Annotated in this window: 170 protein-coding genes, 2 tRNA genes and 2 pseudogenes (2 of these 174 cut by a window edge); 78 read left to right on the top strand and 96 right to left on the bottom strand. The window is 49.4% G+C overall.

Annotated features, from left to right (window positions below):
* Positions 1-631: the 3' portion of a TetR/AcrR family transcriptional regulator gene (locus tag G8768_RS07465; RefSeq protein ID WP_166849115.1), read on the top strand. Its footprint begins 95 nt before the window's first position; only the last 631 of its 726 coding nucleotides appear in the window; its start codon lies off the left edge, out of view; its stop codon occupies positions 629-631.
* Positions 632-663: 32 nt separating this feature from the next.
* Here the strand turns inward: G8768_RS07465 and G8768_RS07460 are convergent, their stop codons facing one another.
* The 3 genes from G8768_RS07460 to G8768_RS07450 all read right to left on the bottom strand — a co-directional run bounded on the left by G8768_RS07460 (position 664) and on the right by G8768_RS07450 (position 12,048).
* Complete coding sequence (locus G8768_RS07460; RefSeq protein ID WP_166849118.1) at positions 664-849, bottom strand: RNA polymerase sigma factor region1.1 domain-containing protein; 186 nt, start codon at positions 847-849, stop codon at positions 664-666.
* A gap of 205 nt (positions 850-1,054) precedes the next feature.
* Entirely contained in the window at positions 1,055-10,510 is a 9,456-nt protein-coding gene (locus G8768_RS07455; RefSeq protein WP_167202741.1) for a retention module-containing protein, read from the bottom strand.
* 668 nt (positions 10,511-11,178) lie between these two features.
* Positions 11,179-12,048 (bottom strand): LysR family transcriptional regulator, encoded by an 870-nt coding sequence (locus G8768_RS07450; protein ID WP_166849124.1) that lies wholly within the window; start codon positions 12,046-12,048, stop codon positions 11,179-11,181.
* A 143-nt stretch (positions 12,049-12,191) separates the two neighbouring features.
* Here G8768_RS07450 and G8768_RS07445 point away from each other — a divergent pair, with 143 nt between their 5' ends.
* Positions 12,192-12,947 carry a hypothetical protein gene (locus tag G8768_RS07445; protein ID WP_167202732.1) on the top strand — a complete coding sequence of 252 codons (756 nt, stop codon included), beginning with the start codon at positions 12,192-12,194 and terminating at the stop codon, positions 12,945-12,947.
* Positions 12,948-13,025: 78 nt separating this feature from the next.
* Here G8768_RS07445 and panB read toward each other — a convergent pair whose 3' ends face one another.
* The gene (gene panB / locus G8768_RS07440; protein WP_166849131.1) at positions 13,026-13,832 is read right to left on the bottom strand and encodes a 3-methyl-2-oxobutanoate hydroxymethyltransferase; all 807 of its coding nucleotides are present in this window, start codon (positions 13,830-13,832) and stop codon (positions 13,026-13,028) included.
* Between the two features lie 132 nt (positions 13,833-13,964).
* Here panB and G8768_RS07435 point away from each other — a divergent pair, with 132 nt between their 5' ends.
* Positions 13,965-14,855 (top strand): LysR family transcriptional regulator, encoded by an 891-nt coding sequence (locus G8768_RS07435; RefSeq protein WP_166849137.1) that lies wholly within the window; start codon positions 13,965-13,967, stop codon positions 14,853-14,855.
* A 120-nt stretch (positions 14,856-14,975) separates the two neighbouring features.
* Positions 14,976-15,440 (top strand): GNAT family N-acetyltransferase, encoded by a 465-nt coding sequence (locus G8768_RS07430; RefSeq protein ID WP_166849140.1) that lies wholly within the window; start codon positions 14,976-14,978, stop codon positions 15,438-15,440.
* 60 nt (positions 15,441-15,500) lie between these two features.
* Here G8768_RS07430 and G8768_RS07425 read toward each other — a convergent pair whose 3' ends face one another.
* Positions 15,501-16,298, bottom strand: a complete 798-nt coding sequence (locus G8768_RS07425; RefSeq protein ID WP_166849142.1) for a hypothetical protein — start codon at positions 16,296-16,298, stop codon at positions 15,501-15,503.
* A 549-nt stretch (positions 16,299-16,847) separates the two neighbouring features.
* Between G8768_RS07425 and G8768_RS07420 the strand changes: the two genes are divergently transcribed.
* Positions 16,848-17,900: an energy transducer TonB gene (locus tag G8768_RS07420; protein ID WP_166849144.1), complete on the top strand. Its 1,053-nt coding sequence runs from the start codon at positions 16,848-16,850 to the stop codon at positions 17,898-17,900.
* A 46-nt stretch (positions 17,901-17,946) separates the two neighbouring features.
* Positions 17,947-18,291 (top strand): hypothetical protein, encoded by a 345-nt coding sequence (locus G8768_RS07415; RefSeq protein ID WP_166849146.1) that lies wholly within the window; start codon positions 17,947-17,949, stop codon positions 18,289-18,291.
* Positions 18,292-18,503: 212 nt separating this feature from the next.
* On the opposite strand, the gene G8768_RS07410 is transcribed toward G8768_RS07415, so the two are convergent.
* From G8768_RS07410 to rlmE, 7 genes are all read right to left on the bottom strand, one after another.
* A tRNA-Leu gene (locus G8768_RS07410) sits at positions 18,504-18,590 on the bottom strand.
* Positions 18,591-18,600: 10 nt separating this feature from the next.
* Positions 18,601-19,128 (bottom strand): preprotein translocase subunit SecG, encoded by a 528-nt coding sequence (gene secG / locus G8768_RS07405; RefSeq protein WP_166849148.1) that lies wholly within the window; start codon positions 19,126-19,128, stop codon positions 18,601-18,603.
* 33 nt (positions 19,129-19,161) lie between these two features.
* The gene (tpiA, locus tag G8768_RS07400) at positions 19,162-19,899 is read right to left on the bottom strand and encodes a triose-phosphate isomerase (protein ID WP_166849150.1); all 738 of its coding nucleotides are present in this window, start codon (positions 19,897-19,899) and stop codon (positions 19,162-19,164) included.
* A gap of 194 nt (positions 19,900-20,093) precedes the next feature.
* Entirely contained in the window at positions 20,094-21,443 is a 1,350-nt protein-coding gene (gene glmM / locus G8768_RS07395) for a phosphoglucosamine mutase (protein WP_166849152.1), read from the bottom strand.
* A 65-nt stretch (positions 21,444-21,508) separates the two neighbouring features.
* A complete protein-coding gene (folP, locus tag G8768_RS07390; RefSeq protein WP_166849154.1) occupies positions 21,509-22,366 on the bottom strand; it encodes a dihydropteroate synthase in 858 nt (285 codons plus the stop codon).
* A 107-nt stretch (positions 22,367-22,473) separates the two neighbouring features.
* Complete coding sequence (ftsH, locus tag G8768_RS07385; RefSeq protein ID WP_442587040.1) at positions 22,474-24,390, bottom strand: ATP-dependent zinc metalloprotease FtsH; 1,917 nt, start codon at positions 24,388-24,390, stop codon at positions 22,474-22,476.
* Positions 24,391-24,651: 261 nt separating this feature from the next.
* Positions 24,652-25,284, bottom strand: coding sequence for a 23S rRNA (uridine(2552)-2'-O)-methyltransferase RlmE (rlmE, locus tag G8768_RS07380; protein WP_166849156.1), 633 nt, complete (start codon positions 25,282-25,284; stop codon positions 24,652-24,654).
* A gap of 217 nt (positions 25,285-25,501) precedes the next feature.
* On the opposite strand from rlmE, the gene G8768_RS07375 reads away from it, so the two are divergent.
* Positions 25,502-25,807: a YhbY family RNA-binding protein gene (locus G8768_RS07375; protein WP_166849159.1), complete on the top strand. Its 306-nt coding sequence runs from the start codon at positions 25,502-25,504 to the stop codon at positions 25,805-25,807.
* 335 nt (positions 25,808-26,142) lie between these two features.
* Entirely contained in the window at positions 26,143-27,414 is a 1,272-nt protein-coding gene (locus tag G8768_RS07370; protein WP_243749371.1) for a spinster family MFS transporter, read from the top strand.
* Positions 27,415-27,489: 75 nt separating this feature from the next.
* Here the strand turns inward: G8768_RS07370 and greA are convergent, their stop codons facing one another.
* From greA to G8768_RS07350, 4 genes are all read right to left on the bottom strand, one after another.
* Positions 27,490-27,969 carry a transcription elongation factor GreA gene (greA, locus tag G8768_RS07365; protein ID WP_166849163.1) on the bottom strand — a complete coding sequence of 160 codons (480 nt, stop codon included), beginning with the start codon at positions 27,967-27,969 and terminating at the stop codon, positions 27,490-27,492.
* A 111-nt stretch (positions 27,970-28,080) separates the two neighbouring features.
* A complete protein-coding gene (gene carB / locus G8768_RS07360) occupies positions 28,081-31,311 on the bottom strand; it encodes a carbamoyl-phosphate synthase large subunit (protein ID WP_166849165.1) in 3,231 nt (1,076 codons plus the stop codon).
* 12 nt (positions 31,312-31,323) lie between these two features.
* Entirely contained in the window at positions 31,324-32,469 is a 1,146-nt protein-coding gene (gene carA, locus G8768_RS07355; RefSeq protein ID WP_166849167.1) for a glutamine-hydrolyzing carbamoyl-phosphate synthase small subunit, read from the bottom strand.
* 340 nt (positions 32,470-32,809) lie between these two features.
* Positions 32,810-34,360 carry a methyl-accepting chemotaxis protein gene (locus G8768_RS07350; RefSeq protein WP_166849169.1) on the bottom strand — a complete coding sequence of 517 codons (1,551 nt, stop codon included), beginning with the start codon at positions 34,358-34,360 and terminating at the stop codon, positions 32,810-32,812.
* A gap of 343 nt (positions 34,361-34,703) precedes the next feature.
* Here G8768_RS07350 and G8768_RS07345 point away from each other — a divergent pair, with 343 nt between their 5' ends.
* Both G8768_RS07345 and G8768_RS07340 read left to right on the top strand, forming a co-directional pair.
* Entirely contained in the window at positions 34,704-37,523 is a 2,820-nt protein-coding gene (locus G8768_RS07345) for an autotransporter outer membrane beta-barrel domain-containing protein (RefSeq protein WP_166849172.1), read from the top strand.
* 116 nt (positions 37,524-37,639) lie between these two features.
* Positions 37,640-38,221 (top strand): Crp/Fnr family transcriptional regulator, encoded by a 582-nt coding sequence (locus tag G8768_RS07340; protein ID WP_166849174.1) that lies wholly within the window; start codon positions 37,640-37,642, stop codon positions 38,219-38,221.
* 52 nt (positions 38,222-38,273) lie between these two features.
* On the opposite strand, the gene G8768_RS07335 is transcribed toward G8768_RS07340, so the two are convergent.
* From G8768_RS07335 to grpE, 5 genes are all read right to left on the bottom strand, one after another.
* On the bottom strand, positions 38,274-40,004 hold the full coding sequence (locus tag G8768_RS07335) for an AMP-binding protein (protein ID WP_166849176.1): 1,731 nt from the start codon (positions 40,002-40,004) through the stop codon (positions 38,274-38,276).
* A gap of 157 nt (positions 40,005-40,161) precedes the next feature.
* The gene (gene dapB / locus G8768_RS07330; RefSeq protein ID WP_166849178.1) at positions 40,162-40,968 is read right to left on the bottom strand and encodes a 4-hydroxy-tetrahydrodipicolinate reductase; all 807 of its coding nucleotides are present in this window, start codon (positions 40,966-40,968) and stop codon (positions 40,162-40,164) included.
* A 169-nt stretch (positions 40,969-41,137) separates the two neighbouring features.
* Complete coding sequence (dnaJ, locus tag G8768_RS07325) at positions 41,138-42,259, bottom strand: molecular chaperone DnaJ (protein WP_166849182.1); 1,122 nt, start codon at positions 42,257-42,259, stop codon at positions 41,138-41,140.
* A gap of 177 nt (positions 42,260-42,436) precedes the next feature.
* On the bottom strand, positions 42,437-44,368 hold the full coding sequence (gene dnaK / locus G8768_RS07320) for a molecular chaperone DnaK (RefSeq protein ID WP_166849184.1): 1,932 nt from the start codon (positions 44,366-44,368) through the stop codon (positions 42,437-42,439).
* A 173-nt stretch (positions 44,369-44,541) separates the two neighbouring features.
* A complete protein-coding gene (gene grpE, locus G8768_RS07315) occupies positions 44,542-45,129 on the bottom strand; it encodes a nucleotide exchange factor GrpE (RefSeq protein ID WP_341800984.1) in 588 nt (195 codons plus the stop codon).
* Positions 45,130-45,376: 247 nt separating this feature from the next.
* Here grpE and recN point away from each other — a divergent pair, with 247 nt between their 5' ends.
* The gene (gene recN, locus G8768_RS07310) at positions 45,377-47,062 is read left to right on the top strand and encodes a DNA repair protein RecN (RefSeq protein WP_166849188.1); all 1,686 of its coding nucleotides are present in this window, start codon (positions 45,377-45,379) and stop codon (positions 47,060-47,062) included.
* Positions 47,063-47,132: 70 nt separating this feature from the next.
* On the opposite strand, the gene G8768_RS07305 is transcribed toward recN, so the two are convergent.
* Together G8768_RS07305 and fur are read right to left on the bottom strand one after the other, a co-directional pair.
* Positions 47,133-47,693, bottom strand: coding sequence for a hypothetical protein (locus G8768_RS07305; protein WP_166849190.1), 561 nt, complete (start codon positions 47,691-47,693; stop codon positions 47,133-47,135).
* Positions 47,694-47,823: 130 nt separating this feature from the next.
* Positions 47,824-48,231, bottom strand: coding sequence for a ferric iron uptake transcriptional regulator (gene fur, locus G8768_RS07300; protein ID WP_166849192.1), 408 nt, complete (start codon positions 48,229-48,231; stop codon positions 47,824-47,826).
* Between the two features lie 78 nt (positions 48,232-48,309).
* On the opposite strand from fur, the gene G8768_RS07295 reads away from it, so the two are divergent.
* Entirely contained in the window at positions 48,310-48,660 is a 351-nt protein-coding gene (locus G8768_RS07295; protein WP_166849194.1) for an outer membrane protein assembly factor BamE, read from the top strand.
* A 152-nt stretch (positions 48,661-48,812) separates the two neighbouring features.
* Here the strand turns inward: G8768_RS07295 and G8768_RS07290 are convergent, their stop codons facing one another.
* The 3 genes from G8768_RS07290 to G8768_RS07280 form a co-directional block, all read right to left on the bottom strand.
* Complete coding sequence (locus G8768_RS07290) at positions 48,813-49,139, bottom strand: RnfH family protein (RefSeq protein ID WP_166849196.1); 327 nt, start codon at positions 49,137-49,139, stop codon at positions 48,813-48,815.
* Positions 49,140-49,206: 67 nt separating this feature from the next.
* Positions 49,207-49,653 (bottom strand): type II toxin-antitoxin system RatA family toxin, encoded by a 447-nt coding sequence (locus G8768_RS07285; RefSeq protein WP_166849198.1) that lies wholly within the window; start codon positions 49,651-49,653, stop codon positions 49,207-49,209.
* A gap of 41 nt (positions 49,654-49,694) precedes the next feature.
* Complete coding sequence (locus tag G8768_RS07280) at positions 49,695-51,155, bottom strand: sodium-dependent transporter (RefSeq protein WP_166849200.1); 1,461 nt, start codon at positions 51,153-51,155, stop codon at positions 49,695-49,697.
* Positions 51,156-51,283: 128 nt separating this feature from the next.
* Between G8768_RS07280 and smpB the strand changes: the two genes are divergently transcribed.
* The 4 genes from smpB to G8768_RS07260 all read left to right on the top strand — a co-directional run bounded on the left by smpB (position 51,284) and on the right by G8768_RS07260 (position 55,732).
* Positions 51,284-51,757 carry an SsrA-binding protein SmpB gene (gene smpB / locus G8768_RS07275; RefSeq protein WP_166849203.1) on the top strand — a complete coding sequence of 158 codons (474 nt, stop codon included), beginning with the start codon at positions 51,284-51,286 and terminating at the stop codon, positions 51,755-51,757.
* A gap of 161 nt (positions 51,758-51,918) precedes the next feature.
* Positions 51,919-53,265, top strand: a complete 1,347-nt coding sequence (locus G8768_RS07270; RefSeq protein ID WP_166849206.1) for a sodium-dependent transporter — start codon at positions 51,919-51,921, stop codon at positions 53,263-53,265.
* A gap of 12 nt (positions 53,266-53,277) precedes the next feature.
* Positions 53,278-54,054, top strand: coding sequence for a TatD family hydrolase (locus G8768_RS07265; RefSeq protein ID WP_166849208.1), 777 nt, complete (start codon positions 53,278-53,280; stop codon positions 54,052-54,054).
* Positions 54,055-54,097: 43 nt separating this feature from the next.
* Complete coding sequence (locus G8768_RS07260) at positions 54,098-55,732, top strand: aminotransferase class V-fold PLP-dependent enzyme (RefSeq protein ID WP_166849210.1); 1,635 nt, start codon at positions 54,098-54,100, stop codon at positions 55,730-55,732.
* Positions 55,733-55,748: 16 nt separating this feature from the next.
* Here G8768_RS07260 and tcdA read toward each other — a convergent pair whose 3' ends face one another.
* Complete coding sequence (tcdA, locus tag G8768_RS07255) at positions 55,749-56,549, bottom strand: tRNA cyclic N6-threonylcarbamoyladenosine(37) synthase TcdA (protein WP_166849212.1); 801 nt, start codon at positions 56,547-56,549, stop codon at positions 55,749-55,751.
* 543 nt (positions 56,550-57,092) lie between these two features.
* Between tcdA and G8768_RS07250 the strand changes: the two genes are divergently transcribed.
* Complete coding sequence (locus tag G8768_RS07250) at positions 57,093-57,446, top strand: PA4575 family protein (protein ID WP_166849214.1); 354 nt, start codon at positions 57,093-57,095, stop codon at positions 57,444-57,446.
* A gap of 14 nt (positions 57,447-57,460) precedes the next feature.
* Here G8768_RS07250 and arsJ read toward each other — a convergent pair whose 3' ends face one another.
* The 8 genes from arsJ to rpe form a co-directional block, all read right to left on the bottom strand.
* Entirely contained in the window at positions 57,461-58,687 is a 1,227-nt protein-coding gene (gene arsJ, locus G8768_RS07245; RefSeq protein ID WP_166849216.1) for an organoarsenical effux MFS transporter ArsJ, read from the bottom strand.
* A gap of 12 nt (positions 58,688-58,699) precedes the next feature.
* On the bottom strand, positions 58,700-59,704 hold the full coding sequence (locus tag G8768_RS07240; RefSeq protein WP_166849218.1) for an ArsJ-associated glyceraldehyde-3-phosphate dehydrogenase: 1,005 nt from the start codon (positions 59,702-59,704) through the stop codon (positions 58,700-58,702).
* 119 nt (positions 59,705-59,823) lie between these two features.
* Positions 59,824-60,123 carry a hypothetical protein gene (locus G8768_RS07235; RefSeq protein WP_166849221.1) on the bottom strand — a complete coding sequence of 100 codons (300 nt, stop codon included), beginning with the start codon at positions 60,121-60,123 and terminating at the stop codon, positions 59,824-59,826.
* Between the two features lie 132 nt (positions 60,124-60,255).
* Positions 60,256-60,603, bottom strand: coding sequence for a DUF6164 family protein (locus tag G8768_RS07230; RefSeq protein ID WP_166849223.1), 348 nt, complete (start codon positions 60,601-60,603; stop codon positions 60,256-60,258).
* A 75-nt stretch (positions 60,604-60,678) separates the two neighbouring features.
* Entirely contained in the window at positions 60,679-60,954 is a 276-nt protein-coding gene (locus tag G8768_RS07225; protein WP_166849226.1) for a DUF3144 domain-containing protein, read from the bottom strand.
* 60 nt (positions 60,955-61,014) lie between these two features.
* A complete protein-coding gene (locus G8768_RS07220; protein ID WP_166849229.1) occupies positions 61,015-61,281 on the bottom strand; it encodes a YkgJ family cysteine cluster protein in 267 nt (88 codons plus the stop codon).
* Between the two features lie 57 nt (positions 61,282-61,338).
* Positions 61,339-63,027 (bottom strand): gamma-glutamyltransferase, encoded by a 1,689-nt coding sequence (gene ggt / locus G8768_RS07215; RefSeq protein WP_166849232.1) that lies wholly within the window; start codon positions 63,025-63,027, stop codon positions 61,339-61,341.
* 210 nt (positions 63,028-63,237) lie between these two features.
* Positions 63,238-63,918 carry a ribulose-phosphate 3-epimerase gene (rpe, locus tag G8768_RS07210; protein WP_166849235.1) on the bottom strand — a complete coding sequence of 227 codons (681 nt, stop codon included), beginning with the start codon at positions 63,916-63,918 and terminating at the stop codon, positions 63,238-63,240.
* Positions 63,919-64,026: 108 nt separating this feature from the next.
* On the opposite strand from rpe, the gene G8768_RS07205 reads away from it, so the two are divergent.
* On the top strand, positions 64,027-65,172 hold the full coding sequence (locus G8768_RS07205; RefSeq protein ID WP_166849238.1) for a DUF3530 family protein: 1,146 nt from the start codon (positions 64,027-64,029) through the stop codon (positions 65,170-65,172).
* Positions 65,173-65,278: 106 nt separating this feature from the next.
* Here the strand turns inward: G8768_RS07205 and murU are convergent, their stop codons facing one another.
* Together murU and G8768_RS07195 are read right to left on the bottom strand one after the other, a co-directional pair.
* The gene (murU, locus tag G8768_RS07200) at positions 65,279-65,953 is read right to left on the bottom strand and encodes an N-acetylmuramate alpha-1-phosphate uridylyltransferase MurU (RefSeq protein WP_184679358.1); all 675 of its coding nucleotides are present in this window, start codon (positions 65,951-65,953) and stop codon (positions 65,279-65,281) included.
* Complete coding sequence (locus G8768_RS07195; RefSeq protein ID WP_166849241.1) at positions 65,950-67,116, bottom strand: aminoglycoside phosphotransferase family protein; 1,167 nt, start codon at positions 67,114-67,116, stop codon at positions 65,950-65,952. Before G8768_RS07195 ends, murU begins: the two co-directional genes overlap by 4 nt.
* A gap of 233 nt (positions 67,117-67,349) precedes the next feature.
* On the opposite strand from G8768_RS07195, the gene G8768_RS07190 reads away from it, so the two are divergent.
* Genes G8768_RS07190 through G8768_RS07165 form a run of 6 tightly spaced genes read left to right on the top strand, consistent with a single transcriptional unit; the run spans position 67,350 to position 74,478 of the window.
* Entirely contained in the window at positions 67,350-70,154 is a 2,805-nt protein-coding gene (locus G8768_RS07190; protein WP_166849244.1) for an LPS-assembly protein LptD, read from the top strand.
* Between the two features lie 4 nt (positions 70,155-70,158).
* Positions 70,159-71,466, top strand: a complete 1,308-nt coding sequence (locus tag G8768_RS07185) for a peptidylprolyl isomerase (RefSeq protein WP_166849247.1) — start codon at positions 70,159-70,161, stop codon at positions 71,464-71,466.
* 9 nt (positions 71,467-71,475) lie between these two features.
* A complete protein-coding gene (gene pdxA, locus G8768_RS07180) occupies positions 71,476-72,456 on the top strand; it encodes a 4-hydroxythreonine-4-phosphate dehydrogenase PdxA (protein WP_166849251.1) in 981 nt (326 codons plus the stop codon).
* Between the two features lie 22 nt (positions 72,457-72,478).
* Positions 72,479-73,285 carry a 16S rRNA (adenine(1518)-N(6)/adenine(1519)-N(6))-dimethyltransferase RsmA gene (gene rsmA, locus G8768_RS07175; RefSeq protein ID WP_166849254.1) on the top strand — a complete coding sequence of 269 codons (807 nt, stop codon included), beginning with the start codon at positions 72,479-72,481 and terminating at the stop codon, positions 73,283-73,285.
* Positions 73,286-73,289: 4 nt separating this feature from the next.
* Positions 73,290-73,658 (top strand): Co2+/Mg2+ efflux protein ApaG, encoded by a 369-nt coding sequence (gene apaG / locus G8768_RS07170; RefSeq protein ID WP_166849257.1) that lies wholly within the window; start codon positions 73,290-73,292, stop codon positions 73,656-73,658.
* 7 nt (positions 73,659-73,665) lie between these two features.
* Positions 73,666-74,478 carry a symmetrical bis(5'-nucleosyl)-tetraphosphatase gene (locus G8768_RS07165; protein ID WP_166849260.1) on the top strand — a complete coding sequence of 271 codons (813 nt, stop codon included), beginning with the start codon at positions 73,666-73,668 and terminating at the stop codon, positions 74,476-74,478.
* 17 nt (positions 74,479-74,495) lie between these two features.
* Here the strand turns inward: G8768_RS07165 and G8768_RS07160 are convergent, their stop codons facing one another.
* The 3 genes from G8768_RS07160 to G8768_RS07150 form a co-directional block, all read right to left on the bottom strand.
* Entirely contained in the window at positions 74,496-75,863 is a 1,368-nt protein-coding gene (locus tag G8768_RS07160; protein ID WP_166849263.1) for a UDP-glucose dehydrogenase family protein, read from the bottom strand.
* A 132-nt stretch (positions 75,864-75,995) separates the two neighbouring features.
* The gene (gene galE, locus G8768_RS07155; RefSeq protein ID WP_166849266.1) at positions 75,996-77,012 is read right to left on the bottom strand and encodes a UDP-glucose 4-epimerase GalE; all 1,017 of its coding nucleotides are present in this window, start codon (positions 77,010-77,012) and stop codon (positions 75,996-75,998) included.
* 109 nt (positions 77,013-77,121) lie between these two features.
* The gene (locus tag G8768_RS07150; protein ID WP_166849268.1) at positions 77,122-77,721 is read right to left on the bottom strand and encodes a response regulator; all 600 of its coding nucleotides are present in this window, start codon (positions 77,719-77,721) and stop codon (positions 77,122-77,124) included.
* A gap of 476 nt (positions 77,722-78,197) precedes the next feature.
* On the opposite strand from G8768_RS07150, the gene G8768_RS07145 reads away from it, so the two are divergent.
* Positions 78,198-79,484 carry a response regulator gene (locus G8768_RS07145; RefSeq protein WP_166849270.1) on the top strand — a complete coding sequence of 429 codons (1,287 nt, stop codon included), beginning with the start codon at positions 78,198-78,200 and terminating at the stop codon, positions 79,482-79,484.
* On the opposite strand, the gene G8768_RS07140 is transcribed toward G8768_RS07145, so the two are convergent.
* Entirely contained in the window at positions 79,477-80,379 is a 903-nt protein-coding gene (locus G8768_RS07140) for an EamA family transporter (RefSeq protein ID WP_166849272.1), read from the bottom strand. The genes G8768_RS07145 and G8768_RS07140 overlap by 8 nt on opposite strands.
* 340 nt (positions 80,380-80,719) lie before the next feature.
* On the opposite strand from G8768_RS07140, the gene G8768_RS07135 reads away from it, so the two are divergent.
* From G8768_RS07135 to G8768_RS07125, 3 genes are all read left to right on the top strand, one after another.
* Positions 80,720-81,961, top strand: a complete 1,242-nt coding sequence (locus tag G8768_RS07135; protein WP_166849274.1) for a multifunctional CCA addition/repair protein — start codon at positions 80,720-80,722, stop codon at positions 81,959-81,961.
* The gene (locus tag G8768_RS07130) at positions 81,958-82,686 is read left to right on the top strand and encodes a pteridine reductase (RefSeq protein ID WP_166849276.1); all 729 of its coding nucleotides are present in this window, start codon (positions 81,958-81,960) and stop codon (positions 82,684-82,686) included. The genes G8768_RS07135 and G8768_RS07130 overlap by 4 nt, the downstream gene beginning before the upstream one ends.
* A gap of 187 nt (positions 82,687-82,873) precedes the next feature.
* On the top strand, positions 82,874-83,821 hold the full coding sequence (locus tag G8768_RS07125; protein WP_166849278.1) for an alpha/beta fold hydrolase: 948 nt from the start codon (positions 82,874-82,876) through the stop codon (positions 83,819-83,821).
* A gap of 29 nt (positions 83,822-83,850) precedes the next feature.
* Here G8768_RS07125 and folK read toward each other — a convergent pair whose 3' ends face one another.
* The 3 genes from folK to tsaD form a co-directional block, all read right to left on the bottom strand.
* A complete protein-coding gene (gene folK / locus G8768_RS07120; RefSeq protein WP_166849281.1) occupies positions 83,851-84,363 on the bottom strand; it encodes a 2-amino-4-hydroxy-6-hydroxymethyldihydropteridine diphosphokinase in 513 nt (170 codons plus the stop codon).
* On the bottom strand, positions 84,363-84,725 hold the full coding sequence (gene folB, locus G8768_RS07115) for a dihydroneopterin aldolase (protein ID WP_166849284.1): 363 nt from the start codon (positions 84,723-84,725) through the stop codon (positions 84,363-84,365). Before folB ends, folK begins: the two co-directional genes overlap by 1 nt.
* Positions 84,726-84,795: 70 nt before the next feature.
* The gene (gene tsaD / locus G8768_RS07110) at positions 84,796-85,842 is read right to left on the bottom strand and encodes a tRNA (adenosine(37)-N6)-threonylcarbamoyltransferase complex transferase subunit TsaD (RefSeq protein ID WP_166849288.1); all 1,047 of its coding nucleotides are present in this window, start codon (positions 85,840-85,842) and stop codon (positions 84,796-84,798) included.
* A 295-nt stretch (positions 85,843-86,137) separates the two neighbouring features.
* Here tsaD and rpsU point away from each other — a divergent pair, with 295 nt between their 5' ends.
* From rpsU to G8768_RS07060, 10 genes are all read left to right on the top strand, one after another.
* Complete coding sequence (rpsU, locus tag G8768_RS07105) at positions 86,138-86,353, top strand: 30S ribosomal protein S21 (RefSeq protein WP_166849292.1); 216 nt, start codon at positions 86,138-86,140, stop codon at positions 86,351-86,353.
* A gap of 152 nt (positions 86,354-86,505) precedes the next feature.
* The gene (locus G8768_RS07100; protein WP_166853317.1) at positions 86,506-86,955 is read left to right on the top strand and encodes a GatB/YqeY domain-containing protein; all 450 of its coding nucleotides are present in this window, start codon (positions 86,506-86,508) and stop codon (positions 86,953-86,955) included.
* A gap of 52 nt (positions 86,956-87,007) precedes the next feature.
* Positions 87,008-89,056, top strand: coding sequence for a DNA primase (gene dnaG / locus G8768_RS07095; RefSeq protein WP_166849295.1), 2,049 nt, complete (start codon positions 87,008-87,010; stop codon positions 89,054-89,056).
* 128 nt (positions 89,057-89,184) lie between these two features.
* On the top strand, positions 89,185-91,014 hold the full coding sequence (rpoD, locus tag G8768_RS07090) for an RNA polymerase sigma factor RpoD (protein ID WP_166849297.1): 1,830 nt from the start codon (positions 89,185-89,187) through the stop codon (positions 91,012-91,014).
* A 192-nt stretch (positions 91,015-91,206) separates the two neighbouring features.
* Positions 91,207-92,760: an AbgT family transporter gene (locus G8768_RS07085; RefSeq protein ID WP_166849300.1), complete on the top strand. Its 1,554-nt coding sequence runs from the start codon at positions 91,207-91,209 to the stop codon at positions 92,758-92,760.
* Positions 92,761-92,857: 97 nt separating this feature from the next.
* Positions 92,858-92,934, top strand: a tRNA-Ile gene (locus G8768_RS07080).
* 138 nt (positions 92,935-93,072) lie between these two features.
* Positions 93,073-93,270: a hypothetical protein gene (locus G8768_RS07075; RefSeq protein ID WP_166849303.1), complete on the top strand. Its 198-nt coding sequence runs from the start codon at positions 93,073-93,075 to the stop codon at positions 93,268-93,270.
* The gene (locus G8768_RS07070) at positions 93,263-93,865 is read left to right on the top strand and encodes an ABC-three component system protein (RefSeq protein ID WP_166849306.1); all 603 of its coding nucleotides are present in this window, start codon (positions 93,263-93,265) and stop codon (positions 93,863-93,865) included. The genes G8768_RS07075 and G8768_RS07070 overlap by 8 nt, the downstream gene beginning before the upstream one ends.
* 245 nt (positions 93,866-94,110) lie before the next feature.
* On the top strand, positions 94,111-95,880 hold the full coding sequence (locus G8768_RS07065) for a DUF2326 domain-containing protein (protein WP_166849308.1): 1,770 nt from the start codon (positions 94,111-94,113) through the stop codon (positions 95,878-95,880).
* A 414-nt stretch (positions 95,881-96,294) separates the two neighbouring features.
* On the top strand, positions 96,295-96,780 hold the full coding sequence (locus G8768_RS07060) for a hypothetical protein (RefSeq protein ID WP_166849311.1): 486 nt from the start codon (positions 96,295-96,297) through the stop codon (positions 96,778-96,780).
* An 85-nt stretch (positions 96,781-96,865) separates the two neighbouring features.
* Here the strand turns inward: G8768_RS07060 and G8768_RS07055 are convergent, their stop codons facing one another.
* From G8768_RS07055 to G8768_RS07045, 3 genes are all read right to left on the bottom strand, one after another.
* Entirely contained in the window at positions 96,866-97,666 is an 801-nt protein-coding gene (locus G8768_RS07055) for a class I SAM-dependent methyltransferase (protein ID WP_166849314.1), read from the bottom strand.
* A gap of 96 nt (positions 97,667-97,762) precedes the next feature.
* The gene (locus tag G8768_RS07050; protein ID WP_167202730.1) at positions 97,763-99,025 is read right to left on the bottom strand and encodes an NTP/NDP exchange transporter; all 1,263 of its coding nucleotides are present in this window, start codon (positions 99,023-99,025) and stop codon (positions 97,763-97,765) included.
* A 77-nt stretch (positions 99,026-99,102) separates the two neighbouring features.
* Positions 99,103-100,068, bottom strand: coding sequence for an SDR family NAD(P)-dependent oxidoreductase (locus G8768_RS07045; protein WP_166849320.1), 966 nt, complete (start codon positions 100,066-100,068; stop codon positions 99,103-99,105).
* Positions 100,069-100,303: 235 nt separating this feature from the next.
* Here G8768_RS07045 and G8768_RS21265 point away from each other — a divergent pair, with 235 nt between their 5' ends.
* The 3 genes from G8768_RS21265 (at position 100,304) to G8768_RS07030 (ending at position 103,369) form a co-directional block, all read left to right on the top strand.
* On the top strand, positions 100,304-101,389 hold the full coding sequence (locus G8768_RS21265; RefSeq protein WP_166849323.1) for a histidine kinase: 1,086 nt from the start codon (positions 100,304-100,306) through the stop codon (positions 101,387-101,389).
* A complete protein-coding gene (locus tag G8768_RS07035; protein ID WP_166849326.1) occupies positions 101,379-102,074 on the top strand; it encodes a LytR/AlgR family response regulator transcription factor in 696 nt (231 codons plus the stop codon). The genes G8768_RS21265 and G8768_RS07035 overlap by 11 nt, the downstream gene beginning before the upstream one ends.
* 344 nt (positions 102,075-102,418) lie before the next feature.
* A complete protein-coding gene (locus G8768_RS07030) occupies positions 102,419-103,369 on the top strand; it encodes a hypothetical protein (protein ID WP_166849329.1) in 951 nt (316 codons plus the stop codon).
* Positions 103,370-103,536: 167 nt separating this feature from the next.
* Here G8768_RS07030 and G8768_RS07025 read toward each other — a convergent pair whose 3' ends face one another.
* Positions 103,537-105,642 (bottom strand): TonB-dependent siderophore receptor, encoded by a 2,106-nt coding sequence (locus G8768_RS07025; RefSeq protein WP_341800983.1) that lies wholly within the window; start codon positions 105,640-105,642, stop codon positions 103,537-103,539.
* A 252-nt stretch (positions 105,643-105,894) separates the two neighbouring features.
* On the opposite strand from G8768_RS07025, the gene G8768_RS07020 reads away from it, so the two are divergent.
* Positions 105,895-107,058 (top strand): acetyltransferase domain-containing protein, encoded by a 1,164-nt coding sequence (locus G8768_RS07020; RefSeq protein ID WP_166849331.1) that lies wholly within the window; start codon positions 105,895-105,897, stop codon positions 107,056-107,058.
* An 84-nt stretch (positions 107,059-107,142) separates the two neighbouring features.
* Here G8768_RS07020 and G8768_RS07015 read toward each other — a convergent pair whose 3' ends face one another.
* From G8768_RS07015 to G8768_RS06985, 7 genes are all read right to left on the bottom strand, one after another.
* Positions 107,143-108,420: a cytosine permease gene (locus G8768_RS07015; protein ID WP_166849335.1), complete on the bottom strand. Its 1,278-nt coding sequence runs from the start codon at positions 108,418-108,420 to the stop codon at positions 107,143-107,145.
* Complete coding sequence (locus G8768_RS07010; protein ID WP_166849340.1) at positions 108,413-110,101, bottom strand: hydantoinase B/oxoprolinase family protein; 1,689 nt, start codon at positions 110,099-110,101, stop codon at positions 108,413-108,415. The genes G8768_RS07015 and G8768_RS07010 overlap by 8 nt, the downstream gene beginning before the upstream one ends.
* Before the next feature lie 10 nt (positions 110,102-110,111).
* Entirely contained in the window at positions 110,112-112,187 is a 2,076-nt protein-coding gene (locus G8768_RS07005; RefSeq protein WP_166849343.1) for a hydantoinase/oxoprolinase family protein, read from the bottom strand.
* A gap of 4 nt (positions 112,188-112,191) precedes the next feature.
* A complete protein-coding gene (locus G8768_RS07000) occupies positions 112,192-112,521 on the bottom strand; it encodes a cupin domain-containing protein (protein WP_166849346.1) in 330 nt (109 codons plus the stop codon).
* Positions 112,518-113,318 carry an aspartate/glutamate racemase family protein gene (locus G8768_RS06995; protein ID WP_166849348.1) on the bottom strand — a complete coding sequence of 267 codons (801 nt, stop codon included), beginning with the start codon at positions 113,316-113,318 and terminating at the stop codon, positions 112,518-112,520. The genes G8768_RS07000 and G8768_RS06995 overlap by 4 nt, the downstream gene beginning before the upstream one ends.
* An 82-nt stretch (positions 113,319-113,400) precedes the next feature.
* A complete protein-coding gene (locus G8768_RS06990; protein ID WP_166849351.1) occupies positions 113,401-115,629 on the bottom strand; it encodes a TonB-dependent receptor in 2,229 nt (742 codons plus the stop codon).
* A gap of 186 nt (positions 115,630-115,815) precedes the next feature.
* Complete coding sequence (locus G8768_RS06985) at positions 115,816-118,458, bottom strand: winged helix-turn-helix domain-containing protein (RefSeq protein WP_166849353.1); 2,643 nt, start codon at positions 118,456-118,458, stop codon at positions 115,816-115,818.
* Between the two features lie 490 nt (positions 118,459-118,948).
* On the opposite strand from G8768_RS06985, the gene G8768_RS06980 reads away from it, so the two are divergent.
* The gene (locus G8768_RS06980; protein WP_166849356.1) at positions 118,949-120,628 is read left to right on the top strand and encodes a methyl-accepting chemotaxis protein; all 1,680 of its coding nucleotides are present in this window, start codon (positions 118,949-118,951) and stop codon (positions 120,626-120,628) included.
* A gap of 68 nt (positions 120,629-120,696) precedes the next feature.
* Here the strand turns inward: G8768_RS06980 and G8768_RS06975 are convergent, their stop codons facing one another.
* Together G8768_RS06975 and G8768_RS06970 are read right to left on the bottom strand one after the other, a co-directional pair.
* Positions 120,697-122,367 (bottom strand): AMP-binding protein, encoded by a 1,671-nt coding sequence (locus G8768_RS06975; RefSeq protein WP_166849359.1) that lies wholly within the window; start codon positions 122,365-122,367, stop codon positions 120,697-120,699.
* Between the two features lie 53 nt (positions 122,368-122,420).
* A complete protein-coding gene (locus tag G8768_RS06970) occupies positions 122,421-123,626 on the bottom strand; it encodes an amidohydrolase (RefSeq protein ID WP_166849361.1) in 1,206 nt (401 codons plus the stop codon).
* A 351-nt stretch (positions 123,627-123,977) separates the two neighbouring features.
* Between G8768_RS06970 and G8768_RS06965 the strand changes: the two genes are divergently transcribed.
* The 4 genes from G8768_RS06965 (at position 123,978) to G8768_RS06950 (ending at position 129,319) form a co-directional block, all read left to right on the top strand.
* The gene (locus G8768_RS06965) at positions 123,978-124,670 is read left to right on the top strand and encodes a cysteine hydrolase family protein (protein WP_166849364.1); all 693 of its coding nucleotides are present in this window, start codon (positions 123,978-123,980) and stop codon (positions 124,668-124,670) included.
* A gap of 159 nt (positions 124,671-124,829) precedes the next feature.
* Entirely contained in the window at positions 124,830-127,004 is a 2,175-nt protein-coding gene (locus tag G8768_RS06960) for a TonB-dependent receptor (protein WP_166849366.1), read from the top strand.
* Between the two features lie 137 nt (positions 127,005-127,141).
* A complete protein-coding gene (locus G8768_RS06955) occupies positions 127,142-127,945 on the top strand; it encodes an N-formylglutamate amidohydrolase (protein ID WP_166849369.1) in 804 nt (267 codons plus the stop codon).
* Between the two features lie 60 nt (positions 127,946-128,005).
* Positions 128,006-129,319, top strand: coding sequence for a glutamine synthetase family protein (locus tag G8768_RS06950; protein ID WP_166849372.1), 1,314 nt, complete (start codon positions 128,006-128,008; stop codon positions 129,317-129,319).
* A 72-nt stretch (positions 129,320-129,391) separates the two neighbouring features.
* On the opposite strand, the gene G8768_RS06945 is transcribed toward G8768_RS06950, so the two are convergent.
* Positions 129,392-130,216, bottom strand: a complete 825-nt coding sequence (locus G8768_RS06945) for a MurR/RpiR family transcriptional regulator (protein WP_166849375.1) — start codon at positions 130,214-130,216, stop codon at positions 129,392-129,394.
* Positions 130,217-130,509: 293 nt separating this feature from the next.
* Here G8768_RS06945 and G8768_RS06940 point away from each other — a divergent pair, with 293 nt between their 5' ends.
* From G8768_RS06940 to G8768_RS06925, 4 genes and pseudogenes are all read left to right on the top strand, one after another.
* Entirely contained in the window at positions 130,510-131,145 is a 636-nt protein-coding gene (locus G8768_RS06940; RefSeq protein WP_166849378.1) for a uracil-DNA glycosylase, read from the top strand.
* Positions 131,146-131,674: 529 nt separating this feature from the next.
* Positions 131,675-132,013 (top strand): annotated as a pseudogene (locus G8768_RS06935) (leucine-rich repeat domain-containing protein); the annotation flags it as partial.
* Positions 132,010-132,414, top strand: coding sequence for a leucine-rich repeat protein (locus tag G8768_RS06930; protein ID WP_166849381.1), 405 nt, complete (start codon positions 132,010-132,012; stop codon positions 132,412-132,414). The pseudogene G8768_RS06935 and the gene G8768_RS06930, both read left to right, overlap by 4 nt.
* Before the next feature lie 140 nt (positions 132,415-132,554).
* The gene (locus G8768_RS06925) at positions 132,555-133,031 is read left to right on the top strand and encodes a CPBP family glutamic-type intramembrane protease (protein WP_166849384.1); all 477 of its coding nucleotides are present in this window, start codon (positions 132,555-132,557) and stop codon (positions 133,029-133,031) included.
* Between the two features lie 6 nt (positions 133,032-133,037).
* On the opposite strand, the gene G8768_RS06920 is transcribed toward G8768_RS06925, so the two are convergent.
* The gene (locus tag G8768_RS06920) at positions 133,038-134,528 is read right to left on the bottom strand and encodes an N-acyl-D-amino-acid deacylase family protein (RefSeq protein WP_166849387.1); all 1,491 of its coding nucleotides are present in this window, start codon (positions 134,526-134,528) and stop codon (positions 133,038-133,040) included.
* A gap of 350 nt (positions 134,529-134,878) precedes the next feature.
* On the opposite strand from G8768_RS06920, the gene G8768_RS06915 reads away from it, so the two are divergent.
* Positions 134,879-135,490: a TetR/AcrR family transcriptional regulator gene (locus tag G8768_RS06915; protein ID WP_166849390.1), complete on the top strand. Its 612-nt coding sequence runs from the start codon at positions 134,879-134,881 to the stop codon at positions 135,488-135,490.
* Between the two features lie 96 nt (positions 135,491-135,586).
* Here G8768_RS06915 and bfr read toward each other — a convergent pair whose 3' ends face one another.
* From bfr to G8768_RS06900, 3 genes are all read right to left on the bottom strand, one after another.
* Positions 135,587-136,054 (bottom strand): bacterioferritin, encoded by a 468-nt coding sequence (gene bfr, locus G8768_RS06910; RefSeq protein ID WP_166849393.1) that lies wholly within the window; start codon positions 136,052-136,054, stop codon positions 135,587-135,589.
* 193 nt (positions 136,055-136,247) lie between these two features.
* Complete coding sequence (locus G8768_RS06905) at positions 136,248-136,709, bottom strand: NfeD family protein (RefSeq protein ID WP_166849396.1); 462 nt, start codon at positions 136,707-136,709, stop codon at positions 136,248-136,250.
* 67 nt (positions 136,710-136,776) lie between these two features.
* Entirely contained in the window at positions 136,777-137,691 is a 915-nt protein-coding gene (locus G8768_RS06900; protein WP_166849399.1) for an SPFH domain-containing protein, read from the bottom strand.
* Positions 137,692-137,830: 139 nt separating this feature from the next.
* Here G8768_RS06900 and G8768_RS06895 point away from each other — a divergent pair, with 139 nt between their 5' ends.
* From G8768_RS06895 to G8768_RS06880, 4 genes are all read left to right on the top strand, one after another.
* Positions 137,831-138,115 (top strand): DUF6471 domain-containing protein, encoded by a 285-nt coding sequence (locus tag G8768_RS06895; protein WP_166849402.1) that lies wholly within the window; start codon positions 137,831-137,833, stop codon positions 138,113-138,115.
* 441 nt (positions 138,116-138,556) lie between these two features.
* Positions 138,557-141,079 (top strand): TonB-dependent receptor, encoded by a 2,523-nt coding sequence (locus tag G8768_RS06890; protein ID WP_243749368.1) that lies wholly within the window; start codon positions 138,557-138,559, stop codon positions 141,077-141,079.
* A gap of 140 nt (positions 141,080-141,219) precedes the next feature.
* The gene (locus G8768_RS06885) at positions 141,220-141,528 is read left to right on the top strand and encodes a hypothetical protein (protein WP_166849408.1); all 309 of its coding nucleotides are present in this window, start codon (positions 141,220-141,222) and stop codon (positions 141,526-141,528) included.
* Positions 141,529-141,917: 389 nt separating this feature from the next.
* Positions 141,918-143,141, top strand: a complete 1,224-nt coding sequence (locus G8768_RS06880; protein ID WP_166849410.1) for an EAL domain-containing response regulator — start codon at positions 141,918-141,920, stop codon at positions 143,139-143,141.
* Positions 143,142-143,173: 32 nt separating this feature from the next.
* Here G8768_RS06880 and G8768_RS06875 read toward each other — a convergent pair whose 3' ends face one another.
* The 17 genes from G8768_RS06875 to bioB all read right to left on the bottom strand — a co-directional run bounded on the left by G8768_RS06875 (position 143,174) and on the right by bioB (position 177,328).
* Complete coding sequence (locus tag G8768_RS06875; protein ID WP_166849412.1) at positions 143,174-143,365, bottom strand: DUF3094 family protein; 192 nt, start codon at positions 143,363-143,365, stop codon at positions 143,174-143,176.
* Positions 143,366-143,405: 40 nt separating this feature from the next.
* Positions 143,406-144,179, bottom strand: a complete 774-nt coding sequence (locus tag G8768_RS06870) for an exodeoxyribonuclease III (protein WP_166849414.1) — start codon at positions 144,177-144,179, stop codon at positions 143,406-143,408.
* 53 nt (positions 144,180-144,232) lie between these two features.
* On the bottom strand, positions 144,233-145,765 hold the full coding sequence (locus G8768_RS06865; RefSeq protein WP_166849416.1) for a hypothetical protein: 1,533 nt from the start codon (positions 145,763-145,765) through the stop codon (positions 144,233-144,235).
* Positions 145,766-145,975: 210 nt separating this feature from the next.
* A complete protein-coding gene (locus tag G8768_RS06860) occupies positions 145,976-147,751 on the bottom strand; it encodes an acyl-CoA dehydrogenase C-terminal domain-containing protein (RefSeq protein ID WP_166849419.1) in 1,776 nt (591 codons plus the stop codon).
* 504 nt (positions 147,752-148,255) lie between these two features.
* On the bottom strand, positions 148,256-149,953 hold the full coding sequence (locus G8768_RS06855) for a YHYH protein (RefSeq protein ID WP_166849421.1): 1,698 nt from the start codon (positions 149,951-149,953) through the stop codon (positions 148,256-148,258).
* Positions 149,954-150,206: 253 nt separating this feature from the next.
* Positions 150,207-150,827: a MarC family protein gene (locus G8768_RS06850; RefSeq protein WP_166849424.1), complete on the bottom strand. Its 621-nt coding sequence runs from the start codon at positions 150,825-150,827 to the stop codon at positions 150,207-150,209.
* A gap of 198 nt (positions 150,828-151,025) precedes the next feature.
* Positions 151,026-151,559, bottom strand: a complete 534-nt coding sequence (locus tag G8768_RS06845; protein ID WP_166849427.1) for a hypothetical protein — start codon at positions 151,557-151,559, stop codon at positions 151,026-151,028.
* A gap of 27 nt (positions 151,560-151,586) precedes the next feature.
* Complete coding sequence (locus tag G8768_RS06840) at positions 151,587-152,045, bottom strand: hypothetical protein (protein WP_166849430.1); 459 nt, start codon at positions 152,043-152,045, stop codon at positions 151,587-151,589.
* 669 nt (positions 152,046-152,714) lie between these two features.
* Positions 152,715-153,530, bottom strand: coding sequence for a hypothetical protein (locus G8768_RS06835; protein ID WP_166849437.1), 816 nt, complete (start codon positions 153,528-153,530; stop codon positions 152,715-152,717).
* Between the two features lie 37 nt (positions 153,531-153,567).
* Positions 153,568-167,745, bottom strand: a complete 14,178-nt coding sequence (locus tag G8768_RS06830) for a hemagglutinin repeat-containing protein (RefSeq protein ID WP_166849459.1) — start codon at positions 167,743-167,745, stop codon at positions 153,568-153,570.
* 70 nt (positions 167,746-167,815) lie between these two features.
* Positions 167,816-168,679 (bottom strand): tetratricopeptide repeat protein, encoded by an 864-nt coding sequence (locus G8768_RS06825; RefSeq protein ID WP_166849464.1) that lies wholly within the window; start codon positions 168,677-168,679, stop codon positions 167,816-167,818.
* A 20-nt stretch (positions 168,680-168,699) separates the two neighbouring features.
* Positions 168,700-170,373, bottom strand: coding sequence for a ShlB/FhaC/HecB family hemolysin secretion/activation protein (locus tag G8768_RS06820; protein ID WP_166849469.1), 1,674 nt, complete (start codon positions 170,371-170,373; stop codon positions 168,700-168,702).
* On the bottom strand, positions 170,370-172,412 hold the full coding sequence (locus tag G8768_RS06815) for a filamentous hemagglutinin N-terminal domain-containing protein (protein WP_166849473.1): 2,043 nt from the start codon (positions 172,410-172,412) through the stop codon (positions 170,370-170,372). The genes G8768_RS06820 and G8768_RS06815 overlap by 4 nt, the downstream gene beginning before the upstream one ends.
* Positions 172,413-172,699: 287 nt before the next feature.
* Positions 172,700-173,389 (bottom strand): dethiobiotin synthase, encoded by a 690-nt coding sequence (bioD, locus tag G8768_RS06810; protein WP_166849479.1) that lies wholly within the window; start codon positions 173,387-173,389, stop codon positions 172,700-172,702.
* An 11-nt stretch (positions 173,390-173,400) separates the two neighbouring features.
* The gene (bioC, locus tag G8768_RS06805) at positions 173,401-175,071 is read right to left on the bottom strand and encodes a malonyl-ACP O-methyltransferase BioC (RefSeq protein WP_166849486.1); all 1,671 of its coding nucleotides are present in this window, start codon (positions 175,069-175,071) and stop codon (positions 173,401-173,403) included.
* 10 nt (positions 175,072-175,081) lie between these two features.
* Positions 175,082-176,263: an 8-amino-7-oxononanoate synthase gene (gene bioF, locus G8768_RS06800; protein ID WP_166849489.1), complete on the bottom strand. Its 1,182-nt coding sequence runs from the start codon at positions 176,261-176,263 to the stop codon at positions 175,082-175,084.
* Positions 176,264-176,266: 3 nt separating this feature from the next.
* On the bottom strand, positions 176,267-177,328 hold the full coding sequence (gene bioB / locus G8768_RS06795; protein WP_166849492.1) for a biotin synthase BioB: 1,062 nt from the start codon (positions 177,326-177,328) through the stop codon (positions 176,267-176,269).
* A 219-nt stretch (positions 177,329-177,547) separates the two neighbouring features.
* Here bioB and G8768_RS21335 point away from each other — a divergent pair.
* The 4 genes and pseudogenes from G8768_RS21335 to G8768_RS06780 all read left to right on the top strand — a co-directional run.
* Positions 177,548-177,730: pseudogene (locus G8768_RS21335) on the top strand (double zinc ribbon domain-containing protein); the annotation flags it as partial.
* Positions 177,731-177,853: 123 nt separating this feature from the next.
* On the top strand, positions 177,854-178,270 hold the full coding sequence (locus G8768_RS06790; RefSeq protein ID WP_166849495.1) for a ComF family protein: 417 nt from the start codon (positions 177,854-177,856) through the stop codon (positions 178,268-178,270).
* 161 nt (positions 178,271-178,431) lie between these two features.
* Entirely contained in the window at positions 178,432-179,556 is a 1,125-nt protein-coding gene (locus tag G8768_RS06785) for a beta-ketoacyl-ACP synthase III (protein ID WP_166849498.1), read from the top strand.
* 112 nt (positions 179,557-179,668) lie between these two features.
* Positions 179,669-180,490, top strand: coding sequence for a mechanosensitive ion channel family protein (locus tag G8768_RS06780; RefSeq protein WP_166849501.1), 822 nt, complete (start codon positions 179,669-179,671; stop codon positions 180,488-180,490).
* 66 nt (positions 180,491-180,556) lie between these two features.
* Here G8768_RS06780 and G8768_RS06775 read toward each other — a convergent pair whose 3' ends face one another.
* On the bottom strand, positions 180,557-181,975 hold the full coding sequence (locus G8768_RS06775; RefSeq protein ID WP_166849504.1) for an alpha/beta hydrolase-fold protein: 1,419 nt from the start codon (positions 181,973-181,975) through the stop codon (positions 180,557-180,559).
* Positions 181,976-182,143: 168 nt separating this feature from the next.
* On the opposite strand from G8768_RS06775, the gene G8768_RS06770 reads away from it, so the two are divergent.
* Positions 182,144-183,121, top strand: a complete 978-nt coding sequence (locus G8768_RS06770; protein ID WP_166849507.1) for a serine/threonine protein kinase — start codon at positions 182,144-182,146, stop codon at positions 183,119-183,121.
* 142 nt (positions 183,122-183,263) lie between these two features.
* Positions 183,264-184,112 (top strand): serine O-acetyltransferase, encoded by an 849-nt coding sequence (cysE, locus tag G8768_RS06765; protein ID WP_166849510.1) that lies wholly within the window; start codon positions 183,264-183,266, stop codon positions 184,110-184,112.
* 25 nt (positions 184,113-184,137) lie between these two features.
* On the opposite strand, the gene epmA is transcribed toward cysE, so the two are convergent.
* Both epmA and efp read right to left on the bottom strand, forming a co-directional pair.
* On the bottom strand, positions 184,138-185,148 hold the full coding sequence (epmA, locus tag G8768_RS06760) for an EF-P lysine aminoacylase EpmA (protein ID WP_166849513.1): 1,011 nt from the start codon (positions 185,146-185,148) through the stop codon (positions 184,138-184,140).
* Between the two features lie 164 nt (positions 185,149-185,312).
* Positions 185,313-185,882, bottom strand: coding sequence for an elongation factor P (gene efp, locus G8768_RS06755; RefSeq protein ID WP_166849516.1), 570 nt, complete (start codon positions 185,880-185,882; stop codon positions 185,313-185,315).
* A 183-nt stretch (positions 185,883-186,065) separates the two neighbouring features.
* Between efp and epmB the strand changes: the two genes are divergently transcribed.
* The 3 genes from epmB (at position 186,066) to G8768_RS06740 (ending at position 191,197) form a co-directional block, all read left to right on the top strand.
* Positions 186,066-187,079, top strand: coding sequence for an EF-P beta-lysylation protein EpmB (epmB, locus tag G8768_RS06750; protein ID WP_166849519.1), 1,014 nt, complete (start codon positions 186,066-186,068; stop codon positions 187,077-187,079).
* Between the two features lie 144 nt (positions 187,080-187,223).
* Positions 187,224-188,993, top strand: coding sequence for a hypothetical protein (locus tag G8768_RS06745; RefSeq protein WP_166849522.1), 1,770 nt, complete (start codon positions 187,224-187,226; stop codon positions 188,991-188,993).
* Between the two features lie 134 nt (positions 188,994-189,127).
* Positions 189,128-191,197: an EAL domain-containing response regulator gene (locus G8768_RS06740; RefSeq protein WP_166849524.1), complete on the top strand. Its 2,070-nt coding sequence runs from the start codon at positions 189,128-189,130 to the stop codon at positions 191,195-191,197.
* 66 nt (positions 191,198-191,263) lie between these two features.
* On the opposite strand, the gene serB is transcribed toward G8768_RS06740, so the two are convergent.
* On the bottom strand, positions 191,264-192,274 hold the full coding sequence (gene serB / locus G8768_RS06735) for a phosphoserine phosphatase SerB (RefSeq protein ID WP_166849527.1): 1,011 nt from the start codon (positions 192,272-192,274) through the stop codon (positions 191,264-191,266).
* A gap of 272 nt (positions 192,275-192,546) precedes the next feature.
* Between serB and G8768_RS06730 the strand changes: the two genes are divergently transcribed.
* Together G8768_RS06730 and olsF are read left to right on the top strand one after the other, a co-directional pair.
* The gene (locus G8768_RS06730) at positions 192,547-193,671 is read left to right on the top strand and encodes a hypothetical protein (protein WP_166849530.1); all 1,125 of its coding nucleotides are present in this window, start codon (positions 192,547-192,549) and stop codon (positions 193,669-193,671) included.
* Positions 193,672-193,816: 145 nt separating this feature from the next.
* Entirely contained in the window at positions 193,817-195,529 is a 1,713-nt protein-coding gene (olsF, locus tag G8768_RS06725) for a bifunctional ornithine lipid synthase OlsF (protein ID WP_166849533.1), read from the top strand.
* Between the two features lie 155 nt (positions 195,530-195,684).
* Here olsF and G8768_RS06720 read toward each other — a convergent pair whose 3' ends face one another.
* The 8 genes from G8768_RS06720 to G8768_RS06685 form a co-directional block, all read right to left on the bottom strand.
* Positions 195,685-196,134 carry a GAF domain-containing protein gene (locus G8768_RS06720; protein WP_166849537.1) on the bottom strand — a complete coding sequence of 150 codons (450 nt, stop codon included), beginning with the start codon at positions 196,132-196,134 and terminating at the stop codon, positions 195,685-195,687.
* Positions 196,135-196,261: 127 nt separating this feature from the next.
* Positions 196,262-199,537, bottom strand: a complete 3,276-nt coding sequence (locus G8768_RS06715; protein WP_166849541.1) for a carboxyl transferase domain-containing protein — start codon at positions 199,535-199,537, stop codon at positions 196,262-196,264.
* A 222-nt stretch (positions 199,538-199,759) separates the two neighbouring features.
* A complete protein-coding gene (locus G8768_RS06710; protein ID WP_166849544.1) occupies positions 199,760-201,100 on the bottom strand; it encodes an aminotransferase class III-fold pyridoxal phosphate-dependent enzyme in 1,341 nt (446 codons plus the stop codon).
* Positions 201,101-201,215: 115 nt separating this feature from the next.
* Positions 201,216-202,442: an aromatic amino acid transport family protein gene (locus G8768_RS06705; RefSeq protein WP_166849547.1), complete on the bottom strand. Its 1,227-nt coding sequence runs from the start codon at positions 202,440-202,442 to the stop codon at positions 201,216-201,218.
* Positions 202,439-204,124 (bottom strand): arylsulfatase, encoded by a 1,686-nt coding sequence (locus G8768_RS06700; RefSeq protein WP_166849550.1) that lies wholly within the window; start codon positions 204,122-204,124, stop codon positions 202,439-202,441. The genes G8768_RS06705 and G8768_RS06700 overlap by 4 nt, the downstream gene beginning before the upstream one ends.
* A 60-nt stretch (positions 204,125-204,184) precedes the next feature.
* Positions 204,185-206,659, bottom strand: coding sequence for a TonB-dependent receptor plug domain-containing protein (locus G8768_RS06695; protein ID WP_166849552.1), 2,475 nt, complete (start codon positions 206,657-206,659; stop codon positions 204,185-204,187).
* Positions 206,660-206,746: 87 nt separating this feature from the next.
* Positions 206,747-208,096 carry a pyridoxal phosphate-dependent decarboxylase family protein gene (locus tag G8768_RS06690; RefSeq protein ID WP_166849555.1) on the bottom strand — a complete coding sequence of 450 codons (1,350 nt, stop codon included), beginning with the start codon at positions 208,094-208,096 and terminating at the stop codon, positions 206,747-206,749.
* 190 nt (positions 208,097-208,286) lie between these two features.
* Entirely contained in the window at positions 208,287-209,306 is a 1,020-nt protein-coding gene (locus G8768_RS06685; RefSeq protein ID WP_166849558.1) for an AraC family transcriptional regulator, read from the bottom strand.
* A gap of 312 nt (positions 209,307-209,618) precedes the next feature.
* Here G8768_RS06685 and G8768_RS06680 point away from each other — a divergent pair, with 312 nt between their 5' ends.
* From G8768_RS06680 to G8768_RS06630, 11 genes are all read left to right on the top strand, one after another.
* The gene (locus G8768_RS06680) at positions 209,619-210,011 is read left to right on the top strand and encodes a MerR family transcriptional regulator (protein ID WP_166849560.1); all 393 of its coding nucleotides are present in this window, start codon (positions 209,619-209,621) and stop codon (positions 210,009-210,011) included.
* Between the two features lie 28 nt (positions 210,012-210,039).
* Entirely contained in the window at positions 210,040-211,209 is a 1,170-nt protein-coding gene (locus tag G8768_RS06675; protein ID WP_166849562.1) for an isovaleryl-CoA dehydrogenase, read from the top strand.
* Between the two features lie 221 nt (positions 211,210-211,430).
* A complete protein-coding gene (locus G8768_RS06670; RefSeq protein ID WP_166849564.1) occupies positions 211,431-212,306 on the top strand; it encodes an SDR family oxidoreductase in 876 nt (291 codons plus the stop codon).
* 25 nt (positions 212,307-212,331) lie between these two features.
* Positions 212,332-213,939, top strand: a complete 1,608-nt coding sequence (locus tag G8768_RS06665; protein WP_166849566.1) for a carboxyl transferase domain-containing protein — start codon at positions 212,332-212,334, stop codon at positions 213,937-213,939.
* Between the two features lie 9 nt (positions 213,940-213,948).
* Complete coding sequence (locus tag G8768_RS06660) at positions 213,949-214,746, top strand: enoyl-CoA hydratase/isomerase family protein (RefSeq protein WP_166849568.1); 798 nt, start codon at positions 213,949-213,951, stop codon at positions 214,744-214,746.
* Between the two features lie 14 nt (positions 214,747-214,760).
* Positions 214,761-216,770, top strand: coding sequence for an acetyl/propionyl/methylcrotonyl-CoA carboxylase subunit alpha (locus tag G8768_RS06655; RefSeq protein WP_166849570.1), 2,010 nt, complete (start codon positions 214,761-214,763; stop codon positions 216,768-216,770).
* Between the two features lie 80 nt (positions 216,771-216,850).
* Entirely contained in the window at positions 216,851-217,759 is a 909-nt protein-coding gene (locus G8768_RS06650; protein WP_166849572.1) for a hydroxymethylglutaryl-CoA lyase, read from the top strand.
* 337 nt (positions 217,760-218,096) lie between these two features.
* Complete coding sequence (locus tag G8768_RS06645) at positions 218,097-220,367, top strand: DUF748 domain-containing protein (protein WP_166849574.1); 2,271 nt, start codon at positions 218,097-218,099, stop codon at positions 220,365-220,367.
* Between the two features lie 85 nt (positions 220,368-220,452).
* Complete coding sequence (locus G8768_RS06640) at positions 220,453-220,899, top strand: CopD family protein (RefSeq protein ID WP_166849577.1); 447 nt, start codon at positions 220,453-220,455, stop codon at positions 220,897-220,899.
* A 132-nt stretch (positions 220,900-221,031) separates the two neighbouring features.
* On the top strand, positions 221,032-221,697 hold the full coding sequence (locus tag G8768_RS06635) for a TetR/AcrR family transcriptional regulator (protein ID WP_166849580.1): 666 nt from the start codon (positions 221,032-221,034) through the stop codon (positions 221,695-221,697).
* A gap of 11 nt (positions 221,698-221,708) precedes the next feature.
* Positions 221,709-223,382: an acyl-CoA dehydrogenase family protein gene (locus G8768_RS06630; RefSeq protein ID WP_243749367.1), complete on the top strand. Its 1,674-nt coding sequence runs from the start codon at positions 221,709-221,711 to the stop codon at positions 223,380-223,382.
* A 51-nt stretch (positions 223,383-223,433) separates the two neighbouring features.
* On the opposite strand, the gene G8768_RS06625 is transcribed toward G8768_RS06630, so the two are convergent.
* The 5 genes from G8768_RS06625 to G8768_RS06605 all read right to left on the bottom strand — a co-directional run.
* Positions 223,434-225,428, bottom strand: coding sequence for an alpha/beta hydrolase family protein (locus tag G8768_RS06625; RefSeq protein ID WP_166849587.1), 1,995 nt, complete (start codon positions 225,426-225,428; stop codon positions 223,434-223,436).
* A 200-nt stretch (positions 225,429-225,628) separates the two neighbouring features.
* Positions 225,629-226,243, bottom strand: coding sequence for a hypothetical protein (locus tag G8768_RS06620; protein ID WP_166849591.1), 615 nt, complete (start codon positions 226,241-226,243; stop codon positions 225,629-225,631).
* A gap of 240 nt (positions 226,244-226,483) precedes the next feature.
* Positions 226,484-227,221, bottom strand: coding sequence for a 23S rRNA (guanosine(2251)-2'-O)-methyltransferase RlmB (rlmB, locus tag G8768_RS06615; RefSeq protein ID WP_166849594.1), 738 nt, complete (start codon positions 227,219-227,221; stop codon positions 226,484-226,486).
* A 19-nt stretch (positions 227,222-227,240) separates the two neighbouring features.
* Positions 227,241-229,817 carry a ribonuclease R gene (rnr, locus tag G8768_RS06610; protein WP_166853323.1) on the bottom strand — a complete coding sequence of 859 codons (2,577 nt, stop codon included), beginning with the start codon at positions 229,815-229,817 and terminating at the stop codon, positions 227,241-227,243.
* 71 nt (positions 229,818-229,888) lie between these two features.
* Positions 229,889-230,686, bottom strand: partial view of a putative metalloprotease CJM1_0395 family protein gene (locus G8768_RS06605; protein ID WP_166849597.1) — the 3' portion only. Its footprint extends 33 nt past the window's final position; 798 of the gene's 831 nt are visible here — the last part of the coding sequence; the start codon falls outside the window, past its right edge; it ends in the stop codon at positions 229,889-229,891.

Below are 230,686 nucleotides of genomic sequence, written 5' to 3'. Positions count from 1 at the left end.
TCACCACAGCAGCACTCGACAAATCGCTAAAGCCGCTGGTGTTTCTGAAGGTACGGTATTCAACTATTTTGAAAGTAAAAATGCCCTGCTCGAAGAGATCATCAAAGGTTTCTATGAACGACTGACCGAAACAGCTCAGGACGGGCTGCACGAGAGGCACAACAGCCTCGATCAGTTTAATTTCCTCGCGAAAAACCATATTCGCATGATTGCCGCGGACAACTTTCTCTTAATGCGTCTTCTCGCCGTCTATTTCAGCGAACATTTTAATTTCTACCTGGACTACCAAAACTCCAGCATTTTTAAGCACAGCAAAAGCTATACCCGCCTCTTCGATCGCATCATCCGAGAAGGTATCGCCCGCAAAGAACTGCGCAAAGACATCAAACTCAGCGCGATGCGGGATTTGTTCTTTGGTAGTATGGAATACGGCGTACGAAGTTTACTCGCCCAATTGGAACCCGGGGAAAATCAATTGAGTGATCGCAAGCTCAGGCAGTATGCAAAGACGCTATGCCAACCAATTTGGGAGAGCATGAAAGTGAGAGGCCATGAACACCAGAACCGTCGAGAGCTGGAAATTTGTGAAAGATTGGAGCGTGTTGCTGAGCGCTTGGAAGGCCACTTATAAAGTTTGATGATAGGCCCAGAGTTAAGCGGCGTTTAGTCTTTGCCCTTACCTCGGACTTTAACACCGGAATCTCTCAACATCTCAATAAGTACATTGATATGCTCTATTGAAAGCCCCTCGCGCTCCATAACGTCCATAAGTTCTTCATAGTCCAGACATTCATTTTTTCTGGTTAACTCAAATAACTCTGGAATACTGTCCATATATAACAGGTCCAATAATTGTGTGTTCTAGACGATAATTTACTCAGGCTTCATCAATCAACTGCCGAACCATAGATTTGTGATCATTCAAAAAGCGTTTTGTCATAATGCAGTATTCAGTTCCTGAATACAGGGTGTTTTGACGGCCTGGCACAAGAGGCAATAAAAAGCCGGGGAAACTCGCTGTTTCTCCGGCTAATTACTTGTGATTATAGGGCAATTAAAACAGCGCTATCTCATCCTGCATAATCGCATTGTTGATGGCTGATTCATGCACATAAAAATCATACACATCATTCGCCGCCTGTTCAGCGGGATCCACCTCCTGAATCTGACGTTGAGCCGCAGTTTCCATGGTGCTGTCGGTCAACCATTGTTCCAGGCTTTCCGGTGCAAGGCTCTCCAGAATATCACCAAACTCCAGGCTGACCGGAACTTCAAAGTTCTGCATATCGATCGATTGCAGCGCCAGTTGAGGAATCTCAAAATCTTGCATGAAGCCCTGTTCGCTAAACAATGAGGCCGAAGGCGTCATCAGGCCATCCAGGCTTGAAGCCATTACAAGGCTTTCATCCTCGCTGGCTGTTTGTGGGTCTCCTCGAACAATTCTCAATGGGCTACTGCCGCTGCTTTCTCTCACCACATTGAATGTCAACATGGCGTTATTTGGATCTTGCGCACCAGGATCGCTGTTAATCGACACATCGCCATCCGTATCGTGCAAACGGAAACCAAAATATTCGCTCACGTTATTTGTGATTTGATAGTTGGCATCGTAAGAATAATCCCCTGACACCATATCAACCGTCAGCGTTGCGCCAAGAGCCGTGGTGATCACCAGATTTTGTCCATTGGTAACAGCACCGGTACTGGTATTTGTGATCTGATCCGTAATTCGATTGTAACGGTAAAGCACATCGTCGCTGGTATCGTTGGGGGTATCGCGTCGATCGATAAACTCCAGAATAACACCGCCATCGGCACCAAACTGGCCACCCAGGTTGCCTAGCAAATTGCCCTGCACCTGAGGAATTTCGACTGTGCTTTGCAATGCATCGTCGAGGTCATTCAGATCGTCCACCTGAATGGCATTTTTATCGCTGCCATTCTCACCGTCATAAGCTATGGGATTCAGACTGGCCAGACTTGGGCCCGGGCCCATACCAAATGAGAACGCATCGACATCATTGTTATTCAGAAAGGTAATCCACGCGCTTTCTTCCGCCGCTTGAATACCGAAATCGAGATGGCCTGGATTGCTGCCCTGGGTCACGATGGGGGAATTCGCCAGCACAGAAGTATTACCATCTGCCGCAGTTGGTTCACCATCGGACAAGAAGTACAAAACGTTTTTCGCATTGGGCAACATATTACCGTTGTTCGCGGAATCAAAGGCGGTTTGTGCAAGTGCCAACGCACCATCGTAGTTGGTCCAGCCCCCTGCTGTTAACGCATCCACATCATCTTTGGCTGTCGATGAACTTTGCCAATAAGGCAGTTCAATATCGGCCGAGGTATCGAAGGTGATAACCGTTACTCTCACATCGCCATTCGCTTCATAGGTATCAATCAATCGATTAATGGCATCCTTCGCCAACGCAAGATTGCTGCCGGCCATACTTCCTGAAATGTCCAGAACAATCATTAGATTGGTTTGTGCGGGAGGCACATCAATCTGGCGAGTGACATCTTCAACCTGAGGAGAGTCATCCTCGACAGAAACAGTGAAGTTACTGTTGGCAACCGGGTTCACGCCATCATCAACTGTGATGCCAAATTGCAGGTCCAGAACATCTTCCTGATCTACACCAGGGTGATCAATAGCGCGCTCAAAGGTCACCGTGTAATCCATGCTGTGGCTGCCAGCGCTGCTGCTTAAACTTCCTAAAACCACCGTGGCAACGTTTACAGGCGTACCTCCATCGTTATAGCTGCCTGTTAATGTTCCACTGCCACTGTCATAACTCCAGGTAACCGCATTGCCGCCCGAGGTAACACCGCTGGGCCCGGTCAACGTAAAGCTGAAGGGATTATTATCGCCAGCATCATCAAAACTGATGCTACCCGTTGCGGTGGCAGAATCGGTAGTGTCACTAGGACTGCCGACGTTATCCGGCAGCCCATCCGGAGCAATACCCTCTTCTGAAACGGTGGCGGCAGTAACTTGCAAATTGTTGGGAGCTTCATCGTTATCGAGAATAGTCCCCAATCCGGTATCAACAATATTGCTGCCATTACTCACCAGTTCTGCGCGCAGGGTAAAGTTTTCATCGGGTTCATCAATGGTATCCGCAACCGTATCGGTGCGAACCTGAATTAACTGATCACCACCAGCCGGCAAGTCAACAATACCGTTCGCAGGCACTGTCAACCAAGGGCCGCTATCACCCAGACGATACTCAAATAGAGTCGCATTAAAATCCGCAGGGCTGTCAGCAGTGCCGGAAATCAGCGAGAGCTCAACCTGGCTATTCGGTGCAGCATCACCAACAACAACGGCAAAGATCGCGTTATCACCTTCATCTACCGTAACATCACCTGTTCCCGTATTGGGCTGACCGACATTAATGGTTGGAGTATTAATATCGTTAATAAAGCCGTTACCCACATCGCTGACATTAGTACCGTTGCTATTCAGATCTGCAGTCAGAGTGAAGTTTTCGGTTGGCTCATCCAAATCATCGGTGAGCGTGTTAGTGCGAACATCTAACGTTTGATTTCCACCATTGGTTAAAGTGATTTGTCCGTTGGCTGGCACGTCGATCCAGGTACTGCTGCCAGCTTCACGATATTGGAATTGGCCGTCGTTGTAGTCCAGTGGGCTTCCAGCAGTACCGTCCGTTAATGTAAGCGTTAGCGTTGAGCCTGCCGCTGCGCTACCAACAACTACACCGAATACAGCATCTACACCTTCATCGACCGTAACATCACCCGTGCCAGTATTTGGCTGGCCAACGTTTACAGTCGGCGTATTCAAATCATTAATAAAACCGTTGCCCACGTCACTAACGTTAGTGCCGTTGCTGTTTAAATCAGCAGTCAATGTGAAGCTTTCGGTTGGCTCATCCAGATCATCGGTGAGCGTGTTAGTGCGAACATCTAACGTTTGATTACCACCGTTGGTTAAAGTGATTTGCCCATTGGCAGGCACATCAATCCAAGTGCTGGTACCGGCTTCGCGGTACTGGAATTGGCCGTCGTTGTAATCTAGCGGACTCCCGGCGGTGCCATCGGTTAGTGTTAAAGTCAAAGTTGAACCCGCTGCCGCGCTACCAACAACCACACCGAATACGGCATCTACGCCTTCATCAACCGTGACATCACCCGTGCCGGTGTTGGGCTGGCCAACGTTTACAGTCGGCGTATTCAAATCATTAATAAAACCGTTGCCGACATCGCTGACGTTAGTGCCGTTGCTATTTAAATCGGCAGTTAGGGTGAAGCTTTCGGTTGGCTCATCCAGATCATCGGTGAGCGTGTTAGTGCGAACATCTAACGTTTGATTACCACCGTTGGTTAAAGTGATTTGCCCATTGGCAGGCACATCGATCCAAGTGCTGGTACCGGCTTCGCGATATTGGAATTGGCCGTCGTTGTAATCCAGTGGGCTTCCGGCGGTGCCATCGGTCAACGTGAGCGTTAAGGTTGAACCCGCAGCGGCACTACCGACCACAACGCCGAATACCGCATCTACGCCTTCATCAACCGTGACATCACCGGTGCCGGTATTTGGCTGACCAACGTTTACGGTTGGGGTATTCAAATCGTTAATAAATCCATTACCGACATCGCTAACGTTAGTGCCGTTGCTGTTTAAATCGGCGGTTAGGGTGAAGCTTTCGGTTGGCTCATCCAAATCATCGGTGAGCGTGTTAGTGCGAACATCTAACGTTTGATTTCCACCGTTGCTTAAGGTGATTTGCCCATTGGCAGGCACATCGATCCAAGTGCTGGTACCGGCTTCGCGATATTGGAATTGGCCGTCGTTGTAATCCAGCGGACTTCCGGCAGTGCCATCGGTTAGCGTTAAAGTCAGAGTTGAACCCGCTGCCGCGCTACCGACCACCACGCCAAACACTGCATCTACGCCTTCATCAACCGTGACATCACCCGTGCCAGTATTTGGCTGACCAACGTTTACGGTTGGGGTATTTAGATCGTTAATAAATCCGTTACCGACATCGCTGACATTAGTACCGTTGCTGTTTAAATCGGCGGTTAATGTGAAGCTTTCGGTTGGTTCATCAAGAGCATCAACCAAGGTGTTGGTTCTTACGTCGAGGGTTTGATCGCCACCATTCGTTAAGGTGATTTGCCCATTGGCAGGCACATCGATCCAAGTGCTGGTACCGGCTTCGCGATATTGGAATTGGCCGTCGTTGTAATCCAGCGGACTTCCGGCGGTGCCATCGGTTAGTGTTAAAGTCAAAGTTGAACCCGCTGCCGCGCTACCAACAACCACACCGAATACCGCATCTACGCCTTCATCAACCGTGACATCACCGGTGCCGGTATTTGGCTGACCAACGTTTACGGTTGGGGTATTCAAATCGTTAATAAATCCATTACCGACATCGCTAACGTTAGTGCCGTTGCTGTTTAAATCGGCGGTTAATGTGAAGCTTTCGGTTGGTTCATCAAGAGCATCAACCAAGGTATTGGTTCGTACATCAAGCGTCTGGTTGCCGCCGTTGGTTAAGGTGATTTGTCCGTTGGCTGGCACGTCGATCCAGGTACTGGTACCGGCTTCGCGGTACTGGAATTGGCCATCGTTGTAATCCAGTGGGCTTCCGGCGCTGCCATCCGTCAACGTGAGCGTTAACGTTGAGCCTGCCGCTGCACTACCGACCACAACACCGAATACCGCATCCACACCTTCATCGACTGTAACGTCGCCTGTACCGGTATTGGGTTGGCCAACATTTACGGTTGGGGTATTCAAATCATTAATAAAACCGTTGCCGACATCGCTGACATTAGTACCGTTGCTGTTTAAATCAGCAGTTAATGTGAAACTCTCGGTTGGCTCATCCAATGCATCGACCAAGGTGTTGGTTCTTACGTCGAGGGTTTGATCGCCACCATTCGTTAAGGTGATTTGCCCATTGGCTGGCACATCGATCCAGGTGCTGGTACCGGCTTCGCGATATTGGAATTGGCCGTCGTTGTAATCCAGTGGGCTTCCGGCGGTGCCATCGGTCAACGTGAGCGTTAAGGTTGAACCCGCAGCGGCACTACCGACCACAACGCCGAATACCGCATCCACGCCTTCATCGACTGTAACGTCGCCTGTACCGGTATTGGGTTGGCCAACGTTTACAGTCGGCGTATTCAAATCATTAATAAAACCGTTGCCGACATCGCTGACGTTAGTGCCGTTGCTGTTTAAATCGGCGGTTAACGTGAAGCTTTCGGTTGACTCATCCAGAGCATCAACCAAGGTGTTGGTTCTTACGTCGAGGGTTTGATTACCGCCGTTGGTTAAAGTGATTTGTCCGTTGGCTGGCACGTCGATCCAGGTGCTTGTGCCGGCTTCGCGGTATTGAAATTGGCCATCGTTGTAATCCAGCGGACTTCCGGCGGTGCCATCGGTTAGCGTCAGGGTGAGTATTGCACCAGTAGCAGCGTTACCAACAACCACACCGAACACAGCATCGATACCCTCATCTACTGTGACGTCACCCGTACCGGTATTGGGCTGCCCTACATTAACAGTTGGGGTATTGGTATCGTTAATAAATCCGTTACCCACATCGCTGACATTGCTACCGGCGCTGTTTAAATCGGCCGTTAACGTAAAGCTTTCGGTTGGCTCGTCCAGTGCATCAACCAAGGTATTGGTTCTTACATCGAGGATTTGATTGCCGCCGTTGCCTAAGGTGATTTGTCCGTTGGCAGGCACATCGATCCAGGTACTTGTACCGGCTTCGCGGTACTGGAATTGACCATCGTTATAATCCAGTGGACTGCCCGCTGTGCCATCGGTTAGCGTCAGGGTGAGTATTGCACCAGCAGCGGCGTTACCAACCACAACACCGAACACGGCATCGACACCCTCATCTACTGTGACGTCACCCGTACCGGTATTGGGCTGCCCCACATTAACAGTTGGGGTATTGGTATCGTTAATAAATCCATTACCCACATCGCTAACGTTGGTGCCGTTGCTGTTTAAATCAGCGTTTAGTGTAAAACGTTCAGTAGGTTCATCCAGATTGTCGGTCAAGGTGTTGGTTCTAACGTCGAGCGTTTGATTACCACCACCGGTTAATGTGATTTGTCCATTGGCAGGCACATCGATCCAGGTGCTAGTACCAGCTTCACGATATTGAAATTGGCCATCGTTGTAATCTAAGGGACTGTTGGCGGTATCATCGGTAAGCGTTAAGGTAAGCACGGAGCCCACCGCGGCATTACCAACCACAACACCGAAAACCGCGTCATCGCCTTCGTCCACAGTGACATCACCCGTGCCCGTATTAGGCTGACCAACATTGACCGTCGGCGTATTGATATCGGTGATAAACCCCTGAGCCGAACCATTGGCAATGGCTCCATTACTGTTGAGTTCGGCAGCGAGACTCAGATTTTCCAAATTTTCATCCAGTGCATCGATAACCGTATTGGTTTGCACGAAGATTGTTTGATTGCCACCAGTTGGTAGATTAATAACCCCACCCGCAGGAACATCTTGCCAGGGATCACTGACCGACAAACGATATTGATACAGGCCGGTGTTGAAATCGACACCTTGCACAGCCGCATCGGCGCCCTGACCATCGTTCAGACTCAAAGTCACAGTGCTATTGGCCGCAGCATTTTGCACCTGGACCTGAAATTCTATATTCACCCCTTCATTAACTGTCTGCCCTGCCACAGCCACATTGGGAACATCACCATCCAGAATGGTGGCTTGGGCAGAATCGTTCACGACATCGCTGCCACTGCTCAAGCTCACGGAGAGATCAAATACTTCGCTGTTTTCATCCAGATTATCAATGACGGTGTCAGTACGCAGCAAAATTAGCGGGCTGCCACCGGAAGGTAAATTAACATCGCCACTGGCTGGCAAACTCTGCCAGCTTGCGCCATTGTCCAAACTGTATTCCAACAGACTGGCATTGTAATCCGCTGGGGCATTGGCAGCGTTTGCACCCGTACCATCCTGCAAACTCAGATTGATAACACTGTTCGCTTCGGCGTTACTGACCTGAATCGAAAAGACCGCGTTATCACCTTCACTCACCGTAATATCATCAACGACGACATTAACCTGATAATTAACCGTTACCTGGGCGCTCGCCGCCAAACCATCATTATCGTTTACAGAATAAGTAATGGGGTTGGGATTGCCGACAAAACCCACTTCAGGGGTAAAAGTTATAGTGCCATTAGGCTGCACTTGCCAAACACCCTGACCGCTGACATCCAGAGTTTTTCCATTACCGGGGGCACCGCTGATGACGACGCTGCTCGCGACCAGAAAGCCATCGGGATCACTGTCGTTACTGAGCACGGAAATGGTTACCGTACTGCCTGGCGTTGCGCTGCTCACCACATCAGAAACCGCAATCGGCGGAACCAGGGGATCGATTACCGTCAGGTTCAGATCTGAATCGACAACATTCAAACTGTCTGTAACGGTATAACTGATTGATGGAACGGTACCGGCAAAACCCGGCAAAGGCACAAAAGTATACGTACCGGAAGCTGCTATGGTAATGGAGCCAATTCCAGAAATGATCGCGGTATCGCCAGGCTGGTATTGTGTGGTATCACCGGGAATTGAAAATGAGGCTACCGAAGCGTCCTCAGGACCGTCAGGATTGCTGCTGTTATCAAGTACATTGCCGGAAATTGTGGCGCCCTGTAAACCGCTTGCGGATTCATCATTGTCCGCGAGTGTATTCGCCGCATCCACATTAATAGTGAGTGTTGCACTTTCCGTGCTGCCATCGGCATCGCTAAGCACATACGTAAAAATGTCTTCACCAAACACACCAGGGTTGGCCGTGTAGGTATAGCTGCCATCCGCCTGTAAAATAAGTGTGCCTTTATCACTGCTGACCGCAACACCGACACCACCGGATGCTGTCGCTTGGTCACCCGCTGCCACAGAAGCCACAAAGCCTGGATCATCAGCGCCCACAACGTCGGCCACACCATCGGTGCTATTACTGTCGCCAGATGGAATATCAATTCCCGTCAACACATTACCGGTAGCCTGTAAGCTCCCATCAATACTGTCGCTTTGGGAATTGGCGATTGGGGAATCATCAATGATTCGAATTTGCAAATTGGCCGACGCATCATCGGCGGCATTGCCATCGTTATCACTGACTGAGACTGAGAAATTTTCCGTTACCGGACCTGCACTGTGATCGACAGCATCGTTTAGTCGATAGTTGTAAGTAATTTCGGTATCGGTAACCGAAGTGATTTCCAAAACACCAAAATTGCCATTCACCGTTGAAGTTTGCAAAACGCCATTGACTGCAACGACAACACCACCAATGGTAACGGTGCCTTCATCATCGCCTTGAAAATAACGGATACTACCGGAAGTTTCTTCACGAGGATCACTGTTATTTCCGCCATCGCCATCGGACAGTTCACCCGTACCATCCGTAAGTGCCGCTTCAAAAACCGCAGTGCCCAATGCTTGAGCCTGCGCATTGCCTTCCGGCGTATCGGGGTTATCGTCGTTATTGGGAACTTGTAAATCCGGCGTTGCATCAATGGCAATGCTCAATGTTGCCGTAGATAAATCATCGTCGTTATCAACGATGGTGTAGGTGAACACATCGGTACCGGTTGCCGTACGATTCGGTGTGTAGGTATAGCTGCCGTCGCTATTTAACACTAAGGTACCGCGATCAGATTCCAGCGTTACACCCACACCGCTGCCATCGTTTAACGGGGTTTGGGTATCACCAAGAGCGACACCCACAACAATAATATCGCCAAAGCCGTTCGGGCCGGAGTCATCCACATTACCATCTAAGGTATTCGCATCACCGCCGCTATCAATACCGGTCACAACATTACCGGTAGCAACACTTAAGCTGCTTACCTCATCATTATCATCCGCCGCTTCTGGCGCGGTATCCGTAATGCCATTTTCCGGGGTTCCATCGGCAAGACCATTGCCAAAGGTACCGGTACCAAAACCTGCGGTGGGAATGGTTTCATCGCCGGTTAATTCAAAACGCACACCCGTGCCAACGGAGCTGCCATTGCCTCCGCCACCCGTGCCTGGACCCGCCGCCGTTGCGGGTAACAATTCTTCAAGATTCAGGCCCTGCGCCAGCCCTTCTTCCAGTTTTGCAAAATCAATTTCTTCGATCGCCTCGGCCACTTGTTGAACGCTATCGTCTTGCAGCAAACGTATCATTGCGGCATCAATTTTCGCGCTCTGCTCATGGCCGAGTGTTAACAAAGAACCGTTTGAAAAACGAATAACAACAGCGGCATCCACACCCGTTTTAATGGTGTCGCCGATTGCAACGAGATCATTATTATTTAAAGTTTGCGAGGATTGTTCACCGGAACGCTGTATTGAAACATCGCCCTTTAAACCGATAACCTGAGCATCTGCAGATACCTCATAGGCCGGTCCGGTAGAGCCTTCCTGTGCAGAAAGAAAGCTTGTGCTCGTGCTGTTGTTTTCCACCATGTCCAAATCCTGTAGTCCAAGGAGCAATATCCATCGCTCAATATTTATCTAGCCAAAGCAATTGCCTGCTCGGCTTTAATAAACCCATGGTCTCTAAGCGGGCTTTGCCCGTAGATCTCGGAATACAGCTGGTGCTTTCAACATTTCACGGTGTTTGATAAAACAGCGCCTCCAATCCATTTAGAAGCTCTCAAACACTTCGAATACATCATTGATAGAAACTACTCGTTATTCTCCACCAATTCCCTTTATTCTTATGTTTTCAGTCTTACGACTTAAGAAACAAATACGAGTATAGGTCGAATCGACCAATACCTTCGCTTTATTTTCTGTGAATCCTCTCACACTATACAGCCCCATTTTGATAACTGCGTCACAATTTCTGTTTGACAGGGTTATCACTGATATGGAAGCCGCGCACGCCTTTATTGCATGTTCTGTCAGCAATAATGCCCACAAGCCAGAGGAGAAAGAAATTTCATTTGCTTACATGACTCAGAAAATCCACGCCAAACAAGGCTTTAGGCGACGTTAATTGACTGGGCTATTTTTGATGGGATATATAAAAATAAGAGAAAGTCACGAAATAGTGTGATTCTGACAGCCTATTTCAACTGACGAATGGTCAACTCGGAACAGAAAACCCCAGAAAAAAGCGTGAGGTAAATTCAGGGCTGCTTGCCCTCAATCAGGCTTTTCTTTTTCAACAGGGCCTCGCACAGAAACTGCATCAGCGCCTTAATCCTTGGGGTTTCGCGCAGGTCAGGGTGAATCAAAACCCATAAATCCGTTAAATGAACTGTCGGCATATCATTGAGACGCACTAAATCTTTACAGGGATCTGCCATGTAACATGCCCCTCGGCTTAAGCCATACGCAGCCAATAACAATTGATGCCGCATCAAAATATCGTCGGAACGTATACCGATTCGAGCATTGGGGTAAGGAGAATCTTTAATCCATTGAGGATTCTGCTCATCCGCATCCCGCCCAATCCATTGATAGTGTTCACTGGCGGTGTTTTTCAAGTAGTCCACATGGCCATAGTAATGTAATTTTACCGAAGCCACCCGGCGTCCCACCAAATACTCCGGGGGTTTATCCGTGCCACGAATAACAATGTCCGCTTCAGCTCGTTCGAGGTTTCGCATTTCGAACGACGAATTGATATTGAGCTGAATTTTCGGATAGCGCATCGAAAATTCTTTTAATTCTTCAATCAATAATGTCTGGGCTATGGGCGGCGGGACCGACAAATTAATAGGCCCGGCCATATCATCGTTCTGTCCACGCTGCTTTCGCTCTACGGATTCACTCAAACTTTCAATTTGCAAAGCCGTATTCACAAACTCAAGCCCAAGCGCGGTCACCTGATAGCCGTCCAGGGTGCGTTCGAATAAATGGCCCAGTTGATGCTGCATCACCACCAGGCGGCGAGAGACCGTGGAGTGATTTACCCCAAGCAAATCAGCGGCACCCCGTAAAGTCTGCGTGCGGTGTAATGCCAGTATTAAGCGATAGTCATCCCAATTTTTCATTGGTGCAATTTTTGCACCAGCCCTACCTAAAGTAAAGCCAAGACAATCCACATAACAGCCTCTATGGTCTAGGCAAACCAACCCATAGAGGACGCAATCACATGCCAGCACTCCCCAAAATCACCCTATCACTGCAAAGTAAATTGAATCTTCTGTTGTCAGCAACACTGATAAACCTGTTCAGCCCTGCTCATGCAGAGAACAGTGAAAAAGCTGCTGAAGCATTGCACATGTCTTTTGCAAAAGGGCAGGTTTTTTCAGTCATCATTCCTGTGGCCAATAATACGCCGGATGGAAAAGCCGCACGCAAACGTTATTTCGATGCGTCTTTTCCACTTGCCAGCCAGCTTGGTCTGAAACGAGAAGGACAAATAAAGATTAAGGGCAGCTCGGCAAAGAACTTCAAACCTAAAGTCATGGCATTTTATTCATGGCCCAACCAGGCCTCGGAAAATCAACTTAGCGCGAGACCGGAGTGGCCTGAGATAAAATCTCTACGCCCAAAAGCCTGGGATGCTTTAAACATTTACAGTAAGGAATTGGAAAAAGATCTCATCCTGAATTTTACACCCGGCAAGCACTACAGCCTGGCGATGGCCTGGGTCAACGAGAAAAACCCAAATGACTACTACCAATATCTAAACAATATTAAACCGGCCGTAAAAGCAGCAGGCGGACGCTTTATCTACAAAATGAATGCACCAGCTTATGAAGCCCACGGCATCCATAAAAAAGCCCCCAACAACAGCCAAAGTGCCGCCCCCAGTCAGCTCACGTTTGTAGAATGGGATAACGAAAACGGACTAAAAGCATTTCGCGCTTCAGAACATTACAAACAAAACGCTCACCTGATTCGATCCGGCACCCATCAATTCCGTTTTTTTAGAATGAGTCTTTAAATCAGACCTGAAAATAACATAAACGAACATGCCAAGGCCTATTTGGAAATCGTTTTTGGCATGTTCGATCGGCATTAGTTAATAGCTGTAAGAAGCATCTGGAAAGGTTTCAGCCCTAACCTCATTGGCAAAGGTTTTCGCAGCATCTTCAATCAAGTTGCGCACAGCGCAATACTCCTTGTTAAATCGCATGGGCGCTTCACTTTGATTTAGGCCGATCAGATCATTAATCACCAGGACCTGGCCACTGCAATCCGTGCCAGCACCGATACCAATGGTGGGAATCGAAAGCGCCTCTGTAATCTCAGCGGCCAGTTCCGCAGGAATGGCTTCCAATACCAGAGCAAACGCACCAGCAGCCTCGACCGCCCTGGCATCCTCGAGCAGCTTTTTTGCGGCAGCTGAACTTTTTCCCTGAACTTTATTTCCGCCCATGGCGTGATAGGACTGTGGCGTTAAGCCAAGATGTGCCATCACCGGAATTCCGGCCTGGCTTATCTTTTCGATACTGGCGCAAACTTCTTCACCACCTTCCAATTTTACTGCCGAGACTTTGGCATCTTTAACCAGGGTAATCGCCGCTTCCAAAGCATCACTGGCGCCTTGCTGATAGGTGCCAAACGGCAAATCGGCCACAACCAACGCTCGCTGCGCTCCCTGCTTGACCATCGCGGCATGGTAACTCATTTGCTCCAGAGTAACGCCGAGTGTGGTCTCACCACCCTGCACAACACAACCCAGCGTGTCGCCCACCAAAAGAATATCTACATGGGGATCAAGCAAGCGCGCCATGGTGTAATCGTAGGCCGTCAGCATGACCAGCTTCTTGCTGTCTTTCATGGCTTGCAAACGGGGTACGGTCATTTTTTCGATAGATTCAGGCATAAGGTTCTCTCACATCTCGGTGGACAAGGTGCGCAGATTGCCCCATGCTTATATCAAAGTAAATTCTATATAATTGTTTGGCTACAAAAGCTTAAGCTTTTATCTAAAAGCCATCGATATTGAGATCGAAATATGACCCTCGATGACTTGAAAGTGTTTGTCGCAGCCTGTGAGCACAAGAACCTGAGCGCGGTCGCCAGGCAGATGCAATGTACCCAACCGGCGGTGAGTCAGCACATCGTTCGCCTCGAAAAAGAGCTGGGGGTTAGCCTGCTGGAACGTCGAGCAAGAGGTGTAGAACCCACCCAGGCAGGCCAATTGTTCTATGAGCATGTCCTTGAGGGATTGGACAGTATTACCCTGGGCGTACGACAGCTTGAACAACTGGTGGCCGGGGAAATGGGCTCCCTCGGCATTACCACTGGTGGTACTACCATCAAACACTTTATGAGTAACACCGTGGTCGCCTTTCGCGAGCGCTACCCGAGCGTCAAGCTCCACTTCCAGTCCGCAAACACTCACCGCCGCTGCATTGAGGCCCTACGCAATGAACAGGTCGATCTCGCCTTTGTTACCATGGGAGAAGCCATCAAAGGCATTGAGCAACGCCCTTTTGTGGAAATGCCCTGGGTCTTGGTTGTCCCCAGGCAGGATAAACTGGCGACCAATAAACGCATCCACGCAAAACAACTCAAAAACATTTCCTATATCGGCCTGAAAGAATCCTCCACCTCACAAAACCAACTCACCCAACAGCTGCAAGACAAAGGGGTTTACTGCCAGGCCATAACCACCGTAGACGATTGGGACACAGCGATTCAATTTGTTGAAATGGGACTCGGCTACGCGATCACTCCAGAGCGCCATGCCGATAACCTGCAAAAACAACACAACGTTGCCTACTTGCCGATTACCGACCTACCTCCCGTCGTATTTGGTTGGGCCTCCCGGCGCTGGAAATCGCTACCGAAAATCGCAGAAGATTTTGTAAACTTGTTTGAGGACGTCAATAGAAAAAAATAGATTTCAAGACGTCAAACTTTCAGTTTGTCACGAGAGTACCACAGGAGCTGTGAGAAGGTTTACGGGTTGGGCTTCGCATAGATACAATGAAATAAATCTCGATCATGTTAAAAAAGACCAATGAATATCGAACCCCTGGCTGATCATAAACACTTGATTCCGGAAATCGCTGAACTACATCAAAGCGAATGGGAACATTTGAATCCCGCCGTTACTATTGAGAAAAGAATCGCCTCAATAAACCGGGCGGCCACACCCCAGGGTATTCCATCGATATTTATTGCGCTGGAAGATTCTGAGTTTTGTGGCTCCGCAGCCTTGGTCCAACAGGATTTGGAGACACACCCGGAACTTTCCCCGTGGTTAGCCGCGGTATATGTAAAAGAAAATTGGCGTAAGCAAGGCATTGCAACATCCCTGGTTCAGCATTGTGAACGCGAAGCCCAGTTGGCGGGTATCAAGAAGCTCTACCTCTATACAGAGTTTGCTACTCAGCTATACGCCAGCCTTGGCTGGAAGGTTTTAGAGCGTCTTACTCATAGGGGAATAGAGATTGATCTGATGTGTAAGGATTTTGGTTCTTAAGGTGTTTCTGTTCCAGAAGCCATTAGTTAAAAACAGGCTTCCGGTTTTCTGCGATTAACTTTACTCGCTTCGACTTGCAGGCTCTTCATCACTGCCACTTACAAACCTCAACTCCTGATTAACCGCATTTTCCATCACAACGGTTGGCGCATCGCCTTCACTGGGAAAATTGATAATGTAATTCATCAATTGATGATCAAGCTGATCTTCCATATGGCTGACGACAGAAGTGTTTGAATACTCTTCCTGCTCATTGATAGAGCTCAGGATTTTCTCGGATATAGTATCGGCATTGTAACTTTCGTCATTTCCATAAATACGAACCTGCCCAATACACATGTTTTCGGTACAGGCGAAATCGTCATACAGAATGGTGGCGTTTTGAATCTCATTGTTCAGGTTTCTGAAGCCCTCTTCCAGTGAGGCTTCATACATCACTGTATTAGGTGAAGACTCGGCATGAAAATCCAACTGAGACACCAGATTGGAAAAACCTTCGGAATCAACGATCACATGTACGGCCGTACGAGCGCGAACCGCTCCGCCACTTTTATCCAAGAGCAAACCTTCAATATCCGCCTGCACATCACGACTTGATATCGCAGGTGACGGCATAGATGGATTGTTATTGGAGCTTTGAGGCTGGGTTTGTGTATTTGATTGAGAAGACGATGTTGAATCTACCGTAAGTTCACCAACGGTACGAGGCGGCCTGACATCTCTTTTGGCAATATCTAAACCTGCTGGCTCGACCAGTGTTGCCACCCCAGCTTTACTTGAGTCGGGCATCATATAGACGTAGTAAGCGGCGGCGCACAGGCCGATAACCAAAACAGAAAACAGGGCAAAGCGATTCATGTCGATAAAGCCTTACTTACATGCCATGTGAGGAACGGGGAAACAAAGCACCCGCTAGAAAGAGAAGCCTGGCGTCTTAATCGTATCTTTTAACTTTCTGACGGTAGTGGTTACCCAACCACCCTCAGAGTCTTTCACGCCATACTTGCCCGTAGGCAGAAGCACGAGAACACAATCGTTCTGGCAACGGTAAACAACCTCATACTCATCACTCAAAGGAGCAACAATCGAACTGGTAGCCACAGCCAGGCTACAGATCAGCGCCAATGCGGCTCCAAGCAAGTATGTTGAGAGTTTCTTTACCACGATAGCTGCTCTTTGAAATAGAGATAGTTAAACAATAGAGTGTAGTTTACATTAAGTCTATGAAATATAGGTAGTTAGAGCCCGAAGCTTATATCAATTTGACCTTATTTGGCACATATTACAACATTTAGATACCTTTCAAACCTAAGCCCACACAATCATCAAATCCCCCTCAGTATCACTTACTTGTTAGAATTCGGATCCTTGTGTTGTAATACCAACCGATTTTACAAGGATTGTAGTATGCGCAGCCTTATCCCATTAAGCACACTTGCCCTCCAAATTGCCCTAATCTCGCTTTCAAACGCACAAGCCCCAGCCAAGGGATTTGGGCTTACTGACTCTGGCTTCACGCAAGCAGAGATTGTCCGCAAATCAACACCACGGTATCCGCGAGCAGAATTGCTGGCCGGAATCGAAGGATGGGTAGTGTTTAGCGTGATCATTGATGAGCAAGGCAATGTGAAAGAACCAATACTGATTGATTCATCTGGAAATCGAAATTTTGAAATGTATGCCAAAATGGCGGCCAGAAAGGTGAAATATACACCTGCTACTCAAAATGGACATTCTATTGCAAGTAGTGACAATGAATTAATTATAAACTTCAAAATTAGGAAAAAGCATCAGAAGGCTTACAAGGGTTTTCTGAGTCGTTATCATGATATCCACCAAAATATTATTAGTGGAGAGCTAGAAGCCGCCTCCTACTCCATCAAAGAATTAGAATCGAAACATACCAGCAACCGTTATGAAATTGCCTGGTTGCACATGTTGAAATCGATTTACTATCAAAAGATTGGGGATACTGGAGAGTATATAAAACAACTTAAAGGCGCTGTCATATATGGAAATCAAGGACTCCCAAAATCAATTTTATCGAATGCTCTCATTAGCTTGTACTACGCACAAGCCAAAAATAATCTGATTGCCGATGCCTTCAAGACAAGCAAACTGATTGACCAGCTTGCTGAAAACAGCACCGAGAAATCAAAGGCGCTTGAGCATAAAGTACAACTAGAGAAAGCCATCTTCAAACACCCTCAATTCTCTATAAGGGGCTCAATTTCAACAAGCGAAGCCCCCTGGATTCACAATCTATACCGAAGAACCATTGGCATAGAGACTTTAAGCGGAAAGCTGGATCGCCTTGAAATACGCTGCTCAAATAAAACTCAAACTATTAATCTAAATAAAGAATTCAGCCTATTTAAACTGCCTTCTGATTGGAAAAATTGTACGGCGTTTATATACGGAGAAAGCTCAAGCGAACTCATACTGTTAGAGCAGCTCTAAGATTCCTACCCACTACAAAACGCCAATGGATTCAGGATGAAAAACCATGCCTAAAAATGAAGGAACAACCCCAATCAAAATGCTGGCCCTTAGGTGGTCATGGCTCTTCGTCATTATTATGTGGCTTCCAATGATTATCTTGGTATTTGGTGGCCTGCCAGGGTTTCTCTATATCCTGCTAATTCTCGCTCTTTCTACCAAGTTTCTTTGGGAGTTATTCAGAAAAGGAAAAATCATCAATGGAAGTGCTTACGTGCTCTCGATTGCCTTAGCAATATGGGTCGGATTTACGCCATATAAACACCCAGGAATTGGAGGTAAAGATGAAAACGGCAAACGTGAAATACACTTTCATCAGCACTGGTTTTGGGAACCGGGTCATATTCACTAGTAGTGATTATTACCGAAACTAAATACATAAGATTTAGATACTGGGTGATATAGAAGCCAGATACCTAGAAATACAGTTTAAAAGACTTCGAAAGTAAACAATTTATTATGGAAGGGAAAATTAGAAAATTTAAAGAAGATCTTTAAAAAAGCAAAAGCCCCGACTAGCGGGGCTTTTGGGGATAAGCTGCAAAAATATTGCAATTATCAATTTGGTGCCGAAGGCGGGACTTGAACCCGCACGAGCGTTAGCTCACCACCCCCTCAAGATGGCGTGTCTACCAATTCCACCACTTCGGCTAAAACGTGATTATTGAGGTGTGTTTTCCTCAACTTTTTCCTCGGCTGCCGCAGCAGCTTCGGTGGCTTGTTCTTGCAAATTCTGTGCAGCGGCTTCGGCGGTTTCGGCCGCTTGATCCATGGCGGCGCTTGCTGCATCGCTGACTTCATTTGCTGCATTGTCAGTAACGGCGCTGGCTTCTTCAGCGACGTCGCCTTGCAGGCTTGGCAAATCAGAATCGGAAAGTTCGTCGCTTGCAGCCGCAGGAATATCAGACTCTGGCTCAACTTGCAGAGTAGGAATGCCTTCATCAACGCTTACGCCGGCGTTTTGCTTGGCTACAATGGCCAGACCAAAACTGGTCACAAAAAAGATAGTCGCCAGGATCGCTGTGGCGCGGGTGAAAAAGTTACCGCCACCGGAACTACCAAATACGGTCTGGGATGCACCACCACCGAAGGAAGCACCAGCTTCGGCACCTTTACCTTGCTGCAGCAGAATCAGGCCGATAATGCCCAGTGCTGTCAGCATGTGTACGATCAGAATAATCTTATCCATATTACGCTCTTGCGTTTCTCGTCTATTAACTTGTTAGCGCACAGCCGCTTTTGCGATGGCTAAAAAGTCGTCTGCCTTTAGTGAGGCTCCGCCTACCAAGGCACCGTCGATATCGGGCTTGGCAAATAATTCAGCGGCATTGTCGGGTTTGACACTGCCGCCATATAAAATCTGTACGCTGTTCGCTACGTCGCCCAGGCGAGAACGAATATAAGCGTGTACTTCTTGCGCCTGCTCCGGGCTGGCGCTTAAGCCGGTACCAATCGCCCAAACGGGCTCGTAGGCGACCACGGTATTGGCCATGGCTTCCAAACCCAGGTGATTAATAACCGTCATCAACTGACGCTCAATCACAGCGAGGGTTTCACCGGCCTCACGTTCGGCCTGGCTTTCGCCGATGCACAATACTGGCACCAGAGATGCCTTTAATGCGGCTGCGCATTTGTTCGCAACCAGCTCATCGCTCTCGGCGTGGTATTGGCGACGCTCAGAATGCCCAAGAATGACATACTGACAACCCAGCTCGCCCAACATCTGTGAGGAAATCTCACCAGTGTAGGCACCTGAGTCATGTTCGCTCATGTCCTGGCCGCCCCAGGCAACATCGCTGCCGTTGAGAACAACCTGACACTGCGGCAAGTAAATTGCCGGTGGGCAAACACCTAAGGAAACTTTGCTGGCATCCCAGTCACGCAAGCCTTTCAGCAATTCGGCATTGGCGGGGATAGACCCGTTCATTTTCCAATTGCCTAGCACCAGGGGTTTTGCCATAGCTGCCTTCTTTGTGTCATTCCACGATCAAAAATTAACTGCTTTTCAGCCGCTTAAACCATGGGTTTTGCCTGCTGCCAAAAGCGGGCGCCAATGGTATATGAGTGACGCTAAACTTGCAAACAAAACAAGGGCTTAATGCGCGTAATACCGGCATCTCGCAAACGCTTTAGCGGTCTGGGCTGCAGCGAGGTCTATGCGACCTCTTTTTCCACCACTTCGGCCAGTTCCTGGGCCAGCTGACCCACCAGCTGACTGTCTTCACCTTCAGCCATAACCCGAATCACCGGCTCGGTACCCGAGGGGCGCAACAATACACGACCACGACCCGCCATAGCCGTTTCAGCAGCAGATATTGCCTTCTGAATATTCTGGTTTTCCGCCAGATCGATTACCTTGTTGCGGCGCACATTGATCATGGTTTGCGGGAGTTTGTTCATGCCGTTTTTCAACTCGTGCAGGCTCTTGCCCTGCTCAACGACGGCCAGCAGCACCTGAAGGGCAGCCACAATGCCATCACCGGTTGTGGTCACATCACTGCATACGATATGACCAGAGGACTCGCCACCCAGCAGCCACTGATTCTGCTTCATGGCTTCGATCACGTAACGGTCGCCCACCTTGGCGCGCACAAACGGCACACCCATATCTTTCAAGGCGAGCTCAAAACCAAAGTTACTCATCAGGGTTCCCACTACGCCATTGCAACCGTGCTCACCACCGGCACGATGGGCAGCAATGATGTACAGTAGCTCGTCGCCGTCGATTACTTCACCATGGCCGTCCACAAACAGCACCCGGTCGCCATCACCATCAAAGGCAATGCCGAGATCAGCTCCGGTTTCGACCACTTTGTCACGCAGCATTTCAGGGTGAGTGGAACCGCAACCACGGTTAATGTTGAGACCATCTGGCTCTACCGCAATGCTGATGACTTTGGCACCCAGCTCTTGGAATACCGCAGGCGCCACGTGATAGGTAGCGCCGTTGGCACAATCCAGAACGATGGTCATGCCCTGTAAGCTGAACCCCCAGGGCACAGTGCCCTTACAGAATTCCACATAGCGGCCGGCGGCGTCAGTAATGCGCATCGCCTTACCAAGCTTACCTTCGGTGGTGTACATGGGCTTATCGATTTCAGCTTCGATGGCCAGTTCAATATCGTCATTAAGCTTGGTGCCCTGGCGACTGAAGAATTTGATGCCGTTGTCGTAATAAGGGTTGTGCGACGCACTGATTACGATGCCTGCAGTGGCTTGAAAAGTTCGGGTTAAATACGCAATGGCTGGCGTCGGCATTGGCCCCAACAAGCCCACATCGATACCGGCGTTAATCAGCCCAGCCTCCAGTGCAGACTCAAACATATAGCCCGAGATACGGGTGTCTTTTCCAATCAGAATCTGATTGCGGCCACCCGAAGCCTTAATGCTCTCTGCCAGGGCCCGGCCTGCGGCCCAGCCCAACTTCAATACAAAGTCGGGCGTGATAGGCTGCTCGCCTACTTTGCCTCGAATACCGTCGGTACCAAAATACTGTCTGCTCATAATCTCCCCCGTCCCGGTCAATTATTTCCCTGGCGCGGCGCCAATCTTGTTTCAATAAATAGTTATCAGCGACTGGCTTCAATCTGCCAGTACAACTCCAGAATGTCGCGACTTTCCGCCACATCGTGAACACGTAAAATGGCGGCCTCTTGTTGCAGAGCCAACATGGCCACCCCCAAGCTACCCGCCAAGCGCTGTTCAACAGGTCTCTGCAATAAACCTTGCAACATCGACTTGCGCGATAAGCCCGCCAACACGGGCAAACCCAGTGCATTTTTCAGGGCGGACATATTACGCAGCAATTCCACATTATGCTCCAGGGTTTTGCCAAAACCAAAACCTGGATCCAATATTATTTGCTCTCGATCAATCCCCGCTGCGACACAACTGTCCACCCGCTCACTCAGAAATGCGGTAACCTCTTCCACCACATTGCTGTATTCGGGTTGATCCTGCATGGTGCCCGGCTGCCCCTGCATATGCATCAGGCACACCGGCAGTTTTAGCTCGGCCGCCATCTCAACGGCGCCTTCACGTTGCAGGGCACGCACATCATTGATCAAACCGGCTCCAACCTCCGCGGCCTCTTTCATCAATGCCGGGCTACTGCTGTCGACCGATATAATGACATCCAACTCTTTCGCAATTCGTTCCACCACAGGGATTACGCGATCCATTTCTTCTTGTGCAGAAACCTTGGCCGCACCCGGGCGAGTGGATTCCCCCCCGACATCAATAATGCTAGCGCCATCAGCTTGCATTTGCGCCGCACGCTTGAGGGCAAGATCAAGATCCAAACGACCTTGCTGGTAGCTGTTGCCACCATCGGAAAAAGAATCAGGAGTGGTATTCAGAATGCCCATGATCCTGGGCTTGCTGAGATCCAACGATTTGCCAGCGCAATCAAGAATTGTAGAAGACATAAATACCAGCGCTCTGGAAAACGGATGTATTGATCATTTTTCAATGGGCAGAAAATAAAAATGGCCGCAGTTAACGAGTAACGGCGGCCAGACTAAGCGCGATGCGCTTAGCTTTCGTTGGCAGGTCCTCCGATAGGACCTGTGGATTTATCCGAATCGGGCTTGTCTTTCTTTTCCGTCTTGATATGACTGTTGAAATCACTGTCGTCCCAATCGCGAGGTGGACGAACCTGGCGGCGGTTCATCAAATCTTCCACCTGCTCGGAATCGATGGTTTCGTATTCGATCAGAGCGTCTTTCATGGATTCCAGAATATCGCGATTTTCTTCAAGAATGCCTTCAGCAACCTTGTAACGATCATCGATAATGCTGCGCACTTCTTCGTCGATCACTTTGGACGTCGCACCGGAATAATTCGGTGAAGACATGCCAGGGTACTGACCTTCATCTTCACCGTAAGCCAATGGACCCAGCTTCTCGGACAAGCCCCACTTCATCACCATACCGCGGGCAATTTTCGTGGCGCGATCAATATCGCTGGACGCACCCGTAGAAACCGCATCGGCACCACCGGTCATCTCTTCTGCAATTCGACCACCGTACAGGGTAGAAATCTGACCCAGCAGGTAACGACGACTGTGGCTGTATTTATCATCTTCCGGCAGGAACTGGGTAACACCCAAAGCACCACCACGAGGAATAATCGTTACCTTGTGCACTGGATCGTGCTCGGGCATCAAGTAACCAACGATGGCATGACCCGCTTCGTGATACGCCGTCATGATCTTGTCGTCTTCGCTCATCACCATGGACTTGCGCTCGGCACCCATCATGATTTTATCGCGCGCTTTTTCAAAATCTTCCATGCTCACGGTGCGCTTGTTGGCACGCGCTGCAAACAATGCCGCTTCGTTCACCAGGTTCATCAAATCGGCACCGGAGAAACCCGGGGTACCACGAGCAATTACGGAGGCTTTTACTGCATCGTCCATCGGCACTTTGCGCATATGAACTTTCAGGATTTGCTCACGGCCGCGAATGTCTGGCAGACCCACATGAACCTGACGGTCAAAACGACCCGGACGCATCAACGCTTTATCCAAAACATCCGCACGGTTGGTAGCAGCCATGACGATAACGCCTTCGTTGCCTTCAAAGCCGTCCATTTCCACCAGCAATTGGTTCAAGGTTTGCTCACGCTCATCGTGACCACCACCGTGACCACCACCACGATGACGACCGACCGCATCGATCTCATCAATAAAGATAATACAGGGGGCCTGTTTCTTAGCCTGGTCGAACATGTCACGTACGCGGCTCGCACCCACACCTACAAACATTTCAACAAAGTCGGAACCGGAAATAGAGAAAAACGGTACCTTGGCTTCACCGGCGATGGCTTTTGCCAACAGCGTTTTACCGGTACCCGGAGGACCGGCCATCAACACACCACGAGGAATCTGGCCACCCAGACGCTGGAACTTCGAAGGGTCGCGCAGGTATTCCACCAGCTCTTGAACTTCTTCTTTGGCTTCATCTACACCCGCTACGTCGGCGAAGGTGGTTTTCACCTGATCTTCACCCAAAAGACGCGCCTTGCTCTTGCCAAAGCTCATTGGACCACCACGTCCACCTGCACCACCTTGCATTTGGCGCATAAAGAACATGAAGATCACGAGAATAATCAGAATAGGGAAACTCGCTACGAGGAGCTGCTGCCAGATACTCGGCTTTTCAGGTAACTTACCTTCAACCTGCACCTTGTGGTTGTACAGATCATCCATCAGTTTGTTGTCAGCAACTTGCGGGCGAACTACCTGAAAGGTAGAACCATCACGGCGCTCACCGTGAATAATCAGGCCGTCAACGACAACCTTCTGAACCTGCCCGGAGCGAACCTCGGCAATAAAGTCAGAATAAACCAGTGGCTTCTGCTTGGTCTGGCCATTGATGTTTTGGAAGACAGCAAATAACACTGCCGCAATGACCAGCCACAATACAAGGTTTTTTGACATATCGTTCAAAGCGATTTCCTCTTGGCGCCAGTGCCATAAAGCTAAGCACGGCTAACTACGTTAAGCCTCTATGAGGTTTGGTGGGCCATTGTAGCCCTATTTCCGTTTATCAGCGCATCTTGTTATCACGCTTTAGCGGTTCTTTACAGTCTCTTCAGACAAAGCTGTGCAAATATCAGACATATCGTCTCAGCACAGCTTTTAACACTAACAACTGCCCCTACTTAGTATGACAGTCATTTCACGGTTTTGGTTTAAACCGCAATAATTTTATCCTTTGAAACCCTTTGCCACGAGATAGACTTCTCGGGAACGGGCTCTTGATGCATCCGGCTTTCGGGTCAATACCTTTTGAAAACTGCTGCGGCTATCAGCCAGCAGCTCATCAAAACCTTCCCCCTGAAATACCTTAGCGACAAATACCCCACCGGGCTTTAATACTTGTCGGGCCATATCCAGGGCCAGCTCCACCAGATACATGGATTTGGGCTGATCAACATCGGCCATACCAGACATATTGGGGGCCATATCCGAGATTACAAGGTCTGCCTGCGCCCCTCCCATGAGATCCATCAACTCATTAAAGACCGATTCCTCGGTAAAATCGCCCTGCACAAAATCTACCCCGGCCATGCCATCCATGGGCAGGATGTCTGAGGCGAAAACCCGACCTTTGCTGTCACCGCTGGCATTGACTCGCTCGGCCGCGACCTGACTCCAGCCCCCGGGGGCTGCGCCAAGGTCTACAACGGTCATTCCCGTGCGAAATAGCTTATCTTTCTGGTCCAACTCAATCAGCTTGTAGCTGGCTCTGGAACGATAACCATCTTGCTGGGATTGCTTTACATATTGATCGTTGAAATGCTCTTGCAACCAACGACCGCTGCTTTTGGAACGGGCCAATGAGAATACCTCGGGTTTTGTCTGTTTGAAGCGGTAAAATTAAAGACATCAGGGCGGTTGGCGGGTAGAATACGCCACCTTTTTACGGCTGTGGTGAATAATTAACCAGGGCTGATGTTTGAATTTACACCCCATGCACCTATGCTCTGCACCAGAGAGCCCCAATGGGCCGCATTAGCGAGCGCGAAGGCAAAGGGAAATACCTAGAGACTATTGTATGACGTTAAGTGCAGATCGCAAAAAACAATATCGAAGTTTAGGCCATAGTCTAAAGCCTGTGGTGACCATCGCCGGGAATGGCCTGAGCGAAAATGTAATGAATGAGCTGGATCGCGCTCTGGAAGACCATGAGCTGATCAAGGTTAAACTGGTGGTCGCCGATCGTGATCTGCGCAAGCAAGTGATCGACGAATTCTGCCAACAGGCTCGCTGCGAGCTTGTGCAGGAAATTGGTAAGGTAGCCCTGGTATATCGCGCAGCCAAGAAGCCTAACGCCAAGCTTTCCAATATCAGCCGCGTGTAAAAGAACGGCTTTCTGCTGATGGGGCCATCTGCCCCTTCGGCTCATCCCTTACTTCCACCTCGTTTATCGTTTTCTTGCCGGGCTTGATTGCCCCCTTTCCCTTTTTCTCAGCCTACTTCCTCGCTGTTATTCTTCCCCGTCCAAGTATTCACCGGATCTATATGGCAGCATCAAATATTAAAATCGCCAAGCGGTTTTCAATATGCGGGATAACCCTTACACTCCTTGAAAACATAATAATGAGCGGCCCAGGAACTGCCCCCTGATTACGCCCGTCATCGGAGTTCACTAGACGGAGGCATGGCCAAACAGCCGCAGTGATGAAGGTATCGATTATGACAAACCCGACTGCGAGCTCAGGTCGCTGGCCCCACTACACGCTGGTCTTATTGAGCATTGTCTATGTGTTCAACTTTATCGACCGGCAGATTCTGGTCATTCTGCAAGAATCCATTAAAGCCGATATGGGGCTGTCTGATTCCCAATTGGGCTTGATGACCGGTTTTACCTTCGCCATTTTCTATGTATCTGCGGGCATTCCTATCGCTCGTTGGGCGGACCGCTCCAATCGCCGCAACATTGTTTCCTGGGCCATCGCCATCTGGAGTGGTATGACGGCCCTGTCCGGGCTCGCGCAAAACTTCTGGCAAATGCTGTTGGCGAGAATCGGTGTGGGCATCGGTGAGGCAGGTGGCAGTCCACCGGCACACTCCATGATTTCGGATATCTACCCGGCCCACCAACGCGGTACCGCATTGGCCTTTTATACGGCTGCGATCTATGTCGGTATTATGGTTGGCTATCTGGTCGGCGGTTGGGTGGATCAGCACTATGGCTGGCGCATTGCCTTCTTTGTGGTGGGTATTCCCGGCTTGTTTGTCGCCCTGTTGGTACGTTACACCATTACCGAACCTCCCAGAGGTCAACACGATAGCGCCCCGGTAGGAGATTCCGTCAGTTTGCGCGAAACTCTGAACACCCTGAAATCCATGCGCTCCTTTGTATTTCTGGCCGTGGGTTCGGGCCTGGCATCGTTTTCCAGTTATGGCTCGGGTAACTTTATGCCCAGCTTTCTGTTTCGCTCACACGGAATGGAACCGGCGGACATTGGTATTCTGCTGGCCTTTGGCGCAGGTATCGGCGGTGGTATCGGCGCCTTTTTCGCAGGTTGGTTGGCGGATCGCATCGGCAAGGACAACAAACGCTGGTACGCCTGGATTGCCTGTGCAGGTCAAATCCTGGCCATCCCTCTGGGGCTGATGGCCCTGTATTCAAACAATATGACTCTGATTGCGATTGGTATTGGTGGCACGACGTTCTTTGGCATTTGGTATCTCGGCCCCGTTCTCGCTATGGCCCAGACATTGGTCAAACCCAATATGCGCGCAATGACCTCGGCCATTTTGTTTTTTATTCTGAACCTGATTGGTTTGGGCGGCGGGCCATTGGTCGCCGGTGTCATGAGTGATTTGCTGGCCAGCACCTATGGTGCTGAATCCTTGCGCTATTCATTAACCGTTATGGCGTTTAGCAGCCTGCTGGCCGCTGCGTGTTTTTGGATGGGCTCAAAGTATCTGGTAGACGATTTAAAAAAGCAGCACAGCTAAATTAACACGCCAATTTAAAACATAAAAAAAGCCGGCAATTGCCGGCTTTTTTTATGTGGCGCGTTGATGCACTGCTTAGATATGCTTCACCGTATCAATTTCAAACTCAACTTCACCACCCGGCGTTTGAACCACAACCTCATCACCTTCAGACTTGCCAACCAAAGCGCGGGCAATGGGTGAATTCACGGAGATCTTGTTGGCCTTCACATCGGATTCATCATCACCAACAATGGTGTAGCTAACCGTTTCATCGGTATCCAGATTGATCAAATCAACAGTGGCACCAAACATCACCTTTCCGGTATGAGGGAGCTTTGTGATATCGATAATTTGGGCATTTGACAGTTTGCCCTCGATATCCTGAATGCGGCCTTCGCAAAAACCCTGCTGCTCGCGGGCAGCATGATATTCGGCATTTTCCTTCAGATCACCGTGCTCACGTGCTTCGGCAATCGCCTGCACAATACGTGGACGGTCAACTTTCTTAAGGTGCTCCAGTTCTTCGCGAAGTGCATCGGCACCAGCCTGGGTCATGGGTACTTTATCTAACATAGCAATTCCATTCGCTCGCCAAATGGGCGAGATTTTTCATCGTTTTTTGTTATTAGCTTTGGCACCCGCGAATCCTTTCGAGACACAGGTGCCAAATCTAGAGCGCAATGCCTACTGAGTCAGGTTGGCAACTCGGGCATGCAATTCCTGTACAGAGCGTACCTTGTGTTCATCGGCAAACTCAAGCGCTACGGCTACCGCTTCCGCCGAAGCCAGAGTAGTAGTGTAGTACACGCCGTGCTGCTCGGCACTGCGGCGGATAGACGATGAGTCTTTAATGGCCTGTTTGCCTTCAGTGGTATTCACCACCATGGCAATCTCATCGTTTTTAATGGCATCGACAATGTGAGGACGACCTTCTTCCACTTTGTTGACCTGCTCAACCGTCAAGCCCGCGTCTTCCAGAACCTTGGCCGTACCACGCGTGGCCACCAGTTCAAAACCCAGCTTTTGCAAATCACGAGCAACCGCAACAACGCCGCCCTTATCGAAATCACGCACACTGACAAAGACCTTGCCTGACGTCGGGATTGCATCACCGGCACCCATCTGGGATTTGCCGTAAGCTTCTGCGAAGGTATCCGCCACGCCCATAACCTCACCGGTAGATTTCATCTCAGGGCCGAGAATCGGGTCAACCGTTGGGAATTTATTGAACGGGAATACTGCTTCTTTCACACTGTAGTAATCCGGCACGATTTCTTCGGTGAAGCCCTGCGCTTCCAGACTCATGCCCGCCTGACAACGCGCTGCCACCTTGGCCAGAGAAGTGCCAATGCACTTGGACACAAACGGTACGGTACGAGAGGCGCGAGGGTTTACCTCGATTACATAAATCTTTCCGTCCTGATAGGCCAACTGAGTATTCATCAAGCCGACAACACCCAGCTCCAGAGCCATTTTCTTCACCTGCTCACGCATGACATCTTGAACATCGGCAGGCAAGTTATACGGCGGCAATGAACAGGCGGAATCACCGGAGTGAACACCACATTGCTCAATGTGTTGCATGATTGCACCAATGACAACTTGCTTGCCATCGCTTACGGCGTCAATATCGACTTCGATGGCAGAGTTGAGGAAGTGATCCAACAGTACCGGCGCATCTTCAGAAACCTGCACCGCTTCACGCATATAAGTACGCAACTCACTTTCGTTGTACACGATTTCCATTGCACGACCACCCAGCACGTAGGACGGACGCACCACCAGTGGATAACCTACATTTTCCGCTTCGCGCACGGCTTCTTCGGCAGAGCGAACAATCGCGTTGGAAGGCTGCAATAAACCAAGGCGTTCAATCATTTGCTGGAAGCGCTCGCGGTCTTCAGCGCGGTCAATCGCTTCCGGCGCTGTACCAATAATCGGCACACCTGCAGACTCCAATGCACGAGCCAGTTTCAATGGCGTTTGACCACCAAACTGTACAATCACACCTTCCGGATTTTCTTTATGGACGATTTCCAATACATCTTCCAGAGTTACCGGCTCAAAGTAGAGACGATCGGAGGTATCGTAATCGGTAGAAACCGTTTCAGGGTTACAGTTCACCATAATGGTTTCGTAACCGTCTTCGCGCATGGCCAATGCCGCGTGCACACAACAGTAATCAAATTCGATGCCCTGACCGATTCGGTTTGGACCACCGCCGAGTACCATGATTTTACGTTTGTCACTTGGCTGGGCTTCACACTCTTCCTCGTAGGTTGAGTACATATAAGCCGTTGAAGTAGAAAATTCTGCAGCGCAGGTATCCACACGTTTATAGACCGGATGCACCCCCAAGCCATGACGATGAGCGCGAACTTTACGCTGACTCACACCCAGCAAATCGGCAAGACGCAAATCGGAGAAACCTTTGCGCTTCAGGCGGAACATCAGGTCGGCATCGATATCGGAAACCGGCATGGATTGCAGCGCCAGCTCAGTATCAATAATGTCTTTAATTTGAACCAGGAACCACGGATCGATAGCAGAGACTTCATACACTTCGTCAACCGACATGCCCGCACGGAATGCATCGCCCACAAACCAAATACGCTCAGCACCTGGCGTCGACAAATCACGACGGATTTTGCTCATGGCATCTTCGGCCTGCAAATCCACCTTGGCTTCGAAGCCGGCAGAGCCCACTTCCAAACCACGCAAGGCTTTTTGCATGGACTCCTGGAACGTGCGGCCAATTGCCATAACCTCACCCACGGATTTCATTTGGGTGGTCAAGCGCGCATCGGCATCGCCAAATTTTTCAAAGGTAAAGCGTGGAATTTTGGTAACCACATAATCAATGGAAGGCTCGAAAGACGCCGGTGTTGCACCACCGGTAATATCGTTTTGCAGCTCATCCAGGGTATAACCCACAGCCAGTTTAGCGGCTACTTTTGCAATCGGGAAACCGGTTGCCTTTGAAGCCAATGCAGAAGAGCGGGATACACGCGGGTTCATTTCAATAACAACCAATCGGCCGTCTTTTGGGTTCACCGCAAACTGTACGTTAGAACCACCGGTTTCCACACCGATTTCACGCAGCACCGCAATCGATGCATTACGCATGATTTGCAATTCTTTGTCGGTCAGGGTTTGCGCCGGAGCAACCGTGATGGAGTCACCGGTGTGCACACCCATTGGATCGAAGTTTTCAATGGAGCAAATGATAATGCAGTTATCATTTTTATCGCGCACCACTTCCATCTCGTACTCTTTCCAACCGAGCAGAGATTCATCGATCAGTAATTCATTGGTTGGAGAAAGGTCCAAACCGCGAGCACAGATTTCTTCAAATTCTTCCCAGTTGTACGCGATACCGCCACCGGAGCCGCCCATGGTAAACGATGGGCGAATGATCACCGGAAAACCAAACATGTCCGGTACTTTTTTCGCCTCATCCATGGAGTGAACAATTTCAGCGCGCGCACATTCCAGACCAATTTTTTTCATGGCCTTGTCGAACAGATCGCGATCTTCAGCTTTGTGAATCGCTTCCTGTTTGGCGCCGATCAGTTCAACGCCGAATTTTTCCAGAACGCCATTGTCATGCAATGCCAATGCACAGTTCAGTGCGGTTTGGCCACCCATGGTCGGCAGTACCGCATCGGGGCGTTCTTTTTCAATAATTTTAGCAACGGTTTCCCAGGTGATCGGTTCAATATACGTTGCATCGGCCATGGCCGGATCGGTCATGATGGTGGCCGGATTAGAGTTCACCAGAATAACGCGGTAACCCTCTTCGCGCAGGGCCTTACACGCCTGGGCGCCAGAGTAGTCAAATTCGCAGGCCTGTCCGATAACGATGGGGCCGGCACCAATAATCAGAATACTTTCAATGTCGGTTCTTTTTGGCATGTCTATCTCCCCTTAACGGGCGGCCTCCATCAATTCAATAAAGTGGTCGAACAAAGGCGCCGCGTCGTGCGGGCCGGGGCTGGCTTCCGGGTGTCCCTGGAAACTGAAGGCAGGCTTATCGGTACGATGAATGCCCTGTAAGGTGCCATCAAACAGCGATTTGTGAGTCGCTCGTAAGTTTTCAGGCAAGCTGTCTTCGTCTACCGCAAAACCGTGGTTCTGGCTGGTGATCAATACCGTTTGATCATCGAGGTTTTGTACCGGGTGGTTACCACCGTGGTGACCGTGGCCCATTTTCACCGTCTTGGCACCAGACGCGAGAGCCAGAAGCTGGTGACCCAGACAAATACCAAAAACAGGAGTTTCGGTCTTTAACAGTTCCTGGATAGCTTCGATGGCGTAGTCGCAAGGTTCCGGATCGCCCGGGCCGTTGGACAGGAAAACACCGTCCGGATTCATGGCCAATACCTCAGAGGCCGGCGTTTTTGCCGGCACGACCGTCAGGTCACAACCACGATCTGCCAGCATGCGCAGGATGTTGCGCTTCACACCGTAGTCGTAGGCAACCACCTTAAAGCGCTTTTCGGTTTGCTCAACATGACCCTTGCCCAACTGCCAGCTGCCCTCGGTCCAGGGGTAAGCTTCATCAGCGGTCACTTCTTTGGCCAGATCCAGGCCTTTCAGGCCGGAGAAATCTTTCGCAGCGGCCAGTGCGGCCTCTTCGTTCAGCTCACCCGCCATGATGCAACCTTTCAAAGAGCCCTTGTCGCGCAACAGGCGAGTCAGTCGACGGGTATCGATATCGGCAATGCCGAGGATATTGTGCTTTTGCAGATAGCTATCCAGATCTTCTTCTTTGCGAAAGTTGGACGCTAACAACGGCAGGTCGCGAATCACCAAACCAGTGGCCCAGATTTTGTCGCACTCTTCATCTTCCCGGGTCACGCCGACACTGCCGATGTGGGGGTAAGTCAAAGTCACGATTTGCTTGGCGTAGGAAGGGTCAGTCAGAATTTCCTGGTAGCCCGTGATAGCGGTGTTAAACACCACTTCACCAACTGCCTGACCATCAGCGCCAATGGCACTGCCGCGAAAAGTACTGCCATCTTCCAGAACAAGAATGGCGGGCCGGGAATTATTGCGCAATAAAGGGCTCATTAAACAGGCAGCCTCCAGTAGGGGGTAATCACATAGCTAAGCAATAAACCAAGACCGCAGAGTTCGTTTCTCGCCAAACGCTAGTCCGAGGGCTAGCGCTGCACGCCTGGGCGCACAGTGAGTGGTCTATGCCACTATCATGACGGGAAGTGTGGAATTTGCTTGGCGCAAGTTGCAAAAAAGCGAGATGAAACAGAAAGTCTCATCTCGCTTTTTCTTAAAATTCGCCATCGCTGCTTCCAGCGGGTTAAGGGCCAATGGCCTATTGCAATCTAACTGCGCATTCTACGGCAAAGCCCCCCTATTTGTCCATCCCATTTAGCGGCTAATGGCGGGCTTTTTAGATTTTAAACTGACCCAACGTGGACTTCATGGTCGCTGCCATATCCGCCAGCTCCAGAATGCTCGCAGAGATGGCTGCCGAACCGGAAGACGCCTGACGGGAAACCACCGCAATATTTTCCATATTGCGTTCGATTTCGTTGTTGGCAGCACCCTGCTCTTCAGTTGCGCTGGCGATCTGATCCGTTTTGGCGCGAATGGATGCAACACCATCAGTAATGGCAACAAGCGATTCACTGGCTGCCTCAGAATGCTTCACAGCTTCTGCAGCTTGCTTCCGGCCTTGCTCCATACGCTGCACCGCTTCGCGGGCACCACCCTGGAGTCGCTCAATCATATCCTGAATCTCTTCCGTGGAAGACTGAGTACGGGAAGCCAGCGTACGAACCTCGTCAGCAACAACCGCGAAGCCACGGCCCTGCTCGCCGGCTCGAGCCGCCTCAATGGCAGCATTCAAGGCCAGCAGATTGGTCTGCTCCGCAATGCCGCGAATTACATCCAATACAGTACCAATGTCTTCTGTGCCCTGGCGAAGCTGATCAATCACCTCGGCCGCACCGTGGATATCCTGAGCCAGTCGCTCAATCTGGGATTTGGTATTGCCCACAACTTCACGACCACTGCAGGATTCCTGATCCGCTGAATGAGCATTTTCAGCCGCATCGGTCACATTGCGAGCGACCTCATCTACAACCGACGACATCTCGCGTACCGCTTCAACCACTTGGTTAATGTCGGTTTGCTGCCCTGCAACACCTTTCTCCGTTTCCTGTGCCAATTGCGACACCTCCACAGCATGGCGATCCAGCTCCATAGCGTTGTTGGAGAAGCCGGAAATGGTCCCATGCAAACGCTCGATAAAGGTGTTGAAGTTAGAACACAGGGTGCCAATTTCATCACGGCCATCGTCGGGCAAACGTAAAGTCAAATCGCCGTTACCTTCAGCCATATCGCGCAGGGCATCCGATACGCCGATCACAGGTCGTACAATCGCTCGGGAAATAAACAGGGAAACCACGGCGGCCAGCACGGAGATAAACAGCACCGAAAGGCCGGCACTCTGGACAGCTTCGTCTTTCGCCATCGACACTTCATCGCGACTCACCGCAATGTAGATGTAACCAAGCTTCTCTCCGTCTGCATTAATCGGGCTGGACATTCGGAATTCATGAACCGTATCGTGATCGACAAATGAGGAATTCAATGTACTCGGGGCGCCACTCGGAATCGACGTGGCCTTGGTACCCTTGCCCTTTTCAAACCAGGCGAAAGGCATACCGTCACCCCCATAGATGACAGAGGAGTTAATGCGGTCACTCTTACTCAGGTTTGACAGGATGTCCCGGGTTGTCGCCTTGTCATCAAACGCCAAAGCCCCCGCAGTACTCCCCCCCACAACCATTTCAATTGTCTCGGCAAATCGTTCTAATTCTTCCTCGATATGGGCAACCTGAGTCACCACAGACACAGCACTGACGATAATTACTGCCGCCATGCTGGTTAGGGTCACCCCCAGAAGCACCTTCCATTTTAGAGATAAACTTTTCATTCTAGACTCCGTCATTAAGCCCCGGCCCACCTGCTTCCCCACAAGTGTCACCTATTACGTCTTAAGCGATTACTTACTTACCACAAGCCAGCCCAATCTGCTTGTCACGACAAACGTTATGGGTACAAGTATTAATATCTACAGGCTTAACAAAAACTTTAGAGGCATTTGGAGATTCTGCCGAGAAACCGCCCAATGGTTCATTGGGGAACAGGAGACAATCAGGCACCCCAATCACTAAATCTTGTGCTTATCTTTTGGGTGTGGGGCTCGGATAATGATAAAGTGCTACCTACGAGACGCACTCTAATACTAAAAACAAATTCTTTTGGCCGACATTCCCATGAAGTTATACCAAGTTGTAAGCGCATTACTTCTTCTTATATTAGGTTCTGTTGCGAAAGCTCAGGTTGTTATTAACTCCGCGACGATTTCGAGCCCGGTTATTGCCGGCGAGCCTGTTACTCTCACAGTGATTACCGAAAATTTGGGCAGCATCGGATTTAACGACATCGAGCTTGTCCACCTGAGCGGCCCCAGTGTCCCTGATTGGCAGACAAGTGATCCTAGCTGCTCTTTTGTGCCAGGAGAACCTGGCCCTGGTGGCCAAATTGTTGGAGGTGGTTTTGATTGTGGCGCCGCTCCTATTGAGGATGAACCTTCAGGATTGCGCAAACCCAATAAAAGAAACCCCACTAATGGCACCTTCAGCTCTCATCAGGCATCAGTGCCTGGTGGCAGCGCAAACCAATCCCAGTTTACCTTTAGTTTTGTCCCCGTCGAGGGCACCTATCAAATGGCAGTAAACTCTTTGGACTGTGGTGGACCATTACCTTGTAGCGTTGTTCTAAACTTCACTGCTGTCACCATCGATCCCGAGATTAATGCCACCCTGCAAACCTCGGTCAATGAAAACGATGGCCAGGCCACCTTGCGCTTCTCGCTGACCGAACCTGGCAATGAAGATATTTTCCTTGAAGTCAGCACCCGAAACGGCACCGCCATCGCCGGGGAAGATTTCCAGCAGGTTAATGAAACCGTTACCTGGATTGCCGGAGATGCCAGCGAAAAAACCGTCATCATTCCTATTCTGGATGACAACCGTTTTGAAGGTAATGAGAGCTTTAGCGTGGAGCTGGCTCAGGTTAACGCCAGCGTCCCGGTGAACGCGCCTCTGAGTTTTGACATCACCATTGCCGAGGATGACCCCGAGCCACCCGGCGTAATCAAATGGACCCAGACCGATTTTCAACTCAATGAAAACAGTGGCACGGTTACCCTGACCGCTGATCGCCTGGAAGGCGGTAACGGAGATATCAGCGTGAGCTACCAAGCCGTTTCTGACACCGCCACGGCCGGCGAAGATTTTGAAGCTGCCCAGGGAACTCTGGAATGGTTGAGCGGTGATCGCGAGCCCAAAACCGTTTCCATCACTATTATCAAAGACCTGCTGCAGGAAGAGACTGAACAATTCCGGGTAGAACTGAGCCAACCATTAGGTGGCGCTACGATTGCTGATCCAAGCGCTGTCACTCTGACAATCGGTGACATTCGCGACCCGCAAGCGCCCGATGTTGACGCCGGTGCAGACATCGAAGTAACGGATTTCGATGGTGATGGCGAAGTGGAAGTCAATCTCGACGCGTCGAACACTACATCATTGAACAGCGAAATCAGTAAAGTCGAGTGGATCTTCGAAGGCGAAGTGGTTGCAACCGGCATCAAAACGACAGCAGTTCTGCCCGTCGGCGAAAACCAGCTAACCGTTCGAGTGACTAATAACGCCGGCTTGGTGTCTGAGAAACTGCTCAACGTACTGGTGAAAGAGCAACGCAGCGAACCGACCGATACGCTTGCCAGCACTCCCGGCATTGACAGCAACGAACGCAGTCTCGCTGAAACACTGGATAGCTTGTGTCCGCGCTTGGCCGAAGCGGATCAACTGACTCCCCTGACCGGAGGCCAACGCAATCTTTTGACCCGATGTAATGGTTTGCTCGACCCTGATCTCAGTGACGAAGATCAAGCCGCAGCACTCCAGGCAATCGCCGGTGAAGAAGTGGCCGCGCTGTTGTCCGCCGCAACCGACTTTGCCAGTGTACAGCAGAGCAATATTCGCACCCGCCTGACCAAATTGCGCCGCGGTGGTCGCGGTATCGATTTAAGCGGCTTGAATATTCAAACCGACAGCGGAACCTTAAACGGAAAACTCATTGCCAGCGTCTTTGGCGACAAACTCGGCGGTGCCGCCAGTGCTGATGAAGACACCTATCTGCTGGAAAGTTCTCGATGGGGCGTTTTCCTGAACGGTAACATCCTGTATGGAGACAAAGATAAAACCGACAACCAAAACGGTTATGACCTGGATGTCAAAGGTCTAACTTTTGGTATGGATTATCGCATCACCGACAACACCGTTGCCGGTCTGGCCATAGGCTTTGCAGATACCGATCTCGATTACAAACAAAATGGCGGCACCATGGATGCCGAAAGCCAGTTTATTACGGCTTATGGCTCTTACTACGACGATAAGAACTATTATATCGACGTGAGTATTACCCGTGGTAACAGCGACTACGACATGCTGCGTCGGATTAACTATCAGGATATGTTTGGCGAGGTTAATACCGAGGCAAATTCCAGCACCAGCGGTCGCCAATTGCTGGCCACTTTCGATGCCGGTTATGACTTTATCAAAGGCTCCTGGATTATCGGCCCGAACCTTGGCGTTTCCTATAACAAAACCCATATTGATCAGTTCAGCGAGCGCGGTAACAGCGGCCTTGAACTGGCCTTTGGCCGACAGGAAGCCAGTGTTCATAGCGCCAGTGTGGGCTGGCACAGTTCCTACACCATGCTCAGAGACTGGGGCGTTTTGACGGCACAGTTCAATGGTAACTACTACCGTGATTTCAAAAATAAAGACGATGAAATCTCGGTTGCATTTGTGCATGATCCGTTTTCAAACAGCAGCAACCCGCTGGTGCCGATTATTGTTCGCACCGACGAAATTGATAAAAGCTATATGAGTTTCAATCTGGGATTAGCCGCACAATTCCAGCACGGTTTATCCGGCTTTATTGATTACCGTTACCTTGCAGGCGCCAGCAACATCAGTTCGGCTGAATTCAGTTTTGGCATGCGCTACGAGTTGAAGTTTTAAATACTTCAGTAAGCGTAACGTTAATCCTTTCACAAAGCCGCCCAATGGGCGGCTTTTTATTGCCCAAGGAAAAAGCCTGTTTTACACTGCCGGCCTGTGTTTTCAGGTTTTTCATTATGAGTCATAGCCTATTATCGAACTACACATTAAGCCCCGCGCTGACCAACCCCTTGCTCTGGCCTCTGCTGGAAAGTATTGGCCAGGAAAAGAGAGTTATCGCGGGCACACAATTGTTCGCCGCCAATAGCGAGCCTCAGTACTGTTATGTCATTCTGGAAGGTTTGTTGCGACAATATTATCCCAGTGCCCAAGGCAGGGAGCGCAATAAAAACTTTTTCAGGGAAGGTCAACTCGCCGGCTCTCTGAGTGCCTGGCTGACACAAAGCAGCTGCCCATATGAGCTGCAGGCCTTGGAAGACAGCACACTCTGGGAGATGCCCATCAATCAGTTGCGCAAACTGCAAAACGAAAAAAGTATTCAGGACATGCTGGACAAAACCACTCGTGAACTATTTCTACGCAATGAACAACGTGAAGCCGTCCTGCTGACAAAATCGGGAGAAGAACGTTATCAGTGGCTGCTGAGTAACGAATCCTGGATTGCTGAACGCTTACCCCAATATCATATCGCCAGTTATCTGGGGATGGATGCAGTAAGTCTTTCGCGCCTTAAAGCCAAACTGAAAACCACAAACTAAGGCGCACTTTAATTCTTGGTTTTCAGCTCTTCTTTTCACATCATAAAATCATTTAACGCTTTAGGTTCAATTCCCGAGCCAGTTTATCTACCGCGACTTCCAGCTCATCAGATAGCGCCTGCTCAAACTTCAGGGCCATCTCACCGCTGTCGAGAATACAAACTTCAAACGTGGGTAATTTCTCTGCCAGATCACCCAACAATTCTTTGATGGTTCTTTCAGTTGCCGCTGCGCGTAAGCTGGGCTTATGCACTTTACCCACAGCAGTCACCGGCAAAGCGTCAAGAATTTCAATAAACTTCGGGCAAGCGGGCCGCTCCGCGATAGTGTCCATCGCGTAACTCATTAACTCCTGTTCTGAGACAGAATGACCATCGTACAGTTGCACATACGCGACCGGTAATTCACCGGCATAGGCATCCGGGCGCCCCACCGCTGCGGCAAGCGATACCGCAGGATGTTGTTCCAGGCAATTTTCAATCAAGGCCGGATCAATATTATGGCCACTACGAATGATCAAATCTTTGGCTCGACCGGTAATGAACAAATAACCATCTTTATCGATATGGCCAAGATCACCTGTGTGTAGCCATCCGTCTTGCAGAGGATTGTCATCCCGCCCCAAATACCCCGAAAACACCACATCACCACGAACCAGCAATTCACCGCTGTCGCCAGCGCTTTCCGCGCCGTTAATTCGCAAGTCAATCAGGTCACTGACATAGCCCGCGCTGCCGGGCACTGTTGGTTTTTGTATATTGGGCATTGCAATGGCGCCTGCGCACTCGGTCATGCCGTAAATTTGATACAACTCCAGACCTAAAACAGATTTCACATCGTGGCACAGCGCTGCAGGAACGGGAGAGCCCCCTGAAATCAAATATTTTAAAGAAGAAACATCCGCATCGACGGGCACATTCACCATAGATGCCACCGAGGTGGGAATTCCACCACTGACCGTCACCTTATACCTTTCCACCATTCGCCAATGGGCTTGTACAACATTTGGGTCACGGAAGCCTGCAATGGTCGGTAAAACAATTTCAATGCCCGCACACAAACAGGAAAGGCCGTTAATCATTGAACCGGCGACATGAAACAGCGGTAAGCCACTCATTACCACATCACCGGTTTCAAGATTCATACTCTCATGATGCAGGGCCACACAAGCGAGTTGGTTACGCTGGGCATTCTGAGCCAACTTTGGAGTTCCGGTTGTGCCGCCCGTGTGAAAATAAGACGCCATATCATCCAAACCAGGCAACTCATCCTCTGCCAAGGCATCTGCTGAGTAACCTCCCAACAGCTGTTCAAAAAGCTCGTAGGATTCAGCGGGAAAAAATACCGGAAGCAAGGTTACGGGTTTCGATAAACGTTTGGCAACGGCTTCAGCTTTCTGCCAAATATCACTGACCGGATTCGGCCCCAACGCCATCAACACATCCGTACCTGCCGCCTCCATCAACTGAACCAGAGCATCTTCGTTTAACAGTGGATTCAATGGGTTCGCAACGCCCGCTGTTTCCGCCCCCCACATAATCGCATGGGCCTGCGGGATATTCGGCAACAAAAAGGAACACACGGGGCGATCACTCTGACTGCGGTCGCGCAACAGTCTCGACACGCGACGAATATTGTCCAATAGCTCCCCATAGCTCCAGGACAGGTCCTGAAAATCGTCATTGAGATCGATGACTAAACGCAGCGCAACAGCTTCTGGCCGCTTTTCAGCAACCGCGTTCAGATAATGGTAGATAGAGGGATGGGAATAGCTAATGGACATAAATCACCGCGTTTTTCTTGTTGTATTTGTGTTAGCGTTTGTTGATATAAAATCATCTTGCACTAGATACAGCATTCTGACGCAGTTAAAGATTGTCCCGCAATAGCATTTGTTAAGGGCGGGAGCCAAATACAGCCCCCGCTTTGAAAGAAGGTGATTATTTCAGACCAAGCACATCGCGCATATCGTAAAAACCGGCTGGCTGACCAGCCATCCAGGCTGCCGCTCGAACGGCTCCGCGAGCAAAAGCCATACGACTGGATGCCTTGTGGGTGATTTCAATGCGCTCTCCGTCCGCCATAAACATCACCGTGTGATCGCCAACCACATCACCACCACGAACGGTTGCAAAACCAATAGTGTCTCGATCACGAGCGCCCGTCTGCCCTTCGCGACCATACACAGCCACTTTGTCGAGATCCCGATTCAGACTGTCTGCCACCGCTTCACCCATTGCCAAAGCGGTCCCCGAAGGAGCATCCACTTTATGACGATGGTGGGCTTCGTAAATTTCCACATCGTATTCGTCGCCCAAAATCTTAGCGGCCTGTTCAAGCAACTTCAGACAAACATTCACACCCGTGCTGTAATTCGCCGCGATACACAGCGCCATTTGGTTTTGCATCGCTTGCAACTGAGCTTTTTGTTCGTTATCAAAACCGGTTGTCCCCACAACCAAGGCCTTGCCATGCTCAGAACACTGGCGAGCATTCTCCAAAGTTGCCACCGGAGCAGTAAAGTCGATCACCGCATCAACCTGCTCAATCACCTTACCCAGATCATCGACAATAATGACGCCGTTTTTCCCCAGGCCTGCAAGCTCTCCGGCATCGCTACCAATCAAACTGCTACTGGGATGTTCTACCGCCGCGACAAGTTCGGCATTGGCACTCTGACTGATGGCTTCAATCAACATGCGCCCCATGCGCCCGACGGCTCCGGTAACGGCAATTTTTGCACTCATAATGATTCCTGCTATGGCTATCAAGTATTTATTAAAGACTGGGGATTATATCGCAATGCCTAGCGATGACCAGCCAAAGCCACCCGCATAAGGCCGCCATCTTAGGGCTGGATAACGGGCACAAAAAAGCCCGGTCGGGCCGGGCTTTCAGTCAAAATCGGATCCAGGCTTAGTTGAAGAAATTCTTCATGCCTTCAAACCAGGAACTCTGGCGCGGTGAGTTGGTGTCGCCTGTCATACTGGCTTGTAACTCACGCAGCAGCTCTTTTTGTTTGCTGGACAGATTCACTGGCGTTTCCAGAACCACTCGACACAACAAATCACCAGCTGAACCACCACGTACCGGAACCACGCCTTTGCCACGCAAGCGGAACAGCTTGCCGGTTTGTGTTTCTGCCGGTACTTTTAGCTTCACGCGCCCATCCAAGGTCGGTACTTCCAGTTCGCCACCCAATGCCGCATCGACAATGCTAATTGGGACTTCGCAGTAAAGGTTTTTACCTTCGCGCTGGAAGATTTCATGTTCTTTCACCGAAACCTGCACATAAAGGTCACCCGGAGGGCCACCGGCCTCACCGGCTTCACCTTCACCGGTCAGGCGAATGCGATCACCGGTATCAACACCTGCAGGTACTTTTACCGACAGGGTCTTGGTTTCTTCTACACGGCCCTGACCACCGCAATCGCGGCAGGGATCAGAAATGATCTGGCCCTTACCATGACAGTTCGGACAGGTTTGCTGCACGGAGAAAAAGCCTTGGGTCATGCGTACCTGACCCATGCCACCACAGGTGCCACAGGTGGTTGGCTTACTGCCTTCTTTTGCACCAGAACCGTCACAGGTTCCACAATGCACCAGAGTTGGTACTTTAATTTTTACTGACGTTCCCTGAACGGCTTTCTCAAGATCCAACTCCAGGGTGTAACGCAAATCTGCACCGCGAGCTGGCCCACCGCGGCCACGGCCACCACCACCGGCGCCGCCAAAAATATCACCAAAGACATCGCCAAAGATATCACTGAAATTACCGAAGCCCTGGCCGCCGCCCATACCGCCCTGGCTTGGGTCAACACCGGCATGACCGTACTGATCATAAGCTGCGCGCTTTTGTGCATCGGATAAAATTTCATAGGCCTCACTGGCCTCTTTGAATTTATCTTCAGCCGCTTTGTCGTCCGGGTTTCGGTCGGGATGATATTTCATCGCCACACGGCGATAAGCTTTTTTCAGATCTTTTTCTGAAACACCTCGATCAACACCGAGCACTTCATAATAATCACGTTTGGACATAGTGACTCTTCAGCTAATTGCTTGTTTGCTATTTCTTTTGGTCAACTCAACACTGATTCAATGCATCAGATGTTCGACTAATCTCTCTGTCTTATTGCGCTCTCGTTTAAAGCGCCAAGACGAAAACGGGAGGCCAAGCCGTACAGCCGCCTCCCGTTGTCAGCGAAGGGCTAAGGATTACTTATTGTCATCCTTAACTTCTTCGAACTCAGCTTCAACAACGCCGTCGTCTTCAGGCTGAGCCTGCTGCTGAGCACCGGCATCCGCACCAGCAGCTTCCGCTTGAGCCGCTTGTTCGGCGTACAACTTCTGAGCCAGAGAACTGGAAGCTTCGGTCAACTTGTTGGTTGCAGCTTCCATGGCTTCCTTGTCGTCACCTTTAACAGCTTCTTCGGCTTCCGCAAGCGCAGCTTCGATGGCCGCCTTCTCTTCATCAGTGGCCTTGTCGCCAGCTTCTTCAACAGTTTTCTTGGTTGCATGAATCAAACCTTCCAAAGTGTTGCGTGTTGTTACCAACTCTTCGAACTGTTTGTCCGCTTCAGCATTCGCTTCAGCGTCGTTAACCATTTGATCGATTTCTTCATCGCTCAAACCGGAAGAAGCTTTAATAACAATCGACTGTTCTTTACCGGTGGCTTTGTCTTTGGCGCCAACGTTCAAAATACCGTTCGCATCAATATCAAAAGTCACTTCAATTTGTGGCATACCGCGCTGAGCCGGAGGAATGTCCGCCAGATCGAAACGGCCCAGAGACTTGTTCTGGGAAGCCTGTTTACGCTCGCCCTGTACCACGTGAATGGTTACCGCTGTCTGGTTATCTTCCGCCGTGGAGAATACCTGAGACTTCTTGGTCGGGATGGTGGTGTTTTTATCAATCAACGGGGTCGCAACACCGCCCATGGTTTCAATACCCAGAGTCAGTGGAGTAACGTCCAGCAACAATACGTCTTTAACATCACCGGCCAGTACCGCACCTTGAATCGCCGCGCCCATGGCAACCGCTTCATCAGGGTTAACGTCTTTACGAGGCTCTTTACCAAAGAACTCAGCCACTTTTTCCTGAACCAGTGGCATACGGGTTTGGCCGCCCACCAGGATCACATCGTCAATCTCGCCAACAGACAGATCGGCATCTTCCAAAGCGGTTTTCACTGGCTTCAAAGAGTTAACCACCAGATCTTCAACCAGAGATTCCAGCTTGGCGCGGGTCATTTTCACAACCAAGTGCTTGGGACCCGTCGCATCAGCGGTGATGTAAGGCAGGTTCACTTCAGTTTGCTGGGAAGAAGACAATTCGATCTTGGCTTTTTCAGCCGCTTCTTTTAAACGTTGCAGAGCCAATGGGTCGTTGTGCAGATCGATGCCGTTTTCTTTCTTGAACTCATCGGCCAAGTACTCGATCAAACGCAGGTCGAAATCTTCACCACCCAGGAAGGTGTCACCGTTGGTGGCCAGTACTTCGAACTGGTGCTCGCCATCAACATCGGCAATTTCAATAATAGAGATATCGAACGTACCGCCACCCAGGTCGTATACCGCGATGGTGCGATCACCCTGAGCTTTGTCCATGCCATAAGCCAGTGCCGCTGCGGTTGGCTCGTTGATAATGCGCTTAACGTCCAGACCTGCAATTTTACCGGCGTCTTTGGTCGCCTGACGCTGGGAATCGTTAAAGTAAGCCGGTACGGTAACGACCGCTTCGGTTACTGTTTCGCCCAGATAGTCTTCGGCGGTTTTCTTCATCTTCTTCAGAACTTCAGCAGAAATCTGTGGCGGCGCTTTCGCATCACCTTTTGCTTCTACCCAGGCATCACCGTTATCGGCCGCTACAATTTTGTAAGGCACCATGGAGATGTCTTTCTGAACCACGTCGTCTTTGAACTTACGACCAATCAAACGCTTAACCGCAAACAAGGTGTTTTGCGGGTTAGTCACAGACTGGCGCTTGGCGCTCTGGCCAACCAGCACTTCACCGTCGTCGGTAAAGGCCACAATAGAAGGTGTGGTGCGATCGCCTTCGGCGTTCTCGATCACCTTAGGTTTATCGCCTTCCAGAACGGATACACACGAGTTGGTGGTACCCAAGTCAATTCCGATAATTTTTCCCATGGAATTTCTCCAATTTCACTGGCGGCCACGCCGCCTTGATCAATACAAATGTTTGTTACGTTAGAGCCCTGTGGCTCTGCTTCATTGGCCTTGCTTGCTATATGGGATCAGATTTCCCCAGTTCAAGGCCTTGTCTCTATCTTTGAGTAACTTTTCGTCAGCCCAAATAAGGATTAAGGCGCCTTGGCAACCACAACCATGGCAGGGCGAACCAAACGACCATGCAAGGTATAGCCCTTCTGGAAAACGTCCATTACTGTGTTGGGCTCGACATCCGGGTTCGGTACCATGGTCATAGCCTGGTGATACTCAGGATCAAAGGGCTCACCGGCCGGGTCGATCGCTTCAACATTGTGACGTTTCAGGCCATCCTGCATGGATTTCAGGGTCAACTCGATACCTTCACGAGCCGCCTTCAAGCCCTCATCCTCGGCATCCATGGAAGCCAGTGCGCGCTCAAGGTTATCGATCACAGTCAGCATATCGCCAACAAATTTCTCCAAACCGAATTTATGGGCCTTTTCAACGTCCTGCTCGGCGCGGCGACGCACATTGTGCATTTCGGCCTGGGTACGCAGTTCCTGATCTTTCAGCTTGCCAATCTGGTTTTGCAGCTCTTCGATCTGCATCACCAATTCAGCCGGATTGACATCCTCAACACGCTCTTCAGAGGCATCGACCTCTTCAGTAGGCTCTACGGCATCATGGGCATCAGTTGAAGCGTCGGCTTCCACATTAGGGTTTTGCTCTTCTGAGGACACAGCTATCTCCATCTATAAAAGGCGGTTATGGGGGATCGACATGACAATGCACCCTGGCCATAACCAATGATTTCTATCTGACAGCATATATGGGGACATTTTCGTCGGCTTCAACAGTACAAAGCGGTCGGAAACAGCACTTTCGCTCAGTATTTATTGATCAAATATTGGCAGCCAGCCAAAACTACTGTATAAACACACAGTAAAGATTCTGGACAGCCGAGATTCTAGTGAGGAGGAGCGGGATATGCTCACCCAGCTCAGTATTAACAACATTACTCTGGTAGACAGCCTTGATCTGGAACTCGACCAGGGCCTGACGGCGATCACCGGCGAAACCGGTGCTGGTAAATCCATTCTTCTCAATGCTTTGGGACTGGCCATCGGCGAGCGTGCCGATGCGGATAAAGTCCGCAAAGGTGCCAGCAAAGCGGATGTCTACGCCAACTTTGATATCAGCCAGTTGCCCGCAGCCCAGAAATGGCTCCAGCGCCATGAACTCGACAGCGGCTCGAGTGAAGGCGCTCTTGATGAGGAATGCCTTCTGCGCCGCGTTCTATCCGCCGAGGGTCGCAGCCGAGCCTATATCAATGGCAACCCTGTCACCTTGCAACAGCTCAAGGGGCTGGGTGAACTGTTAATCGACATTCACGGCCAGCATGAACACCAATCTCTGCTTAAAAAAGAACACCACCGTCGGCTGCTGGACAATTTTGGCTCCCTAAAACCCTTACTGGAAAAACTGAAGCAGGCCTTTAAAGACTACCGCCTGTCTCAGCAACGCTTTATCGAACGGCGAGACAATGCCGAAGAGATCAGCGCCCGTCATCAGTTGCTCAGTTATCAGGTATCGGAATTGGATGAACTTGATTTGAATGAGGACGAGCTGGAAAAGCTGGAACAGGAACAGCAACAATTGGCGAATGCCGAAGACACTTTGCATAAATGCCAGCAAGTCGCCAACCTGTGCGAAGGCGAAAGTGAATTCAGTCTGCGCCAGGGCTTAAATCAATGTTTGCAATTGCTCTCTGAGATCAACGGCAAGAGCACATCATTGAGCGAAGCTGAAAATATGCTGGGCCAGGCCCTGATACAACTGGAAGAAGCCAACGGGGAAATTCAACGTCATGTAGACGGCTTCGAGGCCGACCCCGAGCGCTTGCACGAACTGGAAAACCGTTTGAGCCGCATTTATGACATTGCCCGCAAACATCGCATCGACCCATCTGAACTCAGTGAACTCCACCAACAGCTGAGCGAAGAACTGGCCTCTCTGGGCAACGTCGATGAAGACCTGGATCAACTGCAACAACAATCCGAGGCAGCACTGAAACACTACAAGGAACTGGCGGCGAAGCTTCGTCAAAAACGTCAGGCAGCTGCCAAGAAACTGCAAGCCCAGGTCAATAAGCAACTTGAAAACCTGGCCATGTCCAATGCCTTCTTTGAGATAGCGTTAAGACCAATCGATGAACCGAGCAGCAAAGGCAGCGAGGAAATCGAATTTCTGATTGCCACCAATCCCGGCCAGGATCCCAAACCTCTGGGTAAAATTGCTTCCGGTGGCGAGCTGTCGCGCATCAGCCTGGCCATTCAGGTGGTCACAGCCCAAACCAGTGCAGCGGCCACGTTGGTATTTGATGAAGTGGATGTGGGTATCGGCGGAGCGACCGCCAATGTTGTTGGTCAAATGCTGCGTCAACTTGGAGAGCGCTGCCAGGTATTGTGTGTTACTCACCTTCCCCAAGTGGCCAGCAAAGCCCATCAACATCTGCAAGTCAGCAAGACCACCGATAAAGCAGGCGCTGCATCTTCTTTGTCCAAGCTCGAAGACGATGAGCGCATTTCGGAAATTGCTCGTATGCTCGGCGGCGAAGCCAGCAGTGAACAGGCGGTAGCCCATGCCAAGGAAATGCTCTCAACCGTACACTGAGCCGCAAATACACCGACATTAAAAAACCCGGCCTTGGCCGGGTTTTTTAATGTCGCGCTACAACGATTTTTTACTCTTCGTTGGCAGGCGCTTCGTCACGCAACTGTTCGTACTGGTTCGGATCCAGATACATCAGTTTTACACCCAAAGCCAATTTGCGGTCACGCTCTTTGATGGGCTCAATCGCCATAACCATCACATTGTAACGGCCGTCCTGGTCTTCAGTCACACCCGGCAAATGCAGCAAAGCACTGCCTGTGCTTTCTTCGGTCAGAATATTCAAATCGCCTTTGGCATCCAGAGTCTGCCCAATCAAACTGATAGTGGCACGAACTGAAGCTTCAAAAGACGGGAAGTTAAACGGACCACGGAATTCGCTGTAGTCCAATCTGATCTTCATTGGTAGATCCAGCTTTTCTTCAACACCGGTATCTTTATGGGTAACAGTCAGAGTCAGTACACCGACATTCAGGCCCTTACCAGATTTCAGATCTTTCAAGGCCATCTTGGCTTTATCTTTCGCCTGTACCACAAAAGTTTGGTACAAAATGCGGCAGGCCAAATCACTGACCTGAACCAGATTCAATTGAAAGTTACGGGCCGGGGCCGCTGTTTTTTGTTCTTCTGCCATAAAAAATATCTACTCTTTATTACCACTTGGGCCCACGCCGGAGAGCTGCTTCATCGTAAATCTGTATATGCCGCCCTACAAACTAAAATGGGGCTCAATATGCCCCATTTTGATCAACCCCAACGGTCGATTACTCTTTTGGTTTTACGTAAAGCACCAGGCTGTGACCAACAATCTCGTAACCATGCTCTTCAGCGATGGCATCCTGAAGACGTTCAATTTCTTCGTTATGGAACTCTATCACTCGTCCAGTGTCCGTACAAACCATGTGGTCATGATGATCACCACGAGCCAACTCAAACACTGAATGACCGCCATCAAAATTATGACGAACCACCAAGCCTGCGCCCTCAAACTGAGTGAGAACCCGATACACCGTTGCCAAACCAACGTCTTCACCGGCTTCCATCAGCGACTTATAAACGTCTTCAGCGCTCATGTGGTGCTGTTCCGAGGATTCAAGAATTTGCAGGATCTTAACCCGAGGCAAGGTTACCTTAAGTCCAGCCTTACGTAATTCCTGGTTTTCAACAGCCATTTTTCCCCCAAGAGTCTTCTCAGTATTGAATAAGTTCAGGTATTATCTCCTATTAGTCTAACGAAGTGGAAGCCCTTCATGCAAAAAGCCGTAAAGCTCAGTATCGCCGCCGCCTGTCTCCTCATGATCAGCGCCTGTTCCTACCTGAAATTCCCCGGGGTATACACTCTGGACATCCAACAGGGGAATATCATTACTCAAGACATGGTTGATCAGCTGAAGCCTGGCATGACCAAGCGTCAGGTTCGTTTTGTTCTGGGCACCCCCTTGATTACCGACACCTTCACCCCGGACCGCTGGGACTATTACTACAGCCTGAAAGACGCTAACGGTAAACTCACGAAAGAGCGACTCACCGTGTTTTTTGATGAGGAAGATAAACTGGCACGCTTTAGCGGTGACTTCCGCGCTGAAAACGGCGACAGCTAATCACCCAAGCTCGACAGTGGTACCAGGCGGTATTGACCAACCGTACCTGAAAATAGCATTGGGAATTAATTGCATTCAAAAAAAGAGCCGCGCTGCAAAAGCAACGCGGCTCTTTTTGTATCTCTGAAATCCTCACCAAGCTGGCGTTTGAATTACTCTGCGCCCTCTCCCGCTGCCTTCGCAGCCCGACGACGACGAACCTCTTTCGGGTCGGCAATCAGGGGACGATAGATCTCTACTCTGTCCCCTTCTTTAAGCAGGTGCTCATGAGCCTTTAGCAAACCTTTGGTGCCGAGACTCTGGCCAAAAATACCCATCTTCGCGGTATCCGGATCGATCTCTGGAAAGATCTGGCAAATCCCGGATTTTTTCACAGCTTGCAAAGCTGTCGTGCCCGGCTCAACCAACAGAGAAACTATTTTTTGTTTGTCCGGTAAAGCGTAAGCAACTTCCACAGCAATGGTTTCGATATCACTCATGTTAATGACTCATAATTTTGATTTCGTGGTGACAATAAAATTCAGTTTTCAATCCGATTACGATCAACTATAACGTGCTTGGACCGTAAACATTCTCAGCCCGCTGGCAAAGCGATGCCACCTGTTGATTGGCGACCTTTTCAAACAATTTTCCCGCCGCCAATTGCAAAACAGCATTATCAAATGCAAAACGCAAGCTCAGCTCCACTTTACAGGCAGAGTCAGTCAGCGCCTTAAAACGCCACTGGCCTGAAAATTCCGAGAACGGCCCTTCGACCAACTCCATCGTCATGCAGCTGGGTTCAATCAAAGTATTACGCGTGGTGAATTCCTGCTTGATTCCCGCTTGGGACAAACGCAAAGTTGCCACCACATAATCGTCACCGCGCTCCAACACTTCGGAAGCAACGCAACCCGCCATGAACTGAGGATAGGATTCAATATCCCCCACCAGCTCGAACATTTGCTCCTGGGAATAAGCCACCAGGGCACTGCGCTCAATTTCAGTGGCCATCTATACGTCCATCACATTCAACTTTTCAAACCTGACAATATTCACAACAACCAGTTTTGCAACATCGGCATAATGAAAATTGCATAGATCAATAACGGGGCGCCGTATTTTAACAGCAGAAGCCAGGCTTGAAAGCGCCATTTGGATTCCTGCTGAAATGCTTCGCGAGCCTTCTCGACGGGCAATAACCATCCAACAATCACCGCCATCGTTAAACCCACAATCGGCATCAAAACATTGGCAGTGAGGTAGTCTAGCAGCTCGGAGAAATTCAAACCGTCCAACAGATCCACTTGTTGCCACTGGTTAAAGGACATCACCACACCCAGCCCCAATGTCCAGCAAACCGTTCCGGTAAAAATCGCCCCCTGATAACGCGGCCAACCGCGATCCTGCATGTGAGCAACCAAAGGTTCCATTAAGGGAACAATTGAACTCAGAGCCACCGCAACCACAGCGATGTAAAACCAGTTGGCCAGAGAAAAGCCGCCGGGCATCGAGCCGAAGACCGCAGGCAAAGAAACAAAGAGTGATTCAGGCCCCGCAGCCGGTGCCTGCTCGGGAATCGACATCAACAGAGGTAATGCAACCAATCCCGCCAGCACCGCCATCAATAAATCCAGTACACTGATTCGCAATACCAGCCGCCCCATCTGACTGCCCTTTGGCAGATAGCCGCTGTACGTCATGATAACGCCCAGGCCGACTCCCAGCGTCAGAAAGCCGTGCCCCAGTGCGAGCAAAACAGAAGTCCAGGTAAAATCTTCAGGACGAAAAACAAACATCCATTCCAGAGCGTGGCTAAAATCGTCCAGTGAGGAGAGCTGGTATACCAGAGCCAACATAATAATAAACATCGCCGGCACCAGAATTTTTAACACCCAGGCGAGAACCCGAATACCGGCCGCAACCAGAGCTACCGCTGCCAGCATCATAACGCTGTGCCAGCCCAGCATGGTGGTTTGATCCAGCAGAAAGCGATCAAAATCCGCACGACTGCTGGCAAAGCTGATCCCCTCAAAGCGATGTTCCAACGCCATGCTTAAAAATTCCAGGCCCCAACCACCCATCACACTGTAGATGGGTAAAATCAGCAAACTTGCGGCAATCACCAGGTACCCAATCAAGCGCCACCAACTGGAAATGCCTGCCAGCTGGGCAACCGACGCCACCGCAATTACGGGATTTCCGCGCCCCAAACGACCGATCAATAATTCGGCAAGCATGATGGGAACCGCCAGAATAATTACGCACAGCAAATACACCAACAGAAACAGACCCCCGCCATGCTCACCCACTAAATAGGGGAAGCGCCATAAATTGATCAGGCTGACGGCAGCACCGGTTGCTCCCCACACAAATGGCCAATAGCCTAACCAGCGCTGCTCATTGGCATCGCTTTGCGGTTCAGGTGGGGAAGAAACTGTGCTTTCAAGGGTTTCGCTCATGGGAGGGATGCTACCATAATCACTGTGCCATTCCTGCTTCAATTGCTCCTTCATTACCTTTCTTATGGCCTCTTGGGGCACTCTTTCCGGGAAGAGTTAATAGGCCTTGGAGAGTAAACAACAGTACCCGTTATCCGATCCCGACTGGGCTTTCCAGAGACTTGCCTTTATAATCCGCCGCCATGGCAAAGAAGCAAAAAAAATCCAATCCCAATACCATCGCCCAGAATAAACGCGCCCGTTTTGATTATCACATCAGTGATACCATCGAGGCCGGTCTGGAGCTTATGGGTTGGGAAGTAAAAAGTCTGCGCGAAGGCAAAGGCCAACTGACTGACAGCTACGTGTTTTTTAAGAACGGCGAAGCTTTCCTGTTGAACGCCCAGATCCAACCCCTGATCAGTGCATCCACTCATTTCGTCACTGAACCTACTCGTTCCCGTCGCCTGCTCCTGCATCGTAAAGAGATTACTCGACTGCGCCAGGCCGCCGAGCAACAAGGTTATACCGTGATTGCATTGTCCCTGTACTGGAAAAACCATTTGGTGAAATGCCAGATTGGTTTGGGTAAGGGTAAGCAGCAACATGACAAGCGTGAAACGGAAAAACAACGCGATTGGAACCGCCAAAAGCAACGTTTGATGCAGTCACAGTAACTTGGCTTTATCAATATTGCCAATTTTCGGCTTATCGGCCAATTTCTCGCATCATTCGCCAAATTACGGCAAAATCGGCTCTGTAACCGAGTCAGATTTGCCGTACAGACCATACCGGATCGCGGCAGCGTCTACCCAACTAGAATAATGAGACGTAGATTATGAGCAGCCCCAGGGGACAATTTTCTTCAAAAACTGGTTTTATTATGGCCGCAGCAGGTTCTGCTGTGGGTCTTGGCAATATCTGGGGCTTTCCAACCCAGACCGCCAGCAATGGTGGAGCCGCCTTCGTATTAGCCTATTTGGTACTGGCCTTCTGTCTGGCCTACCCGGCACTGATGGCCGAGCTGACGCTCGGCAGGCACTCACGCTCCAACACCGTTGACGGCCTGGCGTCTGTTGCCAGCAGCCCCCTGACAAAATTCTTCGGTCGCTTTACCGGTTGGTACGGCATTGTGGTCGCGAGCTTGATCCTGAGCTTCTACACCATTATCGCTGGCTGGATGGTTGCCTACCTGATCGCACCTGCAGCAGAGATGATGAGTCTGGATGCTGCGCATCATTGGCTTACCGAACAAAGCAATGGCCGCAATCTGATCTTTGGTGGGCTCTTCGCCGGTTTGACGATGGCCATCATTGCCAGCGGTGTAGAATCCGGTATCGAGCGCTGGTCAACTCGACTGATGCCAGCATTGATCGTTCTGCTGCTATTGCTGATCATTTATGTATTGACCCAGGAAGGCGCTGCCGAGGGCCTCAAGCTTTATCTGCTGCCGGACCTGAGCCAACTGACCAATCCGGATTTGATTGTCAGCGCGATGGGGCAGGCCTTTTTCTCCCTATCCCTGGGCGTAGGCACCATGATGATTTACGGCTCTTACTTGAGTAAAGACGACAGCCTGCCAAGACTGGGCGCCATCGTCACCACCGTAGATGTGGGTATTGCCTTTACTGCCGGCTTGCTGATTATTCCCGCCATGTTTGTCGCCCAGCATCACGGCGCGACGATTTACAGCGAAAGTGGTGATCTGCTGGCCGGCCCCGATTTGATATTTCAGGTTTTGCCAGTGCTGTTTGAATCCATGGGCGCCGCTGGTCCCTGGGTTGCAATCGCCTTCTTCGGCTTAATGACGATCGCCTCACTGACCTCATCCATTTCCATGTTGGAAGTGCCTGTTGCACGTGCTGTGGAAACCAGTCAAGCCTCTCGTCCAGTTGTTACGCTAATTATTGGTGGCATTATTTTCGCCATCAGTGCTGTAATCATTTTGAATTTTGGCAGCCTGTTTGGCCTGGTGGTCGACTTTACCACCAAATACAGCCAACCCATTCTGGGCATCCTACTGTGTATCTTCGCCGGCTGGATTATGCATCGCGATCGTTTGCTCTCTGAGCTTAAAGAAGGTCACGAAGATATTGAAGACAGCCTGTTTTGGAAAATATGGCCCGTCTACGTGCGCTTTTTCTGCCCAGCCCTGATCGTGCTTAGCTTTTACAAAAGTCTGTAAACCCGATACACCATGGAGCTGATCGACAGTCACTGTCACCTGGACTTTCCCGAGTTCAGTAATGTCGATCAGCTCTGGCAGAAATGCCGCCAGCAACACATCAAGCACATTATTATTCCCGCTACCGAAGCCCAATACTGGCCACGTATTCAAGCACTCTGTGAGCAACACCCGGGCTGTTTTTGGTCGGCGGGCCTGCACCCCTGGTGGGTCAACGCACAAACCTTCTCGGAACTTCAGGATTCCCTGAGCCAGGCCCTGAACGATCCCAACTGCGTCGCGATAGGTGAATGCGGACTGGACGGCGGCAAAGGCATCACCGAACTGCACAAGCAAGCCTTAAGCTGGCAACTCGAACAAGCCCGCGATCTCAACAAGCCTGTCATACTGCACGCGCACAAAGCCCATCAGGAATTGCTGTCCCTACTCAAAAAGTTTCAACCCCTTCATGGTGTCGTCCATGGCTTTCATGGCAGCATTGAGCTTGCCCAAAGCTATATTAGCCTCGGCTTTTTGATCGGCATTGGCGGCGGTATCACCTACCCTCGCGCCCAGAAAACCCGGCGCACGGTCAGCCAACTTGCGCTCGAACACATCGTTCTGGAAACCGACGCGCCGTCGATGCCACTCTATGGCCAGCAGGGAAAAGCTAATAGTCCCCTTGCCCTGGCCGATATCAATCAATGTCTGGCAGACATCCGATCAGAATCCCCGGAAAAGATTGCCAACATCACCAGCGCCAACAGCCGTCGCCTATTTGGATTGGATCTGTGCGACAATCGCGCTTGAAATCAATCAGCAGACCAGCCCCAAGCCTCGTTTAGACAGCGTTATGACTTCAAATACCTTCGATGCCGCTCAATTTAAAGCTCAATTTCCCGCACTGAAGAATCAGGCGGTACATTACCTGGATAATGCAGCTACCACTCAAAAGCCGTCCGTCGTTATTGAGGCCATCCGTCACTACTATCAAAACGGAGTTGGTAACGCCCACCGGGGCAGTCACCGCTACAGCCGCGACGCAACCAAGGTCATTGAGAGCTGTCGTCAGAGCACTGCGGACTTTATCAATGCCGAACACTCCGACAATATTGTTTTTACCCAAAGCTGTACGGCGGCACTTAATACCCTCGCGAAAGGCATTGGCGAACAACTGCAAGCGGGAGACGAAATTATTTTGTCCCTGCTGGAACACCACGCCAATCTGCTGCCCTGGCAAGAAGTCGCGAAAAACAAAGGCCTTGTTCTAAAGTTTCTTCCCCTGCACAACGGCGAGCTGGACATTGACCAACTGAAAACCCTGATTACCGACAACACGCGCGTTGTCAGTCTGAGCGCCTGTTCAAACACATTGGGCTGCGCGCCGGATTTACATCAGGCCCGCCAGATCATTCCGGAATCCTGTGTGTTTGTTGTCGACGCAGCCCAACACATCGCACACAACACGGTTGACGTCCAACAGATTGGCTGTGACTTCCTGTGTTTTTCAGCGCACAAAATGTATGGCCCCGAAGGTTTGGGGGTGCTCTATGGCAAACGCTCAAAACTTAATAAGTTGACGCCCCTATTAACAGGTGGCGGCATGATCCAACAGGTCGGCCTCGAAGAGAGCAGTTATCTGGAAGCGCCCCACCGTTTTGAAGCTGGCAGTCCGGCCACAGCAGCCATTGCCGGATTTCAAGCGGCATTGGATTTCTTTGGACAGTGGCCACTGGAACACATCAAACACCACAAACAAACCCTGTGTCATCATGCCCATCAGGGCTTAAAGCAGCTCAACGAAATCCAACTCTTTAGTGATCCGCATAATCCTGCTGGCATCGTTTGTTTCAGCTTGCAGGAACAAGAATTAAATATTGAGCTTGCGGATTTTCTCGATCGACACGGTATCTCGGTAAGGCAAGGCCACCACTGCACTCAGCCTTTACTGCAGAGCATGAATCAAAGCAGTTTATTGCGTGCCTCAATTGCACCCTACAATACCCGGGAAGACATGGATGCCCTACTGCGTGCCTGTGAAGCTTTTTTGCAGAACCAGAAACACATCAAGCAGACACCTTCCGACGCTCCGGCCAAAAAAGAACTCAACGCCCAACGGGCCAAAGTCATCAGTGGGAAAATGAGTTGGCAGCAACGACAAAAGCAACTCATTCTCTGGGGCAAGGAAATTACGATCAAAGCTGATATTCGTAAAGAACGCTATATGATTCCGGGTTGCGAATCAGCTTTGTGGTTGCACGCCAAACGTCGAAATGGTTTCTGGAATTTCCGTCACGATAGTGACGCTCGATTGATTCGCGGAGTGTCCGCCCTGATTTTAAGCTGGGTAGAGGGGTGCCGCAGTGAAGAAATCAAAGCCTTCGATTTCAACAAAGCGATAGAAGAACTGCAACTGGAAAACTATCTCAGTCCGTCACGCAGCAATGGCATTCACAGCCTGATTAATCATCTGCGCAACTTACCCTGAACTCGACTGACAAGCTTTATGCGTCGTCCCCCGGCGCCCGTTCCAGATAGCGTTCAATGGCCCGATTCGCCGCCAGCATGGCGAACACTGACGTTACCATCGTGATTGAGCCAAAGCCGCCGCTGCAATCCAGTCCCTGGCCGGCATCCTGTTTCGGCTTTTGTTCGGTCACACCACCATTGCCATCCGGATACTTCATTTGCTCAGGGGAATACACAGCTTCCACCGAAAACACGCGCTTGGGGTTGCGCGGGAAACCAAATTGCTGACGCAGGATTTTTCGGGTACGCGCCAATAAGGGATCTTTAATGGTCTTGCTCAAATCGCCACTCACTACTCGCGCCGGGTCAATCTTACCGCCCGCACTGCCAAGTGTAATCACCTGCTGTTTTTGGGCGCGGCAATGGGCGATCAAAGCGGATTTCACTTTCGCCGAATCAATCGCATCAATGACTACATCCATATCCGGATGGATGTGCTCGGCGATATTCTCAACATCCAGAAAATCATCAATGCAGTGCACACGCACCTCAGGATTAATATCCCTCAGGCGCTGCGCCATCAAGTCGATTTTACTTTGGCCTACGGTACTTTGAAGAGCGTGTAACTGGCGGTTGATATTGCTGATGCAGATATCATCCATATCCAGCAAACTGATTTCTCCCACACCACTGCGTGCGAGGGCTTCTGCCAACCAGCTGCCTACCCCACCAATGCCAATCACCAGCATATGGGCACGACTGAGATTCAGCAGCCCCTGCTCACCGTATAAGCGGGCAATTCCGGAAAAACGTTGGCGATAGGATTCGCTGAGCATAGCTGTATGAACTCACCTCAAAATGAAAAGCGGCGCAAGTGTACAGAAATAGCCCAACAAGCTCTACGTTTAAAGCCACAGCGGCGTCAAATTGATGACTAGGCAAAATGTTATCCAGTTCACAAAGTATGAGAAAAGGTAGACCAGTTATCGTTTTGAAGTTCTACTTCAAAAGAACTAGAAACTGTAGATTTACATTTAATATCAACGTCTTATAGCCACAATCAATTGCTCATTGTAGAGTGTTTGAAACTTGACGCTTTCTGGGAGATAGGGGAAGCTACAAGGGAATTTTGACGCCAGACTCAACAAAAATAAGCCCACAAGATGTGAACCAAAAGGCTTATATAACAACAGGGTTTGGAGGCGCTTGCTAACTGCGGAATAAACGCACAGTTAAAACCTTCTACTGAAATACTTATGGTTGAGGGCTTAGCGAAAGACTCGCTGAGAAAATACTGGAAAAACTGAAGAAAATAAGACAGAGCAAGCAATATGAAACCCGATGGGAAGCGGGTACAACTAGCCAACGAAATGAAGACTATGCGACTTAATTACATCAAGCTACCTCAATTAGGGACTTCCGTGGTTCTTCTGGCGGCTTCAGGCAAACGCATCGAGTTGCACATTAAGCCAGTCGAAGAGGGTTTGTACTCGCTGATTGCCCTGGGCGGCATCAGTAATGAACAGCCCCACAAAGTGAAAAGCCAGGGCCCCTATCATCGTTCCCAGCAAGCGCTGGGTGCTGCCAATGCGATTATCAATGCGCTGACCAGCCGTGGCTATTGTATTTCTGAAACCGTGGCTCAATGGCAAATTCCAGCCCAACGCCAGCTTCGCAAGATTCGTGACAAGCGTCGCCAACACGCCGTAAATTACACCTTCGAGCCCGTATAACAACGGGCTCGAAATCAAACGCCTGCTTCTTCCTGATCATTCTCCGCCGATTCGGGCAAACCTCTCGCCAGCGCCGCTGCCAGCAACAACAACACAGCAGAAACCGCCAAACAGGCCGCCAAACCGAAACTGGCGTATACCCAGCCAGACAATATCGTTCCCAGCAAGCGCCCCAAGGCATTGGACATATAGTAAAAGCCAACGTCCAGGGATGCGCCATCGGCACGCGCATAAGCCACCACCAAATAACTGTGGTAGGCAGAATTGATTGCAAAAATACCAGCAAAGGCCAACAGACCTGATAGCAACAAAGCCTGGGACAGCAACAGGTTTTGCTGGCCGTTCAACCACAGCGACGCCGCAATAAGCCCAGTCAAGACAGAAAGCAAAGCGGCCCAAAACCAGAGACTGCTTGCGGCTTTTTTCTGACGCACCATCTGCGGAGCAAACCCCTGAACCAATCCATAAACCACAATCCAGCAGGCTAAAAAGGCCCCGACTGACGCATGTGACCAAGCAAAAAACTGCGCCAGCGATACCGGCAGCGCGACCACAAACCAGACGTCACGGGCCGCAAATAAAAACAAACGTGCCGCCGATAGCTGATTCAGAGCCGCACTGTTTGAGAACAACTCCTTGAATTTGGCTTTGTATTGGCTTTTCCCCAAACGCTTGTCGAGCAGCACCAAGCTGGCCACCAAGGCAATGCCCAGCAAGGCCATCATGAGTAGCAAGGCTTCCTGAAAACCCCAGAACTGAAACAGTAAAGAGCCAACAAAAAAGCCCAAACCTTTTAAGCTGTTCTTTGAACCCGTAAGACGTGCAACCCAAGTGAATAATTGATCTTTCGCCACCAGGTTTTTAATCGCACTTTTTGCGCTCATTTTATTGAGGTCTTTGGCGATACCGGAACCGGCCTGCGCGATCATAACCCACACAACCGTCAGCATGTCCGCAGGCACCAGCAGCAAACCCAATGAAACGATTTGCAACAACAGGCCCAGATTCATGGTTTGATTTAAACCAATACGCGCCCCCAGCCAACCGCCAAACAGATTCGTGAAAACCCCAAATAATTCATAAAACACAAACAGACTGGCGATGGCCAAAGCACCATAACCCTGCTGATGAAAATACCAGAGCACCAGCATACGCAAAGCGCCATCGGTAATGGTAAACACCCAATAGTTTGCGCAGATCAGTCCGTACTGACGCATGCCGGTATTGTTGGTTTCGCTCATCGTATCCAAGCTCTAACAGTGTTCAGCCAACATTCTTGCCAACTCTGCACTTCGGTTGGCGTAACCCCACTCGTTGTCATACCAGGCGTAGAGTTTCAAATGTCGGGAATGAATCACCCGAGTACTGAGAGCATCAATAATGCTCGAACGCGGGTCTGTCTTATAATCCACCGACACCAAAGGTCGGGTTTCGTATCCCAGAATTCCAGCCAGCTCATTCTCACTGGCGGCTTGCAGACAAGCATTCACTTCATCCGCCGTAGTGTCTTTCGCTAACTCAAAAGCACAATCCGTAAGCGAGGCATTGGCCAAGGGTACTCGTACAGCGTGGCCATCCAAGCGGCCTTTCAGTTCCGGGAAAATTTCCATAATGGCTGTGGCCGAGCCAGTGCTGGTAGGAATCAAGCTTTGACCACAGGCCCGTGCACGACGTAAATCTTTATGGGCTTGATCGAGAATGCTTTGGGTATTGGTGATATCGTGAATGGTGGTAAAACTGCCGTGAACAATTCCGAAGTTTTCCTTAATCACTTTCACCACCGGCGCCAGGCAGTTAGTAGTGCAGGATGCCGCAGTAACAATGCGATGCCGCTCCGGATCAAACAACTGATCATTCACCCCCACAACCGTATCCAGCACGCCCTCTTCTTTAACTGGTGCCGTAACCAGCACGCGTTTTATACCTTGATCAAAATAGGGTTGCAGAGCGTGTTGGCTTTTGAATTTACCGGAGGCTTCAATAATCAAATCACAGTTCGACCAGTCACTGTCTTCCAGATTTTTGTGTCGGCTGAACGCCATGGAATGCCGCCCCAGCAGCAACTGATCACCCTTGGCCAGACACTCTCCCTCGAAAATGCCATGCACCGAGTCGAAATTCATTAGATGGGCAAAGCATTCTGCGCTGCCTGACGGATCGTTGATTTGAACAAATTCCAGCTCGGGCCACTGCCATGCGGCCCGTAAAACCAGTCGCCCCATACGACCGAAACCATTGATCCCCACCTTGACTGCCATCACTGCCCCCTTCAGACCATAAACATATGGCCAGCATTATATACGGATAGACATATATTTAAACCACGAAGAGATGACAATCTGATGAATACAGGAACATCAAGGGCTGTAGATACCGCCTAGCGGTAAGATTCCCAACGCTTGCGACGCAGGCAATAATCCCTGGGCTCTTCTGACTCCCGAATAACACCACGCTCGATATCACTGATCACAAACAGAGCCATCTTCGCGTCATCACGCTTGGCAGGGTCATTGAGTTCCTGTCGCAACATGCGTTTGAGGGTCATAAACGGCAGAACACCAGGCTCGGTCAACTTGCCGTGAAGGTACTGGTACTTGGAGCAGAAATGCTCATGACCGGATTCACCGCAGCCCTGTAAGCCCACAAAAAGGAAGACCAGCAGTAATACCCGCGTCATAGCAAACTCCGCTGTAGACATGTAACGCCCGTAACAGGCATAGCAAAAAGACAAGGGCTTTGGCCCCTGCTGCAAGCATAGCAGTAAATGCAGAGTCTGCTTGGCACACAATCAATTGGGTGCCAACGCTACTCAGGCAGGAAGCATCATGGCGATAAATGGCGCCAGCAGCAGATAGAAACAGGCAGTAATCAGAATGGAGAACGCCAGCACTTTCACCGGGCGTCGTCGTGCATGAGCCCACCAGCTTTCCACTGGATGTTCTCGGGCTGCTTCAGCGCGGTAACGATGATAGTTTTCCAACAAGGCCTTGGCGTCTTCGAGTTGATGATCATCAGGCAGCCAAATGGCAGCCAATGATATTCCCCAATTCCCAGCACTGGTTTCGTAATAGTCGATATCGGCTTCGTCGAGCAGCTGCCTGATATCGAGGATTTCGTCTTCCGGCAATTGATTCAGACGATAAAGAAGATGGGCCATCGGAAATTATTTAAAGAACGTTAGAGAAGAGAAACGATGAGCTGCCAACACAGATCACGTCAGCAGCTCTCAGAATCAGGCGTTGCCTTTTTCGGCTTCGGCCTTTTTCATGCTTTGAATAAAGGTCAGATTGTTTTTATACACCTCAGTCACTTTGTCGATGCCGGACTGATGCAAATAACCTTCATTACCCGAAGTGGTGTAAGTGGCGTAGATGCCGGAAGCGCTCATCAGCGCTGCGGAAATCACCTGGATTTCACCGCCCTCATCTTTCAGGTCATTCGCCAATTTAATAAACGCGGAGGTGTACTTGGCGTGGATTTCACGTTGCTCATCGGGCAGTTTTGCCATAATTCTGTTCCTACAGTTTTCTCTGTGCCCTTCCGGGAAAGGCTATTATTTAAAATCGTTTCAGGGTTTCTGCGCCTGGGTGTCCGCTTCCATCAGCGTCAGTATCTGCAAAGCATCTTTCCGACTATTCCCGCAGAAATCGGCTTCAGGCAGAAATCCACGGCAAAACTCAGGGTAATCCGCCCGCCCCCAGATACGGCAATTCAGGCTGTCGGGATCGAGGTTGGCACAGTGCTCCCCGGCCGCTTTGCCATTGGGCATATTGGGCATGGCTTGCGTGATTGACGGCGCAATACAACAAGCCCCGCAAGATTCACGACACTCCATGGGCGGATTCTAACACAGGGCCGCCCAAGGTTTCTCAATCAATGAATCCAGGCAGGCTTAATATCCTGCCGCCTGGCCATCTTTACGGGTTTCGGAAGCGCCATAGTAAATCCCGCTTTCCAGATCACGCAAAATGGCTTGATAGCCCCCATACGCACCCAGACTGTCTCGAATCACATGACCGCGCTTGGCCAGCTCCCGACGCAGCGTCATTGGGAAGCCAGACTCCAGACTGACATAGCCACCATCCAGCATAATTTCACCCGTTGGCTGGCTGGAACCGGTGTGCAAAATACGCGGGGCGTCACCCGCTTCCTGAAGGTTCATGCCAAAGTCGACCATATTGATCACGATCTGGGCGTGCATCTGCGGCTGGGTAGCGCCACCCATAACCCCAAAGCTCAACCAGGGCTTTCCGTCTTTGGTCACGAAGGCCGGAATAATCGTATGGAAGGGGCGCTTTCCAGGCGCATACACATTCGGGTGACCTTCCGTGAAGTTGAACAACTCCCCCCGATTCTGCAGGACAAAACCGAGCTTGGCCGGAGTCATGCCCGATCCCATGCCACGGAAGTTACTTTGGATCAGAGACACCATATTGCCGTCTTTATCGGCCGTGGTCATGTAGATAGTGTCGCCTTCCACCGGTCCGGCGTGATCGCGTTTGGCGGCTTTTTTCATGTCGATTTCTGGGCGCTGTTTATCCGCATAGGCTTTGGAAATGATGCGCTCGACGGGAATATCACTGAAATCCGGATCAGCATAAAAACGCGCCCGATCCGCAAAGGCAATTTTTTTGGCTTCCACAAAAGCGTGCACATAATCCACGCTGCCAAATCCCATGGCCTTCACATCAAAGCCTTCCATCAAATTCAGAATGTGAAGCGCCGCAATACCCTGGCCATTGGGTGGTAACTCCCAAACGTCGTAACCCCGATAATTACTGCTCACCGGTTTTACCCAATCGCTGCGGTGATCAACCATATCCTGATAACTTAAAAAGCCACCATTGGCCTTCATATAGCGATCGATTTCTTTGGCGATGTCGCCTTTATAAAAGGCATCGCGTCCACCTTTAGCAATCGCTTCCAGAGTATTCGCCAACGCAGGATTTCGGAAAATTTCACCTTTTTTGGGCATCCGGCCATTCGGCATAAAGACGTCTTTAAAGCCCGGGTACTTTGCCCGAGCTGCCACGCTGCGCTCCAAATAATAGGCAATCAACTCAGATACCGGGAAACCACCACGGGAATAATCAATCGCTGGCTGCAGCAATTCCGCCATGGGCAGCTTGCCGAATTTATTGTGCATTTCAAACCAGCCATCAACCGTACCGGGAACCGAAACGGGCAGCGGGCCGTAGGCCGGAATTTTATCGCCTTGGGATTTCAGATGCTCAAGGCTGAGTGATTGTGGCGAGCGCCCCGAGGCATTTAAACCATAGAGCTGCTGGCTTTTGGCATCCCAGATGATCGCAAACAGATCACCCCCAATGCCATTGCCCGTGGGCTCAACCAAACCAAGCACCGCGTTGGCGGCGATCGCAGCATCAACGGCATTGCCGCCTTTCTTCAGAATGTCCAGAGCAACCTGACTTGCCAGGGGTTGAGACGTTGCCGCCATACCATGCTGGGCGATAACTTCGGAACGCGACGCAAATTCTGAACCGGTAATTCGATCATAAGCCTGTGCCAGCGGACTGACACAAACCGCTGCCGCACAACACCATGCAACTAAAGCTTTCATAAGGCACCTGTCTTTCAATTTATTGTTCTTGCATAAGACCCCGATCCCGGAAAACCGTATTGATCGGGCGTGAGCTTCCGAACCACCCCTTTAAAAGACGAAAGGCGCGGCCGCAACCATAGGGTTCCAACCGCGCCTTACCGCAGGATGCTATCAACTGGGCGAATAAATCAGGCCATGATCAAAGCCTCTACACGCCCCCCCGAACGACTATACGCGAGCCAACTCCGAACGCATATTGTCGATGGCTGTGCGATAGTCTTCTTTACCAAAGATCGCCGACCCCGCGACAAAGGTATCGGCACCGGCGCTCGCGATCTCATAAATATTATCCGCCGTAACACCACCATCGATTTCCAAACGGATAGAAGCATCGCTGTTGGCTTCAATCTCATCAATCAAGCGGCGGGCTTCTCGCAGCTTATCCAGGGTATAGGGAATAAACTTCTGACCGCCAAAACCCGGGTTCACCGACATCAGCAGCAACATATCCAGTTGTGGCAGAACATGACGCACCGAATCAATGGGGGTGGCCGGATTCAGCACCAGCCCGGCCTTGCAGCCTTTTTGTTTGATCAGCTGAATAGAGCGGTCAACATGGCGAGACGCTTCCGGGTGGAAGGTAATGTAATCGGCACCGGCATCCGCGAACATTCCGATCATATCGTCCACAGGCTCAACCATCAGATGGACATCGACAGGCGCGGTAATACCGTAATTGCGCAGCGCTTTACACACCATCGGGCCGATGGTGAGGTTTGGCACATAGTGGTTATCCATCACATCGAAATGGACAATATCCGCACCGGCATCCAGCACGTCTTTCACTTCATCACCCAGGCGAGCAAAGTCGGCCGCCAGTATGGAAGGTGCTATTTTGAAATCTTTCATGGCTACACATCTAATCCAGGCTATATCAGGGCGCTATTGTAGCTTGCGACAGCAACACTGTCACAAGCAGCTATACTTAGAATCGATAAAAATCGAAAAGTCCAGATCATGAATCTTAGTAAACCCTCGCTCTCCATTACTTGCCTTTTACTCTGCCTTCTATTGGGTGGCTTTGCCTATGGACAGGATGAGGACAAAAGCGGCCCGGAACCCGAAACGACGGCCAACAATCCTGCCAAGACGCCTACCGAGACCTCGACTGAAACGGATACCGGGAGCGAGCCAATTGTTCGTCCCAAACTGGACAAGCAATACCTGGCACAGGAAAAAATGGAAGCACTGGCCAAAGAGATCGATCCCGAATCCCTGCTTTGGCTGGGTGAAGGAGAAAATCGCTTTCTCGGGGTCTATCAGGAAGCTTGGCGCCCCCTGCCCTATGGCGCGGCCATTGTGTTGCACAGCGATGGCCAGCATCCACGCTGGCCTCACACCAGCCGCGTATTGAGCGACAATCTCGCCAAGCATGGTTGGACCAGTCTGGCAATAAGCTTGCCCTCCAGTTTGCCGGAGGCCATACCCAAACGCACCACGGTGGGTACAATTCCAAGCCCAATGAGCACAGATCCCCAATCTGAGAACTCACCAGACGGCAACCCGGAAGAGGTATCCGCACCAGTCGACAAAACCCAAGAGAATACAGCGTCAGCTGCACAGGAAATGGCGGCCGAAGAAAGCTCAATGACCATGACCGAAGAAGATTCCGGTAATACCGTCGACCCGGAAGCCCAGGCCTATGAGCGCTTAATGGAAGCTTACGAATATCTGCGGCAACAGGGTTTGCTCAATATTGCGATTATCTGTGAAGGCCAATCCGTCATCCGTGCAGTAAAAATGATCGCCGATATTCCCGTCGCTCCGCCCAGCAATCCCCAAGCCACCGTTGCCAAACCCATCGCGGCATTGGTAAGCATTAATGCCGCTTCGCATATTCCCGGGGATCCGAATTTTAATCTGGCAAAATCCATGGCTGATCTGGATTTATATGTGCTGGACATTTATTTTGATGAAGGCGAGGAAAGTCTACAGCTCGCGCAGCAGCGAAAAGCCCATGCCTTACGTGCGGGCCTGCCTGTGTATCGTCAACAACAGCTGCCATTACCTTCGAGTAAACTGGCATTGGGAGAAAATCCGATGAGCAAACGGGTTCGCGGTTTTTTAAATCGCTACGCGAAAGGTCGAGCGAAAACGCTGTAATAGAAAAGAGGCTGTGATAAAAAGATGCCTTAATAAAAAGACACTGTGATAAAAAACTTGATGGCAAGCTTGATAAGATAACGGTAAGCACCAGAACAACAGACAATCAGGAAAGATCATCCCGCAGTTCTTGAAGACGCTCGACAGTGCCGATGTCCCGCCAATCCCCACGATATACCTCGGCACTTAGCTGCCCCTGAGCAATCGCGGCATCAAACACTTCACGCAAAGCAAAAATCTTTCGCTTATTAGGGTAATCGGCAACCAACGCGGGTAACAATAATGCGATGCCCGCGTAAGTATAACCTTCACCCAGCTCCAGCATCCCCAACAACTGATTTTGGTCGATGGAAAAATCGCCATGGGTTTTGAAGGCAGGATTATTCACCAACAACAATCTTCCCGAGCTGCCGTTCAATGGATGCTGACAAAGTTGTTCCAGAGGGAACTCACACCACACATCACCATTGAGCAATAAAAACGGCTCATCACCCAACAAAGGAAGCGCATGGGCAATAGCGCCTGCGGTTTCCAAAGGTTCGGGTTCTACACTGTAATGAATACGCAAACCGTAAGCGCTGCCATCTCCCAGATGCTCACGAATCTGTTCACCCAGGTAAGCAATATTAATGATGACTTCGTGAATACCCGCACTTTTAATTCGATCGAGCTGATGCTCAATCAGGCTTTTCCCACCGGCTTCCAACAAAGGCTTGGGCGTGTGTAAGGTCAGCGGCTGCATGCGCGTGCCCTTACCCGCCGCAAGAATCATCGCCTTCATGAAGATTCCTTTAACAAGAGATCGTTCGCACCCACAAAGGGTAAAGTAGCGGATTCACGACTCAGATGAGCCCCTTGTTCTCCTGCCTGACGATAATCCTGATACCAGTCTTGTTGTTCACATAAAGGCAGGAGGCGTTGCTTAAACCAGCTCACAAATTCCGCCAGCTCCTCATAATGCTCGGCCACTTCCAGCGTATAGCGAATAACCAAAGGCAAATCGTTCAGGTACGCCTGTTTATTATCGCGCAGCGCCAGGCGAGCAAAAATGCCCAACACTTTGATGTGTCTTTGCAGCCCCATCCAATCGAAGGCTTTTTTAAATTGCGGGAAGTTCATCTCGCCTTTTAATTCCGTCGGCATCTTTTGCCAGTGGACTTCCAACGCCTGGTAGACCGTAGCTTCTGGCCAGTACACATAACAGTCACGCAGCAATGACACCAAATCGTATGTCACCGGCCCCCAAACCGCGTCTTGGAAATCAATCAGGGCCAGGCCGTTATCATCCAGCATAATGTTGCGGCTATGATAATCACGGTGGACCAGTCGGTATTCCTGTTGCAGTGCGCTGTCCGCCAATAATGTAAAACAGGCATCCAGCATGTGCTGTTCATCCCTGCTCACCTCATGACCCAGCAGTTTGGGAACAAACCACTCACCGAACAGCGACATCTCCCGATTGAGTAACTCTTCATCATAAGCAGGCAAGACGCTGACTTGAGATCCCTGCTGAATACTGATAATTAACTCTGATGCATGACCATATAAATCCGACACATTGTCACGGGAGAGGACATCAAACAAATGCTGACTGCCAAGGTCTTCCAGGAGGAAGAAGCCTTGCTCCAGATCCTTGGCAAAGATCTCAGGGGTTTTGGCCCCCAGCGTCGTGAGCAGCTCGGATACCGCTACAAACTCTTCGTTCTTCTCGACATCGGGCGGAGCAAATACCGCCATCAAAGCTCGCCCATCCTTGCGAATGTCCCCGGCAAATCGAAAATAACGGCGAAAACCGGCATCTCCACCCAGTGGCTTCAGGGCGGGCAATTCCTCCAAAGACAGCTCTCGGCGTAACCATTGGCGTAATTCAGGGGTGAAATCGATATTTTGCTTGGGGGTGTGGTCAGAAGCGGACATATTTACTGCAATAGATGGATTTTGCATGGACTGTACCTGCCAGCCGCATAAATGCCAAGGGAGCCAGTCAAAAAGCCGTGTGTTTTTTCCTCTTACTAGGACTATAGCAGTAGCCAGCCCCCTTCAACCCAAGTAGAATCGACGGTTTGCCAAAGCTGCTGGCGGCAATACCGTGCTGGCGCTAAAAACAACAAAATAATGCCTGCCCTCACCATCCCGCAGGCCGCTTGTAGACACGATAAATTTGGGTTTCGAATTGCATGGCCAAGCCTCGCCAACCACAACTACGCGCTCTTTTACCTCATTCTTCCAGCAAGGCTCCAGGCCGGGTATCTGCCCTGGCTGCAGCTATCGCCCTGATCAGCTCTGGCCTCGGCCAATTGGCTGTTGCACAGGATGACAACTCACTCTGGGATTGTAAGGCCGAAGACGGTAAATGGGCTTGTGAATCCAAGCCAAACCCCGAAGTGTACGAGCGCCCCCAGCGCAGCAATGTCTTTCTGGGAGGCAATAAAGGTCCGGCCGGCAGTGCCGATGCCAAATCCGTACGCAGTTACCACCCACTGGACTGGGTGCGAGAAGAACAACTTTCTGAAGAGCAGCGCAAAAACCTGAGCCCGGGTTGCTGTGGTGCTTTTGTCGAGCCGATGCGCGAAGACGAAGAGGCCCAACTGGACCCGGATGGTGCTCCGCTTAGACTCTCGGCTGACTCTACCGAAGCCATGCAGGAAACCAGCGCGACCCTGGAAGGCGATGTCAAAATGATCCAGGGCTATCGCCAGCTGGAAGCCGACCGAGCCATGGTGGATCGCGGCACCAGCACCGCCGAACTGGATGGCAATATCCGCCTGCGCGAGCCCGGAGTACTGATCAAGGGCGACTCCATGGATATGGACATGGACAGCGGTGTGGCTCATGTGAACAACGCACAGTACGTGCTGCACCAGCAAGGCATTCATGGCAGTGCAACCCAGATTACCCGCCTGGGCGACAAAACCCTGGAAATGACCGAAGCCAGCTATTCCCAGTGTGAGCCTGAAGATCCATCCTGGTTGCTGCAGGGCCGAAGCGTACATATCGACCCGAAAACCGAAGTAGGCACCGCGCGCGATATCGTATTGCGCGTCAAAGGCATTCCGGTGTTCTACACTCCGTATCTGCAATTCCCGGTGGGCGACAAGCGTAAATCCGGATTGCTCTTCCCATCGATCAGCTCCAGCGACAGCGGTGGTATCGATCTGACCGTGCCGTACTATTTAAACTTGGCACCCAATTACGACATGACCCTCACGCCGCGTTACATTAATGATCGCGGCTTTATGCTGGAAACCGAATTCCGCCACCTGAACCGCTACTTCAAAACCGACGCCAACTTTGCCTACCTGGCCAAAGATGAAGGTGGTAACGATAAAGACAATCAGCGTCTGGTGAATGAAGGCCTGATCAGCCCGGGACAAGCAAGCCCTTATCTGGATGAAGACCGCTGGTTGGTCGGTGTCGACCAAAAAGGCCGTGGCGAATCCTGGTACTCGAAAATTGATTACACCCAGGTAAGTGATCGCGATTATCTGCGCGATTTGGATACTGCCAGTCTGTCACTGAACAGCATCAGTGATCTGCGTCAGCTGGCGTTAGCCGGTTACCGACTGGATAACTGGGATGTCTCCATCAAAGCCGAGAAATTCCAGACCATCGTTAATGGTCTGGCCTCACCCTACAAGCAACTCCCCACCGTGCGCGCCATGGGCAACTACCAATGGGGCGATTTCAGTGCAGAATTGCTGAACGAATACACCCAGTTTGATCACCGCGACAAAGACCGTAATGCCAACCGCATTGTGGGTGACCGTGCTCGCCTGGATTACCGCCTGAACTGGGACAAGCAATGGGCCTGGGGTTATTTTCGCCCAATGATTGGTGCCCGCGCCCTGTCCTACAAGCTGGACAGTATTAACCTGCTCGACACAGCCAACGACAGCCCGAACGCCGCCGCCGGCATGGCCAGCATCGACAGCACTATTTACTTCGAGCGCTTGGGTAATCTGTTTGGCAAAAACTACAAGCAGACGTTTGAACCGCGCCTATTTTATTTCTACAGCGATCACGCCGACCAGAGTGACTTCTACAATCTGACACCCGGCGGCGCCGACATTGATTTCGACACCTCGGATGTTACCGTCGGCTACAGTCAGCTGTTCCGCACCAGCCGGTTCGCCGGTGCTGACAGAATCGATGATGCCAATCAGCTTTCCGTGGGTCTGACCTCGCGCTTTATCAATCAGCGCAGCGGTGAAGAGTGGTTGCGCGTAAGCCTTGGCCAGATTTTCTACTTTGAAGACCGCCAGGTTTCACTGACGGGCGAGTTTGGTGATCTGAGCAATGCCGAAACCCTGCGTCAGGAACTGACGGCACAACTGTCTTCGAGCAATATTTCCGAGCGCATTCAGGCCCGCCGTCAATTGGATCGACTGGAAAAGCAAATCGGTAATCAATCCGAATACGCCTTCCTATTAAGCGGCAGTCTGTCCCAGAAGTTGCGCTACGGTGTCGACCTGACCTGGCGCCAGTACGACGATCGCCTGGAGCGCGGTAATGTTTATCTGCGCTACATGGATGAAGATGCTCGTATCTTTAACCTGAGCTACCGCTATGATCGCAACTTCGGTCAGCTGGACAATACCGACTTCAACAACAACGGCATCACCAATGAACTGCTCGACAACGATATCGAGCAAGCCGATGTTTCCTTTATCCTGCCGGTATTCGACAGCTGGAGCCTGATCGCCCGCGCCAACTATGACGTTACCAATAGCCGGGAACTTGAGACCCTTGCCGGGTTCGAATATAACAGCTGCTGCTACCGCATTCGTCTGGTTGGCCGCCGCTGGATTGACAACTTCCTGGCGACCCAGGGCACCCTGGTTGACCAGCAGGTGCAGGAAGACAGCGGGATATTCTTTGAAATCCAACTCAAAGGCTTGGGCGGAACAGGCAAACGCTTGAGCAGCATCCTGAAAGACGCGATTTACGGCTACCAGCAACGCGAAGACATGTTTGGAAATTAACAGTATGAACAGTAATAAAACCATAAAATCACTGATTGCGGGTCTCGGTTTAAGTTTGAGCCTGAGCACCGTCGCCCAAACCATCGCTCTGGATAAAGTCGTCGCGATTGTCGATAACGATGTGGTTATGGCCAGCGAGCTGCAGCAGCAATTGGCGCTGATCAGCAAGCGCTTGCAAGCTCAGAATACCGAGCTGCCTCCAGAAGGTGTATTACGCGACCAGGTGCTTGAACATTTGATCCGTGAGCGTTTGCAGCTGCAAATGGGCCAGCGTGCCGGTGTTGAAATCAGCGAACAGGAAATCAGTCAGGCAATCTCTCGCATGGCGGCCGGTGGTGGCTTGTCCATGGAGCAGTTCCAACAACAACTGTGGAGCGACGGCATGAGCATGGCGCAATTCAAAGAACGCCTGCGCCGCGAAATGGTTATTAACCGTGTTCAGAAAGGCAGCGTGAATCGCCGCATCCACGTCAGCGACCAGGAAATCGATAATTTCCTGGAATCCCAGGAAGGCAAATTCTGGGTATCTCCTGATTATCAACTGGGACACATCCTGATCAGCCTGAGCGCGGGTGCCGACGAAGAAACCGTCGATGACGCCAAAGCCAAAGCCAGCGACCTCTACGAACAGCTGAGCAACGGTGCCAATTTCCGGGAGTTGGCCATCGCCAATTCAAATGGCCAGATGGCCCTGCAAGGCGGCGACCTGGGCTGGCGTAAAACCTCCCAACTGCCCAGCCTGCTCGCCGAAGCCGTGCCCAGCATGAGCAAGGGCGATGTCAGCGAACCCATTCGCAGTGATGCCGGTTTCCACATTTTGAAGCTCTACGATCAGCGTGGCGGCGAAGAGACCATTGTTGAACAGTCTAAGGTTCGCCACATTCTGGTGAAGCCTTCTACGATTTTGAGCGACAAAGAAGCATTCGAAAAAATCTCCCATATTCGCGAAGAGCTGCAAGGCGGTGCGGATTTTGCCGAGCTGGCCAAAAACCACTCGGAAGATATCGGCTCTATGCTAAGCGGTGGTGATCTAGGTTGGTCAACACCCGGACAGTTCGTGCCGGAATTTGAAGCAACCATGAAAGCGACCGACATTGGTCAGATCTCCGAACCCTTCCGCAGCCAATTTGGCTGGCATATTCTGAAGGTGGATGAGCGTCGTCAACAGGATTTCACCGATACGGTTATTCGCAACCAGGCCGCCAACATTATTGGCAAGCGTCGTTTTGAAGAAGAGCTGCCGAACTGGCTGCAGGAAATTCGCGACGAAGCTTATGTGGAAATCAAGCTGAACAAGATCGCAGGCAACTAATCGCCCACCATGATCAAACGCATTGCAATCACTCCGGGCGAGCCTGCGGGCATCGGCCCGGATCTTTTGCTGGAATACATTCAGCAAGCCCAGCACCAACAGTTGATTGCCATTGCCTGCCCGGAGCTTCTGAAAGACAGAGCAAACGCTCTGGGCCTGCCCCTTACCTTAATCCCTTTTGACCCAACCTCAGCGCCGGAAGCCAATCAGGCTGGCCAGCTTTTTTATCTGCCCCATGACTGCCATTCCACCCAGGCCGGTGTACTGAACAAGCAAAACGCCCCCTACGTGCTGGCCTGCCTGGACAGTGCCATCGATGGCTGTCGCAATGGGGATTTTGCCGCCATGGTTACCGGTCCGGTGCACAAAGGCGTTATCAATGACGCGGGCATTCCCTTTAGCGGCCATACCGAATATCTGCAAGATCGCTGCTCGGTCGACAAAGTTGTGATGATGCTCGCCACCGAAGGTTTGCGCGTCGCGCTGGCGACCACACACCTGCCGTTAAAAGACGTCGCACAGGCTATCCAGAAGGACAGTTTGAGTCGAGTTCTGAGCATTTTGATTCAGGATCTAAACACTGATTTTGGTATTGCCAAGCCCAGAATTTTGATTTGTGGCCTGAACCCCCACGCCGGAGAAGGCGGTCATATGGGACGAGAAGAAATTGATGTCATCGAGCCCGTCATGGCGAGCTTTGACCCTAAAGACGCCGAGCTGATCGGCCCGCTGCCCGCCGATACTCTCTTCACTCCAAAATATCTGGACGAGGCTGACGCCGTACTTGCCATGTATCACGACCAGGGCCTGCCTGTGTTAAAATTCAAGGGTTTTGGGCGCGCCGCTAACATTACCCTGGGCCTACCGATTATTCGCACTTCAGTCGATCACGGTACCGCCCTGGATTTGGCCGCCACTGGCCAGGCCGACATCGGCAGTCTGGCGACCGCTATCGACTATGCTTGCCAAATGAGTCAGGCAAGAGTGTAACTCCAAATAACGCGAGAACAACGTGGATTCATTTTCCCATAAAGCCCGTAAGCGCTTTGGTCAGAACTTTCTGAGCGATCCGGGTATTATTCAAAGAATTGTCAGCTCCATTGCCCCCAAGACCGACGACAATATTGTTGAAATCGGGCCGGGTAAGGGCGCCATCACCGAACTGTTGCTGGAAGTCTGCCCCAAACTCAATGTGGTAGAGCTGGATCGAGATTTGATTCCAATTCTTCTGGCCCAATTTGCCAAATACAAGGATTTTAAAATCCATCAGGCCGATGCCCTGAAGTTTGATTTTTCCAGCCTGACTGACGATGGACAACAAGCCCTCAGAATTGTCGGCAACCTGCCCTACAACATTTCCACCCCATTAATTTTTCATTTGCTGAGTTATCACGGCACAGTGAAAGACATGCACTTTATGCTGCAAAAAGAAGTGGTTGAACGCATGGCAGCCGTACCGGGACAAAAATCCTATGGTCGACTGGGTATCATGGTGCAGTACTATTGCCAGGTGGAGAATTTATTTTTGGTGCCACCGGAATGTTTCCAGCCAAAACCCAAAGTCGATTCCGCCATTGTGCGACTGAAACCGTATCAGGAACTGCCCCACCCAGCCAGGAATGTGAAATTACTGGAGCGGGTAGTTAACGTGGCCTTTCAGCAACGTCGAAAAACCCTGCGCAACGGCTTGAAGCAACTGGCCAGTGCCGAACAACTGGATGCGCTGAATACCGACATCAGCGTACGAGCAGAAAACCTCAGCGTTGCCGAATTTGTGGCCCTGAGCGACGAGTTACTGGAACTGGGTGTAAAAATTTAAGACCATGACCGACATCGATATCCAAACCAAGCCCCAATACATCGAGGAACAATCCAAGCCGGAAGAACCTCGCTATGTCTACGCCTACACCATTCGCATTACCAATAATGGCCAGCAAGCTGCACAGTTAATCAGCCGCCATTGGAAAATTGTCGATGAAAACGAACAGCTTCAGGAAGTTCGTGGCCTGGGCGTGGTGGGCGAACAACCTCGTCTGGAGCCCGGCGAGTCTTTCAGTTACAGCAGCGGTGTAATTATCGAAACCCCCACCGGCACCATGGAAGGCAGTTACACCATGAAGCGCGATGACGGCTCGCAGTTTGAAGCCGCCATCGACACCTTCGCCTTAATACCTCCTAACGCTTTGCACTGAGGCAACTATGGCCACTTATGCCGTTGGAGATATTCAGGGTTGTCTCGAACCCCTGTTGCATCTACTTGAACAAATCGGCTTTGATCCCAAGGTGGATAAACTTTGGGTTGCAGGGGACCTGATTAATCGCGGCCCGCAATCTCTGGAAACACTGCGTTTTATTCGCAGCCTGGGCGATGCTGCCGTGGTGGTACTGGGCAATCACGACCTGAGCTTTCTTGCCGTTGCGGAAGGCTTTCAGCCGATGCGAGACGGCGACACTGTGGAAGAAATTATCCGCGCCTCGGATTGCGAAGAACTCTGCCATTGGCTGCGCCAACAAAAACTGGTTCATCACGATGAAGCTCTGGCATATACCATGGTACATGCTGGCATTCCGCCGCAATGGTCCATAAAAAAAGCCCTGCGCCGGTCTGCCGAAGTGGAAGATGTCTTACAGGACGAAGAACGTTATCAGGACTTTCTGCTGAACATGTTTGGCAGCGAACCAAGGGTGTGGCACAAGAATCTGAAAGGCCATGACCGCCTGCGTATCATCACCAATTATTTTACCCGCATGCGTTTTTGCGACAATGATGGTCAGCTGGAATTCCAGGCAAAATCCGGCCCCGATGCAGCCCCGAAAGGTTTTGGACCCTGGTACAAAATCAAACAACGCAAAGCCAGTAATGATCGCATCATCTTCGGTCATTGGGCGGCCTTGCAGGGCCACGCTGATGCTGAAAATGTGTTCGCTCTGGATACCGGCTGCGTGTGGGGCGGCAGCCTGACCATTATGTGCCTGGAAGATCAGACACTGTATAGCTGCGCCTGCGACTGAACGCTCAACAAGCCAATCTAACTCGCCACCGACAGCACCGGAGCAATCCGTTGTGGCTCAAAACTTGGGCGCCCCACCGAATAGTAGTGAAAACCTTCTTCGGCCATAGCACCCGGATCATAAAGATTTCGGCCATCAATAATCAGAGCATCGTTCAAGAGGTTTTTCAGCTGTGAAAAGTTGGGCGACCAAAAATTTTTCCACTCGGTACAAATCACCAAGGCATCGGCATTTTTTAAGGCCATTTCTTTCGTGCCTGACAATAACAAATCATCACGCTCACCCCATATGCGCTGGCACTCGTCCATCGCTTGAGGGTCATATGCCTGTACCCTGGCCCCGGCCTCAAACAGAGCGGACATTAAATCCAGTGCAGGCGCTTCTCGCATATCATCGGTGCGCGGCTTAAACGCCAAACCCCACAAAGCAATGGTCTTACCGGCAAGTTCACCTGAAAAATGCTCATTTAAGCGTTGAAACATCCATTGCTTCTGGTTTTGATTAATTGTTTCAACCGCGTTTAACAAACTCGAGCTTTGTCCATATTGTTGCGCTGTAGCCGCCAACGCTTTCACATCCTTTGGGAAACAGGAGCCACCGTAACCGCAACCGGGATAAATAAAATGGTAGCCGATACGAGGATCTGAACCGATTCCCTGACGCACCTGTTCAATATCGGCACCAACGCGCTCGGCGATATTGGCCATCTCATTCATAAAACTGATTTTGGTGGCCAGCATGGCATTGGCCGCGTATTTGGTGAGTTCAGCGGAACGTGTCGCCATGACCATGACGCGATCATGGTTGCGGTTAAACGCGCTGTAGAGGCGACGCATAAGCTCAGCACTGCTTTCCTTATGCGTACCAATGACAATGCGGTCCGGTTTCATAAAATCTTCAATGGCAGCGCCTTCTTTCAGAAACTCGGGATTGGATACTACATCGAATTCCAAGCGAATATCCCTGAAGGCCAGCTCTTCGCAAATGGCCGACTGCACCTGTTCAGCGGTGCCCACCGGTACGGTAGATTTATTGACGATAATGCTGTCTTTACGCAGGTGTCGACCGATGCTTCGGGCAACGTTAATAACGTGACGAACGTCAGCGGAACCGTCTTCATCGGGCGGCGTGCCGACCGCGATGAATAACACTTCGCCATGCTCAACTGCATCTTGTGTGTGATGGGTAAATTTCAAACTGCCATCGGCCAAGCCACTCTTCAGCAGTTCATCCAAACCGGGTTCATAAATGGGATTGATGCCTCTGGAAAGATCAGCGACACGCGCTTGATCGATATCTATGCACAACACCTCATGCCCCGCCTGGGACAAACAAGCACTGCTCACCAAGCCCACATAACCGCTACCAAATACTGTAATCTTCATCGACACCACCCCGGCGCATGCATCTCAGCAAATCGTTGATAGCGCCAGTGTGCGCCGGGGCTGTGTCAGATTGTTTGCGGTTTGTTGACAAGCAGGTGGCAGAATTACGACTAATTTCTTACAACGAAAAGGCTATTCATAGCCATTAGGATTACTTGATTGCCAACGCCAGGCATCACTGACCATGCGTTCAATGGGATGTTCAGCCTGCCAGGCTAATTCCTGTTTCGCCAAATTCGCATCGGCGTAACAGGCTGCAATATCACCCGCCCGACGGGGGACAACATCATAAGGGACGGCTTTGCCGCTGGCTTGCTCAAACGCCTTCACCACTTCCAATACCGAGTAGCCCTGCCCGGTACCCAGATTAAAGGTATAGCAATCCGCCTCTTTCTTCAGCAGATATTGCAGTGCAGCCACATGCCCTTTGGCCAGATCGAGTACATGAATATAATCCCGTACCCCAGTGCCATCCACCGTGGGGTAGTCATTGCCAAACACCTGCAACCGAGGCAATTTGCCCACCGCCACCTGGGAAATATACGGCAATAAATTATTGGGAATACCATTAGGATCTTCACCAATCCGCCCCGAGGGATGAGCGCCAATCGGATTGAAGTAGCGTAACAGGGAGATTTTGAAAGGATTCTCTGGCGCACGACATAAATCCCGGCAGATATTCTCAACCATCAATTTGCTGGCGCCGTAGGGATTGGTCGTGCGTGTTTCCGCCGACTCGGGAATAGGCACCCCATCAGGGTCGCCATACACCGTAGCCGAGGAGCTGAAAATAAAATTGTGCACCCGCTTCTCGGCCATTAACTCGAGCAAACTCATGGTGCCAGCCACATTGGTTTGATAATAATTCAGGGGCTGCTCGCAGGATTCGCCAACCGCTTTTAAACCGGCAAAGTGAATAACGGCTGCAAAATCATGTTTGCTGAAAATATCAGCGAACTTGGTTTTATCTCGAATGTCAGCCTGATAAAAAGTTATCTCCCGGCCGCAAAGTTCCGCCACCCGACGTAGAGATTCTACTTTACTGTTACTGAGATTGTCGGCAACGACCGGATTAAAACCCGCTGCCACCAATTCGATAACGGTATGACTGCCAATATAGCCCGCACCGCCAGTTACCAGGATATCCACATTTGCCCCCAAAACTACAATAAGCGCGCATTATGGCATAGAAACCCTACCGGCTAATATCCATCAATAAATTGACCGGAAGGGGCGGAATACACAGGCAGGAAATCATTCAGGCAGTCGCCGTACGCGCCTCTGATACGGTGCCCATCAGCGTGGCAACTTTATCCAGCAGCTCATCGTTATCAAACGGTTTGGACAGCACATCATTGGCACCAAATTCCAACGCCTTTTGCATACCAGCCGGCGTTTCAGCAGAAACCACCAGAACTTTTACGTTTTTATAAACCGCTTGCTCACGCATCGTTTTCAGTACTTCGTAACCGTCCATGCCTGGCATTTTAATATCCAAAGTCATCACAGCCGGTTGACACTGAGCCAACATCAAACCGGCTGCAAAACCATCCGCAGCCACTTCAACCTCATAACCTGCCCGACGCAACACCCGGCGCATGGCCGATGCCATTTCCAGCTGATCTTCCACCACCAAAACTTTGCTCGACGAGACTTCCGGACAAAGTTCTTCCGGAACGGGCATATCGTTGCTTTTCAGAAAGTGGATAAAGTCTTCAAGGCGTATGCGATGATCACCGCGGCCCGGTAATTTATAAGCTTCCAACCGGCCACGTTCAATCCAGCGAATGACGGTTCTAAAATTCACCCCGCAATACTTTGCCGCTTCCCCTGTGGTGAGTACCCGGGTTTTATCCATATTTCGTCACTCTTAATTCCTGATCGAAAAGAATTCAATAAAGTGTTGCATTTTATTGCCAAAACACAATGTTTTTAGACAAAAAAACGACATACCTTTGAAATTAGTCCAATTTGACAACACTCTGAAATGACTTTTTATACTATTTTTTGTGAAATCGATACCAAAATGTACTAAATGTCATGTTTGACAGGTGTGACACCTTAGACCGATAATAGATAAGTCACGATATGGTGCACATTGATTCCCTATGCTTCTTGATTCAATTCAATGATCAAGACAACTCAGGGCCCGCACCATGATCAACCGAACACCCTAAGACCCTTAGCCCCCTAGCTGTAATTGGGGGCGCTTTTTTCCCTCTTCTTCTCCAGCATCTCTTTTCTTGCTTTCAATTCGTCGATATTCCTAAGTTTCGCGCAGCCGTGCTACTCTAATTGTTATCTCAGCAAGCATCAGGAAGCTGCCTAATCAGCATGAGCAATTCAATTCTCTTTGTGGACGACAATCCTGTCAGCCGACAACTGTTACGCAGCATTCTCAGCCAGGAGTACAATCAGCTGCACGAAGCGTCGGATGGCCAGCAGTGTCTGAACATTCTGAAAAGTCGTGTGGTTGATTTGCTGTTGCTCGATTTGAATATGCCCGGCATATCCGGTTTTGATCTGCTTCAACTGATATCCAAGTTGGATCTCGACAATCCGCCAACGGTCATTGTCGTGTCTGCCGATAAAGATCCGGCCGTCATTAGCCAGGTTTTGAAAGGCGGCGCTGCCGACTATGTCACCACGCCCTATCACAGCGATGAATTAATTGCCCGCGTCAAAACCCATTTGGCCTTGCGCAGTCGAGAAATTCATTTGGAACAATTGGTCATCCGCCGAACCAAAGAGCTGACCAGCACCAGCTACCGATTGGAACAGGCGCAAAAACAATTAATTCACGCCGATAAAATGGCCTCACTCGGTCAACTCGCCGCAGGCGTTGCCCACGAGATTAATAATCCTGTCGGCTACATTCATTCCAACCTGATGACTTTGAGTGATTATTTGCAGGATTTTCAACAGTATCTGGAGTCCAGCAAAGAGATCGCCAAAGAAGCAGCTAATGAAGACATCAAAAAACAATTTGATGAACTCTACCAACGCCTGGACATGGAGTACTTGCAAGAAGACATCGGTCAGATTATTCGTGACACCCTGACCGGCACCAAACAAATCAAGCAGATTGTCACCAACCTGAAAGGGTATTCCCACCCGGAACAACAGGAATGGTTACACCACAATATTCACGACCTGCTGGAAAGCAGCCTGAGCATTGTCAGCAATCAATTGAAATACAAAGTTGAATTGCAAAAACGTTATCAACGTGATCTGCCAAAGGTGTATTGCATCGGCTCTCAAATCAGTCAGATTTTTATTAACTTATTAGTGAACGCGGAGCAAGCCATTGACGGGCACGGGCAGATCACAATTACCACCAGTTTGAGTCGTCAATCCCTGAACAACAATCAGCCCAGTGTGGACATTTGTATTACGGACGATGGAAAGGGGATCGATGAAAATATTGCCAATCGAATTTTCGATCCCTTTTTCACCACCAAGCCAGTGGGTACAGGAACCGGCCTCGGGCTTTCCATTTGTTATAACATTGCCTCGGGACACGGCGGTTTGATCACTATGCAAAGCCAGCCGGGGCGAGGCACCCAATTTATCGTCAGCCTGCCCATTGAAATGGAGGCAGGACAATCAGCACTTACTTAGTTGATAACATCGGCGACATCAGTTTTCGCAGCAAGCGCCCGAGCAGGCCCTGATAAAACGCCAGGCTCAGCAAAATCGTTCCCGCACCGATCAGCAAACTGGCTTCCAGTGATTCATCCAGAATCAGTGCGCCCAACATTAAAGCCACTGCCGGAGTCATCAGGGTGTTCAAGGAAATCGTGGCTGCACTCATATGCTTCAGCAAATAAAAGTAAGCTGGAAAACCCAGCAAAGAACCACAGACCGCCAGATACACTACAGCACCTCCGGAGCGCCAGCTGATATCCTGGGCGAGAGTGCCGTCGGTAAACAACCACACCAAAAATAACGCCGGGAACGATAACAAAAGAGCGCCGGCCGTTTGTCGCATGGGTTCAATGTTTGATGCAAAACGCTGCAGGCAAACACTGCTCAAAGCGAAAATGGTGGACGACATCAACACCGCGACAATACCTTTGATTGCGGAAGGGCCGAACTGCAACTGCCCTTGAAAAATAATCACCAAACCCAGCAACGCCAGAATCAGCCCCAATACCTTCTGCCAATCAAAAGGATTGGTACGCAAAATCAACAAGGTCATCAAACCGGTGATAAACGGCGTTAAACCAAACAACACCGAGATCAAACCGCTGGAAATATATTGCGCAGCCCAATACACCAGAGGCAATGCCGGGAATATGCCCATCGCTGCCGCACCATAGACTTTCCAGTCAGAGCGATCCTGCACCAACGGTTTGCCCTGCCACCACAACACGGCCATCGCCAGCGGCAAGGCAATGCCCATGCGCAACATCACGGCTGCCGTAAAACTGAAACTCTCGTTACTTAAACGAATACCGAGCGGCGTGCTTCCCCAAAGCAACACCACCAAAGCAAAAACAATGGGTATTTTCACAATACACTCCCAAATGGGCGGCGAAGAGAGGCATAAAAAAGGCCGCTCTACTGGCGGCCCTTTTAAATCACATCAATGAATTAATTGGATCGCCCTTTGCCACGCACGGCACACAGTTTCGCCCACAGGTAGACTGAGGGACTCACCGCCTTTCGCACAATAATGGTGGCAAACATATGGTTCACAGGGATATCCAAAATAATGTTTTACAGTTCTTCGGTTCAAAGAGACTGCTGGTAAAGAAACTTGGCCGCCCGTTCTCATGTGATTACACTGGCCGCCAATAAGTAAATCCTTTACAGTGTCGAACAAGATTCGATCAAGGTCAAGCACGAAATTTATGGAATGCTATTTAGTCGGCGGCGCGGTACGCGATGAGCTAATGAATTACCCCTTTCATGAACGGGACTGGGTAATTGTAGGAGCCACCGAGCAAGACCTGGAAAATATGATTGCCGAAGGTTATCAGCAAGTCGGCAAAGACTTCCCGGTTTTTCTGCACCCTGACAGCAAAGAAGAATACGCACTGGCACGCACCGAACGAAAAACCGGCCACGGCTATGGCGGTTTTAGCGTCAACACAGAAAATGTCAGCCTGGAAGATGATCTGAGTCGACGAGACCTAACCATCAACGCCATCGCCAAAAGTGCGGACGGTAAATTTATCGACCCTTACGGTGGCCTGGAAGACCTCAACAACCGCATCCTTCGCCATGTTTCCGATGCATTCGCAGAAGACCCGTTGCGTATTTTACGAATCGCACGTTTTGTCTCCCGCTACACCCATTTGGGATTCACCATTGCCCCGGAAACCCAACAACTCATGAAAAACATGGTTGCTGCGGGCGAAGTCGAGCATCTAGTGCCCGAGCGGGTATGGAAAGAAACCGAACGGGCACTGGGCGAACGCAGCCCGAGCGCTTACTTTGAATGCCTGCGCGGTTGCGGCGCACTGCATGTTCTGATGCCTGAACTCGATGACTTATTCGGCGTTCCCCAGCGCGCAGAGTATCACCCGGAAATCGACACTGGTTTACACAGCCTGATGGTTCTGGAGCAGGCCTGTAAACTCAGCGAGGAACCGAGAATCCGTCTGGCAGCCGTGCTGCACGATCTGGGCAAAGCCAAAACGCCCGCCGACATTCTTCCTCGGCATCACGGCCATGAACAACGCAGCCTGCCCTTGATTCGAACACTCTGCGAACGCCTGCGAATTCCCAAAGCTTTTTTGCGATGCGCCCTGCACCTCGCCGAATTCCACACCCTGAGCCATCGTGCCATGGAGCTGCGCGGTGCCACTCTGGCAAAATTATTCAAACAACTGGATGCCTACCGCAATCCTCAGGCACTGGACGATTTTTTACTCGGCAGCCTTGCCGATAGTCGAGGCCGAACAGGTTTTGAAGAGCAGCCCTACCCACAAACAGACTATCTGAAAGCCGCCTTTGAGATTGCCTGTCGAATTAACGCCAAAGAGATTATTGCCCAGGGCTACAGCGGTGCCGATATCGGCGTACAATTGGAACAACAGCGTATCAACGCCCTTGAACACTATCGCAAAGAAAAAGGAAAACCCGCGTGAGTGAAGCTCCTGTTGCCCTTATTACCGGAGGTGCCAAGCGTATCGGCGCCGCTCTGTGCCGCCGCTTTCACGAAGGCGGCTATCGCATTCTGCTCCACTACGGCACCTCCAGCGACGCCGCTGAAGCCCTCGCGAACGAATTGAATCGGAAAACACCGGACAGCTGTTTCAGCATTCAGGCCGATTTAAACCAGCTCAATGACGTACGCCAACTGGCGGACACTGCTACCCGCCAATGGGGGCGAGTGGATTTGCTGATCAACAATGCCAGCAGCTTTTATCCCACCCCCATTACTGACTGTAATGAACAGCACTGGGACGATTTGATGGGCAGCAATGCCAAAGCACCTCTGTTCCTGAGTCAGGCTCTGGCACCAAGCCTGGCTGAACGCCAGGGAGCGATCATCAACTTTGCGGACATTCACGCCGAAAAACCCATGGCCGGACACAGCATCTACAATATGGCCAAAGCCGCGAACGTGATGCTCACCAAGAGCCTGGCGATGGAACTGGCCCCGGATATTCGCGTCAACGGCATTGCTCCGGGCGCGATACTTTGGCCGGAAGGTGGCGAAGAAAATTCCACTGTACTCGCCAAAATTCCACTGCAACGCTGTGGTGGCGAAGCCCCAATTTGTCAGGCCGCCTGGTATCTGGCAGAACAGGCTCCCTATACTACGGGGCAGGTACTGGCCATCGATGGCGGTCGAAGCCTGCACATGTAAAGTGACATAGCCCATCATTATGGCGCTCAAAACTAAATCACACTTTCGATTTAACTGAGCCAGTGACGCCAAAAAACCAGCCATAGCGGTAGTTCTACGCGTTTTTTCAGGTTATTATTTGCGCGCCTTTATGGCGATTAACGCGAAAACAGCAAGAATCACCTAAAAGAACAAGTTGGATTCCAACATGCGCGCGCTGCTCTATTTTTTAGTGGGCCTCATTGCCCTGGCGATTGCCACATACTCTGCCCTCTATTTTCTCAGCCCGTCGACTCTCGTCGAAGCGGGCATCAGCCACGAACGAAAACAGGCTGGCCTTGAATTAAAACAGATCACTGTCGCTGATCACGACATTCATTACCTTACTGGCGGTCCTGAAAACGCACCGGTTCTTTTGATGCTGCATGGTTATGCCGCAAATAAAGACAATTGGGTCCGCTTTGCCGCCCAGTTCAGTGATCGCTACCGTGTTCTGATTCCCGACCTGCCCGGCTTTGGCGACAGCAGTCGACTCACCGAGCAAAGCTACGACATCAACAGTCAGGTTGAACGCTTACAAGCCTTTGTGGATGCACTGAAATTACCCCGCTTCCACCTGCTGGGAAATTCCATGGGCGGCATGTTGTCAGCAGCCTACAGCCTGGAACACCCAGACAAAGTATTGAGCTTGGGCTTATTGAACAGCGCTGGCGTAAAAGAACCTGAGCTGAGCCCACGCAGTAAAGCCTGGGCAGAAGGTCGCAATATTTTGCTATTGGAAAGCAGTGAAGATCTGGATCGGCTCTTTGCTCTGGCGTTTAACCACCCACCTGCCATGCCACAGATCGCCAAAAATTACGTCGCCCAAAAAGCCCTCGAGCAAAAAGACTTCAATGAGAAAGTCGCCAGGGATCTAACAAAGCAGCCCTATGAACTGGATGATAAGCTGGGGCAAATTCATACCCCCAGTTTGGTGATCTGGGGAGATAGCGATCGCATTATTGATGTGTCTTCGGCACAAGTGTTTGAGCAAGGTTTACCAGAATCCACCACCATCATTATGGAAGATACTGGCCACCTTCCCATGCTGGAACGCCCGAAAAAAACCGCCAAACATTATCAGCAGTTTTTACGAACGGTAACCGGTAAAGAATAGGGATTGAAAACTGGCACAAGCGAACACGTTCACTGCGCTTTAGAGATGGCTTTTCCCTGCCAATTGAAATCAATCGGCCAGAGTTTTTGCCCCTTATCATAGGCTTGCCACATAGCGGCATAACTCTGCTGACAAGTGGGGTGAATGTCTTCTGCAGCGATTTCGGCCAGCGGAAGCAAGACAAAGGCATTCTGGGTAATTTCTTCACGAGGCAGCTCAATACCCGCCACGTTCCCGACAACATCATCGTACAAGAGAATATCAACATCGAGCGTACGACCACTGAAACGTGGCACATCGCGACGACGGCCATTTTCGTCTTCAATCTTTTTCAAGCTGTCATTGAGGGCCGCCAAATCCAGCTCGGTTTCGATTTCCACAACCATGTTGTAAAACGGCTCGCCAGAAAACCCCACGGCTTCACTTTCATAAACCGACGACAACGCCAGAATTCTGAAATGGCGGTTTAAGGCATCCAGACAAGACGTGATATGAAATTCCCTGTCTTCATTGCTCCCTAAACTTAAAAATACTCTCGCCATTAACGATCTCCGCGCTGGCCGCGCTCTATCAACAAACCCACGTTTTTCGCCGCGCGTACCGCGCCCGGCTTACTCAGCTTCATCCGCAACCAGGAGATCTTGAATTCCTTTAACAACAAGTCACTCAGCTCCTCGGCCAATGATTCAATCAATTCGTATTGGGTGGTTGAGACATGCTCCACAATGCGATCTGACACCGCCTTGTAATCCAGAGCATGCTGCAAATCATCGGTGTTGGCCGCCGGACGAATATCCCAGGCCATTTCCAGATCGAAGCTTAAGCGCTGCTTGATTTTGCGCTCCCAATCAAACACCCCAATGGTCGCATCAACACATAAACCTTCGATAAAAACGATATCCATAGCACTCTCTGTTACGTTTGCTGCCACATTCTCTGTCAGGTTTTCTATCGCGCGCGTTCAACTAACACAATCAGGAAGGACCATCAGCTGAAATATCAGGCAGGCTTTCCAAATCCCATCGCGGCTGAACTTTCAGAGCCAGTTCCTGCTCCTGGCCGGCAAGCAAACGCTGGCAACCGGCGTAGGCGATCATTGCGCCGTTGTCGGTACAAAATTCATGTCGAGCGTAATACACCCCGGCATCGATCTTGGCCAACTTGCTTTCCAGTTCGGCTCGCAGGCGTTTATTCGCCGAAACACCGCCGGCAATCACCAGCGTTTTTAAACCTTCCTGCTCAAGAGCGCGACGACATTTGATCACTAATGTGGCCACCACCGCATCTTCAAAAGCGTAGGCGATATCCGCGCAACATTGATCATCCGGCAAACCGCTTTCGAGCTTGTGCTCGGCAACCGTATTCAGGGTAAAGGTTTTCAAACCACTGAAGCTGAAATCCAAACCGGGACGATCCGTCATCGGACGCGGAAAACGGAAACGTCCCGGTTCACCCTGCTCCGCCAGTTTGGCGATTTGAGGGCCTCCAGGGTAGTCCAGATCCAGCATTTTGGCCGCCTTGTCGAAGGCTTCACCAGCGGCATCGTCCAGAGACTCCCCCAGCATGCGGTAGCGACCAATGCCATCGACTCTCACCAGTTGGGTATGACCACCGGAAACCAGCAGCGCCACAAAGGGAAAAGCAGGCGGATTGGCTTCCAGCATAGGGGCCAATAAGTGGCCTTCCATATGGTGCACACCCAAGGCCTTGCACCCCCAGGCATACGCCAGTGAGCGCCCCGCACAGGCTCCCACCATCAAGGCCCCAATTAATCCTGGCCCTGAGGTATAAGCAATCCCGTCAATATCCTGGCTTTGCGTACCGGCTGCGGCCATAACTTCATCAATCAGTGGCAGCAGTTTGCGCACGTGATCCCGGGACGCCAGCTCAGGCACCACACCGCCGTATTCAGAGTGCAATTCCACCTGAGAATACAAGCTGTGAGCCAAAAGCCCCTGCTGGCTATCGTAGACGGCGACACCCGTCTCGTCACAGGAGGTCTCGATACCTAAAACACGCATGAATACGGCCTTTTCAGCGGGATAAACAAAAGCCCGGCATGATAACAGCTTGAGCCGGGCTTACCAGAGAAATGCGGCCCCAAAACGGCTTGCACCCCAAGATATTGCGTATATTTGCCCTTTCGCAAGCCCTTGCTGAGACAAAAGCTTGCGCGGGCAGCCAAGACTGTATAGAATTTGCGCCCCTTGGAATGGTGTGAATCCTGTGTTTGCCCCGCGCGATGCGGCCTACAGACGAAACAAAGCACCACATAACAGATACACGAAATTAAAAATTGGAAAGGTACAATCAACAATGCCTGCTGTTAAGCTGAAAGAAAACGAACCATTTGATATCGCTCTGCGTCGCTTCAAGCGCTCTTGTGAAAAAGCCGGTGTACTGGCCGAAGTACGTCGTCGTGAATTCTACGAGAAGCCAACCAGTGTTCGTAAGCGTAAGGCTGCTGCCGCTGTTAAGCGTCACGCCAAAAAGGTTCAGCGCGAATCTCGCAAGTTTCAGCGTCTGTACTAAGTTTCTAGCCTGGTTACAGGTTAGCGCAGACCAACTCAAGTTCGCTTGAGTGAGTGTATCTAAGCCCAGCCTCGAGCTGGGCTTGCGCGTTTGGCCCTTCGCAATTTAACAAGGGTTTCTACATCCCCTATTCACTGTGCACATAAGGAAAAATCATGTCTGAGCTGAAAAAGACCATTGCCACCGCTGTAAAAGACGCCATGCGAGCAAAAGAAAAAGCCAGACTGGGCGTATTGCGCATGGTACAAGCGGAATTCAAACGCATCGAAGTGGATGAGCGTATCGAACTGGACGACGCCCGCGTACTGGTCGTACTCGACAAGATGCTCAAGCAACGCAAAGACTCCGCCCAACAATTCCGCGACGCCGACCGTATCGATCTGGCTGAGCAGGAAGAATCCGAAAGCGCCATCATCCAGGAATTTCTACCCGCCGCACTGAGCGAGGACGAAGTATCCGCAATCATCGATGAGGCCATCCAGAACAGCGGCGCCGAATCCGCGCGTGATATGGGCAAAGTCATGGCCCTCGTGAAGCCGCAGATTCAGGGACGTGGCGATATGGGTGCCGTTAGCCAACTGGTAAAAGCCAAGTTGTCCTGAGGGCGTGCAAGCCCCAATTGTGCCCCATTCAACGGCTCGTTAAACTAAGCCCATGAGCGGCCGCATACCCCAGAGTTTTCTTGATGATCTTCTCGACCGCATCGACATTGTCGATGTGGTTGATCATCGTGTAAAACTGAAAAAGACCGGCAAAAACTACAGCGCCTGCTGCCCGTTCCACGAAGAAAAAACCCCCAGCTTTACCGTCAGCCCCGACAAGCAGTTCTACTACTGCTTTGGCTGCGGCGCCTCCGGCAATGCACTCGGCTTTATCATGGAGTACGAGCATCTGGACTTTCCCAATGCCGTTGACGAGCTCGCCAAGCTGGCCGGCGTCGAGGTGCCCAAAGAAAAACAAAACACCTCTCCCGCACAAAAAGCCCGGGAAAAACAGCGCCAGGAAATCCTCAGCCTGCTGGAAAAAGCCGACAGTTATTACCAGCTGCAATTGCGCCAGCACAACAGCAAAACCCAGGCGGTTAACTACCTCAAATCACGAGGACTAAGCGGTGAAATTTGCAAACGCTTTGGCATCGGCTATGTGCCTGCCGGCTGGGACAATCTGAAACAGGAACTGGCCAAGGATCCGTCGACCTGCAAGCGCCTCGAAGAAGCCGGCATGCTGATCCACAATCAAAACAAAAACAGCTACTACGACCGTTTTCGCGAGCGCATCATGTTCCCGATTCGCGATCGCAGGGGCCGGGTCATCGGTTTCGGCGGGCGCGTCCTGGGCGATGAAAAACCCAAGTATCTGAACTCTCCGGAAACCCCGGTGTTTCATAAGGGCGAAGAGCTTTATGGACTTTGGGAAGCGCGCCAGGCGAACTCACAAATTCCGCGCCTGCTGGTCGTGGAAGGCTATATGGACGTCGTCGCACTCGCACAGTTTGATATTAATTACGCGGTCGCCACTTTAGGCACAGCCTGCGGTGAAGCCCATTTGCGCCTGGCCTTCAAACACACCCAGGAAATTATTTTTTGCTTCGACGGCGACAACGCCGGCCGCAATGCTGCCAAGCGCGCCCTGAGCAATTCCCTGCCCGTCATGACCGATGGCTTGCAGATCAAATTTTTATTTCTGGAAGACGGACAAGACCCGGACAGCTACGTTCGGCAGTTTGGCAAAGACAAATTCCTGCAGCGTATCGAAGAAACCGCCAGCCCACTGGAAGACTTTTTGTTCGACAGCCTTTGCGAAGATATCGACGCCAGCACCATGGGCGGCAAAGCCCAGCTGAGCAAACGCGCTGCCCCCATGCTGAACCTGCTGCCCAAGGGGGTATATCGGGAGCTGATGTTCAAGCACCTGGCCAAGCGCACAGAACTCAGCCTGGACACTCTGCTCGAACTGATCGACCAACCTCTGCCAGCACTGCCCAACGAGAGCAAAGTACCGAGCGACGAAGTAAGCGCTGAAGAACCTCAAGAAGCGCCATCCAGGGACTTCCCAGAACAACTGCCGCCCGATGGCGACAATCCATGGCAAGCCTATGAAGCCCTGGCAGAACAACAGGTTGAAGAGAACATCGACGGCGCTTATACAGGCCCTATCGAAGGCTATAACGAATCATCGGCGCCCGACTCAAGGGGCCCTCGAACCAGCAATGTCCTGACCAGCAACGATATACCGCCAAACCGGGGAACGAATCAGGACAACAAACTCAGTCCTCAAAAGCTGCTGATTGGCTTGTTGATGAGCCGGCCAGAATTGGCCAAGGAACTGGACGATATTGAGCTGTTCAGCCACTTTAAAGACCCGGACAGCCAGCTTTTGCTGCGCCTGGGCCGCTGCCTGCAAAGCCGGCCCCACTTCAACATCCACCAACTCACTGGCCACTGGTTGGCGAGCTATGGCCAACAGGAGTGGCAGAAGCTCAAGGATATCGCCGAGCAAAGCACTTCCGTGCTCTCAGCCGCCATGCGCGAGGGGAACTTTGACGATAACGCCGAGCTCAAAGCCTGCGAGGACAAACTGCTCCAGCAGCAGCAACGAGAATCGCGCCAAAACAAGCTCAAAGAGCTGAAAAGCAAGGCCTTTAACGAGCTTAGTACCGAGGAGAAAACCCTGTTTCGCCAACTCATCCAGCAAGGCCATTGAAGACTCCTGCCAATCAAGCATAACAGGAGTAAATAAAAGCACTGATCAGGCTTGATTTTCTAGAATAAGCCCCTATTTATGGGCTATAATCTCTTGTTTACTTCGCCAGCATATTTTATAGGTCACGAATGAGCGATAACGCGCAACAGCAACAGTCCCGCATCAAGGAACTCATTGCCCGCGGTAAGGAGCAAGGCTACCTTACCTACGCCGAGGTTAATGATCACCTTCCCGAGGACATTTCTGACCCAGATCAGGTTGAAGACATCATCCAGATGATCAACGACATGGGCATCAAGGTGTATGAAACTGCACCGGATGCCGATGAAATCTTGATGACCGATGGTGATTCCTCTGCCGACGAAATCGCCGCCGCTGAAGCGGCCGCCGCCCTGGCTGCGGTAGAAACCGAAGCCGGCCGCACCACCGACCCAGTGCGTATGTATATGCGCGAAATGGGTACCGTAGAACTGCTTACCCGTGAAGGCGAAATCTCAATCGCCAAACGCATCGAAGAAGGTGTTCGCGAGCTGATGCAAGCCATGTCTTACTGGCCCGGTTCGGTTCAAAACCTGATCAACGAATACAAGCTGATCGACAAAGAAGAACGTCGCCTGCCCGACGTAATTTCCGGCTGGCTGGACCCCGCCGACGATGTACCGTCTGCTCTGGCTCAAGCTCAGGCCGCCGAAGCCATGGCCGGAAATTCCGACGATGACGACGATGATGAAGATGACAACAACAGCGGCATCGATCCAGAAGAAGCCAAAGAGCGCTTTGGCAAACTGGAAACTCAGCTGAAGAAAACCCTGAAAGCACTTGAAAAGCACGGTCCTGACAGCAAGCAGGCCGCAAAAGAACAAGCCGCTCTGGGTGAAATTTTCAAATTCTTCAAACTGCCACCTCGTCAGTTTGATCCCCTGTACAACGACATTCGCGACACTCTGAATCAGGTTCGCCAGCAAGAGCGCCTGATCATGGATCGCGTTGTGCGCAAGGCTAAAATGCCACGCAAAACCTTTATCAAGGAATTCCCTGGCAACGAGATCAACGATGACTGGATTCCAGAAGTCATCAAGAAGAAACGCGATTACTCAGAAGCGCTGAAGCGCTTCCTGCCAGACATTCAACGTGCCCAGCGCAAGCTGCAGCAAATTGAAGAGAACAGCAATCTGGCCCTGGCCGACATCAAAGAGATCAACCGTCGCATGTCGATCGGTGAAGCTCGCGCCCGTCGCGCCAAGAAAGAAATGGTGGAAGCTAACTTGCGTCTGGTGATCTCCATCGCCAAGAAGTACACCAACCGTGGTTTGCAATTCCTCGACCTGATTCAGGAAGGCAACATCGGCTTGATGAAAGCGGTCGACAAATTTGAATATCGCCGCGGTTACAAGTTCTCGACTTACGCCACCTGGTGGATTCGTCAGGCGATTACCCGCTCGATTGCCGACCAGGCTCGCACCATTCGTATCCCGGTGCACATGATTGAGACCATCAATAAGCTCAACCGTGTATCACGCCAGATGCTTCAGGAAATGGGCCGCGAGCCAACACCGGAAGAGCTGGGCGAACGTATGGACATGCCGGAAGACAAGATTCGTAAGGTCCTGAAAATCGCCAAAGAGCCCATCTCCATGGAAACCCCAATCGGTGACGATGAAGATTCACATCTGGGCGACTTTATTGAAGACCACACCATCACCTCTCCAGTGGAGTCGGCGACCGGTGAAGGCCTGACAGAGGCAACCCGCGACGTACTGGGCGGCCTAACCGCTCGTGAGTCCAAGGTTTTGCGTATGCGTTTTGGTATCGACATGAACACCGACCACACTCTGGAAGAAGTGGGCAAGCAGTTCGACGTTACCCGTGAGCGTATTCGTCAGATTGAGGCGAAGGCACTGCGCAAACTGCGTCACCCGTCTCGTTCCGATCACCTGCGCAGCTTCCTCGACGAATAATCGAGCAAGCAGAGCAAAAAGGCGGCCTTGGCCGCCTTTTTTGTGCCTGCAGTTTGGCAAACTTCCACCTTTAACGGTTTTCGCTCCTGACACATAGTGACATAATCGCTCTGTCGCAACGTCTTCACAAGAGACGTATAAAAAGGGGATATATAAAGAGGCTCCCCATCATTCTAAGCACAGGACTTTTTTATGAGCGAGACCACAACGGCCACTGCGGAATCCACCCGCCTGAGCCGCCTACTCGACAAGGTGGAAGTAATCGGTAACAAACTCCCCGATCCCGCCATCATCTTCTTAATCAGCTTAATTATTGTTTGGACCCTCTCAGCGATCATGTCGAACTTCCAGTTCGATGCCATTGATCCCCGCACTGGCGAAGCCATTGTGGTGAATAACTTGCTCACCGGCGCTTCGATTGCCGACTTCCTATCACGAATGGTCACCATCTTTACTGGCTTTGCGCCACTAGGCGTGGTTCTGGTCGCCATGCTGGGTGTTGCCGTTGCCGAACACGCCGGCTTTATTAACGCCGGTATCAAGCGCATGCTGGACGCCACCCCCAAGAGCCTGTTGACGCCCTCCGTCATTTTGGTGGCCATTGTCAGCCACACAGCAACAGACGCCGGCTATGTATTGGTGATTCCACTGGCGGGCATTATCTTCAGCGCCATGGGCCGACACCCTCTCGCCGGTATCGCAGCCGCCTTTGCGGGTGTGAGTGGCGGATTCAGCGCCAACTTTGTCCCCTCCGCAATCGATCCACTGTTGCAGAGCTTCACCCTGAGCGCTGCACAAATCGTAGACCCGGATATTCAAATCAACCCACTCAACAATTACTTCTTCACCTCGGCCTCAAGCCTGCTGGTGATCCTGTTGGGCTGGTACCTCACCGACAAAGTGATTGAGCCGCGCCTGGCCAACACCAAAGTGGATGGTGACACCGAAGACCTGCCAAAATTTGGCGAACTCAGCGATAAAGAACGTTCCGCGCTGCGCTGGGCAACCGTAACCATGATTGCAGGTATCGCCATCTTAGTGGCCGTCGCCTGGCCAACAAGCTCCCCCCTGCGCGCCGCCAATGGTGAACTGGCCTCTTTCAGCGCACCGATTATGCGCTCGATCGTGCCACTGATTTTCCTTCTGTTTGTGATTCCCGGCACCGTTTATGGCTACATCGCTGGCACCTTCAAAAACAGCAAAGACGTCATCGGCGCCATGAGCAAAGGCATGGAAGGCATGTCGTATTACGTGGTGATGGCGTTTTTCTGCGCCCTGTTTATCGATGCGTTTGGTAAATCCAACCTGGGTGCATTGCTGGCCGTTAACGGCGCCGAAGTACTGAAAACCCTGGCCTTGCCCAGCATGGTAACCATGGCCGGCATCGTCTTCCTGACAGCGTTTGTAAACCTCTTCGTCGGCTCTTCATCCGCCAAATGGGCATTGATCGGCCCCATCCTGGTTCCCATGCTGATGCAGATCGGCATCTCCCCGGACCTGACCCAGGCCGCTTACCGAGTGGGCGATTCCTCCAGTAACATCATCACCCCACTGATGCCTTACTTCCCGCTCGTCGTGGTCTACTGCCAACGCTATGTGAAGAGCACAGGTATTGGCACCCTGCTGTCCCTGATGCTGCCCTACTCTGTGGCCATCATCATTGCCTGGACCATATTCCTGCTCATCTACTGGGGCCTAGGCTTCCCACTCGGCTTGCAATCCAGCTACGTATACCCAGCTGGCTAAGCCCTTGAAAGCACGAGAAAAAAAGCGTTAGAGATCTAGCGAAATACAGGCGAGGCGATTATAATCCCTCGCCTGTTTGATGACTTTCATCACATCAGGGCCCTTAGCTCAGCTGGTTAGAGCACTCGACTCATAATCGATAGGTCCGCGGTTCAAGTCCGCGAGGGCCCACCATTTCTCCCCAACAGATTGTTCACCTCTTCGAGCCCCCTCCCCGACCATTACTTCCGCCCACATAAAAACCAGACAATCAATTCTATCAGTCGCTTATATATGTTATTTTAAGCCCACGGAAACAATAAGGATGTTTTTATGGAACTATCAGGCTCAAACTTAATTCAAATTGCAGGGATAGCAATAGCATCCATCATAGGCATTATTGGCCTCACAAAATATTCCAGCAATAAAAAAAACGCCAACAACGCAAAAGTAATCGTTGACCAAAAATCAGGCGCCCTTTCTTCCGGAAAACAGAATTCGCAAATAAATATTAATAATAACAATGACTGAAGAAAATAGTGTCAGCGTAAACATCAATCAAGACAGCGGGTTAGCTAGCAAAGGCGATCAGGGTGTCGAGGTTACCGTAAATTCAGGCCCACAATATCACGGTAATGTCTTCAAGAAATTAGTTTCCATCCATAACGGAAACCTAACCTTCGATCCACATACATTAAGAGATGTGATATTAACCATCGATGAAGGCATCGAACAAATAAATGACGCAGGCCCTTTAGATCTAACGGGAATTGATATTAGCAAAAAAAACAAAATCAACAACTTGTCCTCTGATTTTTTCGAAACTTTTGTTGAATTAGATTTTTATCCGCAATTTTATAAAATCGATCAATTCCTTGGATTAAAAGAGAATCAGTCTAAATTACAAGTCAGAATTGACAGAATCATAAAAAGCTTAAACCGTAAGATCTTAACGAATCAGGACAGCCTTCGCTTTGAAGAGCTTCTATTAAAAATTACTGACAAGCTTATCGATGAGCATTACGACACCTTAAGCGAAAAGGAAGATCTAATACTGCTAATCTTATACTATTTTTATTGCAACTGCTGCATAGGCAAAAAGGTGGGCGCAGATGCTATCACCTAGTAGATTTAGCAATTTACGGTTTTCATTATTAAACACAACATCATTAGTTATTGAATTCTTATTGAAGAACAATAGAGCCACCATATCTGAAGTATTAGATTACCTACTTATATTTCACAGCAGCTACACTCGAGATGATGTCACAAAATGTGTAACGCTCTTATTTGCCTTAGGAAAAGTAAATTATTCCGAAAAAACGGATAAAGTTTGGCTCATAAAATACAAAACGAACAAGGACGAAAAAGTTGCTTAAGCTAGTAAAGCTATATTCAAGTAAAGAAAATATATTTCCTGAAATAATTTTTCACAATGGATTAAACGTCATTTACGCTACAGCCACAAAAAAAACCAATGACAAAAAGACATCTCATTCTCTAGGAAAATCAAAACTTGCAGAAATATTGGATTTCATGATAATAAAGAAACCCAAAACTGGATTCTTCCTAAAATCCGACGAAATCTTTTCTGACTTTACCTTTTACCTTGAAATACAAACAAGCGCCAACCTCTACTATACAATTCAAAGAGAAGTGAAAGGGAAAATTTCAATATATTCATCAGCACAACCAATCAACGTAATTAAGTCAGGCGTTTTTTCTATAGTCGGAAAAAACCTAGGGGTGGATGCGGCAAAAAAAGCACTGAATGAAGGTTTGAAGTTAAATGTCGTTGAGAATTCACTTGGCCACCTTAGGACTGGACTTAGATACTGCATCAGAAACCAAGAAGAATATTCAGACATATTCAAAGTTAAGAACACGCCGGAAAATGACAGGACTTGGAAGCCTTATTTAAGCGGGCTTCTCGGTATTAACTCCGATCTAATAGCTGGAAAATATAATGCTAGAGACACGGCAAAGAGATTAAAAACAGCCATTGATGAACTTGAGCACATTTCATCACCCAATCAAAATGCCGCAGCAATTGAAGCTGAAATTTCGAGATTAGAAGAGTCTGTTTCAGCAATGGATCGGGATCTATCCGACTTTTCTTTTCAGAAAATAGACAAAGATATCACTAGAGAGCTGGTAGATGATATTGGACAAAACATCACTAACTTAAATCAAGAGAGATACTCTATAGAACAACGGATCTCCGATATAAATGAATCCTTAAAAGCAGTGTTCAATTTTAATATTGAAGACGTTTTAGATATTTACAAATCTATAGAAATACATCTACCTGACGAGCTTGTAAAAACTTATGATGATCTCGCAACCCTTAATAAGAAAATGACTCAAGGAAGAAAGGAACACCTTGAAAAGGCAAAATTAAAGCTCATTGAAAACTTATCATCAGTATCCGAAGAACTTTCTGAATTATCATCCGAACAGAAAAAACTAAGCTCACTTTTATTAGAAAAAGAAGCTTTCAAAAAATATCAAAAGCTGCAAGGAATTATAAGAAAAGATGAAGCCAAACTATCCACCTTACGCGAGAGACTTGAAAAACTTGACAGCGCAACAAACTTAAGAGCCAGACTGTCCGAAACAAATATAGAAGAGGCCCAGCTAGCAGATAAAATTATCAGAGCCTCAAGGCAAAGCGTAAACGGTTCAATTAAAAATATTAATTCCATTTTTGGCGGCCTAGTTAAGGACATCCTTGGAATAGATGCCTACTTCTATCTAAAAATAAACAAAGAAGGCAACCCTCAATTTGAAGTAGGCACATCTGATGAAACCGCTGTATACGAGGGTCACTCATATAAAAAAGTAATGGCCGCATGCTTTGATCTTGCACTATTAACACATTATTCAGATAGTTCTTACTACCGATTTTCATACCATGATGGTCTACTAGAAAGCTTAGAAGACAAAGTAAAACTAAGACTCATAGATGCGTGGCGAGTTATTGCAGAAAGAAACAAACTTCAACTTATTATTACTGTTCTTGACGCAGACATTCCAGAGAACTCTCAGGGCTCAAAGATTTATTTCAAAAAAGGTGAAATAATCCGAGAACTTCATGACCGAGGAGATGATGGAAGACTCTTCAGAATGAAGAAGTTTTAATAGTATGTACTTTCGGTCTCACAACGAAACCCTATTCTCCAACCACAAAACAAGAATAACCCCAAAATATGGGCTGTATTGGTACACTCAGAGCAACATTTATATTACAGCAGCAAAAACTTAATCAAGTTCTGCAATCAAGATAATTTAGCCCAACATGAGCCGTGAAGATAATTTCTGGGATAGCCCGGTAGAAAAATCGGTCTTTAGTAGTTTGAAAATAATAAATTATAAAACGGATCTACAGGACCCATGATTTAACGAAACAAGCCCCTTTAATTATATTAAGTTGTTCTATAATCGACAGCAATTACCCGCTCATCTTTACTCAGTTTAAAAAGTTAGCAAGCAAAAATATGAATTCTTTAACACCAGCTCCCCAAGTTAACGGGATGCATGAAAACGAGAACTAACATGGAAGAAAAAATACTAACCACTCTGATCGCTGGCGGAGTATCTCTAATCATTAGTTTGATTGGGTTTATATCTACAAGAATGTCTCTGCAGGGAAAGAAAAGAGAAATCGAAATTCAGATTGACAACATTTATATGCAGAAACTGTACGAAGAGCGTTTAGCTCATTATCCAACAGCTTTAGATGCTACAAAATATCTCACTAGAGTTCCAAAAAATAACAATTCATTTGATAGGCAAAGTGTTCTGAAAATACGAAGTCAAATAAGCGATTGGATGAACGGCCCTGGAGGCCTAATCGCTTCCCGACAGCTAATAGAAAGCGGATATAAGCTGAGAGACTGCCTGAGCTCAAACTACGAATATAACAACAGATATTCAAAACCTCAAATGGATAAAATTGTAAATATCACCTCTCAATTTCGAAGAAATTTAAGAAAAGACATAGAATTTTATCATGACACTGATATCAGAGGAATAAGCTAAAAAGAACATATCTATAGTTCGGGATTTCTCTCTATCAATTAAAACAAACAATGTATGCGAAGCTGTTAAAGCTAGGCTCAATAGATCATCGACTTGCCCCATCAGAAACACGCGACCTGTACTTTTTAAAACGCCAAACAAAGCGATCCGTACGCCCACGCCATTCAGGACTGAATACAGAATCGGTTCTGGGATCATTGGGGTTAGACAGAATATCGCTGCTGGAATTGAGCACAAAACCGGATTGGGTTAATTCCGTCATCACCATACTGTCATGTATACGATGCAGGCTTCGGGTAAACTGATCACTGTCCTGGGGCCTGGCATGATGATCGATTAACAGCAATGTGCCGCCTGGTTTAAGCAGATCAAAAAGACGGCGATTCATTTCTGCCCTGTCTTCGCCCGTCCAATAGGTATCGTGGTAATACAGCACCATCCAGATTTGATCGACCTTTTCAGGCAATTGAATTTCATCCAGCTTCTGAACAGAATATTCGATATTCTTACGGAAATCTTTCTTCTGATAATCAGTAAAAAATTCACGAATTTGAGGTAAGTGCTCAAAAGCTCGCGCTGGGTCCACGGCATATAAAACGCCTTTATCACCAATGACTCTGGACAGAAGCGCAGTGTAATACCCTTCACCCGGAGTAATTTCGAGCACACTGTCATTGGGTTTGATTTCAGAAAAGAGCAACACTTCAAGAGGTTTCCTAAACGGGTCTCTTTCCCGAGCTTTTTCAATACGAGCCGGATCTTGTATTGCCGCTTGTACCGCCTTTAATGTGGCCGTATCTACAACCGTATGATCAGCACTGCTGACTTGAGCTGTAGCCACCAATAACATCAGAAGAAATAACACTCTGGCCGAATATTTAAACATAAAATTATCCAATCGACTTTTTAACTGGACTGAGGCGTGCAGCCACAAACAAGAAGCGACTTCCGCCCTCAGCCCTGTATTGATCATCACCCTGCTCTAACGTTGAGCTGCCGAATGTAAGGAGGGATGGTTATTTGCAAGACTGTCATCATGATTTCCCTCACCATCCTGGGAGTCAGATCGTTCATATAGCCGCCCGAGCCGGACGCCAAGCGCAGCCCAGACAGAAGCAATGCCTGCTGCGATGCATGAAATCGCGCCCAGCCCGAGGCCCATACCATCGCTTAACAGCGCAAACAGGGAAGCACTCACCGCATCACCGCCTCGATAGACAACCACATCAATTACCGGCTTAGCTTTGAAACGCTCTTCCTGACTGACCTCGGTAAACAACATTTCACGCGCTGGCCGCGTAATGGAATAGTTGCCAACCCGACGAGCAATTTGAACACCCAACAATATGGTTACCCAAGGCGCAAAGGCCAGAATGCCCATACCCAATACCAACAGTAAGGGCACACTCGCCAGGGTTAGCCCCATACCCAGGTACTTAACCATGCGATTCGTAAGAGCAAAAGCAAATACAAATGTCATGAGGTTTACAATCCAATCAATACCTCCAAGAATCTGGGTGCGTTCCGGGCGACTGAATTCCGCCAGAATATTTTTCTGCTGGAAGTACATGAATGAGCTCAGGAATACATAAAGAAGAATAAATACGGCAATACCCAGCAAATAACGATTACTGAGCACATCGGAAAAACCTTTCCACCAGGGACCTCCTATGACACTAGGACCGTCTTTCTGGCGATACTGATTTTCACCGTCAACAGCAGCCTGTATTCGATTCAAATACAAGGCCACAGGGATCACTAATAACAAAGTAATAGCGGCGACCAACATGAGATTATCCAGACCCATTGCGCGACTAAAAAACAACGGGATCGTGGGCCCTAACATGGCCCCGGCACTCGCCCCTGCACCAATAAATGGAAATAACCGCATGCATTGGTCTTTCGTGAAAATTGTGCTTACAAAGCTCCAAAACACAGATAGATTTAACAGGCTAAATACGGTTACCCAAAGATAAAATCCTTTCTCCAACAGCACAGGGTTGCTAAACCAGGGCGTTAGAAAGTAAAACAGTACAAAGCTCAGAGAGAAAAAACTGTATATAAATGGAGCCAGTTTCCTCAACGTCATTCGGGAGACTGCGAAACCATATAAGGCTACAATCCCAACCGCCAGGAAAAACTGGATATTCCACAGCATGCTGACTTCCGAGTCGCTCCAGTCACTGGCCATGGCATCCCGAACCGGACGCAATATGAAGTAGGCAGTCATTAGCATAAGCGCCATGAAAAATGCCGCTATCGCCGGCTTCTGTTCATGGGGTTCCATGAGAGTAAGCACTGATATCTTCTGCTTGATGGCATTCATTTTTCAGCCTTACCCAGAAGCGACCGTAACATTTCAAGCAAAGCTTCATTGCTGAGACTAAATTCATGATCCTGATTAAGCTCAACAACTTTCTGCAAAGAGCGTTTGATAGCGTAATCTGCCTCTTGCTTATTGGGTGTCACCAAGTATCGAAATTTTGGTTTTTCTGAAGACATAAACTCCAAAACCGCATTCGCCACGGGCTCCGGTGATGCATGATGTGAACGATCGGTGTTAACAAATGAAACAAGACGCGCAATTTCATCTCGATACTGGGTTTTCCGATCTCCCTGATCAATTGACTTCAATCGCTTTTCCATATTCTTCATGATATTCGAGCGAAAATTACCCGGCTCCACGACGCTGACTTGCACATCGAACTTTTCCATTTCCTTAGCCAGCGCTTCAGAATAAGCCTCCATAGCATGTTTGCTCATACTGTACGGTCCAAATAACTGACCCGCGAAAAGGCCTGAGATAGACCCGATCGTGCTAATTCTTCCCTCACTTTCGATGATGAGTGGCGCAAACGCTTTACTCACTCGGTAGGGCCCCATGACATTGACATCGTTAACGAACGCCATATCTTCTTCCGAGATTTCGATGAGCGGATCGTAAACAAAAACACCGGCGTTATTGACAAGCCCGTATAAGCCTCTGCCCGCAGACTTAATACGCTTAAGCGCCGAATCAATGTCTTCATCCTTGGTGACATCCAAACGTATTCCCTGGATATTTGGGAGCTTGCTTAAAGCCAGGATATCCCTTTCTTTTCGCGCTCCCGCATACACAAAGTAGCCATTTTGGGAGAGCGTGAGGGCGATCTGATGACCGATACCCGAAGATGCTCCAGTGACGAGGATCGCTCTTTTTGAATGTTCTTTAGCGAATGAAGAGTTTGCTACCGCACTCAGAAAGACGATTGTTAACAGTGTCAATGCGCGGACCAGGAAAAGTGGCATGGTTACCTCCAGTAACGTAAGTGAACGCAGATCATAGGTACCTGGAGATTCAACAAGGGCACTTTTAGACGAAACTCGCGCTATCTTCGCCTAATGCCGTTAGCGATGAATTTTGTACCTTGATCGATATTCCTATTGATTTCGTCGACTGAACGTTCCGCTTGAGCGACACAAGATGGTAGCTTTTCTAAAATTAGGTATAGTGTTTAATCAATTCTAAAACCCGGCCTGCACCGTGAATCATTCTGATACCAAGCTTCAAGGATTGCTCTTACAGACAGGATTCTGGGGTGTCGTCTTTATGGTGAACCTGGGCCCTGAATGGCAGCGCTACTCTTCGATTCGTGAGGGTATTGAGGTTGCTGGTCTCGCGACAGTACTGCAATGGCTCGTCGCAATAATAGCGTTAAGATTCTGGGTTCCATGTTTTTTAGATAAAAACCGCCTGTTAGCATTCGTACTATCAATGGCTCTGGTGGTTTTCCTCGCATCAGAAATTTATATTCTGGTCAGCTATCTGTACCTTGAATCAAGCTATCCTAACACCTATGGCGCCTACTATTTGGCGCATTTGTCTGACCTTTCCATTTGGCAGCGCCTGGGGCTCTCCGGCATGATTAAATATATTGTGCTAGGCAAATGGCCGATGCTGCTATTCCCTTCCGCCTTGCTTATTGCTGCTAATTTTTACCAAAGACAAAAACAACTTCTGGAATTGCGGGAACAAAAACAAGCCGCTGAGCTACGTGCTCTCAAGGGACAGCTTAATCCGCATTTCATCTTCAACACGCTAAACAATATTTACGCACTGGCTTTGTGTCGCTCTGAACAAACCGCTACAGCAGTGGAGCGGCTATCAGGAATCTTGGACTACATCCTGCATCACACTCATGACAAGACGGTTTTGGTAACAAAAGAAGTGCAAATGATCAGTGATTACATTGCTCTTGAGAAATTGCGATTTGGAAACCGGGTCAACGTTTCCTTTCAGCATGACGTCAATGAGCTTCTCAGTGTTGCACCTCTGCTGTTTTTGACGTTGGTGGAAAACGCCTTTAAGCATGGTGCCAGCCAGGAACTGGGGCAATCCCGAATAGACATCCACTTATCATCCAATATCAAGCAGATTCATTTTGAGATTGGCAACAGCAAGCCAAAGTCACAGGTAATCAAAGAAAATTGTCCCTCCATAGGTTTAGATAACCTGAAGAAGCAACTGGCGCTGCTTTACCCACATTCTCACCAATTAGCCATACATGAAACGAAAAATGATTACCGTGTTGATTTAAAAATCCAGGTACCGGAAAGCTATGACCAGTAAACGATATCAATGCCTTATTGTTGACGATGAATCGCTGGGGCGGGAGTTGATCGCTGCGCACTTGCAACAGCTGCCTCAGTTCGACATTGTTTCAATGTGCTCCAGCGCGATAGAGGCCAGCCAGATCCTCAATCAAAAAAGCATCGATCTCTTGTTTCTCGATATTGAAATGCCCGTCCTGAAAGGCACCGATTTCTATGGGAGCCTTACACACAAACCAAAGGTTATTTTTACCACCGCCCATCGTGACTATGCTTTGGATGGGTTTGAACTGGAAGCCGTTGATTATTTGCTCAAACCTATAACGTTTTCACGCTTTTTTAAGGCTGTTGAGCGCTTTCTGGCGCAACAAGAATCTCCAAAAGTCAGCTCATCGTCTGTAGCGTCACACCTCTTTGTGCGCTGTGATCGCAAAGAGGTGAAAATCTACTTTGATGACGTTTTATACATCCGAGGTTTAAAGGACTACATCGAAATTCATACCACGAAACGGAAACTGGTCGTTAAAAGCAGCTTGTCCTCCTTTTTTGAGAAGCTCCCATCACATTTCATCAAAACTCATCGCTCCTATATTGTTAATCCAGCGCATATTTCGGCTTATACCAAACACGACATTGAAATTGATGATAGGGAGATTCCAATCGGAGACAGCTTTCAGGATGATGTCCTTAAAAGAATTCTATAAGCCGCAAGCAATAAACTTCCAAAACAAGCATCACTAAAACCACGCTCATACTGTCTTCTGAAGTTTCACAGAGATATCAGACACTCATCCCCAATTGAGCGCTCCACAAGCTCGCGCTCTGTACATTTTTCACACATTCAGAACTTTTCAAAATTCATCATCCTTTTTCAGTAACCCTTTCCGCCTGGCCAGTATCCTACTCCCGCCGCTTGAGCAGCTTAGCTTGCGAGTGATTGACAAGGTACATGATCTCAAGAGGTTGAGAGTCCCAGGCTCCTCGGGCGGCTTCTACTTTTAAATCCGCTGCGAGCAAGTCAGCAGGGGGACGGTCATAGGAACATCACATGAAAAAACATTTACACTTTCTTAAAGGCTCATTGCTGTTGCTGACGCTGGCGTGCAGCCCATTTGTCAGCCATGCACAAACCCAGGCCTCAGTGGCCGCTTATGATTGCAGCGCACAAAGCCAGATTCCAGCAGCGGAATGCAATGCCCTAAAAGATTTGTTTGCTTCTACTGCGGGAGAATCCTGGACCAACAATAATAACTGGGGAACCGGCAACCCGGGAGATTGGGCTGGAGTGGCATTGATTGGTGTCGCCCCAAATCAAAATGTGAATAGCTTATCACTGGACAATAACAATCTGGTCGGCAATTTAAACAGCAGCCTGGGAAATCTGACAGAGGTACAGCAACTGAATTTTAGCCAAAATAGCCTGACAGGCTCGATTCCCAGCAGCTTTAGCGCGCTGACCAACATGAGACGCTTATTTCTGTTTAATAACCAATTGAGCAGTGGTATTCCCGATATATTTGGCGGGTGGACTAATGTGTTGTTGGTTTCCATAGCCGAGAACCCCAATTTAGGCGGCACCATCCCAAGCTCACTTGGAAGCAATAACAGCCTGGAGCGCCTTTTTCTCCAGAATTCCGGATTGACAGGGACTATTCCAAGCAATCTGGGCAATCTCACCAATCTGGCGCTTATCGATCTGTCCAGCAACCAGCTTGCCGGTGCTATTCCCTTGAGCTTTGGTAATGATCCGGCGACGCCGGCCAATGTCAATTTCAGCAGTAATCAACTTGATGCTGACGTCACGGGAGTAGCCCTTACTCCGGGTGCTTTGGCAGCGTGGGCTGCAGGAGGTGTTCAGCGAACCTTGAATAACCAAGCAGCATCCTCCGGGCCAGTGATACAAGCTTCTTCAGTACCCGCCTCCCCGCTATGGAGCTTGGTGATTATGTCATTTGCCCTGTTATTGGTCCAACGTGCCAAGCTCACTTCCAGAGTTTAACTCTCTGCGCTTATATATCTCAAAGCTCAGCAAAGCCAGCCACACCTGCGAGCAGGTAAACGTCTTAATAAAAAGCCGGCAGAGTCTGCCGGCTTTTTATGGGTCTTTTTCTTTGATGACGACCTTTTCCGGGGATCAGCGATGAGCTTATCCCCAATCACCACGCACTAAAATCGAAACGCTGCAGAGACTCGGAAGTTTCTTGGCGTACCTGGCTGCACCCAAACATCCGCAAAGGAATTCGTATAATATTCCTCGTCGAATAAATTGTTGATTTCAGCACGCAACTCCAGAGACTCTGAAGCCTCGTAATTCGCCGCGATTTGAACGGTTGTGTAACTAGGCAGCTTAAAATCCTGCTTGCTGAAAAAGCCATTTCGTTCATCCACATACAATAAACCACCTATTAAGCTAAGGGGCTTACCGGCGACCTGTACTCGCTGAGCGAGCCTCAAACTGAATTGTTGCTCAGGGATGTTGAGAAGATCTGAACCCGCAGGAACCTCTGTCCCAAAGTTGGGATCATTGAATGCGTTTTCAGTTTCAGCATCGACATAGGCATAGGACAACCAGAGGCTGAGTGTATCGGTAATATTGCCTTTGAGGTCTAACTCAACCCCCTGACTACCCGCTTCGCCAATCGCGGTTGCATTGAAATCCGCATCAACAGTTGAAATGTTCGATTGTTCAACATCGAAGATTGCAAAAGTTCCTTCTAACGCGCCATCATTGAGTGTGAAGTTAATGCCAACTTCTGTTGATTTCGATTGGTTAGGCTCCAGCCCGTTCTCATCCGTAGCCCCTGAAAGTGGGCGGAAATTCTCGCCGTAAGCCGCGTACAGTGATAGGGAATCGGTCGCTTTGTAGACCACGCCAAACTGCGGGCTCAACTGGGTTTCGGAATACCTGGAAATACGATTGGATCTGCGATTATTGAGCTCTTGTTCATAGTCATCAAAACGCGCACCCAATCGAATATCAAGCTTTTCTGTCAGGCTGATTTGATCCTGGATGTACACACCCAACGATTCCTGGGTTTCAACACGATCAGTGTTTGGTAATGGCTGGGGCAATGCATAGGCGCCATAGACCGGATTGAAGACATTAATTTCCTGGTTGAATTGACGGTTTCTGATTCTCAGGAAGAACTGATCGTTTTCAAATTCATCAGCGTCTACACCAACAATGATTCGATGCTCTAGATCACCGGTATGAAAACTGCCGGATATCTCCGCGCGAAAGACCTGGTACGTTGCATCGTAATCGCGATAGCGACGAAAGCGTCCGAAATCGCCGTTTTCATCCGGGGCTCCAAAACCATTTTCGGTGGCAAAACCTTCAAGCGATGTGTCACGATAATTGAAACCAACAAGCGCGCTCCAGTTATCATCGAAGTCGTGCTGGAACTCAAGCTGGTGCCCTAACACATCGGTTTCCATAGGGCCATCGCCAGGCTCACCAAGGAACCGGCTTTCGGGGATTCGTCCCAACTGGCCATCAATGGCAATCACACCACGGTCAAAGGGGATTTCCTGATGGCTGTATTCAAGTTCGTAAACGAGTTGACTTTGCTCGCTCAATCGGTAGATGAATGAAGGGCTTAACCCCTGTTTTTTCGTTTCAATAGTATCTCGAAAGCTCTCGGCATCCTCGTAAAACCCGACGATACGTACCGCAAAATCATCAGACAGGGGCGAAGTCCAATCAATATCCGTGCGGAAAGTGCTGTAACTGCCCGCTGACAATCGCAGCTCACCCTCTTGCTCAAACGTGGGACGCTTGGATACAAGATTAACCGTACCACCTGGCTCACCACGCCCAAACAAGGCAGCACGAGGGCCTTTCAGTACTTCAACGGACTCAATACCCGAAAGATCACGAGCACCGCCAAATCCTCGTCCAGCGTTAAATCCATTAACCAGGTAATTACTCGGAAGGTTTTCATCGCCCACAAACCCTCGCAAAGCGAAACTGTTCCAAAGGCCACCAAAGTTATTCTGGCGAGCCACTGAACTGGAAAGATCCAGGGCCTGATTGAGGTCAAGCGCCCCTGCATCTCTCAGCGCTTTTGCATCAATGGTCAGTTCCGATTGAGGGGTTTCCAGTGTCGTAAACTCTCCCTGATAGGCCTGGCGGGTACCGATAACCAACACGTTTTCGAGCTCCTGGCTCTCGGCTCTGTTCTCTTGAGCCATAGCAATATTGGCCGCAAAGATACAACTGGATAGGGTTGTGGCGTAGGTCAGAACGGCCTGCGTAGAGAGACTTTTCACGTTTTACTCCTGATTAGATTGCCGGAAATGGCGGTAGCGATAATGAAAATGCTACTCAAACTTATGACTGTTATGTTATAACATAACAGTCGGTAGATCCAGCTATCACCAAACCAAAACAAGGCAAACTGGCTGAATCAGGAAAAGCCGTAATACGGATAGACAGACTTTCTATCGGCCCACTGTTCGGCTTCTCGTCACCGCTTATTGCCTTAAACCATCAATATCATTCTTGAACAAAAAAGGAACAGCATGACCCGGGATCTCCAAAACATACAAACTCGACATCGGCTTATATCGATTGATGCCCTACGCGGGCTGGTTATGTTGTTTATGCTCGTTGATCATGCCCGGGAAACCATATACCTGCATATGCAGGTCAGTGACCCTATGGACGCGGGAAGTGTTGATCCCGGATTGTTTTTCACGCGTTTACTCAGCTCTATTTGCGCGCCCGCATTTGTTTTCCTGACCGGCCTTTCAGCTTATCTCTACGGTCAATTCCATAGCCGACAGGAAACCTCCTTGTTTCTATTGAAACGCGGACTTTTCCTTATGCTTTTGGAAATCACAGTCATTGGTTTTGCCTGGACAGGACAGTTTCCCCCAGAGAAATTCTACCTTCAGGTGATTTGGGCCATCGGGGTTAGCATGGTTGCCCTTGCCGGCTTAATTCACCTGCCTCGCCTCCTGCTGCTTGTTATCACGGTTTTGATTATTGCCGGCCACAATCTGCTCGACAGCATCTCATTCGAACCGGGTACGGTCTTATACATTCCCTGGGCAATGCTCCACGAGAAAGTTTTTTTTGACATCGGCTTTGGGATGCAAGCGAAAACGACTTATCCGGTTCTCGCGTGGATAGGCGTAATCAGCTTTGGGTATATAATCGGCCCCTGGTTTGGGAAACAGGTCAACACAGATGAACGCCTGAAAAACCTGATCCGATATGGACTGGCAATGCTTGCTGCCTTCATTGTAATTCGAACCTTGAACGTTTACGGCGACAAACCATGGATTGTTTATGACAATGCGCTTCAAACCACCATGGCATTTCTCAATCTAACTAAATATCCACCCTCTTTGCTGTTCCTCCTCTCGACCTTGGGAGTGAGCTTTATCTTGCTCGCACACTTTGAAAAAGCTCAGCAAGGTAGTTGGGTAATAGAAAAAATGGCTATTCTGGGTGGCGCTCCCATGTTTTTCTATATTCTTCATTTGTACGTGCTCAAGATCCTTTATCTCGTAGCACTGTTACTGTTCGGTAAAACGAAAGGTGCGTATTATGGCGTCGATCACCTTTATATGGTTTGGGTATGGAGTGTTGCCTTGATAGTGCCACTCTACTATCCCTCCGCCTGGTTCGCTGATCTCAAATCTCGACGACGAGATATTCGATGGCTTCGATACTTCTAATGCAGCACCATCATAAATGGAAAGTTTCAAAGCAACATCTGAAAAACAAAGTTGACGCTGGGCTCGCAAATACTCCCACTCAATCTAGTATTCCAGTGTTGCGAGAAATCGCTTCGGCAGCTTAAGCATCGTGTACAGAGCACAAGCCACCGCCAGTGAGTCAATCGCTGACACGGAGACAAGGCTTAAAACTTGGTTTTGAGACAACCATCCAAACAGAATTGCAGCACCCCAAGCAAAAAATGCTGCGCGGTTAAAGGGGGGTTCTTCGTCCAGCTGGCGTACATCGCAGTGCCCCCGTCGAAACAACAACACTTCGATAGCGTAGATTCCTGCAACCGGCGGAATGGCAATGCCTAGCAGTAATAAGAAATCCACCAGATAGGTTTGGGCATTTAGAAACGCCAAAAGCGTTCCCAGAAAGCCGATGATTAAAATGATCTTCCACAAGTGCACTCGTGTAAAAATAGTGGCGACGGACAGGCTGGAAGAATATAAGGACAACACATTGCTGGACCAGGAACCCAGCAATAATAAGATAAAGGCGGGGACACCGATTCCTAACATGATCATAATCTTTACAAGATCCTGCTCCCCGGTCGCCACACCAGGCACAGCCGATAGCAGCATCACTATAGGGAAGGAAATACCCAGTGCAAAAAACACGGCCCACATAGCGTGGCGATCATTTCGGGCAAAACGGCTATAGTCAGGTTGAATAACAACGCCAACAATATAGCTTCCAATCACCGCCGAGACTGCCTGACTAAAACTTAACGCCGGCTGCTGAGCGCTCAACATGTCAGACAGAGCTTTTGTCTCGGTCGCCAGTAAAGCGGCGTACAACAGAAACACCAGCATTATGGGCACCAGCATCAGCGCCAGTTTATCGATCCCCTGGAAGCCGGCGATACTTACGCCACACATCATCAGGCTGCCAATAACGATATACCAGGCGTGTTGAACGCGGTAGCCACTCAGGTCTTGTACCATTGAGTCCATCGCCTGGGCGAAGACATTCATGGTCACTGCGTACCAACCCAGCAAAGACAAGGCGATAATGAAATTCACCAACTTTGCTCCACTCCGACCAAAAGCAAACGCTACCAACATATACGTTGATAAATGGCTGCGTGACCCTGACAGGCTGGTCAATGCTCCCAGACATGCAAGAACCAAGCAGCCCAATAAAAAGGCGGGCCCAGCCTGGGCCAAGCCCAAGCTGCCGCCCAAATTAGCGGACATCAAGTACACGGGGATGCCAATCGTGCCGCCAATAATCACAAGCGCAATATGAACACCGGATAAGGTTTTTTCCTGTGGAACCGGTTCTCGAGAAAAATCCTCCTGGGCCTTATCCACTGAAACCTTCCTGCTGTGGCTCAAATCCATAATCACGCTGGGCCTGTTCAGCAGTGATGTAACCATTTTTAATGTCTGCCACAACTTTTTCTGCGGGACGCCGACTCGGTTCACCAAAACCACCACCGGTACCAGTGTACAAACGAATCACCTCGCCTTTTTCCACCGGCACTGTCGTACACATATGATGGCGCTCTTCACTGCCATCCTTACGTAAAATAAGTGCGTAATTATTCGAGCCTTGCTGGCCACCCTGCATTGCCCAAGGACGGGTTACCGTCTGTGAAGCTGCGTAGGTCAGGTAAGCGACGTCGGCGGTCACTTCGTAATCCAATACCACGCCCTTGCCGCCACGGAATTCTCCCGCACCACCATCTTCATTGTGAAAAGCGTATTGCTGGATCTGAACGCCGTATCGGTTTTCAAACAGTTCGGCAGGAATATTGAAGGTTTCACCATTGGCGCAACAGAACTGGCCGCTATCACCGTCCTGGCCCGCACTTGCACCCCACCCTCCTACTAAAGGCTCGCCCATAACAAACAGCTCACCATTATCCGGATGTTCGCCGCTGATAAAGGTGGCGCCGACACTTCGTTGATGACCCGCAGGCAGACGATCTGGAACAACCGGTGCAAGGGCCTGCCACATAACATCAATCGCCGCGATCAAGGGCTCGTAGTACAACGAAACCGGGGCGGGCGATTGGGCACTGACAACCGTACCAGGTGGGCAAATAATATCGAGGGCTCTAAAGCAGCCGCCATTTGCAGGAATATCGGAATTGGTTACCGCTTTAAAAAGGCAACGCGCCCCGGTTACCAAGCCTGTGTAGGAACAATTAATCGGGCCCTCCGCCTGTGGATCGGTACCGGTATAATCGACCTTCATTCGACCATCCGCGATGGTAACCTTGACCCGTATCGTAAATGGACCATTTCCCAATCCATCTTCTTCGACAACACTTTCAGCCTGATACTCCCCCTGAGGTAGCTTTAATAACTCGGCCTGGGTCATACGCTCGCCATAATCCAATAATTCATCCATGGCGTATAGAACTTGAGATTTGTTGTATTTTTTTATCAATTCTTCAATGCGTTTGGCACCTACGCGAGCTGCGGCCACTCCGGCGTGCATATCACCTAATGTGGATTCGGGCAATCTCACGTTGGCTTCAATCAATCCCACCAGGGACTGATTTATTTCCCCACTGTTATACAGTTTCAGAAATTTAAAATGCAAACCTTCCTGATAAATCTCGGTCGCACAGGTAGAAACACTGCCGGGCTGAGCACCACCAACTTCTGTCCAATGGGCTTTATTGACGGTAAAGGCTACCAATTCCCCCTCAAAGAAAACGGGCAGAATAATCACCACATCCGATAAATGCGTGCCGCCGCCGTGATAGGGCGAGTTTGTAATGATGACATCACCCGGTTCGATATCGCCCGGATTCGGATAATGTTCCAGACAGCTTTGCACCGCCGTATCCAGAGTCGCCAGGAAAGCGGTTACACCATTCCCTTGCGCCAATAAATTTCCCTTGGCATCGGTCGCACCAACAGCAAAGTCCGTAGTTTCGTAAATAATAGGACTCATGCTTGTACGCACCATGGCGTTAAACATCTCATCCCCCAGAGCAACCAGAGAATCTTTGATAATTTCAGTTGTAAAAATATCCATTGTTCGCTCCTTATTGTTCAGCTTGCTGCAGGTGAATAATGTAATTGCCATAATCATCGACTTCGGCTCGATGGCCGGGCGATATCACCAACGTCGCAGAAGGTTCCTGAATAATCGCCGGGCCATGGAAACTCATACCCGGCTCCAGAGCGAGACCATCGTACACACAACTTTCATGACAACCGTGTTGATCAAAATCGACGGTACGTTTGTGCAGCAAAGTCTCCTCCAGGGTTTTGCCATGGATCGTTTTTCTGGCAATTTCCGGCTTGGGAACTTCTACCTTGGCCACCAAGTGAAAATTCACCAATTGCACATCGGCGTCCAGACGATAAGTGAAACGTTTTAAATGAGCCTGATGAAAGGTTTCAACAGCTGCGTCCAAATCAATGCATCCATCCTTATCACAAGGCAAAGCAATTTTTACTGTGTGTTCCTGGCCTTGATAACGCAAGTCGGCCAAGTGCTCGAATACGAGTTCTTGTTGGTCACCCACCTGATCCTGACGATAATCTTCAACCGCCCTCTGCTTCAGTTGCTCAAAGCGCTCCTTGATGGCTGATGAGCTTTCTGCATTTAGACTCATCGGTTGGGTTTGCAGATAGTCGCGTCTCAAATCAGTCAGCAACATGCCCCAGGCAGAAAATACCGAAGAATTAACCGGCACAATAACCCTGGGAACTTTTAATTCTTCTGCCAGCGCTACGGCATGCATTGCACCACCGCCACCAAAAGCAAGCAGTGCAAAATCACGCGGGTCATAACCTTTGTTGGTAGACACCAGGCGCAAAGCGTTGGTCATATTGGCATTGGCAATACGAACAACTCCACGAGCGGCCTCTTCCAGGCCGATATCAAGTGTTTCCATAATAGGCGCAAAGGCCTGTTCTACCGCCGCCATATCGGGTTCAACTTCGCCACCGACAAAGCAATTTTTATCGATACGCCCAAGAATAAGATTGGAATCTGTTGTCGTTGGCTTATTACCACCACGCCCATAAGCCGCAGGTCCCGGCATCGCCCCCGCAGATTGAGGGCCAACATGAAGCTTGCCGCCTTCGTCTGTCCAGGCAATGCTCCCGCCACCGTTGCCTATTTCAACGATTTCTGAAACCGGTGTTTGAATGGGGTATCCGGGCGATTTTTCATCCCGCTCGATGTAGTACTCAGTGGTCACCTTCACTTCCGCATTTTCGATTAGGGCACACTTTGCGGTTGTACCCCCGATATCCAATACGATCAGATTCGGCTCATCAATTTTTTTACCCAGATACGCGGCGGCAAAAATGCCACTCGCGGGGCCGGACTCTACCATAGTAATGGGGTTATTTTTCGCGCTGTTAACCGTAGCAATGCCCCCGTTTGACTGCATCATGTAGGGCTGCTGTTTGAAACCTCCTTTTGCCAGCTTTTCCTGCAGAGATTCAATGTACTTCTTTGCAATAGGATGCACATAGGCCGACAGCACCGTCGTATTGCTTCGCTCGTATTCACGCCATTCCCGTGAGATATCACTTGACGCCAGGATGGAGACTTCGGGCCACAACCCTCGAACAGCGGTCACGGTTTTCGTTTCATTTTCCGAATTGAGATAGGCATGGAGAAAGCTGATCGCAATGGCTTCAACACCTTCGGATTTCAGATAATCAATCATCTTGGGCAATTCTGAAAGATCCACCTCTTGTTGCAGTTCACCTTTATGATTCACTCGCTCGGGCAACTCCAAACGAAGATATCGTTCAACAAAAGGCTTGGGCTTTCTGAAATTAAAATTAAACAGATCCGGACGATTTCCACGGGCGATTTCCAGAACGTCTCGAAACCCCCGAGTGGTAATCAACGCCGTTTTCACCCCTTTTCGCTCAGTAAGTGCGTTAATAATCACTGTAGAACCATGGGCAAAGAAGCCCAACGCTTCGGGGTTAATTCCAGCTTTGTGGATGGCGTTAAGGACTCCCTGCTCAAAGTTGGGCGGAGTTGTATCGGCCTTGGCAACACTCACTTGCCCGCTTTCGCCAGTAGTCTCATCATAGTTGTAATACACCAAGTCGGTAAAAGTACCGCCTACATCGCTTGCTGCTCGCATTGTCTTAAGCTCCTGGTCCAAATAAAACGTAAAACACTTTGCCACCCGTGCTGGAACTGGAGGCATGGGCCTCTCCTGCCGGAATATAGGTGACATCACCGGCCTTGCACGTAAAAACACCGCCTTCAGTTTCTACTGTGAACTCACCTTCCAGAATGATGGAGATTTCATCCTGCTCATGCGCAGCCATTCCCTCGGCAGGATGACGTAGGTTTAAAGGGAAACCTGCCACACCGACTTGCAAGTCACTGCCCTGCTTTTTTCCACATAAATTAAATAGCTCAGCGATATCCAGGCTATCAGTGCTTATATTTCGAGTTGGGTAAATTTTCATAGCGCTTCTTTTAATAAATAACGGTTGCCAATTGAGGGGGGATTTTTGAAAAGGCCAAAGGATTGAATCAATTCTTCAGGGGGCGCAGCGCTGGTCCATTTCCGGCTTGGATACCACTGAAACTGCTTTTTTAAACTGCCCATGAATTCTGCTGATTTAAACGCAGCAACAATTGGATCAATGACTGGAACATTCAGTTCTTTCTGTACCGTTTCAAACAGTCCGAAGGTACAGGTACATCCTAAAATCAAGGATTCAGCCTTATCCTCTTGAATTGCCAAACGGCCAGCGTCAATGATTTTTTCAGCGGTGTACTCACAATCTTTCTGCAAATCAGGAACTGGAATGTCAATCGAACGCATTGAAGCAAGTCGAGAACCGTAACCGTAGGCATGAATACGCTCACTCATTTGAGCACGCCATTTTTCCTGACCGATAATGACTGAAAAGTTATTGGCCAAATTGGAAGCCAGCTGAACACTCGCCTGGCAAGGGGCGATTACAACCGTCTTGCCGGATATCTCTCTTGCATCTTCCAGCGCAGGATCGTAAAAGCAGCCAATAACGGCCGCATCAAAACCTTGCTCGTCCGCATATCGAGCGGCGTGGACTGTATCGGCTACCGTCATAGCCTCAAAGGTTCGATATTCCAGATTATTCAGTGGAATACTTCCACGAAAGGAAATAACTTCCACTTCCGTTCCCGGCAGACGAATAGTGTCAATGAATTCACCCATAGGTTGATCATAAGCATCTACATTGATCGGGTTTATCCACAAAATTTTTGTCTTTTCCATAGCGTTCACTTTTTTCAGGCAAGCCGATAGCCCTGGAAAATTTCCAATAGCTATCGCTTGTCCTTTAGAAGAAGTTCAGGGTTTAGAAGTTGTACTTGAAATCTACGTGCCAGGTACGCGGCGTCGCAGGGTGCGCAAAGCCACCTAACACCCACTCGGAGTTATAGGCCTTGTCCGTCAGGTTTTTGCTCGCCGCCGTCAACGACCATTTGCCATCCGTCGCCTCAATACCCATACGAGCGTTCACCAGATTTAGGGCGCTTCGGTCAGTGGAATTTTCCGGGTCCCAGAATTGGGCTCCACGACGTTCATAATCAATGCGAGCGACAAAACCAATGTCGTCGGTAATATCGGTACGGTACTGCGCTCCCATATTGAAGGTATTCTCGGCGATGTAAGGCGCTTCATTGCCAACCGTTGTGGGATTCAGGGTATTACGCTGAATTTCACTGTCGGTGTAACCAAAGCCCGCATAAATATCCAGGCCTTCACTGACACTGAAAGCCGCTTCAATTTCACCACCAATCAGGCGTACATCATCGATATTAACCAATACCTGTGCACCCACCGCACCAACAAACACAAAGTACAGCGGATTGGTTTTGGTATGAAAAATACCCGCATTTAAACGCAGACGATTATCCAGCAGTTCAGATTTAATACCTATCTCAGCGGTTTTGGTTACTTCCGCATCGACCCGATCACTGACCCCAATGACACCCGCGTTGGCCGCTGCCACGGCAACGCCGAATTGATTAAACTGGCCGCTGCGGAAACCTTCACCGTATGAAGCGTAGACATTGGCATCCTCACCCAGGGCGTAGCGAATGGATACTTTAGGTTGCAGCTTGCTGTAAGTTTCTTTTTGCTGACAAGCCGCAGGATTCGCCACGGTACAACCAACGGGCAATCCGGCCGTATTTAAAGGTGAGATGTTTTGTTCGCGCTTGTCTTCGTCATAACGCAATGCTAATGCAATTTCCAGATCTTCACTGAGATCGTAAGATACATTGCCAAACAGTGCCCAGGCGCGATTGTCATTATCATCAGCAATAAACGATACCGTCGGATTGATCGCGCTGTTAAATTTCGGAGTTCGTTCTATTCGCTCAATACCCAGGCGATTATCATCACCGGTTGTGGTGGAAATAAAGCGCTCGGTTTCAAGGTAATACGCACCAATCATCCACTGTAGGGGCGATTCATCGTTAGAGGCCAAACGGGTTTCGTAACTCCAGGCTTTTACATCCACAAACTGGGTCTGACTGCCATCGAATAAGCCAAATACATCCACTTCATTGGTATAGGGGAACTGATCCGCTTCACCGTATTCGGTTACGTTATTGTATGAGAAGATATTGGTAAAGCTTACAGCATCCGTGTCGTAATCCAGCTTGATCGACAACTCGTCAATATCACGCTCATTGTATCCCAGGTTGTTTGCACAGAACTCACGCGAGACGTTGTCGGCGTCCGGTGTTGGACCACCGAAGGGGTTGCTGGTATTACAACTGTTCCCATCAAACTCAACGGGCTGATACTGAAAATTCAGGCCACCGCCTTCGGTACGTACCGTGCTGCCTCGCAGAGTAGCTGTCAATTGATCCGAAATATCCCACTGCAAAATGCCACGAAAGGTTTTATCCTCGATACCATCTACTTTTTGAGCCAATTGCTTATTGTTGAGATAACCATCAATGTCCTGATAGCGGGCAGCAATTCGGTATTTCAATGTGTTCTCGATAATGGGACCACCAAAGGCCGTGGTCACGGCAAACTCATCGCCTTTACCAACGGTTGTTTTCACAAAACCTTCAAATTCATCACTCGGCTGATTGGAGCTGATAAGAATGGCACCACCCGCCGCATTGCGACCATACAGTGCGCCCTGGGGCCCGCGCAGAACTTCGATGGACTGCATATCAATCATCGATTGAGTCAGCTGGCGATTATTGATTTGCAGCACGCCATCCACAACCACTGCAACCGGTGCCTCACCATTGCGAACCTGGGAAATACCACGAATCGTCATAAAAGAAACACCCGCGCTCTGGGAGTTTGCCAGGGTCACATTTGGGGACAGGGCCAGAAAATCATCGGCAGTCTCAATGCGCGAATCTTCGATGGTTTGAGCAGAGAATGCGGTTTCGGAAATGGGGACATCCTGCAAGCTCTCAGCACGCATCCGCGCCGTCACCACAATTTCTTCCAGGGCAAGACTGTTTTCTTCGCTTACGGCTTGAGCTATGGCGTTTTGACCGCCACCGATTAGGGCAAGCAGGGCGAATGCTCCAATTCGGGTGTTTGACATACTGATCTCTCCAGGCAAGTAGTTTTTTATTGTTTGCGAGACCTATTATTGAGAGGAGGGTAAGAGGCGACAACGAACATGAAGGGTAGCCAGGCAGGTTTTATGTTTAGGTTTTTAGTCCTATCCCCAAAACCTACTCTTTTGGGTAGGTTTAAACCTTCCCCCACCGTAGCCCTGGAATGCCTGCTAATCCAATATGCCCTGCTCCCGGGCCGCAATCACGGCCTTGGTGCGCTTATCGACCCCCAACTTGCTGAACACGTTTTTAAGATGAAATTTAACCGTGTGCTCTGTCATCTCCAGAGCCCTCGCGATTTCCTTGTTGGACAACCCTAACTGGAGTTGCAGCAAGACTTCCATCTCCCGGCTGCTGAGCAGCTGTTGCTGTTTCAAACTGTGCTTTTTAAGCTTTTTGGCGAGATCACTGCACTGTTGCAGAAAGTTCAAACTCAAACGATCCACCGGCAGTTCCTGGCTGTAATTGTTGGCCGCAGCGATCATAGCGACTGCATGTTCACTGCGTACAAATGGGCGCATGATATTTTCAGGCCATGCCAGGCTCGCGGCCTCAAACAGGTAACGGGCTGCCTGTGCGGACTGCTTGCGTTGATATTCCAATTCAGCGTTGAGCACCAGGCAACTCACCCGAAAACACCGGGCGCCTGAATCACGGCAGCTCTTTTCCATGCGCTGCAGGTAATGCTGGGCCTTGTTGAAATCCTGCTTATGCGTATGCCAGTGTACGGCCATAACGCCAAAATACTGCATGGGTCGCCAATCCAGCTCCGCTTTCTCGTCAAATAGACTTTTGTGTTGATGAAGCAGACGCTCGGCCTGCAGTTCGTTATCTTCGAGAATCGCCAAACCCAGCTGACAGGCATCAATAAAGATCTGCAAACGCCGGTTAATTCTCTCGTCAACAACGGCCTGCACACGCTTGATCAAGTTTCTAAGTTGTTCTTCTTTTTTGTCCTGCCAGGCTCGTGTCAACAGCAGCTCGTAGGCAGCAATATAAATTTCAAACCAGCCATCGTAGTTTTCAATGTGTTGAAGAACTTTTTCAAAATCCCTCAAGTCTTCATTCAGTTCGGCTTTCCAGTCTTTCAAGGAATAGATCAGAACATCCGCCAGGTATTTCAAACCGGAATCCGAGCCGAAGTTTTCATCCGCCATGGCCTGTGCTTCCAGGCAATAGGCTTCCGATTGACGCAGATTGCCTTGATAAAACGCCAGCGTACCCAAATGCAGATAGCAGTAATTGGTCCCCAAAATACTCTGGGCCTGCCGCATTTGCTGTATGGCCTTTTGAATATGGCCAATTCCGCCATCAAACTGCGACTCGGCCATAAGAAACAAGGATAAGGAACAATTCAGCACACCATCGAAAATACTGTCTTCGCTCCCCAGGCGTTTTGATTCCACTGATTTTGGCCGTTGGAGGTACTTACGGCTGATACTGAAATCATCTTCATAGTTGCCCTGCAAAACTTCGACAATGGCGTGATCACGTTCAAACACCTGACGCTTATCCAGAAACGGCACACTGCTCACAATGGGATTGGCCCGAGCCTGCTCCAAATAATCCCGTGCAGCACGAATAGCCCCCTCTTTCTGGCAAAGATAAGCGCGTGCGACTTGCAAGCGAGGGTGCTGTTTCAACTGCTCTTCGCTGAAGTACTGCAACAACCGCCTTAAAAAGCCAATACCACCGTACAGGATCAGCTCCCAACCACCGGCCTGTTCGATCAGTTCAGCCGCATGGTTAAAATCGCTTGCCAGACAGGCATGGCGCACGGCTTCAATAAGATTATTATCCTGCTCGAACCAACCACTGGCTCTCAGATGCAAGCGGGTGACTTGCTCGGGATACCGAAGCTGCAATTGTTCTCGCAAAAAGTCGGAAAACAGATGGTGATAACGCAGCCATTGCTTGCCTTCGTCCAGAGGTACAAACAACGTTGCGATACTTGTGGTTTTTTCAAGCTTGTCAAAACCATCGGCAACACCACTGAGCGCTTGCCCGAGACTGTTGTTCACACGCTCCAGAATCGACGTAGTCAACAAAAATTGCTGGACCTCGGCATCGCATTTATCAAGAATCTGCCGAGAGAGATACTCAGAAAGGTGACTGCTGGTGCCTGAGTAATTGGCCAACAAGTCTTCCCGATTGCTTCCGCTGGCAATTGCCTGACGAAGCAGCTGGATGGTCACCGGCCAACCTTCGGATTTCTCCAGCAAGGACTCAAGCTGTACTGGTGCCATATCCGGCCCCATGATCAACTGCAATTCTTCACTGTTAAAACGCAACTGCTCTGGGCCAAATTCCAGAATCTGCCCCTGGGAACGCAGGCGGCTGATATCCAGGCCGGGTTTTTCTCTCGAATTGATAATCAGGTGGAAGTTATCGCTGACATTGGCCAGGAGTTCATCAATAAACTGATCCACACTGTTTGAATCCAAACGGTGATAATCGTCCAGAATCAACACCGTATTTGAATCATTGCTTTCAATACTTGCCAATAACAACGCCAAACAAGCTCGAGGAGATGTATCGGATAATCCCTGTTCCGCCAACATCTGAAGGCGCCCTAAATCCATACCCGCCGAAATGAGAGAAAAGATGATGTAACAAACCAGGTTATTCAAATCACCATCGGCTTCATCCAGAGTGAGCCAGGCCACTTGGGTATTTGCCGCCAATAACTGCTGGCGCCATTGGCTGAGCAATGTGGTTTTTCCAAAACCTGCGGGCGCCGTCACCAAGCAGAGCTTTTGCTGAAAACCTTGATTTAATGCATTGATTAAATGGGGACGCTCAATGGTAGACACGTGGTGTCTGGGCGGCATCCACTTAGCCGATATCAACCAACTCGGAAGTTCATTAGAAATTGGAGCCATGAATAAAGCACATTACCTGAAGTTATGATTTGAATATCTTATTATTGTTTACAACAACTTGGGAACCCCGATGTTTTCCCCGCACACCCCATATACTCTGATCTTTAGGAATTATTGAACTTGAAGACCGGCATAGAGCACTTACAATTCCAGGGCCTTTAACAAAGAGCATATTACGCTAGCACGCTGAAAATCCAACATAAATTCTAAAGAATCCACTTGCTTCGCCGATGTAGGCCTTGAGCCGTGAGCTTACGACAGTGTGTTTCAACTTCCCGCCTACGTAAGCCCCGCTCTGTTCGAACTGCTCACTCATTGAGGTGCAAACTCAGGAGAGAGGGCATCAGCCCTATGAGCAACTGCGTTACCTACAGTCGCATGAAAATTAGTTGTTAACAAAATTTGACCATTAGGTATTCTGATGTCCAGTTTAATTTCGCGCATGTCCATTCGTGGCAGGTTTTTACTGATTACGGTGGTTCTGCTGTCTTTGCTTATCACGTCTTCTTTAACAGCCATCCTGTCGATGCACTCAATCGGCAAGGAACTGAAGAATATTACCGAGGAAGATCTTCCCCTCATCGAAGCCCTGACCAAAATTACGGTCCACCAGCTTGAGCAGGCCATTCATTTTGAACGTGCCATTCGATATGGCGAGCAATCCGGGCAGACAGCCACCGTTGCCAATCTAATGGCCGAAGAAAAAGACAAGTACCGAAAACTTTCCAAAAAAGTCGATCAGGAAATTGAAGATGCACTTGGTAAGACGCGAAGCATTCTGTTGGTTCCCCATAGTAAGGAACATGAACAGGAGTTCAGGAAAGTGGCACGCAGTCTTGAAGAAATCGGAAAACTTCACAAAACTTACGATCAAGATGCCAATCACATTTTTCAGGTATTAAAAGCCGGTGATATCACGGAAGTTCATATCCTGATCCAGGACATTGTAAAGATAGAAGGTGAACTTGACCGCAGGCTCAGCAAGCTCGTCATTGAAATCGAGCAGTTCACCGAACAAGCAGCAATGACAGCAACCAAACATGAAGCTGAGGCCGAGAAACATCAAATCATTCTATTTGTCATTTCCGCGCTGATCAGTTTTGTTTTGTGCTGGCGCATTGCCAAGATTACCCAAGAACATTTGAATAACGTTGGCGCTACGCTGACCACCATCGCAAAGGGCGATTTAAGGCAAGATATCGTTGGGGATGATGAAATTCAAACGCCCATTCGCAATATGCAAAATCAATTGATAGAAGTTATGGATACCATTCACTCTTCAGCGGAACGCTTAAGCGGCACCGTACTGAGCGTTTCCACAACGGCCTATCAAACAGAACGAAACATTGTAGAGCAGCAAACCGAAACCGAGCAGGTCGCCCAGGCAACAAGCCGAATGCACGATACCTCGAAAGAAGTCTCCAGCAATGTGGGTGACACCGCTGCGGCGGCAAATCAGGCAAATCGAGAAACGTCAAATGGTCAGGAAGTTCTGCAAAAAGCTACTTCCGAAGTTCAAGGCTTGGCCAGTCAGATTCAGAGCGCCTCAACAGTTATCAGCCAGCTGGAGCAAGATACCGAGAGCATCAGCTCAGTACTGGAAGTGATCAGCAGCATTGCCGAGCAGACCAATTTATTGGCCCTGAATGCGGCTATTGAGGCGGCCCGTGCAGGTGAACAAGGGCGCGGTTTTGCAGTGGTAGCTGATGAGGTTCGCACCCTGGCCGGCCGCACACAGGAATCGACCGAATCCATTCGTGAAATGATTGAAACCGTGCAGGCAGGCTCTAAGAAAGCGGTTAACGTAATGAGCGTCAGCTGCAACCAGTCGGAAGCCGTGGTAGAACAAGTCAGAAATGCGGGCGAAACCCTGGTTTCCATCGCGGGTTCCATCGATCATATCAACATGATGAGCGAGCAAATCTCGGCGGCTTCCTCCCAACAGATCCAAGCCACCGATGAAATTGATCGCAATATCGCGCACATTTCCAAGATGGGTGCCGAGAATACCAGCAGCACTCGCACTATCAATGAAGCGATGAAAGACGCCAGTGATATGTCGGAAGAGCTACTGGCATTGGTGAAAAAATTTCAATACTGATTCCCAATATGGCATCAAGCTCAATTATGAACTTGATGCCATTCAACCTCCTTGGCTGACCCCGGCCCTTAGCCCGCCGTTTTTTCTCCCAGCTTTTCCACCATGATTTCTCGCATTTTGAATTTTTGTACTTTACCGGTCACCGTCATCGGAAACTCGGAAACCAAAGAAATGTAGGTGGGGATTTTAAAGTGGGTAATCTGCCCCCGGCAGAAATTGATAATATCATCTTCGGTACAGGAGCCCTCATCGTTCAGTTTTACCCAGGCACAGACCTCTTCCCCCATCACCTCATCCGGAATTCCAAATACATGCACATCTTCAATGTTGGAATTGGTAATCAGAAATTCTTCAATCTCTCTTGGATAAATATTTTCGCCGCCCCGGATGATCATATCCTTGATGCGACCGACGATTTTCACGTAGCCACTGCTGTCCATCACACCGATATCCCCGGAGTGCAGCCACCCCTCCTGATCGATGGTTTCAGCGGTTCTCTCAGGATCATCCCAATAGCCGTTCATCACTGAATACCCCTGGGTGCAGATCTCGCCTTTTTCACCTACCGGTACCGTCTTCCCATTTTCATCGACAATCTTCACTTCCAGATGAGGTCCAGGTTTACCGACCGTGGAAATTCTTCGGGTCAATGAATCGTCACGGGAGGTAATATGATTTACCGGACTCAGTTCCGTCTGCCCATAGGCGATCAACACATGTTTCATGTGCATTTTATCCATGACTTTTTTCATCACTTCTTCCGGGCAAGGCGCTCCGGCCATGATGCCCGTTCTGAGAGACGACAAATCGTATTGATCCGCCTCCTCCAGCTCGGCAATAAACATAGTGGGCACGCCGTGTAAGGCAGTGCACTTTCTTCGGGCTACGGTTTCCAGTGTCGCTTTCGGATCAAAGCCATCATTCGGATACACCATGGTTGCCCCGTGGCTGACACACGCTAAATTCCCCATCACCATACCAAAGCAATGGTAAAGCGGCACAGGTATACACAGCTTGTCGTCGGGAGTCAGCTCCATGCTGGCACCCACAAAGTGGCCATTGTTCAAAATATTAATATGACTGAGTGTCGCGCCCTTCGGGCTACCGGTTGTGCCTGAAGTGAATTGGATGTTAATGGCATCACTTGGAGATAAACCCGAACTGAGTTCGCGAACATCGTCATTGGATGTGCTTACCTGAAGCAGCTCATCAAAATTTTTCATGCCCGTTGTTTCTTGCTTCCCCATACGAATCACATATTTCAAATGGGGAAGCTTTGCGCTACCAAGGGAGTCCTGCCCCTTGGAAAGCTCTGGCGCCAGCTCCGAGATCATCGCTACATAGTTAGAGCTTTTAAATTCACCCGCCAGGACCATCGCTTTACAGGATGCTTTATTCAAAGCGTATTCCAACTCATAGAGTCGATAGGCCGGATTGATGCAAACCAGAATGGCGCCGATTTTTGCTGTGGCGAATTGGGTAAGCACCCATTCATAGGAATTGGGCCCCCAGATCGCGACTCGATCTCCGGCCTGAATACCCAGTTTATTCAGGCTGAGCGCGAGACTATTAACCTTGTCGTTGAGTTGTCGGTAGTTCCACTCGATCTTCTGGTGTTCGACAATCAAAGCAGGGTTATCAGGGTGAAGCTCAGCGCTTTTTTCCAGCTGTTCTCCAATAGTGATATTTAGGAGAGGTCTATCTGACTCTCCAACGGCATGGCTGTATTGCAGATTCATGGGGCACCTAGTTTTTTATTATTCGACATAATGAAAGCGCGATGACACTGACCCTATTCGCTTTCAAAAAACTCGTCAACAACATTCAGGAAATACTGTATCCCAATGGGAATCAGATCATCATTAAAGTCGTAGTGCGGGTTGTGCAGCTGGCAAGGGAGGTAGCCACTTTCACCTCCGTCAGCGCCCAGCATAATGTAGCAGCCAGGTTTCGCTTTGAGCATAAAGGCGAAATCTTCCGCACCCATCACAGGATGCATATCCGCATCAACATTCTCTTCTCCGACCACTCTTGTAGCGGCTTTTGCTGCCAATTGAGTTTCAGCCGGACTATTTTGCAGCACCGGATAACCGTACTCATAGCTAAACTCATAATCTGTGCCATGCAGTTCAGCGGTGTGTTTAATCGTCTTAGCCAAACCAGCTTCAACGTCACTGCGTATGTCTTCGTTCAGTGTATAAATAGTGCCTCGAACTAAGACTTCACTCGGCCCCACATGCACACCGGGGCGATCATTTAGCGGGTCACCGGCTTTCACCTGGGTAATGGTTAAGATCAATGCATCGGCGGGATTGATGTAACGCGCTTTGAATTGATGGCAGGCACTGATGGCTTGCGCCGCTGCCAGTACCGGGTCCGCTGTACTATGCTGTGCCGCAGCATGAGTGTTTTCACTCAGCATCTTAAATTCAAAGGTATCAATGGAAGCCAACATCGGACCACTGCGCATGGCAACATAACCAAACGGCAGGCCGGGCATATTGTGTAGAGCAAAAATAGATTCCGCCGGATAGCGTTCGAACAAGCCATCTTTGACCATGGCATTGCCACCACAATGCTCATCGCCGGTTTCTTCGGCAGGCTGAAAAATGAAATGGATGATGCCATCAAAGTTCGGATTTTCAGCCAAAACTTTTGCTGCGCCCAATAAAATTGCGGTATGGCCGTCGTGGCCACAGGCGTGCATTTTTCCATCCACCTGGGAGCGGTAATCCAGCTCATTCAATTCGTGAATGAACAAAGCATCCATATCAGCCCTCAGCCCCAGCCGACGGTTACTGGTACCGGCTTTCAGTGTACCCACTACACCAGTGCCACCAATACCCTCCTCTACCTCCATGCCCAATTCGCGCAGAATCCTGGCAACCATGGCGGCGGTTTGGTGCTCCTCAAAAGCGGTTTCAGGGTGAGCGTGGATATGACGACGCCATTCGGTGACGACGGATTGGGTATCAAGTACAGGCTTATTTATTTTCATCGCGTTGATTTCCAATTTATTGATATTGCTTTGATGCTTATAGATGTTCAGGTTATTAAACCCCTGCGGCTACATAATTAAGTGTGTTAAGCGCCGATTATTTAAGCTGCAAGAATAGTAAAATATGTTACATAAGCTTGCAAACAATATTTTTATGTAATATAAAATACAAAATGTTCGGATCTGCTTACCCTGATGGATAAGTGATATACACCGCTTTATCCGCTACCGAGCCCTTGCACCCAAGCGCAATCCCGCTTGCCAGTGATGCTGGGACTGCCTAAGTTATAGGTAACATTAAAGCAGTAGTCTCCGACACGCTCTATTTACAGATTTGCAGAGATAGACAGTATGGCCAGACGCAGTGATGCCTTGCACGGCGGAAACAAAACTCTCACGCGCAACCGCCCGATTGGCGCGATCGAAAATTCCGCCCTTCTGGTGGTCGATATGCAGTATTACGTGGCCGCCATCGGCTGCGGTGAACATGCGGATATGAACAAAGACAATGTGCCCGAAGACAAACAGTATTTTTTCGATCGCATTGAGAACACCGTGGTACCCAATATTCAGGCACTGCAAAAGTGTTGTCGCACAAACGCTCTGGAGGTCATGTTTACCAATGTCGAAAGCCTGACCAAAGACGGCAGAGATCGTGGGCTGGACTATAAAATCAGTGGCTTTCATATTCCCCCAGGTTCTCAGGACGGTAAAACCCTGGCCCCTATTGCGCCCGTGGACGATGAGATTGTGATTCGTAAAACCTCTTCCAGTGTCTTTAACTCTACGAACATCGATTATGTTTTGCGGGCGATGGAAAAAGATTATCTCATTGTGGTTGGCTTGCTTACGGACCAATGTGTGGAATCAACCGTTCGCGATGCCTGCGACCTGGGCTATCTGGTAACGGTCGTGGAAGATGCCTGCGTCACGTATTCCCAAGATCGGCACGAGCGTGCGCTGGACGCCTATTCCGGCTACTGCCGGCGCATCAGTACCGCTCAACTGATTGCAGAAATTAACGGCGTATCAGCTGGTCATTAAACTCGAATACACATAGCGATAGCCAGGCTGCTTGCCTGGTTTTGACACGACAAGAAATGTAACAAAACTTCCATAATTTAATTTTTTTTAACTTATGGAACAAATAGCTCTTTCCAAACAATAAAGCGGCGATTACGCTAAAAACCGAGGAGAAAGATAATGAAGAAGTTGGCTTTGTGCAGTGCAAGCAGTAGTTTGATAATGAGCGCCCTTGCGCTCGATATTCAATTGGCAAATGCCCAGGAAGCTCAAGGGTCGAGAAGCATCAGTTTAGAGGAGGTGGTGGTTACCGCCCGTAAACGTGAAGAAAACCTCTTTGATGTGCCCATGTCACTGGATGTCTTTTCCGGAGATGAAATTGAGAATACCGGCATCGAAAACGCCACGGATTTCGTCGGTCGCGTGCCAGGCATTTCCACTTCGGGTGATTTTATCTCGCCCGGTAAAGACTTTGTTTACCTCGTCACTCGAGGCGTAGGGGCAAATACAGGGGGTGATCCGGCAACGCCAGTGTTTCTCGACGGCGTCTATCAACCTCGCCTGGCCTTCGACACCGGCTTTATGGATGTTGAGCGCATCGAAATTTTGAAAGGCCCACAAGGTTCCATCTTTGGTCGGAACAGTGAAGGGGGCGCAGTGAATATCGTCACCCGCAGGCCGCATGATGAATTCTCGGGTCGCATGCGTTTTGAACTGGATGACTTTGGCGGCCATAAGGCACAGGCCAGCGTTAACCTTCCCATCAGTGATGTACTGTTCAGTTCAATTGCGGTTGAGTCGCAATACATCGGGGCTTACTTGGAAAACCCGACCATCGGCCGAATAAATCAAGGTCAGCTCGAGCAATCCGCGGGAAGCGTCGATGCCAATGATGGCCATAAAAACAGTGCGCGCTTCGCACTGAACTACGAGCCCAGTGATGAGTTCTCCGCATTTTTAACTTTCGACTATGCCAGGTTTGAAGGTTTGAATGGATTACCCGGTGTCCCCCGAGGCTGTGATTGTTACGAGGTAAATACTGAATTTCAGATTGAAGCCCGTGATGTAAACCGTGGCGGTTCCTTACATTTGGAATGGGATCTGGGTTGGGCTCAACTGTCCTCCATCAGCGGCTATCGCTACCTGTCTACCAAACTGCCTTTTGATTTTGATGGCGGCACAACCTTTACCGATAGCATTCACGATTTCCGCAGCAAACAGGAGTTCTGGTCAGAAGAAATTCGTCTGAGCGGTGACAGTGAGGGTATCAACTGGTTAGTTGGCTTGTATTACTTCGAGGAAGAATTGGATTCCCAACGGGGCTATGATCTGCCAAACAATCCGGCACTACCCGGATTGTTTATTACCGATCAGGATGTCAGAACGGATCGCCAGGGTTATGCGGTTTTTGCTAACGCAGAGATCGATTTAAGTGAATCCCTGGCTCTGACGGTGGGCGGTCGCTATTCCAGTGAAGACATCGATGGTGATTTCTATACCGATTACACCATTGCCGGTTTTAACCTGCATGTAATCGATCAGGATCAGGAAAAAGATACCTTTGAAAGTGTTACTGGCACCGTATCGCTAAAATATTACTGGAACGAAGACATCATGAGCTTTGCGACAGTCTCCCAGGGCTTTAAAGCTGGCGGCTATCCAATTGCACCGATCAGTGCGGTCGATTTCACCGCATTCGATGAAGAAACTTCTACCAATTATGAGCTGGGCTTTAAAGCCGACTTACTCGACAATCGCGTAAAAGTAGAGGGTGCCATCTTCTATATCGAACTGGAGGATCAGCAGCTTTCCACGATTATTGAAGTTAATGGATTACCGGTTGCTTCTACCGCCAACGCGGGTGAATCCCACATCAATGGTGCTGAGCTTGAATTGACAGCCGCACTTACAGAAGGCTTGGTGTTGCGCAGCTCCCTTGGTTATGTCGACACAGAATTTGACGATTACGTGGATACTCAAGGGCAACAACGTGCGGGTGAAAGTTTTCGTTTCACGCCCGAGTTGACCGCCAATATCGGTCTGGATTACAGCATGACGGTAGCGGACAATCGTGAGTTGGTTCTGGCCTTGAATTACCGTTTTGTCGACGATGCCATTCAGGGATTTGGGGCAACTGATCCGGAATTCAATATCGATTCCTACGATATTGTCGATGCCAGCGCAACACTGCATGGTGATCAATGGCAATTGCAATTCTTCGTCGACAATCTCACAGACGAGTATATTGCCACTCGCCACTGGGATGCCTTCTTTTTTAGTGTCGATCGCAACGTAAGCTTTTCCAGCGTACTGCCCCCAAGGAAGTTTGGCTTGCGCATGAGCTACGAGTTCTAGCTGGTCCAGCACGGCATTTTTCATACTCGAATGTCGTGCGGCCCCCTGTAACCGCGGTTGGGTGTCGCGGTTTTGCTCTTGGCACACGGATGTGTTTTTTTATTTTTCTCCTTTTCATTCACTCTGGAGAGTCAATCTTGAATCATTCATTTTCGCTTTTAGGTGACGGCGACCTGTCAGCGTATCGGTGTCTTAATGAAAACTCGACATGCCCACTGCTTATCGTGGTAGATCATGGCGGACGAGCGATTCCCAAACGCTTGCATAATTTGGGCTTAGACCGGGAAACTCTGGATTCTCATATTGCCTGGGATATCGGCGCTGCCAAAGTGGCCGAGTTTCTCGCCGATCATTTTAATGCCTGTACCATTCAAGCGAATTATTCCCGTCTGGTGATTGATTGCAATCGCTATATCACCGACTCTGCATCGATTGTTGAAAGCAGCGATGGTGTTGTTGTCCCGGCGAATCGAAAATTAAACCATTTTGAAGTGGAACGCCGCATCAAGGAAATCTATCGCCCCTATCATTTGGCGATAGAACATCGGATTAACCGCTTTCTGAGCAGCGGCCAGGTACCTTTGATTTTGTCGGTTCACTCCATGACACCTCGACTCGGAGATGCCTGCCGCCAGGAAAGCATTGCAATCTGCTGGGGTGGTGATGGCCGTGCAGCAAAACGTAGCCTGTCACAGCTCAATGAGTGGAGCGATATTATCGTGGGCGACAACACACCCTACGCCGAAGTTTTTGGCGAGGATTACACCATTCCCGAGCACGCCATCTCTCGCGGTTTACCTTCATTGATGGTCGAGTTTCGTCAGGATCTGCTTCGCGAAGAAAGAGGCACTAACCATTGGGCGAAACGCTTCGCTGAAGTTGTTGAGGATTTACTGCAACAACGCTATGGTTTTTTACATTGCCCCGGGCCGATAAGATAAACCATTCATTTTTCTTAATGTTAGCGGCATTTAGAACAATAAGATTGCTAGGTATTAGATATGTCAAAAACAGCAGAACATCAACATCTTGTGATGGTGGCCTGGAACGATTTAACTGGAATCAGCCGAGTGCGAGGTGTTCCCTCCTCGCGTTTGGAATCTCTGAAGGCCAAAGGACTCGGCTGGGCCTGCGCCGGACACGCCCTGCTTCCCAATGGCGATATTGCCGACAATCCCTGGGGACCTATGGATGAAGTCCAGCAAGTTCCTGATGTGGACACCGAAGTTTATCTGGATGCAGATGAGCAGTGGCCAGCCTATCACTTGTTTCTGGCCAACACGCAAACTCCCGATGGAAAACCCTGGCAATGTTGCCCCCGGGTCCTGTGTAAACAAGCGCTAAACGATTTCAAATCCGAAACCGGAGCCGAATTCATTACCGCGTTCGAACATGAATTCACCTTGATCAGTAATGAGAGTAAAGGCTCGGCATTTACGCTGGACGCCACTCGCCAGGGCTCCGTATTTCTGGAAAGCCTTGTGAATCAGGTCTGTAATGCGGGTGTCACCGTCGAGACTTATGAAGCCGAATTTGGTGAGAATCAATACGAGATCAGCTGCGCCCCGAAACAGGGAATCCATGGTGTCGACCAGGCATTGATCGCCAGGGAAGTGATTCGCGAGACCGCCCGGCGGCAGAATATGAGAGCCAGTTTTACACCGAAGCCTTCCCCCTCTGCGCCCGGCAACGGGATGCACTTTCATTTCAGCTTTGTCGATGGCGGCGGTCAGCCCCTGTCGTTTGATCGCCACGCTCCTGGTCAGTTGAGTGAACTGGCGGCGCAATTTGTTGCTGGTATACATGTTCATATGCCAGCTTTAATGGCCTTCGCGGCATCGACCCCCTTGTCTTACGAACGTATCGGCCCCGGTCATTGGAGCTGCGGTTATGCTTGCGTTGGCGTGCAGAACCGGGAAGCGGCTTTGCGTATTATTCCCGTACCGGGAACCTCTTCGGGAGCAAGTCACAATATTGAATTTCGTCCGCCTGATGGCGCAGGTAATCCATATTTATTTGTCGCCGCGTTAATTTACGCCGGTCTGGATGGTGTACGTAGCAAGTTAGAGCTGCCTCCCTTGCTTGAGTGTGATCCGCACAGTTTGAGTGCAGAGGAACAGGAAAAAATGGGCGTTCGCTTATTACCTGGCAGTTTGGGGGAAGCTTTGGATGCCCTGAAGAATGATCGCGTGTTATGTGATGCCCTACCCGATCAATTGTTTGAGGTTTTTATGGCCATCAAAAATGCAGAAATCAAACAAGTAAAAAATATCAGCCTGGAAGAACTGTACAGTTCCTACGGACATATCTATTAGGGGCTTTGAGAGGGCTCTTGGCGATCCTTGTCAGGAGCCCGCTAGAATTAAGAACCCTATCTCAAAACCGAACTAGACTCCACCCTGTGCTTCAAAGTCTTCGCCGATGGCCTCGAGCCTGGCCATTCGGCTTTTGGCTTTGTCGCCAAGCTTACTGGCTGCGCCAGCAATAATAGCCTCGGTTAATGCCATCGCAGGCAGGTTACTGTCGAATGGCGACGGACCTTTAATGTCCACGGTCAATACCGAACTGGCGAACTCCGCCGCTGGCGACAGATAACGATCACTGATTAATAAAATTTCAGCACCCTGTTCATGAGCCTTGCGAACAATATCAAGAGTCTGCTGTTGATAGCGGCGAAAGTCGTAAGCTAATACAACATCTTTCTTATCCATATCCAGCAAACGGTGTTCCGACCAATAACGATCGCCTGCAATGTACGCACAGCCTTTTCTCATGCTTTGCAAATGCAGAGTCAGATAATTTGCCAGGCTTGCTGAAAAACGCCCCCCAATACAATGGATGCGAAGCTTTGGGTCTGTCAGCAAATCGATGAATTTTTTAAATTCCGATTCGGTTATGTCTTTAAAGCTCTGATGCAACCCGGCACTGAATACACTCAGGCAATGACTCAGCAGTTCGTTTTCCGGGTAGCTGTCCTGGGAGTCGGGATATTGCTCAAGCGCAGACTTATGCCGTTCTTTCAATTCAGCCAGTAATCGCTCCTGAAATTCCGGGTAGCTATCAATACCCAATTTGCTGACAAACCTGAGTACCGTCGGCGCACTCACTTTGGCGGTGCTGGCTAACTTGGCAACGGGCTGCAGCCCGGCAGTGGGGTATTCCGCAAGAATAATGCGGGCGATCTTCTTTTCAGAAGTGGTAAGGCTATCCATATGGCCTTTTATAAGCCCAGAAACAATAGAGTTGCTCATTGGAATCCTGATATAGAGTGAAATCTTCCCCGAGGGCCCTTCTGCCCTGAACGACGGTCTATCTGCAAATCGGTTTATTGCAATATAGAACCCATCATTCTATGTAATATATGGTACAAAACAAAGGAGTTTTTATGGTTTTAGAGGTTTTTATTCAGAACCCACTTCCATCTGATGAAGCTTTGTTGGGCCAAAAATTACAATGCTATAATAAGCATTCTTAAACTCAGAACCATTGGCTATACCCTTTCAGCATGAACACCTCTCGATTTATCCGCGCACTCAAGTCCTACCAAGGCGACAATGTGTTCAACCCCTATACCGATGTATGCCCGGTCTACGATCGTTACAATGCCAATGTAATTCGCTCAAAAAACCTTTCCAATATATTGAACTCGCTACAAAACAATGACGTAGATGCCATTTGGATTGGCCGTGATCTAGGGCACCGCGGAGGTCGTCGTACGGGCCTGGCATTAACCGATGAAGTTCGTTTCGAAAGAGCGGAACAGTTTTGGAATGCTAACATCAAGCGAGCCACTAAAGGCGAGGCGGTAGCCGAACGTACTGCATTAAATATTTGGAATTTTCTTGAGAGAACCGGCGAAAATATTTTCACTTGGAATGTTTTCCCTTTCCATCCTCATGAGACCAATACGCCACTCAGCAACCGGAGCCACAGCAGTAAGGAGCGTGATTTTGGCTTAGGCATTTTGGAAAATGTTGTTGCCTTGCTCCAGCCCCGAAAAATTATTGCCATAGGTAATGACGCCCATATCAACGCTGTAAAAGTTTTTGACACACTTCCGATTTACAAGGTTCGTCACCCAAGCTATGGGGGCGAAAAAGACTTTAGAAAGCAGATGTCAGACATTTATAAATTGCCTTGATCCACATTCAGGCATCAATTCAAACGTGCCATTCAAAGAAATTGAGTTCGGTAAATTTGTCTTGAACTCTCAAGTTATTTACTTGGACTTTTCATCACAGCCCAACAAATTAAAGATCTATCCTGAGATGAAAAAACAAGCTAAAAGAATGTTCGACTTTTAAAACATCAAACTATCTTCCTATATACTTGACTAATAAATAGATAGAGTTCGCACGGATTCGGCTGACATTGCATCTAAAACCTCATCCTCACACTGACAATTTAAAACCAGATTGATCTTTACTGAGTTGCAGTATGTTTAAATCCCTTTATTTAACGGCCACTTGTTGCCTTCTAGTCTCAATCTGTTTTAACAACCATGCAGCGAGTGATCCTGGCTCAGGGCTTGAATTCACCGATCTAGGCAGCACTTTGCGAATCGACGGTTGCACCGGCGGCACTTGCCCGGCCAATTTAAATATTCCTGGCAATCTCGCCAGCGCCCCAGGAAAACCGGTTACAGAAATCGGTGACACGCATTCGAAAGCGCCAACCTTTCCTCAGTAACTTTACCCAACGGATTGCTTGTTATTGCCGAAGAAGCATTTCGCGATAACAGTTTAAGCAGCATTAGCCTACCGAATAGCTTAAGCACTTTGGGTTTACGGGCCTTTGTCAGCAACAATCTCGGCAGCATTGACATTCCCGATAGCGTCACCACCATTGCGGTTCAAGTGTTTACCGGGAATAACATCAGCAGCTTCACCCTGCCTTCTGGGCTGAGCCATATTCCCGCAGCAATGTTCGGCTCCAATGCTTTAACAAGTCTGACTCTTCCTGCAGGGATTGCCAGTATTGGCCCACAAGCTTTGCCGAGAACAACATGATCAGCCTTACCTTGAACAATGGGCTCTCTGATATTGGTGAGGCCGCCTTTGCAAATAATTTATTGAGCAGCCTCGTGATACCTGCAAGTGTGACGGACATTCAAGCGTTTGCTTTTGCAGTAAACCCGACCACGACGATTCATTTTGAAGGTGATCGCCCGACACTTCTCGAATCAGGTCCGCTTGCCAGCTTCGCCCATAGCCCACTACTGACGACGATCACCTACTATGGGGATACAAGTGGCTGGCCGGGGAGTGATATCAATGGCATCACACCAACGCCGGTCGCTCGCCCCGTTGCCACGAGTCAGGCGGTTCCGGCTGTACCAGTCGTTCATTTAGCGGCATTAACCCTGCTATTTCTGCTTATCGGGGGTTGGAGCACACGTCGGGCATTGTAAGACTTCAATTTTCGAAGAGTGCTAAAAACCAGAAGATAATCCCAACGACCTAAGGCCATTCTTCAAACAACTGACTTTTTGCCCATTGAGGCGGCTGTGGCCAGCCAACTACAGTTACCTCTCTCAAGCGGAGGGGCAATATGTACAGAGACATTCCACTTTTTCTTGGCCACTGCATGGTCGGTTTTCCATTCTGTTATCTCTTGATTACGGTATACGAGCTTGCCTATGTATTTGCCGCAAATACCCTGATTTATTCAAATCACGATTACTGGCAAGTCTTCAATGGCTGGTTGAGCCATCCTGATACGAATGTGAAAATTGAACTGAATATATTGTTTCCGGTTCTTGAAACTCTGATCTTTCAGGTGCTGATTGTGTGGGTTTTACAAAAATCCACAAAGAACCCATTTATTATTATCGGCTTTGTATCCGTACTGTTTACTTTGGAACACACTTTGTACAGTTCGATGCTCAATGCATTTGGAGCAGGCATTGCCAGCTTGGGTCTAACTTATTTGTATATTCGCAGTAAGAACCAGATAGGGGTTTTCCTGTCTGCAAGTGCCACCGCGATTTCCTATGCACTATTGAGCACGGCTCTGGTTCGGCTTTAAGCCTTTTTAAAGAGACATTCGCTTGCCTTTTATGTACACCTGTTCAATCCCTACAGGTGCAGCAGAATGATCTTCAGCCGATGTATTATCAGAAACTGCACTTTGATCGAACACAACCACATCAGCCTGATAGCCTTCTTTTAAATAACCCACACCGCTAATACCAAAACGATCAGCAGTGGCACCCGTCATCTTCCGAATACAGTTCTCCAAAGAAATATTTTTTTGCTCCCTGGAGAGTTGCAGGAATCTGGGAAAAGAACCAAAGGCCGCCGGGTTTTGAAGGCCGTGCAACTCCGGCCAGGCATCAGTCGAAAAAAGCACCGCCGGGTTTTTCATCAGGGTTTCAATGTGGCCCGGTCCATAGTAAGCGTTGTTGAGCACCCTCGCTTGACTATTGCTTTTCCCCAAAATGTCCAGCAAGGTATTAAACTTACTTTGTTGTTTCAGTTTAGCAATATCAGAGATGCTCTTGCCTTCCATCCCGTCATATTCTTCGCAAGCTGCATAGCTGACAACAATATCACCGTAGGAAAAACCCACCAGGCGAAAACCAACTTCCAGCTCCGCTCTCAACCTGAGGCGAGCAAGCATTGATGTTGCCGCTGCCGGCATGCTTGCCATAAACCAATCCGGGAACATAGTATTGAGAAGTGTGGCGCCGCAATCGTAAGGAAAAATATCAAAACAGATATCAACGCCTCGTTCCCGAGCGTTTTGAATCAGATCCAAGGCTTCTGCGGCGGTTTGCCAAGTTTGCTTGCCTACAAAAATCAAGTGGGAAAACTGAAGCCTGACACCGGTTTCTTCCGCAACGCTGATCATATCTTCAATGGCAAGCAGATTGTGTGCTCGACCAAAGGGTTTAAGGGGATAAGTGCCGGACAATTTCGAAAAAGCTCTCGCGTGAACGGCCATGACTTTTCCGTGTTTCTTACACAGCTTGGCGACTTTAATAATTTCATCTCGCGATACAAAAACACCGGGCTTGTACTGCAAACCTAAGGAAATACCGATAGCACCTTTACCAAGAGCTTCTTCCAGTTTTTGAAACAATAATTCTTCTTCAGACTCATTCAAGTCTCGAGCTTCATACCCGGAAATGGATGTTCGATAACTGCCATGCCCAACCATGGAATAAAAACCATGTTCAATATCGCTTTGGGCCAGGGTTTGATCAAAGCAATGAAGGTCATCCATCACCACACTTTTGTCGCTGGGGACTTCAAACAAGGTATTGTCCAAAAGGGGCTTGTGAGGACCATCCTTTTTGGCGGCGCAGGGGCTGAAGCCGCAGTTTCCTCCTATAAACGAGGTAATCCCCTGGCGAGTGAAGGAATCAAAAAATTCGGGATTCTCAGTCGCGGCATAATAGTCCATATGGGAATGGGCATCGATAAATCCCGGGGCGATGTATTTACCAGTACAATCAATATGCTGCCCTGCCCCTGCGATAAACTCCTGAGAAATATCGATAATTTTGCCTTGATCAATCAATACATTCGCCTGAAAAGGTGGCCGGCCCGATCCATCTACAACGAATCCACCCTGCAAGCAAAAACTTGTCTCAGAAGAAACACTCATCACAAATACTCGATAGATTTAATTATTATCCATTTATACGCCAAGCAGACTAAGCAGAATCAGACAATGGATTTCCATTGCCTGATTTACCACAACCACCAAAACGCTACCAATAGTCACGTTTAAAATTACCCAATCCTCCAATCCCTGTCAACGCCTGCCCAAAACTCACTTACTGCCCTGCGCAGCTTTAATTAGATTGAAGCCTGAGATAACATTCATTGGAAAAGATCGATAAAGAACACTGCAGCCAAACAATCACTATGTCGAGATCCTCGGAATCCTTAAGAATTCGTCGAACACCTGAACAAGATCGCAGCAAAGCGACCCTGCAGGCCATTCATAGCGCAGCCGCATCATTGTTCGGCTCACGCGGTACTGAAGCTGTCAGCATGACAGCAATCGCTGATGCCGCAGGCATGACCAAGGCCGCACTGTACCGCTACTTTGACAACAAACAGGCCCTGATTTACGCCATGGCCAGCGACATGTTCAAGCAGAATCGTCAGCGCTTAATTGACACATTGTCTGAAAACCCAACGTCCGCCAGAGGTAAGCTTAAAGAAGCTTTGCAGGAATACTGTGAACTGCACAGAGAGGAACCGTTTCGGATTCGGCTTTTTTGCGCCCTACATACCGACCCGGAGATTTCACAGTTGGAAATCTCGGAATCAAAGAAGAACGCTGAAATCTGGGCAGACTATATCCTAAAAACCCAGCCTCACCTGGAGAAGAAAAAGCTGCGTCGACATTTGTTTCTGATGATGGAACTCGTCGACGGTTTGACTCGTGTCGTCCTTGCATCCAGTAAAAGCGAATCCAAATTGCTGGTTTCAGATTTTGTGGATAGTTTTTTGGAAGGCGTTGTCGATTAGGGAAGTGAACAAGAACAGGATTTTGAAAATCCGATTGAAAGGTAGCGATAAAACGCGGATAAAAAAGAAATGGGCCTGATAAACAGGCCCAAAATATTAAGCAACAAATTGAAGATAATTCTGTAAACCCATTCGGTCGATCAAACCCAACTGCTGTCGCAGCCAGTACTCATGATCCACCTCGGTATCATCCAGCATTTTCAGCATGATGTCGCGAGTCACATAATCTTTTACCGACTCACAATAAGCCATTGCTTCTTTCAGCTCATTCCCGACGTGGATTTCCAAATCCAGATCGCTTTGCAGCATAGCAGGCACGTCCTTACCGATATTCATCGGTGAGCGTTTCGCCATATTCGGTACACCCCCAAGGAACAGGATGCGGCGAATTAACAAATCAGCATGGCCCAACTCATCATCGCGTTCGTGACCAATGCGCTCATAAAGTTTGGTGAGCCCCCAGTCTTCATACATGCGGGAGTGAATAAAATACTGATCGACGGCCGTCAGTTCGTATTCGAGTAATTTGTTAAGCCAATCAATGACTGCGCTATCACCTTGCATAGGAGCACCTTTAGATGAAATTTTCCATTCTGCGGAGCATAGCGCCAAATTCAAAAAAACTCCAGTTTTTCCTTATAAATCATAAGCTTACAATTGATTATCAAGCGCATTCGAGAGTGTATCTTATTCGTTTTTCGGTTTGCTCCATGATTGCAGTACCACAGCCGCTCCACCCCGAATGCGCTCAGCTGGATTAATCGTCAGCCAACTGGCATATCGCGTTAGTGCCGTCCACTGCCACGACAGTGACAGGCGCCTGGTCGTAAAAACGCTCGTCGGGTTCAAGTCCCCATAAGGTATCACCGACTTTCACTTTGCTGGGCTGCCCCGGAATCATCATCACCACACCTTGGGCTCCAACCAGATTGGCCATCCGGTTGTTGAGATCCTCATGGTCCGATTGAAAGTCCAGAATACCCCGCATTTTGTTAACCGCCAGAAAACTGAAGACAACCGAACTGATCGAATAAATAGCAAGGGCAAGCTGCCAGCCCATGTCAGGCATGAGTAAATGAATAAAACCGGTAAACAAGGCACCGACTGCGGCCCCGAGAAAAAAACCGCCGGGTAAAGCAATCTCGGCTATCAAAAGAACGGCCGCCAGAGTGAGCCAGTGGTAAAAATTCATATCGGCTATAAATTGTATCGCTTCCATTGTTATACCTCGATTGTAATGCTTATAAACGTTCAGGCCCCGAACGGGGCCTGCTTGCTTGAAGGGGTTAGACTGACTTGCCTGCGTCCAGAAGGTCCTTGACGCCTGCCACCGAACCAATGACACTTGAGGCTTCCAAAGGCATCATGATGACCTTGGCATTGTCGGCTCCGGCGATATTGCCCAGGGCATCGACATATTTTTGCGCCACAAAGTAGTTAATGGCTTTGGCATCACCTTCGGCAATCGCGACACTCACCATCTGAGTCGCTTTCGCCTCGGCTTCAGCCTCACGCTCACGAGCCTCCGCTTCCAGGAACGCTGACTGACGCTCACCTTCGGCTTTCAAGATCTGGGAACGCTTTTCACCTTCTGCGACGTTAATCGCCGCTTCACGCTCACCCTCGGCCAATAAAATCTGCGCACGTTTTTCACGCTCGGCCTTCATCTGGTTTGCCATCGACTCAATCAGGTCACGTGGCGGCGTAATATCCTTGATTTCAATACGTGTGACTTTGATCCCCCAGGGATTGGTTGCTTCATCGACTTTGGTCAACAGAGCAGTGTTGATGGAATCCCGATTCGACAACATGGCATCCAGCTCCATAGAACCCAGTACGGCACGAATGTTCGTCATTACCAGGTTTTGCATGGCACGCTCCAGGTTATTCACCTCATAGGAAGCCTTCACCGGATCCAGAACCTGATAAAAGCAAACCGCATCGGTCGTCACCATGGCATTGTCTGCCGAGATCACTTCCTGTGGTTGCACATCCAATACCTGCTCCATCACGATCTGTTTATGACCGATGCCGTCCACCAATGGCACGATCAATCGCAAGCCCGGCTTTAAAGTTCGGGTGTATTTACCAAATCGCTCGACAGTCCACTCTTCACCCTGAGGCACCTGACGCACACCTTTAAAGATGAGAACCAGGCCAAACGCCAATAAAGCCCATACAAAAATACTCGCATCAAACATAACATTAGCCCTTTATTAATGTAATTTGTTACATATTATTAACGCGAGATGAATACTATGAGAAAAATAATTTAAAAGCAATTATTGTTAAGTATAATTAACAATAATGACACTTAAATCATTTTGGAGTGTACGAAAAATGAGCAAAATATTTAATAGCCCGGAAATGAATGAAACCATTCGACGTTATTTCGCCATGGAGAAGAATATGCGTGGTCTGGATTATCGCGAGTTGAGCAAGAGACTGGCCGATGCCGGTGTTGAGCAATCTGAAGGAAATCTGCGCGTCAAGATGACCACCGGAAAACTCGGTACGCCATTGTTTCTGCATTTGCTGATGGCCATGGATGTGAAGCAATTGGATATGGACCAGCTCAGCAATATCTATGAACAAGTGCGTTCTGACCTTCAAAAGAAAGTTTAGGCATCTGTCGCTTAAATCAACAAGCTAAAGAAAGGGCAATTAGATTTTTTATTTATAAACGAAATTAAAGATAGAAAATAAAGTTATTCCAGAGTGGATTTGTATGTCTTTTTTGCCTGTTTATTGTCACTTCCCCCCGTTTTTATCAATTGGGTATATATCCACCAATAAGCCGGGGTGATAGTCAGGAGAAACCCGTATTCACTGCCCCACGCTTTTATTACACTGACCTCATTGCAGCGCACCGTCTGTAATAGTCATCTGACAGATGACTTCGCTACATAAGTATAATAATTGCGGAGGAAATCCAACGTGTCGATACACACTCACGCCCGTAAAAAGCTGCTTCCATTAGCAGTCTCTATGGTCACATTAAGCCTTTCACAAACCGGCTGGGGCCAAGATCAAAACTCAGCAGGAGAACCAGAATTAGAAGAAGTCATGGTAACTGGCTCTTATATCAAGAGCAGTCCCGGTGATGCTGTAGTCCCCGTGCAAGTCATGGGTCGCGAAGACCTGGACGCAATTGGTGCAACCACCGTTGCCGATGTGATTGCCAAACTGGCGATCAGTTCAGGTTCTGAAAACCAATCCGATTCATTTACCCAAGGCTCCACTCAGGGTACATCCAACGTTAACCTTCGCGGCTTAGGCTTGAGTTCAACTCTGGTTCTGATTAACGGCCGTCGACAAACCATTTCCGGTTCACTGACCAACGACGGCAGCGTGTTTGTAGACACCAGTACCATTCCCGCAGAAGCGCTGGAACGTGTCGAAGTTTTAAAGGAAGGTGCCGCTTCTACCTATGGCTCCGATGCCATCGCGGGTGTTGTGAACTTTATCCTGCGCAAAGACTTTGAAGGCATGGAAGTCAATGTGGGCTACCAGACCACCCATGACGATGACCAGGAAGACCGAGACATCGGCTTTATCTGGGGCGGCGGTAACGACAAAACCCACGTGACCATATCCGGCCACTTTCTGGACCGCACACCACTGAGTGTCGCCCAGCGCCCGGAACTCGCAGACAACGCCATCAGTACCCTGTACTCAACCTTCTTGCCCGTTGCACCAGTAACGGTTGCAGACGGACCTTACGCTGGCAGCTACGGACAGTTTGAAAATGTTCCCCTTGCCGGTTGTACCAACACCACGGGCGGTGTACTTATTCCACAACCAAGCGGAGCACGCTGCGGCTTCCATTACGGCCCGCGCTTTAACTTGGTCAACACGGAACACCGTCGTCAGCTTTACACAAATCTGACCCACGAATTCGATAATGGCATGACCCTGTTCGCTGAAGCGGGTTGGGCAAACAATAATGTGGAAGACAACCCCCAGTCGCCCAGTTACCCTTACTTGGCCTTCCCGGTCATTCTGCCGAATCACCCAGGCAACCCCTTTGGTGCGCCGGTGGTATGGTTGGGTCGCCCACTCGGTGCCGACTTCCCATCGCCTAATGCGCCGCGTGAAAATGACAACCGCCGCTTCTCCCTTAATTTGACCGGAGAATTTGAAAACGGCTGGTCCTATGACACAGCCCTGACCTATTCAGAAAACAAATACCGTCAAATTCAACCGGACACCATTCAGTCTCGCCTGAATGCCGCACTGGTTGGTCAAGGTGGACCAAATGGTGATCAATTCTTTGATCCGTTTAATCCCGCCAACAACAGCCAGGAGCTGATTGACTACATTTCTTACGATACCGACACACGCCGCACGACCGATCTTATGGTCTGGGATGCCGTTGTAGCCGGAGAGCTGTTTGAAATGTCAGGCGGCAGCGCGGGCTTCGCGTTTGGTGTGCAAGCTCGTCAGGAAAATTATGAAGTCGAAACCGACGATCTCTATGAAATTCGCTTCGACGCCAATGGCAACCCCATCCCGGTTGATCTGATTTTCCTCGGTGGTGTTTCCGAAGTTAAAACGGATCGCAGCAGTTACGCGGTGTTTGCTGAAACCAAACTGCCTGTCACCGACGACCTGGAAGTCACCGCCGCAGTACGCTACGAGAAACTCGATAACGACAGTAGCGTTGATCCAAAACTGGCCATGCGCTGGCAGATCAGCGATCAGTGGATTGCACGTGCATCGGTATCGACCTCCTTCCGTGAGCCCTCCCTGTCCCAACTGAATGCCACCGCCGTGAGTCTGCAAGGTATTCAGGATTTCAATCCAGACGGTACACCCAAAGGGGGCGTTGCCTTTATCCGCGTTGCCTCTCAAGGTGCACAAGATCTGACGCCGGAAGAATCCACTAACTACAACTTGGGTCTGATCTTCCAGCCTACCGAAGATCTGGAGCTGAAACTGGATTACTGGCGTGTGGATTATGAAGACCTGATCACTCAACAGAGTGCCCAGGGTATTGTGATCGCCAACCCGAATGATCCTAATGTCATTCGTACTCCAAGCGGCCAGCTGATTGGCATCAACACTCGCTACTTCAACTCTTCTGAAGTGGAAGTGGATGGATTGGATTTCGAAGCCATCTGGAGCTTGGGCGATGCCTGGTCAGTGAAGGCTAACTTATCCCACTTCCTTAACTACGACCTGACCCTGGCGGACGGCCGTACCGTGGAAGCGGCAGGTTTCTTCAACCATGACAACTTCGCACGTTCATTGCCGGAAACCAAAGCCAATGCGATTCTCAGCTGGATTGATGAAGATCAGCGAGCCAACCTGGTGCTGAACTACATCTCAAGCTACGAAACCACTCGCGCGGTACCTGCAGATGAAAGCCAGAGCATTGATTCCTACATTACTCTGGATGCGAACTACAGCATTAACCTGCCTTTGGGCTTTACGGATGATTCCGAAACCACTTTGACCTTTGGTATCAAGAATCTGCTGGACGAAGAGCCGCCGCGTGTATACGACGCTGCGAACTACAGCTATGACCCTAAGCAGCATAGCCCACTGGGTCGTGTGTTCTACGCCAAAGCGAAATTCCGTTTCTAAACGTTGTAAGTGACATCTCCTGTCATTCAAGCGGCCTACGGGCCGCTTTTTTAGTTCCGTACACTAATTAGCCAAGATTAACGGTGGATTTCCCCCAATAGTGCTATAATTAGCGCTTTGAATTGAACACTGGCCCCACTGTGAAAACGGCAAAAACCAAAGCCCAGATCCGCGCTGAGATCGAGAACCAGATTGAGAGCTTCCTCAGTCGGGGCGGTGAAGTGGTTCAGTTTCAAAAAGGCGTCAGCGGCTTGCCAGACGGGGCAGCCATTCAGAACAGCTTCAGCCCGCGCCAGGTGCAAAGCCGAACTCCGGTCGTTGAAGTCGTAAAAGCCATTGATGCCCGTCGTCAGGTCAGTAAAACCCCGGTCGCTAAACGCAAGCCCAAAAAGATTCTTCTCAAAGACGATTTCGGAGACCCTATCCGTTGGGTCTGGCAAGACAGCTAACAACACAAGCTCGAATCTTGTACTTTCTTACTACCCATAAAATTGAATATTTCATCACTTTGGCAGCTCATTCTCATCCTTAAGTCTTATTGAGAATCAATAAAATAGGATAGAAATTTGGTTCTTTGAGACCGTTTTCCACTCAGATGCGGCTTTTCCCTTCTCGAAAAGAACAAAGAGGTCGATACTAAGTCTTAATAAGAGATATCCGGTTTTTAAAATCGGTCTAACAAGACGTTCTACCCACCAGCCGAATTTGGTAACCCGACTTGCAATAATGAGCAGGCATTGCTTTCCGAAACCTTATCCGGACCACTCAGTACCTTCGCAACATCTCTAGACACCGGGTAGCGCAGATTACAAGCTATAAGCTTGCTGGAAGCATAATCATGAAAAACGGTTTTACTGCCCTACGCTGCTTAATTGTAAATGACGACCCCAACACGCTTCTGACGTTACGGCGGCAGCTACTTGCTATAGGTTTTCAACATATATCACAGTGCAATACAGCAAGCTTGGCACTAAAAATGCTCCAACCCGATTCCACATTCGATATTGTCTTTTCCAAAATCAATATGCCGGGTGTTGATGGCATCGAACTGATTCGACACCTCCACCAACTCAATATCGACAGCGCGGTCATTCTGGTAAGCGATGAAGACCCAAGGATTACCAACAGCATTAGTCATCTGGCGAGAGAACAAGGGCTGCAATTTCTTGGCGCCTTGTTTAAACCGCTGACTAAATCCCGCATCGAAAAACTGTTGGAAAAATACAATGCCAACTTTGAGTTGGAGCTTAAAAGCGATCACCCTGCTATCAGCATTTCCGAACTGCGCCAAGCCATTCTTAACAAAGAAATTGAAGCGTATTTTCAACCACAAATTTGTGTGAAGAGTGGACGGCTGATTGGCGCCGAAGCACTGGCGCATTGGCGACACCCTAGTAAAGGGCTGATCACAGCTGAACATTTCATTCCGCTGGCCGAGAAGCATGGTTTTATACAGTTGATCGGGCATTATATTCTGGACTATTGCTGCGCACAGCTGGGCCGCTGGCAATCCAAAGGCGTAGACATCAGTTTATCCATCAACATCTCTCCACTGCATTTGAATCGCCTGGACCTTCCTGATGTACTGTGTGCAATGGCGGAATATCATGGCATTCAGCCAAAGAATCTGATCATTGAGTTAACCGAAGCCAGCATGCTTGAGGATGTCGGCACCAGTATTGATATTCTCTCCAGACTTCGATTAAGAGGCTTTCAGCTTTCCATTGATGATTACGGCACCGGCCACTCGTCCCTCGATAAGCTTCAGCAAATACCATTTAATGAATTAAAGATTGATCGCAGTTTTATTAAATACGCCAGCGACAATGAGGCCAGCCGTAGAATTCTGGAAGCCACCGTGGATCTGGCGAAAAAGCTCAAATTGAAATGTGTCGCCGAAGGTGTTGAACATCAATCGGATTGGGAAATGGTGAGCAATTTGCAATGCGACATTGCCCAGGGGTTTTATATTTCGCGCCCAATGCCAGCAAGGGACTTTATGCCCTGGATCGAATCCAAACTGCCGAGATTGAGAACCTCGGACATCAGGGTTCAAACCTGAACACAGGCGCATTTCATGCCTGTGAGCGGCTCTTAAACCAGGCCGGCATCCATAGCAATCCAGTAACTGACACCACTAAGAATCGTCAGCACAATTATCACCATGACCAAAAGATACAAAGGGCGAAAGGGCTTACGTTCAACACTGTTCACACCAGTGGATACAAACTTATCCACTTTGGCTTGATCTTCCGGACTCAGTTTCGGCTCATCATTATTATTCATCTTATCTCGCCTGATTTGTTATCAATCTTCAGCTCACAAGCTAACGCAGTACTAATTTATAGTCGATCCACATCGGTGCGTGGTCGGAAAAACGAGGCTCTCTTTGAATATGCCAGTCGTAGGCCTTCTTGGCAATATTGGGGGTAACCACATGGTAGTCCAAACGCCATCCCACGTCCTTGGCAAAGGCTTGTCCGCGATTTGACCACCAGGTATAAACCTCTTCATCAGTAAGCTCGCGGAATACATCGACCCAGCCAAAATCATCGTAGATTTTATCTAACCAAGCCCGCTCCTCTGGCAAGAAGCCTGAGTTTTTACGATTGCCCCGCCAGTTCTTAAGGTCAATTTCCTTGTGGCAAATGTTCCAGTCGGCACAAATAATGTATTTTTCGCCTGAGGCCATCATTTCCTGTAAACGCGCCTCAAACAAATCCAGAAAGCGGTACTTTTTCTCTTGTGCAGCTTCAGAGCTTGAGCCGGAGGGCATATACAAAGAGATCACCGTTACATTTCGAAAGCGTGCTTCAATCCAACGCCCTTCATTATCTGCAGGATCCCAGCCCAGGCCGCGAGTGACTTCTCGGGGCTTTACTTTGGAATAAATGGCAACGCCACTATAGCCTTTTTTCTCGGCATCGAATAAAAAGCGATGGTATCCTTCCGGGAAAAACACCTCATCATCGAGCTGAAGCTCCTGTGCTTTGGTTTCCTGCACACAAAGCACATCCACATCCTGAGCAGCGAACCATTCAAAAAAACCCTTGCGCGCCGCCGCGCGGATGCCATTGGCATTAAAGCTCATAATCCGCATAGCGGAACTCCCCCGAAAGAAAAGAGAGAATTAGAACAAATCACAGGCTTATTTTAAAGCTTTCCGTGTGCTTCCCATTGATATTCCCGCTTGGCTGAGTCGGGGCGAGGCCATAATGGAAAAGGCTGTTTTATATAGAGGGGGTATGTGGGGTTATTTCTACAGGGTTGCTCAAAGCAGCGTCCACGGTTGCTCACCAACGCATCGGCACTCCCACCACCATTTTGGAAATCAGCACCGCTTGAATACAACCAGGCCTTTTCTTTTGAATACCCGAGGGTTCCACCGCTGAAACGGTCTTGAGGAAGCTCAGACACATAGACTGGGTAAAGCTGCTCAAGAGTCTCAGGAAGATCACGGTGCTCACGCTGATACAACGCAAGCCCAAGTCGAGCAGCAAAAACCTGATTCCATTGGCGAGACATACACTCGCTGTTATGAAATCGCTCCAAACTTTCTCTGGATAGCTCAAAAGAATCATATCGGCTCATGTCGTTTTTGTACCAGGGAATACGTAGCCTCTCTTTGTATTCAAGGCTCAATTCTTCCATGCTTTTTAAATCTCCAACGTTTTTATCTTTGCAGAGTTTGAGAACACTGTCTCGACGCTTGGCGAGATGAGCGGCGTAGCGATTCAAACCTCGATTTTTGTGATAAAAGTACCGTGGAAAATAATCCGCTAAAAACAGGCGAACGCTTTCGTTATCACTGTAATCGGCTGATAGTAGCCCATAGAAAAAATCCCAAAGATATAACTTTCTTTGCTCCCAACTTACTGGAACCCAACCGGGACTGCCGTTTTTAGGAAAACCCGGTCGACTTAACACACTCTTTTGCATCACATCGGATTCCATATAACGCTTGCTCGTCATAATTTCCCCCGTGTACACCAGCTCAAGCGCGACTTCATAACGTTGATTCCATTGTGTGAGTTGACGTTTTAGGTCATTCAACTGGTCTTTATCAAGTTGTTGGCAGAGGTAAGCAAACCAGGGATAAATATGAGCACGCATGTGCGATGCGCTACTGAATCCTACATAACCTTCTTCGATTAGCTCTGCAAAACGAACATTGATTTTCATCGCTGCCAGGAGGTATTGGTAGGCCTTATCTATGGACTGCTCTTCAAAGAATTGCCACTGGGATTCAAGCAGCAACAGCAAAGATAAATCTTCAGCACCACGCAATGAGAAGATGTTTCTCAAATCCGCATAATTAATGCCAGAAACAACGTAATGCTTTTCCTCCAGTGACTTTAAAACAGCAGGCAACTTATCACGCCCAAGCTCTCTATACGATTCAACACGCGATCTCTCCCAACGCAAATTACTCAAGTAGGTTTGGAGCGCATAACGATCCTTGGCATTGGCAAATATCGTAAATGCCCGTTCTTGTAAAAAGGAAATATGTTTCGAACCGTTTGACAGGGCTTTCTTTTTTATAAACGCTTGGTAATCCGATTCCATGCCGTAGTCTTCATAACTTTCAGCGTCGATAGAACCCATGAAAATCCAAACAACAATAAAGCAGAGACAAACCAGAATGGCAATCAGCAGATACCTTAAACACCTTCCTATAGCAGACATCGACCTTCCCTTTTATCCGTGTGCATTGTCTGTGTAAGAATATAGCTTACCACAAATCAAAACAGTTCCACCTAACAGGGAAATTACGATGGCTGCTATTGAATTGAATCGCTGCCTTCGAACCTTTATCAATTAGAGAGCCATGATGATAAGGCCAGACACAAAAAAGCCCCGCATTGCGGGGCTTTTCTAAAAGAGATGGAAGTGAACTTAGAACAATTCAGCGGCCAAACTCATCACAGGCTCACTGCCTGCGCGAATATTCTCTTTGTGAGTATTCGCCTGAGGCAACAAACGAGAATAAAAGAAACGCGCGACAGCCAACTTGCCATCGTAATATTCATCACTGCCCTGCTTGGCCATGGCTGCCTTTGCCATCCGCGCCCACATGTACGCATGGGCAACGTGACCGAACTGATGCAGATAGTCGTAAGCAGAAGAACCAATCATCGCAGGGTCATCACCCGCCTTATCCAGCACCCACTGAGTTGACTCCTGCAAACCTGCCAGCGCTGATTCCAATGCAGGAACAAATTCGGACATATTGTCATCACAACCAGCAATGAACTCTTTAATGTCCTCAGCAAACAACTCAACAAATTGCCCGCCATTGGCCGCCACTTTACGCCCCATCAAATCCATCGCCTGTACGCCATTCGTACCCTCATAGATCTGACAAATGCGAACATCGCGAACCAGTTGTTCCTGACCCCACTCACGCAAATAACCGTGACCGCCAAACACCTGTTGCCCAAGCACGGTGCAATCCAAAGCTTTATCCGTAACGAACGCTTTTGTGACCGGCGTCAGCAAAGCCATCATTGCAGCGCCCTGCTTCTTCTCTTCACCTTCGGCAAATTTCGACTTGTCCAACCACATCGCTGTGTAATGGTTCAGCGCACGAGAACCCTCCGTGTAAGCGCGCATGGTCAAAAGCATACGACGCACATCCGGGTGAACAATAATTGGATCAGCAGCTTTCTCTGGAGCGACAGCACCATTTGGAGAACGACTCTGCAAACGCTCGCGAGCATACTCGATAGCTGACTGCCAGGAACGCTCAGCAGCGCCCAACCCCTGAATACCAACGACCAGGCGCTCATAGTTCATCATGGTAAACATACAGGCCAAACCCTGATTGGGTTCGCCGACTAACCAGCCCTTGGCATCGTCAAAATTCATCACACAAGTGGCCGAGCCCTTAATGCCCATCTTCTTCTCAATGGAACCACAGCTCACACCATTGCGCTCACCCAAAGAGCCATCATCATTCACCATTAACTTCGGCACCAGGAACAGAGAAATGCCCTTCGGACCTTTCGGTGCATCCGGCAGGCGCGCCAATACTAAGTGGATAATGTTTTCGGCCATGTCGTGCTCACCCCAGGTAATAAAAATCTTATTACCATTAATGGTGTAGCTGCCATCGCCATTCTCTTTCGCGCTGCTGCGAATAATCCCCAAATCGGTCCCGGCATGAGGTTCCGTAAGATCCATTGCGCCGGCCCACTGACCGGAGTACATATTTGGCAGATATTTGTCTTTTAGCTCGTCGCTGGCGTGAGCATCGATCGATAAGCAGGCACCCGCCGTCAACATAGGCGCCAGACCAAAAGAAATCGAAGCCCCCTGAAGCATTTCCTCAACATGAGCCGTGAGCGTTTTGGGCATCCCCATGCCGCCGTATTCAGGGTTCCCGCCCAGGCCATTCCAACCACCCTCACAGAAGGTCGCATAGGCTTCTTTAAAGCCATCCGGAGCTGTCACTTCACCCTCATTCCAGCGCGAGCCCTGCTCGTCCGCTTCTCGATTCAGTGGCCCCACCACCTCACCTGCGATCTTGGCCGCTTCCTCCATAATGGCATCGGCGGTATCCATGTCCACAGCTCCCGCCAAGCCAGGCAGCTCTGACCACAACTTCTCGGTTTCGAACACATCTTTCAGCACAAAGTGCATGTCTTTCAGGGGGGCTTGATACTCGGCCATGGGGCATCTCTCACGTTAATTATCGGGTAGTTATGTACCAGTTTAGCGCCCCTGACAATACAGCCAAGTGACAATGACAAACTGGTCATTCAAACAGGTGTTTGAAATTACCCAGATGGGGAGCGAAAGTCAATGACGATAGCGATTGCGAATTCCGGCTTCACACGACATTTTTCAGGTCTGAAAGACCACAGAATCATTGATATTCATATAAGTATCAATAACTTATATGAATAGAAGGAGACACTGACAGAAACACAGAATCATTGGCGGTTTTGTTCGAAGGTGGGGTTTTGTCTAGATTTCAAGACGGCTAACTTTGCGCAATGATAATGATTACCGGTGAAACGCCTAAGACAACTTCAAGTGTTATTCCCTGATCAAGCGCCAATCCAGGTAATATGCAAAGGAGCAAGTTTGTTTACTCCCAGTGCCGGCGGGTAAGATTTGAGAGTTCGCAGATCGTTTTATACCGATTCGAACCACTTAAAAACCGTTTTAATCCTATTGCTTTCCACAAGCTGAACCTTCATTAATTGAAAGCCGGGTCAGCAAATGCTCTCCGGAACCATATTCCGAGTCACTCGATTCATAACTGACCCGAGCGTTTTGACAATCAAAGTACTCAAAATTCAAAGTGCCCCATGGAATACGCTGGACCTCATTACTGTCAAACAGCTCACCGAAACGAGCACCTTCGGTTATATAAGCCTCATCGACCACCGTCTTTTGGGTTTCAGGGTCAGTCTCTCCAACACCCGAAATATAGACCGGCACACCATCCGGACGATAGCTGAACCAATAGATATTCAGACGATTGCCACTCAAGGCCTGTACCATTAGCCCTTCACCATCTCGAGAGGTGTTGTACCAAGTGCCCGAAGCTTCAGTGCTACTGTTATCGCCTACCTTTTCAAAACAACCGGTACCCAAGACGGCCGTGAGGCGACTGATATCAAACTGCCCACTGCCAAACCCAGCCAGCTGCCCATCGTATTCCACCTGACCACTGTTGCAGCCATCAAAAGAGAAACTCAAATTTCCCCATTCACTACGTTGCACAGTGCTGCTGTCGAAAGCTTCACCCCAGCGAGTACCATCAGCGGTGTATGCCGTGACTGTGATTTTTTCATCATCGTCATTGTAGTTTTCTGCCCCGAAAATGAACAAAGGATCACCTTGCTGGTTGTAGGTAAACCAATAGGCATTCAACTGATTATCAAGAAAATTGCTTTCATTCATTTCTACCAAAAAACCTTCACCATCGCGATTCAGGTTATACCAGGCTCCGGAAGAACTTTTACCAAGGTAAGGGCGAGTATCGACAGCCTGCCGTAAAAATGATTCGTTGGGAATACCAATCCAGCAACGAGGAATAACCGGGTAATCCTCCGTAATAAAATAGGCATAGGTACCGTTGGGAAATTCCGGAGTGACCGTCAGACGTGCATTGCATTCATTCAAATCACCTAGCTTGGCCTGATATTCATAGTCTTCCACGAAACTGCCATCGTACACCCCGCCCGGATTACTGCTGTCATTCGGGCGGGCTCCGGTTTTCAGCGCATAACTGCTGCTCATTTCTTTAATAGCACTATTCGCGTCATCGGGGTCACTGTAAGAATACCGACCATAAATGGGATACCCATCAGCTGCCCAACCTATTAGTGGCGAATGACGCCCAGCCTGTTCATTTAAATTTTCCAACAATCCATGAGGAATACCATGATAGTGATAAGTACCGTTCGGTTGTACATGAGCGTTGTGCTGATCCAAACCCAAGTTGATGCCATCACCCGTAGCCTCATAACGCCAACCATTAATACGATCATTCTGGTAGTACTCCGCCGCAGCGGGATCAAAAGGGACACCGTTTACCGCCACGCCAAAGGTGTTTAAATCACCATCCAAGACTCGAATGTAGCGCTCCGGCCTCAAACTTAATCGATAGACCAAGTTCTGCGCGCTGATACTGTTTGGATTGCTGGCATTGGGAAACTGTCCAGTATCATGATCTGGTATGGCATCGGCCTCAATCAGACGAGTATTGGTTTCTTCACTGATAACAGCGGCCTCAGATCGAATCGTCGCCTGCTTACTTTGCTCATCAATGCTGACATCTGGATGATACCCATGTGCAATAACATCAAATGCCATGCCTGCACCGACACAAAATAGGAGGGGTTTTAGCACACGGTTCATAGACTCACCCTGGACAAAGGATTACCTCAACCATTGACGACAGTCAAAGGCAACTGGATTAAGATTTAAATCTCCGATAGAGAAATAGAAACACTGGGAAACAGTGAAATCAACAAACTACACAAAAACTTCATATTGTGAGGATTAACTTCACTTTTCGAGCAGAATAAGTAGCATCATGACAAACGCGGCCGTTCAAAAGCCATTGAAAATCGACTTCCTCCAAACACCATGAAAATGCTCAGAAAATCAGTTACAAAAGCGCTTTCGCTCCTGAAAACACCATCTCTACAGAAATAGCCAGAAGTATCATCCCCATCAGCCTGTTCATAATGAGACGTACACTTTGAGAAAGGACCTTGCCAATCGAAGAGGCATTATAGAAAACAATAAATAGAAGCGACAAAATCACCAGAAGAACAGCAGCGATTTCCAGACTCTGAATATAATTTGTTGCATGCGCCGCATAAATGATAATCGTCGCAATAGTGCCAGGCCCGACAATCATTGGAAACGTCATCGGATAAAAGGCCATCACGCTCAAACTTGAAAGCTCTTCTTTCTCCGAGGCAGAACCGTGATGGGAAGCTGATTGCCCTCCATGAAGCATCGACCAGGCGATGGAGGCTAACACAATCCCACCCGCAACCCGGAAGTCATCAATCGACACCCCAAAGAAATTCAATATGGCTTGCCCGGCCACGAGAATCACCACGCACATAAACACAGAATAACAGGCAATCTTCAGAGCAAGCCGCCTTTGTTCAGACTGTTCAACGTCCTCTGTCATCACGAGAAAAATAGGCAGGTTTACAAATGGATTCATAATCGCAAAGAATGCGCCGAATACTTTGACGAGCTCTGTATAGTCCATGATTTACCTTGGGTTCTGCGAGTCTTTTATTAACAGGCATTATCCAATATATGAGGGGCTAATCCAAACTTCAAACAACATCGAGGTGGAATACCAGAATAAACTGCTCACTCATTTTGATATAACTTAAACGGAAAATCGATAATCAAAGCCTACAGCTCAAGAAAAATACTATCTAAAACCTAATGACTGTGAACCCTAATTCGAGAATTTGGCTTCGACCTTCTCACTAATATTTAGGTCCCTAACATAAAAGTCCGGGAAATAAGGCCATCCATCAGCAGCTATTATATAACTTCTCCCTGCCTGCGCGTTAAAAGATACTCTTACTGGAAAACTAACCTTATAGCCCCCAATAAAACCTGTATTAAAACCGACCCAATTAAAGACAAGATCCACCTCTCCAGAAGGGAGCTTCATAGCTTGCAAACCTTCCAGCTTATCCGAACTCCCTAACATTAAATCAATTGCCTCAGAATAACTTACACGACCATCTTGAACCGGATGATCGCTTTTGTGTTTTGGATCTTCTATCAATACAATATATTGATGTTTCCCCAACATTCCTGATTCTGCATATATAATACTAGTCTCCTTAGCATTTTCAGAGCGGTCCGTAGGAAAAACATCTGCTTCAGGGACTCCAACAACATAGCGGCTGTAGTCAGGTTTAACTGATGAGAAGGCAGACAAAAGAACAATTACAAAAGTTACTAAACCAAGATTTTTCATGAATTTAAAAATCTATAATTTCAAATTTTATTGACTTGGAGTCTTCTTACGATCAACAATCCACTGAGCAATGGTATCTGCCAAAGTATCCAGATACCTATTCTCTGCTTCTTGCGTATTATTCCCCAAGTCCATTGTAAAATCCGTTTTTAAATTTCCCAGAAAGCCGCCATTGTAAACCTGCCCAGACTTGCTGACCGCATCAACTTCCTTACCATTTTTATTTACCCTTATACTCCAGTTGATTATCGGACGCGTCACTGACTTGCTCGGCCATGGCGTCAACTCGCCGGAGAAACTGCGATAGTAACTCACCTTAATATAAACACTTGCAGCATCAGCGCCACCCAACATGCCTTCTTTTTTCAACCGCCCTTTAATTCCGCTCAGGAGATAATTCCTCATTTCGCTTTCTGTAAAATAGCGATCAACTTTTTGCTTAAAGGACAAAGTCAGATTTAGATCTTCAATGTTGACTTTTGACAAAACAACACGACCTTCGGACTTTCCTGGCAAACTACCACAGGAAACAAGGAGAAATGATAAAATCAGACAAAAAATACTCTAACAGAAAACATGTTTCACCCGCATTTCGATAATAGATAGAATTATAAAAATTCCGGGAACTGGTCATGAGCTACATTCACAACATTAGAAAAATGATCATACAAAGACGTAAAATCCAACGCCGCACGATCTTTCAATGAATTTTATGAAAGGGTAATACTAGTGATTTTTTAGTTATTAAAATGGGTCGTTAGAACTAATTTAAAGATCCACAAAACCATCAAATCAATGCGAAACTTAAATTATAGCTTTAGCCAGCATTGCACCTACCCACAAAATGACAACTTGAGGACAGTCGCCAAAGTGCTCTTGTTATTATTTTTGATAAATCTGAGGCGGCGCCAGACAGACCACGGCATGAATTGTGAGTATCTACGCACCCGAAGAGAAGCAAGTGAACCAACAGGTTTTTCCATACGAAGCAAGAAATGAACAACGCTAAATATCAACAAAAAATCAACTTCCATGTGGAAATCACATCAGGGTTCACTTGGATTATAGAATAGCCAATACAGTTTTATTTACACACTCTAAAAACATTCTAACCGATTATTAAAACTCAACCTTACACCTCAGAAGAAACAACCATTAGTTAGGAAAGCGACTTTCATTAAACTCATAGAGCGGCTTACCATCTTCACCCGCACATATATATTTCACATCTTTATAATTCCTAGCCGCTTTCCGGTGTGAGGGCACCGCACGACCACCAACCCATTTCACGCTCAAGTTCTGCTTTAAGGTGCATGGGGTTTTTGTCTCAGTGTGGACACCCGAAGGTATATTGTACGCGATAAGGGTGCAGATGGGAGAGCAGGACAACCAAGCCACACCCTCACCATTCGGTGAAAACAACACTTTTTTTGGCTTTATAAATTCACCGTTTTCGCTTTTATATGTTTTTAACTGAGTTTTTTTGCCAACACCATCATTGAGTTCCAATAAAAAAAGTTCCCCACTCCCCGTTTCTTTATTTAACCCTGCAATTAAGACTTGGGAGTTGTCCTTATTCCATCTTGGATAATCAATAGCATTAAAGGCCCATTCAGAAGTTCTATTTTTTTCATTCAGACAATTTTTACAGTTAACTTCTAACCCTGTTTTTCCATCAACAATATAAGTCATCCCCAACATCACTTCACTATAGCGAGGGCTTTTAGTATGCCAAACCATTAACTTAGCCCCTTCCCAACACTTATTTTGAGTCTTTGAGCAGACCTCCCGCTTGTATGCTCCCCGCCCCGTCCCATGCAATCTAAAAGGCTCCTCCTTAATATAAACTTTGTAATAGAACTCACCCAAGTTATCGATTTCTTCGTGAAAACTTGTACATGATGAAAAAAAACATAAACAAAATAATAGGAAAATTGTCTGTACTAATTTATATCTTTTTAATTTATTCATTTAACCCACCTGTTTCACTGAAACCATTTCCCAAAGCTTATTTTTTTATTTCCGATTCCGCTCCTGAATTAATCACTTTCTTGACTGCCTCAGTTAATTCATTACTAATTTGAATTTCCAATCTTCGTTTATTTTCATCTCTTACATTTGTAGCGTTATCAATATAGTTGCCTATGTCCTTTAGGCGGTCATTGTTATTTTCACGCCAATGGTCCAGTGTATTACTCTCTGGAGAATCAACTAAACTAGAAGAATTTTCCCCTACAGCCCCCAGTACCAAATCGCGAATATTCTGCACCGTTTGTTTTGCAGCAGCTCCATCCGAAAACACAAAATGCCCATCATCTCCTTCTGGTCCTACACTGTAGCCTTCATCATCTACATTAATATACGAATTTTCAACAGCATTGTTGACTGCTCCGATTAAGGTATCCTGTGTTTGCTGTAAAGTGTCCGCTGATAATGGAGTTGGAGCATCAACCGCAAGCACCTGCGCCAAGTTTTCTACGTATGCCTCAAACAGTTCCGGACGCTGATGAATTTGATCTGGCGCGGTACCATCAAGGCCATGACCTAAATTATGTGTGTCATCCGCGCCCCCATACAGCTTGGCTGGATCATCCAGGCGGGTATGGGCATAAGAGTCTCCCAATAGATGAATCAACAAACCCTTTTCCTCAGATGTTTCAGCAACAATGATTCGTTGACTGATTTCCTCGCGCATTGCTACGGCATCTCCCCCGGTAAGACTATGCAAACGATTATAAATTGTGAGCATCTGCTCTTCGACATTACTCGAATTGTCTTCTACCCCAAATGATTCAGCAATATCCGCCGCTGCTGATCTTACCCTATTGGAAAAAGCATCTAAATTATTGACCTCATCCGGCAACTGAGAAAACCTTGCCAAGGTTGCCGCTACTTCACCATCCAGCCCAACCTGGAGCCCAACAAAGAAAGTTGTATAGTAATGACCAGCCTCATCATAAAATCTTAAATTACTGGCATCTTCATTCATAAAGTCCCGAGTGTTGTTGATTACAAGTTCGGAATTACGGTTTTGCTCAAGCCACTCTTGCTGAGCACTCTCGCTATGACCTCCTAATTCTATGCCAGCAAGTTCTAACTCTTGCTCAAAGGTTTCCTCGGCCTTTCTGCCTATATAATCCGCATTGGATTCTGACCTGTCGTCACTATTGTGTGCTGTTTCATGGGCAAGCCCCCCAATTACTTCACTGTCGTCAGATACAGATGTACCTCCTTCACCGTGATTAATGTAGATATCACCTTGTCCATCGGTCGCGCCTTTTGCATCAATTTCAGAAATAATAACATCCACATCCAACTCTTGTTCTGTACGAGTGATATCAGACAAAATATCGGTATAGGCTTGATACGCCTCTTCTTTCTCTTCAGCCGTAGCATTGTTATCAATAAGTTTAGCCAGTAGCTCAGGGTGGTATTTAATAAACTGCCAACCCGCCGCTTTAGTTGCGGCCGAATCTAAAGCGGCGCCAAAACCACCAGCTAGGCCATGTTCAGCAAAAGCATCAATAACCAGCCCGCCTAAATCTGCGGCTCGATCAAGGCTTTGAATGGCCTCTAAGGTATTACTCCCATAGTTACTTAAACCTGTTTTCCATTGGTCCAGAGTTTGGCTTGGGTTGCTTACCGCATCTATACTGCTGCTCGTAACATAAAGCGTTGTTTCGCTCTCTTCATCTTTAAGCAGTACCTGAGCCTGATCAATATCCCGATTCAGATTGGCCAACTCTTCTTCGCCACTCCCTTCACCACCGGTGACGGTAATATTGCCTTGCCCGACCGTAGCTCGTGTTATCTGCTCACGATCTCGTTCATTGTGATAACCATTGACACCCCAACTGGTACTGCCCTCTTGGGTGATTCCACCGCCACTGCGGGTGCCGTTACCCGTACCGGCACTCGACGTACCACTGCTGCCCTGATTACTGTAACCACCACTGATATTAAGATAGCTGCTGGTTTCCTGATCGCTGCCTTCAAAGTTACTAAAGCCAATACTGCTCGTCGTCAGATCCAAATTACCCTGATCAATGCCGTTCTCATCGATATTAGCGATCAAGCTGCCATCTAACTGAGTATGGCCTGCAACATCTACATCCACTGACTGACGACCGATAATGCTGGTTTGATTTTGCACCCAGTTTTTGTTGCCTTCTGTCTCACCATAACCAACCGAGCCACTTAAGCTAAAACCAAAACCAACCGTCGCACTGACACTGGCATCCATTCTTTGCCCATCGGCCGTTGCCGTATCCTGCTGAGAGGCGAGCGTGAAGTCACCGCCCACATCGATGTCCACATTGTCGCCCTCTAGGTTGGCACCAATGATTGACGTGTCATTTCCACTATTAACAATCAAATTACCGCCCGCATTGATACTGGCATTCTGATAACTGCTGCTTTCCCTGTCCAAGTCATTTTTGCTGAAGCCGGCTTCGACATAGTAACCAACTGAAGCGCCACCCTGCCCAACTGTGACAGCCAAACCCATTCCGCCGTTGACGCTATTGCTGTCTGTAGAGCTGCTACTATTATTTTGAGCGCTATTTATTGAAATATCATTAGCAGCAACAAGCTTGATATCATTCGCGGCCGATAGATTTGCGCCTTCGATCAATAGATCATTTTTTGCATCCAAGGATATATTCGTGGCACTGAAGTTAGATACAGCAGCCCGGCCACCATTTTGGTTTGATTCGGCTGTACTTTGATTGTAGGAGACTCCAATGCTGGCCTGATTACCTCCACCTCGAAGTAAAAATCCTGAACTTGTTGATTCGCTATCGACATCATTGTTGTACTGCTGGTCGGCAGCCAAAATATTGATATCATTGGCCGCCACTGCAATGGTATTGCCCGCATTAATATCGACGGCGGCCAAGTTGGCATCACCATCTGCCTTTAGCACAACATTACCTGCGGCCTTGATTTGGCTGTTTTGGGCATTTTCTTGTGAAGAAATCGAATGCTCTGTACTGCGACTGTTCCCTATATGGACACTCGCGCTTGGACCTTGAGTAAACGAAGTAATTGCATCGACAGCCGCAAGAACGGAACTCGCTTGACTTACAGCATTATCACCACCACCTATATTTTGAATAGCATCAAGGGTATTACCCAAGTTGTGCTGAATATTGACACCCAAACCGCTCCTGGAGCTCTCGTAAGTGCTTTCTTGAGTATTGGTGTTAATGCTAGGAGCAATGTTGATATCGTTCTTTGCTATATACAATGCATCCTTACCAGCGTTAACTATGCTACCAACTTGATTGATATCACGTCCGGACTGAATAACAACGTCATCTCCCGCCTGTAGAGCTGAAGGCGCATTCACAGAATTGGTGGTCGTTGTTTTATTCTTTTCACTTTCTTTTCCGATAAAGGCGCCAACACTGTTTCTGTCAGCAGAAAAGCTAATACCAGATGTTTTTTCATTTGCCCAGTCTGTAGACGTTAAGGATTGTGCTTTATCAACGATATTAACATCACGTCCTGCATTAATTCTTATTTTGCCCCCAACTTCAACGAGGCTACCAATAACATTCACATCCTGTGCAGCCACTAAAGTTCCATCTCCTCCCCCCGTTACGGTTGATCCCACAGCGGTATTTGAAAGAGTTTCTTGGCCTCTTTCTTGCGCAGCCGACACAGCAATTCCATTACCCGTTACAATCAGGCCGGTACGTTTTTTATAACTGACCTTTTTGTTGTAATCCGTGTTTGTACCTGCGTTCAGTGTCAATGTCCCTGATTCATTGAGAATGCCAGCTCTTAGCTCCACGTCGTTTTTGGCTGCGACATTACTGGCCCTGAGATTCAGATCATTCCCAGCCAAGACCTGCGTATCGAAGCCTGAGACTACCCTGCTTTCAACATGGCGCGCCTGGGTTTGAAGGTTAGAATTGCTTGACTTAGATATCCCAAGAAAGCCGGATTTTTTCTTTTGTTTATAGGAACCGAACTGCTCAATGGCTGACAGTATTTCTACGTTGTTCTGAGCCGCAACAATGGTTCTGCCACCCGCTCCAACATTGCTACCGACGATGGACACATTATTACTTTTGGTGATTCCAACTTTACCTTCATTATCTATAGCACTATTAATAAACACATTCCCTGTAGCAATCACATTACTGGATATGTTTTTTGAATCCAAGCTTTCTTCAGTGTAGGTCTTACTGCGGCCAAAGCTCTTCTTCTTTTTATGGAAACGATAGTGATAGTTTTCATCAGTTACAGAAGCAATGGTCATATTACCGCTCGCGGCCAGCGATATATTCGATTGAATATCACTGTTCCCTGCAACTATATTTGATCCTATTACATCCAAATTATTTCCAGCGATTACTGATATATCACCTAATGCTGACAACCTGGAACCTTCATGAGTCAGCGAAGAAAAGGTTTCTTCAAAGTTTTTCCGTTTTTCAGTCTCACTCTGGCTATTGGCGACGGCTTCAATACGAACATCGTTTGCGGCTTTGATTTGGGCGGCACCGCCTACATTTAAAGTCGCGCCACTCAGCAGGACGTTATTACCGGCATCCCACAGTAAGTTACCACCGACATTCAGGCTGGCGAGTCTGTGATTGACTTCTTCAACAGTAACACCACCGCGTGTATGATTACTTTCTATACGCTCCGCTTGAAGTTTGATATCACCATCGGTTTTGGCGATAAAGTTATTGCCAATATTGAGGTGTTGCCCTACGCCCAAGTCAATGTCATTTTTGACATCGAGATAAAAATCGCCACGGGTGTTGATACTGCTGTTATCACCCAATACCACACCTTGCGCCATAACGGTAAGGTTGTCGGTATCAATGCTGCCTGTGTTAATAAAGTTGCCGGCCAGTTGGGTGTAGTTGCCCTCAGCATCTCGCCCACCCACAATGGTGACACCGCCGGCGGCAATATTATTTAGGGAGTTTGCATCGGCTCGCGCCAAGATGCTATTAAAATACGCGCTACGGTTTTCCGCATCGTCTGCGCCGCTTGAACCAAACAAGTGAGGGTTGTTTTCCGCCACTTGGGCCTGAAACGCTTCTTTACTGACTCGGTTACCGTTTGCATCGGTATAAGTGCCGTCAAGATTCGGAGAGAACAAGCCTGCCATATTGCCCAGGGAGATTCCCCGGCGTTGATCGGCAACGGCGATGAATAAGTTACCGTCTTCATCCTCGGTAATTTGAAGATTATCCAAGCCCCGACCGGCAATGCTGCGGCCGGATAAATCCATCTTTCCGTCTTCATCGGGTTTGAATTCAATGCCCAAGGCGGCCAGGGTATTTCGAGCAACATCTGTACTTTCACTTTCCTCTTCAGAGGATGGAAGGTCTTGCAGGAAGTCCAGAGTTTCCTGAGCCACTTCACCTAACAGTTGTTGGTCATTCAACACGAAACGCGTATGGGCCTGGGTTTCTGTTTCGCCACTGTTAATAAAGGTTCCGTTGGCTAACAAGGTGCCACTATCAGGGTCAATCAGCTGCCCATAAGTCAACAAATGAGTGCTGTCGTTTTGATCTTTTGAATCGTTCTCAACAGGTGTTGGCGAAGAACCGTTAAAGTATGCTTGGGCGTAATCGTATATGCTGTCGTTAAAGAACCCTTGTGCCAATAAACGTCGGATATTCTGAGCGAATTCATCCGGGTCTACCTGAATGTTATTAAAGGCAGGGTTGGTATTCTCATTGGGCTGGCCATTGGAGCGCAGCTGTCGGCTGTGCAACTGAGCCAATCGGTTTTCAAGATCGCTGGTGTCCCAAAAGCTGCCCGCTGTGGCACCTTGGGGCGACCCAGCCGCCAGGGCCTCTGCAAAATCTTCATCGGAAACCTGCACTATAACTTCGGTGGCAGCGATACGCTGCTCAGCCGTTAGTGTCGCCGGGTCGGCCAATGGATTAGGCTGACTTGGCAGGGTGCTTTGGTCGTTATCGTCATCCGGAGCCGGTTGTGAGTTTACACTGATTCCGGCAAAGAGTTGATCGAGATCCAAGGCGGATGGCGCCGCAGGGCGAGTCGTTGTACTGGCTAAACTGCCGGATACCGGGCCATTCAACAATTGACTGGCCAGGGCATCATCAATATCACCACTTAAAGCGAGCTGGCGCAGCTGATCGATTCCGATCAAGTCACGGCGCGCTCTGATGTCGGCGTCGTCGATGGCTCCACCGTTACGGGTATTTACCGAACCTGCGGTGCCAGCACCGCTTTGATTATCATTATTTGCGGTGGCGGGCGTTGTGTCTTCTTCACCGTGGTTACCAAGGCCATCGGGCGTATCACCACTTGGACCGGTATTTACATTACCAGGGCCATTGATTTCAGGGGGGTTGCTGTTGTCTTGGGCGTCTTGGGAAAAACCAACAAAGGTAATTCCGCCGATACCGCTCACACTAACCAAGCCCTGATTCGCTCCTGATCGTCCGTCAAAGGTAACGGAGTCGGCCTGAATCACGCCCAGATTTACACTGAGGTCATTCGCTTGCAGAGTGACGTGATTTTCTGCATGAATAATGCCGTCGTTAACGGCGCGATCGCCACCGCCCAAAAAAATACTCCCCTTGCTGGCAATGGTGCCTGAAGACGCATTAAAGCCACCAAAGCCCCCTGTCCATGCAATGGAGCTTAGAGAACCAATATAACCTGAGTTGGATGCCGTGCTACTGGCGGCGCCATTGATGGACCCAGAGGCAACGAGTGTAGCCCCTGCATGGTTGCTGATGTTCTGTGCACCAAGGTGAATACCCGCGTTGCGGGAAATGATCTGGCCGGAGTTGCTGATGTTACCGTCTGCAAAAATGTGCACAGCACCATCCATACGCAATGTTTCGCCGCTGGCCAAACTAAACTCAGGCAGACGTAAGGTAAGAAGGGTATCGGCTTTGATGGTTTCCTGACTGAAATCGGGTTGCTGCGTTAAAGTTAAATCCAAAGTACTGCCGTGCAGCATACTGCCGCTGGCCAAATTTAGATCCCCGCCAACATCCATATTAAAAGTGCCGGTGCTTTTTACATGACCGCTATTGTTGAAATCGCCTGAAAGTTTGATGTTGGCATTGCGAACTTCAATATTGTTTTTATCGTTAATGGCATCAATATGGATGGATTTGATTCCGGAGGATAAATCCAGATTGCCCGCCGCATAGAGGCGCGCCTGATTGCCACTCAACATGAGCTCGGCATCGGCGCTGTTGTTTACGCTTAAGTTATTGCCGGCTTGCAAGCTGGAATCAATCAGGCTGATGTTGTTTGCCCCATTTAATTCCAGGTTCTGACGACTGGCGGTATAAACCCGATCATTCAGTTGCGTACCCGTGGGGCTGACAAACACATCACCGCCGCTGTTCAAGGTGGTTAGGGCGCTGCGATCGGAATTAAAATCACCGGCAAGATTGATCGTCAAGTTGCTTCCAGAAGCAATACGACCTTGTTGTTCAATGCCGCCCGCCACCGTTATTGTGGCCGCTTGAACCGAGGAAATATCGCCCTCAACCTTCAAGTCACTGCCCACATTCAGGTTCAACTCACCCGCAGAATACAATAAGGATTCTTGCACCACCTCCACACTGTTATCGGGATTATCGCCCTGTTGAGACAGCAGCATGGTCAAGGCACTTTGCTCTGCTTCGCTGATGCCGGGCAGTTCCGCCTGAATGGCACTGCTTGCGGCTGCAATTAATGCGTCTTGTTCCGCCTGGTCGCTTGTTGCGGCTAAATCCTGTTCCAGTTGATTGGCAATGTCAGAAACCGCATCGGCTTTGCCGCTATCACTGGCCGTTACCAGATCGACCGTTTCACTTTCGCTCAAATTCTGCGTGGTTTGGAACGCGGCCAGAATCAATTCCTGGGTATCAACACTCAATGCTCCAGAGGTGGCATACAATACCCCTCCGCTGTTATCTACCGTATTGCTTGCATTCAAGGTTAAATTGGCACCGGCCAGGTAGCCGCCGCGATTGATCAACTCCGGTGCGGTAATGGTCAAATCGTTCGCACTGCTGATCACACCAAGGTTACGCAACAGGCTACGAGCTTGCACGGTGCTGTTGCCGCCGTAAATAAAACCCGAGTTATTAATGGTATCGGCGTTGAAGGAATCGTTGCCGTTAGATTGAATCAAACCGGTATTCACAATGCTGCCAGCATTGACCGTTACGCCCGCAAACAGGATATCGGCATTGTTATTAAAATCGCCTTGCCCGGTATTAAATATTGCCGAACCGCTGCCAGCGATCGTACCGAAGTTGCTGATGCTTCGGCCGGAAGCGGTCAGTGACGCGGCTTGACTTAAACTGCCTACTGCAAAATACAACTCGTTTTGCGCTGTTAACGAGACGGAACCGGAAGACTGCAAATTGCCATATTGATCGATATCACGGCCAAACAGAGAAACGCTGCCCCCGGCCAATAAGCCACGATTACTCAGGCTGTCGGCGCTGATGCTCAGAGCACCACTGGCAACAATATTGCTCGTATTGGAAAAGGAGTTATTGACTGTTAAGCCAATGCTTCCGGAATTAGCGTAAACATCACCGCCACTGTTTTCGAATACGTCGGTGATAATGCTGATATCAGCGGTGCTGTCGATACGGCCGCCATTATTTTGCAGTAGCTTCAAATCCCAACTGATACCATCAGCACTGATCACGCCGCCATCATTGATCACTTCCTCAAGACCAACGCCACCCAGTAAGTTACCGCCAATAATGCCGGTGTTGACCAAACGACGAACTTCCAGATGAACGTCTCCGCCATTTATCGCGGCGTTACCCAGGTTTTCATAGGTATCGGTTCGAATGGTAAGGGCACCCACACCATCGATTAAGCTGCTGTCATTGCTGATGGTATTGGCCGCCAGAAGCAGATGGCCTGCTCTCGACACCATTTGCGCACCCTGTTCCAGTGAAATACGCGAATCGCTTAAAGCACTGAGGTCCAGAGTAATATCCCCTTGGGCATCCAAAAGCCCCGCAACGCTGTGATAGCGTTCCAGGTTTTCAACCGTTAAGCTTTCGGCCAGAATAAAACCACTGTTATTCACCTCGCTACCAATGCCTGTGGCAAGCCATTCAGTGGCGCCTGATTGAATATGCCCGGCATTCGCCAAGGTGTTCAAAGCGTTAATCGTTAGCTGGCTATCACTCAGCAACACACCTTGTTGCCCGACCTCAATAGTTGGGACCGTCAGTTCTATTTCACCGGCTTGAATAAAACCGATATCAGAATTAACACCGTCCACTGTTAGGGATGAGGCCAGCAGAGTAGCGTTCTGTTTAGCGATAAACGCACCCGTATTGATGATATTTTCGCTTAGGGTTGCTGTAATATTGGCACCACCATTAATGCTGCCAGAGTTCAACAAGCTTGTGGCGGTAATATTAATGTCGGCCAAGCCTAGGAGATAGGCTTGATTATCGATGTCGCTCGCGGTCAGCTCTAAAACATCTGCCGCTTGAATAACACCACCGTTACTGCTCTGTTGGTTCAGTAACGTTTCTTGCAAATCGATATTCATTCGACCGCTTGATGACAGCGTACCGTCAATATTCTCTAACGATCGCGCGTGTAAGTTGAACCGTTCAGCCGCAACGACACCACTGTTCAGAACGTCCCCTTGCGTACTGATCTCAATCGAACCACCACCCAAGCCTGCAGCATTCCAACCACTTTCTGCGGCAATGCTGCCGCTGTTGTTGACGCTGGGTTCATTTGATGGCGGAGCGTTCAGTGTTAAACCGATATCACCCGCGCGAATCGCACCTGTGTTAATAAGCCGTAAAGCAGAAATCTGCAGCTGATCACCCGCATAAAGTTCGCCGGCATTGCTCAGAATCCCGGTCAATTCCAAAGTAGCATTTTCAGAGGCGTGAATTTTACCGTTGGCATCATTATCAAGACTCGTGGCGTTCAGCTCCAAAGACGTGGATGCCAGAATATTGCCACTGTTGGATATCTCGGCATTAACCATTAGTTCAATGGTTTCCGCAGACATCTCGCCGCCGTTGTTCAATGCATCGGATGAAAAATCTAAACCGGAAGCGGCAATTATCTGACCACTGTTTTGAGCCATGGAATCAACCGCAGCGTCGATACTGTTCACAGCCGATATCAAACCGGTGCTTTGGTTGGTCAAGCTACCGGCCTTTAACAACAGATCGGTACTCACAATGGAACCGCTGTTATCAAGCGTATCGACAACGTCAATGTTTACATCAATAGAACTGATCTGCCACTGGTTCTCGATGCGGTCAGCACTCACACTCAAGGCCTTTTCGGCGAACACCGTTCCCGAGTCGTTCCCATCGCTGAGGTTTTGCAATAAGCCACCGGCTTGAATATCAATATCACCGGCGCTGTAAATCAAGCCCGAACTTTGGTTGGTAATGTTATTTGCGCCAAGCGTTAAACTGCCGCTTTGTGTATCCACATCGCCAGCTGCAATTCGCCCAGCATTGTCGATATCACCGGACAATGCCAAACCATTGATATTTTCCAACGCGATCAGAACGGCGTCGGCGTTATTACGAATATCACCGCCGGCCAAGTCTATTGATCGGTCACTTACAATGACGCCGCTATTGATTAAACCGGCACCGCTTCCGGTACCTGTTACATCAAGACTCAAATTTGATGCGCTTCTGATGACCGCATCTTGCGTATTGATCAAGGTGTGCGCCTGTATGCTGTTCGCGGCATTTTCAGTCGCAGCGATGATGGAACCGCTGTTATCCAAAACGCCCTCAATGGCGATATCTGCGGTGCCCGCATTAATCAAGGTTGTATTGTTGAGTTCACCGGCCTTCAAGGTTAAGGCGGTTTCCGCGAAAATCAGGCCCTCATTCAGCAGTTCACCTGAAATGTCCAGATTCGCTGTTTGGGACATTAAGCGGGCATCACTCGCATTATGAACGCTATTGGCCTGAAGCAAGGTGATATCGTCGGCCTGGATCAGGCTTTCGTTATTGATGTGACCAACATTGGTTTGCAGTGTTGAGGAAAGAATGCGACCACGATTATTGATGTCGGCCAAACCTGATTGGCTTATCACGCGGCGAATATCGGGAGACGATTGCAGCTGGTCCTCGGTAATACGGGAAAGCAGTAAGTCTGCCGCAAATATTTCACCCTGATTGTCCAACAAATTGGCAATATGGATTGCGCCGGAGCTTTCCGCCAATAAGCTCCCTGCATTATTGATGGTGCCGCCATTCACGCTAAGGCTGTCTACAAGCAGCACACCATTGCCTGTCAGCTCTTCATTACCAACGGTTAACGGCAAGAGAATGCCACCTATGGTGGCGTTGTTGTTCAGAGTGCCTGCATTGACGGTCAGGGAATTTATGGCTGAAATCCAGCTGTCATTTGTCAATGTGCCGGCAGAAACCGTCGCACTGTCTTTGGCAAACAAGGTAGCGTTGCTTTCATTGATCAGCTCACCGGCGTAAAGATTCAATGTATCGCCATGAATGTCGCCTGCGTTCGTCAATAAACCTGAAACGTTCAGAGCATTGCTGCTACTGTAAATCAGACTGTCATTCGTCAGGCTAGCTGCGTTCAGATCGATACTGTTGATCGCATAGACCAATCCCTGATTATTAAATTCGCCAAAAAAGGTACCGCCAAGACTGTCGGTTGCGTAGAGCAAACTGTCTGAATCGCTTAGGTAACTGCCGCCACTTAAACGGTAATTCGCACCACGAAACTGACCGCCGCTGTTGTCGATTTCACCAGAAATGGAAATGCTACCCGAACTCAGGCTGATTTGCCCTTGTTGGTTATTCAAGCTGCCGCCGGATAAAATCAGTTGCTGCTTGGCCTCTATGACACCGACCACATTACTGATATCGCCGTTGATATTGCCGGTAAAGTTACCGGCAACAATCAAGCCACCATCATTAATCAAGCCTGGGCTGTTCAGGGTAAATTGATCCAGAACCTGAATGTTACCAGCGCTGTTATTCAACGCCGTTTGCAAGGTAACATCCAGAACGTTACTGGACAGGGAACCACTGTTTGACAGCGTATCTACATCAAGAATCAAAGTTGGTGCATTAATGCTTCCCTGATTGTCAAAACTCGCGGAGTCGATGCTAATCTGTCCACCAGCGGTAAGAACACCACTATTACTGAAGGACGCTGAACTCAAAAGAAGGTTTTCGAATCCAGTAAAGGCTCCGGTATTGTCAAAGGCACCATTGATATCGATGTTCAATTCGGACGTTTGAACATTGACAGAGCCCCCTAAGCGAATATTGGCCGCTCGCCATTGCGTACCGGCCGCTTGGGCCTGCAAATTATTGATTTGAATATCGTTGCCGTTGGCATCCAAATTCCAGTCACCAGCGGTGATCAAATCTAGATTGTTGATAGCGATGCCACCCGACGCACTGAAGGCCGTAATGGCCTCGCTCGCTTGAATAGTGCCACCGAGTTGCAACAGCGCTTCGGAATTCAGACTCAATAGTCCTGAACTTATAATCGTGCCTGTGCTGACCAGACCGTCACGGGCATGGAGCGCAAGATCTCCTTCATTGGACAAGGTGCCTGCATTGCTAAAAAATCCATCAACATCAATCGACGGAGCGGAAATGCGGCCAGTGGCCAGATTTTCAAAAACAGGAGAACGAATCGTATCGAACTGCTCTGTCGTAATGCTGCCTGCGTTGCTGAAGCGGTCGCTGAATTCCAGGGCAAGTTGGTCGGTTTGGATGATGCCCGCTTGCTCGTTTAAACCAATGTTGCCGCTCGCTGAGAATGATCGTCCCAAAATCTGAGCGCCACTGTTAAATAAATCGTTGTTATTAAATTGAAGACTGGCGCCATCGGCGATTACATAACTGCCTTCCGCGAAATCGATATTGCCGCCGTCAATCGAAAGTGATTCATCTATCCGAAGGGTAGCACCGGCCAACGTTTCCGTTGCCGCCGATTGTATATTGAAACTTGGGGCTGAAAAGATACCCTCAGCAAAGGTGACCGTCCCCTCGCTTTGCAAATTTACGCCACGGCCGACAAGAAACTCTTCACCGAGCGTAATACCGCCAGCTGCGGAAATAGTCGCAGCACCTCGAACTTGAGTATCACCATAAATAGCGGCAGCATCGAGAACGTTGACATTGAGCGACTCTGCAGTTTGGATAGCGCCGCCATCAGCAACAAAAAGACTTTTGGAATGAATATTGATGTCCTGCCCGGCGGAAAAATCTTTCTCCTGGCGAACGGCAGCCTTGCTGTCTATCGTAATACCGCCAGCCGCCGCCGTGCCTCGCAGGGAGACATTGCCGTCGGCATCAATGTTCAGATTGCCTCGCTCGGCATTGGCATACCCCATTAAGCGAACGCCCGCATTCTCGCCTTCAACAATGATATTGATACTGCCGGCTCGCATGGCGCCCAATTGACTGGCATCAATGGCATAAAGCGGTTCTGAATTACCGCCTCGACCTTGCTTTACTGCGCGTTGACTGTAGTCATACAACATATCGCCCGCGACTAAATTCAGTTCACCGGTGACTACGGTTGTGCCATTGAGATCAATCTTTCCGGAAATCAAGCTCAGTGCCGATACGTCGCCACTAAGACCCAGCTCACCGACTGAGACAGAGGCATTACCGCTGATATCCAGATCCAACTGGCCGCCGGTTAACAGAGGACGCCCCGTCGTGAGCGCCACACTGTCGGTGTTAATGAAGCCACAACCATTACAGGCAATGCCATAGGGGTTTGCAATAATGACCGATGCTTTATCTCCAAACACCTCAATCTGGCCCAACAGTGCTGAACCCACATTACCCGTGACTTCATTGACGATGAGGTTGGCTGAGCGGCTGCTCAAATTAGGGTTAGCCGCCAGGAAACCTGCCAGATTGCTTTCGCCATCGACAAGGCTGTTGTTCAGAACCAGGCCTTTCTCGTTAACATCAAACCGTTCATATTGATTGAGTGAAACCCCTGCCTCACTGGGGGCGGTAATGTCCACTACCGAGGTTCCATTGGATGACTGGTGAACTGTTGGCCGAAATTCAATAGGCGCTTTGGGATCAACAATGGGATCTGCCATCGCTGTCGCCGTAAAGAATGTCTGGCTCAACAAGCTCCAGCAACAACAATACGCAATCAGCTTTGCTGACCAATTCCTGCTTGGCGAACGTACGTTACTCGTTGTCATAATCATCCCTTACTGAACACGATCAAACTTCATTGACTAATGCGATGGCTAAACTTATAAAAGGCGCTGATTACACGCCCTTGTTCAAGGTTTTCAAACGATCTTTGCTGCTTTGTTCCACCCAGCTGCGTGCCAACTTTTGATATTTGTTGACATCTTCGGTGCTTAGCTTGCTCAGAATATTGTCGCGACGAGCGGCGGCTTGCTGAAGCCCGGCTGCGGCCGCCAGGTTGAACAGCATGTAAGCGGTACCCTGCTTGGCTGGACGAAATTTACCTTCTTCAAAAGCGTTGGCCATTTCATACAGAGCTAAAGGATTGTTTTGAGCGGCCGCTTCAGAAAACCAACGCAGGGCTTGTTTTTGGTCTTCCTTGATACCACTACCATCGCGGTAGGCCAAAGCCAGTTTGTTTTGAGCACCAATGTGTTGCTGTTCAGCGGCTTTGGTGAACCACGTCACCGCTTCTTTCATGTTCGGCTTTAATCCCCAGCCTTTTTCAAACATGGTGGCGTAGTTAAACTGGGCATCGGCATTGCCGGTTGCTGCAGCCTTTTTTAGAATCTCCAGCGCCTGACTGTAATCCTGCAACACACCGGCTTCGCCGCGAATGTAAACTAATGCCAAACGGTTTTGCCCCAAGGCACTGTTTTTATCGGCAGCCAATTGGTATAAGCCGGCTGCGCGTTTAATATCCGCCTTGGTTCCCAAACCCAGCTCAAACATGCGTCCAAGATAAAAGGCCGCATCACCGTCGCCCGCTTCAAAGCTGGATGATAATGCCTTGGCCGCTTCTTCAAACTTTTGTGATTCCAGTTGCTTGAGAGCGTCATCTGTGGCTTTGGATTTGGCCAACAGACTCATCGGGGAGAGCAATAAAAAAGCCGACAACGCCACGGCGCCGGTGGTTTTATAGATCGTTGATTTAGCTAACATAAAACACCTCATTTGTGCTTTTAAAAATTCAGATTTACAGAAAAGGACAGCTGATAATCGTCCTTGATGTGTTGCTGACTGGCATGAAGTGGCGTCGCGAGTGTGAGCGCGATACGGCTATCGCCGTAATACGCATTTACACTGAAGCCCATTCCAGACAGACTTTCTTCAAATCGGCCGTAAATGTTCTCGGCTCTGGATTTGACATACCCCAGGTCAATAAAACTGCTTAACGAAACATCAATAAAAGGAACCCATTCACTGAGCGCCTTGCCGGCTTTTGGCCAGGAAACATCATTGCGAAGGTAGAAGCCCCGATCACCACTGAACGGTTGACCAATGAAACCGCGAACTGTCCCCAAACCGCCCAGATGAACTTGCTCCGACCCATAAAGCGAATCAAAGGCATATTGCGCGGCCAAAAGAGATTGCAAATAGGCGAGCTCACCCAACGGACGACTGAAGTGAACATTGGCTTCCAATTTGGAAAACTGTGCATGGGGAGCAGCATCCACCAAATCAGCCGGATCAGTTGTCGCATCCAAGGTATCAAGCCCCCGACTGTAGTTCAGGCTGCTTAACCAACGGGATTTTTCAGCAATATAACGATGCTCTACACCCAGACTGGCAACAGTGAGTTTCTGGGGCACTAGTTCCGTGTCGTTGATATAACGGATCGATTCACGAAGCGACAAGCCCGATTTCAGAGTGATTTTATGTTTGGTATTTCGGAACAGCATATAATCGAGATTCATATACGTGGAATCCGATTGGCCAAACAGCTCACTGTATTCTGAGAGAATGCTCAAATACTCGGAATAACTGCGGGTAAAGGAAAAATTAAATCGACGAAACGGGAGACTCAATTGAAAAATAAGTGCATTGGTGTCGCGGCTGCCGATGTAATTCAGGTTCATTGTCTCGTTGAGAGACAAGAGATTATCCATACCCAAGCCAAACTTCAGTCGTTGCTTTCCGGTATTTTCCTGGCCATCGTTGTCGGTGCTGATGTTTGCACGAAACCGATTTTTTTCAGTGGTGGTGATTTCCACCAGTGATGTGCCCACTTCTTCTCCTGGCCACAACTTGATTTGAGACTTTACAGAAGGAGGGGCATCCAACTGATCGACCGCCTGTTCCAGATGACGCATGTTTAAAACAGAACCCACTTCGGTTCCCGGCAAGGCTGCCCATAAACGTGTGCGATCACTCAGTGAACTTTCATTAAGCTGGACCTTTTCGACGCGACCTTCCAGTACCTTGATAAGCAGCTTTCCGCGACTTAGATTTTGCTCAGGCAAATAGGCTCTTGTTGTTATGAAGCCGCGATCCATATATAAGGCATTAATGGCTTGCAGCAGTTTGGCAATTCGCTTTTGACCAATGCATTGGCCAATGACTTCTTGAGTTAGATCATTTACCAGCTGTTTATCGATGGCTTCAACGCCATCTACCTCAACTGAATCGATGGTGAAACAGATTTTGTCAGAGAAGTTATTTTCTTCTTCCTGCTCAGGTTCGGCCAACAATGGTTGCTGACGTTGCAGTTCCTCTCGTTCACGCTGCAATTGTTGTTCTTTAAGAAAACGATCCGCCTCGGATTCGATCTGCACATCCAATTGAGCCAGAGCGGGCGCTGTAAATGGTGCTAGCGTCATCAACAGTGCTGATAGTAAACTTTTACCGTTGATCATAGCCCTTTCCCGAATATGCCAATGGACTCTCCAGTCACTGGGCTTTGCGTAAGACGCTCGCGGACTATGGTGATGTTTTCGGGCATCTCTTCATCATCCCCGCCTTGTAGCAATCCACCCACAAGGCTTACGTCCGCATCGCTATTAATCACCAGTCGCCCCATATTGGCGATCAGGGCGCCACCTTGATCCTGTCGAAAAACGCGACCTGTACGATGACTGAAAAAACCCGCCAAGCCCTTCGGGCGTTGGAAAACATTCGGAATGGTAATGGCCTCGTTACGCAAGGACGGTGTGGTAATTTGTGTATTCGCAACACTGAATACCGTGCCGCCGAGATTGTAGAACGATTCCCGGGCATTGAGATGGCTATCGTTGGCAGCCTTGATGCCCCCACCATAAAGTTGAACGCTGGAGCTACCGTGCTGATCACATGAAATCACACAACGACTGTTAAACCGCAGCTCACCCAGGGCAATTGCCTCATTGTGAATGGTGTTTGCAACTAAATTAATATCGCCACCATTGGAGATAAAATCGCCGCCTATATTGTCGATATGCCCGGCGTTTATCGACAAATTGCCATCAGCTACCAAGGTCGGCAGCTCACCTTCAATTAGCATCTTGCCAAAATCTGCCCAGGTTTCCCGGCGCTTTTCCCGCTTCAGAAATAAGGTATACCAGCGGCGTGAGCCTTGGGATTCCGTATGTTGTATTTCACCTCGTCCATCAAACTCGGTATACGAAAGGAGATTTTGAAACTTCCCTGAAGTTTGTATATTGATGGCGCCATTACTAATCATGCGGCCATTACGATTCACAATATCGCCGGGAGACTGCAATTTAATGGCACCGTTTGCCGCAAATAGAATGCTGAGGTGATCGCCATCCAGAGACGTAAATTCCATTCCCTCACCGGCTTGGATATCAATGGAAGGCAAGGTTGCCGGGTCGACGTAGGGACCAAAATCAAGTGCGGGCAGTGTTCGCTCATCAATCGACGCACTGATTAGAACTCCCTCCGAGCTAAACTTGCCCGGCGTTTCGATACTGATGCCATTCCCAGCGGAAACCTCCGCCTGCTCACTGTCGAGATTACTTTCAAAATGGATGTCGTCACTGGATTTTAGGGCAATACGCCCCGCGCTACGGATAGAGGCTGTTGAACGGATGGCCCCATCGGCACTGAGTAGAAAATTTCCGCTGCGAGCAATCAAATTACCCGCCAGCTTCACGCCCGCGCCTTTGGCATTCACACCAATCAAAATGCTTCCAGAGTCGATCGATCCCTGATCGCTCATTCGGATAAGAATGCCCTCATGGCTTTCTTTTTTCTGTTGAACCAAAGCAACACTACGGGTGGGGTTCGATGGCGACAAAGAGCTGTCCAATTCCGTCAGGCTCTCGCCAGCAAATAGGCGGACCTGATTTCTGCGGCCGACACCAATATTGTGGATGACACCATTAATTTCAATCGATTGAGCAATCAAATCCAGACTGCTCATTGCGCCTGAAAGGCCGCCCTCGCCGATAACAATGGTGCCAGCATTGGTGTCCAGTAGAGTGTTAAGCTGACTTAAACCCGGGCCCAGCTGACGCTCGACGGACGACACAACTCCGGTTGTCAAAATCGTATCCGCCGTGTTAATAAAGCTCACACCATCCACAGAAATACCATTAGTGTTGGCAATCACCAAATGGGCCCGAGTTCCCAGAACTTCAATTTGCCCGGCAATCGTGGATAACTTTCCGCCCGTTACTTCATTCACAATGGTACGAGCCGCGACATCGCGATTGTTCAACGCCACGCCGTCCCGGCTCACATCAAACCGGGTGTAACGGTTATAACTGGTCCTGTCATCATTGGCCGGAGCAATCTGAATTTCGGTGATGCCATTGTGTTGGCGAACACTGGTTTCAGTACTACCATCAGGAACAACAGTATTTGCGGAGAGAGTCGTGGCAGAGAAGCACGAGCAGAAAAAAAATTTTGAAGCAACCCTAAAAATAGGCTTTAAATGCAAATATTTAGCGGACATAAACTAGCTACTTCCCTGTGCCTAAAGCGGGCTTCCTGCTCATTTAAGCCCTAGATATATTTCATTAATCAAGAATCAAGGCCATGTAACGGGTGCATGGCCCTTGCGTATTTAAAAAGTCTAGCGCTTCAAAAGACCAAGTCACTCAGCCTTTTTAATGAAAATAACCAGCGGTTTACTTCGGAAGTAGGAACTAGGAAAGGAAAATGAATCTATGCTTAAGAGACTATTGTCTGACGGGACAACAACCAAAGAAAGGTAATCCGTATTGCAAAAAAATAAAGGGGCTAATTCAGTTTTGGCAAACTCAAATACTCCGCCGCTTTTTTCATTGCCTCTTTTTCATGAGCGAGGTTTGGTACAAAACCCAGATACGGTGCATCAACTCGTCGCTTTAAGGTAGCAAGGTTTTCTTCCATACAGCTCATGTTCGGGTCAACATGATTGGCTACCCAGCCGGCAATCTGCAGACCATCACAAGCAATAGATTCCAAACTCAACAAGGCATGGTTAATGCAACCCAAACGCAAGCCCACCACCAGAACAACGGGGAGGTTCATTTCTTTGGCCAGATCGGAGAAGTTCTCCCGCTCATTGAGTGGCACTCGCCAACCTCCAGCACCTTCAATCAGAGAGAAATCATGAGGAGTAAACAAAGCACCCCGGCAAAAACCAGCAAGACGTGATGCAGAAAGCCTCAAACCCGCCTGCTCTGCTGCAATATGCGGAGCGATTGCCGGCTCAAAAGCGAAGGGATTCAGTTGTTCATAATCCATGGATTCCGACATTGCAGCCTGTAAGATCAACGCATCGCTGTTTCGAAGCCCTTCTTCCTGTTGTTCACTGCCCGAAGCAACAGGTTTTAAAGCCAGACTTCTTAAGCCTTCCGAATTTGCTTTATGCAGCAATGCTGCAGAAATAAATGTTTTACCGGCATCCGTGTCGGTTCCAGTGACAAAAAACGTTTTATTGGCCATGGCTTATCTCGTCAACTCTCGGGTTTTTCCAGCTGTAGATAATACACTTCGTAGCTCAATGGCAGCTGCCCGCCCTGCGATTTCGCCTGACGAAATCCTTCGTAAGCCTTTAACAATGCTTCCAGACGGCGTCTGCTGGATAAGCCGCCCTCCTGGCCCGCATTCATATTCTGTGCACCCAGGTTTTTTAAATCGAACCGCAATTGCTTGAATGTATCAAAGCGCACTACGATTTCATCCTTCTCGATATCAGAACACAAACCCGCGTTATCAATCGAACGTTTAAGATCAGACCAAGGAGTAAAGCGGTTCACATGCACTTTATCGTCCACTTGAGCCCAGGCATCACGTAACTGCCATAAACTTTCCGGCCCCAGAGTCGCAATAAACGCTTTGGCGCCAGGTTTCAAAACCCGGTAGATTTCACTGAACAACTGGTCTTCCTGCTGACACCATTGAATCGCCAAACTTGAAAACAGGCAATCAACACTGTTGTCAGCAAGGGGAAGTGCTTCAGCATCTGCGGCCAGCCAATGGCTTAGCTGCCCTGTCGAATATTCTTGCTCGCGTGAAAAGCGCAACATGCCTTCGGCCAGATCCAGATTGAATAGCTGCTTCGGCTGTTCGGGTTCAGGTCGTTGGGCTAACAAATGACTGAAGTACCCAGTCCCTGAACCCAAATCCAGAACCACATTGTCTGGTAAGCTTTCATGAGGGAGTTGTTGAAACAAATGCTCACAAACCTGACGCTGAAGACCAGCCACACTGTCATAGCTTACTGCCGCACGAGAAAAACTTCGGGCAATACGGCTTTTATCTAAACGGTAACGAGCCCTGTCCTCGCGCTGACTGGCTTCCAGAAGGCGTGCAATATTGTTGTCTTGATTCAAATGACTCGGCAAACCATGGGCACCGGGAACAACACTCACCTTAATATGACTCAAAGACCAACTTTCGATAATTTTAGCAACTGATACTGGGACTAATGCATCCTGCTCGGCAAAAATAAAATGAACTGGTTTATTGTGGCTCTCGAACAAGGTTTTTCGATTATCCACTTCACCCAGCAGTTCCAGCGCTTTTTGCCAGACGGCCATATTTTCAGGGCTAGAAAAATAGTCGGCATTCAAACCATTGGCGTTTAACAGGCCAAGACTTTGAGCCAGACTTTTTTTCTGCTCCGCATCGCCCTGACTTTGCAAGCCCATGAATCGACGCAAGCAAGTGTTCGGGTCGCGCTCGAAGAACGCTTTAAATTCTTCAAAAACATCTTCGGCCATGGCATGAGGCCAATCTGAACTCGCGACAAACCTGGGACCCGCTGCAAGGCAAGTTACAGACAGCACCTTCTTACTGCTCAAAAAAGCTTGCGCCAGCAAGCCACCCAATGAATAGCCCACCAAATGACAGGATTCAGGCAAGACCTCTTCAAGGGCATTCAGCAAATCTGCCAAACGATAAGGCGTCGCAGGCGACTGGTCGAAGCCTGGCAAGCTGATGCAATGAACATTAACGTGCCGTAATTGTGGCAAAGCCCTGTGCCATACATCCCGGCCCAAACCCCAACCGTGAATCAGCACATAATGATCCGCGTCATCACTTAAAGCGGGATAGGCCACACATTCAATAGAAATGCGTTGGGAAGTGGTCATTGAAGGCACATTGGCCGCTACGCTATTCATAACTGCTTTATCACTTTTTACGAACTGAATCTGGCAAACATTGATCCAGTGCTTTTAAAAGTTGATCAATATGGGACTGCTCATGATCGGCCGTCAGGGTAACTCGTAATCGAGCGCTATTTTGAGGAACCGTCGGCGGACGAATTGCCACCAGAAAAACTCCCCGCTCTCGCAAAGCTGCTGCCGCACTCAACGCCAGACCAGAATCGCCCAACAACAGAGGCTGTATAGCCGTCGGTGACGACATCAGAGGAAGCCCAAGGCTCTGGCTGCCTTCACGAAAATAGTCGATCAGCTGCTTCAGTTTCTTGCGGCGATCAGGTTCGTTCTGAACAATATCCAGCGCCGCTAGACTGGCGGCTGCCACACTGGGTGGCAGCGCCGTGGTATAGATATAAGGCCGGGCAAACTGAATCAAAGCTTCAATGAGAGCTTCGCTGCCGGCAACAAATGCGCCATAACTGCCCATAGCCTTTCCGAGAGTCCCCATCAAGATAGGAAGTGCGTTCTGATCCAGATTCCAATGCTCCACACTGCCCGCACCAGCATCCCCCAGAACGGCAAAGCCGTGTGCATCATCCGCCAGCAATAATGCATCTTCTTCGCTCGCAATATCGGCCAGCTGATCGAGAGGCGCGAGATCGCCATCCATGCTGTATACCGCATCCACGGCGATCAGTTTTCCTTCCGCCGAACTGGAACTTAAACGCTGACGCAAGTGATCCATGTCATTATGAGAAAAACGCAGCAGGCGAGCGCCGCTCAACTGGGCGCCATCTAATAGAGAAGCGTGATTTAAGCGATCATGAAAGACCGCATCGCCTTTACTGAGCAAGACTTGTTGAATGGCCAGATTGGCGGCAAAGCCGGACGGGAATAATAAAGCTCGCTCACGACCAGTAAATGCTGCCAACTGCTGCTCCAGCTCACGATGCAAATCGCTATGGCCGCACACCAAGTGGGAAGCTCCGGCTCCAAAGCCAAATTGATCCAGACTGTGTTTGGCCTTTTCAATTAAAGCCGGATGATTGGCCAGACCAAGGTAATCGTTACTGCTGAAATTCAGAAATGCTTTTTCACCAAATTGAACCACTGCACCTTGTGGAGAACCGAGATTCAATCGCTCGCGATAAAGCTGTTGTTCTCGACGTGCCTCCAGGCGCTGGTTCAAACGGTGAAGTAAAGCTGACACAGATCATTTTGCCGCATTATAAAAATGCGCATCGTATTTGGCTTCGTTAACGGCTTGCAGCAATTCCTCTTCCACAGTTTCATCGTCTTTCTCAACTTCCTGTGGCTGCTCCAGTGTTTCCGCATTAATGCCCAAGCGTTTAAACAACTTGGCATCTTTACCTTCGCCAGGGTTAGCCGCAGTCAGCAACTTGTCCCCCAGGAAAATTGAGTTGGCACCTGCCATAAAGGCCATCGCCTGTAACTCGTCGCTCATCTGTTCGCGACCCGCAGACAGACGCACATAGGATTTCGGCATCACAATACGGGAAACCGCGATGGCGCGAACAAATTCCAGTGGATCAATATCATCCATATTTTCCAACGGCGTGCCCTTAATACGAATCAGCATATTAATGGGTACTGACTCAGGGTGTTCAGGAAGGTTAGCCAGATTCTGGATGAGACCGATACGATCGTTCTGCTCTTCACCCATGCCCAAAATACCGCCGCTGCAAACTTTCATTCCAGCCGAACGCACATGATCCAGAGTTTCCAAGCGATCGCCATAGGTGCGAGTGGTAATAATGTCGCCATAGTATTCCGGAGACGTATCCAGGTTATGGTTGTAGTAATCCAAACCGGCATCAGCCAACTCGCTGGCCTGATCTTCACTCAACATGCCCAGAGTCATGCAGGTTTCCAAACCCAAGGCCTTCACTTCACGCACCATCGCAGTGACGTGGGGCATGTCTTTTTTCTTTGGAGAACGCCAGGCAGCACCCATACAGAAACGAGTTGCACCTTTAGCCTTTGCATCTTTGGCCTCGTTCAGCACCTTTTCCAACTGCATCAAACGCTCTTTTTCAAGGCCGGTGTCATAACGGGCACTCTGTGGGCAGTAAGCGCAGTCTTCAGGGCAGGCGCCAGTCTTAATGGAACAAAGAATGCTCACCTGCACTTGGTTAGGATCAAAATTCTGGCGATGAACCACCTGAGCTTGAAACATTAACTCATTAAAAGGCAGGTTCATCAGCTCGCTGATTTCCTGACGGGTCCAATCGTGGCGAATTTCGGCGTTGAACATGGTGATCTCTCTTGTTCTCTTATCGTTCTCTGGGTCGATGCACGTGGCAGGTAGCTCGGCAGCTAAATCACACTTTGGGCTTTGGCCCCAGTCTTGTAGAGCTAGCATCATAAGAGCTGAGAAGCCCCTGTCAACCCAAAAACCACCCAATGGTTGACTAGGGCTAAGTAACTGACCCTATACAAGCTTACTGTCGAGAACGGGAGGACTCCCATCATCATGCCCCAGCCCGCTAAACCACAGCCTCTCCGGGAGGTTCTTAAACAACTCTTTCCAAATCAGTGCTTGCTCTGCGGGCAACCGGGACAGACAACCTGCAAACCTTGCCTCGCGGGCCTGCCATGGCTTGAACACTGCTGTCAGCGCTGCGCGCTGCCGTTGAGCAGCCGTGCTGAGCTTTGCGCCCACTGCCTTCGTGAACCTCCGGTTTTCCAGCACTGTCTGTGCCTGTGGCGGTACGAATTCCCCATTAATGGACTCATCCAGCGTTTCAAGTATCAGGCGAATCGGGACGCCAGGACGTTTTTGGAAACCCAACTAAGCCGGGCAGTCGGTATTTATCTCGCCCAATGTGACAGGGCTTATGATGCGGTACTGGCCGTACCCAGCCACCCCTTAAGACGTTTTCGTCGAGGCTACAACCCATCTTATCAGCTGGCGAAAGCTGTATCGCAATACTGCCAATGCCCCCACACACAAGCATTGGGGAAAAGTCGATGGAGCCACAGCCAACAGGGACTCAATCGAAAACAACGACTAAAAAATCTTAGCGGTAGCTTTTCTGTTCACGGGCCAGTGGCCGGACAGAGGCTGCTACTGATAGATGATGTAATGACCACAGCAACCACCGCCAATGTGATCAGTGAGCTTCTGTTGAATCACGGCGCTACGTCGGTTGATATCGCCTGCCTGGCCAGAACACCCCAGCACATGTCCAGTTAAGCCAAGGCGAAATTAGACACCCACCACAGGCCTAGGCGACAATTGTTACACACACTTTTGTTATGCAACTTTTCGCCGTAATACAGCTGATTGAGACACGAAGCTGACCAAATAACGGCAAATCCCATAAGTTTTACCGCATTTTGGAACACTACATTACTATGAATAAGAACATCGTCATTAGCGGCACGGGCCTGTACACCCCCCCATACAGCGTAAGCAACGAAGAGCTGGTTGAGGCGTTAAACGCCCATGCGGATAAATACAATGAAGAAAACGCCGCCGCTATTGAAGCTGGCGAGCTGACCGCCAAATCCAAATCCAGTGCGGAATTTATCGAGAAAGCGTCCGGCATCAAAAGTCGTTATGTCTATCGTAAAGAAGGCATTTTGGATGTTGATCGCCTTTACCCGGTTATCCCCCTGAAAGCCGAAGATGAGACGAGTGATCAGGCATTGATGGCCATCGAAGCCGCCAAAGACGCCATGGCTGCCGCCAACAAAACCGCTGAGGATATCGATGCAGTTATCGTCAGCTGCGCTTACACCCAACGCTCTTATCCCGCGATTGCTATCGAAGTACAAACCGCTCTGGGAATTGAAGGTTTCGGCTTCGATATGCTGGTTGCATGTTCGGCTGCCACCTTTGCGCTGCAACGTGCCTACGAGATGGTGACTGCTGGCACCGCCAAGGCGGTTCTGTGTATTAACCCGGAGCTGACCACACCACAGATTGATTACTCCGATCGCGACAGCCACTTTATTTTTGGCGATGTTGCCACCGCAACTATTGTAGAAGCCGAAGACACGGCCAATTCTGAAAACTGCTGGGATGTATTGAGCACCAAAGCCTTTACCTCTTTCTCAAACAACATCCGCTCCAGTTTTGGTCATGCAGCACGCACCAACGATGTTGACCCGTTCTGGAAGGAAAACCTGTTCCATCAGAATGGCCGCAAGGTATTCAAAGAAGTTTGCCCGATGGCGGCAGAGCACATCAATGAACATCTGTCTCGCCATGACCTGACGGCGGATAATGTGCAACGCTGGTGGCTACACCAAGCCAATATCAATATGAATTTGCTGATCAGTAAAAAACTGCTGGGCCGTGACGCCACTGCGGAAGAGGCACCGATTGTTCTCGATGAATTTGCCAATACTGCATCGGCGGGCTCTCTGATCGCCTTCCACAAATATTCTCAAGACCTGAAAGCCGGCGATCACGGTGTCATCTGCTCCTTCGGTGCAGGCTACTCCATCGGCAGCCTGGTCGTGCGCAAGCGTTAATTCGCACGACATTCAACCTCGTACAGGGCCTTCCCGGCCCTGTACAGTTCAGCTCCAATTCATTCCCTCTTGCTAGCATCTGTTCCACTCTATCTATCGTGGAGATATAAAAATGGAACAGATTAACCATTACTCTCAAGTCGCCGTTGAGCTCTTTATGAGCTACACACCACGCCTTTTACTGGCCCTGGCTACCCTCGTTGTTGGTCTTTGGCTGATTGGTATTGTGGTGAAAATTACGCAATCCGGGCTGAAAAAATCCAACACCGATGAAACCCTGATCAGCTTTATCAGCAATCTGGTTTCCTGGGGTTTAAAAGCCCTTCTGGCCCTTAGCGTTGCCTCAATGGTGGGTATTGAAACCACCTCTTTCATTGCCGTTCTGGGTGCCGCGGGTCTGGCCATCGGTTTGGCCTTGCAAGGCAGTCTGGCCAACTTTGCCGGTGGTGTATTAATTATTTTGTTTAAGCCTTATAAGGTCGGCGATTTAATTAAAGCCCAAGGTGAACTGGGTGTGGTAAAAGACATCCAGATTTTTGTCACCGTGCTGGTGACGCTCGACAACAAACAGGTCATCGTTCCGAACGGCGCCATGTCCAATGGCAATGTTGTGAACTTCAGCGGTGAAGGTCAGTTGCGTGTTGATTTGAGCATTGGCATTTCCTACGACTCGGACATTGCCAAAGCCAAGAAAGTCATCATGAAAGTGATGGAAGCGCATCCAAAAGTTATGGACTCACCAGCCCCCTTTGTTGGTGTTGACTCCATGGGCGACAGCTCCGTGAATCTGGCTGTATGGCCATGGGCGACCCCGGATGATTATTGGGATGTGTACTTCGACATTAATGAACAGATGAAAGTCGCTCTGGATAAAGCGAAGATCAGTATTCCTTTCCCACAGCGCGATGTACATTTGTACAATCACCAAGCGTAACCGCTGCGCGAGTTCAGAAACAAAAAAGCCGGCTTTATCGCCGGCTTTTTTTATGGCTATTTCGTTTTATTTGCTTTGTTGGATCTCGGCAAGTTCGTCTTCCAGAATCGCAATCAACCAATCGCGTTGTTGCTGCTGCCTGGCTAACGTCAGTGCTTTAACGGCAGCCTCTTCAGCCTGATCCAATTGCTTTTGAGCACGATGCCATTTGGAAATTGCCTGCTGAACCGTAAAGTCGTTGGCATTCTCCTCAAAGGACGCCTGCAATAACTCACCCGCCTTATCGTATTCTTTTTCCTTGATTGCCAGAGCCGCCAGATGATTGCGTAAATCTATCAGCGACAGGGGCAGGTGCTGAGTCGTTTGCAGATACAGGCTCGCCGCTTTTTCGGCCTTCTCTTCTTCCGGATATTGATGCATCAGAGCTTTATAGGTAAATGCGGGAATGGCCTGCTGCAAATTAAAACGTTTGAGATAAGCAAGATAATGCTCGCGAACCGCTTCAAAGTTTTCGTAAGCGGCCAGATCTTTATAGGAAATGTACCAACCTTGAAACAAATCCTTTAAAGCATGGCGCAGTGCGGGAAGCGTTACTGAATCGTGGTTTTCTTCTGTGAAATGTTTGAAATCCCAATCCACACCAACAGGTCGATTCCGGTCAAGCTGCTCAACCAAACCATACACCCCCATGCGAGGTTCATTGGCCAGGGACAAATACAGTTTCTTGGCTGGAGCTTTGATTTTTTTCAGGTAGTCTTTGACTTTGCCTTCCATGCGATAGTCTTCCCACCACATCATTGGGCTGATTGCGATATAAGCTGAGAAACTGTCGCTGCTGGCGAATAGACTATTGACCACAAACAAACCGCCGATGGATTGCCCTTCCAGAATATCAAAACCTGAGCTACGGTATTTGCCGTTGATTTCGGTTTTCAACTCTTCATTAATAAAACGCAGAAAATCGTCGGCATCACCACCTTTGCCGAGAGGCAAAGGTGGCTGCATATTGTTGCGGTAGCGGGCGATACCTTTCGCAGAAATACCGACCACAATCATTTCCGGTATCAAAGGATTATTGCCCTTGGCCAGATTTTCGACCATGCCCGCAATGCTCAGAAAGTTGTAATCGCCATCAATCAAATACAACACCGGGTAGTTGTATTCGGGCTTGGCGTAATAACTGGCCGGCAAATAAATATTATAACGTCGTTCCTCATCCAGGGTTTCCGAGAAAAGGCGGTGACTCTGCAGAAAACCATAGGCCTGGGGTTCGGCCATCGCTTGAGCTTCTGGTTCTTCTTCAAGAGGAGCTTCTTCGCTCGACTCGACGGCTGAATCGTCAGCTTGGTCCCCTGCGCTTTCAGTCTGCACAGGAACAACATCAGCAGCCGGCTGATCGGAATCAGCGGATTGCCCCAGCGCAGAAGCCGCCAATGCGGAGAATAGCAATGTAAGAATTATGCCTTTTATGCCCGGTACGGCCATGCTCTGCACCTCTGAGTACGGTTTAAAAATCAGCCAGGATTATACTCTCAGTACGAAATTAAGACAGGGCCTTATACACATTTCCCGTATCCCCAAGAACGTGGTTTTCGCGTATCCTTATCTCACGAGACAAAGAAGGAAACACCGTTGGAAACTGAAGAGAGCCCTATGCAGCACCCTTATGATGCCTTACATCCAGATGCCGTCATCGACGCTGTGGAATCACAGGGGCTTATCTGCGATCTGCGCATCTATCCACTGAACAGCTATGAGAACCGGGTTTATCAGATCGGAATTGAAGATGCTCCTGCGCTAATCGGTAAATTCTATCGCCCCGAGCGCTGGAGCCGAGAGCAAATTCTCGAGGAACACCAGTTCAGCCAAGCCTTGAAAGATCTCGATCTCTCGGTGGTCGCACCCTGGAAAAATGATCAGGGAGAAACCCTGTTCGAACACGCCGGCTTCTACTTTGCCTTGTATCCTCGTCAAGGTGGCCACGCTCCCGAAACCGGAGATCTGGATCAGCTATTCAGCATAGGTCGAGCCCTGGGGCGTATTCACCAAATGGGCAAACAAAGCGATTTTCAACATCGTCCGAAACTGGATATCGAGAGCTTCGGACGAGCCAGTCGCGAATTTTTGCTGGCCGAGAAGTTTATTCCCGTGGATTTGATTCCCGCCTATGACAGCCTCAGTCTGGACATCCTGCAACGCGTGGAAGATACCTTTTCCCGCAGCAACGCCCAATGGATTCGCTGCCACGGCGACTGCCATATTGGCAACATTTTGTGGCGACATGATACCGCTCACTTTGTCGACTTCGACGACGCACGCATGGCACCCGCGATACAGGATTTGTGGATGCTTCTTTCCGGTACCCGCCACCAACAAACCGAACAGTTGAGTGAAATTCTGGAAGGCTATCGCGAGTTCTGTGATTTCGATACTGCCGAGATACAATTGATCGAAGCTTTGCGAAGTTTAAGATTGATGCAATATTCAGCCTGGTTAGCTCGCCGCTGGGGCGATCCGGCGTTTCCAAAAGCGTTCCCCTGGTTTAATACCGAACGCTACTGGGCCGAGCATATTCTTTCCTTAAGAGAACAATTAGCCGCGATGCAGGAACCCGCTCTACAGGTTTACTAATTGCGACACTCAGACTGTCCCCTCAGAAAGGCAACTTATCAGACTTTACAAAAATTGATGGCCAATACTTGTTAGCCTGGGGGCAGCCTCCGGGCTTATAGGATATAGTTACATGAGAAAGTCATGATATAGGTGAAGGCGAATGAATATCGGCGCCCAAAATACAAGCAATAAAACTGGAGCGGAAAGCGGTTCTGAACATGGTGATTTTATCTGGGAAAGTATTCGCCAGGAAACTCAGCAGCAAACCGAAAAAGAGCCCATTTTAGCCAGCTTCCTGCATGCCACTATTTTAAATCACGAATCGCTGGAGTGCTCTCTCAGCTACCATCTCGCCAATAAACTGGAAAGCCCGGAAGCCTCTGCCCTCTTGATTCGGGAAGTGATTCATCAGGCTCTGCGCGCTGATCCGAATATTGGCCAGGCGATGCGTGCTGATATTGCTGCGGTGAAACATCGTGACTCCGCCTGCAATTCACTGTCGATCCCATTTTTATACTACAAAGGCTTTCATGCATTGCAGGCCTTTCGTATTGCCAATTGGTTATGGCGTAACGAGCGCCAAGCGCTGGCTCTGTTTTTCCAAAACCGCATCTCGGTGGTATTTTCTGTCGACATTCACCCGGCGGCAACAATTGGCCAGGGTATTATGCTGGATCACGCCACCGGCATTGTGATTGGTGAAACTGCAGTAGTGGAAGATAACGTTTCGATTATGCAGGCGGTTACCTTAGGCGGTACCGGCAAAGTTTCTGGCGATCGCCACCCGAAAGTTCGAGCCGGAGTCTTGATCAGTGCCGGTGCGAAAATTATTGGCAATATTGAAATTGGTGAAGGCGCCAAAGTCGGTGCAGGCAGCGTGGTGTTAAAAGATGTTGAACCACACACGACGGTTGCCGGTGTTCCTGCAAAAGTGGTGGGTTGCCCTGATACCCAACAACCCGCATTGAATATGGATCATCAACTCAATTGCGATTTGGACAAACTTTGATTGTTTGAATGCCTCTGCCCAGAGGCTAGGCTCTGGGCCAGGCGAAGCTGAGCACTTCGGAAATATGCTCAGCTTCGCTAAGCTGCAGCAGTAAACGATCCATCCCCAATGCCACGCCCGCACAATCCGGCAATCCCGATTCCATCGCCGCCAATAGGCGCTCATCAATACTGACTTCCGGCAATGCGCTGTTTCGACGCTGTTGGTTGTCCGCCAGAAAACGCGCCCTTTGCTCTTTTGCATCCTGCAATTCCCAGTAACCATTGGCCAGTTCCATGCCATCGATAAATACTTCAAAGCGTTTTGCAACGAGCTGTCCCTGCTCATCAGGCATGACTCTAGCCAAGGCCGCTTGGCAAGCCGGGTAGTCATAAATAAACACCAGGCCTGGTAACAGGGGTTCGATGTATTGGCTGATTAAAACATCCAGCGCCGTGCTGATATCTTCACAGCGGTAATCGCCCATATCCAAGTGTTGATCAATGCAATCTTGCAAATCAGCCAGGCTGGCCTCATGGGGATTAATAGCCAAATGCTCATTAAATAAATCGCCATAACTTTTATAACGCACAGGGAGAGTTGAGCACGCTTCCGTGGTACTTTCTCCCAAGACACGGCCATCGTATCCGGAAAAGATCGGCACCAATTCCTGTATCAGGTTTTCCAGTTCGGCCATCAACTGGCGATCATCAAAGCCTTTGCGATACCACTCCAACATGGTGAACTCGACATTGTGTCGCCGACCACTCTCGCCAGCTCGAAACACTTTCGCCAGACTGTAAATATCACCACAGCCAGCGGCGAGCATTCGCTTCATGGCGTATTCTGGAGAACTTTGCAGATAATAAGGCTGCCCCTGATGTAAACAGCTCAAGCACTCAATATACGGATCGCTGACAGGGTGCTGCGCCAACAAAGGCGTTTCCACCTCCAACACTTCGCGCTGATGAAAAAAGTCGCGCACAGCTCGATTGATAGCACCTCGAAGGCGCAACATCCCGGTATTTGCATTGGGTTGCCAATCCTGAGAACTCATGGACTCAATCCTGATGGAGTGCGGTATTACTGAAAAACTAGCCGCTGAAAACAAACAGGCCAGCATAAGCGCTGGCCTGTTATCTACTGCGTGTCAAAACCCAAATGGGTGCCGGACAGCGCTTAAATCCTTGATTAGGTCCTAATCATATGGACCTTGATCAATCAGTCCTTCGCGCGACCCAGGTATTCACCGGTACGAGTATCCACACGAACCTTCTCACCCTGAGACAAGAACAGAGGCACTTTAACAACCGCGCCGGTAGACAGTGTTGCCGGCTTGGTTCCACCTTGCGCGGTGTCACCTTTCAGGCCTGGATCCGTTTCAGTAATTTCCAGCTCAACGTGGTTTGGCGGAGTGATGGCCAAAGGAGAACCGTTATACAAGGTTACCGTCACCGTATCTTGCTCACGCAACCACTTGGCGGCATCACCAACGGCCTTTTCATCTGCCTGATGCTGTTCATAGCTGTTTGGATCCATGAAATGCCAGAACTCACCATCGGAGTACAGGTATTCCATGTCGTAATCCATCACATCGGCGCCTTCCAGGCTCTCACCCGACTTAAAGGTACGCTCCCATACGCGACCAGAATTCAGGTTACGCAGTTTTACACGGTTAAAGGCCTGACCTTTACCAGGTTTTACGAATTCATTATCCAGAATTGAGCATGGCTCGCCGTCCAGCATCACTTTCAGGCCGCTACGAAATTCATTAGTGGAGTAATTTGCCATGGTTGTTCCCAAATCTCATGTTCAAGGCTTGCCTCGATCAACCCCAAGCCGCTTGGCTAACACGGGGGATCGAGCGTAAAAGCCGGCCATTATACCCAGCATTGCTCTGCAGTTCGAGGGCCACCCGGTATCTGGCAGAACTGCTACAATGCGCCCCTGTTGTACGCAAATGTCCTGAAAACTATGAACACAATCCTGCCCACCCTCCAACTCGAGCCCAGCCCCCAGAGCTGGCAACAGGCGTTGCAGGATTTAATCAAGAAGCCGTCCGAGCTGGCCGAATTGCTGAACCTGAGCCCGGAGCAACTAAGTCAGGAAGCCGCTGAACAATTTGAAGTTCGGGTTACCCGGCATTTCGCCAGCCTGATGGAACCGGGCAACCCCAATGATCCCCTGCTGTTGCAAGTGCTGCCCGGTATCGCCGAAACCATCAAAGCCGAGGGTTACAGCAGCGAACCGCTCATGGAAAGCGACCAATTCAACCCAAGGCCAGGCGTCATCCATAAGTACAAAGGCCGACTGTTGCTGATGGCGAGCAATCAATGCGCGATTAACTGCCGCTACTGTTTCCGCCGTCACTTTCCTTATCAGGATCATCATTTGGGACGCAAACAGTGGCTGGAGGCCGTGGACTATATCGCTCAGGATCATAGCCTCAGCGAAGTCATTCTCAGCGGTGGTGATCCTCTCAGCCAGAGCGATAAACAACTGTCCTGGCTGGCAGAGCAGCTCAAGGATATTCCTCATATCAAGCGCCTGCGTATCCACAGCCGCCTGCCCGTGGTGCTCCCCAGCCGGGTGGATGAAAAGCTGCTAAGCTGGCTCAACAGTGAGCACTTGCAAACCTCAATGGTATTGCATATCAACCACCCCCAGGAAATATCAACCGAGCTCAGACACGCTTGCAAGCGGCTGAAAGACGCCGATGTACGCCTGTTCAATCAATCCGTTCTTCTCAAGGGAATCAATGACAACAGTGGGATTCTGGCGGAACTGAGCGAAGCACTCTTTGAAAGCCATATTCAACCTTACTACCTGCATCAGCTCGATAAGGTGCAGGGGGCTGCGCATTTTCAGGTTGAGGATGAGGACGCTCGCCGACTCTACTATGAACTAAGGGCCGAGCTGCCCGGTTACTTGGTTCCACTTCTTACTCAGGAAATACCCGGCAAAGCTGCAAAAACTCCCATAGTTTAGTCTATTATTGTGATAAGCTTCACATAAAATAGAAAAGCTGAGTAGCAGCCTATTGAATGTACGCTGAATAGCTGCTGCTACTTAGATAAGAAATTATCAAGGTGCGAAAACAAAAAGCATCAAATGGGAATCGCCGGGTTGTCAATGAGCGCTGTCGTAATTGCAATGAGATTGTTCGGGCAAATGAAATTGCCACCACAGGACTTGGAATCGCTGAGCTTTTGCAAAAGCTCACGCCCCCAGGATGTTGCGGCGTGGGCCGACAGTCTGCCCGCCACCCGGGTCAATCACACCAGCGTTATCCTGTACAAAGCACTCCCTGAAATCGCCCGCCTGCAAGCCAAGCCCAATCAACGTCTGGCCATGCTGGAAAGCCTGCGCCCTTATGTGCAGCGTTGCATTGAGGGGCTGTCCCAGAGCTTTTTGAACAAACCTGTGGTGCTGCCGGACGATGCCATGAAAGCGGCCATCGTCGCTCTGGCGCTGCAAAAACACATCACCCATGGCTACTGTGTGGTTGCACGGGATATTGCCTGTGATGAAAAGCTGAATGATGGCAATCCGGAAAGCCCTCATGCTCAAGCGCTGACTATGGCCCTGCATCGCGCCATTAATGGCCTGGGCATCCAACTGATGCGCAGCTATCAACTGTACGCCACCACCACTCCTGGGCTCTGGCTCAGCCTGCACAGCCTGTATCAGGTCGCACAAAGCACCGCTCTGGATCAATTGCCCGTCGCGGACGAATTGCTTACCCATATTCAACAAAGCACGATTCGCGAGGCCTATCAGCGAACACTGCTGCTGGCCTGCGCCAATCCCAATAAACTTCGCCAGTTTGATGTTTCCACCAGCTATAAGCTGCTTGAACTGTGGTCGGGCTTTATCCGCTTGCGCCCTTACAATGCCAGCGGCAATGCCATATTTCTGGTAAATCCCCAGAGCGACCGTCCACCGAGCCCCAAAAGCCTGATCCCCATTGCCGAACAAGGGGATTGCCTCGAAGTGGATGTATCACAACTTCTTTCACTGCTGGACAAGCAACTGGAGGGAAAGCTGGAAGGCGGTGATGTGCTGACCATTCCCAAAGGCATCAACAGCTCCCTGCTGTCTCACCTGATTAAAGCCTGGAGTACACAGTACCACCGCTCCCACGAACGAGTGAGCTACAAGCAGGAACTACAGGTGGTCGTGGGCATCAGCAGCATTCATTTCCACTTGAGCGGCGGTATACCCTTCGAAAGCTTTGTGTTGAGCTCGGGCAAGGTCAACCTGCAACAGGAAGGCAACCCCTATCTGAAAGGGCAGGCCGATGAGAAAATCAGCGACGACCCCTGGTCAAATGCTTTCGATGCCGGTGTCGGATCTGGCCGCAACTTCGATCCACTGATCTTCTCGACACTGGACATCGAAACCCAACTGGCCAAACGCGAGCACGAGCAGGCCAAAGACAAGTTTCCAGTCAGTACCGTGATCAGCGAAGATCGCAGTCAGGGTGGCTACTGCCTGCAATGGCAGGAAGATGTGCCCAAATCCCTGAAATCCGGTGAATTAATTGCCCTCAAGGAACCCGGAGCAACCTCCTGGACATTGGGTATTATTCGCTGGGTTCGCCAAAGTCGCGGCTCCAGCTCCTTCGGAGTGGAACTTTTATCTGCACTTGCCAGTCCCTTTGGGGCGTCTTTAATTCATAAAAGCGGAGATAATGCCGATTATATGCGTGTGTTCTTTTTGCCCGAGCAAAAGAGCCTGCGACGTAAAACGAGCTTATTGACGCCATCTGTACCCTTCCAGGAAGGCCAAAAAGTCCGCTTGAACCGACGCGGTGACGAGAAGACCATTCAACTTACCAGAAAAACCATGGACACTGGCGCGATCAGTCAGTTTGAGTTCAGGACTCTGGAGACAGGCTAAACACCTTCTCAAAAACAAAAAATACCCTTATGTAGTGGGTTTCGCCTCGCAAGTTGATGGGTTAGTATTAGCCCCCCTTGTACAGGGGTTTCGGCAATGTTTTGAGTAGTACTTGCCCCGAGTTTTAATGGACGATGATGATATCTGACCAGACATTACGGCTACTGATTCTTAATGACTCAGAGAGCGAAGCAGAACGCCTGATTAGTATGCTGCACAACGCAGGCAAAAACGTTCGTGCCCAGCTGGTCACAGCCGAAACCATGGAAGCCCAGCTGCAAGAGCAGAACTGGGAACTCCTGATTGCTGAAGACAGTGCCGCCGATGTCGACCACTGCATTCAAGCCATCCGCCGTCACAATAAAGACGTGCCAGTTATTCTCCAGAGCGATCGCGAAGGCAGCCACATTGCCGTTGAAGGCATGAAACGTGGCGCCAGTGATGTGGTTCAGCTCGATCAGGATCAACACTTGCTGTTGGTTATCGACCGCGAAGTTGAAAACCGACGCCAGCGGCAGCAACGCATTCAGTCCGATAAAAAACGCCGGGAGGCCGAACAACGTGCCCATGAACTGCTCGACAGTTCCCGCGATGGTATTGCATTTATTCAGGATGGCCTCTGCCTCTACGTCAACAAATCCTTTGCTGAGTTGCTGAAGTATCAAGACGCCGAAGAGGTGGAATGCACCCCGGTAATTGATCTGGTGGAAGAGTCCCAACAAGCCGAAGTAAAATCTTTTTTGCAGGAATTCACACTGCAAGGCGGTGAGCTGGAACAACAGCAGTACAAACTGCGTTGCGTTTGTTCCGATGACAGCATTCAGGAATTGCTGGTTTCATTGAACCATGGCCGCTTTGAAGAAGAACCCTGTATCGAGCTGCGCACCCAGAGCAATGTCCAGGATCAGGACATGGTCGAAGAGATGCAAAAGATGAAGCAGCTCGACCATGGTACCGGTCTCTACAATCGCCAGTACATGAGTAAGCATCTCAATCAGCTGCTGAACACCGAAGCGCCAAAAGCCTTTGTGATGCTGATTGAGATCGACAATTTCTTTGAACAGGTACAACCGAAGGTTGGCCTGAGTGCCAGTGACGATGTGCTCAAGCAAATTGCCGAGCTGATCCTGCCCTGCCTTGGCGAAAAAGATATTCTGACTCGTTTTGCGGATGACGCCTTTATGGTTCTCAGTCATCTGCCCACCATGGACGCCGTACAAAAATGCTGTGAAAGCATTCTGAAGAGTTGCGGTGACAGCATTATCGAAGCCAACAATAAAACGGTTCAGGTCAATGCCAGCATTGGCGTTGCAGTGGTCAATGAAAATTCCAGCGACAGCGATACCGTAATTGATCAGGCGGCGGAAGCCATCAACAGCATCCGCAGTGAGGAGAGTGAAGACGCGCCAAAGATCAAGATTTACGAGCCCAAACGGGTGGGTTCGGAAAAAACCAACGCCGATGACATTCAAAAAGCCATCGCCCAAGGTCGCTTCCGCCTCTTGTTCCAGCCGGTAATCTCCCTGCGTGGCTCGGGCGAAGAATTTTACGAAGTCTTGCTGCGCATGCTGGACGAGCATGGCGAAGAAATTTCCCCGGCCCACTTTCTGGATCTGGCAAAATCCATTGGCAGTGCCACCAAGCTGGATCGCTGGGTGATTCTGGAATCCATGAAGACTCTCGCCAAGCAGCGCAGTCAAAGCCCCAAGACCAAGCTAATGATCACTGTTAGCGCGGAATCCATACAGGACCGTACTCTGATCAGCTGGGTAAGCCGGGTTTTACAAGCCGCGAAAATTGGCGCCAACAGTGTCGCATTTCAAATCAGCGAAAAAGATGCCAACCAAAACCTCAAAGAAACCCAGAGTTTTATCAAGGAAGTTCAAGGCATCAAGGCCAGCTGTGTCATCACCAATTTCGGCTGCTCACTGAACCCATCCAATACCATCAAGCATTTGGAAACGGACCTGTATAAAGTGGATGGCTCTTTTGCGATGGATATCCAGAACAACAATCAGAGCCCGGATGCATTGATTGCCTTACTTGGCGAGCTGCATGAAGCTGGCAAAACCAGTTTTATCCCGCAAGTTGAAAACGCCAGTATTCTTTCCAGCCTATGGCAGGCAGGTGTGCACTATATTCAAGGGCACTATTTGCAAGCGCCGGCACCCGCGATGGAATACGATTTCACAATGGATGGCTAAATGAATGGCAAAATGGGCGGCCAAAGCGCCACCCATGTTGTTATGTCATTCCGTCTTTCAGGCTGATCAGCCTTCTTTCTGTCCCAGTAAATACAACACAGCATCCAGGCCCAACTGACTGATACTGAATTGCGCTTGGTCGCGAACAATCGGCTTGGCTCGATAGGCCACCCCCATGCCCGCTTTCGCCAACATCAATAAATCGTTGGCGCCATCACCAACCGCAATGGTGCTGGACATAGGCAAATCGTATTCATTCGCCAACTGCTCAAGCAATTGAGCTTTGCGCTCGGCATCAACAATATCGCCTTTGGCCTGCCCCGTTACTTTGCCATCAACGATATCCAAACGATTGGCAAAAATCTGGTCGAAACCAAAACGCTGTTGCAGCTGCCCCGCAAAATAATCGAAACCGCCGGAAAAAATAGCGGTTTTAAAGCCCAAATCCTTCAAGCCTCGAATCAACTCAGGCATACCCGGGGACAAAGGTATATTGGCCGCAATATCCGCCAGTACAGCCTCATCCAACCCTTTGAGCGTCGACATGCGCTGGATAAAGCTCTCACGAAAATCCAGCTCACCGCGCATAGCCGCTTCGGTTACAGCGGCAACCTGCTCACCCACCCCGGCAGCTTTGGCCAACTCATCAATCACCTCGACCTGAATCAGCGTCGAATCCATATCGAAGCAAGCCAAAGCTCCCGAACTGGATAAAAACGGCGCAACGCCATCAGCCAGATAGTTAATCTCGATATCCAAAGCCAAAAGACGAGGCTTCAATGCTTCTAACACGGCCAATTGCGGCGCACTTAGTGCCGCGCTCAAGGGCAGCTGCCAGGCTCGGTCGGCCAGCTTATCGATAGCGATCTCGGACAGGCTCAATTCGGAAATAGCAGCCCAGGCCTTGCTCAGCTGATCCAACTGGAATTCCGGGGACATGATAATAAGGCGCGCCTGTTCGGCACTTGGCTGACAATCACCGGCAAATTCCAGGGACTGACGTTCAATAAACTGCTGCAGCAAGGAACATTGCTGACTGCTTTGACTCAGATAAACAGGTGTAGCGGCTGTGCTCATGGTATGTTCTGCTATGGTTTGTTGTTTATATTGCCATGAATGGCGGCCTCATTATAAAGCGCCACTGCCAGATTCGCCATGATGGCCAAGGTCCAGGCAAGTGGTTAGAATAATCCCAGCCAGCCGGGATTCACATTTGCGCGCTATACTAGGTTATTCACAATCATATAATGATCGCAGCGGCAAACCTGAGTCAGGTTAAACAACCTTGAGCTGAATTAAACAACGCCCTGATCAGTAAAAACGATTTAACAAAAAGTAACGATTAATTCATGAGCCTCCCGCCGATTCCCAAGCTATCAGCTTTTTTGCTTGGCGCCTTTATTACGGTGCTGATTCTGAGCTGGGCCAATCAAAATCAACTGCAGCAACAACAGGCTGAGTTGAACCAGCACTACGGTGAAGTGCTGGCTCGAAAGCTGGCCCAACAGGCCGAAAACCCAACCATGACCCGCGACTGGGTAAGCCTCCAGGTATTGGCCGAAAACACCAAGAGTGAAAAAGGCATTGCCAGTGTCACCTTCCATAGTGTGGATAATAAATTGCTAGCGCAGGCCGGCAAAACCGCCAGACAAAAAGGGGCCGACAAAGCCCAGCAAAGTTTCAGTGCCCCCATCAATTTGCAGGATTCCGTCGCGGGCTACGTGACGATTGGCCTGAACAGTTCGGAACTCAGCCAGCAGCCCCAGGCTTACGGTTTGCAATTGTTCGCCTTGCTTTTGCTGGCAGCCGCACTGATCAATATGTATCTGGATCCGCAACGCACAGCAACAGACAACAGACATGTTCGCAAACATGACACCGACATTAATGGCGAACCGGAAAACGACGCCCACAGCAATGCTCCAATTTGTGCCTGGCTGGTAATTCAAAGCGGCAATCTGGCCAGCCTGCAAAAGCAACTCAGCGCGGCTGCATTGCAGGAATTGCTGGATGAATTCAACCAGCAACTACAGACGGTATTGAACCTCTATCAGGGTGAGTTACTCTGGGTGGACGGTGATTCCTTTCACTGCGGATTTCGTCAACCCAGCAGAGACGATAACGATCAAGGCATCTTCAATGCGATCTGTTCGACAAAGTTACTGGTTGACCTGGGGCGCAGTCGCCAAGGGATTAAATTGCATTTTAAAGCGGCCATCCTGCCTCCCGCCGAAGGGGATAGCTACAGCGAGCTTTTCGCCGCATACCGCGACAGCCAGCAACAACGCAGCCAACTTGATGCACTGGATCATGCCAGCCTGCTTCTGGACAAGCGCTTGCTCGAAGATCGCCATGTGCTTGAACAACTGGAATTCAGCGAAGATCAACACAATGTATACGTTGACGCGATCAAGGCACCCTATCTGGATCTGTTGAAAGAACAACTGCGCCATTTACGCGGCCAACACATCTAAACACCTGTCTTAGCGGGCCTCCCTGTAAGGCCCCCACCTATCATCAAGGACGGGTCAGGCTCAGTCATAGAAATGTCACAGTCCTGTCATGAACAGGTCATTTTATGAGCGCAATCTACCCCGAATGAGCACAGGTAGATTGACTATGATTGATATCGAACAAGCGGTTAATAATAAATTCCCCAACTTTTCCCAGCAGCCGGACTTAATCCGTAAGCCCACGCTGTCCTTCATCAAAAAGCTGACTCATTCCGATGAGATCAATGATTTTCTGGAAGAGTATGGCGATCTGCAAGGCTTCGAGTTTATCGATAAAGTCTTCGACTACTTTAACTTCAGTTATTCCGTCAGCTCTCGCGACCGCAACAATATTCCCTCGCAAGGGCGTGTGGTTATTATCGCCAATCACCCTATTGGCTCTCTTGATGGTCTGGCGATATTGCGACTGATCGGTGAAGTGCGTCGCGATGTTAAAATCGTTGCCAACGATATGTTGATGAACTTTGATCCTCTGCACCCGCTGTTCATTGCACTGGACAATATGACCGGCACTGGCACGCGAAAAAGTTACCGCGCGATTATGGAAGCTCTTGAGCGTGAAGAGGCCGTGATTATCTTTCCATCCGGGGAGGTTTCCCGCGCTCGCCCAACTGGGGTAAAAGACACCCGCTGGCGCTCCGGCTTTCTGCACTTTGCCCGTAAGGCCAAGGCACCTTTGCTCCCGGTTTTTATCGGTGCCAAGAACTCGCTACTGTTCTACAGCGCCTCAATGTTGTTCAAGCCTCTGGGCACTGCGTTGCTGGCTCGTGAGATGTTTAACAAGCAATCTGCACAAATTCAGTTCCGTGTTGGCGAGGCAATTCCGGCCAGCGCGCTCAACAATGAAAAACTCGGCGACCGCGGCATCATCAAGCGTTTGCGCAAGCATCTGTACAAAGTTGGCAAACGTCGCCAACCGATTTTTGTTACGGAAAAAACCATCGCCCACCCTGAAGACCGTCAGGAACTGGTTCAGGAACTCAATCAGGCCCGCCTGCTTGGAGAAACCCGTGATCAAAACCGTATTTTGCTGGCCGACTACGCAAACGGCACCGCACTGATCAAGGAAATTGGTCGCCTGCGCGAAGTAGCCTTCCGTAAGGTTGGAGAAGGCACTGGCGGGAAACGCGATCTGGACAAGTACGACAAAAGCTATCGCCACTTGGTGCTTTGGGATAACAAACGACTGGAAATTGCAGGCGCCTACCGCATCGGCGAAGCCGGCAAGATTATGGCGGAACAAGGTGTTGAGGGTTTGTATACCAGCTCACTCTATGACTTCCGGGATGATTTCAAACCCTATCTGGAACAAGGTCTGGAATTAGGCCGCAGTTTTGTTAATCCGGATTACTGGGGTAAGGCCAGCCTGGATTATCTGTGGCAAGGTATTGGTGCCTATCTGCGTCACCACCCAAACATTCGATACCTGATCGGTCCGGTCAGCATGAGTGCACGCTACCCTCGCACGCTAATGGACCAACTGGTGCACTATTATCAGCATTTTTATGCCGCAAAAGACAACTGGGCAACGGCAAACCAACCTTACAAGCTCAGCCTGGAAAGCCAACAGACATTGGCGGCAGAGTATGAAGGTTTGAACAAACACGAAGCCATGAAACTGCTACAGGAGCGTTTCATTGAAGCGGGTTATAAGATGCCTGTACTGTTTAAGCAATACACGGCATTGTTTGAAGGCGATGGCTTTCAGTTGCTGACCTTCAGCGTTGACCCGGATTTTGGTGATTGCCTGGATGGTTTGTTTATTGCGGACTTAAGCAAACTAAAAGCAGCCAAGCGCAAACGTTACCTGGGTGACTAACTCTACCAAGTACCAAGGGTCAGTAAGTCAACTCAGCTCTAGAGGGAAACAGTGAACAACAAAAGCATTTAACATTTCCTTCAAGCATTAAAAAAGCCAAGCAAACACGCTTGGCTTTTTTATGGGGCGCTCAAGGTAAAGAAACGCAAACGGTATTAGCAAGTCGCCAGTAAACGCTCAACCACGGCCTGCAAACCCACAACGTCTTCCTGTGAAAAACGACCTTTCACCGGCGCATCAATATCCAGCACACCAATAAGATCACCGTCTTTGATCATGGGAATGACCACTTCCGATTCGGAAGCTGCATCACAGGCAATATGCCCTTCGAAGGCATGCACATCTGCGACCAGCTGAGGCTCCAATTCCGCAGCGGCGGTTCCACAAACACCACGACCAATGGGAATACGGGTGCAGGCAGGCTTACCCTGGAATGGTCCCAGCACCAATTCATCACCCTGTCGCAGATAAAACCCTGCCCAGTTAATTTCTGGCAGGTACATCCACAGAACAGCGGCAGTATTGGCCATATTGCAGACCCAATCGCTTTCACCTTCCAGCAAACCGCTCAGGGCGCTATCGATATCCTGATAAATACTGTTCATATACTTCTCCTAGGCTGAAACGATCAGCGATTTTGCAAGGGGCGCAGTCTATACATCTCTAAGAGGCTCGCCAAGGTGAAAAAGTGCCCCGGCCATATTGTTTTCTTATAAGCACATGCCCCGGTGCTTACCAGGTATCAATACAAGGTCGCTTTTTGCCTTTCCGTACCGGAGCTGACGGGGTTGCCTTCAGCGCCCGGAGAATCCATTGACGGGATTCCATAGGGTCAATAACCGCATCAATTTCAAGGTAGCTGGCCATATTCAAGGCCTTGCCGTGTTCATAGATCTTATCGACCATTTTCTGGAACACAAGCTGGCGTTCATTTTCATCTTCAATGGCCGCCAGCTTTTTCGCCGCCCCAAGACGCACAGCCCCCTCGATTCCCATCGCGCCAAATTCACCCGAAGGCCAGGCGGCAGTCAACATGGGGTTATGGAAGCTGCCAGCAGCCATAGCCTGGGCACCCAGGCCATAACCCTTGCGTGTCACTAAGGTTAAATAAGGCACACTGATACTGGAGGCCGTTACAAAGATACGAGAGACATGTCGCACGGTAGCCTGAGCTTCGGATTCAGGCCCCACCATGAACCCCGGGGTATCACACAGCGACAAAATAGGCAGGTCATGGGCGTCGCAAAGTTGCATAAAGCGCGCCATTTTATCGCCGCCTTCCGCGTCGATCGCACCACCCAAATATTTCGGATTATTGGCCATTAAACCCATTGGACGACCTTCGATACGAACCAAAGCCGTGACAATACCTTTCGCAAATTCCGCCCTGAGTTCCAACACACTGTCGACATCCGCCAGCTGTTCAATCAACTGATGCACGTCGTAAACCTGCATACGGTTTACCGGAATGGCGTGACGCAGCAGGCGTTTATCATGGGCTTCCCAATCGTTTTGTGGCCCTTGAAAATAGGATAGGTACTGCTTTGCCGCCGCAACCGCGGCCACCTCATCCTCTACGACAATATCGAGCACCCCGTTTGGTCCCTGGACATCTACCGGACCAACCTCTTCAGGGCTATAACGCCCGAGGCCACCGCCTTCAATCATCGCCGGACCGCCCATACCTAAAGTGGCATTTTTAGTCGCAATGGTGACATCACATACGCCTAATAACGCAACATTTCCCGCAAAACAGCGGCCCGCCACAATACCAACCGTAGGAACCAAACCGGAAAGCTCGGCCATCGCAGAAAACGTATGGCAATCCAAACCGGCAACGCCGGCAAAATCCGTATCCGATGGTCTGCCGCCACCACCTTCCGCAAAAAACACGACGGGCAGCTGCCACTGTTTTGCCAAGCCCAGCAGGCGATCCGTCTTCTTATGATTCATTAAGCCCTGGGTGCCTGCAAACACGCTATAGTCATAAGACAACACCATGCAGCGAGATTGATCTTCCGAATAGACTTCACCATTAATAGAAGCCGTGCCACCAATCAGGCCATCAGCCGGACTTTGCTCAATGAGGTCTTCCACACTTTTAATTTTACGCTGGGCAGCCAATGCCATAGCCCCGTATTCATTAAAGCTGCCTGGATCAATGAGATCATTTATATTTTCCCTGGCGGTACGCATACCCTTCGCATGACGTTTGGTTACAGCGGCGTTTCGATAGTCATCCAATGTTTTTCGATGGCGCTCAAGGACTTCCTGCAGATCTTCTCTAATCGCATCCAGATCTATTTGCTCTTCAACACTGCCCTGCTGTTCCAGTTGTTCATCTTTACGAACCGTAAGCAAAGCCTGCTCTTCACTGACAGCATCACCTTCGGACACAAAAATATCGTCAACAAACCCTGCACAGCTTGCCTTGATTGGAAATTCCATCTTCATGGCTTCCAGCACGGCAACGGTCTGACCTGCCTGTACGCTATCCCCCTTGCTGACAGTCAAACGGGCAACAACCGATGCTGTAGAAGCGTTGTGAAGCTCACAACCTTCAAGCACTTCAATTGTTTGTTTATCCTCTACAACCGCATTCTGCTCATCAGTGTTTGTAGCAAAACGACTGTCATTGTTTTTAGCAACCAGACTCTCAAGCTCAGCTTCCAAAAAACGCGTATCGACATCGTTTTCTATTACCGCTGGATGTCGGCATAAATTCGCCAATAAAGAGAGATTGTGATCAACGCCTTGAATATCAAACTCGTCAATCGCCCTGCCCAAAATACGTAAGGTCGTTGGGTAGTCCGGACCACTCGCAATGACTTTGGCGATCATCGGATCGTAGGCTGGACTGTATCGAAAACCGGTAAAGGCGCAGTCGTCCACTCGAATGCCAGGGCCACGTGGCGGCATATAATGTTTAAGTTGCCCCGCTGTTGCTTTACTGTTGCCCTGCTCATCCCAGGTTTCCAGATTCACACGTGCTTGTATCGCAAAATGACCGCCCGGTTTTTTAAGCGGAAACCCCAACTCAGCCAACGACTTTCCTTCAGCCAAAGCAACTTGAATCGCAACCAGATCCACATCAAAAAGCTGTTCGGTAATAGTGTGCTCAACCTGAATGCGCGGGTTCACTTCGAGAAAATAAAAGCTGTCGTGATTATTGCTATCCACCAGAAACTCAAACGTCCCCAGGCCACGATACTTTAATCGCTCGGCAAAATGGACAGCGGCGGCATGGATGCGTTCACGCTGTGCCATTGTGAGGCTGGGGCTCGGTGCGATTTCAATGATTTTCTGATTACGCCGCTGCAAACTGCATTCACGTTCAGCCAGATGCGTTGCTTTGTGGCCATCACCTAGTATTTGAACTTCAATATGCCTGGCTGAAGGCAGCAGCTGTTCAACATAAAGTTCACCGCTTCCGAAACTGATCAATGCCTCTTTTTGGCAGGCCTCATAAGCATCACTCAGTTTTTCTTTGTGAATGACCGGGCGGATACCACGACCGCCACCACCGGCCAACGCTTTGATCATCACACCACTGTCGCTGTAACGCTCAAAAAAGGCCTCCACTTCCTGCAAACTGCAAGATCGATTGATTCCTTGCAACATGGGCATATTGGCTTGCTCAGCTTCCGCTCGGGCACTGGCTTTGTCACCCAGCTTTTCAAGCAATCCTACATCTGGACCAATAAAGCATAGACCGGCTTCTTTACAGGCTTTTGCAAATTCCGCGCTCTCGGACAGAAAACCATAACCGGGATGAATCGCATCCGCAGCACAGCCTTTAGCCGCGGTAATAAGACCTGCAATATCAAGGTAGGCCGCTGGCCCGCTGCCCTTCAGGGGAATGGCTTCGTCACAGGCCTTGACATGCAGGCAATGACGATCATCACAGGCGTATACCGCAACACTCTTAAGGCCAGACAAATGGCAACTGCGAGCAATCCGCACAGCGATTTCAGAACGATTTGCGATCAATATTTTCTTAATTGGCATAGGGACTGTCCATCTCAACCAAGGCGAGCCTTCAAAATTCGCATCAAGTTACACTCAGTACAATAACTTAACAAATTCCTCTGGTGAATGGTGCTCTATAAATACACAGTGGTCTTTGGGAGAACAAAGGCGAGAAAGGCAAGGAGAAGACAAGACGTCAAATCGAAAGAAAAGAAAGGCCCGAGCGCTGATCACGAAACCAGCACCCGAGCAGCAGAAAACTTATTTGTCTATCTCACGGAAGGCCACTACCAAAGCCCTAATCAACTCGTCACAATGTTGCTGTTCAAATACCAGCGGTGGTGACAGAATCAGCTTGGTGCCTACCGGGCGAACCAGAACACCTTCACGCCTTGCCACTGCTGCCAGCTCGTTGGCAAAGCCTGACATGGGGTCTACCGGTTCACGCGTCTGTTTATCGACAACCAGATCAATAGCGATCATCAAGCCCTTGCCGCGTACTTCTCCAACACTTGAAAAAGCAGACAGCTGCTCTTTTAAATTTTCCAGGAGATAAGCGCCTTGTTGTTTGGCATTTTCAGGCAGGTTTTGAGTTTCAACGATATCCAACGCCGCAAGGCCTGCCGCACAGGCAAGCGGGTGCCCGGAATAGGTGTAGCCGGTCATGATCACACCATTAAAGTCATTATTGGATTCCCATGCTTGTTCTACTTTTTGATTGACCAAGACCGCACCAAGAGGAACATAACCTGAAGAAATACCCTTGGCCAGACACATAATATCCGGCGCCACACCCCAGCCCCGAGAACCAAACATGGAGCCGGAACGACCAAAACCGGTAACCACTTCATCGGCAATCAGTAAAATGCCGTAATGATCACAAACTTCACGTAGACGCGGCCAGTATTTTTCCGGCGGCACAATCACACCACCCGCTCCCATAACCGGCTCGGCAATAAACGCGGCGATTGTGTCAGGCATTTGATGTTCAATTTCAGAAATCAGCTGCTGAATACAAAACTCGGCCAATTGATCCGGATCCTCACAATTCCAGGGGTTCCTATATGTCCATGGTGCATCTACGTGAAAGGTGCCACTGAGCATCGGCTCATAGTTACGGCGAAAAACATTTAAACCATTTACTGAGGCACCACCAAAGTGAACACCGTGATAGGCATTCTTCAGAGAAATGAACTTTTTGCGGTCCGCTTCCCCCCTCAGAATGTGATATTGGCGGGCCAGCTTTAGCGCGGTTTCAACCGAATCACTTCCACCCGAGGTAAAGAAGGCCTTTTTCATGTTTTCCTGGGCAGACATGGCGATCAGCTTATCGGCCATCTCAGTCGCACGAGGGTGAGAGATACCATCAAACAACTGAAAGTACTCAAGCTCATCCAACTGTTGGGTAATCGCCGCCTTCATTTGAGGATGACCATGACCAACGTTCACACACCATAATCCCGCCACAGCATCGAGAAGCTGTTTTTCTTTATCATCATAAATATAGACACCATCGCCACGGACGATATGAATCGCCTCACGCTGCTTGATCTCATTGGGGTGCAGCATGGGGTGCCAAAAATTTTCCGAATAGGTGCTCATAGTTTTACCTTGCAACGAATTAAAAAAACACCCTCTTTGTAAAAAGAGGGTGGAGGGACCAGACCCTAATTCCTTAGTCAGAGGCGCCCTAAGGCTGGGTCTTTAAGGAAGAGCATCAACTTCCAACCGCTGGCAACACCTTCAGGATATTGCCCAATTCAATAAAAAAGATCGAAATACCAATCAACAACACCAAACTGGCGCTTACGCGATATTTTTTCTCGCGAACATTTTTCAAAATCCAGATTGCCGGAATGCACAATGCCGATAAAGCCAACGCCATCCCTGCATAACCAATGGCATACACAAAACCATTTGGCAGAAGAGTCGCGCCTACGGCAGGAGGAAGGAACGTCACCAATACGGTTTTTGTTCGACCCTTGGGGTTATCCTGAAACTGGAACCGGTCTGCAAAGAAGTCGAACAAACCCAAGCCTACGCCGAGAAACGATGTCACCAGAGCAAAGCTGGTAAACACACTCAGAGCCAATTGCTTAACACCTTGCTCCGACCCCACAATTAACTCCGGCAACGTACCTACGTTGCCACCCTGGTCCAGAAAGTTCAGAAATCGAAGCTGCTCAACGTTTCCGAATACCGCCACCAGCCAAAGAAGATACAAAGCAAAGATTAGCGCAGCCCCCAGATACAGGGCTTTTCTTACGGTTTCGCGCTCGCCCTCATAAATCTTCACCAGGCTGGGAACCGAACAGTGGAAACCAAACGAGGTTAAAAAATACGGCAGGACCGGAATAAAATAGAGGTACGCGTTGTCGCTGGAGGGCTGCAGGTATTCCATTTTGATATCCGATAGCAGACCCGACATGGACAGCGCAAACGCCATGCCCATAGACACCATCAATATGGTCAGAGCCCGGCTGGTAAACAGGCCACTCACCCAAACAATCGACGATAGAGCGATGGCAAAAATAATACTTGCCCAGAGGGTCGAGATGCCCAGCGAAAAATGCTGCTTCAGGCTCGCCTCAAGAATAGAAGCGCCACCACTGATATAGGCATAAAGCAGAATATAGAAAATAAACGCGATCAGAAAATTACTGAGGCGATTCCACCACGGACCCAGACCATCCTTCACATAGGTATCAAAGCTGGCTCCGGGCCTATAGTTCTCTCCCATTTTCAAAATCAGCAGAGAACACTGGAGCATGCCAAAGCAACAAATCAACATCGCCAACAAAGACCAATAAAACCAGGTTCCTGAGGACACAATCGGCATGGATAACATGCCGGCACCAATGGCGGTTCCACTGACCAGCACAACTCCTGGCAGTAGGTTCATCAATGGGATTGGTGGAGAGACTTCTGTCGCAGCACTGCTCATTGAGCGACTCCGGAACGGTAGACCGGTTTGACAGGATACGCAGTAACGCCCTCAGGCTCATCGACTACTCGATTATCTTTCCGGTATTGCCCATAAGCACTTAGCATCTTTTTAAGAATGGCCGGCTCCGCCTTGACCAGGTTATGCTGCTCACTCGGATCAGCGGTCAAATTAAACAGCTGCCAACTGCCATCTCCCCAAGGGGCTCGCATGCTCAGGGCTTTCCAAGGCCCCATATACACCGAAGCATGCCCGAACAGTTCAAAGCTGAGTACATCCGACTGTTGATAAACCGAGTTCTCCGTCCCTTGAAAGTAAGGCAAGGCCGAGCGACCTGACATTTTGTATTTCTTGTCAAAGCCCTGCTTGTCAACAGACTGTCCCGCCATTTCCCAAAAACTGGGAGCCATATCCAGAAGAGAAAAGAATGCGGGTTTTATATCGCCCTTACCGCCTTTTGGAGGTCGCATGACCAGAGGAGCACGGGTGCCACCTTCGGTGGGCAGGAATTTGTAAGCATTCAAGTTGGCCGAACTTACTTGGGCCCAAGCGGCACCCTGGAATAAATACGAATCGGCCTGTCCCATATTGTCCTGTTGATTATTAAAATACTTCAACCAACTTTTGTAGGCAGGTCTCTCACTGCGGTCGTAAGGATCTGGGCCATTGTCAGACATAAAGAAAACATAACTGTTATCCAACTCCCCTGTTGATTCGAGATATTGGATCAAGTTGCCCACGGCTTCATCCAGGCGATCGATCATGCCCGCATAAACTTGCATGCGCTTGGCTTCGAGTGCTTTTTCCTGTTTGCTGAGAGACTTCCACTCAGGAACTTCATCCAAACGCGGACGAAATCGCTCATCAACCGGCAGCAAACCTTTGCGCTTCATCGCCTCAAAGCGCTGTTGGCGAATTTCATCCCAACCCTGCTCATAAACACCTTGATATTTATCGATGTTTTTTTGTGGCGCCTGTAATGGCCAATGCGGAGCGTTAAAAGCCAGATAGGCGAAGAACGGTTGTTTCCTATCCGTTTTCTTCAACTGTTCAATCAGCTCATTGGTAAACAAATCACTGGAATAACCTGGAGGCCGCGCGATTATCTCTCCGTCACGAGTGTACGTTGCGACCGGCACATTACTGTTGACACCGGTCTGATCGTAGTGACTACCGACACCATCCAACATGGCAAAGCTGTGAGTGAACCCACGGGCATGTGGTCGAAGGTTTTCCGCTTTACCCAAATGCCACTTCCCTGACAAATGGGTGCTATAGCCCACAGATTTCAAACGTTTGGCAATGGTGACTACATCGTGATTCAAATGACCGACATAGCCCGGCAGATTTTCATGATGGGCCATGCGATCTTCCGCCATAGTGCCCATACCATTCAGATGATTGTCTACGCCACTCAGTAACATAGAGCGGGTTGGAGAACAGCTTGCCTGCACGTGGAAGTTACTGAACATCGTACCTTGTTGTGCCAGGGCATCAATGTTCGGTGTGTGAATTTCACTGCCGTAGGCACCAAGATCCCCATAGCCCAGATCATCGGCAATAATCACAATAATGTTAGGGCGCTTGTCATTGGCCAACGCTTGGCTCGCCAGACACAAAGACAATAACGCAGCAAAGGCCCTTTTCAGATATGAACAAAAAGAAAAGCGAAACGAAAACATAGCGAACTCCTGATAAGCGACATCCCTGTCGCTGTGACCGCCCGACGGCGAGCTAAAGCCTTAAAAACGGAAAGACGCTTTTACGTAGTAGCTTGCACCATTGAAGCCATAAGGCACTGCACGGAGCGGGTAACGAAATGCACCGCGACTGATGATGTCGAGAACTTCGTTACTTGCCAGCTCATCCGGCGTTTCATCGAAGATATTATTACCACCGACTGACAAAGTCAGGTTGTCGGAAACATCGTAGGAGAAATCCACATCCACCAGAACCGCCGACTCAACCACACTGGTTGGCAAGGTATTCGGAATCGGAATGTGATTCTGGGCAAACTGATCTACCTCGGTGTCACCAAAGTAGTTAATGCGCAACAGGCTGGAAAACTTATCGTCACTCCAATTCAAACTTAAACTGCCTCGCTCACTCGGCTGACCGTTTTCCAAAAAGGTCTGACTCACATTCGAGAATACTTGCTGCTCAGTCGTACCGGCAGGGAGATTAAAGCTGTCAATTTCCGTTTTGTTGTAATTCGCCGCCAAGGCAATTTCCAAATTGCCCTCCCAAAGATCCGTATCGTAAGACAGAACCAGGTCGACACCTTCGGTTGTGGTATTCACCGCATTGGAGAAGAAACGCGCCTCTGCAACACCAGTAGCGGCCAGAGCATCCAGCGCCGCCTGGTTCCCCTGTAGTTCAGAAGCGCCGATGTTGCTACCGAGACCTATACGGTCATCAATTTGAATACGATAACCATCTACGGTTAAGGTCAAGGCATCCCATTCTGCTACAAAGCCCAAACTGACACTGGTCGACGTTTCGATTTTCAGATTGTTAACGCCCAACGCTTTTGGCAGAGCGCTACCAGCAGAAGCAATAAAGGCGCGCGCCAGCGTACCGTCGTTATTCACATTGGTGCCGTAAGCCTGATAGTCGCGTTGCGGCAAGGACGGAGCACGGAAACCTGTCGCCACCGCACCACGAATTGCAAAGCTGTCACTGATGTCGTAGCGGCTGGAAATCTTGCCCGCGTTTTCGCTGCCAATTTGCTGGTAGTCTTCAAAGCGGAAGGCCGCGCTCATCAACCAGCGATCCGACAGATTTTTTTCCAGATCCACATACAGGGCATAGCTGTCACGGCTGGTACTGGTTTCTGCATCCGGGCTTACCCCAGGGTAGGCCTGAAAGCCACAAGACGCGAAAACATTCGGATCAATCACCGATGGGAAAGAACTGCTGCCATTGCTGCTGCCACATGAATAGGACGCCGGAATGCCCTGGCCAATACTGTAACGTTCGTCGCGAAACTCGGCACCCACGGCGACATACAGTGGGCTATCGCCCCACTCCACTTCGCCGGTCAAATCAACATTTACTGTCGTCTGGCCAAATTTGAAACTGGCGGAATGTCCCGCTGAAGGGCCAGCGTTCGCTGCAATATCCGCATCGCTTGCGTCGGGATTATTGGCGAGATACTCAGCGGCAATTGACGGGTTAATGGTGTTGGCCGATGCAAAATCATATTCGTTCTGACCATAGACAATGGAGCTATCAAGATGCCAGCCTGACTGTAATTCTCGGCGATATCCGATGGCAAAAGACTCGTCCTGCGCCTCATTGTCAATGTTCGGAGTAAAACCGTTGGGGTAAACCTGAGGTACATTCTGCGCAGCCGAAGCGGCCGCCCGACGAAAACCGGACCCCAAAGCTGTTCGATTGGAAACACCGCCAAACGAATACAATTCTCCACCGGCAACATTGATCATGGAGTTGTAGAAAAACGATTGGAACTCACCTTCGGCATCGCCCTGATGCCACAGTGGATTATCGGCGCGATTGGTACGATCAAAATCCCGATATTCAACTGACAGATTCAGAAAGCCATCGTTTTCCAATTCAAAGCCGGTATTCAAACCAACCGTCAAAGTATCGCCATCACCTTCGGCGGTTGAACCCCACTGCACAAAACCTGTGGTTTCATCAACGGTCTCTTTCAATTTTAAATTGATCACACCCGCAATGGCATCTGAACCGTATTGTGCCGCCGCACCATCACGCAACACTTCCACCGATTGTAAAGCCGTCAAGGGAATGGAGTTCATATCCGTGCCAGCCGAACCACCCCCAACGGTGCCCTGATTACCAAAAATAGATTGCGTATGACGACGCTTGCCATTGATCAATACCAGAGTCTGGTCCGGTTGCAGCCCTCGCAACGTCGCTGGACGAAACAAATCGGAACCGTCAGATACCTGGGTGCGGGTAAAGTTAAATGATGGCGCCGAAGTTTGCAAAGCCTGGCCTAACTCGGTGAAACCGTTTTTAGTCAACGCTTCGCTGTTAATGACATCCACCGGCACACTGGCTTCCGTAGCCGTACGACCGGCAACACGAGTACCAACGGTAATAACTTCTTCAAGTTCCAGCTCCTGAAGATCATCACTTTGAGCAACGCTCAGGCCACTCAGGCTGGATATGGCTACGGCCAGGATTGTTTGTTGAGTAAACAAACGTTGTGAAGGTTTTTTAACTGACATAACTAACTCTCACTCTCGTTATTATTTATATGAACGTAATTGGTACGCATTCGATTTGTATGCGTCCAAATTCAAAAGAAACTCGTTTTAGATTTCCGCCAGCGACTCATCCATGATGCGCTTGATATCTGCAATCCATTCCAAATGCTCTGGCTTCATTAACGTTGAGCGCAGGCAGCTCACGGTTTCACTGTTATATTCAACACTGTCTCCCCAGCAGGCTTTTGCCAGATTCAGCGGCAACTCCAACAACGCCAGGTGCAAATGATTTTTTTCAGCAAGATCAAAGAGCGCTTGGGATTTCTGAGAAATTTCCTGAGTCGTTTTGGCATCAGGCGCCCAGATCAAAATATCCAGCTCAGGTTCAAAAGTGGTTTTGTATTTTGGGTCATCCTGCAACTGTTTGTGCAATTCCAAAGCCGCCTTGCGACCGTCCGCCAGGCCATTTGCGAATTCACCCCCTCGGTTTAGTGGCAACAGCTTTTGAGTTGCCCACAGGGCAACTGCTGAGGCACCAGCACGGGAACATTCCAGCGTAATTTCGCCCAGATGCATATCGTCCGAGCTAAAGTAAGTGTATGGCGAATCGTGCTTGTAAAAACGACCGACACTGGCATCGCTAAACAAAATACAACCGCAGCCATAGGGTTGCAGACCGTGCTTGTGCGGATCAATCACAATGGAATCCACCTGATCCAGCTTGCTATACGCTATCGCGGCATTGTCATCGAGATTATCAACCAAACCAAAGTAACCACCGTAAGCAGAATCCACGTGCACACGAAAGTCATAAAGTTTTTTCAATTCCAAAACTTTATGGAGCGGATCAACAGAACCCACACCCGTAGTTCCCAAGGTCACTACGACCGTGCCGACATCGCCTTTTTTCAACTCGTTTTCCAAAGCGGCCATATCCATACGCGCCTGATCATCAGCCGCCACCGCAGTGAAGGGCAATTGCAAAACTTCAGAGATACGGCCGTGGGTATAGTGAGCCATACTGGACGCCAGTATGCGCTTGCCCGGGTGCAGTCTTCCGGAAACCCACAGCGCTTCCATATTGGCCATGGTGCCGCCACCGGTTAAGTGACCCAGAAATTTATCCCAGCCAAACATCTCTGCGATTTCAGCTACGGCTTCTTTTTCCAACGCCGAGCTTGCACGACCACCATCCAACGCGTGGTTATTCGGGTTTACCCACATCGACAACATATACGCCAGGCGTGCAATCGGATGGGGTGGTTTCAACATTTGCCCGGCATAAAGAGGGTGAGGGTACGGATAGTTGTCTTGCATTCGTTCGGCAACCTGCAAGAGGATATCGCGCTCACGATCACCCAAAGCTTTTGCCTCAAAGGCTGGCATTCCTTGAAAGGATTGCTCCAGAACCTCCAGGGATTCTTCCAATAAACCAAGACTTTTGACTTCCAACACCATGGGATTACCTCACTATTTTGATGATTTCAGTCTACGAATATTGAATATTCAATGGACGACAAGGGACTATTCTTTTTCTGCCACTGGATGGGGTGCTAGGAATGGAGAATTGGGAATACAGAAACCGCGAGAGAAAGGCAGCCACTCGGAGATCAAGACATCGAAGGGGAAATTAGAGAAAGGTCAGACTCTAGCGAAAACTGGCCGGAGAGCGTCCCGTCCAACGCTTAAAGGCACGGCCAAAATTACTGGCACTTGAAAAACCCAGCTGCTGGGCAATATCGGCAATCGAAAGCGCGTCTTTCTGCAACAACTGCAAAGCCGCCTCCTTTCGAACAGACTGTAAAAGCGTTTCGTAGGAAGTGCCCTCTTCCAACAAACGCCTCTGCATGGAACGCAAACTCATGCCAATCTCTTCAGCCAGAATCTCTTCTGTGAAATTACGTTGCGGCAAAAACTCAACCAGCTTGTGATGCACCAAACTCACTACACCGGTTTTCTCGATTTGCGCAAGATGCTCGCGGCTGAGCTTCTCACTGCTCAGAGCCAGCTCCTTATTGGCCGTCATCAAAGGGCGCATCAAAGCCTCTTCTGACAACAACAAGGCGTTTTCATTGGCCTGAAATTCCACCGGCGCATTAAAAAAGCGACGATAGCGTTGGGCAGACTCTGTTTCTTCATGGCAGAGCGACACCCATTCAGGTGAAAAAGCCGGACCACTGCCCCAGCGACACAACGTAATCATCGCCGCCACAAAAGCTTCCGCACCAATTTGCGACTCACAGCCATCGGCATTGGACCAACCGAACTTGTAGCCACCTTCAACTTCTTCAAGGGTATTTACGCACTGGGAATCAATAATGCGACGCAGGCGAATAAAACGCTGTAGAGCTTCCAACAACGTCGCACTGGAACTCATGGCCACACTCAGGGAATCAAACATTACCGGATAAGCCACCTCAGCCGCCGTCAGGCCAAAGGCATCATCGCCACTGCGCTCCGCGGCCAGCTCCCACAAATGCTTGACCTTACTGGCCTGTATGCGCTGATCCGCTCCCCTCATGGATTCATCCACCCCGGCCTGATGAAACAACTCATCAGCGTCCAGACCACGATAGGCAATACAGCGATACAACAACTCCACCCAGTTGGATAACAGAGTGGCGTCGAGCGGCTGGCTATCGGCACTTGGCTGAATTGAGTTCATCATCGGCATTCTAAAACTTACACAACAGGGCTCGTTGTCGCCTCTCTTTACACATGGGCTATAACCTGACTTATACCCGATCCATTGAACAAGTTCTAGAACTGCTCAAAAATCGCACTTTATATTTAACATGTTAAGCAGATTAACTTCAAGTAGTAAAGTACCAGGCCACAGTGACGTTAGCCCTTACTCACTGATACATCCCACTGATTTAGGCATTTCTTAAATCCACCAAACAGGCCGCAAAGTTTACCTTTACGTTAACGTAAACTTTATTTATAGTGGCGAATATCTAAACAGTGGCGCAGCGGGTATATGGAACAGAAGAATAAGACCTACAGCATCTCGGAACTGGCCAAAGAGTTCGATATCACCACCCGAGCCATCCGCTTTTATGAAGATAAAGGCCTGCTGAATCCAGCCCGACGGGGACAAACCCGAATTTACGCGCCAGCTGATCGCACCAAACTGAAACTGATCTTGCGTGGCAAACGCCTTGGACTAACCTTGGATGAAAGCCGGGACATCATCGGCATGTACAACCCGGGCCAGAGCAATGAAGGCCAATTGCAGACCTTACTGGACAAGATACGCGAACGAAAAAGTTACCTGCAACAACAGCTGCACGACATCGAAGTCATGATGCTGGACTTACAAGAATCTGAGAACCGAGCGCTCGAAGCCCTCGAACAATTGAAAACCGATTAAATTTTCTGCCAATTGACGGAGCCCGAAAATGAACGTTTCCTACCCTACCCTGAACTTTGACCTCGGCCAGGACGTCGACATGCTGCGCGACGCCGTGTACCAATTTGTACAGGCAGAACTGGCCCCGCGTGCCCAGGAAATCGACGAGAAAAACGAATTCCCCATGGACATGTGGCGCAAGTTCGGCGACATGGGCCTACTGGGCATGACCGTCGAAGAAGAGTACGGCGGCACAAATATGGGCTACCTGGCTCACGTTATCGCCATGGAAGAAATCTCCCGTGCCAGCGCCTCGGTGGGTTTGTCTTACGGCGCGCACTCCAACCTTTGCGTAAACCAGATTCGTAAAAATGGCACCCATGAGCAGAAACTGAAGTACCTGCCGAAACTGTGTTCCGGTGAACACGTTGGCGCCCTGGCAATGTCCGAACCAAACGCCGGCTCCGACGTCGTGAGCATGAAACTGCGCACCGAAAAGAAAGGCGACAAATACGTATTGAACGGCAACAAAATGTGGATCACCAACGGCCCTGACGCCCACACCTACGTGATCTACGCCAAAACCGATATGGAAGCACACAGCCGTGGCATCACAGCCTTTATTGTAGAGCGTGATTTCCCAGGCTTCTCCCGCCACCAAAAGTTGGACAAACTGGGCATGCGCGGTTCCAACACCTGTGAATTGGTATTTGAGGATTGTGAAGTACCCGAAGAAAACATTTTGGGTCAGCTCAACAAGGGCGCCGCTGTGCTGATGAGCGGCCTCGACTACGAGCGCACCGTATTGTCCGGTGGACCGATCGGTATCATGCAGGCCTGTATGGACATTGTTGTGCCTTACATTCACGATCGCAAACAGTTCGGCCAGTCCATCGGTGAATTCCAATTGATGCAGGGTAAAGTTGCCGATATGTACGCCGACTTGAACGCCAGCCGCGCCTACTTGTACGCCGTTGCCAAAGCTTGCGACCGTGGTGAAGAATCCCGTAAAGATGCTGCTGCTGTCATCCTCTACACTGCTGAAAAAGCCACCCAAATGGCACTGCAAGCAATCCAAACGTTGGGCGGAAACGGCTACATCAATGAATTCCCAACAGGCCGCTTGCTGCGCGATGCCAAGCTGTACGAAATCGGTGCGGGCACTTCTGAAGTTCGCCGTATGCTGATCGGCCGCGAACTGTTTAACGAAACCAAGTAACAGCATTATATGTGGGTATGAATTCGTTCATTTTTTTGTACCACACATTAGGGATGCTACAGGCTGGGATCTTTAAAAACCCTCACTGCAGGGAAGCAGTGGGGGAGCTACAGGGATGTATTTACGCGTTTTTTAAAGATCCCAGCCTGTAGCATACCGAACCAGATTCATATACAGATCTAAAAACACAAAAGAAAAAGCGCTGAAATAAAGGAAAGCCAATGAGCTATCAATCCTCACTCGCCGCAAACAGCTTTCAAGAAAAAACCGTATTAGTGACCGGCGGTGGCTCCGGAATCGGACGCTGCATTGCACATGAACTTGCAGCCCTTGGCGCCAAAGTATTGCTGCTCGGTCGCAGCGAAGACAAACTGAAAAACGTTCAACAAGAAATTCAGGAAGATGGCGGCCAAGCGGATTGGGGCAGCGTCGACATCCGTGACGAAGCAGGCGTCAGCGAACTGATTCAACAATTCGTCAAAGAACACGGCCCCATTCACGGCCTCGTTAACAACGCCGGCGGCCAATTCCCCGCCGAACTAAAAGACATCAGCGCCAACGGCTTCCTGGCCGTCGTGCGCAACAACCTCGTCGGCGGATTTATCGTTGCCCGGGAAGTGTTCAAACACAGCATGCAAGAACACGGCGGCAGCGTCGTCAATATCACCGCCGACTACTTTGGCGGCATGCCACTGATGGGCCACAGCGGCGCAGCTCGCGCCGGCATGGAAAACCTCAGCCAAACCCAAGCCATCGAATGGGCCGCCAGTGGCGTACGCGTAAACAGCGTTGCCCCAGGGTACATTGCCTCATCCGGCATGGACAGCTACGAAGACCCGGACATGATTGCCCGAATTCCCAAATTCGGAAAATCCGTACCCAGTGGACGAATGGGCACCGAATCAGAAGTCAGTGCTGCCGTTTGCTTTTTGCTGAGCGACGGAGCCGCCTACATCAACGGCGCAACCATTCCCGTCGACGGCGGCAGCTCACTGTGTTTGAGTTCACCACTGTATGACTTACAAGTCGCCGAAAAGAACAACCCCGCTTTCGAGGGCTTTCACCGAGGTGAGACCCCAGAAATTTTGAAACAATAAACCAACAGGAACGCGAGAATTCGCTATGGCTAAAATTCAATCCAAGCTAAATGCACGCGCGGCTGATTTTCTAGAAAACGCCGAGCATATGCAGCAACAAGTTGATGACTTGCACAGCAAACTGGACACCATCAAACAAGGTGGTGGAGAGCGCTCTCAGCAACGTCATGTGAATCGAGGCAAACTGCTGCCCCGTGATCGCGTTAAAAACCTGCTCGACCCGGGCTCACCCTTTCTGGAACTGTCCCAACTGGCCGGCCACGAAGTGTATGAGGACAACGTACCCGCCGCAGGCATTATTACCGGCATCGGACGCGTCAGCGGCCAAGAGTGCATGATCATCGCCAACGACGCGACCGTAAAAGGCGGCAGCTATTATCCCCTGACCGTAAAAAAACATCTGCGCGCGCAAACTATCGCCGAGCAAAACCACCTGCCCTGTATTTCCCTGGTGGATTCCGGCGGTGCCAACCTGCCACGCCAGGACGACGTATTCCCTGATCGCGAACACTTTGGCCGCATCTTCTTTAATCAGGCCAATATGTCCTCGAAAAATATTCCGCAAATTGCAGCGGTTATGGGTTCCTGTACCGCAGGCGGTGCGTATGTACCTGCGATGGCCGATGAATCCATTATCGTAAAAGAACAAGGCACCATCTTCCTGGGCGGCCCGCCACTGGTAAAAGCGGCAACAGGTGAAATTGTCAGTGCCGAAGATCTGGGCGGCGCCGACGTGCATTGTCGCACTTCCGGTGTTGCGGATCATTACGCCCAAAACGATCATCACGCCTTGCAACTGGCTCGACAGGCCGTCGCACGACTGAATCGAAAAAAACCATTAAACATGGACATTCAGGATAGCGTAGAACCCGCCTACGACAGTAAGGAAATTTACGGCGTGATTCCAAAAGATTCGCGCAAACCTTACGATGTACGCGAAGTGATTGCGCGTATTGTTGACGGTTCTGAATTCGATGAGTTTAAAGCCCTCTACGGCACAACTCTGGTGTGTGGTTTTGCACGTATCTTTGGTTACCCGGTTGGCATTGTCGCCAACAACGGCATCCTGTTCGGTGAATCAGCACAAAAAGGCGCACACTTTGTTGAGCTTTGCGCCCAGCGTAAAATTCCGCTGGTCTTCCTGCAAAACATTACCGGCTTTATGGTCGGACAACAGTATGAAGCCGGCGGCATCGCCAAGCACGGCGCAAAAATGGTGACCGCCGTTGCCTGTGCGCAAGTGCCTAAATTTACCGTATTGATTGGTGGTTCCTTCGGCGCGGGTAACTACGGCATGTGTGGTCGAGCCTATGATCCACGCTTCTTGTTTATGTGGCCCAATGCCCGTATTTCCGTTATGGGTGGCGAGCAGGCCGCTGGTGTATTAGCGACTGTAAAACGCGATCAGTATGAAGCCAAAGGCGAAAACTGGAGCAACGAAGAAGAAGCCGAATTTAAACAACCCATCATCGACAGCTACGAGCATCAGGGCCATCCGTATTACGCTTCTGCACGCTTGTGGGATGACGGTGTGATTGATCCTGCAGATACGCGTATGGTTCTGGGTCTCAGCATTTCCGCCAGCTTGAATCGTGAAATTGACGATAGCAAGTTCGGCATCTTCCGCATGTAAGGGGTAATCATGAGCAACAACGTTGAAAAAACCCTGAAGATCAGTACCGATGAGCGCGGTGTTCGCACCATCAGTCTCGGTCGCCCGGATATTCACAATGCCTTTGACGACAGTGTCATCGCCGAACTGAGTGACGCTTTTGCCGACGCCGATCAAGACACTCGCGTGCGAATCGTCGTGCTTGCCGCCGAAGGGAAAAGCTTTTCAGCTGGCGCCAATCTCGGCTGGATGAAACGCATGGCCAGCTACAGCTATGAAGAAAATTTGAGTGATGCCAATGCGCTCGCCGAAATGCTGCGCCGCCTGAACTTTATGAGCAAACCGACGATTGCCCGTGTACAGGGCGCTGCCTTTGGCGGCGCTGTTGGCCTGGTTGCTTGCTGCGACATGGCCGTCGCCAGCGAACGCGCCAGTTTTTGTTTGAGTGAAGTGAAAATTGGTTTGATTCCAGCAACCATCAGCCCCTACGTTATCGCCGCCATGGGACAACGCGCTTCGCGCCGTTATTTTTTAACGGCCGAACGTTTTAAAGCCCAGGAAGCCAAATCCTTGGGACTGGTCAGTGATGTTGTTGCCGAAGAGCAACTGGATGAATCCCTGGAAGCTTTGGTCAGCGCCTTACTGGGCAATAGCCCACAAGCCGTTGCCCAGGCGAAAAAGCTCGTCGCCGATGTGGCCGAGCGAGAAATTACAAGTGAATTGATTGCCGATACCAGTGAACGTATTGCTGCCATTCGTGTATCAGAAGAAGGCCAGGAAGGATTAACGGCCTTCCTGGAAAAACGCCAAGCCAATTGGATCCAATAAGCGGGAAGATGATTATGTTTAACAAAATTTTAATTGCTAACCGCGGTGAGATTGCCTGCCGGGTCATTAAAACAGCACAGCAAATGGGCGTGCGCACCGTTGCCGTCTATTCTGATGCCGATGCACACTCCCTGCATGTGGCCATGGCCGATGAAGCGATTCATATCGGCGCAGCGCCATCACGGGAATCCTATTTGCTGGGTGATAAAGTCATTGAAGCCGCGCTGAAAACCGGTGCTCAGGCGATTCACCCCGGCTATGGTTTCCTGTCAGAAAACGCCGACTTCTGTCGCAAATGCGCCGACAATAATATTGTATTTATTGGGCCGCCAATTGGCGCCATTGAAGCCATGGGTTCAAAATCGGCCGCGAAGCAGATTATGGAAAAGGCCGGCGTACCTCTGGTGCCGGGCTACCACGGTGAAGATCAGAGCCGAGACATCATCAAAAAAGCCGCCGATGATATGGGCTATCCCGTATTGCTGAAAGCCGCCGCAGGCGGTGGTGGTAAAGGCATGCGCCAGGTATGGAGCGAAGACGAATTTGATGAAGGCCTGGAAGCCGCCAAGCGTGAGTCTATGAACGCCTTTGGTGACGACCACATGTTGGTGGAAAAATACCTAACTCAACCACGTCATGTTGAAATTCAAGTGTTTTGCGACACCTTCGGCAAAGGTGTGTATCTGTTCGAGCGTGACTGTTCCGTTCAACGTCGCCACCAGAAAGTGATTGAAGAAGCCCCGGCTCCAGGCATGACCGAAGAACTGCGCCAGAAAATGGGCGAAGCGGCATTAAAAGCTGCACAGGCGATCAGCTATGAAGGCGCCGGTACCGTAGAATTCCTGTTGGATACCGACGGCTCTTTCTACTTCATGGAAATGAACACTCGCCTTCAGGTAGAGCATCCGGTCACCGAATACATCACCGGACAAGATTTGGTTGAATGGCAACTGCGTGTCGCCTCTGGTGAGCCACTGCCCTTAAGTCAGGATCAACTCAGCATCAATGGCCACGCGTTCGAAGCGCGGGTTTATGCCGAAGATCCAGACAATGAATTTCTGCCCGCTACCGGTGTGCTGGAATTTTTGCAGGCTCCGGAAGAAAGTGAAAATGTGCGCGTAGATACCGGTGTTCGTCAGGGCGACGAAGTCAGCGTGTATTACGACCCGATGATTGCCAAGCTGATTGTCTGGGACGAAAACCGGGACAAAGCTCTGGCTCGCATGAGCAAGGCACTGAAGGAATATCGCATCAGTGGCTTAACCACCAATCTGGATTTTTTGTATAACCTTGCCAATGCTCCAGCGTTCAAGGAAGCGGACCTGGATACTGGTTTCATCGAAAAGCATCACGGTGATATTTTCCACGACGATGAAAATGCCCTGACTAACGAGCTGCCACTGGCCGCACTGTTTGTTCTATTGCAACAGGCAGAAGAAGCCGATGCCCGAGCCACAGCTTGTGGCGATCGCACTTCACCCTGGCACAGCAGCAGCAACTGGCGCTTGAACGAGCCTCACATTCAAACCGTTAATCTGCTACACCATGAGCAGGAATGTGCCGTGGATGTAGAGGTGCAACAGCGTCATGGTCAGACCACCTATCTTATCGATATGGGAGGCGATGTGATCAGTGCTCAAGGTCGCCTGGAAGGCAATCACCTGCGTGCCGATTTGAATGGTCACCGCCTGAGCGCCACCGTTGCAGCCCACGATGGTGGTTTCAGTCTTTACACCAGCAAAGGTGCGGTCAGTTTTAAAGTGGCCAAGCCCGATACCGGTGAAGATCTGGATACTGCCGGCGAAGGTGGCTTAACGGCACCAATGAACGGTACCATGGTTACTCACTTAGTGGCCGTAGGCGACAACGTGAAGAAAGATGATGCCCTGCTGGTTATGGAAGCCATGAAGATGGAACACACTATTCGTGCACCTGCCGATGGCGTCGTAAACAGCTTCTTCTTTCAACCTGGTGAGTTGGTAGATGGCGGTGCTCTTCTGCTGGATTTCGCCGCCGAAGAATAATTCACCGCTGCCCGACCTTATCGCGAAGAAACCACAGCGCGTTAAGGTCGGCTAAACAATCGTGATGTGAGATGTAAATTATGAGCATGCCCAAAAAAGTGCGCATTGTGGAAGTTGGTCCAAGGGATGGCTTGCAAAATGAAGCCACCCCCATCAGCGCTGACACCAAAATTGAATTGATTCATAAATTATCCGAAGCAGGTCATTGTTATATTGAATCTGGCAGCTTTGTAAACCCGAAATGGGTACCGCAAATGGCTGGCAGCGAAGCGGTATTTGAAGGCATTCAGAAAAAAACCGGTGTTGAATACGCCGCACTGACGCCCAATATGAAAGGCTATGAGCGCGCACTGGCTTCAGGCGCTGACGAAGTTGCCATCTTTGCTGCCGCCAGTGAAGCTTTCAGCCAGAAAAATACCAACTGCAGTATTGCTGAAAGCATGGAGCGCTTTGCGCCGATCATAGAAGCCGCGAAAAGAGACGGCTTAAAAGTACGCGGTTATGTCAGTTGCGTGGTCGGTTGCCCTTACGAAGGCGACATCGATCCGGAAAAAGTGGCAGAGATTGCAGAGAAACTGATTGAAGCCGGCTGTTATGAAGTTTCGCTGGGCGACACCATTGGTGTCGGTACACCCGCCAGCGTGAAAACCATGCTGAACGCTGTACTGAAGAAAATCCCGGCTGAAAAATTGGCAGTGCACCTGCACGATACCTATGGTCAGGCTTTGGCCAACATCTATGCCTCGCTGGAACTGGGCATTGCTGTTGTCGACAGCTCAGTAGCCGGACTTGGTGGCTGCCCTTACGCTAAAGGTGCAAGTGGAAATGTTGCTTCGGAAGACGTGGTGTACATGCTGAATGGCCTGGGCATCGACACTGGTGTCAATCTCGACAAACTCATTCAGGCCGGAGATTTTATCTGTAAAGCCATTGATCGTGATAATGGCTCCAAAACCGCCAAAGCACTTTTAGCCAAATGTGAAGGCTAGCGCCATATGGCGTATGACATATTTCATACGCCTTTTTCGTTTATATCTGATCTCTTTCCTGTCGTTTGGCCGCTATTTCCCATCTCTTTTTTACTGTTATTCCCCCCCTGGGGAGCGATACGGCGCGCTCTTAGGCCCTGAATCGTTTTAGCATATTAATCAGTCACTTAGCTGGTGGTTTTTTAACCTACACTGCCTACCCTGATCTCTCAATTAACCCCACTTGGGCAACATTTCGCGTCATTCACGAATTCGGGAAACGATGTCTATTGCGCTTAAGCTAAACTTCATACTTTGTTGTCATAATGTAAACATATTGTTCTAGATAGATTGCCCTATGAAACGTGCCTTTCAGTCCTTTTTGATTGTTCTTCTTTGTCTCATCCTGCTGATCGCGGGAATCCTGGCCTCGGTGGAGCTGTGGCTGCCTGCTGCCGTGCGTAAGTTCAGCCCTGACTATATGTCTGGCGCCCAATTGGACATCACCGAGCTGGCGATCAAATGGCGCAAAGCCGACCTCAACCTGAGGGGTGTTCAACTCAAAAAAGACGGAAAAACCCAGGCAAGCATTGCCGGGCTTGCTGTGGACCTGCGCAGCCAGGGTTTGCTGAGCGGGCTTCTGGATCAAACACTGATTGTGGATGGGATTCGTATCGACAATGCCAAATTGACCGTGGAGGAAAATCAGGGGCAATGGGGATTGCGGGGCTTGTCTCTGGCGAACGCAAATAACACCGAACAGAAGGATTCACCCTCGACAGATTCAGAAGCAAAAACCGAGTCGAAACCCTGGCAAGTCATTATCAACGATGCCCGGCTTGAAGACATCGCGGTGTCCGTTCGCTCTGAGCAACTGGATAGCGACATCACGATCAAATCACTGACGCTGGATCATTTCGACAGCCTGGGGGATACACTGAAAAGCGAGATCACACTTGCCTTGAATATCGATAAAACCGCCGCAGCGATTAACCCTAAGCACAAAATTGTCCTGGCAGGCGGTAGTAACATCGATCTTAAACTCGCTGCCACAGGCCCTTTAACAACTCCGGACCTGAAAGGCCAGCTTCAACTGGAAAACATTGCCGCCTCTCTCCTGCAAACCGAAGATAACAGCGAGCAGGCTTTATTGTCTTTAGGAAAAATTAAACTGGACAACTTTAACAGCGCCTTTCTCAATAAGGCCAATAGTCAGGCACAAGGCTTGTTCATTGAAGATCTCGCTCTGCTTCCAGAACACGATCAAGGTCAGAAACTGCAAACGCTCAGTATCGCCAATATAGAGCACCATCCCGATGGGGATAATGCGTCGCTTAGTCTTCAGGGCATTCACATCAACGGCCTGCACAGCCAACTGACATTTTTAAAGGATTACAAGTTGGGTGTACAAGAGGAGCTGAACCGCTTGTTGGCATCCATTGTTCCTGCAGAAAACGCTCCAACACCCACACAAAATGAGAGCAACAAAGGCACAGTAAAAGCCGAGGAAAAAAATGGTGGGAGCAATGATGAAAATAAAAATGCACTGACCATCACACTGGAAGATATTCAATTGCTAAACAGTGGCATTCACATTCGTGACGATAATTACCAACCGGCGGTTGCCATACCCATTGCCATTGAGCGCTTTGCAGTTGACCAGTTTAACAGCGGCGACAAGGACAGTTTGAGCCGTTGGGTATTGTCTGCGAACGTTGACAAACAAGGCTTGGTGAACAGTGAAGGCGCAATTAAACCCCTCGCCGAGAATATGGCACTGCAAGCCAAGCTTAAGCTGGAACACATCAAACTGGTAACTTTTTCACCCTATATAGAAAAACAAACTGGCTATTTTATTCACACCGGGCAACTGTCTCTGGACAGTCAGGGCCAACTGGACGGCAAGGAGCTGCAGAGTAAAAATCAGATCGATTTGCGCAGCATTGAACTGGAAAGAGTCTCGGCTGATAAAGCCGATCAGGTGGATCAGAGCATCAGCATGCCCCTGGATTCCGCACTCGGTTTATTGCGCGACGATAATGGCGATGTGCGTTTGGAACTGCCCGTCGATGGCAATATCGACAGCCCGGAATTTGGCAGCGGCGACATTCTCAAACAAGTCAGCAGTCGCGCTTTACGCGAGGCCAGCGTGGCCTATTTAAAATACGCCTTCCAACCTTATGGAACACTTATCAGTGTAGGCAGTTGGCTGAGCGATCAGGCTCAGAAAATTCGTCTGGACTCACTGGCTTTTGATAATGGCCAGACAGAATTAAGTGAACAGCAAAAAGAATATTTGCAAAAACTCGGTGAGCTATTGCAGAAGAAAGAACAACTGCGCGTACGCGCCTGCCCGGTGATCAGTGCCAGTGAAGAACGCTGGATCGAGGCACAAAAAACGCTTCAAGCCCAAGCCCAAGCCCAAAATAGCGAAGCTGGAAATTCCGAACAAGCCCCAAGCCCAGACCTTGCCGATATCAAAGACGCCAATCAACTGGCCGAAGCGCGCACGGAATCGCTCAGACGTTTTATGAAGGCCCGGTTTGATATTGGCCCGGAGCGGTTACTGACCTGTAAAACCCAAACCGATGAAAAAAGTACGGAAAGTTATATTCATCTGGAAATCTAAGGCTTACTGATCGACATCAATTCTGGTAACAGGCAATTGCTTTACCCTCATAGTCAACATTTGAGTTGAATATGAGGCCGGGCTCTTGAGCCACAGCACATTAGTGATTTTGCACTTACTGGGTGCCGCCGTATGGACCGGCGGCCATATTGTTTTGTGTCTAGCCGTTTTGCCCAAAGTCTTAAAAGAGCGTTCCCCGGAAAGACTGTTGGATTTTGAATCTTCCTACGAAAAGATCGGTATGCCCGCCCTTCTGACCCAAGTTGTTACCGGGTTCATGCTCGCCTATCACTGGCTTCCTGATCCCTCACTCTGGTTCCAAAGTGGCAACCCGATAGCCCAAGGTATCCAATACAAACTGGCATTTCTTGGTCTGACCATGGCTTTGGCGCTGGATGCCCGCTTTCGGGTGATTCCCAAACTCTCACAACACAACCTCTGGGATATGGCCTGGCACATCATCGCGGTTACGGTCTTGTCTGTGGGCTTCCTGATCGCTGGAGCCGCCTTTCGGCTGGGCCTCTGGTTGTAGAACTTCCGCTTTCGCTTGCCAACCCTTCGCTCCGCTCTCGCATCGCCTGGTTAGCCTTGCTCAAGGATTCCTTGACTTCAAGGTGTGAACCATGATTCACTTCATGTGAATTATTACAAGATAAAGCAACAAATGGTATATCGAGTAACAGAGAAAACCCTCGCTCGAAAGGCGGACAATAAAGCCAAAATACTCGCTGCTGCGCGCAAGATCGTCGCCGAAAGCGGCTTTAGTGGGCTGACCATTGCAGCCACGGCAAAACAGGCCGGATTGGCCACAGGCTCTATGTATCGCTATTTCCCCAACAAGGTCGAACTGTGCACCGCACTGTTTCGTCAGCTCAGCGGTCGAGAAGTGGATGAAATGCACAGCATTGCCCAAATGGAGCTGAACCCTGCCGTGGCTATGGCGCGGTGCTGTTTTAACTTCACCCAGCGAGCGTTCCGAGCCCCGACTCAGTCCTATGCCTTAATCGCTGAACCCCTGGACCCGGCTCTGGAAGCTGAACGCCTGATCTACCGTCGAGCCTACGCCGAGGTGTATCAACAGATTATTGAACAAGGTATCGGCTCCGCAGACTTCAGCAGCCAAGACAGCCACATTGCCAGCCTTGCGGTGGTCGGCATGTTGGCCGAACCTTTATTGGAACCCCTGCATCGATTTTACAGCGGTAACGAAGCGCCTTATGACAGTCGCCAACTGGCGCTCGATATCAGTCGCCTGTGTCTGAATGCTTTAGGCGCACACGAGTTGGCAACACAACAAGATTTAGATGTTCTTATTCACGAACAGCATTAATGGAGGCAACTATGAACCAGTACCCAATGGCTGAGAGCATTAAAGCCAATACCCATGACGTTGAAAATATGCCGGTGGTTTTAGAAAACTATAATGTTTTCAATAACGATCCAGGCCTGAAAGAAGGTGTGATTCGCGAAGGCGGTGACTGGGCCCTTGAGCGCCTGCAAACCTTCGGCGAGATCTGTGGCAGTAAAGAAGCGATTCTCGCCGGCACCCAGGCCAATCAAAATAAACCGGTACTGCAAACCCATGATCGCTATGGTCGACGCGTAGACGAAGTGGAATTCCACCCCGCCTATCACCAGCTGATGTCGTCTTCTCTGGCCAATGGAATTGGCGGTCTGCCCTGGGCAGAACCCAAAGCCGGTGCCCATGTTGCTCGCGCGGCGAGCTTCTATATGCAGAGCCAGGTAGAAGCCGGGCATCTTTGTCCCGTTTGCATGACCTACGCCAGTGTTCCGACACTCAAAAAACAGGCGAATATTGCGGAACATTGGCTACCCAAAGTCATGTCGTCGGACTATGACCCGCGTAATGTTTCCTATCAGGATAAGCAAAGCCTGACCATCGGCATGGCGATGACCGAAAAACAAGGTGGCTCCGATGTTCGTCGTAACTCGACTCGTGCCTACCCTATTGGTCAGCGCGGTCCGGGCATGGAATACGAACTGGTTGGTCACAAGTTTTTTGTGTCAGCACCGATGTGTGATGCCTTTTTAGTGCTGGCCCAGGCAGAGGGTGGTATTTCCTGTTTTCTGGTACCTCGCTGGCGTCCGGACGGCAGTAAAAACCCTCTCCAAGTGATTCGCCTCAAGGACAAAATGGGTAATGTCTCAAACGCTTCCAGTGAAACTGAACTGCGCGGTGCCTTTGGTTGGCTGATCGGAGAAGAAGGCCGTGGCATTGCCAATATTTTGGAAATGGTAGCCTGCACTCGCTTTGATTGCGTCAGCGGCAGTGCCGGACAAATGCGCGCTCATATGTATCAGATTGTGCATCACACCAGTCAGCGTGAGGCCTTTGGTAATCGCCTGGATAAACAACCCCTGATGCAAAACGTTCTGGCCGATCTCGCGCTGGAATCAGAAGCCGCAACCGCGATGGCGATGCGCCTGGGTCGCGGAATGGACGAATCCGGCATGAACGAAGAAGCCGATTTATTCACTCGTATCTCAACGGCTGTTTGTAAATACTGGATTTGCAAACGCACACCTGGCCACGCCTATGAAGCCATGGAAACCATTGGCGGCTCGGCCGTGATGGAAAACAGCATAATGCCTCGCTTCTATCGTGAAGCTCCGATTAATTCAATCTGGGAAGGCAGCGGCAACGTTCAATGCCTCGACGTATTGCGAGCCATGAGCCGCGAGCCCGGTTCACTGGAAGCCTTTATGGGCGAGTTGGAAAAATCCCGTGGTAACGATAAACGCTTCGATACCCATTTAAATAAACTGGCCAAAGAATTCGGTAATCTTGACGACATCGAATACCGTGCTCGCCACGTTGTTGAACAAATGGCTCTGGGCCTGCAAGGCAGTTTGTTAATTCAAACCGGCAACAGTAACATCGCTGACGCTTTCTGTGCAGGACGCCTGGAAGGCAATTCAGGAAACACCTACGGTATGCTACCCAAAGGTATTGATGTAGAAAGTCTGATTGATCGCTGTCGAATTGCCAGCTGATTACTCAGAAAGAAAAAGGGCGCCGAGGCGCCCTTTTTATCATCTCAATACTTATGAAGAGCCAATATGTTGATTTAAAAAACCAATCAACTCTTTATAGAGTTTGACTCGATCTTTGTTATCCCAAACACCATGACCTGACCGACCAAAAACAATCCATTTAGGTTTGTTGCCAGCTCTCTCCAAGGCAGACTTCATTGCTTCGCCTTGCTCGATTGGAGCTCGTCGATCTTCTTCCCCATGAATCAGTAAAACATTGGCTTTGATTTTTTCAGCATTATTCACTGGAGACTGCGCAGCCATTGCGGCTTTGTCGCTGCCCAAAACCTTTTTCAAGAACCCTGGACCAATACGCATTTCAGGAATATCCCCTGACTCAAACATCATATTCAAATCATAGACGCCAACATAACCCACAGCACATTGATATAAATCGGGAGCTTTCACAGCCGCCATTAATGAAGAAAAGCCTCCGTAACTTGCGCCGTAAATGCAAACCTTGTCAGCATCAGCGTAACCTTCCTTTACCATGGCATTGGTTGCATCAATAACATCTTCAACCATTGATTTGCCCCAATTCCGATAGCCTGCGGTTTCAAATTTTGAACCTCGGCCACCACTGCCACGAAAATCGATTTGCAAAACGTTAAAACCGCTATAGGCCAACAGCTGAGCTTCACTATCGTATTCCCAGTACTCGCGGACGCCATGGGGGCCACCATGAGGCAATACCACCAGAGGAGCCTTTATTTCGTTACTGTTTGCGACAGTAAGATAACCATTAAGCATTAAGCCATCGCGCGCTTCCACTTCAACAGTTTTTACAGGTCGCATGGTATTCGGATCAATCCAAGACCTGGCCGCCATCAGAAAATCGGCTTTCTTGGTTTGGGTATCAAAGAGGTAGTATTCCCCAGGATTCACATCGCTATCGACAAAAGCGACGATGTAGCGGCCATCGAATGAGTGATCAGCAAAACTGACACGCTGTCCTTTAAACGCCCTCGCCAACATTTTGTGGAAACTGGCATAAGGTTTTTCTAAATACTGATACTTGGGGAGGTCTGGTTCATGAATAGCCGCTATAGGAGAATTGCTTACCGGATCGACCATCCAATCACTTACATCGCCCCACTCGGTTTCAAAAAGCTGAACGATTTCCCCAGCATCCGGACTCCAGCTGTACAACGTCCTAAACCCATTTTGGGCATCACGGGCTCGAACAAAGACCTCTTTGCCATCTTCACTGACCCCCACTACTCTGGGATCCGCATAGGCCGATGGCAAGCTTGCCTGCCTCCAGTCCTCACCCTTCTTCTGGCGATAAAACACTTCCAGCTGGGTATTCTTTCTCTCATTGGTATAAACATTCAATTCCCCAAGACGAGACGCTACTGGATCGGCTCCCGGCGTCGGCAGGGTTTCTACTTTATATCTCTTGCCCGAATAGACATTCAACTTCGATATAGAAGGCGCAATATTGCGCAGATCGTGCAGGTAGTTGCCGATACGACTGAGAGGGTGTTCTACAATCAAGATGTTTTTTGGGTCATCCATCAGCGGGCTGATAAATTCAACAGCTGCTTTGATCTCCTGCTTCTGATTTAAACGCGTACCGGTCTTCCCTTTATCAACTCCGTGTCCATAAATGAGTTTTCTGCGGGTGTTATCCTTATTAATCGCCCACATGCCAAAGCTGACAGGCACATCCAAACTGCTGACTTTTTTGGCAAACTGGTACACAACCCGCTCATTGTTCGCCCAGTAGTAGTTATAAACAATGTCCCCATTGCTCGCCTTAATAGCCCCGGAAGGCTTACCTGTTGCTATATCAACAAACATCAACAACATATCATCACCCTGACGCACGCGAGCCGCCAGGCTGGAACCATCTGGAGAAATTTTCACATCCAGATAGTCACCCTTTTTGACGAAGTGGGCAATTTCACTGTCTGTGACAGTCTTGGCGATAAGGCTGTTTGAACCCAAAGTGCATAATGCGAAAATGAGTAGTGATACGAGAATACGCAATGCGTAAGAAGGCATGAAGATCTCCCTATTTAAAAACACCTATCCTGATTAGGATGCTAAGACTAGCAATAGAACGAGTGTTTGAAAACAGGGAGCCCCGAATCTCCGAAGGAACACCGTACTTAAGTACGACTATCGACAACAAATTGCGACAAAATACCGTTTCTCAAAAACTAGGCTCGGGCAACAAACCCAGGCTTAGTTTTTGGGGCCGTTTAAGAGCCCAATTTCTGTGCCTCAGCAAAACTGACTTTCTTCACGGTTTTACGCTTACCGGAATAGACATCCAGACGGCTTACCGTTACCGGACGCTCTTTCGCGATTTGATAGTTGTTCATGCCTTCTCGCTTCAGTGGATATTCGGCCACCAGAATCATTTTCTTTTCAGAAGGTAAAGTATCAACAATTCTGAGTTGAGCTTTGATTTCCTTGCGTTTGTTGATACGAGTATCGCGCTTGAAACGCTCCAGACCATGACCGAAAATTTGCTTGCGATTACTGCCGTCTTTATCCATGGCGTACACCATAACCAAACCATTAACCGCATCTGCTTTGTCAGACTGCAGCTTAATCTGATAGACAACGCGATTGTTGTCTACCCAACGATACCAATCGATAATCGCGTCTCTTGGCTTGGCAAACTCGGTAATTGCCTTTTTGGCTTTTGCGTCGACAATCAAAATACGACCTGCATTATTATCAGCCGTCATTCGAGCAATGAAATGAGATTGATCCGGTGACTGTTGAATATCCGCCAGCCCATTATTGGCCGAAGCCTGTGACAATGGTAGCAGTAACGCGGCAGCGAGTGTGAACAATAAACGTTTCATGGGGCCCTTCCTCCAAGTGCTGTCAGCACAATCATTATTAGGTATCTTTGTCTTAGACGATGCTTGGAAAAATAATGACACAGAGAATTAGGAAAAAAACCGAAAATCGTTCTGAATCCGTCGAAATGAAATCTGACTGCGGTGAATTACCAAAAGGATAAAATGCCTGATTCAAGTAAAAGCTGTAGATAGAAAGCCAAAAACGGGGCCTAAGCCCCGTTTTTCAAAGCTTTGATCACACTATGTTCGCTGGCGTACCGCTTCAAACAAACAAACGCCAGTGGCCACGGAAACGTTCAGGCTGCTCACTTCACCAGCCATAGGAATATTGATAAGAGAGTCGCAGCATTCTCGGGTCAAGCGACGCATCCCCTTGCCTTCAGCACCCATAACGAGCGCCATTGGGCCTTTCAAATCACTCTGGTAGACTCCGGCATCAGCCTCACCGGCAGTGCCGATGATCCAAACACCTTTTTCCTGCAATGCCTTTAGAGTACGAGCCAGATTGGTCACACTGATATACGGAAGAACTTCAGCAGCACCACAAGCGACTTTCCGTGCGGTATCGTTCAAACTGGCCGAGTTGTCTTTTGGCGCAATCACCGCCTGTACACCCGCCGCCTCAGCGGTACGCAAACAAGCACCCAGGTTATGGGGATCGGTCACGCCATCCAACACCAGCAAAAATGCTGGCACATCCAGATCATCAATAAGCTCGTACAGGTATTTCTCATCGTGCAGTTTGCCAGGGCTGGCAAAAGCAATGACCCCCTGATGATTACCATCAACCTTTTCATCCAATTGCTTACGCCCAACGGAGGTGACGGGCACAGACATTTTTTGTGCCGCTGCCAGCACTTTTTGCAGGCGTTGATCATTGCGGTTCTTCAACACCCAGAGTTCCTTGACTCGCTGGGGGCTGGACTTCAATAGAGCCTGCACAGCATGCAGGCCAAAAATCGTTTCTAACTTGGCCATTCAACTACTCAACAATCGATTACTTGCGCTTCTTCGCGCCCGTTGTTTTCTTTACTTTCTTTTGGTGTTTTTTGGAAGCACCAGCGGTTTTAGCTTTGCGAACTTTATTCCCTTTGCTGGGTTTCTTTTTCCCGGTCGAACTGCTTTTCTCTTGCGTGGATTTGGTTTTCCCCGCCGCCTTTGACGCTGACTTTCTTGTTGATTTCCGGCCCTTTTTATCCGACTCCGAATCGTCATCGACCATCGAACGCAGTTTTTTCATGTTCGACCGGGCATCAATCTTTGGGGCGGATTTTCCGGTTTTGCGCTTTTTTTTGGAACTCTGCAAGCGTTCAACCAATTCCAGATCAACCTTGCGCTCATCCAGATCCACCCGCACCACTTGCACTCTCAATTCATCGCCCAGGCGGAAAACCTGGCGACTCTTCTCACCTATCAATCGATGCTGTGAGGCCTCATAGTGATAGTAGTCATGGGGCAGTGCGCTGATGTGAACCAGGCCTTCAACATAAATATCTTTCAGCTCAACAAAGATACCAAAGCCGGTAACTGCATTAATAATACCTTCAAAGGTTTCACCCACCCGGTCTTGCAGATATTCGCATTTTAACCAGCTCACAACATCACGACTGGCTTCATCAGCCCGACGTTCAAAGCTGGAGCAGGTTTCGCCCATGCTCAACATGGAGGCCATATCGTAAGGATAAATCGCGGCTTTGGATAACGGTTTTGCACCCTTAACCTTTTGAACCGGCGGCTTGTTGAACAATGCCAGTAGTTGCTGACCAAGCCCCCCACGACCGCGAATGACCGAGCGAATTGCTCGATGCACCAACAAATCAGGGTAACGACGGATGGGTGAGGTGAAGTGGGTATAAGCCTTATAACAAAGCCCAAAATGGCCTTGATTGTCAGGGCTGTAGACCGCCTGTTTCATGCTGCGCAGCATCACGGTTTGGATCAACCCTGCATCCGGGCGATCGGCAATACTCTGCAGTAAACGCTGATAATCTTCCGGCTTCGGCTGACTGCGGCCACCCAGGCTTAGGCCCATCTCGGCCAGGAAATCCCGTAAATTTTCCAGCTTTTCATCACCGGGGCCTTCGTGCACACGATACAGAGCAGGCAGTTCCAGTTTTTCCAAAAAGCGTGCCGCACACACGTTGGCACAGAGCATGCATTCTTCAATTAACTTGTGCGCGTCGTTACGCTCCACCGGAACAATCTGTTCAATTTTTCGATCTTCATCAAACAGGATTCGTGTTTCGGTGGTTTCAAAATCAATCGCGCCACGCTCATTTCGATTTTGCCTGAGCACTTTATACAGATCGTGCAGCGCATCAATGTAGGGCAGTATATTCGCTCGGGCCTTGCGTGGGCCGCTCTGCTTGTTGCCCCGTTCTGCCAGAATTTTTCCGACCTCGGTATAAGTCAGTCGGGCGTGGGAATGAATCAAGCCTTCATAAAACTGATAGCCGCTGACACGCCCGTTTGCACTGATGGTCATTTCACACACCATCGCCAGGCGATCAACATTCGGGTTCAGGGAACACAGACCATTGGAAATCGCCTCGGGTAACATAGGCACAACATGATCAGGGAAATAAACCGAGGTGCCGCGCACCTGAGCTTCCCGATCCAGAGCCGATCCCAAGGTCACATAATGGGACACGTCCGCAATGGCCACGTACAAATGCCAGCCCTTGGTTTTTTTATTGGGGACACACAAAACCGCATCGTCAAAATCGCGAGCGTCTTCGCCATCGATGGTGACAAAGGGCTGATCCCGTAAATCAACACGATGTTGCTTATCGCCTTCGGCGACCTCACTGTCCAGAGCGGCCGCTTCCGCACTCACATCACTGGGCCAGAGATGGGGAATGCCGTGGGATCGAATTGCAACGTCAATTTCCATACCCGGTGCCATATGGTCGCCCAGAACTTCGAGCACACGTCCGGCAGGATGTTGGCGACGATCTGGTTGCTGGGTGATTTCCACGACCACATATTGTCCCGGCTCCGCATTTGCGGTTTCACCCGCAGGAATCATCACATCGTGAATTAACCGGGCATTGTCCGGGCGCACAAAATTGACACCACTTTCAGAATAAAAGCGGCCAACCACTTGATGAGTATTGCGAGCAATGACTTCCACGATATGGCCCTCGCGCTTACCTCGATAGCCTTTGCCGCTGTCGCGCACCAGAACCTCATCACCATCGAAGACCTTTCGCATCTGGCGACCAGCAAGATAGAGATCATCACCCCCATTGGCCGGGATCACAAAACCAAAGCCGTCTTTGTGACCGTGCACACGGCCTTTAATCAAATCCAGATGATCGACCGGTCCGTATGCCCAGCGACGATTTCGCATCAGTTGGCCATCACGCTCCATAGCGATCAACCGCCGGCGCAGAGCCTCAATGGATTCTTCGTCGTGCAACTCCAGCAGTTGGCACAATTCCGGGTGGGTTAAAGGTCCTGGCGCGGCGTCCAGCTGCTTTAATATGAATTCCCGACTCGGGATAGGTTTGGCGTAGTTTTGGGCTTCGCGCTCGGCATGGGGATCATGCGGATGTTTGTTTTTTGGCAAAATTGAGTCCCTGTAGGGCTCATACAGAGGGATGAGCCTATCGATTGAATAGGCCTATTATAGGGGATTAGCCTTTAGCTGACACGATTTATCAACTGGCCAATATTCGGATTTGATCCAGCATTTTGAATGCCCACCAGGGTCTGAGTCAGCTCAAAGCTCTTGCGATTGAGTTCCGCCTGGCTGACACGCTGCTCATCCAGGTTCAGCTTCTCTTTTTTGAGCTCATCCGCTTCCCGCTCACGAGCAGCCTTTTCCGCCCTGATGTCAGCTTCCTCTTCTTTGGCCTTACGTTCAGCTTCAGCTAATTGAGTGATCTCTCTCAGAGCCTGCTGCTCCAATTGCGCTGCACGAGCCGCCACTCGACGATCCTGATCGGAAGGCTCGGCCGGCGCAAGAGCGGCCCGCTGCACCTTGCGTGCATTCTCCAGAGTGGCTCTGGGGTCGCCTGCCACCTCCTGAATGGTAATAGGCACTTCTCCGCCGACCGCATAGTTCTTGCCATCGGGGCCTTTCTGGTATTCATAACTGGGCGCCCCCGCCAACTCACCACCAACCGCAGCATGGGCTTGCTCATGATCCCGAACCTCACGATCACGGGCAGCCAGCTTCTGAATCAGCTGCATTTCGTCACGACTCAAAGGCTCACCATCAAGCCCCTTTTGGCCCTGGGGGTTATCCTGCTTCTCCTGTTCTTCCCCGTCGCGCTCAACGTCGACATTGTCGCTTTTTTCATCATTACGACTGCGACGAAGGCTTTTCTCGGATTTATTGGCTTCTTCAACGGGGCGGATAGTGCTTTGTTGGTCATCCGGGCTGGCTTCACCCACAGGCCGGCTGACCTGATTTTCAAAAGGACTCACGGTATTGGC

The sequence above is a fragment of the Pseudoteredinibacter isoporae genome (assembly GCF_011602085.1).
GTDB classification, from domain to species: Bacteria; Pseudomonadota; Gammaproteobacteria; order Pseudomonadales; family Cellvibrionaceae; genus Pseudoteredinibacter; species Pseudoteredinibacter isoporae.
The sequence above is the reverse complement of the archived record's forward strand: the minus strand, read 5'-3'. Positions and strand labels throughout refer to the sequence as shown.

What these genes read in the sequence shown, in the direction of transcription:
- G8768_RS07035 (WP_166849326.1), top strand. Translation starts at nt 101,379, where the DNA reads ATGACCAGTAAACGATATCAATGCCTTATTGTTGACGATGAATCGCTG.
- G8768_RS07375 (WP_166849159.1), top strand. Translation starts at nt 25,502, where the DNA reads ATGACGTTAAGTGCAGATCGCAAAAAACAATATCGAAGTTTAGGCCAT.
- G8768_RS07045 (WP_166849320.1), bottom strand. Translation starts at nt 100,068, where the DNA reads ATGCCACTTTTCCTGGTCCGCGCATTGACACTGTTAACAATCGTCTTT.
- G8768_RS06645 (WP_166849574.1), top strand. Translation starts at nt 218,097, where the DNA reads ATGAAACGTGCCTTTCAGTCCTTTTTGATTGTTCTTCTTTGTCTCATC.
- efp (WP_166849516.1), bottom strand. Translation starts at nt 185,882, where the DNA reads ATGGCAAATTACTCCACTAATGAATTTCGTAGCGGCCTGAAAGTGATG.
- G8768_RS07185 (WP_166849247.1), top strand. Translation starts at nt 70,159, where the DNA reads ATGAACAGTAATAAAACCATAAAATCACTGATTGCGGGTCTCGGTTTA.
- G8768_RS07345 (WP_166849172.1), top strand. Translation starts at nt 34,704, where the DNA reads ATGAAGTTATACCAAGTTGTAAGCGCATTACTTCTTCTTATATTAGGT.
- G8768_RS06730 (WP_166849530.1), top strand. Translation starts at nt 192,547, where the DNA reads ATGAGCCTCCCGCCGATTCCCAAGCTATCAGCTTTTTTGCTTGGCGCC.
- G8768_RS07190 (WP_166849244.1), top strand. Translation starts at nt 67,350, where the DNA reads ATGGCCAAGCCTCGCCAACCACAACTACGCGCTCTTTTACCTCATTCT.
- G8768_RS07435 (WP_166849137.1), top strand. Translation starts at nt 13,965, where the DNA reads ATGACCCTCGATGACTTGAAAGTGTTTGTCGCAGCCTGTGAGCACAAG.
- G8768_RS06720 (WP_166849537.1), bottom strand. Translation starts at nt 196,134, where the DNA reads ATGAACAGTATTTATCAGGATATCGATAGCGCCCTGAGCGGTTTGCTG.
- G8768_RS07240 (WP_166849218.1), bottom strand. Translation starts at nt 59,704, where the DNA reads ATGGCAGTCAAGGTGGGGATCAATGGTTTCGGTCGTATGGGGCGACTG.
- G8768_RS07150 (WP_166849268.1), bottom strand. Translation starts at nt 77,721, where the DNA reads ATGGATAAAACCCGGGTACTCACCACAGGGGAAGCGGCAAAGTATTGC.
- G8768_RS07290 (WP_166849196.1), bottom strand. Translation starts at nt 49,139, where the DNA reads ATGAGTGATATCGAAACCATTGCTGTGGAAGTTGCTTACGCTTTACCG.
- recN (WP_166849188.1), top strand. Translation starts at nt 45,377, where the DNA reads ATGCTCACCCAGCTCAGTATTAACAACATTACTCTGGTAGACAGCCTT.
- G8768_RS06975 (WP_166849359.1), bottom strand. Translation starts at nt 122,367, where the DNA reads ATGAATCTGCAATACAGCCATGCCGTTGGAGAGTCAGATAGACCTCTC.
- G8768_RS07050 (WP_167202730.1), bottom strand. Translation starts at nt 99,025, where the DNA reads ATGGCGCTTATGCTAATGACTGCCTACTTCATATTGCGTCCGGTTCGG.
- G8768_RS06665 (WP_166849566.1), top strand. Translation starts at nt 212,332, where the DNA reads ATGGCTAAAATTCAATCCAAGCTAAATGCACGCGCGGCTGATTTTCTA.
- G8768_RS06815 (WP_166849473.1), bottom strand. Translation starts at nt 172,412, where the DNA reads ATGTCCGCTAAATATTTGCATTTAAAGCCTATTTTTAGGGTTGCTTCA.
- G8768_RS07075 (WP_166849303.1), top strand. Translation starts at nt 93,073, where the DNA reads ATGGAACTATCAGGCTCAAACTTAATTCAAATTGCAGGGATAGCAATA.
- G8768_RS07055 (WP_166849314.1), bottom strand. Translation starts at nt 97,666, where the DNA reads ATGTTTAAATATTCGGCCAGAGTGTTATTTCTTCTGATGTTATTGGTG.
- olsF (WP_166849533.1), top strand. Translation starts at nt 193,817, where the DNA reads ATGATTGATATCGAACAAGCGGTTAATAATAAATTCCCCAACTTTTCC.
- G8768_RS07060 (WP_166849311.1), top strand. Translation starts at nt 96,295, where the DNA reads ATGGAAGAAAAAATACTAACCACTCTGATCGCTGGCGGAGTATCTCTA.
- G8768_RS07225 (WP_166849226.1), bottom strand. Translation starts at nt 60,954, where the DNA reads ATGGCAAAACTGCCCGATGAGCAACGTGAAATCCACGCCAAGTACACC.
- G8768_RS06915 (WP_166849390.1), top strand. Translation starts at nt 134,879, where the DNA reads ATGTCGAGATCCTCGGAATCCTTAAGAATTCGTCGAACACCTGAACAA.
- G8768_RS07235 (WP_166849221.1), bottom strand. Translation starts at nt 60,123, where the DNA reads ATGACGCGGGTATTACTGCTGGTCTTCCTTTTTGTGGGCTTACAGGGC.
- carB (WP_166849165.1), bottom strand. Translation starts at nt 31,311, where the DNA reads ATGCCAAAAAGAACCGACATTGAAAGTATTCTGATTATTGGTGCCGGC.
- G8768_RS07000 (WP_166849346.1), bottom strand. Translation starts at nt 112,521, where the DNA reads ATGAAAATTTACCCAACTCGAAATATAAGCACTGATAGCCTGGATATC.
- G8768_RS07005 (WP_166849343.1), bottom strand. Translation starts at nt 112,187, where the DNA reads ATGCGAGCAGCAAGCGATGTAGGCGGTACTTTTACCGACTTGGTGTAT.
- G8768_RS06745 (WP_166849522.1), top strand. Translation starts at nt 187,224, where the DNA reads ATGAGCGCTGTCGTAATTGCAATGAGATTGTTCGGGCAAATGAAATTG.
- G8768_RS07285 (WP_166849198.1), bottom strand. Translation starts at nt 49,653, where the DNA reads ATGGCCACTGAAATTGAGCGCAGTGCCCTGGTGGCTTATTCCCAGGAG.
- G8768_RS07430 (WP_166849140.1), top strand. Translation starts at nt 14,976, where the DNA reads ATGAATATCGAACCCCTGGCTGATCATAAACACTTGATTCCGGAAATC.
- G8768_RS06895 (WP_166849402.1), top strand. Translation starts at nt 137,831, where the DNA reads ATGAGCAAAATATTTAATAGCCCGGAAATGAATGAAACCATTCGACGT.
- G8768_RS06855 (WP_166849421.1), bottom strand. Translation starts at nt 149,953, where the DNA reads ATGAACCGTGTGCTAAAACCCCTCCTATTTTGTGTCGGTGCAGGCATG.
- G8768_RS07010 (WP_166849340.1), bottom strand. Translation starts at nt 110,101, where the DNA reads ATGGATATTTTTACAACTGAAATTATCAAAGATTCTCTGGTTGCTCTG.
- G8768_RS06850 (WP_166849424.1), bottom strand. Translation starts at nt 150,827, where the DNA reads ATGGACTATACAGAGCTCGTCAAAGTATTCGGCGCATTCTTTGCGATT.
- folB (WP_166849284.1), bottom strand. Translation starts at nt 84,725, where the DNA reads ATGGATATCGTTTTTATCGAAGGTTTATGTGTTGATGCGACCATTGGG.
- G8768_RS07270 (WP_166849206.1), top strand. Translation starts at nt 51,919, where the DNA reads ATGAGCAGCCCCAGGGGACAATTTTCTTCAAAAACTGGTTTTATTATG.
- G8768_RS06995 (WP_166849348.1), bottom strand. Translation starts at nt 113,318, where the DNA reads ATGGAAAAGACAAAAATTTTGTGGATAAACCCGATCAATGTAGATGCT.
- G8768_RS06925 (WP_166849384.1), top strand. Translation starts at nt 132,555, where the DNA reads ATGTACAGAGACATTCCACTTTTTCTTGGCCACTGCATGGTCGGTTTT.
- G8768_RS07370 (WP_243749371.1), top strand. Translation starts at nt 26,143, where the DNA reads ATGACAAACCCGACTGCGAGCTCAGGTCGCTGGCCCCACTACACGCTG.
- G8768_RS07030 (WP_166849329.1), top strand. Translation starts at nt 102,419, where the DNA reads ATGAAAAAACATTTACACTTTCTTAAAGGCTCATTGCTGTTGCTGACG.
- G8768_RS07455 (WP_167202741.1), bottom strand. Translation starts at nt 10,510, where the DNA reads ATGGTGGAAAACAACAGCACGAGCACAAGCTTTCTTTCTGCACAGGAA.
- G8768_RS07195 (WP_166849241.1), bottom strand. Translation starts at nt 67,116, where the DNA reads ATGCAAAATCCATCTATTGCAGTAAATATGTCCGCTTCTGACCACACC.
- G8768_RS07265 (WP_166849208.1), top strand. Translation starts at nt 53,278, where the DNA reads ATGGAGCTGATCGACAGTCACTGTCACCTGGACTTTCCCGAGTTCAGT.
- G8768_RS07220 (WP_166849229.1), bottom strand. Translation starts at nt 61,281, where the DNA reads ATGGAGTGTCGTGAATCTTGCGGGGCTTGTTGTATTGCGCCGTCAATC.
- G8768_RS07135 (WP_166849274.1), top strand. Translation starts at nt 80,720, where the DNA reads ATGGAATGCTATTTAGTCGGCGGCGCGGTACGCGATGAGCTAATGAAT.
- G8768_RS06650 (WP_166849572.1), top strand. Translation starts at nt 216,851, where the DNA reads ATGAGCATGCCCAAAAAAGTGCGCATTGTGGAAGTTGGTCCAAGGGAT.
- G8768_RS06950 (WP_166849372.1), top strand. Translation starts at nt 128,006, where the DNA reads ATGTCAAAAACAGCAGAACATCAACATCTTGTGATGGTGGCCTGGAAC.
- G8768_RS06660 (WP_166849568.1), top strand. Translation starts at nt 213,949, where the DNA reads ATGAGCAACAACGTTGAAAAAACCCTGAAGATCAGTACCGATGAGCGC.
- G8768_RS06905 (WP_166849396.1), bottom strand. Translation starts at nt 136,709, where the DNA reads ATGGAAGCGATACAATTTATAGCCGATATGAATTTTTACCACTGGCTC.
- serB (WP_166849527.1), bottom strand. Translation starts at nt 192,274, where the DNA reads ATGAGCACAGCCGCTACACCTGTTTATCTGAGTCAAAGCAGTCAGCAA.
- G8768_RS06930 (WP_166849381.1), top strand. Translation starts at nt 132,010, where the DNA reads ATGATCAGCCTTACCTTGAACAATGGGCTCTCTGATATTGGTGAGGCC.
- dapB (WP_166849178.1), bottom strand. Translation starts at nt 40,968, where the DNA reads ATGAGTGCAAAAATTGCCGTTACCGGAGCCGTCGGGCGCATGGGGCGC.
- folK (WP_166849281.1), bottom strand. Translation starts at nt 84,363, where the DNA reads ATGGCGAGAGTATTTTTAAGTTTAGGGAGCAATGAAGACAGGGAATTT.
- epmB (WP_166849519.1), top strand. Translation starts at nt 186,066, where the DNA reads ATGAACACAATCCTGCCCACCCTCCAACTCGAGCCCAGCCCCCAGAGC.
- dnaJ (WP_166849182.1), bottom strand. Translation starts at nt 42,259, where the DNA reads ATGTCCAAACGTGATTATTATGAAGTGCTCGGTGTTGATCGAGGTGTT.
- cysE (WP_166849510.1), top strand. Translation starts at nt 183,264, where the DNA reads ATGAATATCGGCGCCCAAAATACAAGCAATAAAACTGGAGCGGAAAGC.
- bioB (WP_166849492.1), bottom strand. Translation starts at nt 177,328, where the DNA reads ATGTTCAACGCCGAAATTCGCCACGATTGGACCCGTCAGGAAATCAGC.
- G8768_RS06700 (WP_166849550.1), bottom strand. Translation starts at nt 204,124, where the DNA reads ATGTTTTCGTTTCGCTTTTCTTTTTGTTCATATCTGAAAAGGGCCTTT.
- G8768_RS07260 (WP_166849210.1), top strand. Translation starts at nt 54,098, where the DNA reads ATGACTTCAAATACCTTCGATGCCGCTCAATTTAAAGCTCAATTTCCC.
- G8768_RS06960 (WP_166849366.1), top strand. Translation starts at nt 124,830, where the DNA reads ATGAAGAAGTTGGCTTTGTGCAGTGCAAGCAGTAGTTTGATAATGAGC.
- G8768_RS07340 (WP_166849174.1), top strand. Translation starts at nt 37,640, where the DNA reads ATGAGTCATAGCCTATTATCGAACTACACATTAAGCCCCGCGCTGACC.
- G8768_RS06635 (WP_166849580.1), top strand. Translation starts at nt 221,032, where the DNA reads ATGGTATATCGAGTAACAGAGAAAACCCTCGCTCGAAAGGCGGACAAT.
- G8768_RS06965 (WP_166849364.1), top strand. Translation starts at nt 123,978, where the DNA reads ATGGCCAGACGCAGTGATGCCTTGCACGGCGGAAACAAAACTCTCACG.
- G8768_RS07425 (WP_166849142.1), bottom strand. Translation starts at nt 16,298, where the DNA reads ATGAATCGCTTTGCCCTGTTTTCTGTTTTGGTTATCGGCCTGTGCGCC.
- epmA (WP_166849513.1), bottom strand. Translation starts at nt 185,148, where the DNA reads ATGAGTTCTCAGGATTGGCAACCCAATGCAAATACCGGGATGTTGCGC.
- G8768_RS06900 (WP_166849399.1), bottom strand. Translation starts at nt 137,691, where the DNA reads ATGTTTGATGCGAGTATTTTTGTATGGGCTTTATTGGCGTTTGGCCTG.
- G8768_RS07020 (WP_166849331.1), top strand. Translation starts at nt 105,895, where the DNA reads ATGACCCGGGATCTCCAAAACATACAAACTCGACATCGGCTTATATCG.
- tsaD (WP_166849288.1), bottom strand. Translation starts at nt 85,842, where the DNA reads ATGCGTGTTTTAGGTATCGAGACCTCCTGTGACGAGACGGGTGTCGCC.
- rpoD (WP_166849297.1), top strand. Translation starts at nt 89,185, where the DNA reads ATGAGCGATAACGCGCAACAGCAACAGTCCCGCATCAAGGAACTCATT.
- G8768_RS07125 (WP_166849278.1), top strand. Translation starts at nt 82,874, where the DNA reads ATGCGCGCGCTGCTCTATTTTTTAGTGGGCCTCATTGCCCTGGCGATT.
- G8768_RS07280 (WP_166849200.1), bottom strand. Translation starts at nt 51,155, where the DNA reads ATGAAGGAGCAATTGAAGCAGGAATGGCACAGTGATTATGGTAGCATC.
- G8768_RS06705 (WP_166849547.1), bottom strand. Translation starts at nt 202,442, where the DNA reads ATGAGCAGTGCTGCGACAGAAGTCTCTCCACCAATCCCATTGATGAAC.
- G8768_RS07420 (WP_166849144.1), top strand. Translation starts at nt 16,848, where the DNA reads ATGCGCAGCCTTATCCCATTAAGCACACTTGCCCTCCAAATTGCCCTA.
- G8768_RS07250 (WP_166849214.1), top strand. Translation starts at nt 57,093, where the DNA reads ATGCGACTTAATTACATCAAGCTACCTCAATTAGGGACTTCCGTGGTT.
- G8768_RS06830 (WP_166849459.1), bottom strand. Translation starts at nt 167,745, where the DNA reads ATGACAACGAGTAACGTACGTTCGCCAAGCAGGAATTGGTCAGCAAAG.
- G8768_RS06845 (WP_166849427.1), bottom strand. Translation starts at nt 151,559, where the DNA reads ATGAAAAATCTTGGTTTAGTAACTTTTGTAATTGTTCTTTTGTCTGCC.
- G8768_RS06630 (WP_243749367.1), top strand. Translation starts at nt 221,709, where the DNA reads ATGAACCAGTACCCAATGGCTGAGAGCATTAAAGCCAATACCCATGAC.
- greA (WP_166849163.1), bottom strand. Translation starts at nt 27,969, where the DNA reads ATGTTAGATAAAGTACCCATGACCCAGGCTGGTGCCGATGCACTTCGC.
- G8768_RS07415 (WP_166849146.1), top strand. Translation starts at nt 17,947, where the DNA reads ATGCCTAAAAATGAAGGAACAACCCCAATCAAAATGCTGGCCCTTAGG.
- rpsU (WP_166849292.1), top strand. Translation starts at nt 86,138, where the DNA reads ATGCCTGCTGTTAAGCTGAAAGAAAACGAACCATTTGATATCGCTCTG.
- G8768_RS06620 (WP_166849591.1), bottom strand. Translation starts at nt 226,243, where the DNA reads ATGAAACGTTTATTGTTCACACTCGCTGCCGCGTTACTGCTACCATTG.
- bfr (WP_166849393.1), bottom strand. Translation starts at nt 136,054, where the DNA reads ATGCAAGGTGATAGCGCAGTCATTGATTGGCTTAACAAATTACTCGAA.
- G8768_RS07295 (WP_166849194.1), top strand. Translation starts at nt 48,310, where the DNA reads ATGCAAAAAGCCGTAAAGCTCAGTATCGCCGCCGCCTGTCTCCTCATG.
- G8768_RS06690 (WP_166849555.1), bottom strand. Translation starts at nt 208,096, where the DNA reads ATGGTGTTGGAAGTCAAAAGTCTTGGTTTATTGGAAGAATCCCTGGAG.
- tcdA (WP_166849212.1), bottom strand. Translation starts at nt 56,549, where the DNA reads ATGCTCAGCGAATCCTATCGCCAACGTTTTTCCGGAATTGCCCGCTTA.
- G8768_RS06970 (WP_166849361.1), bottom strand. Translation starts at nt 123,626, where the DNA reads ATGAAAATAAATAAGCCTGTACTTGATACCCAATCCGTCGTCACCGAA.
- G8768_RS06875 (WP_166849412.1), bottom strand. Translation starts at nt 143,365, where the DNA reads ATGAATAATAATGATGAGCCGAAACTGAGTCCGGAAGATCAAGCCAAA.
- apaG (WP_166849257.1), top strand. Translation starts at nt 73,290, where the DNA reads ATGACCGACATCGATATCCAAACCAAGCCCCAATACATCGAGGAACAA.
- G8768_RS06835 (WP_166849437.1), bottom strand. Translation starts at nt 153,530, where the DNA reads ATGAATAAATTAAAAAGATATAAATTAGTACAGACAATTTTCCTATTA.
- G8768_RS06680 (WP_166849560.1), top strand. Translation starts at nt 209,619, where the DNA reads ATGGAACAGAAGAATAAGACCTACAGCATCTCGGAACTGGCCAAAGAG.
- G8768_RS06820 (WP_166849469.1), bottom strand. Translation starts at nt 170,373, where the DNA reads ATGATCAACGGTAAAAGTTTACTATCAGCACTGTTGATGACGCTAGCA.
- ggt (WP_166849232.1), bottom strand. Translation starts at nt 63,027, where the DNA reads ATGAAAGCTTTAGTTGCATGGTGTTGTGCGGCAGCGGTTTGTGTCAGT.
- G8768_RS06710 (WP_166849544.1), bottom strand. Translation starts at nt 201,100, where the DNA reads ATGAGCACCTATTCGGAAAATTTTTGGCACCCCATGCTGCACCCCAAT.
- G8768_RS06940 (WP_166849378.1), top strand. Translation starts at nt 130,510, where the DNA reads ATGAACACCTCTCGATTTATCCGCGCACTCAAGTCCTACCAAGGCGAC.
- fur (WP_166849192.1), bottom strand. Translation starts at nt 48,231, where the DNA reads ATGGCTGTTGAAAACCAGGAATTACGTAAGGCTGGACTTAAGGTAACC.
- G8768_RS07165 (WP_166849260.1), top strand. Translation starts at nt 73,666, where the DNA reads ATGGCCACTTATGCCGTTGGAGATATTCAGGGTTGTCTCGAACCCCTG.
- folP (WP_166849154.1), bottom strand. Translation starts at nt 22,366, where the DNA reads ATGTCTTCTACAATTCTTGATTGCGCTGGCAAATCGTTGGATCTCAGC.
- murU (WP_184679358.1), bottom strand. Translation starts at nt 65,953, where the DNA reads ATGAAGGCGATGATTCTTGCGGCGGGTAAGGGCACGCGCATGCAGCCG.
- G8768_RS06625 (WP_166849587.1), bottom strand. Translation starts at nt 225,428, where the DNA reads ATGCCTTCTTACGCATTGCGTATTCTCGTATCACTACTCATTTTCGCA.
- arsJ (WP_166849216.1), bottom strand. Translation starts at nt 58,687, where the DNA reads ATGAGCGAAACCAACAATACCGGCATGCGTCAGTACGGACTGATCTGC.
- rlmB (WP_166849594.1), bottom strand. Translation starts at nt 227,221, where the DNA reads ATGGCCAAGTTAGAAACGATTTTTGGCCTGCATGCTGTGCAGGCTCTA.
- G8768_RS07145 (WP_166849270.1), top strand. Translation starts at nt 78,198, where the DNA reads ATGAGCAATTCAATTCTCTTTGTGGACGACAATCCTGTCAGCCGACAA.
- G8768_RS07205 (WP_166849238.1), top strand. Translation starts at nt 64,027, where the DNA reads ATGAATCTTAGTAAACCCTCGCTCTCCATTACTTGCCTTTTACTCTGC.
- G8768_RS06770 (WP_166849507.1), top strand. Translation starts at nt 182,144, where the DNA reads ATGCAGCACCCTTATGATGCCTTACATCCAGATGCCGTCATCGACGCT.
- G8768_RS06740 (WP_166849524.1), top strand. Translation starts at nt 189,128, where the DNA reads ATGATGATATCTGACCAGACATTACGGCTACTGATTCTTAATGACTCA.
- G8768_RS06860 (WP_166849419.1), bottom strand. Translation starts at nt 147,751, where the DNA reads ATGGCCGAGTATCAAGCCCCCCTGAAAGACATGCACTTTGTGCTGAAA.
- G8768_RS06715 (WP_166849541.1), bottom strand. Translation starts at nt 199,537, where the DNA reads ATGCCAATTAAGAAAATATTGATCGCAAATCGTTCTGAAATCGCTGTG.
- panB (WP_166849131.1), bottom strand. Translation starts at nt 13,832, where the DNA reads ATGCCTGAATCTATCGAAAAAATGACCGTACCCCGTTTGCAAGCCATG.
- dnaG (WP_166849295.1), top strand. Translation starts at nt 87,008, where the DNA reads ATGAGCGGCCGCATACCCCAGAGTTTTCTTGATGATCTTCTCGACCGC.
- G8768_RS06780 (WP_166849501.1), top strand. Translation starts at nt 179,669, where the DNA reads ATGGAACAGATTAACCATTACTCTCAAGTCGCCGTTGAGCTCTTTATG.
- rpe (WP_166849235.1), bottom strand. Translation starts at nt 63,918, where the DNA reads ATGAAAGATTTCAAAATAGCACCTTCCATACTGGCGGCCGACTTTGCT.
- bioD (WP_166849479.1), bottom strand. Translation starts at nt 173,389, where the DNA reads ATGGCCAATAAAACGTTTTTTGTCACTGGAACCGACACGGATGCCGGT.
- G8768_RS06945 (WP_166849375.1), bottom strand. Translation starts at nt 130,216, where the DNA reads ATGGATAGCCTTACCACTTCTGAAAAGAAGATCGCCCGCATTATTCTT.
- G8768_RS06880 (WP_166849410.1), top strand. Translation starts at nt 141,918, where the DNA reads ATGAAAAACGGTTTTACTGCCCTACGCTGCTTAATTGTAAATGACGAC.
- G8768_RS06890 (WP_243749368.1), top strand. Translation starts at nt 138,557, where the DNA reads ATGGTAACTGGCTCTTATATCAAGAGCAGTCCCGGTGATGCTGTAGTC.
- G8768_RS06990 (WP_166849351.1), bottom strand. Translation starts at nt 115,629, where the DNA reads ATGTCAAACACCCGAATTGGAGCATTCGCCCTGCTTGCCCTAATCGGT.
- G8768_RS07450 (WP_166849124.1), bottom strand. Translation starts at nt 12,048, where the DNA reads ATGAAAAATTGGGATGACTATCGCTTAATACTGGCATTACACCGCACG.
- G8768_RS07305 (WP_166849190.1), bottom strand. Translation starts at nt 47,693, where the DNA reads ATGGCAGAAGAACAAAAAACAGCGGCCCCGGCCCGTAACTTTCAATTG.
- G8768_RS06980 (WP_166849356.1), top strand. Translation starts at nt 118,949, where the DNA reads ATGTCCAGTTTAATTTCGCGCATGTCCATTCGTGGCAGGTTTTTACTG.
- pdxA (WP_166849251.1), top strand. Translation starts at nt 71,476, where the DNA reads ATGATCAAACGCATTGCAATCACTCCGGGCGAGCCTGCGGGCATCGGC.
- G8768_RS06785 (WP_166849498.1), top strand. Translation starts at nt 178,432, where the DNA reads ATGAATAAGAACATCGTCATTAGCGGCACGGGCCTGTACACCCCCCCA.
- carA (WP_166849167.1), bottom strand. Translation starts at nt 32,469, where the DNA reads ATGAGCCCTTTATTGCGCAATAATTCCCGGCCCGCCATTCTTGTTCTG.
- G8768_RS07070 (WP_166849306.1), top strand. Translation starts at nt 93,263, where the DNA reads ATGACTGAAGAAAATAGTGTCAGCGTAAACATCAATCAAGACAGCGGG.
- G8768_RS06675 (WP_166849562.1), top strand. Translation starts at nt 210,040, where the DNA reads ATGAACGTTTCCTACCCTACCCTGAACTTTGACCTCGGCCAGGACGTC.
- G8768_RS06685 (WP_166849558.1), bottom strand. Translation starts at nt 209,306, where the DNA reads ATGATGAACTCAATTCAGCCAAGTGCCGATAGCCAGCCGCTCGACGCC.
- secG (WP_166849148.1), bottom strand. Translation starts at nt 19,128, where the DNA reads ATGGATAAGATTATTCTGATCGTACACATGCTGACAGCACTGGGCATT.
- tpiA (WP_166849150.1), bottom strand. Translation starts at nt 19,899, where the DNA reads ATGGCAAAACCCCTGGTGCTAGGCAATTGGAAAATGAACGGGTCTATC.
- G8768_RS07085 (WP_166849300.1), top strand. Translation starts at nt 91,207, where the DNA reads ATGAGCGAGACCACAACGGCCACTGCGGAATCCACCCGCCTGAGCCGC.
- bioC (WP_166849486.1), bottom strand. Translation starts at nt 175,071, where the DNA reads ATGAATAGCGTAGCGGCCAATGTGCCTTCAATGACCACTTCCCAACGC.
- smpB (WP_166849203.1), top strand. Translation starts at nt 51,284, where the DNA reads ATGGCAAAGAAGCAAAAAAAATCCAATCCCAATACCATCGCCCAGAAT.
- glmM (WP_166849152.1), bottom strand. Translation starts at nt 21,443, where the DNA reads ATGAGCAGACAGTATTTTGGTACCGACGGTATTCGAGGCAAAGTAGGC.
- G8768_RS06865 (WP_166849416.1), bottom strand. Translation starts at nt 145,765, where the DNA reads ATGTCTGCTATAGGAAGGTGTTTAAGGTATCTGCTGATTGCCATTCTG.
- G8768_RS06870 (WP_166849414.1), bottom strand. Translation starts at nt 144,179, where the DNA reads ATGCGGATTATGAGCTTTAATGCCAATGGCATCCGCGCGGCGGCGCGC.
- G8768_RS06695 (WP_166849552.1), bottom strand. Translation starts at nt 206,659, where the DNA reads ATGTCAGTTAAAAAACCTTCACAACGTTTGTTTACTCAACAAACAATC.
- G8768_RS07350 (WP_166849169.1), bottom strand. Translation starts at nt 34,360, where the DNA reads ATGAAAAGTTTATCTCTAAAATGGAAGGTGCTTCTGGGGGTGACCCTA.
- G8768_RS07335 (WP_166849176.1), bottom strand. Translation starts at nt 40,004, where the DNA reads ATGTCCATTAGCTATTCCCATCCCTCTATCTACCATTATCTGAACGCG.
- G8768_RS06825 (WP_166849464.1), bottom strand. Translation starts at nt 168,679, where the DNA reads ATGTTAGCTAAATCAACGATCTATAAAACCACCGGCGCCGTGGCGTTG.
- G8768_RS06775 (WP_166849504.1), bottom strand. Translation starts at nt 181,975, where the DNA reads ATGGCCGTACCGGGCATAAAAGGCATAATTCTTACATTGCTATTCTCC.
- G8768_RS06655 (WP_166849570.1), top strand. Translation starts at nt 214,761, where the DNA reads ATGTTTAACAAAATTTTAATTGCTAACCGCGGTGAGATTGCCTGCCGG.
- G8768_RS07230 (WP_166849223.1), bottom strand. Translation starts at nt 60,603, where the DNA reads ATGGCCCATCTTCTTTATCGTCTGAATCAATTGCCGGAAGACGAAATC.
- dnaK (WP_166849184.1), bottom strand. Translation starts at nt 44,368, where the DNA reads ATGGGAAAAATTATCGGAATTGACTTGGGTACCACCAACTCGTGTGTA.
- G8768_RS06670 (WP_166849564.1), top strand. Translation starts at nt 211,431, where the DNA reads ATGAGCTATCAATCCTCACTCGCCGCAAACAGCTTTCAAGAAAAAACC.
- G8768_RS07160 (WP_166849263.1), bottom strand. Translation starts at nt 75,863, where the DNA reads ATGAAGATTACAGTATTTGGTAGCGGTTATGTGGGCTTGGTGAGCAGT.